At 54.6% G+C, this 230686-nt stretch carries 200 protein-coding genes, 3 tRNA genes, 2 pseudogenes, 1 riboswitch and 1 other annotated feature (2 of these 207 only partly in view); of the genes and pseudogenes, 95 read left to right on the forward strand and 110 right to left on the reverse strand.

The genetic code is table 11. From position 1 onward, the window contains the following. Positions 1 to 65, reverse strand: partial view of a phage holin gene (locus EM595_RS10970; RefSeq protein WP_067431676.1) — the beginning only. 178 nt of this gene lie to the left of the window's left edge; 65 of the gene's 243 nt are visible here — the first part of the coding sequence; it begins with the start codon at positions 63 to 65; the stop codon falls past the left edge of the window. Between the two features lie 1001 nt (positions 66 to 1066). On the opposite strand from EM595_RS10970, the gene EM595_RS10975 reads away from it, so the two are divergent. Both EM595_RS10975 and EM595_RS21110 read left to right on the forward strand, forming a co-directional pair. Then, positions 1067 to 1687: a helix-turn-helix domain-containing protein gene (locus tag EM595_RS10975; RefSeq protein ID WP_067431678.1), complete on the forward strand. Its 621-nt coding sequence runs from the start codon at positions 1067 to 1069 to the stop codon at positions 1685 to 1687. Positions 1688 to 2189: 502 nt separating this feature from the next. Further along, on the forward strand, positions 2190 to 2333 hold the full coding sequence (locus EM595_RS21110) for a hypothetical protein (RefSeq protein ID WP_157883876.1): 144 nt from the start codon (positions 2190 to 2192) through the stop codon (positions 2331 to 2333). A gap of 358 nt (positions 2334 to 2691) precedes the next feature. On the opposite strand, the gene EM595_RS10980 is transcribed toward EM595_RS21110, so the two are convergent. Both EM595_RS10980 and fliE read right to left on the reverse strand, forming a co-directional pair. Beyond that, positions 2692 to 3030, reverse strand: a complete 339-nt coding sequence (locus tag EM595_RS10980; protein ID WP_067431686.1) for a hypothetical protein — start codon at positions 3028 to 3030, stop codon at positions 2692 to 2694. A gap of 304 nt (positions 3031 to 3334) precedes the next feature. Then, positions 3335 to 3649 (reverse strand): flagellar hook-basal body complex protein FliE, encoded by a 315-nt coding sequence (gene fliE, locus EM595_RS10985; protein ID WP_067431689.1) that lies wholly within the window; start codon positions 3647 to 3649, stop codon positions 3335 to 3337. A 236-nt stretch (positions 3650 to 3885) separates the two neighbouring features. On the opposite strand from fliE, the gene fliF reads away from it, so the two are divergent. From fliF to EM595_RS11060, 15 genes are all read left to right on the forward strand, one after another. Next, positions 3886 to 5616: a flagellar basal-body MS-ring/collar protein FliF gene (fliF, locus tag EM595_RS10990; protein WP_067431692.1), complete on the forward strand. Its 1731-nt coding sequence runs from the start codon at positions 3886 to 3888 to the stop codon at positions 5614 to 5616. After that, positions 5613 to 6605, forward strand: a complete 993-nt coding sequence (gene fliG / locus EM595_RS10995; RefSeq protein ID WP_067431695.1) for a flagellar motor switch protein FliG — start codon at positions 5613 to 5615, stop codon at positions 6603 to 6605. Before fliF ends, fliG begins: the two co-directional genes overlap by 4 nt. After that, complete coding sequence (fliH, locus tag EM595_RS11000) at positions 6598 to 7293, forward strand: flagellar assembly protein FliH (RefSeq protein WP_067431697.1); 696 nt, start codon at positions 6598 to 6600, stop codon at positions 7291 to 7293. Before fliG ends, fliH begins: the two co-directional genes overlap by 8 nt. Next, complete coding sequence (fliI, locus tag EM595_RS11005; protein WP_067431700.1) at positions 7293 to 8657, forward strand: flagellar protein export ATPase FliI; 1365 nt, start codon at positions 7293 to 7295, stop codon at positions 8655 to 8657. The genes fliH and fliI overlap by 1 nt, the downstream gene beginning before the upstream one ends. A 19-nt stretch (positions 8658 to 8676) precedes the next feature. Continuing rightward, positions 8677 to 9120: a flagellar export protein FliJ gene (gene fliJ, locus EM595_RS11010; RefSeq protein ID WP_067431702.1), complete on the forward strand. Its 444-nt coding sequence runs from the start codon at positions 8677 to 8679 to the stop codon at positions 9118 to 9120. Then, complete coding sequence (locus EM595_RS11015) at positions 9117 to 10412, forward strand: flagellar hook-length control protein FliK (protein ID WP_067431704.1); 1296 nt, start codon at positions 9117 to 9119, stop codon at positions 10410 to 10412. The genes fliJ and EM595_RS11015 overlap by 4 nt, the downstream gene beginning before the upstream one ends. 130 nt (positions 10413 to 10542) lie before the next feature. After that, positions 10543 to 11031 (forward strand): flagellar basal body-associated protein FliL, encoded by a 489-nt coding sequence (gene fliL, locus EM595_RS11020; RefSeq protein WP_067431706.1) that lies wholly within the window; start codon positions 10543 to 10545, stop codon positions 11029 to 11031. Positions 11032 to 11035: 4 nt separating this feature from the next. After that, positions 11036 to 12043, forward strand: a complete 1008-nt coding sequence (gene fliM / locus EM595_RS11025) for a flagellar motor switch protein FliM (protein ID WP_067431708.1) — start codon at positions 11036 to 11038, stop codon at positions 12041 to 12043. Next, positions 12036 to 12440 (forward strand): flagellar motor switch protein FliN, encoded by a 405-nt coding sequence (fliN, locus tag EM595_RS11030; RefSeq protein ID WP_067431711.1) that lies wholly within the window; start codon positions 12036 to 12038, stop codon positions 12438 to 12440. Before fliM ends, fliN begins: the two co-directional genes overlap by 8 nt. Positions 12441 to 12442: 2 nt before the next feature. Further along, positions 12443 to 12835, forward strand: a complete 393-nt coding sequence (gene fliO / locus EM595_RS11035; protein WP_067431713.1) for a flagellar biosynthetic protein FliO — start codon at positions 12443 to 12445, stop codon at positions 12833 to 12835. Continuing rightward, positions 12835 to 13569 carry a flagellar type III secretion system pore protein FliP gene (fliP, locus tag EM595_RS11040; RefSeq protein WP_173645395.1) on the forward strand — a complete coding sequence of 245 codons (735 nt, stop codon included), beginning with the start codon at positions 12835 to 12837 and terminating at the stop codon, positions 13567 to 13569. The genes fliO and fliP overlap by 1 nt, the downstream gene beginning before the upstream one ends. Before the next feature lie 49 nt (positions 13570 to 13618). Continuing rightward, positions 13619 to 13888, forward strand: coding sequence for a flagellar biosynthesis protein FliQ (fliQ, locus tag EM595_RS11045; RefSeq protein ID WP_067431724.1), 270 nt, complete (start codon positions 13619 to 13621; stop codon positions 13886 to 13888). Then, on the forward strand, positions 13888 to 14679 hold the full coding sequence (gene fliR, locus EM595_RS11050; RefSeq protein ID WP_067431726.1) for a flagellar biosynthetic protein FliR: 792 nt from the start codon (positions 13888 to 13890) through the stop codon (positions 14677 to 14679). The genes fliQ and fliR overlap by 1 nt, the downstream gene beginning before the upstream one ends. Before the next feature lie 634 nt (positions 14680 to 15313). Next, positions 15314 to 15949 (forward strand): transcriptional regulator RcsA, encoded by a 636-nt coding sequence (gene rcsA / locus EM595_RS11055; protein ID WP_067431729.1) that lies wholly within the window; start codon positions 15314 to 15316, stop codon positions 15947 to 15949. Positions 15950 to 16108: 159 nt separating this feature from the next. Further along, positions 16109 to 17809, forward strand: a complete 1701-nt coding sequence (locus tag EM595_RS11060) for a methyl-accepting chemotaxis protein (RefSeq protein ID WP_067431731.1) — start codon at positions 16109 to 16111, stop codon at positions 17807 to 17809. 33 nt (positions 17810 to 17842) lie between these two features. On the opposite strand, the gene dsrB is transcribed toward EM595_RS11060, so the two are convergent. Further along, the gene (gene dsrB / locus EM595_RS11065; RefSeq protein WP_067431734.1) at positions 17843 to 18040 is read right to left on the reverse strand and encodes a protein DsrB; all 198 of its coding nucleotides are present in this window, start codon (positions 18038 to 18040) and stop codon (positions 17843 to 17845) included. Between the two features lie 47 nt (positions 18041 to 18087). Beyond that, complete coding sequence (locus tag EM595_RS20675; RefSeq protein ID WP_071852512.1) at positions 18088 to 18246, reverse strand: YqaE/Pmp3 family membrane protein; 159 nt, start codon at positions 18244 to 18246, stop codon at positions 18088 to 18090. A gap of 306 nt (positions 18247 to 18552) precedes the next feature. Here EM595_RS20675 and EM595_RS11070 point away from each other — a divergent pair, with 306 nt between their 5' ends. The 3 genes from EM595_RS11070 to EM595_RS11080 all read left to right on the forward strand — a co-directional run bounded on the left by EM595_RS11070 (position 18553) and on the right by EM595_RS11080 (position 21117). After that, positions 18553 to 18759 (forward strand): DUF2525 domain-containing protein, encoded by a 207-nt coding sequence (locus EM595_RS11070; RefSeq protein ID WP_067431739.1) that lies wholly within the window; start codon positions 18553 to 18555, stop codon positions 18757 to 18759. 318 nt (positions 18760 to 19077) lie between these two features. Next, positions 19078 to 19866, forward strand: a complete 789-nt coding sequence (locus EM595_RS11075; RefSeq protein WP_067431742.1) for a mannosyl-3-phosphoglycerate phosphatase-related protein — start codon at positions 19078 to 19080, stop codon at positions 19864 to 19866. A gap of 30 nt (positions 19867 to 19896) precedes the next feature. Further along, positions 19897 to 21117, forward strand: a complete 1221-nt coding sequence (locus EM595_RS11080; RefSeq protein WP_067431744.1) for a glycosyltransferase family protein — start codon at positions 19897 to 19899, stop codon at positions 21115 to 21117. A 45-nt stretch (positions 21118 to 21162) separates the two neighbouring features. On the opposite strand, the gene EM595_RS11085 is transcribed toward EM595_RS11080, so the two are convergent. The 7 genes from EM595_RS11085 to EM595_RS11110 all read right to left on the reverse strand — a co-directional run bounded on the left by EM595_RS11085 (position 21163) and on the right by EM595_RS11110 (position 24577). Then, positions 21163 to 21429 carry a hypothetical protein gene (locus EM595_RS11085; RefSeq protein WP_067431746.1) on the reverse strand — a complete coding sequence of 89 codons (267 nt, stop codon included), beginning with the start codon at positions 21427 to 21429 and terminating at the stop codon, positions 21163 to 21165. Positions 21430 to 21520: 91 nt separating this feature from the next. Continuing rightward, positions 21521 to 22198 carry a LexA family protein gene (locus EM595_RS11090; protein WP_067431749.1) on the reverse strand — a complete coding sequence of 226 codons (678 nt, stop codon included), beginning with the start codon at positions 22196 to 22198 and terminating at the stop codon, positions 21521 to 21523. Positions 22199 to 22300: 102 nt separating this feature from the next. Next, entirely contained in the window at positions 22301 to 22483 is a 183-nt protein-coding gene (locus EM595_RS11095) for a YodC family protein (RefSeq protein WP_067431752.1), read from the reverse strand. Positions 22484 to 22642: 159 nt separating this feature from the next. Continuing rightward, positions 22643 to 22774, reverse strand: a complete 132-nt coding sequence (locus EM595_RS21475; protein WP_262385609.1) for a hypothetical protein — start codon at positions 22772 to 22774, stop codon at positions 22643 to 22645. A gap of 35 nt (positions 22775 to 22809) precedes the next feature. Continuing rightward, complete coding sequence (locus EM595_RS11100) at positions 22810 to 23721, reverse strand: DUF808 domain-containing protein (protein ID WP_067431754.1); 912 nt, start codon at positions 23719 to 23721, stop codon at positions 22810 to 22812. A 15-nt stretch (positions 23722 to 23736) separates the two neighbouring features. After that, positions 23737 to 24012 carry a hypothetical protein gene (locus EM595_RS11105; RefSeq protein ID WP_067431757.1) on the reverse strand — a complete coding sequence of 92 codons (276 nt, stop codon included), beginning with the start codon at positions 24010 to 24012 and terminating at the stop codon, positions 23737 to 23739. Positions 24013 to 24091: 79 nt separating this feature from the next. Continuing rightward, on the reverse strand, positions 24092 to 24577 hold the full coding sequence (locus tag EM595_RS11110; RefSeq protein ID WP_067431760.1) for a very short patch repair endonuclease: 486 nt from the start codon (positions 24575 to 24577) through the stop codon (positions 24092 to 24094). A gap of 326 nt (positions 24578 to 24903) precedes the next feature. Here EM595_RS11110 and EM595_RS11115 point away from each other — a divergent pair, with 326 nt between their 5' ends. The 3 genes from EM595_RS11115 (at position 24904) to EM595_RS11125 (ending at position 28726) form a co-directional block, all read left to right on the forward strand. Then, positions 24904 to 26808, forward strand: coding sequence for a putative phage tail protein (locus EM595_RS11115; RefSeq protein ID WP_067431762.1), 1905 nt, complete (start codon positions 24904 to 24906; stop codon positions 26806 to 26808). Between the two features lie 68 nt (positions 26809 to 26876). Continuing rightward, complete coding sequence (gene dcm, locus EM595_RS11120; RefSeq protein ID WP_067431765.1) at positions 26877 to 28289, forward strand: DNA (cytosine-5-)-methyltransferase; 1413 nt, start codon at positions 26877 to 26879, stop codon at positions 28287 to 28289. A gap of 38 nt (positions 28290 to 28327) precedes the next feature. After that, complete coding sequence (locus EM595_RS11125; RefSeq protein WP_067431768.1) at positions 28328 to 28726, forward strand: ASCH domain-containing protein; 399 nt, start codon at positions 28328 to 28330, stop codon at positions 28724 to 28726. Between the two features lie 31 nt (positions 28727 to 28757). On the opposite strand, the gene EM595_RS11130 is transcribed toward EM595_RS11125, so the two are convergent. Together EM595_RS11130 and EM595_RS11135 are read right to left on the reverse strand one after the other, a co-directional pair. Then, positions 28758 to 29006: an Arc family DNA-binding protein gene (locus EM595_RS11130; protein ID WP_067431771.1), complete on the reverse strand. Its 249-nt coding sequence runs from the start codon at positions 29004 to 29006 to the stop codon at positions 28758 to 28760. A gap of 72 nt (positions 29007 to 29078) precedes the next feature. Further along, positions 29079 to 29783 (reverse strand): phosphohydrolase, encoded by a 705-nt coding sequence (locus tag EM595_RS11135; RefSeq protein WP_067431773.1) that lies wholly within the window; start codon positions 29781 to 29783, stop codon positions 29079 to 29081. 636 nt (positions 29784 to 30419) lie between these two features. On the opposite strand from EM595_RS11135, the gene EM595_RS11140 reads away from it, so the two are divergent. The 3 genes from EM595_RS11140 (at position 30420) to EM595_RS11150 (ending at position 32184) form a co-directional block, all read left to right on the forward strand. Next, on the forward strand, positions 30420 to 31091 hold the full coding sequence (locus EM595_RS11140; RefSeq protein WP_067431776.1) for an ASCH domain-containing protein: 672 nt from the start codon (positions 30420 to 30422) through the stop codon (positions 31089 to 31091). Between the two features lie 140 nt (positions 31092 to 31231). After that, on the forward strand, positions 31232 to 32008 hold the full coding sequence (mtfA, locus tag EM595_RS11145) for a DgsA anti-repressor MtfA (protein WP_067431778.1): 777 nt from the start codon (positions 31232 to 31234) through the stop codon (positions 32006 to 32008). A gap of 100 nt (positions 32009 to 32108) precedes the next feature. Continuing rightward, positions 32109 to 32184, forward strand: a tRNA-Asn gene (locus tag EM595_RS11150). 52 nt (positions 32185 to 32236) lie between these two features. Here the strand turns inward: EM595_RS11150 and EM595_RS11155 are convergent. After that, positions 32237 to 33259 (reverse strand): NADP-dependent oxidoreductase, encoded by a 1023-nt coding sequence (locus EM595_RS11155; RefSeq protein ID WP_067435409.1) that lies wholly within the window; start codon positions 33257 to 33259, stop codon positions 32237 to 32239. 128 nt (positions 33260 to 33387) lie between these two features. Between EM595_RS11155 and EM595_RS11160 the strand changes: the two genes are divergently transcribed. Continuing rightward, complete coding sequence (locus tag EM595_RS11160; protein ID WP_067431780.1) at positions 33388 to 33939, forward strand: TetR/AcrR family transcriptional regulator; 552 nt, start codon at positions 33388 to 33390, stop codon at positions 33937 to 33939. A gap of 40 nt (positions 33940 to 33979) precedes the next feature. Here the strand turns inward: EM595_RS11160 and EM595_RS11165 are convergent, their stop codons facing one another. From EM595_RS11165 to EM595_RS11195, 8 genes are all read right to left on the reverse strand, one after another. Further along, positions 33980 to 34237, reverse strand: a complete 258-nt coding sequence (locus tag EM595_RS11165) for a hypothetical protein (protein ID WP_067431788.1) — start codon at positions 34235 to 34237, stop codon at positions 33980 to 33982. 156 nt (positions 34238 to 34393) lie between these two features. After that, positions 34394 to 35416 carry an LLM class flavin-dependent oxidoreductase gene (locus EM595_RS11170; protein WP_067431790.1) on the reverse strand — a complete coding sequence of 341 codons (1023 nt, stop codon included), beginning with the start codon at positions 35414 to 35416 and terminating at the stop codon, positions 34394 to 34396. A gap of 139 nt (positions 35417 to 35555) precedes the next feature. Continuing rightward, entirely contained in the window at positions 35556 to 36233 is a 678-nt protein-coding gene (gene ybiX / locus EM595_RS11175) for a PKHD-type hydroxylase YbiX (RefSeq protein WP_067431792.1), read from the reverse strand. 44 nt (positions 36234 to 36277) lie between these two features. Next, positions 36278 to 38545 (reverse strand): catecholate siderophore receptor Fiu, encoded by a 2268-nt coding sequence (locus EM595_RS11180; RefSeq protein WP_067431793.1) that lies wholly within the window; start codon positions 38543 to 38545, stop codon positions 36278 to 36280. Positions 38546 to 38866: 321 nt separating this feature from the next. Further along, a complete protein-coding gene (locus tag EM595_RS21115) occupies positions 38867 to 39028 on the reverse strand; it encodes a hypothetical protein (RefSeq protein WP_157883877.1) in 162 nt (53 codons plus the stop codon). 110 nt (positions 39029 to 39138) lie between these two features. Beyond that, complete coding sequence (locus EM595_RS11185) at positions 39139 to 39531, reverse strand: cupin domain-containing protein (RefSeq protein ID WP_067435411.1); 393 nt, start codon at positions 39529 to 39531, stop codon at positions 39139 to 39141. 189 nt (positions 39532 to 39720) lie between these two features. Then, on the reverse strand, positions 39721 to 40827 hold the full coding sequence (locus EM595_RS11190; protein ID WP_067431794.1) for a lactonase family protein: 1107 nt from the start codon (positions 40825 to 40827) through the stop codon (positions 39721 to 39723). Between the two features lie 135 nt (positions 40828 to 40962). Further along, positions 40963 to 42411: an EmmdR/YeeO family multidrug/toxin efflux MATE transporter gene (locus EM595_RS11195; RefSeq protein ID WP_067435414.1), complete on the reverse strand. Its 1449-nt coding sequence runs from the start codon at positions 42409 to 42411 to the stop codon at positions 40963 to 40965. Between the two features lie 284 nt (positions 42412 to 42695). On the opposite strand from EM595_RS11195, the gene EM595_RS11200 reads away from it, so the two are divergent. Next, positions 42696 to 44153, forward strand: coding sequence for an AMP nucleosidase (locus EM595_RS11200; RefSeq protein WP_067431796.1), 1458 nt, complete (start codon positions 42696 to 42698; stop codon positions 44151 to 44153). A gap of 1365 nt (positions 44154 to 45518) precedes the next feature. Here EM595_RS11200 and EM595_RS11205 read toward each other — a convergent pair. After that, positions 45519 to 46814 (reverse strand): NCS2 family permease, encoded by a 1296-nt coding sequence (locus EM595_RS11205; protein WP_067431798.1) that lies wholly within the window; start codon positions 46812 to 46814, stop codon positions 45519 to 45521. 357 nt (positions 46815 to 47171) lie between these two features. Between EM595_RS11205 and EM595_RS11210 the strand changes: the two genes are divergently transcribed. Further along, on the forward strand, positions 47172 to 47924 hold the full coding sequence (locus EM595_RS11210) for a response regulator (RefSeq protein WP_067431801.1): 753 nt from the start codon (positions 47172 to 47174) through the stop codon (positions 47922 to 47924). A gap of 31 nt (positions 47925 to 47955) precedes the next feature. Here the strand turns inward: EM595_RS11210 and EM595_RS11215 are convergent, their stop codons facing one another. The 3 genes from EM595_RS11215 to EM595_RS11225 all read right to left on the reverse strand — a co-directional run bounded on the left by EM595_RS11215 (position 47956) and on the right by EM595_RS11225 (position 51925). After that, positions 47956 to 48894, reverse strand: a complete 939-nt coding sequence (locus EM595_RS11215) for an ABC transporter substrate-binding protein (RefSeq protein WP_067431804.1) — start codon at positions 48892 to 48894, stop codon at positions 47956 to 47958. Positions 48895 to 49417: 523 nt separating this feature from the next. Further along, complete coding sequence (locus tag EM595_RS11220; RefSeq protein ID WP_067431807.1) at positions 49418 to 50401, reverse strand: ABC transporter permease subunit; 984 nt, start codon at positions 50399 to 50401, stop codon at positions 49418 to 49420. Positions 50402 to 50413: 12 nt separating this feature from the next. Continuing rightward, on the reverse strand, positions 50414 to 51925 hold the full coding sequence (locus EM595_RS11225) for a sugar ABC transporter ATP-binding protein (RefSeq protein ID WP_067431811.1): 1512 nt from the start codon (positions 51923 to 51925) through the stop codon (positions 50414 to 50416). Positions 51926 to 52063: 138 nt separating this feature from the next. On the opposite strand from EM595_RS11225, the gene EM595_RS11230 reads away from it, so the two are divergent. Then, complete coding sequence (locus tag EM595_RS11230; RefSeq protein WP_067431813.1) at positions 52064 to 54622, forward strand: ATP-binding protein; 2559 nt, start codon at positions 52064 to 52066, stop codon at positions 54620 to 54622. Here the strand turns inward: EM595_RS11230 and phnE (EM595_RS11235) are convergent. The 14 genes from phnE (EM595_RS11235) to phnF form a co-directional block, all read right to left on the reverse strand. After that, complete coding sequence (phnE, locus tag EM595_RS11235) at positions 54543 to 55457, reverse strand: phosphonate ABC transporter, permease protein PhnE (RefSeq protein ID WP_067431816.1); 915 nt, start codon at positions 55455 to 55457, stop codon at positions 54543 to 54545. The two genes, EM595_RS11230 and phnE (EM595_RS11235), sit on opposite strands and share 80 nt — an antisense overlap. Next, complete coding sequence (gene phnE / locus EM595_RS11240; RefSeq protein ID WP_067431824.1) at positions 55454 to 56320, reverse strand: phosphonate ABC transporter, permease protein PhnE; 867 nt, start codon at positions 56318 to 56320, stop codon at positions 55454 to 55456. The genes phnE (EM595_RS11235) and phnE (EM595_RS11240) overlap by 4 nt, the downstream gene beginning before the upstream one ends. Positions 56321 to 57077: 757 nt before the next feature. Further along, positions 57078 to 58010: a phosphonate ABC transporter substrate-binding protein gene (gene phnD / locus EM595_RS11245; protein ID WP_067431827.1), complete on the reverse strand. Its 933-nt coding sequence runs from the start codon at positions 58008 to 58010 to the stop codon at positions 57078 to 57080. Positions 58011 to 58038: 28 nt separating this feature from the next. After that, on the reverse strand, positions 58039 to 58875 hold the full coding sequence (gene phnC, locus EM595_RS11250) for a phosphonate ABC transporter ATP-binding protein (RefSeq protein ID WP_067431830.1): 837 nt from the start codon (positions 58873 to 58875) through the stop codon (positions 58039 to 58041). 77 nt (positions 58876 to 58952) lie between these two features. After that, on the reverse strand, positions 58953 to 59702 hold the full coding sequence (gene phnP, locus EM595_RS11255) for a phosphonate metabolism protein PhnP (protein WP_067431833.1): 750 nt from the start codon (positions 59700 to 59702) through the stop codon (positions 58953 to 58955). Continuing rightward, on the reverse strand, positions 59699 to 60241 hold the full coding sequence (phnN, locus tag EM595_RS11260) for a ribose 1,5-bisphosphokinase (protein WP_067431836.1): 543 nt from the start codon (positions 60239 to 60241) through the stop codon (positions 59699 to 59701). The genes phnP and phnN overlap by 4 nt, the downstream gene beginning before the upstream one ends. Further along, the gene (phnM, locus tag EM595_RS11265) at positions 60241 to 61377 is read right to left on the reverse strand and encodes an alpha-D-ribose 1-methylphosphonate 5-triphosphate diphosphatase (protein WP_067431840.1); all 1137 of its coding nucleotides are present in this window, start codon (positions 61375 to 61377) and stop codon (positions 60241 to 60243) included. The genes phnN and phnM overlap by 1 nt, the downstream gene beginning before the upstream one ends. Continuing rightward, a complete protein-coding gene (phnL, locus tag EM595_RS11270) occupies positions 61374 to 62078 on the reverse strand; it encodes a phosphonate C-P lyase system protein PhnL (RefSeq protein ID WP_067431843.1) in 705 nt (234 codons plus the stop codon). Before phnL ends, phnM begins: the two co-directional genes overlap by 4 nt. Before the next feature lie 18 nt (positions 62079 to 62096). Next, the gene (gene phnK / locus EM595_RS11275; RefSeq protein ID WP_067431846.1) at positions 62097 to 62858 is read right to left on the reverse strand and encodes a phosphonate C-P lyase system protein PhnK; all 762 of its coding nucleotides are present in this window, start codon (positions 62856 to 62858) and stop codon (positions 62097 to 62099) included. Further along, the gene (locus EM595_RS11280; RefSeq protein ID WP_067431848.1) at positions 62848 to 63696 is read right to left on the reverse strand and encodes an alpha-D-ribose 1-methylphosphonate 5-phosphate C-P-lyase PhnJ; all 849 of its coding nucleotides are present in this window, start codon (positions 63694 to 63696) and stop codon (positions 62848 to 62850) included. Before EM595_RS11280 ends, phnK begins: the two co-directional genes overlap by 11 nt. Then, entirely contained in the window at positions 63689 to 64765 is a 1077-nt protein-coding gene (locus tag EM595_RS11285) for a carbon-phosphorus lyase complex subunit (RefSeq protein ID WP_067431851.1), read from the reverse strand. Before EM595_RS11285 ends, EM595_RS11280 begins: the two co-directional genes overlap by 8 nt. Further along, positions 64765 to 65340, reverse strand: coding sequence for a phosphonate C-P lyase system protein PhnH (phnH, locus tag EM595_RS11290; RefSeq protein WP_067431854.1), 576 nt, complete (start codon positions 65338 to 65340; stop codon positions 64765 to 64767). The genes EM595_RS11285 and phnH overlap by 1 nt, the downstream gene beginning before the upstream one ends. Continuing rightward, positions 65337 to 65786 (reverse strand): phosphonate C-P lyase system protein PhnG, encoded by a 450-nt coding sequence (phnG, locus tag EM595_RS11295; RefSeq protein WP_067431857.1) that lies wholly within the window; start codon positions 65784 to 65786, stop codon positions 65337 to 65339. Before phnG ends, phnH begins: the two co-directional genes overlap by 4 nt. Further along, complete coding sequence (gene phnF / locus EM595_RS11300; protein WP_225701550.1) at positions 65783 to 66502, reverse strand: phosphonate metabolism transcriptional regulator PhnF; 720 nt, start codon at positions 66500 to 66502, stop codon at positions 65783 to 65785. Before phnF ends, phnG begins: the two co-directional genes overlap by 4 nt. Positions 66503 to 66749: 247 nt before the next feature. Between phnF and EM595_RS11305 the strand changes: the two genes are divergently transcribed. The 3 genes from EM595_RS11305 to EM595_RS11315 all read left to right on the forward strand — a co-directional run bounded on the left by EM595_RS11305 (position 66750) and on the right by EM595_RS11315 (position 70872). Continuing rightward, on the forward strand, positions 66750 to 68081 hold the full coding sequence (locus EM595_RS11305; RefSeq protein ID WP_067431860.1) for an NAD(P)/FAD-dependent oxidoreductase: 1332 nt from the start codon (positions 66750 to 66752) through the stop codon (positions 68079 to 68081). Positions 68082 to 68090: 9 nt separating this feature from the next. Further along, a complete protein-coding gene (locus EM595_RS11310; RefSeq protein ID WP_067431863.1) occupies positions 68091 to 68930 on the forward strand; it encodes a GNAT family N-acetyltransferase in 840 nt (279 codons plus the stop codon). 148 nt (positions 68931 to 69078) lie between these two features. Next, on the forward strand, positions 69079 to 70872 hold the full coding sequence (locus tag EM595_RS11315; RefSeq protein WP_067431866.1) for a thiamine pyrophosphate-requiring protein: 1794 nt from the start codon (positions 69079 to 69081) through the stop codon (positions 70870 to 70872). 35 nt (positions 70873 to 70907) lie between these two features. On the opposite strand, the gene cbl is transcribed toward EM595_RS11315, so the two are convergent. From cbl to EM595_RS11340, 5 genes are all read right to left on the reverse strand, one after another. Further along, entirely contained in the window at positions 70908 to 71873 is a 966-nt protein-coding gene (cbl, locus tag EM595_RS11320; RefSeq protein WP_067431868.1) for an HTH-type transcriptional regulator Cbl, read from the reverse strand. Between the two features lie 150 nt (positions 71874 to 72023). Next, positions 72024 to 72941 carry a nitrogen assimilation transcriptional regulator NAC gene (gene nac / locus EM595_RS11325; RefSeq protein WP_067431870.1) on the reverse strand — a complete coding sequence of 306 codons (918 nt, stop codon included), beginning with the start codon at positions 72939 to 72941 and terminating at the stop codon, positions 72024 to 72026. Between the two features lie 263 nt (positions 72942 to 73204). Continuing rightward, positions 73205 to 74236, reverse strand: coding sequence for an ABC transporter permease (locus tag EM595_RS11330; RefSeq protein ID WP_067431873.1), 1032 nt, complete (start codon positions 74234 to 74236; stop codon positions 73205 to 73207). Between the two features lie 16 nt (positions 74237 to 74252). After that, entirely contained in the window at positions 74253 to 75737 is a 1485-nt protein-coding gene (locus EM595_RS11335) for a sugar ABC transporter ATP-binding protein (protein WP_067431876.1), read from the reverse strand. A gap of 31 nt (positions 75738 to 75768) precedes the next feature. Further along, positions 75769 to 76692 (reverse strand): sugar ABC transporter substrate-binding protein, encoded by a 924-nt coding sequence (locus tag EM595_RS11340; RefSeq protein WP_067431879.1) that lies wholly within the window; start codon positions 76690 to 76692, stop codon positions 75769 to 75771. A 504-nt stretch (positions 76693 to 77196) separates the two neighbouring features. Between EM595_RS11340 and EM595_RS11345 the strand changes: the two genes are divergently transcribed. Beyond that, positions 77197 to 77272 (forward strand) — tRNA-Asn (locus EM595_RS11345). Positions 77273 to 77612: 340 nt separating this feature from the next. Here the strand turns inward: EM595_RS11345 and maa are convergent. The 4 genes from maa to EM595_RS11365 form a co-directional block, all read right to left on the reverse strand. Continuing rightward, entirely contained in the window at positions 77613 to 78170 is a 558-nt protein-coding gene (gene maa / locus EM595_RS11350) for a maltose O-acetyltransferase (RefSeq protein ID WP_067431882.1), read from the reverse strand. A 66-nt stretch (positions 78171 to 78236) separates the two neighbouring features. Then, positions 78237 to 79604 carry a carbohydrate porin gene (locus EM595_RS11355; protein WP_067431884.1) on the reverse strand — a complete coding sequence of 456 codons (1368 nt, stop codon included), beginning with the start codon at positions 79602 to 79604 and terminating at the stop codon, positions 78237 to 78239. Between the two features lie 120 nt (positions 79605 to 79724). Next, positions 79725 to 81158: a glycoside hydrolase family 32 protein gene (locus EM595_RS11360; protein WP_067431887.1), complete on the reverse strand. Its 1434-nt coding sequence runs from the start codon at positions 81156 to 81158 to the stop codon at positions 79725 to 79727. An 18-nt stretch (positions 81159 to 81176) separates the two neighbouring features. Then, the gene (locus EM595_RS11365; protein ID WP_067435419.1) at positions 81177 to 82418 is read right to left on the reverse strand and encodes an MFS transporter; all 1242 of its coding nucleotides are present in this window, start codon (positions 82416 to 82418) and stop codon (positions 81177 to 81179) included. 243 nt (positions 82419 to 82661) lie between these two features. Between EM595_RS11365 and EM595_RS11370 the strand changes: the two genes are divergently transcribed. Next, positions 82662 to 83669 (forward strand): LacI family DNA-binding transcriptional regulator, encoded by a 1008-nt coding sequence (locus tag EM595_RS11370; protein WP_067431890.1) that lies wholly within the window; start codon positions 82662 to 82664, stop codon positions 83667 to 83669. A 223-nt stretch (positions 83670 to 83892) separates the two neighbouring features. On the opposite strand, the gene EM595_RS11375 is transcribed toward EM595_RS11370, so the two are convergent. The 3 genes from EM595_RS11375 to EM595_RS11385 all read right to left on the reverse strand — a co-directional run bounded on the left by EM595_RS11375 (position 83893) and on the right by EM595_RS11385 (position 88750). Further along, positions 83893 to 86970: an efflux RND transporter permease subunit gene (locus EM595_RS11375; protein ID WP_067431893.1), complete on the reverse strand. Its 3078-nt coding sequence runs from the start codon at positions 86968 to 86970 to the stop codon at positions 83893 to 83895. Further along, positions 86967 to 88073 (reverse strand): efflux RND transporter periplasmic adaptor subunit, encoded by a 1107-nt coding sequence (locus tag EM595_RS11380; protein WP_067431897.1) that lies wholly within the window; start codon positions 88071 to 88073, stop codon positions 86967 to 86969. The genes EM595_RS11375 and EM595_RS11380 overlap by 4 nt, the downstream gene beginning before the upstream one ends. A gap of 74 nt (positions 88074 to 88147) precedes the next feature. Next, a complete protein-coding gene (locus EM595_RS11385) occupies positions 88148 to 88750 on the reverse strand; it encodes a TetR/AcrR family transcriptional regulator (RefSeq protein WP_197608078.1) in 603 nt (200 codons plus the stop codon). Between the two features lie 99 nt (positions 88751 to 88849). On the opposite strand from EM595_RS11385, the gene EM595_RS11390 reads away from it, so the two are divergent. The 4 genes from EM595_RS11390 (at position 88850) to EM595_RS11405 (ending at position 93497) form a co-directional block, all read left to right on the forward strand. Next, on the forward strand, positions 88850 to 90331 hold the full coding sequence (locus EM595_RS11390) for an efflux transporter outer membrane subunit (RefSeq protein ID WP_067431904.1): 1482 nt from the start codon (positions 88850 to 88852) through the stop codon (positions 90329 to 90331). 200 nt (positions 90332 to 90531) lie between these two features. Beyond that, entirely contained in the window at positions 90532 to 91164 is a 633-nt protein-coding gene (locus EM595_RS11395) for a TetR/AcrR family transcriptional regulator (protein WP_067435422.1), read from the forward strand. A gap of 98 nt (positions 91165 to 91262) precedes the next feature. After that, positions 91263 to 92648, forward strand: a complete 1386-nt coding sequence (locus EM595_RS11400; protein WP_067431906.1) for a D-arabinono-1,4-lactone oxidase — start codon at positions 91263 to 91265, stop codon at positions 92646 to 92648. A 21-nt stretch (positions 92649 to 92669) separates the two neighbouring features. Continuing rightward, positions 92670 to 93497: a glycosyltransferase family 8 protein gene (locus tag EM595_RS11405; RefSeq protein WP_067431913.1), complete on the forward strand. Its 828-nt coding sequence runs from the start codon at positions 92670 to 92672 to the stop codon at positions 93495 to 93497. A gap of 16 nt (positions 93498 to 93513) precedes the next feature. On the opposite strand, the gene EM595_RS11410 is transcribed toward EM595_RS11405, so the two are convergent. Both EM595_RS11410 and EM595_RS11415 read right to left on the reverse strand, forming a co-directional pair. After that, on the reverse strand, positions 93514 to 94635 hold the full coding sequence (locus EM595_RS11410; RefSeq protein WP_067431915.1) for a Gfo/Idh/MocA family protein: 1122 nt from the start codon (positions 94633 to 94635) through the stop codon (positions 93514 to 93516). A gap of 113 nt (positions 94636 to 94748) precedes the next feature. Next, the gene (locus tag EM595_RS11415) at positions 94749 to 96452 is read right to left on the reverse strand and encodes a DNA/RNA non-specific endonuclease (RefSeq protein ID WP_071852515.1); all 1704 of its coding nucleotides are present in this window, start codon (positions 96450 to 96452) and stop codon (positions 94749 to 94751) included. Between the two features lie 176 nt (positions 96453 to 96628). On the opposite strand from EM595_RS11415, the gene EM595_RS11420 reads away from it, so the two are divergent. The 3 genes from EM595_RS11420 (at position 96629) to EM595_RS11430 (ending at position 98860) form a co-directional block, all read left to right on the forward strand. Then, a tRNA-Asn gene (locus EM595_RS11420) sits at positions 96629 to 96704 on the forward strand. A 123-nt stretch (positions 96705 to 96827) separates the two neighbouring features. Beyond that, the gene (panE, locus tag EM595_RS11425; protein WP_067431920.1) at positions 96828 to 97748 is read left to right on the forward strand and encodes a 2-dehydropantoate 2-reductase; all 921 of its coding nucleotides are present in this window, start codon (positions 96828 to 96830) and stop codon (positions 97746 to 97748) included. A 29-nt stretch (positions 97749 to 97777) separates the two neighbouring features. Then, positions 97778 to 98860: a LacI family DNA-binding transcriptional regulator gene (locus EM595_RS11430; RefSeq protein WP_067431923.1), complete on the forward strand. Its 1083-nt coding sequence runs from the start codon at positions 97778 to 97780 to the stop codon at positions 98858 to 98860. Between the two features lie 38 nt (positions 98861 to 98898). Here EM595_RS11430 and EM595_RS11435 read toward each other — a convergent pair whose 3' ends face one another. The 3 genes from EM595_RS11435 to dacD all read right to left on the reverse strand — a co-directional run bounded on the left by EM595_RS11435 (position 98899) and on the right by dacD (position 101747). After that, positions 98899 to 99219, reverse strand: coding sequence for a DUF496 family protein (locus EM595_RS11435; protein ID WP_067431926.1), 321 nt, complete (start codon positions 99217 to 99219; stop codon positions 98899 to 98901). Between the two features lie 148 nt (positions 99220 to 99367). Beyond that, on the reverse strand, positions 99368 to 100426 hold the full coding sequence (locus tag EM595_RS11440) for an FUSC family protein (RefSeq protein ID WP_067435425.1): 1059 nt from the start codon (positions 100424 to 100426) through the stop codon (positions 99368 to 99370). Positions 100427 to 100577: 151 nt separating this feature from the next. Continuing rightward, positions 100578 to 101747, reverse strand: a complete 1170-nt coding sequence (gene dacD, locus EM595_RS11445) for a serine-type D-Ala-D-Ala carboxypeptidase DacD (RefSeq protein WP_173645373.1) — start codon at positions 101745 to 101747, stop codon at positions 100578 to 100580. Positions 101748 to 101837: 90 nt separating this feature from the next. On the opposite strand from dacD, the gene EM595_RS21125 reads away from it, so the two are divergent. The 9 genes from EM595_RS21125 (at position 101838) to EM595_RS21525 (ending at position 110981) form a co-directional block, all read left to right on the forward strand. Continuing rightward, positions 101838 to 102011, forward strand: a complete 174-nt coding sequence (locus EM595_RS21125) for a hypothetical protein (protein WP_157883878.1) — start codon at positions 101838 to 101840, stop codon at positions 102009 to 102011. Between the two features lie 78 nt (positions 102012 to 102089). Continuing rightward, positions 102090 to 104225, forward strand: coding sequence for a TonB-dependent siderophore receptor (locus EM595_RS11450; RefSeq protein ID WP_419190153.1), 2136 nt, complete (start codon positions 102090 to 102092; stop codon positions 104223 to 104225). Between the two features lie 188 nt (positions 104226 to 104413). Next, positions 104414 to 105112 carry a DUF421 domain-containing protein gene (locus EM595_RS11455; RefSeq protein WP_067431934.1) on the forward strand — a complete coding sequence of 233 codons (699 nt, stop codon included), beginning with the start codon at positions 104414 to 104416 and terminating at the stop codon, positions 105110 to 105112. Positions 105113 to 105114: 2 nt separating this feature from the next. After that, positions 105115 to 105840, forward strand: coding sequence for a DUF421 domain-containing protein (locus EM595_RS11460; protein ID WP_067431938.1), 726 nt, complete (start codon positions 105115 to 105117; stop codon positions 105838 to 105840). Between the two features lie 640 nt (positions 105841 to 106480). Then, positions 106481 to 106840, forward strand: a complete 360-nt coding sequence (locus tag EM595_RS11465) for a GtrA family protein (protein WP_067431941.1) — start codon at positions 106481 to 106483, stop codon at positions 106838 to 106840. After that, the gene (locus tag EM595_RS11470; protein WP_067431943.1) at positions 106837 to 107763 is read left to right on the forward strand and encodes a glycosyltransferase family 2 protein; all 927 of its coding nucleotides are present in this window, start codon (positions 106837 to 106839) and stop codon (positions 107761 to 107763) included. The genes EM595_RS11465 and EM595_RS11470 overlap by 4 nt, the downstream gene beginning before the upstream one ends. Then, entirely contained in the window at positions 107750 to 109222 is a 1473-nt protein-coding gene (locus tag EM595_RS11475) for a hypothetical protein (protein ID WP_067431946.1), read from the forward strand. The genes EM595_RS11470 and EM595_RS11475 overlap by 14 nt, the downstream gene beginning before the upstream one ends. 840 nt (positions 109223 to 110062) lie before the next feature. Beyond that, complete coding sequence (locus EM595_RS11480; protein WP_067431949.1) at positions 110063 to 110443, forward strand: hypothetical protein; 381 nt, start codon at positions 110063 to 110065, stop codon at positions 110441 to 110443. Between the two features lie 94 nt (positions 110444 to 110537). After that, positions 110538 to 110981: a hypothetical protein gene (locus tag EM595_RS21525; RefSeq protein ID WP_336606614.1), complete on the forward strand. Its 444-nt coding sequence runs from the start codon at positions 110538 to 110540 to the stop codon at positions 110979 to 110981. On the opposite strand, the gene EM595_RS21530 is transcribed toward EM595_RS21525, so the two are convergent. Continuing rightward, positions 110978 to 111517: a hypothetical protein gene (locus tag EM595_RS21530; protein ID WP_419190138.1), complete on the reverse strand. Its 540-nt coding sequence runs from the start codon at positions 111515 to 111517 to the stop codon at positions 110978 to 110980. The genes EM595_RS21525 and EM595_RS21530 overlap by 4 nt on opposite strands. 532 nt (positions 111518 to 112049) lie before the next feature. Here EM595_RS21530 and EM595_RS11495 point away from each other — a divergent pair. Continuing rightward, positions 112050 to 112241 (forward strand): helix-turn-helix transcriptional regulator, encoded by a 192-nt coding sequence (locus EM595_RS11495; RefSeq protein WP_067431957.1) that lies wholly within the window; start codon positions 112050 to 112052, stop codon positions 112239 to 112241. Here EM595_RS11495 and EM595_RS11500 read toward each other — a convergent pair. Continuing rightward, positions 112222 to 113404: pseudogene (locus tag EM595_RS11500) on the reverse strand (tyrosine-type recombinase/integrase). The gene EM595_RS11495 and the pseudogene EM595_RS11500 sit on opposite strands and share 20 nt — an antisense overlap. Positions 113405 to 113573: 169 nt before the next feature. Between EM595_RS11500 and sbcB the strand changes: the two are divergent. Beyond that, positions 113574 to 115001, forward strand: coding sequence for an exodeoxyribonuclease I (sbcB, locus tag EM595_RS11505; RefSeq protein ID WP_067431959.1), 1428 nt, complete (start codon positions 113574 to 113576; stop codon positions 114999 to 115001). A 35-nt stretch (positions 115002 to 115036) separates the two neighbouring features. Here the strand turns inward: sbcB and EM595_RS11510 are convergent, their stop codons facing one another. The 5 genes from EM595_RS11510 to ltnD all read right to left on the reverse strand — a co-directional run bounded on the left by EM595_RS11510 (position 115037) and on the right by ltnD (position 120043). Further along, positions 115037 to 116392 carry a GntP family transporter gene (locus EM595_RS11510; protein ID WP_067431963.1) on the reverse strand — a complete coding sequence of 452 codons (1356 nt, stop codon included), beginning with the start codon at positions 116390 to 116392 and terminating at the stop codon, positions 115037 to 115039. 69 nt (positions 116393 to 116461) lie between these two features. Continuing rightward, positions 116462 to 117247: an HPr family phosphocarrier protein gene (locus EM595_RS11515; RefSeq protein WP_067431966.1), complete on the reverse strand. Its 786-nt coding sequence runs from the start codon at positions 117245 to 117247 to the stop codon at positions 116462 to 116464. A gap of 2 nt (positions 117248 to 117249) precedes the next feature. Beyond that, positions 117250 to 117873 carry a 3-oxo-tetronate 4-phosphate decarboxylase gene (gene otnC / locus EM595_RS11520; protein ID WP_067431969.1) on the reverse strand — a complete coding sequence of 208 codons (624 nt, stop codon included), beginning with the start codon at positions 117871 to 117873 and terminating at the stop codon, positions 117250 to 117252. Continuing rightward, positions 117870 to 119135: a 3-oxo-tetronate kinase gene (otnK, locus tag EM595_RS11525; protein WP_067431975.1), complete on the reverse strand. Its 1266-nt coding sequence runs from the start codon at positions 119133 to 119135 to the stop codon at positions 117870 to 117872. The genes otnC and otnK overlap by 4 nt, the downstream gene beginning before the upstream one ends. Next, positions 119132 to 120043: an L-threonate dehydrogenase gene (gene ltnD, locus EM595_RS11530; RefSeq protein ID WP_071852516.1), complete on the reverse strand. Its 912-nt coding sequence runs from the start codon at positions 120041 to 120043 to the stop codon at positions 119132 to 119134. The genes otnK and ltnD overlap by 4 nt, the downstream gene beginning before the upstream one ends. 243 nt (positions 120044 to 120286) lie before the next feature. On the opposite strand from ltnD, the gene ygbI reads away from it, so the two are divergent. Further along, positions 120287 to 121048, forward strand: coding sequence for a DNA-binding transcriptional repressor YgbI (gene ygbI, locus EM595_RS11535; protein ID WP_067431977.1), 762 nt, complete (start codon positions 120287 to 120289; stop codon positions 121046 to 121048). A gap of 46 nt (positions 121049 to 121094) precedes the next feature. On the opposite strand, the gene EM595_RS11540 is transcribed toward ygbI, so the two are convergent. The 3 genes from EM595_RS11540 to EM595_RS11550 form a co-directional block, all read right to left on the reverse strand. Continuing rightward, on the reverse strand, positions 121095 to 122453 hold the full coding sequence (locus tag EM595_RS11540; protein ID WP_067431979.1) for an APC family permease: 1359 nt from the start codon (positions 122451 to 122453) through the stop codon (positions 121095 to 121097). Positions 122454 to 122747: 294 nt separating this feature from the next. After that, positions 122748 to 124046, reverse strand: coding sequence for a 4-aminobutyrate--2-oxoglutarate transaminase (gene gabT / locus EM595_RS11545; RefSeq protein WP_067431982.1), 1299 nt, complete (start codon positions 124044 to 124046; stop codon positions 122748 to 122750). Positions 124047 to 124279: 233 nt separating this feature from the next. After that, positions 124280 to 125698 carry a glutamine synthetase family protein gene (locus EM595_RS11550; RefSeq protein WP_173645398.1) on the reverse strand — a complete coding sequence of 473 codons (1419 nt, stop codon included), beginning with the start codon at positions 125696 to 125698 and terminating at the stop codon, positions 124280 to 124282. Positions 125699 to 125905: 207 nt separating this feature from the next. Between EM595_RS11550 and puuD the strand changes: the two genes are divergently transcribed. Genes puuD through EM595_RS11565 form a run of 3 tightly spaced genes read left to right on the forward strand, consistent with a single transcriptional unit; the run spans position 125906 to position 128525 of the window. After that, on the forward strand, positions 125906 to 126670 hold the full coding sequence (puuD, locus tag EM595_RS11555) for a gamma-glutamyl-gamma-aminobutyrate hydrolase (protein WP_067431988.1): 765 nt from the start codon (positions 125906 to 125908) through the stop codon (positions 126668 to 126670). Next, on the forward strand, positions 126667 to 127224 hold the full coding sequence (puuR, locus tag EM595_RS11560; protein ID WP_067431991.1) for an HTH-type transcriptional regulator PuuR: 558 nt from the start codon (positions 126667 to 126669) through the stop codon (positions 127222 to 127224). The genes puuD and puuR overlap by 4 nt, the downstream gene beginning before the upstream one ends. A gap of 23 nt (positions 127225 to 127247) precedes the next feature. Continuing rightward, entirely contained in the window at positions 127248 to 128525 is a 1278-nt protein-coding gene (locus EM595_RS11565; protein ID WP_082691690.1) for an NAD(P)/FAD-dependent oxidoreductase, read from the forward strand. Position 128526: 1 nt separating this feature from the next. Here EM595_RS11565 and EM595_RS11570 read toward each other — a convergent pair whose 3' ends face one another. Continuing rightward, entirely contained in the window at positions 128527 to 129351 is an 825-nt protein-coding gene (locus EM595_RS11570; protein ID WP_067431996.1) for an SDR family oxidoreductase, read from the reverse strand. 170 nt (positions 129352 to 129521) lie between these two features. Here EM595_RS11570 and hisL point away from each other — a divergent pair, with 170 nt between their 5' ends. The 11 genes and pseudogenes from hisL to EM595_RS11620 all read left to right on the forward strand — a co-directional run. Further along, a complete protein-coding gene (hisL, locus tag EM595_RS21130; RefSeq protein ID WP_157883921.1) occupies positions 129522 to 129569 on the forward strand; it encodes a his operon leader peptide in 48 nt (15 codons plus the stop codon). Next, positions 129545 to 129669, forward strand: a sequence feature (His leader region). It overlaps the preceding gene by 25 nt. Before the next feature lie 55 nt (positions 129670 to 129724). Then, positions 129725 to 130624 carry an ATP phosphoribosyltransferase gene (hisG, locus tag EM595_RS11575; RefSeq protein WP_067431998.1) on the forward strand — a complete coding sequence of 300 codons (900 nt, stop codon included), beginning with the start codon at positions 129725 to 129727 and terminating at the stop codon, positions 130622 to 130624. Between the two features lie 4 nt (positions 130625 to 130628). Then, the gene (hisD, locus tag EM595_RS11580; RefSeq protein WP_067432000.1) at positions 130629 to 131936 is read left to right on the forward strand and encodes a histidinol dehydrogenase; all 1308 of its coding nucleotides are present in this window, start codon (positions 130629 to 130631) and stop codon (positions 131934 to 131936) included. Between the two features lie 3 nt (positions 131937 to 131939). Beyond that, positions 131940 to 133013 carry a histidinol-phosphate transaminase gene (gene hisC, locus EM595_RS11585; RefSeq protein WP_067432004.1) on the forward strand — a complete coding sequence of 358 codons (1074 nt, stop codon included), beginning with the start codon at positions 131940 to 131942 and terminating at the stop codon, positions 133011 to 133013. Beyond that, the gene (hisB, locus tag EM595_RS11590) at positions 133010 to 134077 is read left to right on the forward strand and encodes a bifunctional histidinol-phosphatase/imidazoleglycerol-phosphate dehydratase HisB (protein ID WP_067432007.1); all 1068 of its coding nucleotides are present in this window, start codon (positions 133010 to 133012) and stop codon (positions 134075 to 134077) included. The genes hisC and hisB overlap by 4 nt, the downstream gene beginning before the upstream one ends. After that, positions 134077 to 134667, forward strand: a complete 591-nt coding sequence (gene hisH, locus EM595_RS11595; RefSeq protein WP_067432009.1) for an imidazole glycerol phosphate synthase subunit HisH — start codon at positions 134077 to 134079, stop codon at positions 134665 to 134667. The genes hisB and hisH overlap by 1 nt, the downstream gene beginning before the upstream one ends. A 2-nt stretch (positions 134668 to 134669) precedes the next feature. Next, a complete protein-coding gene (gene hisA, locus EM595_RS11600) occupies positions 134670 to 135407 on the forward strand; it encodes a 1-(5-phosphoribosyl)-5-[(5-phosphoribosylamino)methylideneamino]imidazole-4-carboxamide isomerase (protein ID WP_067432012.1) in 738 nt (245 codons plus the stop codon). After that, positions 135389 to 136165, forward strand: a complete 777-nt coding sequence (gene hisF, locus EM595_RS11605) for an imidazole glycerol phosphate synthase subunit HisF (RefSeq protein ID WP_067432014.1) — start codon at positions 135389 to 135391, stop codon at positions 136163 to 136165. Before hisA ends, hisF begins: the two co-directional genes overlap by 19 nt. Continuing rightward, positions 136159 to 136770, forward strand: a complete 612-nt coding sequence (gene hisIE / locus EM595_RS11610) for a bifunctional phosphoribosyl-AMP cyclohydrolase/phosphoribosyl-ATP diphosphatase HisIE (RefSeq protein ID WP_067432016.1) — start codon at positions 136159 to 136161, stop codon at positions 136768 to 136770. Before hisF ends, hisIE begins: the two co-directional genes overlap by 7 nt. Positions 136771 to 136851: 81 nt before the next feature. Further along, a complete protein-coding gene (locus EM595_RS11615) occupies positions 136852 to 137331 on the forward strand; it encodes a YbaK/prolyl-tRNA synthetase associated domain-containing protein (protein WP_067432018.1) in 480 nt (159 codons plus the stop codon). A 129-nt stretch (positions 137332 to 137460) separates the two neighbouring features. After that, positions 137461 to 138312, forward strand: a pseudogene (locus tag EM595_RS11620) (succinylglutamate desuccinylase/aspartoacylase family protein); the annotation flags it as partial. A 44-nt stretch (positions 138313 to 138356) separates the two neighbouring features. Here the strand turns inward: EM595_RS11620 and EM595_RS11625 are convergent. From EM595_RS11625 to wbaP, 29 genes are all read right to left on the reverse strand, one after another. Further along, on the reverse strand, positions 138357 to 138731 hold the full coding sequence (locus EM595_RS11625) for a GtrA family protein (protein WP_157883879.1): 375 nt from the start codon (positions 138729 to 138731) through the stop codon (positions 138357 to 138359). 74 nt (positions 138732 to 138805) lie between these two features. Next, complete coding sequence (locus EM595_RS11630; protein WP_157883880.1) at positions 138806 to 140836, reverse strand: glycosyltransferase family protein; 2031 nt, start codon at positions 140834 to 140836, stop codon at positions 138806 to 138808. A 22-nt stretch (positions 140837 to 140858) separates the two neighbouring features. Then, on the reverse strand, positions 140859 to 141794 hold the full coding sequence (locus EM595_RS11635; protein WP_067432024.1) for a glycosyltransferase family 2 protein: 936 nt from the start codon (positions 141792 to 141794) through the stop codon (positions 140859 to 140861). Between the two features lie 37 nt (positions 141795 to 141831). After that, positions 141832 to 144342 carry an acyltransferase family protein gene (locus EM595_RS11640; RefSeq protein WP_067432030.1) on the reverse strand — a complete coding sequence of 837 codons (2511 nt, stop codon included), beginning with the start codon at positions 144340 to 144342 and terminating at the stop codon, positions 141832 to 141834. A 105-nt stretch (positions 144343 to 144447) separates the two neighbouring features. Continuing rightward, on the reverse strand, positions 144448 to 145857 hold the full coding sequence (gene gndA / locus EM595_RS11645) for an NADP-dependent phosphogluconate dehydrogenase (protein WP_067432038.1): 1410 nt from the start codon (positions 145855 to 145857) through the stop codon (positions 144448 to 144450). Positions 145858 to 145991: 134 nt separating this feature from the next. Continuing rightward, positions 145992 to 147107: a glycosyltransferase family 4 protein gene (locus EM595_RS11650; protein WP_067432042.1), complete on the reverse strand. Its 1116-nt coding sequence runs from the start codon at positions 147105 to 147107 to the stop codon at positions 145992 to 145994. Beyond that, on the reverse strand, positions 147104 to 148267 hold the full coding sequence (locus tag EM595_RS11655; protein WP_082691661.1) for a glycosyltransferase family 4 protein: 1164 nt from the start codon (positions 148265 to 148267) through the stop codon (positions 147104 to 147106). The genes EM595_RS11650 and EM595_RS11655 overlap by 4 nt, the downstream gene beginning before the upstream one ends. Beyond that, a complete protein-coding gene (locus EM595_RS11660) occupies positions 148243 to 149145 on the reverse strand; it encodes a GDP-mannose 4,6-dehydratase (protein WP_067432051.1) in 903 nt (300 codons plus the stop codon). Before EM595_RS11660 ends, EM595_RS11655 begins: the two co-directional genes overlap by 25 nt. Position 149146: 1 nt before the next feature. Beyond that, positions 149147 to 150181, reverse strand: coding sequence for a GDP-mannose 4,6-dehydratase (gmd, locus tag EM595_RS11665; RefSeq protein WP_067432054.1), 1035 nt, complete (start codon positions 150179 to 150181; stop codon positions 149147 to 149149). Between the two features lie 15 nt (positions 150182 to 150196). Further along, positions 150197 to 153925: a glycosyltransferase gene (locus EM595_RS11670; RefSeq protein ID WP_067432057.1), complete on the reverse strand. Its 3729-nt coding sequence runs from the start codon at positions 153923 to 153925 to the stop codon at positions 150197 to 150199. Then, entirely contained in the window at positions 153925 to 155679 is a 1755-nt protein-coding gene (locus EM595_RS11675) for a GT99 family glycosyltransferase N-terminal domain-containing protein (protein WP_157883881.1), read from the reverse strand. The genes EM595_RS11670 and EM595_RS11675 overlap by 1 nt, the downstream gene beginning before the upstream one ends. 55 nt (positions 155680 to 155734) lie before the next feature. After that, positions 155735 to 157021 carry an ABC transporter ATP-binding protein gene (locus EM595_RS11680; RefSeq protein WP_067432063.1) on the reverse strand — a complete coding sequence of 429 codons (1287 nt, stop codon included), beginning with the start codon at positions 157019 to 157021 and terminating at the stop codon, positions 155735 to 155737. After that, on the reverse strand, positions 157021 to 157815 hold the full coding sequence (locus EM595_RS11685) for an ABC transporter permease (protein ID WP_067432066.1): 795 nt from the start codon (positions 157813 to 157815) through the stop codon (positions 157021 to 157023). Before EM595_RS11685 ends, EM595_RS11680 begins: the two co-directional genes overlap by 1 nt. Further along, the gene (cpsG, locus tag EM595_RS11690; RefSeq protein WP_067432069.1) at positions 157812 to 159194 is read right to left on the reverse strand and encodes a phosphomannomutase CpsG; all 1383 of its coding nucleotides are present in this window, start codon (positions 159192 to 159194) and stop codon (positions 157812 to 157814) included. The genes EM595_RS11685 and cpsG overlap by 4 nt, the downstream gene beginning before the upstream one ends. Before the next feature lie 14 nt (positions 159195 to 159208). Beyond that, positions 159209 to 160624: a mannose-1-phosphate guanylyltransferase/mannose-6-phosphate isomerase gene (locus tag EM595_RS11695; RefSeq protein WP_067432072.1), complete on the reverse strand. Its 1416-nt coding sequence runs from the start codon at positions 160622 to 160624 to the stop codon at positions 159209 to 159211. Between the two features lie 517 nt (positions 160625 to 161141). Continuing rightward, a complete protein-coding gene (gene galE, locus EM595_RS11700; RefSeq protein WP_067432075.1) occupies positions 161142 to 162155 on the reverse strand; it encodes a UDP-glucose 4-epimerase GalE in 1014 nt (337 codons plus the stop codon). A gap of 47 nt (positions 162156 to 162202) precedes the next feature. After that, positions 162203 to 163096 (reverse strand): UTP--glucose-1-phosphate uridylyltransferase GalF, encoded by an 894-nt coding sequence (gene galF, locus EM595_RS11705; RefSeq protein WP_067432078.1) that lies wholly within the window; start codon positions 163094 to 163096, stop codon positions 162203 to 162205. Between the two features lie 285 nt (positions 163097 to 163381). Beyond that, on the reverse strand, positions 163382 to 164539 hold the full coding sequence (locus tag EM595_RS11710) for a glycosyltransferase family 4 protein (RefSeq protein ID WP_067432080.1): 1158 nt from the start codon (positions 164537 to 164539) through the stop codon (positions 163382 to 163384). A 705-nt stretch (positions 164540 to 165244) separates the two neighbouring features. Continuing rightward, a complete protein-coding gene (locus tag EM595_RS11715; protein WP_067432082.1) occupies positions 165245 to 166537 on the reverse strand; it encodes an oligosaccharide flippase family protein in 1293 nt (430 codons plus the stop codon). Between the two features lie 2 nt (positions 166538 to 166539). After that, on the reverse strand, positions 166540 to 167493 hold the full coding sequence (locus tag EM595_RS11720; RefSeq protein ID WP_067432084.1) for a glycosyltransferase family 2 protein: 954 nt from the start codon (positions 167491 to 167493) through the stop codon (positions 166540 to 166542). A 129-nt stretch (positions 167494 to 167622) separates the two neighbouring features. Then, positions 167623 to 169845 carry a phage tailspike protein gene (locus EM595_RS11725; RefSeq protein ID WP_067432085.1) on the reverse strand — a complete coding sequence of 741 codons (2223 nt, stop codon included), beginning with the start codon at positions 169843 to 169845 and terminating at the stop codon, positions 167623 to 167625. A 61-nt stretch (positions 169846 to 169906) separates the two neighbouring features. Then, positions 169907 to 170941 carry a glycosyltransferase gene (locus tag EM595_RS11730; protein ID WP_067432086.1) on the reverse strand — a complete coding sequence of 345 codons (1035 nt, stop codon included), beginning with the start codon at positions 170939 to 170941 and terminating at the stop codon, positions 169907 to 169909. A gap of 63 nt (positions 170942 to 171004) precedes the next feature. Continuing rightward, the gene (locus EM595_RS11735; RefSeq protein WP_067432087.1) at positions 171005 to 171757 is read right to left on the reverse strand and encodes a glycosyltransferase family 2 protein; all 753 of its coding nucleotides are present in this window, start codon (positions 171755 to 171757) and stop codon (positions 171005 to 171007) included. 59 nt (positions 171758 to 171816) lie between these two features. Further along, positions 171817 to 172944: an EpsG family protein gene (locus EM595_RS11740; protein WP_067432089.1), complete on the reverse strand. Its 1128-nt coding sequence runs from the start codon at positions 172942 to 172944 to the stop codon at positions 171817 to 171819. Between the two features lie 135 nt (positions 172945 to 173079). Beyond that, positions 173080 to 173985 (reverse strand): glycosyltransferase family 2 protein, encoded by a 906-nt coding sequence (locus EM595_RS11745; protein WP_067432092.1) that lies wholly within the window; start codon positions 173983 to 173985, stop codon positions 173080 to 173082. Positions 173986 to 174089: 104 nt separating this feature from the next. Beyond that, complete coding sequence (gene wzc / locus EM595_RS11750; protein WP_067432095.1) at positions 174090 to 176267, reverse strand: tyrosine-protein kinase Wzc; 2178 nt, start codon at positions 176265 to 176267, stop codon at positions 174090 to 174092. A gap of 12 nt (positions 176268 to 176279) precedes the next feature. After that, complete coding sequence (locus EM595_RS11755; RefSeq protein ID WP_067432096.1) at positions 176280 to 176714, reverse strand: arsenate reductase/protein-tyrosine-phosphatase family protein; 435 nt, start codon at positions 176712 to 176714, stop codon at positions 176280 to 176282. 16 nt (positions 176715 to 176730) lie between these two features. After that, entirely contained in the window at positions 176731 to 177864 is a 1134-nt protein-coding gene (locus EM595_RS11760; protein ID WP_067432097.1) for a polysaccharide export protein, read from the reverse strand. Between the two features lie 308 nt (positions 177865 to 178172). Continuing rightward, positions 178173 to 179606, reverse strand: coding sequence for an undecaprenyl-phosphate galactose phosphotransferase WbaP (gene wbaP / locus EM595_RS11765; protein WP_067432103.1), 1434 nt, complete (start codon positions 179604 to 179606; stop codon positions 178173 to 178175). Positions 179607 to 180383: 777 nt separating this feature from the next. On the opposite strand from wbaP, the gene EM595_RS11770 reads away from it, so the two are divergent. Then, positions 180384 to 181958: a TerC family protein gene (locus EM595_RS11770; protein WP_067432106.1), complete on the forward strand. Its 1575-nt coding sequence runs from the start codon at positions 180384 to 180386 to the stop codon at positions 181956 to 181958. Between the two features lie 43 nt (positions 181959 to 182001). Here EM595_RS11770 and asmA read toward each other — a convergent pair whose 3' ends face one another. The 3 genes from asmA to udk form a co-directional block, all read right to left on the reverse strand. Further along, positions 182002 to 183840 carry an outer membrane assembly protein AsmA gene (asmA, locus tag EM595_RS11775; protein WP_067432108.1) on the reverse strand — a complete coding sequence of 613 codons (1839 nt, stop codon included), beginning with the start codon at positions 183838 to 183840 and terminating at the stop codon, positions 182002 to 182004. A gap of 21 nt (positions 183841 to 183861) precedes the next feature. Continuing rightward, positions 183862 to 184443, reverse strand: coding sequence for a dCTP deaminase (gene dcd, locus EM595_RS11780; RefSeq protein ID WP_067432110.1), 582 nt, complete (start codon positions 184441 to 184443; stop codon positions 183862 to 183864). A gap of 74 nt (positions 184444 to 184517) precedes the next feature. Beyond that, positions 184518 to 185159, reverse strand: coding sequence for a uridine kinase (udk, locus tag EM595_RS11785; protein WP_067432111.1), 642 nt, complete (start codon positions 185157 to 185159; stop codon positions 184518 to 184520). 262 nt (positions 185160 to 185421) lie between these two features. On the opposite strand from udk, the gene EM595_RS11790 reads away from it, so the two are divergent. The 4 genes from EM595_RS11790 to yegD all read left to right on the forward strand — a co-directional run bounded on the left by EM595_RS11790 (position 185422) and on the right by yegD (position 191132). Then, positions 185422 to 186042 (forward strand): phosphatase PAP2 family protein, encoded by a 621-nt coding sequence (locus tag EM595_RS11790; protein ID WP_067432113.1) that lies wholly within the window; start codon positions 185422 to 185424, stop codon positions 186040 to 186042. A gap of 187 nt (positions 186043 to 186229) precedes the next feature. Next, positions 186230 to 189217: a PAS domain S-box protein gene (locus EM595_RS11795; protein WP_067432115.1), complete on the forward strand. Its 2988-nt coding sequence runs from the start codon at positions 186230 to 186232 to the stop codon at positions 189215 to 189217. A gap of 119 nt (positions 189218 to 189336) precedes the next feature. Next, positions 189337 to 189711: a hypothetical protein gene (locus EM595_RS11800; RefSeq protein WP_157883882.1), complete on the forward strand. Its 375-nt coding sequence runs from the start codon at positions 189337 to 189339 to the stop codon at positions 189709 to 189711. Between the two features lie 71 nt (positions 189712 to 189782). Next, positions 189783 to 191132 carry a molecular chaperone gene (gene yegD, locus EM595_RS11805; RefSeq protein ID WP_067432121.1) on the forward strand — a complete coding sequence of 450 codons (1350 nt, stop codon included), beginning with the start codon at positions 189783 to 189785 and terminating at the stop codon, positions 191130 to 191132. A gap of 40 nt (positions 191133 to 191172) precedes the next feature. Here yegD and EM595_RS11810 read toward each other — a convergent pair whose 3' ends face one another. Next, positions 191173 to 192135: an aldo/keto reductase gene (locus EM595_RS11810; RefSeq protein WP_067432124.1), complete on the reverse strand. Its 963-nt coding sequence runs from the start codon at positions 192133 to 192135 to the stop codon at positions 191173 to 191175. 235 nt (positions 192136 to 192370) lie between these two features. On the opposite strand from EM595_RS11810, the gene EM595_RS11815 reads away from it, so the two are divergent. From EM595_RS11815 to EM595_RS11890, 15 genes are all read left to right on the forward strand, one after another. Further along, positions 192371 to 193594 (forward strand): MdtA/MuxA family multidrug efflux RND transporter periplasmic adaptor subunit, encoded by a 1224-nt coding sequence (locus EM595_RS11815; protein WP_067432127.1) that lies wholly within the window; start codon positions 192371 to 192373, stop codon positions 193592 to 193594. Continuing rightward, entirely contained in the window at positions 193594 to 196716 is a 3123-nt protein-coding gene (locus EM595_RS11820) for an MdtB/MuxB family multidrug efflux RND transporter permease subunit (RefSeq protein WP_067432130.1), read from the forward strand. Before EM595_RS11815 ends, EM595_RS11820 begins: the two co-directional genes overlap by 1 nt. After that, positions 196713 to 199784 carry a multidrug efflux RND transporter permease subunit MdtC gene (gene mdtC / locus EM595_RS11825; RefSeq protein WP_067432133.1) on the forward strand — a complete coding sequence of 1024 codons (3072 nt, stop codon included), beginning with the start codon at positions 196713 to 196715 and terminating at the stop codon, positions 199782 to 199784. The genes EM595_RS11820 and mdtC overlap by 4 nt, the downstream gene beginning before the upstream one ends. A gap of 40 nt (positions 199785 to 199824) precedes the next feature. Further along, the gene (mdtD, locus tag EM595_RS11830; RefSeq protein ID WP_067435433.1) at positions 199825 to 201234 is read left to right on the forward strand and encodes an MFS transporter; all 1410 of its coding nucleotides are present in this window, start codon (positions 199825 to 199827) and stop codon (positions 201232 to 201234) included. Further along, a complete protein-coding gene (gene baeS, locus EM595_RS11835) occupies positions 201231 to 202610 on the forward strand; it encodes an envelope stress sensor histidine kinase BaeS (RefSeq protein WP_067432134.1) in 1380 nt (459 codons plus the stop codon). The genes mdtD and baeS overlap by 4 nt, the downstream gene beginning before the upstream one ends. Positions 202611 to 202622: 12 nt before the next feature. Beyond that, entirely contained in the window at positions 202623 to 203330 is a 708-nt protein-coding gene (gene baeR / locus EM595_RS11840) for an envelope stress response regulator BaeR (RefSeq protein ID WP_067432135.1), read from the forward strand. A 94-nt stretch (positions 203331 to 203424) separates the two neighbouring features. Next, positions 203425 to 204777, forward strand: coding sequence for a prephenate-dependent tRNA uridine(34) hydroxylase TrhP (gene trhP / locus EM595_RS11845; protein WP_067432136.1), 1353 nt, complete (start codon positions 203425 to 203427; stop codon positions 204775 to 204777). Between the two features lie 256 nt (positions 204778 to 205033). Then, positions 205034 to 205933 carry a lipid kinase YegS gene (yegS, locus tag EM595_RS11850; RefSeq protein WP_067432137.1) on the forward strand — a complete coding sequence of 300 codons (900 nt, stop codon included), beginning with the start codon at positions 205034 to 205036 and terminating at the stop codon, positions 205931 to 205933. Positions 205934 to 206362: 429 nt separating this feature from the next. After that, positions 206363 to 206692, forward strand: coding sequence for a hypothetical protein (locus EM595_RS21295; RefSeq protein WP_067432160.1), 330 nt, complete (start codon positions 206363 to 206365; stop codon positions 206690 to 206692). A gap of 86 nt (positions 206693 to 206778) precedes the next feature. Further along, positions 206779 to 207111: a hypothetical protein gene (locus tag EM595_RS20885; RefSeq protein WP_082691662.1), complete on the forward strand. Its 333-nt coding sequence runs from the start codon at positions 206779 to 206781 to the stop codon at positions 207109 to 207111. 301 nt (positions 207112 to 207412) lie between these two features. Further along, positions 207413 to 208627, forward strand: coding sequence for a D-mannonate dehydratase ManD (manD, locus tag EM595_RS11870; protein WP_067432165.1), 1215 nt, complete (start codon positions 207413 to 207415; stop codon positions 208625 to 208627). Between the two features lie 9 nt (positions 208628 to 208636). Beyond that, positions 208637 to 209647 carry a Zn-dependent oxidoreductase gene (locus EM595_RS11875; RefSeq protein ID WP_067432168.1) on the forward strand — a complete coding sequence of 337 codons (1011 nt, stop codon included), beginning with the start codon at positions 208637 to 208639 and terminating at the stop codon, positions 209645 to 209647. 159 nt (positions 209648 to 209806) lie between these two features. Then, the gene (locus tag EM595_RS11880) at positions 209807 to 211090 is read left to right on the forward strand and encodes an MFS transporter (RefSeq protein ID WP_067432171.1); all 1284 of its coding nucleotides are present in this window, start codon (positions 209807 to 209809) and stop codon (positions 211088 to 211090) included. A 48-nt stretch (positions 211091 to 211138) separates the two neighbouring features. Beyond that, on the forward strand, positions 211139 to 212602 hold the full coding sequence (locus tag EM595_RS11885; protein WP_067432173.1) for a mannitol dehydrogenase family protein: 1464 nt from the start codon (positions 211139 to 211141) through the stop codon (positions 212600 to 212602). Between the two features lie 116 nt (positions 212603 to 212718). Then, entirely contained in the window at positions 212719 to 213405 is a 687-nt protein-coding gene (locus EM595_RS11890; RefSeq protein ID WP_067432175.1) for a GntR family transcriptional regulator, read from the forward strand. 30 nt (positions 213406 to 213435) lie between these two features. On the opposite strand, the gene thiD is transcribed toward EM595_RS11890, so the two are convergent. From thiD to ahpC, 4 genes are all read right to left on the reverse strand, one after another. Continuing rightward, on the reverse strand, positions 213436 to 214236 hold the full coding sequence (thiD, locus tag EM595_RS11895) for a bifunctional hydroxymethylpyrimidine kinase/phosphomethylpyrimidine kinase (protein WP_067432178.1): 801 nt from the start codon (positions 214234 to 214236) through the stop codon (positions 213436 to 213438). Continuing rightward, on the reverse strand, positions 214233 to 215030 hold the full coding sequence (gene thiM, locus EM595_RS11900; RefSeq protein ID WP_067432186.1) for a hydroxyethylthiazole kinase: 798 nt from the start codon (positions 215028 to 215030) through the stop codon (positions 214233 to 214235). The genes thiD and thiM overlap by 4 nt, the downstream gene beginning before the upstream one ends. 33 nt (positions 215031 to 215063) lie before the next feature. After that, positions 215064 to 215160: riboswitch (TPP riboswitch) on the reverse strand. Between the two features lie 110 nt (positions 215161 to 215270). Continuing rightward, complete coding sequence (gene ahpF, locus EM595_RS11905) at positions 215271 to 216839, reverse strand: alkyl hydroperoxide reductase subunit F (protein ID WP_067432189.1); 1569 nt, start codon at positions 216837 to 216839, stop codon at positions 215271 to 215273. A gap of 125 nt (positions 216840 to 216964) precedes the next feature. Beyond that, positions 216965 to 217528 (reverse strand): alkyl hydroperoxide reductase subunit C, encoded by a 564-nt coding sequence (ahpC, locus tag EM595_RS11910; protein ID WP_067432192.1) that lies wholly within the window; start codon positions 217526 to 217528, stop codon positions 216965 to 216967. Between the two features lie 232 nt (positions 217529 to 217760). Between ahpC and EM595_RS11915 the strand changes: the two genes are divergently transcribed. After that, a complete protein-coding gene (locus EM595_RS11915) occupies positions 217761 to 218189 on the forward strand; it encodes a GNAT family N-acetyltransferase (protein WP_067435436.1) in 429 nt (142 codons plus the stop codon). Between the two features lie 14 nt (positions 218190 to 218203). Here the strand turns inward: EM595_RS11915 and apbC are convergent, their stop codons facing one another. Then, complete coding sequence (gene apbC, locus EM595_RS11920) at positions 218204 to 219313, reverse strand: iron-sulfur cluster carrier protein ApbC (protein WP_067432195.1); 1110 nt, start codon at positions 219311 to 219313, stop codon at positions 218204 to 218206. Between the two features lie 161 nt (positions 219314 to 219474). On the opposite strand from apbC, the gene metG reads away from it, so the two are divergent. After that, on the forward strand, positions 219475 to 221508 hold the full coding sequence (metG, locus tag EM595_RS11925) for a methionine--tRNA ligase (protein ID WP_067432198.1): 2034 nt from the start codon (positions 219475 to 219477) through the stop codon (positions 221506 to 221508). Positions 221509 to 221597: 89 nt separating this feature from the next. Here the strand turns inward: metG and EM595_RS21135 are convergent, their stop codons facing one another. Next, the gene (locus tag EM595_RS21135; protein WP_157883883.1) at positions 221598 to 221768 is read right to left on the reverse strand and encodes a hypothetical protein; all 171 of its coding nucleotides are present in this window, start codon (positions 221766 to 221768) and stop codon (positions 221598 to 221600) included. A 1464-nt stretch (positions 221769 to 223232) separates the two neighbouring features. Between EM595_RS21135 and EM595_RS11935 the strand changes: the two genes are divergently transcribed. The 5 genes from EM595_RS11935 (at position 223233) to sanA (ending at position 228090) form a co-directional block, all read left to right on the forward strand. Further along, positions 223233 to 223613, forward strand: coding sequence for a CidA/LrgA family protein (locus EM595_RS11935; protein WP_067432204.1), 381 nt, complete (start codon positions 223233 to 223235; stop codon positions 223611 to 223613). Beyond that, positions 223610 to 224302 carry a CidB/LrgB family autolysis modulator gene (locus EM595_RS11940; protein WP_067432207.1) on the forward strand — a complete coding sequence of 231 codons (693 nt, stop codon included), beginning with the start codon at positions 223610 to 223612 and terminating at the stop codon, positions 224300 to 224302. Before EM595_RS11935 ends, EM595_RS11940 begins: the two co-directional genes overlap by 4 nt. A 117-nt stretch (positions 224303 to 224419) precedes the next feature. Next, positions 224420 to 225307: a cytidine deaminase gene (gene cdd, locus EM595_RS11945; RefSeq protein ID WP_067432210.1), complete on the forward strand. Its 888-nt coding sequence runs from the start codon at positions 224420 to 224422 to the stop codon at positions 225305 to 225307. Positions 225308 to 225467: 160 nt separating this feature from the next. After that, positions 225468 to 227165, forward strand: a complete 1698-nt coding sequence (locus EM595_RS11950) for an NAD-dependent malic enzyme (RefSeq protein ID WP_067432213.1) — start codon at positions 225468 to 225470, stop codon at positions 227163 to 227165. 139 nt (positions 227166 to 227304) lie between these two features. Continuing rightward, a complete protein-coding gene (gene sanA / locus EM595_RS11955; protein ID WP_067432216.1) occupies positions 227305 to 228090 on the forward strand; it encodes an outer membrane permeability protein SanA in 786 nt (261 codons plus the stop codon). Between the two features lie 60 nt (positions 228091 to 228150). Here the strand turns inward: sanA and mglC are convergent, their stop codons facing one another. Together mglC and mglA are read right to left on the reverse strand one after the other, a co-directional pair. After that, positions 228151 to 229161 (reverse strand): galactose/methyl galactoside ABC transporter permease MglC, encoded by a 1011-nt coding sequence (gene mglC / locus EM595_RS11960; protein WP_067432219.1) that lies wholly within the window; start codon positions 229159 to 229161, stop codon positions 228151 to 228153. A 20-nt stretch (positions 229162 to 229181) separates the two neighbouring features. Then, a protein-coding gene (mglA, locus tag EM595_RS11965) for a galactose/methyl galactoside ABC transporter ATP-binding protein MglA (RefSeq protein WP_067432222.1) crosses the window boundary here: on the reverse strand, positions 229182 to 230686 show its 3' portion. The gene runs 16 nt beyond the window's last position; the window shows 1505 of its 1521 coding nt (coding positions 17-1521); its start codon lies beyond the right edge, outside the window — the gene reads right to left on this strand; its stop codon occupies positions 229182 to 229184.

Genomic DNA, 230686 nt, shown 5'->3' on the forward strand with positions numbered 1-230686 from the left:
GCGATCGTCCCGGCAGATGCGCCATAAGCAGCGCCTGATGCCAGTTTGCTCATATCAATACTCATATCACCTCCATGACGACGGTCGGTGCTGTTGATGGTTGGAAAGAAAGCACGTCACTTCGCTGGCAGGCGTATATTGAGAAATATCGAGTGGCGTGAAACGCAAAAAGGCCGCTCTGATGGCGGCCTTTAAAAAGTGATTAACGTGCAGGAGTCAAATAAACAGCGCACCGGGATGAGCGTTCAGCCGTGAGGTATGCTTCAACCTGGTGCCAGAGATACCCGTTCTCATTCCGGTATGACTTTCACAGCAAAATGATGCTGTGGCGACTAAATACCCCTGCTATTGCCTGCCCCTGCAGAGAAAATGTTGCCCCCTGAATTCTGTTAGAGAGCTTCGTCAGCAGAGACAGGTAATGCATACATCTCTTCACGACGTTATCGGCTGTGTATTTCGACAGCGAGTGATTCGCTCATACTGCTTTAAACGCCAGCAACATAGGGATGTTTATAGCAGTCGCGTTTTCAGCGAGAGATCTACGCATTGTGGACAGCAGCAGCGGCACTTTTGTCAGGGCCTGCTACAACGATTCGGTTAAACCCGCTGCTTTCGACCTCGTTGCTTTTTTTCGCGTCCTGTAGCCGACAACGCCTTAACCCGTATTTAACCGATGTGGCAGTGCGGTGAGCAGGTCACGTAATTTTTCACCAGACGCCTTCTCGGCATAGGGTGAGGGTTCAAATTGATAAAGAGCGGTCGTGCTTAACTTGCTACAGGCGGCCTGCCTAATCCGGAAGACACGCTTGTGCTTTAACGTTCACAAAAATGTTAAAAGCATCCATTCCACCACCGTGTAACTCGCACTACTTAGTGGGATGCATCACCCTGTGCAGGAACAGGCGCTTTACCGGCTCCCTGTAAGGATGGCGACTTTATAAATAGTCTGGCCGCCATCAATTATTCACATTCGTATTGCATGCCACAAACAATAGCAATAAGTATTATTTGATGCAATACCTTTTTGCAATTGACGTGCAATACGCACGGCTATAAATTGCCTCTCATGAAAACAACTCTTGCTGAACGGCTCACGCAGGCCATGACTGCGCGTAATTTCTCTCAGGGTGCTTTAGCTAAAGCGTCTGGCGTTGCTCAACCTACTATCTGGCGACTTGCGAACGGACAGGCGAAGGGCTCAACCAAGCTGGTAGATATCGCTAATGCTTTGTCAGTCAATATTGACTGGCTTGCAAATGGCGTTGGGGAAATGGACGCTGGCGGAAAGATGAGTTACCCACATCCTCCAGCAAACAGCATGCAGCCAGGCGGCGTATTTTCTGTCAGCATCTGGGATCAGGATGGCAGGACTGGACAAGAAGTGTATGTTCCTGACGTTGTTAAGAGCAACGACTGCAGGGCTTACGTCCTGCCAAGAAACAGCGGATGCGCAGAAGCACCAGCGGGAACCATCGTGGTTATCGATACCGGTGAAAAGCCCGGGAATGGCGATCTGGTCTATGCGAAAGTCAATTCATCATATTCAATTTATCGCTTTTTGGATGGCGGAGAATCTGGATTTCTTGCAGTAGATGATCCACGCGTTCCCTTGCTGGATATCTCATCCTCTGCCGAACTCATCGGCGTTGCTGTTTTTCTTCTTCGCGATTTAAAACGTAGAAAATAGCGCTCGTCCCGTGCCGGCGGGACGTATTCAACATATCCTCCTTTTCCTGTTCTCAGCAACGCTATAGCCACAACTCCTCCGTTTCGTGACGAGATTAATCAATGGGTTATCTCACGATAATCCAGTAAACTGTTTTTATATACAGTGTTTTAATACTGTGCCACAGAATGAAGAAATTACAAGGCAGTGACGTTAATTATTCGCATCAATCCATTTCAATCGATACTTTTCCGCGCAATCTCCTCCTCCTGTCGAAAATATTTTTCTTTTCATGGCAAGCATTTATGCGTTTAGCTATTGATTAGCAGCCAATACTCTTTGCCGAAATCAATAGCAAAAGGTATTATTTATCCCGCTAACAGGCATCATTAACCGTCACGAAGCCAATGCGCTTTAACACTCAACGTTATTGATACCTTATGCCGGGCGACCGCTGGATAAAAAATCCAGTTACCGCTTGTGGTTATAACGTTCTGTACCGGACAAAGAGAGGTCATGATGAATGCAAGACAACGTTGCCGGGCGCGTCGCCATGCACGTAGGGAAAATGAGCGCAGTATCCTTGCTGCAACAGGTGGCCTGTATGGCGGTGGAAGCATCACGACGCTTTATAACGTTGGGCACGCTAAGCCGACCAAAGCAGTAACCGCGAGATAGGCGATGAAAGGGACAGGCTACGCCATAGCGCTACCAGACATCTTAAAGATGAGCGTCGACGATAACGTTAAATGGTGATGAGGCGCAGATGCAGGCAGGCAGGAAAAATAACGATCTCTTTGTAAGGAGGTGAGCTGATGCTGATTACCCTGATAATGTCAGTATTATCAGTCGCAGTGGGATTGACTACATTGACAGCCCGCACCACCCTGACAATTCGTCGCCAATGGGTCGGGTGATGTTGCGTCACCGTGGTGGAACAAACACAGACAGGTCGCGCAAGCGGCCTTTTTTTATGCGCTTTTGTATGAGCAACGGTGGCCACGCGCAGGTGATTTCCGTGTCGATCAGCCCGCACCGGCAGGCGTAACCGCTCCGGCGCACTGTGCCGCTTTCAGTTGGCTAAGCTGATGTAATCGCGCCTGCGCTTTGCCGGTAGCGCGGCTTTTGGCGATGCCATTCCCCAGACCGAAATCACCAACAAAGCCCATCACCGTCAGCACATCGAAGCGGCCGGTTTCATCGATTTCATGTTGCACGCTACGCGCACTGGCAATTTCCTGATCCAGCACCCGGCAATCAAAGGCGGCAGCTTCTTCAGCAGTGACCGCGGGTGCCTGTGGATACTGTTTGGTGGCGCAGCCAGCCAACAGCATCAGGGCCACGGCAAGCAGTTTTTTTTTCATTATTTTATCCTGAGATCGCTGCGGTTGAACGCACGGCCCGGCCCTTTTCAGAGGCTGGAAGCCGCACGACACATCCGCTGCGTCAGACCGCAGCGTGCAACTCTGCCTAGGTCAGTTTGCAGACCGGCAAAGCAGCGCGAACGCGCCAGCTTATTGGGGAAATGACAACAACGGGTGCCGCGAAAACAAGGCGACGTGCATGATTATCGCGGCGGCTGTCCACCCGCGATCCTGTACGCCGTGCTCATTTAAGGGCGTGGCATGCAGGCTGGCCGCAACACGGCGCGCCTGCGGATGCGCGATGTTACAGCTGCATATTCATAATGTCGCTGTAGGCGCTGACCAGCTTGTTACGCACCTGAATGCCCATCTGCATAGAGATAGAAGACTTTTGCAGATCGACCATCACATCATTTAGCGCGATGCCCGGCTTACCTAATTCAAAATCCTGCGCCTGCTGACGTGCGCTGGTTTGTGTCTCGCTGATTTTATCCAGCGCTGAACGCATTTCTGCGGCGAAGTCGGCATGGCCTTCATTCGCTTTACTGCTCTGATTGCCCGCCTGCAGCGCGGTTTGCTGCAGCTGTTGAATCATACTTTCGATGCCCTGAATCGCCATTGTTGCCTCGGTTTGCTACGGGATATTTTTTCGATGGACGAGAAGTTAGCACATTGTCAATGAGACAAAGGCTGTAAATGACATCAAAAAGCATGGCTTATCCACCCATCGAAATTTCGGTTTAGGAAAATAATGGCACTCCATTGGGGTGGAACTTAATAAAGCCGTCGTATCAGGGAGTCAGTTTTGTCACCACTACACATTAAGTCGGGTCAACCGTCAGGCAGGAATGGGTCATGAATGCTACCGCAACACAGGATTCCGAACAAAAGAAGGGCTTAGGTGACCTGTTAGCACGTCTGCGCGCTAATCCCCGTATTCCATTGATCATCGCCGCCGCAGCTGCCATCGCAGTTGTGATCGCTATGGTGTTATGGGCTAAGTCACCTGCTTACAGCGTCCTTTATAACAACCTCTCCGATGAGGATGGCGGCGCCATTGTCACCCAGCTGACACAGATGAACATTCCTTACCGCTTTGCTGAGCAAGGCGCGCTAATGGTGCCAGAGGCAAATGTTCACGAGCTGCGTCTGCGCCTTGCGCAGCAGGGTCTGCCTAAAGGCGGATCGGTCGGCTTTGAGCTGCTGGATAAAGAGAAGTTTGGTATCAGCCAGTTCAGCGAGCAGATTAACTACCAGCGTGCGCTGGAAGGGGAACTCGCTCGTACCATCGAAACGCTGGGCCCGGTTAAGAACGTGCGCGTTCACCTGGCGATGCCAAAACCGACCCTGTTTGTGCGCGAACAGAAAGCGCCTTCAGCATCCGTGACGCTGAACCTACAGCCGGGTCGCGCCCTGGATGAAGGCCAGATCAGCGCCATCGTTCATATGGTTTCAAGCAGCGTTGCCGGCCTGCCGCCGGGTAACGTTACCGTGGTTGATCAGACCGGTCGTCTGTTAACCCGCTCCGATTCGGAAGGCCGCGATCTGAATGATGCGCAGCTGAAGTACGCCAGCGAAGTGGAAAGCCGCTATCAGCAGCGTATCGAAGCGATTCTGAATCCGATTGTTGGCATGGGCAACGTGCATGCGCAGGTCACCGCGCAGATTAACTTCGACGCCCGTGAGCAGACCGATGAGCAATATAAGCCGAACGGTTCGCCGGAAAACAGCGCCATCCGTTCACGTCAGAGCAGCAACAGCGAGCAGATTGGTAGCCCGTATCCAGGCGGCGTGCCGGGTGCACTCTCTAACCAGCCGGCGCCGGCAAACAGCGCCCCACTGACCACCCCAGCGGCGAACACCGCGCAAAATGGTCAGGCGGGTCAGAACGGTAATGCAGCGAATAACGCCAACGCGAACGCCGGTACCAGTGCCAGCACCACGGCACGTGCAGCGGGCCCGTCGAATACGCGTCAGGACAACACGACTAACTACGAGCTGGACCGGACGATTCGCCACACCAAAATGAACGTCGGTGATGTGCAGCGTCTGTCGGTGGCCGTGGTGGTGAACTACCGCGCCGATGAGAAAGGCAAGGCGATTGCGCTGACTGAAGCACAGCTGAAACAGATCGATGACCTGACCCGTGAAGCGATCGGTTTCTCTACCAACCGTGGCGACAGCGTGAATGTGGTGAACTCGCAGTTCAGCGCCGAAGACAACAGCATTGCTGAATTGCCGTTCTGGCAGCAGCAGGCCTTCTTCGACCAGATGATGAATGCCGGTCGCTGGCTGCTGGTGGCGCTGGTTGCCTTCATCCTCTACCGCAAGCTGGTGCGTCCGCAGCTGAAGAAGAAACAGCTGCAGGAACAGGCGGTCAGCGACGCCACTGCCGCACGCAGCGAGCAGAAACAAGATGGCGAGGCCTACTCGGTCACGCTGAGCAAAGATGAGCAGGATCAGGAACGTAAATCTCAGCAGCGCATGAGCGCCGAAGTGATGAGCCAGCGTATCCGCGATATGTCTGAGAACGATCCGCGCGTTGTAGCGCTGGTTATCCGCCAATGGATGAGTAACGAACTATGAGTCTGACCGGAACCGAAAAAAGCGCCATCCTGATGATGACCGTTGGTGAAGAGCGCGCGGCTGAGGTGTTCAAGCACCTCAGCGCCCGCGAAGTCCAGCACCTCAGTGCGGCGATGGCCAACATGCAGCAGATTTCACACAAGCAGCTGACCGAAGTGCTGCGCGAGTTTGAGATCGATGCCGAGCAGTTTGCGGCGCTGAGCCTCAACTCCAACGATTACCTGCGTTCAGTGCTGGTCAAGGCGCTGGGCGAAGAGCGCGCAGCGACGCTGCTGGAAGATATCCTCGAGACGCGCGAAACCACCACCGGTATGGAAACGCTGAACTTCATGGAGCCGCAGAGCGCGGCCGACCTGATCCGCGACGAGCATCCGCAGATCATCGCCACCATTCTGGTGCACCTGAAGCGTTCTCAGGCGGCCGACATTCTGGCGCAGTTCGACGATCGCCTGCGTCACGATGTGATGCTGCGTATCGCCACCTTTGGCGGCGTCCAGCCAGCCGCGCTGGCCGAGCTGACCGAAGTGCTCAACTCGCTGCTTGATGGTCAGAACCTCAAGCGGGCGAAGATGGGCGGCGTGAGAACCGCAGCGGAGATCATCAACCTGATGAAAACCAACCAGGAAGAAGCGGTTATGCAGGCAGTGCGCGAGTTCGACGGCGAACTGGCACAGAAAATCATCGACGAGATGTTCCTGTTCGAAAACCTGGTGGATGTCGACGACCGCAGTATCCAGCGCCTGTTGCAGGAAGTGGAATCGGAGCAGTTGCTGGTCGCCCTGAAAGGCGCCGAGCAGCCGCTGCGCGAGAAGTTCCTCAAGAACATGTCGAACCGTGCGGCCGATATTCTGCGCGACGACCTTGCCAACCGTGGTCCGGTACGTATGTCTGCGGTAGAAGGCGAACAGAAAGCGATCCTGCTGGTCGTGCGTCGCCTGGCAGAGAGTGGCGAAATGGTAATTGGTAGCAGTGAGGAAACCTATGTCTGATGCCTTTTCAGCCCGCCCATGGCAACCCTGGCTGCCGCAGGATTTAGGCCGCAGCGATGAGCCAACGTTTGAAGAGATTGTACTGCCGGAAGGCGTGCCGGAAGATCAGGTTGATGAACAGCAGCAGATGCTGGAGCGCCTGCAGATGCAGGTGCGCACCGAAGCGCAGGGCAAAGGTTACAGCGAAGGCCATCAACAGGGTCTGAGTGAAGGTCAGCGTGCAGGTTACGACGCCGGGTTTCAACAGGGTCTGCTGGAAGCCCAGCAGCAACAGGCGCCATTGCAGGCGCGCATGCAGCAGATGGTGACCGAATTCCAGCACACGCTGGAAGCGCTCGACAGCGTGATCGCCGCTCGCCTGATGCAGATGGCCTTAGCCGCCGCGCGTCAGGTGATTGGTCAGGCCACGCAGATTGATGGCTCCGCGCTGCTGAAGCAGATTCAGAACATGCTGCAGCAGGAGCCGATGTTCAGCGGTAAACCGCAGCTGCGGGTGCACCCGGACGATCTGCCGCGCATCGAGCAGACGCTGGGCGTGACGCTGGATATGCACGGCTGGCGCCTGCTGGCCGACAGCACGCTGCATCCGGGCGGATGCAAAGTCACCGCTGAAGATGGCGATCTTGACGCCAGCGTCGCCACACGCTGGCACGAACTCTGCCGCCTTGCCGCGCCAGGAGAACTGTAATGACTTCATCACGTCTTTCCCGCTGGTTGGGTGCGCTCGACGCGTTTGAAAAACGTATTCCCGAAGTGCCGAACGTGCGCCGTTATGGACGGCTGGTGCGCGCTACCGGCCTGGTGCTGGAGGCAACCGGTCTGCAGCTGCCGCTCGGCGCCACCTGCGTGATTGAACGTAATGATGGCCGCGGCGTGACCGAAGTAGAAAGCGAAGTGGTGGGTTTTAATGGCCAGCGGCTGTTTCTGATGCCGCTGGAAGAAGTGGAAGGTATTTTGCCCGGCGCGCGCGTGTTTGCTCGCGTCAGCGGTGATAACGCGCAAAGCGGCAAACAGCTGCCGCTGGGTCCGGAACTGCTGGGCCGCGTGCTTGATGGCCAGGCGCGTCCGCTGGATGGTTTGCCCGCGCCCGATACCGGCTACCGCGCTCCGCTGATCACGCCACCTTTTAACCCGTTGCAACGTACGCCAATCACCGATGTGCTCGACACCGGCGTACGGGCGATCAACGCCCTGCTCACCGTCGGTCGCGGTCAGCGTATGGGTTTATTTGCCGGTTCCGGCGTTGGCAAAAGCGTACTGCTCGGCATGATGGCGCGCTACACCAAAGCGGACGTCATTGTGGTCGGGCTGATTGGCGAACGTGGGCGCGAAGTAAAAGACTTTATTGAAAATATTCTCGGCACCGAAGGCCGCGCCCGCGCGGTGGTCATCGCCGCCCCGGCTGACGTCTCGCCGCTGCTGCGTATGCAGGGTGCCGCCTACGCCACGCGCATCGCCGAAGATTTTCGTGACCGTGGCCAGCACGTGCTGCTGATCATGGATTCCCTGACCCGTTATGCCATGGCACAGCGTGAAATCGCCCTCGCTATCGGCGAACCACCGGCCACCAAAGGCTATCCGCCTTCAGTATTTGCCAAGCTGCCAGCGCTGGTGGAACGCGCCGGTAACGGCATTGACGGCGGCGGTTCCATCACCGCGTTTTATACCGTATTAACCGAAGGCGATGACCAGCAGGATCCCATCGCCGACTCCGCGCGTGCCATCCTCGATGGTCACGTGGTGTTGTCGCGCCGCCTGGCGGAAGCGGGCCATTATCCGGCGATTGATATCGAAGCCTCGATTAGCCGTGCAATGACCTCGCTAATCGACGAAACACATTACGCCCGCGTGAGGCAATTTAAACAACTGCTTTCCAGCTTTCAGCGCAACCGCGATTTGGTCAGCGTCGGCGCCTATGCGCATGGCAGCGATCCGCAGCTGGATAAAGCGATAAAGCTCTACCCGGAACTTGAATCGTTCCTGCAGCAGGGCATTTTTGAACGCAGCAGCTATGACGATGCCTGCCTGCACTTGCAGGCGATCTTCGGCTGACGCCGGTTGGAGTTAAATCATGGCATCAGGTAGTGCAATTGACACCCTGCGCGATCTGGCACAGCAGGAGCTGGAAAAAGCGGCGATTCATCTCGGTGATATGCGCCGTGGCCAGAAGCAGGCGGATGAACAGCTCACCATGCTGATGGATTATCAGGATGAGTATCGCAACAAACTGAATACCGATATGTCCGGCGGCATCGCCAACAACCGCTGGAGCAACTACCACCAGTTTATTCAGACGCTGGAAAAAGCGATCGATCAGCATCGCAGCCAGCTCCTGCAGTGGAATCAGAAGCTGGAAAAAGCGCTGAGCCACTGGCGCGAAAAACAGCAGCGGCTGCATGCCTACGAAACGCTGATCTCGCGCGCAGAAGTACAACACCTACAACAAGAAAACCGTCTCGATCAGAAACGGATGGATGAATTTGCCCAACGGGCCGCACTGAGGAAAGGCGAATGATTACGTTGCCCCTGCTTGCCACCGGTGTCAAAGCTGGCGCTCATGCCGGCAAAGCCGATGCCAGCGGATTGACCGATGCCCTGACCGGCGACGGTACCGGCGCACTGCCGGAAGGATTTGTCACGCTGCTGGGCAATCGCCTGCTGGCGCTGGCGCAGAGCGGTGCCGAAAACGGCAAAGCGGCGATTAAAGCTGCGCCCGCCGATGAGAAAGCGACGCCGGTTGGCGAGCTGAGCGCCCTGCTCTCCTCGCTGGAGCAGCCGGGCAGCTTAAGCACATTGTTGCAGCCGGAAAATGCTAAAGGCGCGGTGAAATCCGCCGATGATAAAGAGAAGCAGCCGCTGGAAGCGCTGTCCGACAGCGACAAGCAGACCTTGCAGGCGCTGTTCGCCATGCTGCCGCAGGCGGCACCGATCGTGCCCGCTGCGCAGCAGGTCACGCAGGCCACCAGCAGCGATCTGTCTGTGCTTTCTGGCGGCGGTAAAAGCGGCGGCAATAATGCGCTGCTGAGCGCGCTGCTGGGCAAGGCTTCCGCTAGCGGTGAAACCGATGACGATGGCGTCACCACGCCAGGCAGCCTGCTGACCAGCGCGGGCGCCAGCACGTCCGGCACCACGACGGCGTCGAGCGCTGCCGCTGGCGCGATGGGTTTGCAGGCAGGTAGCAGTAACAGCAACGCGCAGCAGCTGGACGCCAGCTTCCAGCAGATGCTGGGCGGCGCGTTAAAAGAGAGCATCAAAGATCAGAATGACAACAGCGCTGCGGTGACGCTGACCAGCGCCAGCAGTGTGGCGATGGCACCCACCGCGTCGGCCACCACCAGCACACCGATGACGCCGCAGCTCAATTCACAGCTCGGCAGCCCGGAATGGCAGCAGGCGCTGAGCCAACAGGTGTTGATGTTCAGCCGCAACGGTCAGCAACACGCTGAGCTGCGTCTGCATCCGGAAGATCTGGGTTCAATTCAGATCAGCCTGAAAATCGACAACGATCAGGCGCAAATGAGCATGGTGTCGGGTCACAGCCAGGTGCGTGCCGCGCTGGAAGCGGCAATGCCGCAGCTGAGAACCGCCCTGGCGGACAGCGGAATCAACCTGGGCCAGAGCGACGTCAGCGGTGAAACACTGCCACAGAATCAAGGCTTTACTGGCCAGCAGGAGAACCGCCGTGATGCACAAAGCGGGATGTTCAGCCTCGGCCAGGATGATGAACACGAGATAACGCCTATTGCCGTCCCGGCAGCCCTCCAGGCGCGCGCGAACGGCAGCGGCTCTGTCGATATTTTTGCCTGACAGCGACAAACGCTGAAGGTAAGCGCAAAACCCGCGTCTTTTCTTGCCATTGGTTTGGCTTAAGACGCGGGATAATCTCTTCTACCGGGCCACTCCGCCCGTCGATAAATTCACAGGAAGTACAGCAAAAATGGCTGACAACGCAAAAGCTAAAAGTGGCAAACGTAAAATCTTAATCCCGGTGTTGCTGGTATTGACGCTGGCCGCTTGTAGTGTGGCAGGCTATGCAGTCTGGCGAATGATGAATAAAACCGACGGTCATGACAAAGCGGCAGCCGCGAAAGTGGAACCGCCAGCGGCACCGGTATTTTTTGCACTTGATACATTTACGGTTAACCTGGTCAATCCCGATAACGATCCCGATCGCGTGCTGTATGTGGGTTTCACCCTGCGTCTGCCCGATGAAGCGACCCGTGTTCGGATGAATGATTATTTGCCTGAGGTGCGTAGCCGTCTGCTGCTGCTGCTCTCTCGTCAGAACGCACAAGGTCTGGCGGTTGAGCAAGGTAAGCAAGAACTGGTCAAACAGATCGTTCAGGTGCTGGCGCCTCCGCTGGTGAAAGGTCAACCTCCGCAGGTAGTAAGCGATGTGCTGTTTACTGCCTTCATTTTGAGGTGAATCAATGGGCGATAGCATTCTTTCCCAGGCTGAAATCGATGCGCTGCTAAATGGCGACAGCGACAGCGCGGAAGATGAGAGTAAAAGTACGGTTGGTGAGAGCAACATTCGCCCTTACGACCCGAATACCCAGCGTCGCGTGGTGCGCGAGCGTTTACAGGCGCTGGAAATCATTAATGAACGTTTTGCCCGTCAGTTTCGTATGGGCCTGTTTAACCTGCTGCGCCGCAGTCCGGATATCAGCGTCGGGGCGATCAAGATTCAGCCGTACCATGAGTTTGCCCGCAACCTGCCGGTGCCGACCAACCTGAACCTGATCCACCTGAAACCGCTGCGCGGCACCGCTCTGTTTGTGTTTTCACCAAGCCTGGTGTTCATTGCGGTGGACAACCTGTTTGGCGGTGACGGTCGTTTCCCGACCAAAGTGGAAGGCCGTGAGTTTACTCATACTGAGCAGCGTGTGATCCGCCGCATGCTTAAGCTGGCGCTGGAAGGCTACAGTGATGCATGGAAAGCGATTTACCCGCTCGACGTAGAGTATGTGCGTTCCGAGATGCAGGTGAAGTTCACCAACATCACCACTTCACCGAACGACATCGTGGTCACCACGCCGTTCCAGGTGGAGATTGGTAACCTGGTCGGTGAGTTCAACATCTGTATTCCGTTTTCGATGATTGAACCGCTGCGTGAACTGCTGGTTAACCCGCCGCTGGAGAACTCGCGGCAGGAAGACCGTCACTGGCGTGACACGCTGGTGAAGCAGGTTCAGCATTCAGAGCTGGAGTTGATCGCTAACTTCGCCGATGTCTCGCTGCGCCTGTCACGGATTTTGCAGCTGAAGCCTGGTGATGTATTACCGATAGACAAACCAGACAGAATTATTGCGCACGTCGACGGTGTGCCGGTGCTGACCAGCCAGTATGGCACCATCAATGGCCAGTACGCCTTGCGTGTCGAGCATTTGATTAACCCAATTTTGAATTCGCTTAATGAGGAACAGCCCGATGAGTGACAGTAATAAGCCGTCCGATGATGTCTCTGCGGACGATCTGTGGGCTGAGGCAATGAACGAGCAGATCAGCACGCCAGCTGCGTCGACTGACAACGTATTTAAGTCGCTGGAAGCGGGTGAGCTTGGCGGCTCGCTGCAGGATATCGACCTGATCATGGACATTCCCGTTAAGCTCACCGTTGAGCTGGGTCGTACCAAGATGACCATCAAAGAGCTGCTGCGCCTGACACAGGGTTCGGTGGTGTCGCTGGATGGCCTGGCGGGTGAGCCGCTGGATATCCTGATCAATGGTTACCTTATCGCCCAGGGCGAAGTGGTGGTCGTGGCGGATAAATACGGTGTTCGTATCACCGATATCATTACGCCTTCTGAACGCATGCGTCGTCTGAGCCGCTAAGTATGAAAAGCCAAACCCAGCAGGTAGAGAGTATCGGCGCGCCGGCGATGTCGCCCGGCTCGGTACTGACCCAGGTCAGCGGCGTACTGGCGCTGATTGTGATGTTGATTCTCGTCTGCGCGTGGCTGGCTCGTCGTACCGGTTTTGCGCCGAAACGCGGCAACCTGCGCGGACTGAACGTCAGCGCCAGCGTGACCGTCGGCCAGCGCGAACGCGTGGTGATTGTTGATATAGAGGACGCGCGGCTGGTGCTGGGCGTCACTGCTCAGCAGATTACCCATCTGCATACCCTGCCACCGCGTGAACCCCAGGCCGATGCGCCTGATGCGCCCGCCCCGGCAGATTTCCGTCAGATTCTTCACACGTTAATTAAACGTCCCGGTAAACCGCAATGATTCGACGCCTGTTGATACTGCTGCCACTGCTGATGCTGGCGGCCCCGGTTGCTCACGCTCAGCTGCCGGGTTTGGTCAGTCAGCCACTGGCCAACGGTGGCCAGAGCTGGTCGCTGCCGGTGCAGACACTGGTATTTATTACCTCGTTAACGTTTCTGCCCGCTATTTTGCTGATGATGACCAGCTTTACGCGCATCATCATCGTGTTCGGCTTGCTGCGTAACGCACTGGGCACGCCATCCGCACCGCCAAACCAGGTGATGATGGGCCTCGCGCTGTTTTTAACCTTCTTTATTATGGCGCCGGTGTTCGACAAAATTTATCAGGATGCCTATCTGCCGTTTAGCCAGGATAAGATCAGCATGGAAGTGGCGATCGATAAAGGCATCCAGCCGCTGCGCGCCTTTATGCTGCGTCAGACCCGTGAAGCGGATCTCGCCCTGTTTGCACGCCTGGCCAACACCGCGCCGATTGCCGGACCGGAAGAGGTGCCAATGCGCATCCTGCTGCCCTCTTATGTCACCAGCGAACTGAAAACGGCGTTCCAGATTGGCTTTACCGTGTTTATTCCGTTTTTGATTATCGACCTGGTGGTCGCCAGCGTGCTGATGGCGCTGGGTATGATGATGGTGCCACCGGCGACCATTTCACTGCCGTTCAAACTGATGCTGTTTGTACTTGTTGATGGCTGGCAGCTGCTGATTGGCTCGCTGGCGCAAAGCTTCTACTCCTGATCACCCTCTGCAACGGCGGCGTAACGCGGCCATAACCGGGACTCTTACCATGTCACCAGAATCAATTATGGCTATGGGCCATGAGGCGATGAAAGTCGCGCTCATTATGGCTGCCCCGCTGCTGCTGGCGGCGCTGGTCAGCGGTTTGTTCATCAGTTTGCTGCAGGCAGCGACCCAGATTAACGAACAGACACTGTCATTCATTCCGAAAATTCTCGCCGTTGCGGCGACCGCAGTTATCGCTGGTCCGTGGATGTTGAACCTGATCCTCGATTATATGCGCACGTTATTTACTAATATCCCGAACATGATCGGCTGATGATTAATTTCGAGAGCGGCCAGCTAATGCTTTTGGTCAGTCAGTTCTTCTGGCCACTGGCCCGCGTGCTGGCATTAATTACTACCGCTCCCATCCTGAGTGAGCGCAGCATCAGTAAAAAGGTGAAAATCGGCCTCGCGGTGATGATTACCTGGCTGCTGGTGCCTTCGCTGCCGCCGGTCAACGTCACCATCTTCTCGGCCAACGGCTTTGGCCTGCTGCTGCAACAGATGCTGATCGGCGTGGCTATTGGCTTTACCATGCAGTTCGCCTTTGCCGCGGTGCGTCTGGCGGGAGAGATTATCGGCCTGCAAATGGGCATTTCCTTCGCAACTTTTTTCGATCCTGGGAGCCGGCTCAACATGCCGGTACTTGCTCGTTTCCTTGATATGCTCGCCATGCTACTGTTTCTGTCATTCAACGGGCATTTATGGTTAATCTCGCTGTTAGCCGACAGTTTTCACACCTTACCGATAGGCGGCAGCCTGGTAAACTCCAATGCTTTCATGGCACTGGCCAAAGCAGCAGGGCTAATTTTCCTTAATGGCATGATGTTAGCGTTACCCTTAATAGTTTTACTCCTCACCTTAAATATGGCCCTGGGTTTGTTAAACCGTGTTTCACCTCAGCTGTCGGTGTTCGCTATCGGTTTTCCCATTACCTTGTCCATCGGTATTCTGACCATGGGTCTGTTAATGCCCTTGGTTGCGCCGTTCTGCGAACATCTCTTTAGTGAAGTATTTGATCTACTTTCTGAGATCCTTTCTGAATTGCCCCGAACCAATAGTTAAGGTTTCATACCTTATTACTTATCGATAGTTAAGCGTTTAAAATCAATCAGCCTGTTTTTCGCACCATTTTTTTTAGAATTTCACTAAGGAAATTCTGATAAAGCGACTTTTTATCTGAAAATCATTCTTATTAGGTCCGGCTTCAAGTATTTTACCGCTGTGATTTTAGGATTACGTCCAGTACTGATTTTGCAGGTAAAAAAATCAACTGGCTGTTTTTAAAGGAAAAATACTCAAGTACAATTTTTCTTGTCTAAACTCATTTTTTACGGCATTGTCAACACGCTCAAAAACGTCACACATTCGGGATTTAAATGTTTTTAAGAATTGTCCTATCAGAAAGTTCCTGCTTCTGCGCGATAGTGACAACGCTCGCAAAACGTTTAACCAATATGTGCAGTGTCACACTTTTCCGGCAAGCTATTTGCTGGCGTGTGACCGGCGGCATACGAGCATTTTGACATCGCAATAACCCAACTATGCAGCAATATCATGGAAGAAGAGATGACTTCTGAAAGGGGCAACGCCAGGCCTTTCGAAGAGGCACGTTATTTGTGTCGATCGAAATCTCTCTCAAATACTACCTATTCATCGTTGATTTAAACGGATAACAAAATTGGTGAGGGTCGCTAACATGCCAACGATTATTATGGATTCATGCAACTACACACGACTGGGTTTAATGGACTACATGTCAGTGAAGGGAGTCAAAAAGAAAAATATTTATTCCGTTGCAGATATTGAACAACTACACACAAAATGCCAACAACTTCAGCCAGGCGTTGTATTTATCAACGAAGACTGCTTCATTCATGAAACAGACGCCAGCGAACGCATTAGAAATATAATTAATCAGCACCCTGAAACACTCTTTTTTATTTTTATGGCGATTTCAAACATCCATTTTGAGGAATATCTCTACGTTCGTAAGAACCTGATTATTACGTCAAAGTCGGTCAAGACGTCGACACTGGATTCGCTGCTGAGTACCTATTTGCAAAAGAAAATTAATGCATCGCCACGGATTTCTGCCGGGCTCGACATTCATCCACTGACCTTAAGTCAGACTGAATCAAATATGTTGAAGATGTGGATGTCCGGGCACGATACCATTCAGATTTCCGACAAGATGCAAATAAAGGCTAAGACGGTTTCCTCTCATAAAGGAAATATTAAGCGTAAAATTAAAACCCATAATAAGCAGGTTATTTATCATGTGGTGCGCTTAACTGACAACGTCACCTCCGGGATTTACGTCAACATCCGCTGATTACTGCCCGCAGCCTGAACAAAAAGCCGACGCTCGTCGGCTTTTTTTATGCCCAAAGTGCGATGCCGATCGCACTTTTTACGCTCATCCTTTCTCCGGCCTTGCCGATCTTATTAGCAGACAAACGGCAGCCCCTTCCCCTGAATGAGAGCAAAGGATATGAACAACACATCGTCTACTGCCGCGCCCGGCAGCGTGGGTTTCTGGCAAAATGTGCGGCTGATGCCGCTGTTCGCCACGATTTTCACCGGCATTTTATTATTGTTCGCGCTATCAATTGGCCTGGCGAGCTGGTTTCTGAATAAAAGTAACGATTATCTGGCGCAGTCTAACCAGGAAATTCAGATTCGCATGGGCATTTCCAACAGCTCAAACCACCTGCGTACCGCGCGTCTGAATATTATTCATGCCGGTGCCGCGGCGCGTATCGGGGAAATGGATGAGTTTCGCGCTAACGTGGCTAAGACGGAAAAACGCATTCAGCAGGCACAGGAAGGTTTTAATATCTATTACAACCGCCCGAATAAAAAACCGGAAGGCATTGCGCTGGATAAGCCGTTAAAAGAACATTTTGACGCCTACGTTAATCAGGGCTTATTGCCGATGGTGAAATCAGCCAAAGATGGCAGTTTTGAAGGGGTTATTGCTCAGGAAACTGACGTAACCCGCAAGCTGGATGACGCTTATAACGACGTGCTGTTACAGGCCATTAAGCTGCGTACTCAGCGTGCCGACGCGATTAAAACCAACGCCGCGCAGCAGAGCGCGCTGGGTTACAGCTTTATGGCCGGTGCCTTTATTCTGGCGCTGGTATTGGTGCTGATGACCTTTGTGGCCCTGCGCCGCATTGTTATTTCGCCGTTACGCCTGTCAGTGGATCGCATTGAACGTATTGCGCAGGGCGACTTAACCCAGCCGGAACAGCAGTGGGGACGCAACGAAATTGGTTCGCTGGGCCACAATCTGCAATTAATGCAGCAGTCGCTGGTGAAAACCGTGGGCACGGTGCGCGAAGGCGCAATGGCCATCTTCCAGGGTTCCGGTGAAATCTCAGCGGGCAACACCGATCTCTCTTCCCGTACCGAGCAGCAGGCCGCCGCGCTGGAGCAGACCGCTGCCAGCATGGAGCAGCTGACCGCCACGGTGAAACAGAATGCGGAAAACGCCCATCACGCCAGCCAGCTGGCCGCCGATGCTTCCGGCAAGGCGCGTAACGGTGGTGATATCGTCAGCGGCGTGGTTAACACCATGAACAATATCTCCAGCAGCTCGAAGAAAATTGCTGAAATTACTACTGTGATCAACAGCATCGCTTTCCAGACCAATATTCTGGCGCTGAACGCCGCCGTGGAAGCAGCGCGTGCCGGTGAGCAGGGGCGTGGATTTGCCGTGGTCGCCAGCGAAGTACGTAATCTGGCGCAGCGCAGCGCCCAGGCAGCGAAAGAGATTGAAGGACTGATTGCGGAATCGGTAGATTTGATCGGCAAAGGCTCTAACCAGGCGAGCCACGCCGGTAACACCATGACCGATATCGTTGATGCGGTGCGTCGCGTTACCGACATCATGGCCGAGATTGCCGCCGCCTCCGACGAACAGAGTCGCGGCATTCAGCAGGTCAGCCAGGCGGTGACCGAGATGGACAACGTCACGCAGCAAAACGCCGCGCTGGTGGAAGAAGCCTCAGCCGCCGCCTCTTCGCTGGAAGATCAGGCAGGCAAACTGACCCAAGCGGTTGCCACCTTCCGCGTCACCGCGCAGGAAGCGCCGCAGTCGCTCGCTGGCAGCGCCCCACTGAAGAAGCCGCAGCTGTCGCCGCGTCCGGCGCTGGCCGCTGATGGCGGCAACTGGGAAACCTTCTGATAAAAAAGGGGCCTGCAATGCAGGCCCCTGTTGTCAGGCGGGCTGATCGAGCGGCTCAACAAAGATGCCGTCAGCGTGCCCCACTTCGTTGAAGAACCAAATCCCCAACGGATAATCCTCAAGCGCCACCAGATACATGGTGCCTTCGTTAAAATCTTCTACCGCTAACACGGTGCCTTTGCGGCGCGGGCCGCCATCGGTTTTAACAGAAACGCGATCGTTTACCTTCATGAACAGTCTCTCTCTGTGGCATAAGGCTCATCCGGCGCGCCGTGCGGTTAGCGACGGGCAATAATCCAGATGGCATGAATAATGCCCGGAATATACCCTAACAGCGTCAGCAAAATATTGAGCCAGAACGCCCCGGCGAAACCCACCTGCATAAAAACACCCAGCGGCGGCAGAATAATCGCAATAATAATGCGTAACAGATCCATAAACAGGTCCTCATCATGGTTATTAGTCTTGACTACAGGCAATAAACATAGCATTTCCAGCAGGATATGCTGAGGTCTGAAGGTAAAACAAGGTAAGTATCAGCGGGATGCGGGCGGAAAATAAAAAAAGCCCGCGCTGCGCGGGCAAAATCCTTGTTACTTTTTAGCTTACTGCGCCTTTTGGGGGTGGCGTTGTGAAAAAATTCTACCCTGCCCGCCTGTCAGAAATCTTTCTGTGAAGCGTAAAGCAAACGAAAAGAAGATGAGCAACTATAGTGTGGGTGTTATCAGGTGGAGGAATCGATCATGACAACAGAGCAGGAACGGGATGAAACGGCGCAGCGTGAAGTCGATGTTGACGCGCTGCTGCAGGCTATTCAGCGGCATACATCGGGCGATATGCAGGAATTTATGCAGGCCACCAGCGCGCCGCGTGAGAGCAGCTGTCGCCAACTCGCCGATGCGTTTGAACTCGATATTCACGACTGCCGTTGCACCGAGAGCGATCGCTGAATAAAAAAAACCCGGCGCCAGGCCGGGTAAACTATTTTGCAAATTCGTTACGCAGGAGAAATTCTCTTACTGCGCTATTTTACGCCAGCCATTTCACTAACAAAAGCCGGATAATTCGCGTTTTATGCGGTTGACTCCGCTGACGACGTTTTGCCGCCCTGTTTCACCGCCTCCCACCTTTTTTTCAGAGATTTCCTGGTCGTTTACGGCACATAAATCGCCAACTATCTGCCCTGCCGCCTGTCAATTTAGCGTTAACCATTATACTTAACCGACCTGTCAGCCCTTATGCCAGCAGAGTGGTGAGGAGGATTTCATATGTTGTCATTACAGGATTCACTGTTGGTCATCACCGATCTCGACGGTTCGCTGCTCGATCATCACACCTACAGCTGGCAGGCGGCCGAAGCCTGGCTGGCACGGCTGGAGGAACATGAGGTGCCGCTGGTGATCTGCTCAAGCAAAACCGCAGCGGAGATTGTGCCCCTACAGAAACAGCTGGGCATTGAGGGCACGCCCTTTATTGCCGAAAACGGCGCGCGCATTCATTTGACTGACCAGGCGGGCGAACCGATGGTCAATGGCGATGCCCGTGACTACAGCGATATCGTTGAGTCGCTGCGCCGTCTGGAGCACCAGTTTCGCTTCACCGGCTTTGCCGATTTCAGCGACAAAGAGATCTCTGACATCACCGGCCTGACGCTGCGCGATGCCCAGCTGGCGCGTATCCGCGAAGCCTCTGAGGCGCTGGTGTGGCGCGACAACGAAGAGCAGTTTGATCGTTTCCGCGAGGCGCTGGCCGCCGATGGACTGTCGCTGACCCAGGGCGGCCGCTTCTGGCACGTGATGGCGACCGGTAGCGGCAAAGGCGCGGCGGTAAACTGGCTGCTCGATCAGCTGCCGCAACGGCCGGTCACGCTGGGCCTCGGCGATGGTCCCAACGACGCGCCGATGCTCGACGTGGTCGATTATGCCGTGGTGATCAAAGGCTACAGTAAAAACCCGGTTGTGCTACAGCGCACCGATGAACAACGCGTTTACCACACCGCTCATCATGGCCCACAGGGCTGGAGTGAAGGTCTGGACTACTTTATTACTCAGCCGTAAGGCTGCGTTATTCTCTGTCGGAGCGTAAGAATGAGTGATTTTTTCCAGAATGGCGTTATCACTAACTTCCATAATTTAACCGGTCGCCCCGTTGAGGATTTAGAAAAAGATCTGGTCAGTTTTTCCAGTAAACGCACCATGGGATTGATGTTGCCTTCGCTGTTCTCCGAGCTGGAAGGCCCGGCGCTAAATCATATCGTTGATGAACTGGCGAAAGTGCCCTACCTGGAAGAGATCGTGATCGGCCTCGATCGTGCCGATCGCGATCAGTTTCTGTTTGCCCGCGACTTTTTTTCCCGCCTGCCGCAGCGCCACCGTATTTTATGGAACGATGGTCCGCGCCTGAAGGCGATTGACGCTGAGCTGGATAAAGAAGGCCTGTCGCCCACCCAACCGGGCAAAGGCCGCAACGTCTGGTTCTGCACCGGCTATACGCTGGCGTCCGATCGTTCCGACTGCGTGGCGCTGCACGATTGCGACATCGTCACCTATGAACGCGGTATGCTGGCGCGCCTGCTCTATCCACTGGCCAATCCGTCCTTTCAGTATGAGTTCTGCAAAGGCTTTTACGCACGCGTGTCCGATAACAAGCTGAATGGCCGCGTTGGTCGTCTGCTGGTTGGTCCGCTGCTGCGCTCACTGCAACAGGTCTACGGTCATTCGGAATATCTCGATTACCTCACCAGCTTCCGTTATCCACTGTCAGGAGAATTTGCCATGCGCAGCCACGTGCTGAACGGCATTAAGATTCCGGGCGACTGGGGGCTGGAGATTGGCGTGCTGTCGGAGATTTACCGTAATTACACCACCCGCCAGAGCTGTCAGGTTGAGATCGCCCACAATTACGACCATAAGCATCAGCCGCTGTCGGAAGAGGATGGCACCGGCGGCCTGCGCCGTATGAGCGGCGATATCGTGCAGTCGCTGCTGCGCAAAATGGCGACCATGGGCGTGCATCTCTCCAGCGATTCTTTCCGCGTACTGAAAGCAACCTACTACCGTAACGCGCTGGATATGATGGAAATCTATAATCATGAAGCGACGATGAACGGACTGAAGTTCGATCAGCACAGCGAAGAAGCCGCGGTGGAGATGTTTACCCAGGCGATTCTGGAAGCGGGTCAGGCGTTTATGGAGCGGCCCAACGACAAGCCGTTTATTCCCAGCTGGAGTCGCGTGCAGTCGGCGTTCCCGGATATTTTGCAGCGGATTTATCAGGCGGTAGAAGAGGATAACGAAGGCAACGTGTAAACGGCGCCGCCGCGTAAGGCATGGCATTCCTTTGCCGATGCGGGCCTACTTGCCCGCATTATCCTTACGTCGCGGCAGCGTGCGTGCTTTTGGGTTGGGGTGAAAAAGCGTGGGTCGGACGGAACATGAATAGCGTTGCAATAGCGCTGTGCGTTTGCGCTGTTCGGCACGGTTGTCTCGCCAGATCATCACGGCGCGAAGCGCGGCGCAAAATGCACCAATCAGACAGCTCCACTCCTGCACGGTCAGATGAACCAGACAGCCTTTTGCCACGCCAAACAGCACCACCAGCGCATTTGTTATAAACTCCATTATTATCCTCCTGCTCAGTGACAACAGGTTAATAATGTACTTTTAGTTCACAAATAACAAGGACTATTAGTTCATTATGTGACGCGTGCGACTAACCTAAATTCTCCCATTTCGCTTCCACCACCACGCCGATAATGCGGCAATCGTCATGAATCTCCTGCATTTTATAGTCGGGATTTAACGGCTTGAGGTATTTGTGGCCGCCATCTTCAACATAGCGTTTGAAGGTCGCTTCGTTGGCATCGGTGAGTTTGGCGATCACCAGCTTGCCGGAGGTGGCTGCGACTTCAGGATCGACCAGAATCATCATGCCTTCAGGAATGCTCAGGCCCACCTGAGCGGTCATTGAATCCCCTTTGACCTCCAGCCAGAAGCTATTCTCGCTAACGTGACGCGTGGTGGAGGGCCAGCGATCAACTTCCGTGTGCGGCCAGGGCTCAAACGCTTCGCTCCATAAACCGGCACTAACCCAGCTAATGAGCGGATAGCTGTTATACCCCTGCGGCTGCGAAGTGGGCTGCACGTTGTTGTCCCAGACGTAGCCGAGCTGCAGCCATTCACGGGGCACGTCCAAAAACTGCGCCAGCTGTTCCATTTTAGCGCCACGCGGCACCGACTCGGCGTTCAGCCATTTTCCGACCGCGCGGGGCGTCACCGACAGCGCGCGCGCAATGGCGACGCCGCGGCCATGACTTTCCAGCCCTTTCTTATCGCAGGCTTGTTGTAAACGTTGGGCAAAAGCATCTGGTGAGGCGAGATCGTAAGTCATCAAAATTACCCGCTGGTTCAAAATGAACTAAAAGTCTATCTTATCGCGGATAAAATGAAAAGCCCGCTCAGAGGCGGGCGGATTGGTACGGTCAGGCAAGCCTTAACTGGCCAGCGATGTTGGCATGGCCGCAGCCAGAACCAGCTCATCCTTGCGAAACGCTTCGCGTTGCAGCGCATAGCCGTCATGCCAGCAGCACTCTACCATGCCGCTGGCGTAGCCGGTCACGATCATGAGCGGGCCATTTTCCTCTTTACGCACTTCATCGCCAATTGCCAGATACATGCTGTTGCCTCCAGAAAAAAACAGGTTTTTTTAGGTATAGCAGCTTATGGCGATTTGCCCAGCAACGGGCGAGGTGAAGAGCAAATGGCGGGAGATTTTGAGAATAAGCCGAAAAAAAAGCGGATAATGATTATCCGCTTTTCAGATCGCTGCGTGCCGTCAGATTTTGCAGCCTTCGCAATCCGCGTCGTCGCTGAGATCGGCAGGCACTTCGCTGGCTTTTTTCTCGGCGTTGGCTTGCGCCTCTTCCAGCTGTGCATCGATATCAAATTCAAAAATGTCGTCGTTCATGTTTGCTCCTTTGCTTCAGGTACCTGAACCTGCCTTTATACTGATTTACCCCGTAGCTTCGCAATCAGATTTACCACCAACAGCACGATGGAACCAATAATAAAGCCGATCACCAGGTTAGCGCCGTTGCTGATCAGCATGGCAACCAGCCCGCCGTAGCCGTGGCTCATCGCCTCAATCCAGTGGTGCAATTTTGCGATGCCGTGCACCACAATGCCGCCGCCGACCAAAAACATCGCCAGCGTACCGACCACGGTGAGAATTTTCATCAGCCAGGGCGCAGCAAACAGCAGTGCGCTACCGATGCCCTGTGCCACCGACGATGACTTCTTACGCAGCCACAGGCCGAGATCATCAAGCTTCACGATACCGGCTACGATGCCGTAGACGCCGATAGTGACCAGAATCGCGATGCCGGCCAGCACAATCACCTGATTCAGCAGCGGTGCTTCCGAGACGATGCCCAGTGTAATGGCGACGATCTCCGCCGAAAGAATAAAGTCGGTGCGAACCGCGCCTTTGATCTTTTTCTTTTCGTAGGCGGCAGGATCTTTTTCAATCTCCTTTTGCAGCCGCTGCTGGCGCGCATCGGCGCTCTCCTGCGACTTGTCCTTATGGAAGCTGTGCATCACCTTCTCAACCCCCTCATAACAGAGGTAGGCGCCGCCAATCATCAGCAAGGGCGTAATCGCCCAGGGCGCAAAGGCACTGATCACCAGCGCCAGCGGCACCAGAATCAGCTTGTTGAGAAAAGACCCTTTTGCGACGCCCCAGACCACGGGCAATTCACGGTTGGCTTTAAAGCCGGTGACCTGCTGCGCATTAAGCGATAAGTCGTCCCCCAATACTCCTGCGGTTTTCTTCGCCGCTATTTTTCCCATTACGGAAATATCATCCAGCAGGGTGGCAATATCATCTAATAACGTCAGTAAGCTGCTCGCGGCCAAAATCTGTTCCTTATTTTATTCGTGCCCGTCATGCTGGCAGCATGGACAGAGGGCAATATCGGTCACTGTCATATCGGCAATGCCATTACAATCCCACTCGACACGCACCGGCAGCGTCGCCGACAGTTGATGATGCAGATATTTACTGACCGGGCTTTCCGTCATGCCGCCAATCTCTTCGCTGGCGATCAGCGTGTCGCCAACGTAGATGCGCGCCGTTGCCTGCGCGTTGACCATGCGCTCATCCTGAAGCCGGTAAAGCCTGCGTACTGTCAATTTCACTGTGGCCATCACGCCCGCCTGTGTTTGCCGAGGGGAAACCATCGATCTAAGCAATTATGTATCAATATGGCAATCGTCGCCGTGGAAATTACGCCGGGTTAGCTGGCTTAAGCAGATGAATGCCCTGGTAATCTATCTCCGCAGCGCCGTCAATGGTAAACAGCCACTCTTCCAGCCGATCGCCGATCGCCTGATCGTCCAGCCTGAACTTGCCGCGTAGCGCGCACTCCCACACCACCAGCACCTTCCAGCCCTGCTCTCGTAACGCCTGGCGGTCACGCGCGTCACGGGTCACGTTGCCGTCGATCTTATCCAGCCAGAACTGCGTGCGCGTGGCTGGCGTCTTAAACAGGTAGCAGTGATGGTGATGCCAGAAACAGCCGTGCACCAACAGGATCGCCTGATGTTCCGGCACCACAAAGTCGGGCTTGCCGGGCAGAGTTTTATCCTGCGCGTGAAAGATAAAGCCGCGTTGTTCCAGTAGCGCCGCCACCCGCAGTTCAATGGCGGTATCCTGCGTACGAATTGCGCGCATGTTTTTGCTGCGTGTGGCAGCAGAATGTACGTCGGCCATACCTTCTCCTTGTTTTCCTGCCTTGATCTTAGCCTGGATGCAGTGGTGGATAAGCGCGGATAATCATTCTCCCCTTCCTCTGCGCCTGCTGCAGCTGGCTTATCAGGTCCACTTCCCGACAGAGCAAGCCTAAGGAAATTCTGTAAAGCATCGCCAAAATCTGTCGCCGCGCTCTGCGTGGCATTGATAAAAATAGCGTTATTTCAGCCAGTTAATATCACTGGCTTTCAAGACTGCTATCTCACTGGCCCTGTCTCCCGCTGCGTCTGTAAATCGATATACTCAATAAGCTGTCTCTTTTTTCATCAATCCTCAAGGAACCTTTAATGGCGAACGAAAATCCAAACACCTCTGCCGCTTCGGCCAACAGCCTGCGCGTGGTGGATAAGCAAGGCAACCCGCTCGACTTTGGTAAGGTATTGATTGAACTGGCCAGCCTGACTACTGGCGCCAACGTAAACGTTACGCAGGTTGCCGATATCGACACGCTGCGTAAAACCGAACCCAGCCATCCCGGCGATATGGCGGTGGTGCTGGAATATGCCAACAACACCCGCATGGGTGGCGGGCTGTTCATCTATCATCCCGATGACACCAGCAAAGATGATTCTGGCGTGGTGATCGTTAGCGCAGGCGGCAAGCGCTGGAAGCGTCACATCACCGATTATAACGCGCTAACCGTGCTTGACTTCGGTGCCATTGAGGGCGGTGAAATCGACTGTGCCGTGGCCGTGAAACGCATGCATGACTGGTCGCAAAGCACGGCACGTTTCAATGCCGTCGGCATCCGTTTTCCGGCCGGGAAGTTTATGCTCTCAACGCTTAACTTCGTTGATAAAGCGGCCTCCCGCTTCAAGGTTTCCGGTGCGCCGGTGGATTTTGGCTATTTTGCCGCCACCCATCTGATTTCCGATCGTAAAAACGGCGAGTATGTGTTTGATGTACAGGCCAAGCGGGTTGAGATTGTCGGCATCAACTTCAATGGCGAATACAACCTGCAGGCCAATACCAAAGGCTTCTATCGCAACCATATCACCGAAGGCCAGTATCTGCGGATCAGCTGTGTCAATTTTGACCAGGTCGGCGGCCGCTGCATCAGCGTAATCGATACCCTCGACTGTAAAATTGACCAGTGGTACGCCAGCGATTGTCAGGATACGGTGATCTACGGCTCCTGGTCCGACGGCGAACACGGCTGGAATCATCTTACCGCTATCGAGCTCTCTAACTTCAACGCGCAGAACTGCAAAAATAAGCCGGTCATTGATTTACAGCGTGCGACCCAATCACTGATACGCAACGGCTGGATCGAACATTGCGAATATCCAGGTGATATCTCTAACGGCCAGTGGATTATCGATGCACTGAGTATCGAAAGCACCAAAGAACCGATGAAATGCCACTACACCCGCGCCATTACTCTGCAACGCAATATGCAGTCAGGTGCCTCAATGGATTTCTCCCCGGTTGGCGACCGCTATTTATCGGAATATGAATTGGGTGACGTGGATATCGCCAGCCACGGCGTCAATATTAATGGCTCACTGAACTATCTCTATGAAACCGGTCAGGTTCACGTTTCGAATTTTGCTGAAAAGGAGAACTGGTTCAAACTGGGCATGATTGAACTGCCGGGCGTAGGTTGTCAGGCGCACCTTCGTATCATCGGTTCCGGTAGCTACAATGCCATCAAAGAGACGCCAACGGCATGGACAACCCGTACCGCCGAAGGCGTTGCCGATATCTGGTTTCAACGCATACAGGCCTACGGCGATATTCAGCTGGACCTTGGCGTTACCTGGTCCAGCAAGGGGTCCTCGCCCGTCACTAATGTCTGGCTTGACCGCTTAAACAACGGTAAGGCTGATGTTTACGTCAAGCTGTCCAGCTTCTCCTCGCATAATATTGTTCTTATTACCACTAACGTGGCCGACCAGTTTCAGAGTGGGGTGCATTTTCGTTTTATCCCGGCGCTGTCGCCTGATAGTAAAAACAGCTACCTGGCCTGTGACGAAGCGCAAAATGCCGTACTTAACGGGAAAACCGACTACGCCTTTCACCAGCACTGGGAAGGCAACAGCAAAGTCGGTTACGGCTATAACAACAACAACGAGCTGTTGATTCAGGGCACGCTGGCAAATGAGAGCAATTTTAACGTCTCCACTGCCTGCCTGAAGGTCATTATCAACGGCAAGCAATATGGGCTGCCCCTGCGCGAACTCAAAAGCTGATCGCGGGCCAATTCTCTCTGGGTCAAATGAGTGATAGCATGACACGCATTTAACCCTAAGGAATCACCATGCACGCTACGGACGCCCTTGCACAACGGTTGCAGCAGGAACATCTGCTGCAACAGCAAACCAAGCTCGCACAGGATCAACACCTGTTGCAGCACACCATCGATATCTATGGCCAGAAGGCGATCGCTGAAGCGCTGCGTAAAGTCGGTGCCAACGACTGGACGCGCGAAAGCCTCAACCGCTACATCAACGGCAAAGCGCGCGCCCGTGCGCTGCTGGATGTCGAAGTAAAAATGTTGCAGGCGCTGCTGCCTGAACGCCCCGCCCATTACGATCGTCCACTGTTTCGGTTTATCGATCTGTTCGCCGGCATCGGCGGCATTCGCACCGGCTTTGATGCTATTGGCGGCAAATGCGTATTCACCAGCGAGTGGAACAGCGCTTCGATCAAAACCTATCGCGCCAATCATTACAGCTGCCCCGACGAGCACCGCTTCAACAGCGATATTCGCGACGTTACGCTCTCCGCCACGCCAGCCAGCGATGAAGAAGCCGCGGCGCATATTGATGCGCAGATCCCCGATCATCAGGTGCTGCTGGCCGGCTTTCCCTGCCAGCCCTTCTCGCTCGCTGGCGTCAGCAAAAAGAATGCGCTGGGCCGCGCGCACGGTTTCGCCTGTGAAGCGCAGGGCACGCTGTTTTTCGACGTGGTGCGCATTATCACCGCCAAAAAACCGGCTATTTTTGTGCTGGAGAACGTGAAAAACCTCAAGAGCCACGATCAGGGACGCACGTTCCGCGTGATCATGGATACTCTCGATCAGCTTGGCTACGACGTCGCTAACGCCGCCGACAACACGCCGGATCGCAAGATTATCGACGCGCGCCACTTTCTGCCGCAGCATCGCGAGCGCATCGTGCTGGTGGGCATTCGTCGCGACTACCCGTTCAGCGCCGATTTCTCACTGAATGGCGTGCTGCAGGCGCTGCCGCAGCCCCGTCCCGCTTTCCGCGATCTGTTGGATGAAGAGCAGGAGAAATACATTCTGTCGCCCAAGCTGTGGGGCTATCTGTGGCATTACGCGAAAAAGCATAACGCCAAAGGCAACGGCTTTGGTTTTGGCCTGCTTGATACCCACAATCCGCTGGCCTGCGCGCGCACCCTCTCCGCGCGCTACTACAAAGATGGTTCGGAAATCCTCATCGATCGTGGCTGGGACAGCGCGCTGGCGGAGGAGGATTTTAGCCACGCGGAGAATATGCAGCGTCGCCCTCGCCGTTTGACGCCACGCGAGTGCGCACGGTTAATGGGCTTCGAGCAGCCCGGCGAAACCCGCTTTCGTATCCCGGTTTCCGATACGCAGGCGTACAAACAGTTTGGCAACTCGGTGGTGGTACCGGTGTTCGCCGCGGTGGCGCATCAGCTGTTGCCGTTTATCAAACAGGTCGTGGCGCAGCCTGAAGCCCGCTAACGTTATCTCCCCTGAAAATAAAAAAAGGACGTGCAGTGATGAATTTGATGGAAAAGTATCCCGATGCCCTGCAATGGGGCTTTGGCGATTTACCGGCGCTGACCGATGCGCTGGCAGCGCTGGTGGTTGCCGGTAAGAAGACCGCCTCCTGTGGCTCGCTGGCGGCGTATCAGCAGGAAGCGCACAAGATCACCCCCGGCAGCTTTCACATCATTCTCGACAGTCAGGCGCAGCCGGTGTGCGTGATTCAAATCGTGGGCATGCGGCTGGTGCGCTTCTGTGACGTCACGGCAGAAATGGCGCAAAAAGAGGGTGAAGGCGACTTGAGCCTGGCGTACTGGCGGCAGGCACATCAGGAATTTTTTAAGCGGGAAGGGTTGTTTGCGACCGATATGGAACTCATATATGAGGAGTTCCGGCTGGTTGAGGTGCTGTAACAACAGGGCCGCATCACGGCCCTGCGTCAGATTAGACCTTACGTTTTTTGCTTTTTTTCAGCAGGCTACGAATCTGTTTCAGTTCGCCGTCGGTGAGCTGCGGGGTTTCCTGCTCTTCGGTATGCGAACTGTCGATCTCAGGGCGTTGCTGACTGAGGCTTAACTGTAAACGCTGGCAAATCTCCTGGCTCATGGAAACCTGATTCTCAAGCGCGAGGTTCTTAATGGTCTCTTTGAGTTCAGGGTCAATTTTAATGGTCAGATTAACGGTGTCGTTCATGCAATCACTCCTGTTTATTGTTTGCGACACCCTGCCATGCGCAACGGCTAATTCATAGATTGTCACAAAAATTTAATATTTGGTTTTATCAGAAGTAAAATCGCGTAACACCGACGCATCCTTGCCGATCAGGTCGCCCTGCAGTTCTGAGCAGAGCTTTGCCATGAAATCTACAACAAAATCAGCGTTGTGTTGCGCCAGCTTTTTGCCGGTTTCTGTTTGCATGGTTTCTGGCAGACGCAGCATTTTTATCTGGAAATGGTCGAGCGTCCAGAGCTTGTCATCCAGCGGCCGCGCCTTGCCCAGCGGGTCGTTGCTGTCGAACAGCGAGCGACCGAGCGCGCCGGAGGTGTAGAAAACGCGAGCCAGGCCGATAGCACCTAATGATTCCAGACGATCGGCGTCCTGCACGATTTTGGCTTCCAGCGTGCGCGGCACGATTCCGGCGCTGAAGCTGTGCGCCTGCACGGCATGCGCAATGTCATCGTGCAGCTCATGGGGAAAGTCAGGGAAAGATTCCAGCAGGATGCGGCGCGTCGCGGCGGCGGCCTGGCTGGAGGCGAGATGACGCTCGGGATGATCTTTTGGCAGATTCACCACGTCGTGAAAATAGCAGGCCGCCAGCACCACCAGCGGCGTGGCATCGGTGCCCTGCATAATCTGCTGCGCGGTTTGCCAGACACGACGCAGGTGCGCGACGTCATGGGCCTGGTCACCGTGCTGCCAGTGTTGGTTCATCCAGTTTTCAAAGCGCGATTGCCAGTGATGTAGCGACATAAACTTCTCCCTTTGTGCGATGAAGTGGTGCAGGTGTTTAACGGGCGAAGCCAAACATGCATGAGAGTAGCGTGATGAGAATGACAGTTTGATGATTGCTATCGCAATCAGGATGTAAGTACTGCAACGGTTTGATTGAAGAAGTGATCTTCTTCAATTTATAGCAGATCCTGCGCATCACCTGGACCCTAAGCAGTAAATAAGGCAGGAACAGAGAGGCGAGCTGATGCTTTTTCAAACCAAAACCATTAGCCAAAGTAATATAATTTAGGGATTATTCCTGGCCGCAAAAATGCGTTTACGCCAGATAATCGCCAATTTTTATGTTAGCTTTACGGCTTACCTTTGACGCGCTAATCAGGTATTTCGGCGGCTTAGCGAAATTTTAGCGCTGAAATCGATGAAAAACGCGTTGATCGTAAACCCTGATACCATACAGCGCATGATTATAACCGGTCCACGATTAAACAGAAAAATTGGTTGTTGTGCTTGTTTTTCGCGCAGGCGAAAATTCGGAAAAATTGCACAACTCCGATAAGCAAACCAGGGTAAACGTGGTATCTTGAGCAAGGTTAAGATTAATCTGATTGTATTTTACACGATTGGATAGCGCATAAACACAATAAGAGGTATGCAATGAAAGAACGGCCGATTCTTTTTTCTGAGCAACGGGTACGCGCCCTGTTAATTGGCCAGCAAACGCAAACCCGGCGCATCATGAAATCCCAGGCTTTTGGCCCTGGTCAGGATAATCATGAAGGCTGTTACGCTTTTGACGTCAGCAGTAACCATCTCCAGGGTTATAAGATGGTGAACATGAACGACCTGAGCTACCGCTGTCCTTACGGTCAGCCCGGCGACCGGCTCTGGGTGCGTGAAACCTGGCGTGGTCCGGTGGTGCCCACCGACGCGCTACCTGATTATGAACGTTCGCCGGCCAAATTCCGCCGGCCGGAATATTGCCAGTACCGCGCGGCGAACAACGAGCTGGGCCATCCTTATGACAAGGATAAAAACAGCGAAGAGTTTGGCTGGCAGACGGCGATTCACATGCCGCGCTGGGCAAGCCGTATCGATCTGCTGATTACCGCAGTACGGGCGGAAAAGATCCAGGATATCAGCGATGAAGATGTGATGGCAGAAGGCGTGCAGACCGATTCGCACTTTCTCAACAACTTCTTCACCATGAACAACAACACCGTTTCGCCAAAAGAGGCCTATAAAAAGGCCTGGCAAAAACAGTATGGCGGCACCAGCTGGGAGGTAAATCCCTGGGTGTGGGTGATTGAGTTCGAAAAGATCGGATAACCTAAAAAGGCGGGCTCTCCCGCCTTTTTCATTTGTGCGTCAGCTCACAGACAACGCGCCCGCTTGCTGCATTTTTACCCGCCATTGATTAGCATCTGCCGGATCCTTCGCCTTTCATCTGCAGGAACAGCCCAACCATCATGATCAAGTGGCCATGGAAATCCCAGGCTGAAGAAGCCCTCGCTGCCCTGCCCTGGCAACAGGCGCTGTCGGCCCCGCTGTTTAGCGTGCTCTCCAGTCAGGAACAGCAGCAGCTTATCGCCCTTGCCAGCCAGTTTCTGCGGCAAAAGCGGCTGGTGGCGCTGCAGGATCTGCAACTGGATGCCGAGAGCCATGCACGTATCGCGCTGCTGTTCTGCCTGCCGGTGATGCAGCTGGGCCTCGCCTGGCTGGATGGCTTTCATGAAGTGCTGATCTATCCGGCGCCGTTTATCGTTAACGACAGCTGGCAGGATGAGGATGGTCTGGTGCACGCTGAGCGCACCACGCAGTCGGGACAGAGCTGGCTGCAAGGTCCGGTGGTGCTCAACTGGCAGGATATTCTCGATTCGTTTGATTTCTCCGGTTTTAACCTGGTGATCCATGAAGTGGCACACAAGCTGGAGGCGCGCGGCAGTGGCTATAACAACGGTGTACCGCCGGTGGCATTGCGTGACGTGGCGCGCTGGGAACGGGAAATCCAGTTAGCGATGGCCGATATTGAACAGGAAATTATGCTGGTGGGCGAATACGCTACCCGTATCGATGCCTATGCCGCCAGCGATGCCGCCGAGTGCTTCGCGGTGTTATCAGAATACTTCTTTACCGCGCCCGAACTCTTAATGGAGCGCTTCCCCACGCTTTATGGGCTTTACCGTGGATTTTATCAACAGGATCCGCTGCTGCGGCTGACAAATCAGGCCACAACTGGCGATTGAATCAGCCGATTGCTGCAAAGCTAGCCACTTGAAAGCAAAACGCTTTCTGGCTGTTGACAGCGTTCACCGACGCCGATAATATTCGCCTCGTTCACACGATTCCTCTGTAGTTCAGTCGGTAGAACGGCGGACTGTTAATCCGTATGTCACTGGTTCGAGTCCAGTCAGAGGAGCCAAATTTAGAGAAGCCCGCTCAGGGAAACCCGAGCGGGCTTTTTCTGTTCTGCGCTATGGTGTTTCCAGATCAATCACCACTTTGCCTTTGGCCCTTCCCTGCGCCAGCCAGGCGAGCCCCTGCGCACTTTGCGTAAACGGCAGCACCCGGTCGATCACCGGCCTGAGCTGGCCGACTTCAACTAATTGGGCAATGTGCTTCAGCTGCTCACCATCGGGCTGCACAAACAGAAAGCGATAATCGATGCCCTGTCTGCGTGCGAGGCGTTTAATTTTACGGCTCATCAGCCAGAACAGCGCCGTCAGCACGCGGTTCAGCCGCCGTTTGCGGGCGAACGCCACATCCAGCGGCCCGACCAGCGAAATGATCTTCCCGCCAGGCCTCAGAATAGCGAGCGATTTTTCAAGCGCGTCGCCGCGCAGGGTTCCCAGCACCAGGTCGTAATGACGCAGCACCTCGTCGAATGACTGCTTTTTATAATCGATAACCTGATCGGCGCCGAGCTGGCGCACCCAGTCAACATTCTCCGTGCTGGTGGTGGTCGCCACGGTTGCGCCGAGCGTTTTCGCCAGCTGAATCGCGATGCTGCCGATGCCGCCCGATCCGGCGGGAATAAACACCTTCTCACCCGCTTGCAGCCTGGCGTGCTCGTGCAGCGCTTGCCAGCTGGTCAGACTGACCATCGGTAGCGCTGCCGCCTCGACAAAACTCAGGTTTGTTGGCTTCAAGGCGGCCAGACGTTCAGGAACCACGGCGAAATCGGCCAGCGCACCCTGGCCAGTATCAAAGATGCTGGCAAATACCGCATCACCCGGCGTAAAGCGCGTCACGCCGCTGCCCACCGCGGTAACAATACCGGCCAGATCGCTGCCCAGCGTGGCCGGTAGTGTCATGTGTAACACTGGCTTAAAGGTGCCGCTAATGATCATGTTATCAATGGGGTTGAGGCTTGCCGCACAGACCTTCACCAGCAGCTCGTCCGGTTTCAGCGTCGGGATCGGCTTCGGCTCAATGCCCAGCGCCGGGTTCTTGCCGTAGCGTTTAAAGGTAACGGCCTGCATGGTGTCGGTTCTCATCGATTGCTCTGCGCAGTGAGGAATAGTCAGCTTAATGATGATAATCGTCATCTAAAAAGTCAATGATTTTGATTACGGTCATCATCATTGTATACTTAGACCATAAGTCGTACCGGAAGGAGCAACCAATGAAAGTGTCAAAAGAGCAAGTGCAGGAGAACCGCAGGCGTATTGTGCAAACCGCGTCGACGCTGTTTCGCGAACGGGGATTTGATGGCGTTGGTGTTGCCGATCTGATGTCAGCGGCTGGACTGACCCATGGCGGATTTTATAAGCATTTTGCCTCCAAGGCCGATCTGATGGCGGAGGCGATGCGCTGCGGCTTTATGCAGTCTGCCGAAGATGCACAGGGCGTCACGCGAGATCAATTTGTTGCGCACTATCTCTCGCGCCAGCATCGTGATGGGATGGGCCAGGGCTGCGTGATGGCGTCACTGGGCAGCGATGCCGCGCGACAATCCGACGCCATTAAAAGCGAGTTTGCCGCGGGCATCGAAAACCTGTTGGCCATCGCCAAGGCTGACGGCGGCGAGACGCGTGCCGATCTGATCGCCACGCTGTCGCAGATGGTGGGCGCGCTGGTGCTGTCACGCGGCTGCCCGGATGACTCCGCGCTGGCCGATGAAATTTTGCAGGTCTGTCGTGCTCGACTGCTGCCGGAAAACGGTGAAGCACGTTAACTAAGTGGTGCGCTGCATTAGCGGTTAGCCGCCTCTGCCATCAGGCTCGCTCAAGCGGCGTTTTTTTCACCGGCTGCTCGACGCGCGGCGGATTTTTACCGGCATGACAGGGCTGTTGCGTGCCGGGCAGATAAAACTTACCGTCCTGCGACGGAGCGGTGCCGCCAGGACAGCCAGGCAGTCCCGGGCGCCCCGCTTTGCCCGGCAAGCCATCGCCGCCGTTTGCTGTCACCGCGAATGCGGCACAGGGCAACAGCATGATAGCCAGCGCAACGCAGCCACTTTTCAGCATCATCATCTCTCTCCTCTCTGCACAATAGCCTGCTTACGTTACGCCGTGGCGCACACGGAATCCAGGTGAGGCTTCACACTATGCGGTGAAGATTTTATGACAGCGCTCGGCAGAGAACAGGCAAAAAAATCCCCGGCGTACCGGGGAGAATGGATGACTGAGTTAACGCCAGCCGAGTTCCGGCGCGACGTACTTGAGGATCGCCTCAATCACGTGGGCGTTGTAATCGACGCCGAGCTGATTCGGCACGGTCAGCAACAGGGTATCCGCTTCGGCAATCGCCTCATCGTCGGCCAGCAGCTTGATCAGCTTTTCCGGCTCAGCGGCGTAGCTACGGCCAAAAATGGCGCGGGTTTTCTCATCCAGATAGCCCACGCTGTCGCGCTCCTGACCGCTGCGGCCAAAGTAGGCGCGGTCGCGATCGTCCACCAGCGCAAAAATACTGCGACTGACCGACACCCGCGGCTGACGCGTATGACCGGCAGCCTGCCAGGCGGCGCGGTAAGCGCGAATCTGCTTCGCCTGCTGAATATGGAACGGCTCGCCGGTTTCATCATCTTTCAGCGTTGAGCTTTGCAGGTTCATGCCCAGCTTTGCCGCCCATTCGGCGGTGGCATTGGAGCCAGCGCCCCACCAGATGCGCTCGCGCAGCCCTTCAGAATACGGTTCCAGCCGTAGCAGTCCCGGCGGATTAGGAAACATCGGCTGCGGATTTGGTTTGGCAAAGCCTTCGCCGCGCAGCACGTCAAGCAGCACTTCGGTATGCTTACGCGCCATATCCGATTCGGTTTCGCCCGCTTCCGGCTGATAACCAAAGTAGTTCCAGCCGTCGATCACCTGCTCCGGCGAACCGCGGCTGATGCCGAGCTGCAACCGTCCACCAGCAATCAGATCGGCCACGCCCGCATCTTCCGCCATGTAGAGCGGATTTTCATAGCGCATGTCGATCACACCGGTGCCGATCTCAATACGGCTGGTTTTCGCGCCCACCGCCGCCAGCAGCGGAAACGGTGCGCTCAGCTGACGGGCAAAGTGATGCACACGGAAATAGGCGCCGTCTGCGCCTAACTCTTCAGCCGCCACGGCAAGATCGATCGACTGCAGCAGCGCATCGGCCGCCGAGCGTGTGCCGGACTGCGGCGACGGCGACCAGTGGCCAAATGACAAAAACCCAATCTTCTTCATGATAACTTTCCATCCTGAAACGGTGGCCTGAACGGTCAGGCGCCTTAACAACCATGATACGCTGCCGCCGGACAAAGGGTTATCGAAGGATATTGATGAAGAGATTCAACCTGGCTGAATATGCGGATGCCGCCGTCTGTCAGGTTTCGGTCCAGCCACGCAGCAGGTTGTGATAAAGATTCAGCAGCGACAGCTGCTCGTCGCTCTCACCATGGCGCGCTTTCAGCGTCTGAATCGTGCGATCCAGCTCGAACAACATGGCGCGCTGCTTATCATCCCGCACCATCGACTGAATCCACAAAAAAGAGGCGGTGCGCTCGCCCGCCGTCACCGGCGTGACGCAGTGCAGGCTGCTTGAGGGATAGAGCACCAGATCGCCCGCTGGCAGTTTGACCTTGTGCTGGCCGTAGGTGTCATTCACCACCAGTTCGCCGCCCTGATACTCATCCGGTTCGCTGAGAAACAGCGTGGCGGAGAGATCGGTGCGCATCCATCCCTGGCTGCCGTTGTGCCGCACCGCGCCATCAACGTGAAAGCCGTAGGTTTCATTCTGCTGATAGCGGTTGAACAGCGGCGTGGAGATGTGCAGCGGCAGCGCGGCGGCAAAAAACAGTGGGCTGTTATTCAGCGCCTGCAGCACCTGCGCCTGGAGCCGATCGTACAGCGGCGTATGGATATCGATCTGCTGATTATTTTTGACCTGTGCGCCCTGGCTGCCGGTGGTGGCGCGGCCGTCAATCCAGCTGGCCTGCTGCAACGCGTCGCGAAAGCTGCTCAGCGCATCAGGCGTCAGCACGGCGGGAATGTGATACATCATTCGCAGTTACTCATGAAGTAAAGGGGCGTGACGCCCCTTGCAGATTAGAAATGCACGTTTGCTGATAACAGGAAGGTGCGTGGCTCGACGGGATGGTAGCGATAGCCGCTCTTGTTGATCGAGGAAACAGCGTGCGTATCGAAAACGTTATAGACGTTGAGTTGCAGATCGAGGTTGGCGTTGACCTTGTAGCCCGCTTTCGCATCGGCCACCCAGTAGCCTTCCGTGGAAGAGGGTGTGCCGACCGCGCCGTCGGTGCCGCGGTGCATGCCGCCAACATAGCGCGCGCCGCCGCCCAGAGCGATGCTGTCGCTGGCCTGATACTGCGTCCAGAGCGTGAACGCATGCTCCGGGGTGTAAGGCACGGTCGATCCGCCATCCTGCGCGGTCTTCGCCCCTTCGCGTACGCTGGCGTGCTGCAAGGTATAACCTGCCAGCAGCTGCCACTCCGGCGTGATATTGCCGGCGGCGGTCAGCTCATAGCCCTCTACCCGCTTGCGGCCATACTGCGACGAAGTACCGTCATCATTCTGCTCAACTTCATTTTCGATGTCGGTGCGGAACAGCGCGGCGCTCAGCTGCAGGCGCTTATCCAGCACTTCCCACTTCGTGCCCAGCTCGCTGGTTTTGGCTTTTTGCGGCTTGAAATCGGTGCGGTTAGCGTTACTGCCGGTGCCGCTCTGCGCCAGGGTAAAGCTGCTGCCGCCCGGCGGCTGCTGGGAAATGGCGTAGTTAACGTACAGGTTGCCGTTGTCGGTCAGGTGATAGAGCGCGCCCGCCTTCCAGTTCACCAGGTTACCCGACTTTGCGGTATCGATGGTGGTGATCGGCGTGTTGCGCGGCGTGCCCGCCGGACAGGCCAGCGCGCCACGACCGGTGCCGCCGCAGGCGGTGGCGCTGTCATATTCGGTGCGGTAATTGTCGAGGCGCACGCCGCCGTTCAGCTCAATGTCGCGGGTAATTTGCAGCGTGTCAAAGGCGTAAACACCAAAAGTATCGGTTTGTCCGTTAGCGTTGGCGCCGTTGCGATCGAGTCCGCCCACGGAAATTGAACTGACCGGATGATAGATATTCACCGGCGGCGGCGTAATCGCCCGGACGCCGTAGTTGGTCTGCGTTTCGCGCGTAAACTCCACGCCCGCGCTGACATCGTGACCCACCGATCCGGTCTGGAAACGTGAGCTGATATTGGTCTGGTTAGTCAGAATTTTATTGCTGACATCTTTGGTATTCGCCAGCCGTGACCAGCTCCAGCTCTGCACATCGTTGCGGTTGGGCTGCACGATATTCGTGGCGCCGCCCATTACCGCGGTCAGCAGGTAATCCTGCTTCACCCGCGCCCAGCGCGTGGTGTTGCGCACGGTGGTGCTGTCGCTGAGATCGTGCTCAAGGCGCAGCGTCGCGCTGTCGGTGGTGGAGTCGTCGTAGTCAGAATCGGTGCCGTAAAAGTTCTCGCTGTTCACCCGGCCCGCACCGTTTAGCGCCGCGGTGCCGGCCGATGGCGCACGATAGCCACGCAGACCAATGGTCGGCACGCCGCCATCCGGCGTGTTGTTCTGCTCGACGTGCAGCACGTTGAGATAGAGACGCGTCGGCGTATCCAGGCCGAACGCCAGCGACGGCGCCACGCCCCAGCGACGGTTTTTCACATTGTCGCGACCGGCATCGTGCGTCTCCTCGCCCATCAGATTGAGGCGGAAAGCGCTGTTGTCGTTGATCGCCTGATCGAGATCGAGCGTGCCACGGCGGAACCAGGCGCTGCCGACGCTCACCGAGGCATCCAGGCCGGAGTCAAGACGCGGCTGTTTGCTGATGGTATTGATCGAACCGGTCGGCGCGCTGCGGCCATAATCACTGCCCGAAGGCCCTTTAATCACCTCAACCTGCTGGGTGTTAAAGGTGTCGCGCGAGACGCTGCCGATATCGCGAATGCCGTCCGAATAGATGCTGTTTGAGGTATCGGCACCGCGCATATAGATCGCATCGCCGGTGGTGGAGTTACCGTTTTCACCGGCAAAAAACGCGCCGACGCCGGGCACGTTTTTCAGCGCGTCGGATAAATTAGTGACGCCCTGATCCTGCATCACCTTTTCCGGGATCACCGTGATGGTGCGGGTGGTATCAACCAGCGGTCGGCTGAATTTCGGGTCTGCCGAGGCGTTTGGCGCATAGAGCGACGGCGCACTGGCCTCAACGAGCATCTCATCCTGGTCAACGGCAAGCGCAGCAGCAGGCGTGACGCCAATGCACAAACCGGTAAATAAGGTCAAAGAACTAAAATTACCAAAAGGCAGGTTGCGATTTTTATCCATTTTTAACTTGTTCAGCGGCTTTTTATTGTTATCTCTGTTCCGTCACCTGCAGCCAGTTACGACCTAATCAACCGATTCTCCGCTAACGGGTCGGCGCGGTGACACCTTAAATGATAAGTTGAAAGATAATGATTATCATTTATGTTCACATTATTATCACGCAGCTCAATTTAAATAAACACATTTGTTTACATAAACCCGACGCTATTCATACAGTTGGCGAAAGAAGCAGCATCACGCTGAAATAACAGGCACAAAAAAGCCCGCACGGTTGGCGGGCTGTCGCGTTTCACATCAGGCAGTACTCAGTGAAAAGCGGGATTATTTTCCATAATAGCGATGAAGCGAGGGGTGCGGTTCGATGCCATAAAGCTGGCTCATCGGGATCACCAGCTCAAAATAGTGTCGCGCATCGCTGTCGTCCTGTTCTGACTGTCGGGCATTCTGGCCGAGGTTCTTCCATAACTGCAGTAATCTGCGCATCGGTGACTCCTGACGGTAACAAGGTGAAGCCCTGAGTTAACGCCGATTGCGCACAAAACGGAAGCCACTAATTCTCACCTGCTTAGCAGGAAAAGTACTAAAGCCCGGCGTTAAAACTCAGCCGGTTCGCCCGGCAGCGGCTCCGACAGCGCCTGCCCTTCCACGCCTGCATAGGCGATCAGCAGCTCTGCCGCCACGCCGGTGGTATAACCCCGGTGCGCGCTGTTTACCGATTCGTTAATCGCCTGACCGGCGCGAAAAGTGTGGGTTTCACCGCTCTCTTTATCTTCCACCGTCAGCTCACCGGAGAGCAGATAGGCCACGTTGGGCATCGGGTGCGTGTGCCACGGCAGCGAGGTGTGTGGCGGAATAGAGAGCCGCATCAGCGACAGCTGCGGCGTGCCCTGCGGATAAGCGCCATAAAGCTGACCATTCCACGCGCAGTTGCACTCCAGCAGCAGTTCACTCGCAATTTTTGCCTCATCCTGCTTCTCTTTCGTCATCCCTTTACTCCCATTAATCACCCTGCTGACGCGCGCGCAGCGGATTGTCTGCGCAGGTCGCTCTTTCATCAGGGAACTATAAAGGTGTAGTTAATATCCTGAATAATTTCAATTATTCCTCCGGCCTTTGCCTGACTGCGGACATAAAAAAGCCTGCCACGGTGGGCAGGCTGAGAGACGACACCGCGCTTAGCGCGTGACGGTGACTACCCAGTTGGCACCGGTGCCGCAGGCCGCTTCGCCGACGCGCGCCAGCGTGCCGTCCTTGTCGTTGATCGCGTAGCTGCCGACCACCGCGCTCTTCTCGCCGCTGACCAGCAACCACTTGCCGCTACCGTCTATCGCCATGCCGCGCGGCTGCTTTTCTACCGGCCAGCTGCCGATCAGCGTTAAGGCCCCGCTTTGCGCATCGACGCGATAGCCGGAGACGGTGCTGGAGGTGCGTTCAGACATGTAAAGAAAACGGCCATCCGGGGTGATTTTGAGATCGGCCGCCCAGATGCGCGGCGTGGGATCGCTGTAATCGGCCGGTCGCTGACGACCGTGCGCCAGCTGATAACGTGCCGCCACCGCATTCGGCCAGCTCTGGAGTTTTTCCAGCGCGCCGTCGGGCTGACGGCGATATTGCGTAATGGTGCCGCCCATCTCGGTGAGGTTATAGAGAAAACGGTTATCCGGCGACATCACCGAATGACGCGGCCCGCTCTCTTTCTCGTCGCTGACGTAGCCTTTGCCAATCTCACTGATGGCGCCGTCTGCGCCCAGCGCCAGTTGCAGCACGCGGTCGTTGCCGAGGTTAGCGACATACAGCGAACGGTTGCTGTTATCCACCACCACCGAATGGGCGTGCGGCCCGGTTTTGTAACGTCCGCTTACCCGACCGGTTACCAGTCCGTGCTCAATGCGCTGGCTGGCCACCACGTCGCTGTCATAGGAGGCAGCGAGCAGATAGCGTCCGCTTTTATCGGTGGTGATCCACGGATAGCTCGCGTCCACCGCGGCGCTGGCGCGCTGGTGTAAATCGCCGTTTTTACCCTTTATTGACCAACTGATAATCGACCACGGCTTGCTGCGGACCGCACCGTAGAGAAAGTGCTTATCGGGACTGACCGCCAGCGGCATGATTTTGCCGCCGACCAACGTGGTGCCGGTTGGCGTCAGCGCGCCGCTGGCGCTATCGAGCTGATAGCGGGAAATTGAGCCGGACGTGGCGTTGGAGACATAGACAAAGGTGGTGGCCCACAACGACGGGCTGGCCAGCAGACACACCATTAACAGCGTTTTTTTCAAAGCCATAACGACCCCACAAAGCGAATAAAAGCGGCGGCAGGCGCCTCCAGGCTTTTAAACTAGCCGGACGGTGGGCGGCGCGCTTCAGGCGTCCGCCCTAATTTCTCCGGCAATATCGCGCTTTGTGCGCTGCGTCATGATTTATTGCGGCGGCGTCGGCACCGTTTGCGCGGCTTCGCTGGCGCTGAGCCTGGCCATCATTTTGCGGTAGTTATTCAGCCAGCTGCCGCTTTTCAGGCGCCACCAGAAGAAGGCACCGCGTACCGCCCAGTCCATGACCATGCCAAGCCAGACGCCGATGACGCCCATGCCAAGCACAATGCCGAGCAAATAACCAAACACGATGCGCGCGCCCCACATACCCGCCATGGAAACGTACATAGTAAAGCGGGCGTCGCGGGCGCCTTTCAGTCCGGCAGGCAGCACCCAGCTGGCGGCCCAAATCGGCATAAACAGCGCGTTGAGCCAGATCAGGTGTTTCACCACGGTGATCACCTCTTCATCACGGGTATAAAACCGCGCGATGGTGCCCGCCAGCGGCACCGAGAGCAGCGCCAGCGCGCACAGGCCGATGGTGGAGAGCCAGAACACATGCTTGATCTGCCGCTCCGCCTGCATCACCTGATTTTTCCCGAGGCGCGTGCCGACGATGATGGTGGAAGCGGAACCGAGCGCATTGCCCGGCAGGTTGATCAGCGATGCGATGGAAAAAGCGATGAAGTTACCGGCAATTTCGTTGGTACCCATACCCGCAACAAACACTTGCGTCAGTAGCTTACCGCCGTTGAACAGCACCGATTCGATGCTGGCGGGAATGCCGATACTCAGCACCTCACGCAAAATATCGCCGTTCCAGCGCCGAAAGTAGCTGGGAATGCTGATACGCAGCTTGGGGTTGAAGCCGATGACCAGCACATAAATCACCCCAATCGCGCCGATATAACGGGAAATAGTCAGCCCCAGCGCCGCGCCGTCGAAGCCCATTCCCTGCCACGAGAAACAGCCATAAATCAGCACGCTGCTGATAATGATATTGAGGATGTTCATGCCGCCGTTGATCAGCATCGGGATTTTGGTATTGCCCGCGCCACGCAGCGCGCCGCTGCCGATCAGGGTAATCGCCGCCGCCGGATAGCTCCAGGCTGACATCTGCAAATAGCTCAGCGCCAGCTGCTTCACCTGCGGCTCCGCCTGACCGGCGATCAGGTCAATGATCTGCGGACCGATAAACTCAATGCCTATCGCCAGCAGCAGCGCCAGCACGGTCATCGCCGCCAGCGACTGTCGCGTTGCCGCCCGTGCGCGCTTGCCGTTGCGTTTCGCCAGGCTAAAGGCCACCACCACGGTAGTGCCGAGATCGATGGCGGCGAAAAAGGAGATCACCACCATGTTAAAGCTATCCGCCAGACCGACGCCCGCCATCGCCTCTTTACCAATCCAGCTCACCAAAAAGGTGCTGAGCACGCCCATCAGCATGACGCAGAGGTTTTCGATAAAGATAGGAATGGCTAAAGGGGTAATTTCGCGCCAGAACAGCACATTATAAGAACGACGTTTGGGATACCACGCCGTGCGTTTAACTGCCTGCACCAGTAATACGCCAGGATTTTGCAATTTAATACCAGCTTGAAGAGTCGATCGCCAGAGGAGTAATAATCATGATCAATGGCCTGGGAAAACGCAAAGTCTTTCCGGCGTTTAGTTATTTTTTATTACAACTCTGCCCAGGGGAAACCGTCTCATTCTCACCGCTCATCAACCCCAAACCGCGAGTTCTGATGCATACTGTTGACAGTAGCGTAACCGGGGATGACCTGCGGTTTTTATGATGCGACGCGATCCCGATGTCAGTCGCGCGACAACAAGGAGATTTTATGCCTGAGAAGCACTTTTCCGGTCTCACCAGCGTGCAGGCGCTGGATAAGCTCGAAGAGCAGTATCAAAACGCCGTCGAGGCGCTGCGTGAGGCGATCAAAACCTACATTGCCGACGGCAGCCTGCCCGATGCCGCCGTCCGTGCTGCCGGGCTGTTTGTCTACCCGGAACTGCGTATCAGCTGGGATGGCGAGAATGCGCCGCTGAATCGCACCCGCGCCTGGGGACGCTTTACCCGTCCGGGCAGCTACAGCACCACCATCGCCCGTCCGGCGCTGCTGCGACACTATCTGCGCGAGCAGCTGGCGATGATTGAGAAAGATTACGATGTCACCATCGAAGTCCGGCCATCGCAGCAGGAGATTCCGTTTCCCTACGTTATCGACGGCTCCGATCTGGTGCTGGATCGCTCGATGAGTGCGGGTATCGCCAAACATTTCCCCACCACCGAGCTGGCGAATATCGGCGATGAAACCGCCGATGGCCTGTTCAACGCTGAAACCATTTTTCCGCTTTCGCATTTTGACGCCCTGCGCACCGATTTTTCGCTGGCCCGCCTGCGCCACTACACCGGCACCGCCGTGGAGCATTTCCAGCCGTTTGTGCTGTTTACCAACTACACGCGTTATGTCGATGAGTTTGTCCGCTGGTCGATAGAACAGATTCGCGATGAAAACTCACCTTATGACAGCCTCGCCTGTGCTGGTGGTGCGGTGATTACCGCCGAAAGCGAAAACGCTGATGCGCTGATCTCCAGCCTGGCGTGGAAGAATCATCAGATGCCCGCCTGGCATTTGACCTCGCCCAACGGCCGCGGCATTACCCTGGTGAACATCGGCGTCGGTCCATCCAATGCCAAGACCATCTGCGATCATCTGGCGGTGCTGCGTCCGCACGCCTGGCTGATGATTGGCCACTGCGGCGGCCTGCGCGAGAGCCAGAACATCGGCGATTACGTGCTGGCGCACGCCTATCTGCGTGACGATCACGTGCTGGACAGCGTGCTGCCGCCGGATATCCCGATTCCCAGCATTGCTGAAGTACAGCGCGCGCTGTATGACGCCACCAAAGCGGTCAGCGGCATGCCGGGCGAAGAGGTCAAACAGCGCCTGCGCACCGGCACGGTGGTCACCACCGACGATCGCAACTGGGAACTGCGTTACTCCGCCTCCGCGCTGCGCTTCAACCTCAGCCGCGCCGTGGCCGTAGACATGGAGAGCGCCACCATCGCCGCCCAGGGTTACCGCTTCCGCGTGCCTTACGGCACCCTGCTCTGCGTCTCTGACAAGCCACTGCACGGCGAGATCAAGCTGCCGGGTCAGGCCAACCGCTTTTACGAAGGCGCGATTTCCGAGCACCTGCAGATCGGTATTTACGCGGTGGAGCAGCTGCGCGCCGAGGGCGATAAGTTGCATTCCAGGAAGCTGAGGACGTTTAACGAGCCGCCATTCCGCTGAGGGGCCGGGGAACGCCGGGGGATCGTTTTCCTCTGGCCGGAAAGGCCATTTCGTTCTGCCTTGCAGGCGGGCTTTTAGGGTCAACGTCAACGGCCATTTCGTTCTGCCTGAAGGCAGCCCGAGCAGGGCGGCAGTCGCCCGCCCCTGCACCCCGGCTATCCGGCAAACACAACCGCCCGCCGCAGGCGGGTACCTTCGTCGGTTCACATTTCTTCACGGACCGCTCGCGATTCGCTCCCCGCTCAGCGCTCCCTTGTCCCGCCATCCATGGCGGGACATCCTAAAATGTTCACCTCCTCAGCGGTGGTGATGCCTCCTCAAGGTCAACACCCAAGTCAAAACCCACGTCAAAACCCACGTCAAAACCCACGTCAAAACCCACGTCAAAACCCACGTCAAAACCCACGTCAAAACCCAAACATCTAAGCCAAAACCAACAAAGGCAAAGGCAAAGGCAAAGGCAAAGGCAAAGGCAAAGGCAAAGGCAAAGGCAAAGGCAAAGGCAAAGGCAAAGGCAAAGGCAAAGGCACTTCAATTTTTAGTTTCAGATATCAGATTAAGGAGCATGGATTCTGGATTCTGGATTCTGAATTCTGGGTTCTGAATTTCGAGCTTTGAGCTTTGAGCTTTGAGCTTTGAGCTTTGAGCTTTGAGCTTTGAGCTTTGAGCTTTGAGCTTTGAATTGTAGGGTTGGAGTTTTAGGTTTTATTTAGAATTTCATCTTTTATCTTTTCGATTTTGACCTGGGTTTTGACCTTGAGGAGGCATCACAAACGCCGAGGGAAAAGTGTTTTCCAGGACGAGCCGCAGGGATGCGGCGAGAAGGTGCGTTGAGCTTGGAGCGAATCGCGCCTGGTCCGTCAGGAAAAGGCTTTTGCCGAGGGCACCCGCGCAGCGGGCGGTTGTGTTTGCCGGATAGCGCGGGTGCAGGGCCGGGGCGACTGCCGGCCCTGCTCGGGCTGCCTTCAGGCAGAACGAAATCGCCCCTGACCTTGACCTGGGTGTTGACCTTGAGGAGGCATCACAAACGCCGAGGGAAAAGCGTTTTCCAGGGCGAGCCGCAGGGATGCGGCGAGAAGGTGCGTTGAGCTGGGAGCGAATCGCGCCTGGTCCGTCAGGAAAAGGCTTTTGCTGAGGGTACCCACGAAGTGGGCGGTTGTGTTTGCCGGATAGCGCGGGTGCAGGGCCGGGGCGACTGCCGGCCCTGCTCGGGCAGGCTTTAGCCTGTACGAAATCGTTTTTGACCTGGCCCTGCTCGGGCTGCCTTCAGGCAGAACGAAATGGCATTTGACCTTGACCTTAAGAGCCGCCTGCAAGGCAAAGCTCCCCTGGCCTTTCCGGCCAGAGAAAAACGCCCACGCGCCGTTATGCGCTCAACCACCCAAGTTTAATCACGAACAGCAGCGACAACACGATCAGCGCCAGATTCACCTCTTTCAGTCGGCCGCTCAGCAGCTTGACCACTGTCCAGGTAATAAAACCAAAGGCGATGCCGTTGGCTATCGAATAGGTCAGCGGCATGGTCAGGGCGGTGACCGTAACCGGAGCGGCGGTGGTGATATCTTTCCAGTCAATTTCGGCGAGGCCAGAGGCCATCAACACGGCGATAAACAGCAGCGCGGGCGCGGTAGCGAAGGCAGGCACGCTGGCGGCCAGCGGCGAGAAAAACAGGCTCAGCACAAACAGCGCGGCCACGACCACAGCAGTCAGACCGGTACGGCCACCGGCGCTGACGCCCGCCGCCGATTCGATATAGCTGGTGGTGGTCGAGGTGCCAAGCAGCGAACCAAACAGCGCGGCGGCGCTGTCTGCCACCAGTGCACGGCCCATTTTGGGGATATTGCCCTGCGCGTCAGTTAATCCGGCGCGTTTGGTGACACCAATCAGCGTGCCCGAGTTATCAAACACATCGACAAACAGAAAGGCAAAAATCACGCTGATCAGGCCGACGTTCAGCGCGCCTTTGATATCAAGCTGTAAAAAGGTCGGTGCAATCGACGGTGGCGCAGAAAACACGCCGCCAAACGGCGTCAGGCCAATGCCCATCGCAATGAACGTCACCACCATAATGCCAATCAGCACCGCGCCGGTGACGCGTCGCGCTTCCAGCACCACGATAATGATAAAGCCGAGGATCGCCAGCAGCGGGCCGGGCTTAGTCAAATCGCCTAATCCCACCAGCGTCGCCGGATTGGCCACCACCACGCCCGCACCTTCCAGCGCGATAATGGCCAGAAACAGGCCGATACCGGCGGCAATGCCAGCGCGCAGCGGCAGCGGAATACTGGTAATGATCCATTCGCGAATTTTAAAAATCGACAGCGCGAAGAAAATCAGCGCCGAAATAAACACCGCGCCCAGCGCCACCTGCCAGGTGTAGCCCATGTGCAACACCACGGTGTAGGTGAAAAAGGCATTCAGCCCCATGCCAGGTGCCAGCGCAATCGGATAGTTGGCGATCAGTCCCATCAGCAGTGAGCCGATAGCCGCCGCCAGACAGGTGGCGACAAACACCGCACCTTTGTCCATGCCGGTGGCGCTGAGAATGCTGGGGTTCACAAACAGGATATAGGCCATCGCCAGGAAGGTGGTTACCCCCGCCAGCAGTTCGGTCCGCACGGTGGTGTTATGCGCTTTAAGCTGGAACAATTTTTCTAACATGCGTGTTCTCTCATGAATGGGGCGCTGTTGCTGGCCCGCTTGCCTGAAAAGTGGTGCGATTTCTTATCGTTGTGAGGCGCAAACGCGCGGATCAACACGGCGCTGGCCATGGGCTCTAGCAATTGCTATGCCATGCCTGATGGCACAGCGCACAGCCCTGCGGTTTAGCGGCTGCGGCACGCTGCTTCAGCAGAGGGCAAAACCGTGCTGTGCATGCCCTTTTTTGGCGCAATCCGCCCTAAAAAAGTGCAGTGCGATTCCTTAAGACGCGTCTCACAATTCTGTACACCGTCACTCTTCTGGCGCGCAGGCTCGGTTACACTCGCTTAACTCTTTTTTAACGGTGAGATTTGCGGCATGAAACCAGCCATTTTAGTGGTGGATGACGATCCTGAAATCTGTGCGCTGCTTCAGGACGTACTGAGTGAGCATGTTTTCACGGTCTTCTGCTGTCATCGCGGAAGCGATGCGCTGAGCCTGCTGGCGCAGCATCCGGAGATTTCACTGGTGATGCTCGATATGATCCTGCCCGACACCAACGGCCTGCTGGTGCTACAGCAGATGCAGCGTAGCCGGGCCGGATTGCTGGTGATCATGCTTACCGGCATGGGTTCAGAATCGGATGTTGTGGTGGGCCTGGAGATGGGCGCCGACGACTATATCGCCAAGCCGTTTAATCCACGCGTGGTGGTGGCGCGGGCGAAGGCGGTGTTGCGCCGCAGTGGGCTGTTGAGTATGGAAAGCCCCTTTCAACAGCGCACGCCGGGCTGGCAGTTCAACGGCTGGCTGCTCGACGAAAGCCGCTGCATGCTGCTCAATCCTCAGCGTCAGGAAGTAGTGCTGACCCAGGGCGAATTTTCCCTGCTGCTGGCGATGGTGCGCCATGCCCGCAAGGTGCTGACGCGCGATCAACTGCTGGAACTGACCCACAGCGAAACGCTGGAGGTGTTTGATCGAACCATTGACGTGCTGATCATGCGCCTGCGCCGTAAGATCGAAACCAACCCGCATCAGCCGATGTTGATCCGTACCATTCGCGGCCTCGGCTATGTGTTTGCCGCCGACGTACAGCGCCCGGAAGCTGAGCCACTGCAAACCCGCATCGCCTGAATCACGGGCGGCATCGCGCCGCCCGACGCGCTTACTTCACCGTCCAGCCTTTGTAACCGCTGACGCTGTTGCGATCGATCAACGTCACCGGAATCAGCACCGGTTTATCCGGCGCAGGCTTGCCCTGCAAAATGTCATAGCCAATCTCCACCGCCTTTGAGGCCATCACCTGCGGATCCTGCGCGGGCGTCGCCACAAACAGGGAGTTTTTACGCTTCAGCGCCTCTTCACCATCTGGCGATCCATCGACGCCAACGATAAAGAATTCGCTCCGCTGCGCCTGCTTCGCCGCCAGATCGGCACCGATCGCCGTCGGATCGTTGATCGCAAACACCGCATCAATTTTTGGATTGGCCGACAGCAGCGAGGTCATGATCTCCAGCCCGCCTTCACGGCTGCCTTTGGCGTTCTGATTATGCGACAGCAGCTTGATGTTCGGATGCAGTTTCAGTTCATTCATGCAGCCTTCCACGCGGTTCTGTACCGCAGAAACCGGCGGTCCGTTGATGATCACCACGTTGCCTTTGTCTTTCAGGCGGTCGGCAATGTATTTACACGCCATCTGCCCCGCTTCGGTGTTATCAGAGGTGATGGTCGCATTGGCGCCCTCTGCCGACACGTCCACCGCCACCACCACAATACCGGCATCGCGCGCACGTTTTACCGCCGGGCCAATGCCTTTGGAATCGGCGGCGTTAAGAATGATCATATCGACCTTCGCGGCGATAAAGTTATCGATCTGCCCCACCTGCTGACCCAAATCGTAGCCGCTCGACACCAGCGTCACGTTCACCTTGTCGCCCGCCAGCTGGCGCGCCTTCAGCTCCGCGCCCTTGGTAATCTGCACAAAGAACGGGTTAGCCAGATCGCCCACCGTCACCCCAATCGACTTCAGCTCTTTCGCCTGCAACAGCGGCGCAGTCAGCAGCGTGGCCGCCAGCAGCCCACTGACAATAGGATTAAAACGCATAGTCACTCTCCAGTCTGTTTAATGGTGCCAACCGCTAAATGGCGCTCTGTTACCGATACCGCTTGCCTGATCTCTTGCCCTTGCCTGTCTCTTGCCTTTACCTGTCTCTTGCCCTTGCCTGTCTTTTACCTTTAACTTGCTTTTGCTTTTATCTTTCCACACGGGTCGAGGGCGTTATTGTCGCCGCCAGTTTGTTCACGGCCAGCGCACAGCAACCGGAGCGTACTGAAGTACGTGAGGATTGCGCGCACTGCCCGGGGACAAAATGGCAAGTAAAATAGCCCGCTATACGCATACTTCCAGCGCACAGCAACCGGAGCGTACTGCAATACGTGAGGATTGCGCGCACTGCCCGGGGACAAAATGGCAAGTAAAATAGCCCGCTATACGCATACTTCCAGCGCACAGCAACCGGAGCGTACTGCAATACGTGAGGATTGCGCGCACTGCCCGGGGACAAAATGGCAAGTAAAATAGCCCGCTATACGCACGCTCCAGGTAAAATAGCCCGCTATACGCACACTTAATGCACATGCCCCCGCGTACGATACTTATCAATCAACACCGCAATAATGATCACCGCCCCTTTAATCACCAGCTGCCAGAAATAGGACACTCCCATCAGCGTCATGCCGTTATTCAGCGTGGCGATAATCAGCGCGCCCACCAGCGTGCCGGTAATCGTGCCGATGCCGCCGACAAAGCTGGTGCCACCGAGGATCACCGCCGCAATGGCATCCAGCTCATAGCCAACGCCGAGGTTGCCGTTGGCGCTGTAGAGCCGCGAGGCGCTCATCAGCCCGCCCAGCCCGGAGAGCAGGCCGCTGGTGGCGTAGGCGAAAATCAACACCGCGCCCACTTTGATGCCGGTCAGCCGCGCCGCCATCATGTTGCCGCCCACCGCGTAAATGTGGACCCCAAGCGTGGTGCGACGCAGGATAAACCAGCAGATGGCGATCACCGCGAAGGCGATAATGATCAGCCACGGCACCGGCCCGAGATAGCCGTTGCCGATCCACTCAAAGTTGATATCGGAGTTGATCACCGTGGTGCCATCGGCCAGCAGGTAGGCCGCGCCGCGCAGTGCGGTGTAGGTGCCGAGCGTGACGATAAACGGCGGCAGACCGGCCCAGGCGACCAGAATGCCGTTGAACAGGCCCATCAGCAGGCCCGCACCCAGCGCGGCGGGAATGGTCAGTGCCTGAAATGCCGGATCCAGCGAAGTCACCATCGCCACCACCGCGGTGGTACCGAGCATCGATCCCACCGAGAGATCGATACCGCCGGTGAGAATGATGAAGGTCATGCCCGCCGCCAGCACAATGTTAATCGACGCCTGGCGCGTGATGTTCAGCAGGTTGGCTTCGGTGAAGAAGTTAGGTGCGACAAAGCCAAATATCGCCACGATTAAGATCAGTATCGGCAGAATGCCGACCGTTTGCATCAGGTCGCCCAGCAGGGCACGTTTCATGCCGGGTGCGCTCACGCGGGCAGATTCGCTGCTCATAGTTATCTCCTGTTACTGCGCGGTGCGCGCCAGTTCAGCGCCGGTAGCCAGCGCCATAATGTGTTCCTGCGTAATGGTCGCATCGGCCAGTTCGCCCGCGATTTGCCCCTCCTGCATCACATAGACCCGATCACTCATGCCCACTACCTCCGGCAGTTCGCTGGAGATCATCAGAATTGCCACGCCCTGCTCAGCCATCTGATTCATCATGCGGTAGATTTCGCTTTTGGCACCGACATCCACGCCGCGCGTCGGCTCATCAAGAATCAGAATGCGCGGGCCGATCGAGACCCAGCGTGAAATCAGCAGCTTTTGCTGATTCCCGCCCGACAGGCCACCCGCACGCACCTGTGCATGCGGCACGCGGATATTCAGCAGCGCAATGGCATCGGTGGAGATTCGCTGTCCTTTACGTCGGTTAAGCAACCCGTATTGCGCGTCGCGTTCAAGGGTGGCCATCACGATGTTTTCATGCGCCGCCAGCTCAAGAAACAGCCCCTGCTCTTTGCGGTTTTCGGTCAGAAAACCGATGCCCGCGGCGATCGCCTCACGCGGCGACGCAATGGAAACCGTTTCACCATCGAGCTGCACCGTGCCGCCGCTGGCTTTGTGTACGCCAAAAATTAGCTGCGCCAGCTCGCTGCGACCGGCGCCGACCAGCCCGGCGAGGCCGACAATCTCCCCGGCGTGTACCACCAGTGAACAGGGCTTGATCTTGCCGCCGTCGGTCAACCCATCGATGCGCAACCGCGCTTTGCCTTTGGCGATGGTGCGGTCTTTGTTAAACAGATCGCTCAGCGGCCGTCCAACCATCATGCGTACCAGTTCGTGAGCGTTGAGTTCTTCTCGCGTCAGGCTGCCGACATACTGGCCGTCGCGCAGCACGCTGACCCGATCGGACAGCTCATAGACTTCCGCCATACGATGGCTGATGTAGATGATCGCCATGCCTTCGCTGCGCAGCCGTTTAATCAGCGCAAACAGCTGTTCCGTTTCCCGCGACGACAGCGCCGCCGTTGGCTCATCCATTACCAGAATGCGGCTGTTGCGATGCAGTGCGCGGGCGATCTCTACCTGCTGCTGTTCGGCAATGCTCAGGCGCATCACCAGATCGCTGGCGCGAAACTGCGCGCCGAGACGGTCGATCACCTGCTGGGCATCGGCAACCATCTGACGCCGGTTCACCAGCCCGCCGCGATGAATTTCGCTGCCGAGAAAGATGTTCTCCGCCACCGTCAGGTTGGGGGCCAGGTTGATCTCCTGATAGATCAGCGTAATGCCCGCCCCCAGCGCCTCTTTCGGCCCTTTGATCAGCACCGGTTTGCCATCTATAAAAATCTCGCCGCCGCTGGCGGTATAGGCACCGGCCAGAATTTTCATCAGCGTGCTTTTACCGGCGCCGTTTTCGCCCATCAGCGCATGCACCTCACCGGGAAAAACCGTCAGGTTCACCGACTTCAGCGCATAGAACTGACCAAAGCGGCGCGAGATATCTCTCATTTCAAGGATTGGGGTGGTTGCCATCGTCTCTCTCCATTACGGCTCTGCTTGCAGTAAAGCAGCGCCAGATAAATGGAAAATGTCAGCGGCCGTTCATCTTTGTCATAGTGTGAATGCGCGGCGCTTTTATACTCGCGCTATCGGGCGTAATTGGAACGGATGATGAACAGAAAGCTGCACTGGCTGGCGGGCGCACGCGGTCGCCTGCTGTTGTTTAACCTGCTGGTGGTGGTGGTCACGCTGATGGTCAGCACGGTGGCGATTGTCGGTTTCAACCATGCCGGGCGCATTCAGGAGCAGGCGCAGGCACAAACCCTGCGCGACATGACCAGCAGCCTGGCCCTGGCGCGTGATACCGCCAACGTGGCAACCGCGGCGGTGCGGCTGTCGCAGGTAGTGGGCGCGCTGGAGTATCAGAGCGAGTCGCAGCGCCTGCAGCAGACGCAGCGCGCGCTGCAACAGTCGCTGAACGATCTCGCCGCCGCACCGCTGGCCGCGCGCGAACCGCAGCTGGTGGCGCGCATTCGCCAGCGCAGCAACCGGCTGGAAGCGAGCATTTCGCGGCTGCTGGAAAGCGGTCATCGCCGCCATTTGCAGCGCAATCAGATGCTCAGCGGCCTGTGGCAGACGCAAATTCTGTTACAGCACATCGGCATTCTGCTGGCGAACGATGCCAGCACCGCCGCGCTGCGCGAGCAGATCGACGGCCTGCTCAACGTCGGTATTCGCAGCAGCGCCTCACGGGCGTTGATCAGCCGCATCGACACGCTACTAGCTCGCTGGCCCGCACAGCCGCTGGCGCCGCTGGTGGCGGAAAAAATGGCGCGCTTTCGCGATAACGAACGGCAGTTGCTGCCGCTGGCCGATCGGCTGGAGGAGAGCGATCTGGCGATCGCCTATGACACCTACCAGATCAAAGCGCTGGTGGCGATGCTTAATCAGGATATCAATCTCTACGTGCAGCAGGTGGCGTTGCAAACCGAACGGCGCACCGCCAGCACCCATCGCGAGCTGAGTTCAATCATTCTGTTTATCGTGCTGTTTGCCCTGCTGGCGCTGGTGATTACCGGCTACGCCGGTTTCTATATCTACCGCAACCTCGGCTCAAACCTCACCGCCATTGCCAGCGCCATGACCCGGCTGGCGCAAGGGCAAAAGGTAGTCAGCGTCCCGGCACTGGAGCGGCGCGATGAGCTGGGCGATCTGGCGCGCGCCTTTAACGTCTTTGCGCGCAATACCGCCTCGCTGGAGCACACCTCGCGTCTGTTGAAAGAGAAAAGCAGCCAGCTGGAGTCGACTTTTCTCGCCATGCGCGACGGCTTTGCGCTGTTTGACAGTGACGGCCAGCTGGTGGTGTGGAACGCGCAATATCCGCTGCTGCTCGGGCTCGCCGCCGACGATTTGCAGCGCGGTCAACATTATCAGCAGCTGATGGAACGGCTGGGCATTCGCGCCTCGCCGGAGGGCGAACCGCAGGAGATCCGGCTGGCCGATGGCCGTACGCTGGAACTGCGCTACAGCCCGGTGCCGCACCGCGGCATGGTCAACACCGTGCTCGATCGCACCACGCGCAAAGCGCTGGAAGAGGCGTTGCTGCACAGCCAGAAAATGAAGGCGGTGGGCCAGCTGGCGGGCGGTCTCGCCCACGATTTCAACAACCTGCTGGCGGTGATTATTGGCAGCCTCGAGCTGGCGCAGCCCAATTCACACGCCACGCGCATCAGTCGGGCGCTGAAGGCAGCAGAGCGTGCCGCTCAGCTCACGCAACGCCTGCTGGCCTTTTCCCGCAAGCAGGCGCTGCATCCGCGCTCGGTGCAGGTGGCCACGCTGGTGGAGAACCTGCAGGAACTGATGTCGCCTTCGCTACTGCCGGGGCAAACGCTGGTGGTCGAGGCGCAGCAATCGGGCTGGCCGGCATGGATCGACGCCAGCCAGCTGGAGAATGCGCTAATTAATTTAGTGGTCAATGCGCGTGACGCGATGGAACAGCAGCCGGGCGAAATCCGCATCCGCGTCACGAATCAGCGGCAGCAAAAAGCGGACGGCAGCGAACGCGACGTGGTGGCAGTAGAGGTGATCGACAGCGGCTGCGGCATGAGTGAGGCGGTACGGGCACAGGTGTTTGAACCCTTTTTTACCACTAAAGCGCCGGGCAGCGGCAGCGGCCTTGGCCTGTCGATGGTGTATGGCTTTGTGCGTCAATCCGGTGGTCGCGTGGAGCTGGAAACTGCGCCCGGCGTCGGCACCTGCGTGCGCCTGCAGCTGCCGCGCGCCAGTCATGCCGCCGTTGAGATGCCGCCTGCACCCGTGGCGTTAGCGCCGCCCGCCAGCGATCAACTGGTGCTGGTGCTGGACGATGATGAGGCGGTGCGGCAGACGCTGTGCGATCAGCTGCACCCGCTGGGCTATCTGACGCTGGAGTGCGCCGATGGCCACAGCGCCCTCACCCTGCTACAACAGACGCCGGAGATTGCGCTGCTGGTCAGCGACCTGATGCTGCAGGATGGGCTGAACGGCGCCGAGGTGATACGCCAGGCGCAGCGGCTGCGTCCCGGCCTGGCGACGCTGCTGATCAGCGGCCAGGATCTGCGCCAGCAGCAGGATGCCGATCTGCCACCGTGCGAGCAGCTGGCCAAACCCTTCAGTCAACAGCAGCTGGCGAGCGCGCTTCGCCGGAGTTGGCGGCGGGCGTCTGCCACAGCGGAATCGGCTTGCCGGTAATATAGCGCTGGCGCAGACGGGCGGAGAGCAGATCCATAATCATCACCACCGCCACCAGCAGCAGGGTGATAAACATCACCACGTCCCAGTTCCACAGGCGCATGTTTTCGGCATAGACCAGCCCGATGCCGCCGGCACCGACAAAGCCGAGCACCGCCGCCGAGCGAGTATTGGATTCAATCTGATAGAGGCTGAGCGCCAGAAAGGTGGGAAACGACTGGGTGAAAATGCCGAAGCGATGCTTCTGCAAGCTGGTAGCCCCCAGCGCACCCAGCCCGCGGCTGGGCGAGCGTTCAACCGCCTCGTGCCCTTCCGAGTAGAGTTTTCCCAGTAGCCCAACATCCTGCATGATAATCGCCAGCACCCCGGCCAGCGGTCCCATGCCCACGGCGCGCACAAAAATCAGCCCCCAGATCGCCATATCGATGCCGCGCAGCAGATCCAGCAGGCGGCGCACCAGCAGCGCAATGCCACGCAGCGGCTTGTCGTGCATCACGTTACGCGCGGCGAAAAACGACAGCGGCAGCGCGATCAACGACGCGGTCAGGGTGCCAGCGAACACAATGCCAAGGGTAATGCCAATCTGCGAAAAGTAATAACCAAACGGCCAGCTGGCGAACTCATGCCAGACAAACATGCGCAGAAAATAGCGGCTCAGCTGCTGACAGCCGCCGATCCACTGCTGCCAGCTGATGCCAAAAGCGTGAAAGAACCAGAGATAATAGAGCGTGACCGCCAGCGTTAGCAGCGCCAGACGGCGCAAGTAGCGGCGCTGAGCGCTGAACAGCGTGGCGTGCTGCCGCTTACACAGCGCCAGTGAATCCGTGGTACTCATTGTCCGGCTCCTTCCACAATGCGGCGACGCAGCTGGCCCGACAGCGTGTCGAGCAGCGAGACCACCAGAATAATCAGCAGCAGCGTAATGCTGACCTGATCGTAGCGATCGAGTTTGATATTGGTCATCAGCTCCTGGCCGATGCCACCGGCACCCACCAGCCCGAGAATGGTGGAGGAGCGAAAGTTGACCTCAAAGCGCATAAAGCTGTAGGAGAGAAAGATCGGTTTCACCTGCGGCCAGAAGGCGAAGCGCATGCGCTGCAGCTGGCTGCCACCGCAGGCGGCAAGCCCGCGTACCGGCTTATCGGAGGCGGACTCCAGCGCCTCGTAAAACAGCTTGGTCAGGCTGCCGATGGTGTGCAGCGTCAGCGCCAGAAAGCCGGGGATCATGCCGATACCAAAGGCCATCACAAACATCACCGCCCAGGCGAGCTCCGGCATGGTGCGCAAAAATGCCACCAGCGCGCGAATGGCAAAACGCAGCGTGGCGGGCATGCCGGTGTTGGCGGCGGCCAGAAAGGCCAGCACGCTGGCGATGCCGACCGCACAGAGCGTTGCGGCCAACGCCAGTTGCAGCGTTTCCCAGATCAGCGGCAGCTGAATTGGCAGGCGATAGCCCCAGTACGCCAGCGATCCCTGGGTGCGCACATCGGCAAACAGCTGCTGCCAGTGCAGCACCGGCAGAGTTTCCGCCAGATAGTCGAAGAAGTGCGGCAGCGACTGCCAGACGGTAAACAGGTTGAACTCCGCGACGTAGCCTGCGCTCAGATAGAGCGAGATCAGCAGCAGCGACCAGAGCACGGTGTCGCGTTTCTGGCGGGATCGGATCTGCTGGTAGTAGCGTTCGAAGTTGTCGGACATAGCTAGCGGTTCCTGTGGGTGGATCAGGCGGAGCCTGTGTTCAGGCGAGGCCTGATTAAAGGGCCAGGTCAACGGCCGGGCCAGGTCAACGGCCGGGCCAGGTCAACGGCCGGGCCAGGTCAACGGCCGGGCCAGGTCAACGGCCGGGCCAGGTCAACGGCCGGGCCAGGTCAACGGCCGGGCCAGGTCAACGGCGGTTTCGTTCTGCCCTTCGGGCCGACCGAGCAGGGGCGGCATACGCCCCGCCCCTGCACCCCGGCTATCCGGCAAACACAACCGCCCGCTGCGCGGGTGCACTCAGCGAAACCCTTTTCCTGACGGACCCGGCGCGATTCGGAGTATTCGCCTCATCCTGAGGCTCACCCCTTCGGGGCAGCGCAAGCGCTGTTCAAAAACGCTCCCGGCGTTTTTGTCTGGCTCAACACGCCCTCTCGCCGCTTCCCTGCGGCTCGTCCTGGAAAACGCTTTTGCCTCGGCGGTAGTGATGCCTCCTCAAGGTCAAGATCAAGGTCAAGGTCAAGGTCAAGATCAAGGTCAAGGTCAAGGTCAAGGTCAAGGTCAAGGTCAAGGTCAAGGTCAAGGTCAACGGCTAAAACAGAACCTGGTCAACGGCTAATACAGCACCAGGTCAAAAGCCAAAACAAAACTGGGGCAGTGGCCAATATGTAAACAGGTTTTGCGGTTACAACCCGGTCGGTGTGTGGACCGGGAGTAAACCAGGGTGGCGATGCCGCGTGGCCAGCGCTGCTTTTCGGGGTTAGCCGCGTTCGCCTTTCATCAGGTCGCGCTTCATGTCGATGACGTTTTGGTAATCGGCGACGGTGGCGGGCGCGATGTGCTGGGCGCCGCCCATGGCTTTGATGAAGCAGCTGTGGTTGTCGGTGTCGAGTTTCTTGATGGCGGCGACCACCTGCTGTTTGAAATCCGCAGGCAGCTTGTTGCTGACCAGCAGCGGGCCGTTGGGGATCAGCGGCGATTGCCAGATGATGCGGATATCTTTCATCAGGTTAGGATGATCCATGCGAATCAGGCGGTTGAAGGCACCGACGCTGTAGCCCTGATTGTAATCGCCCACCATTGAGGTCCAGGTCACGGCACCGGCAAACTGGTTATTCAGCACACCGAGAATGTCCTGTTCATGGCCGCCGGAGAAGGTGACGCTGGAGAACGTATTGTTGTACTTGTTATCGATATTGCCGCCAAACTGCTTGATAAACGCCTGGTTGGGCATCAGGTAGCCAGAGGTGGAGTCGGGATCGGCCATGCCAAATGACTGGCCTTTGAGATCTTCCAGCTTCTTATACGGGCTGTCCGCTTTAACGATCACCACTGAGTGATAGCCCTTTGACTGATCCTTGTCATCAACCGGAATGCCAACGATATCCACCGCCTGCGGATCCTTCAGATAAACCGAGGCGTAGGAGGCGGGCGACATGCTCAGCACCACATCCACCTTGCCACCCAGCAGGCCCTGAATCACGCCGGAATAGTCTGACGAGTTGCGCAGTTTGGTGTCCACGCCCAGCTCTTTATCGAGAAACGTCTTTACGCACTGGTTATCGCCGATCTGCTGCGTGGCGTTCTGTCCACCCAAAATGCCGAGGTTCAGCGTCTTTGGTGCGTCGGCCGCCGTGGCGCCGAATGCCATCATAATTCCGCCCATCAGTGTCGCAAGGTTACGCTTTTTCATGTTTTCGCCTGTGTGAAAATATCAACGGTTAATGGTCGATCTGATTGATTTCATCGCCGTACAAACGCTGTAACAGCGCCTCGGTCAGCCCGGAAGGCGCACCGTCATAAATAATTCGTCCCTGCTGAATGCCAATGACCCGCGTACACCAGTTGTGCACCAGCTCAATCGAGTGCAGGTTGACCATCACGCTGATGCCCTGCTCACTGACCTGTTGTAGCGCCGCCATAATGCGGCGGGTATTTTTGGGATCGAGCGAGGCCACCGGCTCATCGGCCAGCAGGATGTTGGGCTGCTGCATCAGCGCACGGCAGATCGCCACGCGCTGCATCTGGCCGCCTGAGAGGTTCTCCGCCCGTTGCAGCGCCTGCGGCAGAATGTTCATCCACTGCAACAGCTCAATGGCGCGGGCACGATCGCTGTCGGCAAAGATTTTGAAAAACGATTTCAGCGTGCTGGTCTGGCTCAGTCGCCCCAGCAGCACGTTGGTCAATACGTCGAGCCGCGGCACCAGACAGAAATCCTGGAAAATCATCCCGCACTCGCTGCGCCACTGGCGCATCTCACCGCGGCTGAGTCGGGTGACATCCTGATGTTCGCTGCCGTCCCGGTAGTTAACGATCGCGCCTTCGCTGGCGGCAATGGTGCCGTTGAGCATGTGCAGCAGCGTCGATTTACCGGCGCCGGAGCGCCCGATAACCGCCACCAGTTCGCCCGCGTGCAGATCGAAATTGATCTCATCCAGCACCCGCTGCTGTGGCGTCCAGGCTTTGCCTAATCCGCGCACGGAGAGCACCTTGTGTTTAGCCGCCGGACGTAGCGGGTAGACGGGTTCAGTAACGGTCTTGAGCAGGGCCTGTGCCATAGTTGGCTCCGTTGCAGAGAGGTTTTCGCACGCCTATTTAGGCCGCTGCGGATGAAAGCTTCATGACAGTTCGGTGATTAAGCCGTGACAACCAGGCCATCCCACGCCGCCGCCACGCCATCCGGCAGCGCGTGCTGCTGTAGCCAGCAGTCCACCTCATGGCTGAGATGACAGAGCCAGCCCTGACGCGGCTGCAGATCCTGCAGAATAGCCAGCGCCAGCGTGATGTCATTGTGATTGCGCGGCGGCGCAGGCTGCGGCGCATGGCTACAGTCGAGCACCAAGTGATCCAGCGGCTGATGACGCAGGAAATCGCGCGTGGCATCGGGCAAGCCGACGGTGTCGCATAGCCAGGCGATGCGCTGTTGCTGCCAGGCAAGAAGATAACCGAAGGTAGGTTTGGAGTGATTCAGCGGCAGCGGCGTCACGCTCAGCGGCCCCAGCTGCACCGGCTGAAACGCCTGCAGCGGCGGCTGAAACGCCAGCAGACCGGGATGCTTCAGCAGATCGTCGCAGCCTGCGGCATCGGGCGGTCCCCACACCGGGATCGGCGTGCCGATGCCCCAGCGCAGCGGAAACAGCCCCTGCACATGGTCCATATGGTAATGGGTCAGCAGAATGTGGTTCAGCTCGCCGGGGCGAAAGCGCTGCTCAAGATGCAGCTGGCCAGCATCCAACAGCAGCGTTTCGCCGTCGCAGTGGATTAGCGCGCTACAGGGCGTGCGCCGCCGCGCAGGTTGCTGATGAGCCAGCAGGCAGGCGGCGCAGTCGCAGCCGAACACCGGCACCTGCTGCGCGCCGCCGGTGCCGAGAAAGGTGAGCTTCATGCGCTCATCTCAGGGTGTAACAGCTGCTGTAGCTGTGCCAGCGTTGTCGCCAGCGCACCGTCGTTGTTCAGTACCGTACAGCCCGTGGGCAGCGGCTGTGCCGCCCGCACCAGCCGACGATCGATCTCGCTGCTGCTCTCGCGCCCACGCTGCGTCAGCCGCTGGCGTAAAATCGCCGGTGAGACCTGCAAACAGAGCGGCAGCAGGCGCGGTCCGTAGCGTTCGCGCGCCGCCTGCAGATGCAGTCTCGAACCGTTGACCAGCACATCCAGCCCGGCCTCCAGCCAGAGATCGATCTCGCTGCCCAGCGCATAGTGATAACCGTGCGCCTGCCACTGCATAGCGAACAGGCCAAGGTCAGCACGCCGTTGAAACTCGGACAGGCTGAGCGCGATGTGATTTTCGCCGCCGGCGTCGGCATCGCGGGTAATGTAACGGTGGGCGATCAGCAGCCGCGGCGGTGGCTGTTCGGCCAGCAGGCGCAGCAGGCTGTCTTTGCCGGAGCCGGAGGCGCCCATCAGCCAGATGAGGCGCGCCATCACCACACCATCCTGCCCTGCGTCCAGACGTGGCGCACGTGCGCATGGCCGTGATCGGTATGCGCCAGCACCAGATCGGCGCGCAGGCCGGGCGCAAGCAAGCCGCGATCGTTTAGCCCCAACGCCCGCGCCGGATTGCGGCTCACCATCGCCGCCGCCTGCGGCAGCGTACAGGCGTTGCGCGTATCGTTCGCCAGCCGGAATACCGCATCAAGCAGGCTGGCGGGATAGTAATCCGAGCTGAGAATATCGAGCAGTCCCTGCTCCGCCAGCGCAGCCGCCGCCATGTTGCCGGAGTGCGAGCCGCCACGCACGATGTTCGGTGCACCCATCAGCACCTGCATGCCGGTGGCACGCGAGCGCGTCGCTGCCGCCAGCGTGGTGGGAAACTCCGCAATAGTGACGCCAATCTCCCGCGACTCATCCACGTGCGCCGCGGTGGCATCATCGTGGCTGGCCAGCGGAATCGTGCGCGCCCGGCAGTGGGCAGCGATCGCCTGACGATTGGGCTGCGACCAGCGCGCCGCCAGCGCAATCTGTTCGGTTTCCCACTCATCCATCTGCCGATCGTTCATCTGATATTTGCCCTGGAAATATTCGCGGTATTTCTCCAGCGAGACATACTGACGCTGCCCCGGCGAGTGATCCATCAACGATACCAGTGCCAGTTCCGGCGTGGTCATCAGCGCCTCAAACAGCGCCAGCGTGCGCTCATTGGGCAGCTCGCAGCGCAGGTGCAACCGGTGTTCGGCGCGGTTAACGCCCTGCCGGTTGCTCTGCTGAATCGCGCCGATCATTTTATTGAGGTTATCCAGCCGGTGGCCGCCGTCGCGCACATCGCCTACCGCCACCGCGTCGAGCACCGTGGTGATGCCGTTGGCGATCATCAGCGCATCGTGGCTGCTCATCGCCGAGTGCGAAGGCCAGTCGACGCCGGGCCGCGGGGTGAAAAATTTATCCAGGTTATCGGTGTGCAGCTCAATCAGGCCCGGCAGCAGAAATGCCCCTTCGCCATCCAGCGCGCCGGGCAGCTGGCTACGACCCTGATCGATAGCCGCAATCTCGCCATCGCGCATCAGCAGCGAGCCGCTGACCACCTCGTTTTCCAGTACCAGCTGCACGTTATTGACGATCATGATTCCGCTCCCGCCGTCACCGGCTGCAACGTATAAAGTCGATCGGCCACGCGCTCGCGCACTGCCTTATCGTGAAAAATGCCGACGATGGCCGCGCCGCGCTCCCGCGCTTCTTCTATTAGCGTGACCACCGCCGCGCTGTTGCGGCTGTCGAGCGACGCGGTGGGTTCATCCAGCAGCAGCAGCGGCGAGTCGGCAATAAAACCACGGGCGATGTTGACGCGCTGCTGTTCACCGCCGGAAAAGGTGGAGGGCGCCAGCGACCAGAGCCGCTGCGGCACGTTCAGGCGGCTGAGCAGCTGGCTGGCACGCGCTTCGCACGCCTGACGCTCAACGCCGCGGGCCAGCAGCGGCTGCATGACGATCTCCAGCGTCGGTACCCGCGGGATCACGCGCAGAAACTGACTGACCCAGCCGATGGTGTCGCGGCGCATAGCGATGATAGTGCGCGCCGGGGCGCTGGCGAGATCGATCCACTGCTGCTGATGCTGGATCCAGATATGGCCACCGTTGGGCTGATAGTTGCCGTAGAGCGAGCGCAGCAGCGTCGATTTGCCGCTGCCCGACTGCCCGTCCAGCACCACGCACTCGCCGCCATCGACGTGAAAAGTGGCGTTGCGCAGCACCGGTAATTCAGCGCCCTGTTGATTGTGCAGCACAAAAGTTTTGTGCAGCTGTTCGACGCGAAGTCGTCTGTTCATGATTTTTCCTGTCGCAAATTAGCCCAGCACCGAAGAGACCAGCAGCTGCGTATAGGCGTGATGCGGATCGTCGAGCACGCGATCGGTCAGCCCGCTCTCCACCACTCTGCCCTCTTTCATCACCAGCAGCCGGTGCGCCAGCAGACGCGCCACGCCGAGATCGTGGGTGACAATGATTACCGCCAGATTCATCTCCTGCACCAGCGTGCGCAGCAGATCGAGCAGCCGCGCCTGCACCGACACGTCCAGCCCGCCGGTGGGTTCATCCATAAACACCAGCTTCGGCTGCGTCACCAGATTGCGGGCAATTTGCAGTCGCTGCTGCATGCCGCCGGAAAAGGTCACCGGCAGATCGTCGAGGCGGGAAACCGGGATCTCCACCTCTTCCAGCCAGCGGCTCGCCTGCTGCCGAATCTCTCCGTAATGCCGCTGGCCCACCGCCATGAGCCGTTCGCCAATGTTGCCGCCAGCGGAGACCTGTGGGCGCAGGCCGTCCAGCGGATGCTGATGCACCACGCCCCATTCGGTACGCAGCAGCCGCCGACGATCGCTTTCGCTCATGGCGTAGAGATCGCGGCCCTGATAGTGGATCTGGCCCTGCTGCGGCGTCAGTCGCGCGGACAGCGCGCGCAGCAGCGTGCTTTTGCCGGAGCCTGATTCGCCGACGATGCCGAGCACTTCGCCAGGAAAGAGATCGAAACTGACCTGTTCAAAGCCTTTGCCGGGCGCATAGAGGTGGCTGAGGTCGCTGACCGCCAGCAAGGGTTGTTCACTGTTCATGCTGATTTTCCTGCTGCTGACGGCAATAGTCGGTATCGGAACAGACGAACAGGCGCGTGCCGCGGTCGTCCATTACCACCTCATCGAGATAGCTGCTGCGCGAGCCACAGAGCGCACAGGGTTCATCCCACTGCTGCACGCTGAACGGATGATCCTCAAAGTCGAGGCTTTCCACTTTGGTAAACGGCGGCAGCGCATAAATGCGCTTTTCCCGTCCGGCGCCAAACAGCTGTAGCGCGGGCATCATGTGCATTTTGGGGTTGTCGAATTTAGGTATCGGCGACGGATCCATGACGTAGCGATCGTTGACCCGCACCGGATAAGCGTAGGTGGTGGCGATATGGCCGTAGCGGGCGATATCTTCATAGAGTTTTACCTGCATCACGCCGTACTCCTCCAGCGCATGCATGGTGCGCGTTTCGGTTTCGCGCGGTTCGATAAAACGCAGCGGCTCGGGGATCGGCACCTGATAAATCAGCACCTGATCGCTGCCCAGCGGCGTTTCGGGAATGCGGTGCCGCGTCTGGATCAGCGTCGCTTCCCGGGTGCGCTCGGTGGTGGCCGCGCCGCTGACCCGCTGGAAAAACTGCCGAATCGACACGGCGTTGGTGGTGTCGTCGGCGCCCTGATCGATCACCTTCAGCACATCCTCTTCGCCAATCAGGCTGGCGGTGAGCTGAATGCCGCCGGTGCCCCAGCCATAAGGCATCGGCATTTCGCGTCCGGCGAACGGCACCTGATAGCCAGGAATCGCCACCGCTTTCAGGATGGCGCGACGCAGCGTGCGCTTGCTCTGCTCGTCGAGATAACCGCTGTTGTAACCCTGTAAGTCAGCCATGTTGCTGCTCCTGCCAGGCCTGTTGCAGCTGCTTCAGCAGCGCCAGCTCCGCCTGAAAATCGACGTAGTGCGGCAGCTTCAGGTGCGAGACAAAGCCCGCCGCCTCAACGTTGTCCGCATGGGCCAGCACAAACTCTTCATCCTGCGCCGGACTGCTGATGCGTTCGTGATGCTCGCGACTTTGCAGGGCGCGATCCACCAGCGCCATCGCCATAGTTTTACGCTCGGCGCGGCCAAAAGCGAGACCGTAGCCGCGGGTAAAATGCGGCGCGGCGGTATCCGGCACGGTAAAACCGTTGACCATTTCGCACTCGGTCAGCAGGATTTCGCCAATGTCGATGTTAAAGCCGAGCTCTTCCGGGCAGATCGCCAGCGTCAGCATGCCGGTGCGGATCTCACCGGCAAACGGATGGGTACGGCCATAGCCGCGCTGGGTGGAGTAGCCCAGCGCCAGCAGCCAGCCCTCATCGGCGCGCATGAGTTGTTGCAGCCGGGCGCTGCGCGCGGTGGGAAACGACGGCGGTTCGCGGGTGATGTCCACCGGCTCGCTGCCATCGTCCTGCTCTTGCGCCGCCAGCCCTTCGCTAACCAGCAGGTCAAACATCGGCGGGCAGTGTGCCTCCAGCGGCGCCTCGGCCTGCTGCGCTGCGGGCACCTCGCCGTTGGCCAGCAGGGTAAAATCGAGCAGTCGGTGGCTGTAATCACTGGTCGGCCCCAGCACCTGGCCGCCCGGCAAATCCTTCCATACCGCGGAAATACGCCGTTCCGGGCGCATGTTTTGCGTCGCCAGCGGCAGGCTGTCCGCCAGCCGTGGCAGCGTGGTGCGATAGGCGCGCAGCAGGAAAATCGCCTCCACCAAATCGCCGCTGGCCTGTTTTATCGCCAGTGCCGCCAGTTCCGCATCGCAGATACCGCCTTCGGTCATTACCCGATCCACCGCCAGGCCGAGCTGATCGGCAATCTGATCGCAGCCCACCGCCGGTCTCAGCCGATCGCCGCGGCGCAGATCGGCCTGCAGCCGGTGCGCCTGGGCAATCGCTTTTTCACCGCCCTTCACCGCAACATACATCAGCAGACCTCCACTTGTGTGGTGCGCGGCACCGCCATCATGCTTTCGCCGCAGGTGAAAATCAGATCGATGCCCTGCGGAAAATGGTGCGGGCGTTCGCGCAGATAGTGCAGCACACGCGGCGGTAGCTGCGGCGCAATGGCGCGGGTCTCGCGAATGCCGGGGCCGTTGAGCCGCAGCGTCAGGCCGCCGCTCAGCGCGGGCAGATCGATAATCAGCGTGGTGGCGGTTTCCGGTGCCAGATTGTCTCCGGCGGCGAACGCCAGCGGATCGGGATCGGCGGCGGCGTGGGTCAGGGCAAAAGGCGCACAGCGCGCTTCACACGACGGCACGCCAATATGAAAACGCAGATTGCTGCGCAGCGTGTCGCCATCCAGCGCCGGATCGATCCACAGCGCGGTTTCATTATCGACCAGCGTCAGCAGCGTGGCGGTTGCCGCCGGTGAGAGATCGCCCCAGCCCTGCTGCAACGGCAGCATCACCATGACGCCAGGCTCGCTCATTGCTTTGAGAATGCGGCGAAAGGCGCGCTGGGAATCGGCCACCGGATGATTAAAACTTGCCAGTAAGGTCATGCATTGTCTCCGCGAACCAGGGTAAAGAAGTCGACTTTGCTGCTGGCGATTTCACGCGCACGCTTATCACGTCGCGCCTGTTGTGCCGCCAGCAAGGGTTGAATCAGATTTTCCTGCAACAGCGGCGCGTGCTCTGGCTGTTGCAGCAGCGCATCGATCAGCGCACAGCGTTCGGCATGCGCCTTGTCGCGGCCAATCACGTAGCTGTAGCCGCAGGTGCCGTTGCTCAGCTGCACCACCGCGCGGGTGACGGTGACATCCCCGGCGATAAAGCGATTGCCGCTGCCGCCCATGCGCGCCTGCAGCCGGGTCAGGCCAATTTCCGCCGGGCGAATCAGCTGATAATCGGGTTGCAGTTGCAGCTGCTGCCAACGGGCCGCCAGCTCGGCGGGCTGGCTGTGGGCCAGCGTGGAGATCCAGTGCTGGCGCGGAGTTGAGTGATTCATGGGTGCTCCAGCGTCAGCTCAATCATGTCGCCGCGGGTCAGGCTAACGGAGTATTCCGCCATCTCGCCGCTGGCGGTGCGGTTCAGGGTACGCACGCAGAGCAGCGGCGCATGCAGGCTGATCTCCAGCCGCTGGCACTCTTTGGCCTGCGCGCGACGGGTGCTGATGCGCGTCTGCTGACGGGTGAGATCGTGATTCAGCTCGCGGCTGATAAAGCTGTGCAGCGATCCGTTCTGAAACTGTTGCAGCGTTGGCCACCAGGCGAGCTGGGGCAGATAGTGATTAATGATGCAGACCGGCACGCCGTTAACCCGACGCAGGGTGCGCAGATGAATGACGCTGGCGCCCTCTTCGATCGCCAGTGCCAGCGCCACTTCCTGACTCGCCGGTCGCAGCACCGCCAGCAGCCGTTCGCTGGTGGGATGACTGCCCTGCTCCATCAGGTTTTGACTGAAGCGCGCCTGCGCATGCAGCGGGTAATCCCAGGGCCGGGTCAGCACTAAAATGCCAACGCCGTGGCGACGCTGCACCAGCCCTTTGATCACCAGTTCATCCACCGCACGGCGCAGCGTGTGGCGGTTCACCGCATAGTGGCTGGCCAGCTGCTGCTCGGAAGGCAGCCAGTCGCCGCAGCGATAATCTTGTTGCAGCGACGCTTCCAGCTGGGCGGCAATCGCCTGGTAGACTCTGGTCGGATGTCTGGATAACTCACTCACCGTAAAATCCTCCATTAACATGAGGGGAACCCGCAGCGCACGTCGCTGCGTTGTTGACGACGACTTTGCGCCCGCACTGTGACAGCGGGGTGAAAGGCAGATGGCGAAAACATGAAGATGCCCACTTTGGGCCAGACCGCAGGGAGCGGATGGCGAAAGGATCTTTAACCGCAGCGGCGTTGACCGTAAACTGGCCGCCTGCCCGGCAACAGAGCTGGCCCCGCTTTACAACCCTTAAGGAATCGTTATGCCGGCGTTGATGCGCTACGTACAGGACAACGCCCATCTGCCCGACAGCGCGGATGTGGTGATCATCGGCGCGGGCATTGCCGGTGCCGCCGCTGCTTATGAACTGGCGAGGCGCGGCGTTCGGGTGGTGCTGCTGGAAAAAGGGCTGGTCAGCGGCGAACAGTCGAGTCGTAACTGGGGCTGGTGTCGCCAGCAGAACCGCGACGAGCGCGAGTTGCCGCTAAGCATGTATGCCCTGCGACGCTGGGGCGAGCTGGAAGCGGAGACCGGCGAAACGCTGGGTTTCCGTCGCTCGGGCCTGGTGTACGCCACCTGCAACCCACAGGAGATCGCTACCTGGGAACGCTGGAATCAGATGGCGAAAGGCTACGGCATGCACAGCGAGATCCTCAATGCGCAGCAGGCGAAGGCGATGACGCCCGGCAGCCGTACCGCATGGCGCGGCGGCCTGTCGTCGCCGACCGATGGTCATGCGGAACCGGCACTGGCCGCCGCCGGTCTGGTTATCGCCGCCCAGCGCCTCGGCGCGCAGCTCTTTCAACAGTGCGCGGTGCGCGGGCTGGATATTACAGCCGGACGGGTCAGCGGCGTCTGGACGGAGCGCGGACGGATCAAAACCAGCAGCGTGCTGCTGGCCGCGGGTGCCTGGAGTTCGCTGTTCTGTCGCCGTCACGGCATCGACCTGCCGCTGGGCAACGTTATCGGCACCGCCTTTCGTACCGCACCCATTGCCCAGGCGATCGCCGCACCGCTCTACACGCCAGATTTTGCCTGTCGACCTCAGCGCGACGGCAGCTATACCGTATCGGTCTCGGGCAAAGGGCGGCTTGAGCCAGGCATTCAGAGCCTGCGCTATGCGCGCCAGTTCTATCCCACCTTTAAAAAGCGCCGTAACAACCTGCATATTTCGCTGGGGCTGCGGCCTTTTCTGCACGGCCCGGAAGCCTGGGTTAACTGGCAGTTTGATCGCCCGTCGCCGTTTGAAAAGTGCAGAATCCTCGATCCCGCCGCCGATCGGCAGATCGTTGAGCAGGGACTGGCGGCGATGCGTAACGAATATCCGGCGCTGGCGGGCCTACAGCTGGCGCAGGCGTGGGGCGGCATGATCGACAGCACGCCCGATGCCATTCCGGTGATTTCTGCCGTGCCTGCCCTGCCCGGCCTGCTGATCTCAGCGGGTTTCAGCGGCCACGGTTTTGGCATCGGTCCCGGCGCCGGACGGCTGGCCGCCGATCTGATCATGAACGCCGATCCGATCGTCGATCCGGCACCCTATCGTTATTCCCGGCTGGTGGATGGCACCGGCCTTGACCAACCCGGCATGATGTAAGGAGTTGAGATGACCATTATCCTCAGGAACATGACCGAGGCCGATCTGCCTCAGGTGAAGGCGCTTACGCAGCAGCTGCAGTGGCCGCATCGGCTCAGCGATTTGCAGCAGATGCTGCAGCTGGGTGAAGGCACGGTCATCGTCGATGGCACGCGCGTGCTCGGTTCGGCGATGGGCTGGCGCTGGGGCGATCGCATCGCGTCGCTGGGCGTGGTGATTGTTGCCGAGGCGCTGCGCGGTCAGGGCTATGGCCGCCAGCTGATGCGTAACATGCTGGCGCGGTTTAGCGATTGTCAGGTGCGCCTGCATGCCACCGAAATGGGCCACGGCCTGTATGAAAAACTCGGTTTTGTCGTCACCGGTCAGGTGATGCAGCACCAAACCCGTCAGCTGGGTGATGTCGCCGCGCCGCTGCTGCCCGCTGGCTGGCAGCTCCGCGCCGGAGAGAACGGCGATCTTGCGGCGTTAACGGCGCTGGATTATCAGGCCAGCGGCATGGTGCGCACCCGCCTGCTGACGCGCTTGCTGACGGACGCGTCGCTGCGCGTTCTGCTGGATGAACAGCAGCAAATGCGCGGCTTCGCCGTGACGCGGCGTTTTGGCCACGGCCACACCGTCGGGCCACTGCTGGCAACGAATGAGGCGTCGGCGAAACGGCTGGTCAGCGACGCGCTGTGCCGTCTGGCAGGCGAATTTGTGCGGCTCGATACGCCGGTAAGCCGCTTCAGCCCGTGGCTGACTGAGTGCGGACTAACGAAGGTCGACAGCCCGGTCGCGATGATTCACGGCACGCCGTGGCAGCCGCAGGGCGCGCAGACCTTTGGCCTGATGTCGCAGGCGATGGCCTGATCGGCGCGATAGCAGGCGCAGCGGCAGATCGCCGATTTTCCATGCGATTTGCCCGCTAATCCCGCTTTTTCAGCCGCTTCTGCCCAGGGTGCCGTTAACCTCAACTATGCTTATTCCTCTCGACCGCATTCATCAAAAGGAATAAGCAATGAGCACGATGACCAGTGATTTTTTCGTTGAACGCCTGCAGGCCTGGGGCGTTACGCGTATTTATGGCTATCCCGGCGACGGTATCAACGGCGTGCTCGGCGCCATTCAGCGCGCCAACAAGAAAGGCGCGGGCATCGAATTTATTCAGGTGCGACACGAAGAGATGGCGGCGTTTATGGCCGCCGGGCATGCCAAATTCACCGGCGAGCTGGGCGTTTGCCTCTCCACCGGTGGGCCAGGCGCCACCCATCTGCTGACCGGCCTCTATGATGCCAAAGTCGACCATGTGCCGGTGCTGGCAATTTCTGGCCAGGCGGAAGCAACCTCACGCGGTGCCACCTATCAGCAGGAATTAAACCTCGATCGCGTATTTGCTGATGTAGCTAACTTCGTACAGGAAGCGGCAGCACCGGCACAGATCCGCCATCTGGTGGATCGCGGCGTGCGCATCGCTATCGCGCAGAACGGCGTGTCGGTGCTGATCCTGCCGAAAGATATTCAGGATGAGCCGTGGCAGCCGCCGCAGCACGCACACGGTTTTACCCACTCTGGCACCGGCTATCAGCGGCCAAAAGTGGTGCCCTACGAGGCAGACCTGCAAAAAGCGGCGGCGATCCTTAACGCCGGTAAAAAGGTCGCCATTCTGATCGGTGCGGGCGCACGCGGCGCGGCGGTGGAAGTGGTACAGGTCGCGAACCTGCTCGGTGCGGGCGTTGCCAAAGCGCTGCTCGGCAAGGATGTGCTGCCGGACGACGCGCCGTTTGTCACCGGATCCATTGGTCTGCTCGGCACCAGGCCCTCTTCTGACATGATGGCCGAATGCGACACGCTATTGATGATTGGCAGCGGCTTCCCGTGGACCGAGTTCCTGCCGAAAGAGGGTCAGGCGCGGGCGGTGCAGATCGATATCGACCCGTCGATGCTTGGCCTGCGTTATCCCAACGAGATTAACCTGCACGGCGATGCAGCAGAAACGCTGCGTGCGCTGCTACCCTTGCTGGAACACAAAGACGATCGCCAGTGGCAGGAGCAGATTGCCCTCAACGTCAAAGCGTGGTGGCAGGTGATGGAAGAGCGCGCCATGGCGCCGGCCAATCCGGTTAACCCGCAGCGCGTGGTGTGGGAGATGTCGCCGCTGCTGGCGGATAACGCCATTGTCACCTCCGATTCCGGCTCCTGCGCTAACTGGTTCGCCCGTGATTTCCGTGTCAAACAGGGGCAGCGCGCCACGCTCTCCGGCGGCCTCGCCTGCATGGGCGCCGCGGTGCCTTTTGCCATCGCCGCCAAGTTTGCTTATCCCGATCGCCCGGTGGTGGCGCTGGTCGGCGACGGCGCGATGCAGATGAACAACATGGCCGAACTGATCACCATTCAGAAATACTGGCAGGGCTGGGCCACGCCGCAGCTGGTGGTGTGCGTGTTCAATAATCAGGATCTCAATCAGGTCACCTGGGAGCAGCGCGTCATGGAAGGCAACCCGCGTTTCGAGGCGAGCCAGCAGGTGCCTGACGTACGCTATTCGCAGTTTGCTGAGATGCTTGGCCTGAAAGGCATTTACGTTGATGACCCTGAGCAGCTGAGTGCCGCCTGGCAGGAAGCGCTGAGCGCCGATCGCCCGGTGGTGCTGGAAGTGAAAACCGATCCGGAAGTAGCACCGCTGCCGCCGCACATTACGCTGAAACAGGCGAAAGCGTTTATGGCGTCGATGATCAAAGGCGACCGCGGAGCAGCTCAGGTGATTGGCGATACCGCCAGCCAGCTGTTTAACGAGATTTTACCGGGTAAGAAGTAAGCGCGACGGCGGCCCTGCAATGGGGCCGCCCTGAATCAGATTTGAAAATCGAGCACCGGTTCCGTGGTGCTCTCATCATGCAGCGACAGCGCCTGCCGTTTGATCTCTTCAATCGACAGGTTAGCGTTGCACAACTCCAGAAACTGCCAGACGTAGTTGCGCTGCAGCTGGCCGCGTTTCAGACCCAACCAGACGGTATTGGACTCAAACAGATGACCCACATCCAGCCGCACCAGTGACGAATGCTCATCAAGCTGGCACGCCTGATCGGCAAGAATCCCCACGCCCAATCCCAGTTCAACATAGGTTTTTACCACGTCGGAATCCTGCGCGCTCAGCACGATATCGGGCTTCAGCCCTGCGGCATGAAACGCCCGATCCACCTTTGAACGACCGGTAATGCCCTGACGGTAAGTGATCAGCGGATAACGGCTGAGCGCCGCCAGCGACACCGGATCCTGACGGGTCAGCTCATGCGCTTTAGGCACCAGCAGCGCGTGGTGCCAGCCAAACCACGGAAAAGCTGCCAGCGCGCTGTGATTCACCAGCTGTTCACTGGCGATGCCAACGTCCGCCTCCCCGGCCACCAGCATCGATACAATCTCCTGCGGCGATCCCTGATTCAGCTCCAGCCGTACGTTGGGATAGAGTGCGCGAAAGGCTTTGATCACCCGCGGCAGGCTGTAACGCGCCTGGGTATGAGTGGTGGCGATAGTCAGCACGCCGCTGCTTTCGCTGGTAAAGACATCCGCCAGCCGCCGCACTTTGCCCGCCTCATCAAGGATACGTTCGGCGATGGTGAGCAGCGCTTTGCCCGGCTCGGTCATGCCCAGCAGCCGCTTGCCGCGACGGATAAAAATCTCCACGCCCAGCTCATCTTCCAGATCGCGGATGTGACGACTGACGCCCGATTGCGAAGTGAACAGCGCATTGGCCACTTCGGTCAGATTGAATTCGCAACGGGCGGCTTCCCGAATAATTTTAAGCTGCTGGAAATTCACGCGCGTACCCCTGTAATTATTTGTCAGATAAGGTCATCTTAAGAATGCTTATCCATAGCAACAAATAATAAAAACGGTTTTTATATGCGATTTAGTGATAACGCTAAGGGGGGATAAAGCAGGCGCGCGACTGCGCGCCGTGGGGAAAGGTTAACTCACCAGCATCAGTTCACGGTCTTCAACCGCTGGCTTGCTGACCAGCGACAGCAGAATATCTTTCACCGCCTGTGCAGAAGGTGAAAGCGGCAGGCGTGAAGAGACGTTCAGCGACAGCGGCAGGTTAAGCGACGGGCTGTTGATGCGCGCCATCCATGCCGGAGTGGAACTGACCAGCGCCCGTGCCGCAGATTCCGGTAACACGGTGACGCCCATCTGGCTGGAGATCGCCGCCGTCAGCGTGGCAATCGATTCAATTTCGCCGATAATGCGCGCGCTCAGACGACGCAGTGAAAACGCCTCGTCAACACGCTTGCGCACCGCGCTGTAGTCGCGCGGCAGGAACAGGTTCATCTGCGCCACGTCAGCCAGGTCCACCGTCAGGCCCGGCGAATCGGTCGCGCCCACCAGATAAAGCTCTTCTTTCATCAGCGGTGTGCTGGTGATACCGGCGGTAGGCGCCCGATCGTAGAGAACCGCCATATCGAGCTGGCCGTTAATCACCTTCTCATTCAGCGAGGCGCCGCTGTTTTCATGCAGATAGACCAGCACATCGGGCAGGCGATCGCGCACCGTTTGCAGCAGCGGCATGGTCAGCGAAGAGGCCGCGGTGCCTGGCGCCAGGCCAATCGACACCTGGCCGCTCAGCGTTTGTCCGGCATTGATCACCGCTTTTTGCGCCTGCTCGCACTGACGTAAAATGGTGCGGGCATGCGCATAGAGAATTTTTCCGGCGTCGGTAGGCGTGACGCCGCGTTTGGTGCGAATCAGCAGCTGTTGATCCAGCTCGTTTTCCAGCGTGGCCACCTGCTGACTTAGTGCAGGCTGTGCAATATGCAACACTTCCGCTGCCTGCGTCAGGCTGCCGATATCGACGATTTTCACAAAGTACTTCAGTCGTCTTAAGTTCATTTTGCCTCCGTTATGGATCCCCGGGAACCCACTGGGTCATCAGATCAAAAGCCTTACGGCCAATATAATCAGTGACGTTGCAATTAGCAGGCCAGGTTTTTTTATCAGGCAAGGAGCAGATCGCTAACAGGCGGTAAAATAAGAGAATCTGATTACCCCGGGCGGAGTAATCAGTTGTGGTTATCCACTGGCTGGCGCGTTGCGCACCCTTTCAGTGCAAATAAGCGCAGCCAGCGTGCAAATGGCTGCGCTTACCCTGGGGTTTAGCGCTTCTGGCGGTTGCGGTACATATCGATCGACACCGCCGCGACGATAATCATTCCTTTGATAATGTCCTGCACGTAGGCATCGACGCCCACAAAGGTGAAGCCGCTTTTGATCAGGCCCAAAATCACGGCGCCAATCAGCGTGCCGGTAATACGCCCCACGCCGCCCATCAGGCTGCTGCCGCCGATGACCGCCGCAGCAATGGCATCCAGCTCATAGCCAACGCCCATGCTCGACTGCCCGCTGCTGACGCGCGCCGCCAGCACCACGCCCGCCAGCCCGGATAAGCCGCCCGCAATGGTATAGACGATCACCAGATATTTATTCACGTTGATGCCGGAGACCTTCGCCGAGGTCATGTTGCCGCCGATGGCGTAAACATATTTGCCGTAGCGGGTATGCTTCAGGGCGATATGGAACACCAGCGCCACCGCCAGGAAGATGATCACTGGCATGGCACCCTCGCCGATGGAGGTGAAGCCATCGGAGAGGAAGCTGATCGGATTACCCTGAGTGTAATATTGTGCCAGGCCGCGCGCCGACACCATCATCCCTAGCGTGGCGATAAACGGCGGAATGCCGGTTTTGGTGGTCAATACGCCGTTGAGCAGCCCACAAATCAGGCCAACCGCAATCCCGGCGCCAATCGGCACCGCCGCAGGCAGATCCACCAGCGAAGGAAACATCGGCGTCAGGCTGTCAGAGGTTTGCGCCAGGCTGGCCGCCACCACCGCGGTTAACGCTATCACCGAGCCCGACGACAGGTCGATGCCGGTGGTAATGATCACCTGTGTCACGCCCACCGCAATAATGCCGATAATCGCCACCTGCAGCAGAATCAGCACCAGACGGTTGGTGTTCATCAGGAAAGATTGATCGCGCACATACCAGCCGGCAATTTCAAAAATCAGCGCAATGCCGATCATGACGATAAAAATGCCGGTGTCTTTTGGCACCCGATGCTTCAGTCGGTCAGAGAGCGAACGCTGCTCCGCCGGCTGTTGAACGTTAACTTTCGTGTTGCTCATAATGGTTCCTCGCGCCCTATTCCGATGCCAGCGACAAGATGTTCTCTTGCGTAGCCTGCTCTTTATCCAGAATCCCGGTGATCCGACCGCCGTGCATGACCATGACCCGATCGCTCATGCCGATAATTTCCGGCAGCTCTGAGGAGACCATGATGATGGCAACGCCGCGGTTGGCCAGTTCGCTGATCAGCCGATAGATCTCCGCCTTTGCACCGACATCAATGCCGCGCGTCGGCTCGTCAAGAATGAGGATTTTCGGCTGCGCCAGCAGCCAGCGGGCGATGAGCACCTTTTGCTGGTTGCCGCCGCTCAGGTTATTGATGATCTGATCCATGGTTGGCGTTTTGATATTGAGCTTGCGGATCTGCTCCATGCAATCCTGCGCCATCTGCACATGGCTGACGAAGCCCGCCTTGCTGCTGTATTCCGGCATGTTGACGATGCTCATGTTTTCCATCACCGACAGCACCAGAAACAGACCGGACTTTTTGCGGTCTTCGGTCAGAAACGCCATGCCCTTTTCAATCGCGGTGGACGGCGAATCGATGTTCACCGGCACGCCGTCAATCAGCACTTCGCCGCCGTCGGTGCTGGTCATGCCGAACAGGCTTTCCATCACCTCGCTGCGGCCCGCGCCGACTAATCCGGCAACGCCAAGGATTTCACCGCGCCGTACGCTGAAGCTGATATCGTGAAAGGTGCCTTTACGCTGCAGGTTGCGCACCGTCAGCACCTCTTCACCGATAGCGTTATTGAACTTAGGAAACAGCTGCGTCAGTTCGCGGCCCACCATCTGCGTGATCAGCGACTGGCGGGTAAAATTGGCGGTGTGATCGCTGCTGACCCATTTGCCATCGCGAAAGATGCTGATCTCATCGGTAATGTTGAAGATCTCATCCATTTTGTGGCTGATGTAGACGATAGCTTTACCCTGGGATCGCAAGTCGCGAATAATGGTAAACAGGTGCGCCACTTCACTCTCGGTCAGCGCCGAGGTGGGCTCATCCATAATAACGATGTCGGCATTCCATGAGACCGCCTTGGCGATCTCCACCATCTGCTGCGCGGCGATGCTCAGTTCGCCGACCATGCTGTCCGCCTGCAGGCGGATATTAAGCTTGCTCAGCAGCGCCTGCGTTTGCGTACGTAAGGCGTGGTGATCGACGAAGCCATATTTCATCGGCTCGCGACCCAGCCAGATATTTTCCGCCACCGTCATGTGCGGCACCAGGTTAAGTTCCTGATGAATCATTGAGATACCGGAACGCAGCGCGTCCAGCGTGTCGACAAACTGCACCGGCTCACCCTTGACGCGAATGATGCCCTCATCGGGACGGTAAATCCCGATGAGGCACTTCATTAACGTCGATTTGCCCGCGCCATTTTCACCCATCAAGGCATGTACCGTTCCGGGACGCACGCGTAGTGAGACATTGCTCAGTGCTTTAACGCCAGGAAAGAACTTGCTGATGCCTTCGGCTTCCAGCGCATAAGCAACCATAAATCACCTCCATCCTGCTGATTAGACAGAATTATTTCTGGTTAAGGTTGAGGTATTTTTCGTAGTTGTCTTTAGTCACTAACTGGAAAGGAATGTCGACGATGCTCTGGACTTTCTCGCCTTTCGCCAGCTTAACGGCGGTTTTAATCGCGCCTTCACCCTGACCTTTCGCATCCTGGAACACGGTGGCTACCATTTTGCCGTTTTTGATCATCTGCAGCGCATCCGGCGTGCCATCGACGCCAGCAATCAGCACGTTGTCTTTGTTTTTGCCCAGTGCCTGCAGGGCACCAATCGCCATTTCATCGTTGTTGGAAGCGATGGCATTGATATCATCACCGGCGGTCATCCAGTTACTGACCACGTCCACGGCATCGTTACGCATAAACTTCGCCGTCTGTTTTTGCACAATTTTGATGCCTGGGTATTTTTTGGCCACCGCTTCCACACCTTTGGTGCGTTCACGGGTGGATTCGTTGGCCAGATCGCCCATCAGAATCGCCACGTTACCTTTGCCGTTCATCGCTTTTGCCAGCGCTTCCATCTGCAGACGGCCCGCCAGTTCAGAGTCGGAGCCGACATAGGCCATTTTATCGCCCAGCTCAATCTGCGGCTTACGGTTCACAAACAGCAGCGGCACGCCTGCTTTCTTCGCCTGATCGACAATCGGCTTCACCGCGTTGGTGTCTACCGGGTTGACGATGATCACGTCAACGCCCTGACCAATGAAGTTCTGCACCTGTTGCAGCTGCTGCGCGACGTCGTTTTTGGCATCTTCAACCTGACCGCTGACCTGCTCATTTTTCATTTCACGCTGCATGGAGTTGCGCAAAATGGTGAGAAAGTTGTCATCAAACAACGCCATTGAGACGCCTACGGTAATATCTTTCGCCATGACGGCGGCAGGCAACATACACACCAGCAAAGAGGCAATAACGGTTTTTCTAATGTTCATGGGTGACCCTTTTTTCATCATTAATATGCGCAGGTTGGCTGGAACGACGAATGAAAAAATTCTTTTACATTCATCCAACGGCACTGACGAATCCGTAGAGCATGAGTGAGATAACACGATGCAGTCTTCAGGCGTTTGAGCGTTCTCCTGTGTATCAATCAACTGATAACGTAGTGGATTATTGCTTAATACTCCTTTCGTAACGGGCGGAACGCGCCGCCGGTCAGAAAGATTTATTTATTTCATTAAATTATTATTTGAAACTTTAATTATAAAACCACTGAAACGTATGTTTTAAAAATGCCCAATTACAAAACTTTGACACGCCTCTAACATCTCCAGCGAAATTGCCTCAAAGTGAGATCCGCCCAGCAGTTTAGTTTTGCAGCAGGACGCGGCTTAAGCGGGCAATCTGCTGCTTTTGCCAGCAAACGATCGAAAAAGCGGGATTCGGGCTTTGACATTTACCAGGGCCATCGCTACTATTCGCCCCGTTCACACGATTCCTCTGTAGTTCAGTCGGTAGAACGGCGGACTGTTAATCCGTATGTCACTGGTTCGAGTCCAGTCAGAGGAGCCAAATTCGAGAAGCCCGCTCAGGGAAACCTGAGCGGGCTTTTTCATGGCCGTCATTTATTGCTGCAGGGTGATTATCGAACGCCCGAGCCCGCAGCTTGATGACCGCAACCGATGCCAGATCACGCTTCGGCACAATAATGCGCGGCCCAGTGCGCGAAGTGTGGGCCAGCGCATAAAAAAAGGGCGTCCAGTTGCCTGAACGCCCTACTCTCTTCACGATTAGTTGGCGGCTTTATGCGAAACCCGAAGGCATACATCGCTGGCAGAAACACCCGCATGAGGGTATCTGCGCCAAAACGGCTACATCATTCCCTCTTTTCCAGCGACTGCGCCACCGGTCTCTAAAGCTGCTTAATGATACGGGCTGGATTTCCCCCTACGACGCAGTTAGACGGCACCTCTTTTGTCACCACCGCGCCGGAAGCCACCACCACATTATCGCCCAGGGTTACACCGGGGTTGATCACCGCACGTCCACCGATCCACACATTATTGCCAATCGTTACCGGCTTGCCGAATTCTTTCCCGCTGATACGCAGTTGAGCATCAAGCGGATGAGTGGCGGTATAGATGTGCACTCCCGGTGCCAGCATGCAGTTATCGCCAATATGCACCTCACATACGTCAAGGATCACACAGTCAAAATTGGCGTAGAAATTTTTGCCCAGATGAATGTTGTAACCATAATCACAGCGGAAAGTCGGCTCGATATACGCTCCCTGATGAGTGCCTAACAGTTCGTTAAGCCACTGCTTCCGCCGTTCTTCATCATCTGGCGATGAGTGATTGTAATCATGTAAAAGCTGGCGTGCGCGTCTGCGCTCGCTAATAAGTAATGCATCACCGCTCTTATAGAGTTCACCGGCGATCATTTTTTGTTTTTCGCTATTCAACGTCATAGTGCGATATCCTTTAGTGATGCGCTCATGCCAATTCCCCGTATCAGATTTTTACGGCAACCGGTGTCAGAAAAGATATTTAAAGCGTACGCGCGCACCATAGCGGTCATCGGTATTACCCGTTTTAACGGTCGGCGATTCAAGCCAGGAGGCATAAGCGCCCAGGTAAATATTGAAGTTAGGCATATCCATGATATCGGGCAGATGCCATGAAGCATGGAGAGTATGAATGTCATACTTACCCGGTGCCAGAATCGCGCAGTCGCTATCGCAGTCACTGGCCATTCCGGCCATATTGAATTTGTCGATATTGTTGTGCGCATAGATGTAGCCCAACTCCACGCGGTGCCATAAGGCATTGATGCCTGCGCTGAAATCTTTTTCAGCAGCAGCGTCGAGATAAGCCGTACTCAGGTTCACGACCGCACCGTTTTCTGCATCCGTTTTAAGCGTGTTCCAGCTCGTCGTTATGCCGTAACCGGTCCGGCTCGACTGGTCCACCCAGGTCCCCTGCGTATTCTGATACCCATAGGCATTATTCACCAGATTGCTTTCGACAGCGGCGGCCACCGACCACTCGCCAGATTGCCAGGCCACAACCGGGCGGGCATACACCACATTTTTACGGTTGTCTAACGCATTGCCGTGATAGTTATTGTCGACAAATAGCGAGCTGCCATCTTCTATCAGCGTGTTGAGTTCGAAATACCAGTTATCAAGGGTCTTACTGAGCAGGAAATTGCCACCGCTGCTGCTGCGTCCGCGGCCCTCTTTCATCATATAGATATAACCGTAACCGTCACTGTAGAGATCGTTGGCGGTATTACCGGAATATTCAATGAAGGTATCCTGATTGAGCGGGAACATATCCCACGCCTCGAAACGACCGATTTTAATTTTCCAGTCATCCTGCTGACCAAAGAAAAATGCCGCATCGTCGAGGTTCATTTTTCCGTTAATATCAGCCAGTGGCTGAACGCTGAACCCGGCATATTTTCCATTAATACCCTTTCGCATACCATCAAAGCCGAGCAAAATACGACCATTGATATCCCAGCGCTCTTTATCTTCCGGAGCCCAGTTTTTATTTGTGCTGGTTTTTATCGAGGTCAGACTGCCGGTACGGCTGGCGCCATCCATATTAAATTCAACGTCGCCATAAAATTTAATATCACCATAGCCCGTAAGCTGCAGAGCCGGAGCCGGAGCGGCGGGCACTGCGGGCACTGCGGGAGTATTGTTTACCACGGGGGACGATTGTTTCTCCTGCTTGAGGGCGCGAATTTCTGCCTCCGCACCCGCCGCGCGCTGCTCAGTGGCCTTCAGCCGCTGCTCCATTTGTTCCAGCCGCTGTTCGAGGGAAAGCATATCCTGTGCATGGGCTACCGAGGTACATACAGACGTCAAAATAGCTCCGACCCAGATTTTATTCATCGGAAAACCCTTCTTATTATTTATATTAATTTGTCATTTTTGTATAAACACAGCCCGAAGATAAACGCGATAACAACCCGCCCATCATTAAAGACGGGTTATTATCGTTACTGAAATAGTTTATTCCAACTGCCAGGCTCCAGCCTCTGATAATATCGCCGTGCCATGCCAGGCGAATAAACTTAATTGGCGGCGATCGGCATCAGGATATATTCGGCTACTGAGGCATGCCTCGCCGTCATTAACGAATACTTCGATCGACGAGCTGTCAATAAACAGACGTAAAGCCAGAGGCGCGCCGGGAACCAAGGGTACGCTGCGTGTGCCGCATAATCCGTACTGCGGATAACGGCGCTCAAGCACCAGACGCTGCATCTGTGTATCAACATAAACACGCAGACCCTCTCCCAGGCTAAGTCCATACTGTTCCGCGTCACTGCTTGTGCAGTCCCAGTGAAGCACGACTTCCATGGCCTCCGCTTTGTTCGCCATGAGAGTCTGCTGATTTTTCAAGCTACTGGCCGGCCACGGCAGCCAGGCCTGGCGCAGAGCTTCCACCTCTTTCGCGGGGCGCATTTGCAGATGATTGTTCTCATTAAGCGTCAGCTCACGCGGCAAAGACAACATTCCGCACCAGCCGTCCTGTTGCTCCGGCATCGGCGACTCCCACATATTCAGCCAGCCAATCACGATGCGGCGGCCATCCGGCGTCAGGAAACTCTGCGGGGCATAGAAATCATGTCCGTGATCCATTTCGACGAACTCCCCTGCGCGGACAAACGGCTCTCCGGGCTGCCAGTCACCCACCAGATAACCGCTCTGAAACAGATTACGGTTCTCAAAACCCTGTGCGGCTATCCCCTGCGGAGAAAACATCAAAACACGTTTGCCATTCAGGCTAAACAAATCAGGGCACTCCCACATAAAGCCCATACCGGCTTCCGCCTCATCGAGGATCCCCTCATCCTGCCACTGACGCAGATCGGCTGAACGATACAAGCGTATTTGCCCGGTATCACCAACCCGTGCACCAACGACCATGTACCAGTTATCCCCTTCGCGCCAGACCTTAGGATCGCGGAAATGATGCAAATCCGCCGGGGTATCGATAACCATCCCCTGACGCGTAAAGTGAACGCCATCGCGACTGGTTGCCAGGCACTGAACCTGATAAAGGTTCTCGTCGTCGCTGACATCACCACGAAATTTATGTCCGGTGTAAATCAGCGCCAGGGTATCGCCGTCAATAACCGCTGAACCAGAAAAACAGCCGTCTTTGTCTTCCGGCCCTTCCGGGGCCAGAGCAACCGGTAAATGCTCCCAGTGAAGCAAATCTTTACTCCGCGCGTGTCCCCAATGCATCGGCCCCCACTGAGTGGAATAAGGATGATGCTGATAAAAGGCGTGATACCAGCCATCAAACCAGATCAGGCCATTAGGATCGTTAATCCAGCCAGCCCTGGCGGCAAGGTGATAGCGCGGATACCAGCGCAGGTTTAGCTTCTCGCATTTAGCCTGCAGTTCCTGTTCAGCCTGAGCAATTGTGTAGGTCATAATTTTCACCCTTTTCAATCAGATAGTGGAAAGTTGGCTTACCTGCGGATCCAGTGAAGCTTTACCGGAGCGCAACAAGAAAATAGAAATAAAGGTGATACAGAACACCATCGCTCCCATAAACAGGTAGGACTGAGCAAAACCGTATTTTTCGTAGCTGTAGCCAGCGAGGGGTGACAACACGGTGGCAATCACTGAGCTGGTACAGGCAAAGCCCACCAGATAGAGCGTGGAAGAGAGGCGTTTATCGAAGTTAAGACTGTTGTATTTGAAGATAGCGATTAACAGTATCGGGAGTTCAACGGCATGCAGCAGCTTAGTAATAGAGATAAGCAGCGGGCCTTCCACTAACCCGGAAGCGACCATGCGCATCGCCATCACCATTCCAGCGAAAATCAGCCCGTTTTTAGCACCGACACGATTGACCAGCCATGGCGCACAAAACATGCCAGCGGCCTCAAGGAATACCTGAAACGAATTAAGATAACCGTACATGGCATTCCCTTCATGTTGTGTCGGGAACTGTGATGAAAAATAGACCGGGAACTGTTGATCGTAGACACCGTAAATACAGGTACCGACCACAAAGAAGACTAACGCCCAGAAACGCGGCAGGGTCAGCAGGCGTAATGCATCTTCAAGCGTGACTTTTCCCCCTGCCACCGCCTCCTCCATTGCATGGGGTGCAGAAGAGACGCGTAAGCGCATCAAAAGCATGAAGAAGATCAGACCAGAACAGCTGGCAACGGCGAAATTCAATGCCGGATTAATATTAAACAAGAGTCCGGCAAAAAAGGTTGCCACGGCCCAACCCAGCGACCCCCACATCCTTGCTTTTCCGAATTCAAACTGGCTCTGACGGGCGACACGCTCGGTGTAAGACTCCAGCACACCAATACCGCCATTGAATGTCAGACCGATATAGATGCCGCCAAAAAAACTGCCCAGAAAGACGTTAATTTTTAGCAGATGGCCAAACAGCAGATAGGCCGGGCCGGAAAAAATCAATAATGCGGTGATAAACCAGAGCAGATGCTTACGCAGCCCCAGCTTATCCTGAATAAAGCCATAACAAATTTGCACAAACAGCGTGGAAAAAGAGACGACTGAAAAAATAATTCCGGTATCTCCTGCTTTCAGACCGACTTCCTGATGTAGCCAGATTGAGAGCAATGAGCCGGTAGAAGACCAGGTGACAAAGAAAAAGAACAATAAAAAACTGAGTATCAGATAACTGTGAGAATGACGGGTTTTCATTATGACAATCTCATACTGAAGTGGGGCACAAATGATAACGTTAACATTAAAAAAGGCGCATGGCGTTTTGCTGCAATTCTGGATGTTAATCACAAAAGTTAACGTTAACATACGCAGTATGAGATCATGATCAATATTTCTTATTTACTGCAACCCACTTCCGTCGTCCAAAATCACGGATGATCCTTTTACATCAGCAAGTTAGTTTTATAACCTGTGGCATAGACCAGAGCTGGAGCAAAACGCATGGCGTCCCTGAAAGATGTGGCAAAACTGGCGAATGTCTCGCTGATGACGGTTTCCAGGGCATTAAACTCCCCGGAACGCCTAAAGCCGGAGACCTTGTCCCGCGTACAGTCTGCTATCGATGCGACCAATTACGTGCCCGATTTATCGGCAAAAAAAATACGCGGCGCTCATGCAATTGCAAAAACGATCGGTGTGCTGGCGCTGGATACCGTCACTACCCCGTTTTCGGTGGAAATCACCCTCTCCATTGAAGAAACGGCACGGGCGCATGGCTGGAATAGCTTTGTGGTAAACATGTTTTCAGATGACAGCCCGGAAAATATGGTTGATCTGCTTCTCTCACACCGGCCGGATGGCATTATCTATACCACCATGGGATTGCGGCAGGTGCCGCTACCCGAGAAGTTGTTAAACCTGCCCTGTGTACTCGCCAACTGCGAAAGCCTGCATCAGCAGGTAGCGAGTTATATTCCGGATGACGAACAGGGACAATATGCTGCGGTACGTGCGCTTTTGTCTGCAGGCTATCGGCGCCCGCTCTGCTTACATTTGCCTGCGGCCCATCTGGCCACGGTCAGACGCCGCAAAGGTCTCGAACAGGCATGCCGAGAGGCTGGAGTGGCCCCTGAGACACTGGGCCACTATTACATGGCATTTGGCGATGAGCATTATCGGGATATTCCGGCGGTTGTGCAGGCACATATTCATCAGCAAAAACCCTTATTCGATTCGGTGATCTGCGGTAACGATCGCATTGCGTTTATGGTGTACCAGACGCTCATGGCACAAGGCCTGAGGATCCCCGAAGATGTGGCAGTGATTGGCTACGATAATATGGTGGGGATCGGTGATTTGTTCCTGCCGCCGTTGTCCACGGTGCAATTACCCCATTATGAAATTGGCAGGCTGAGTGCGCTTCACATTATCGAAGGTAAAGCCCATCGCGATGTCATAAAAGTCGACAGCCCATTACTGCTCCGTCAGTCAATGAATGCAGTAAAGTGAATCGCCACGGGTTTCCGACGCCGAAGCGTTAAAAAGCGAAGCGGTTAAACAGGTTGTTGATTGCGGCCATTGCACCGTATGCGTTGCCTGCTTTTTGATATCACCGCGCACCGCCACGGATACGCCGCTCGATACCCGATCACGCTACGGCCCAATAGTGCGTGGCCCAGCGCATAAAAAAAAGGCGTCCAGTTGCCTGAACGCCCCTCTCTCTCTTCAGCGATTAGCTGGCGGCGTTATCGCGGCCATCCGGCTTAATGCGAAACCAGAGGGCGTACATCGCTGGCAAGAACACCAGCGTGACGAGGGTGCCACCAAAGGTGCCGCCGATCAGCGTGTAGGCCAGCGTGCCCCAGAACACCGAATGGGTCAGCGGGATAAAGGCCAAAATGGCGGCGATTGCCGTCAGTAATACTGGCCGCGCCCGCTGCACCGTCGCTTCCACCACGGCATGAAACGGATCCAGCCCTTCGCGCTCATTGTGGTGAATCTGCCCAATCAGAATCAGCGTGTTGCGCATCAGTATCCCTGACAGCGCAATCAGCCCCACCAGCGCATTGATACCAAACGGCTGATTAAACAGCAGCAGCGTCGGCACCACGCCAATCAGCCCCAGCGGCGCGGTAAGAAACACCATGATCATCGCTGACATCGATCGCACCTGCAGAATGATAATCAGCAGCGTCATGGCGATCATGATCGGAAACAGCGGCGCCATCGCTTTGGTGGCCTTAGCGGACTCTTCAATCGATCCCGCCTGCTCAATGCGGTAGCCCGCAGGCAGCGCATCGATCACCGGCTGCAGTAAAGGCGCAAGCCGCGCAGAGACGTCCGGGGGCTGCAACGCCTCATCAATATCACCGCGCACGGTAATGGTGGGCGTGCGATCGCGGCGGCGCAGCAGCGGATCTTCCATGCGCACCGCGACTTCGCCCACCTGCGACAGCGGAATGCGTTGTCCGGCGCTGCCCACCAGCGTAAAGCCCGCGATTTTGGCGGGATCGAGACGAATATCCCCTGCTGCCCGGCCCATTACCTGCACCGAACGAATGTCTTCGCGCACGGCGGTAATCGGCACGCCGGAGAGCAGGAATTGCAGCTGCTGCGCTACCGCGCTGGAAGTCAGCCCTACCGCCTGCAAACGATCCTGATCGAGGCTGAAGTGCAGCGTCGGCACGCGTGCGCCCCAGTCAGTGTTCACGGTGCGCATCATCGGGCTGGCCTGCATGATCGCCTCTACCTTCGCCGCAATATCGCGCAGCGTATCCGGATTCGGTCCCATCACCCGCCACGCCACTGGATAAGGTGAGTAAGGACCGAACACCAGCTGCGTAACGCGAACGCGCGCTTCTGACGCCAGCCCGCCGGCAATCGCCTGGCGCAGACGCTGTTTCAGCGCCTCACGCGCCTGTTGATCGGCGGTCAGCACCACAATTTTCGCAAACGAGGGATCGGGCAACTCTGGCGCCATCGCCAGATAGAAACGCGGCGATCCCTGACCGATATAGCTGGTCACGATGTGCGCTTCCGGCTGCTGTTGCAGCCACTGCTCAACCTTTACGGCGGCAGCGTTGGTCTGGGCAATGGCGCTGCCATAAGGCATCTGGATTTCCACCAGCACTTCCGGGCGATCTGACGTTGGGAAAAACTGCTTCTTCACCAGTCCCATGCCCAGCACCGCCAGCACAAATACCACGACCACCGCCGCCGCGACCCAGCCTTTGCGGGCAATCACCGCGCCGAGCAGCCGACGAAAGCGCTGATAGTGCCGCGTGTTGTAGATCGCCGCATGGCCGCCCGCCACGGTTTTGATCTCCGGCAGCATTTTTACGCCGAGATAAGGCGTAAACACCACTGCCACCACCCATGAAGCGATCAGCGCGATGCCGACAATCCAGAACATGTTGCTGGTGTATTCCCCGGCGGTGGAGTGCGCAAAGCCATTCGGCATAAACCCCACCGCGGTAACCAGCGTGCCCGCCAGCATCGGCGCGGCGGTGTGGCTCCAGGCGTAGGCCGAAGCTTTGATGCGATCGTAGCCCTCCTCCATTTTCACCACCATCATCTCAATGGCGATAATCGCGTCATCCACCAGCAGGCCAAGCGCCAGAATCAGCGAGCCCAACGTAATGCGGTCGAAGTTTTTACCCGACGCCGCCATAATCACAAAAACGATCGCCAGCGTGAGCGGCACCGCTGCGGCCACCACCACGCCCACGCGCCAGCCCATGCTGATAAAGCAGACCACCATCACCACCAGCAGGGCGACGAAAAACTTCACCATGAACTCATCCACCGAGGCGCTGATGTTCACCGCCTGATCGGTGACCTTGACCAGCGACATGCCCAGCGGCATCGATGCATTGATCTGCGTGGTTTCCGCCGCCAGCGCCTTACCGAGTTCCAGCCCGTTCCAGCCTTCGCGCATGATGATGCCGAGCAGCAGCGCCGGTTCCCCCTGATTGCGAATCATAAAGGTGGCGGGATCTTCATAGCCGCGCGCCACGGTGGCGACATCGGCCAGCTTCAGCGTTTTGCCCTGCACCACAATCGGCGTGTTGCGAATTTTTTCCAGCGAATCCAGCGCGCCGTCCAGCCGCAGAAAAATCTCCGGGCCTTTAGTGGCAATTGAACCGGCGGGCGTCAGTACGTTTTGTTCGTTGAGCGCGGCAAAAATATCCTGCGGCGCGATGCCCAGCGTCGCCAGCCGATCGTGTGAGAACGAGACAAAAATGCGTTCAGCCTGTTCGCCGATAATATTGACCTTTTTTACCCCCGGCACGTGCAGCAACTGCTGGCGCAGCTGTTCGGCATCGCGCGCCAGCAGGCGCTGCGGCTCACCTTTGGCCTTCAGCGCATAGAGCGCAAAGGTCACGTCGGAAAACTCATCGTTGACCATCGGGCCGATGACGCCCGCGGGCAGCGTTTTGGCTGCGTCGCTGATTTTCTTGCGCGCCTGATAAAACTCTTCCTGCACCTCGGCAGGCGGCGCGCTGTCCTGCAACGACAGCATGGTGAATGCCAGCCCTGGCCGCGTGTAGGTTTCGCTGCGGTCATACCATTTCAGCTCCTGCAGGCGCTTTTCCAGCGGTTCCGCCACCTGATCCTGCATCTCCTGAGCGGTGGCGCCCGGCCATGCGGTAATCACCGTCATCTGCTTCACGGTAAACGGCGGATCTTCGGCGCGTCCCAGCTCGAAAAACGACAGGATGCCCGCCACCACGATCAGGATAATCAGGAACAAGGTTATGGCGCGCTCACGGACGGCAAGCGCGGAGAGGTTAAAGCGGCCGCTGCTCATGGCTGACTCCCAGCGGGAGCAGCGTGATGCGTGTCCGGCAGACGCACCGCTTCCCCTTCATGCAGCAGATGTGCGCCGAGCGCGACCACCTGCTCATTGGGCCGCAGGTTGCCGGTGACGCTGGCCGCCTCATCGCTGATGCCGATCACCTGCACCGGCTGCCAGGAGACGCTGGCGGGCTGACCGCTAATCCGCCAGACGCCGCTGCCTTTGCCCGCATCGTACAGTGCGGCGACCGGCACCTGCATCAGCGTCGACGCGGCTGCATCACCGATCGCCAGCGTCACGGTAGCGCCCAGCGGCGCGTTGGCCAGCGCGCCGGTCAGCACATAACGAGCTTCATAGGTGCGGGTCAGCGGATCGGCCGCATCGGAAAGTAGCCGCAGCGTAGCCGGTTCGGCATCCTGACTGGCGCCGTATAAGGTTGCCCGCGCGGTGCTGCCTACGGTGGGACGCAACGTTTCCGGCAGCTGCACCCGCGCTTCGCGTTGCCCGGCGTGCGCCAGTCGCACCACCGGCTGTCCGGCGCTGACCACCTGCCCCGGCTCCGCCAGCGTTTCAACCACCACGCCATCGGCATCGGCCAGTAACACGGCGTAGCCGGTGGCATTCCGCGCCACATCGGCCTGCGCCTGTGCGGCGCTGAGCTCCGCTTTAGCGGTATCAGCCGCAACCTTAATGCGATCGTAATCGGAGGCAGAGACCGCACCGGCGCTAACCAGCCCGCGATAGCGCGCGGCATCGTCGGCGGTTTGTCGTGCACGCGCGCCGGCGGCGGCGACCGCCTGCTGCTGAGACTGCGCCTGCAGGCGCAGGTCAATCGGATCCAGACGCAGCAGCGGCTGACCGCGCCGCACGCGCTGGCCGGTTTCCACCAGCCGTGCAAGGATTTTGCCGGAGACGCGAAAGCCGAGGTCGCTTTGCGTACGGGCCACCACCACGCCGCTAAATGCCCGTGCGTTGTGCTGCGCAGGCGTCACGGCGGCGACCCGCACCAGCGGAGGCTGGGTACGCGGATCGGTGGCGTCGGGATTGTCGCCGCAGGCCGTCAGGGCAAGCGGTAACAGTAAAACGGCGATGGAGGCAGCATTAAGCCGGAGCATGGGTTTCCTTACTGAAGTATCAGGACAGAAACCGCATTCTCCGACTAGTGACCAAAAATGTCAATCGTCACAAATTAAGGGGCCAGACTGCGCAGGATCAGCGAAGAGAGGTGCTGAGCCGCCTCAGCGGCGGTATCCAGATTGTACTGCAGCTGAACGGGGCTGATATAAGGGCGCAGCACCAGAAAAATGGCATGTGACGCCTCATCCAGCGGCGTTTTGCGCTCAAACTCCCCTGACTGACGACCCGCCAGCAAAATCTCCTGCACCAGCTGCAGTAGCTGCGCCTCATGCGCCACGGCAGAAGGCCACTTATCGCGGGACGAGACGGTCGCAATGTCATACAGCTTACGATCGTGGAAAAAGAGATCGCTGCCCGCCTCCACCAACGCCTTGAAAAATCGGCGTAATTTTTCCGATGCCGTGGGCGCGTCGGCAATCGCCGACAGCACGATATCCCGCAGCATCGCCAGGCGATTACTGCAAATCACCTCGCCAATCGCCTGTTTGGAATCAAAAAATTTATAGATATAGGCTTTGGAAAAGCCGATGGCTTTGGCCAAATCAGATACGGTGGTTTTTTCATAACCAAAGTGGCTGAAATACTCGGTGGCCGCGGCCACTACCTGTTCGCGAACGCTGTGATCCAGAGGGCCACGCGTGTGGGAGTTCTTCATAAGTGTCGTCATTTCTCCAGCTTAGCCCGCACCGGCCTGATTGACAATGAGTGACCAAAGTATAATATGGTCACAAATTCAGTTGTTCAAGGAATGCTCATGTTTGTTCTGCGTGCTCTTTCTCTGCTGGTCAGCGGCAGCCTGTTGGCAGGCTGCGCGGTGGGACCCGATTATCATCGTCCCGATCTCGCGCTGTCCGATCGCTATCAGACCTCATCCGCTGTTTCGCAGAGTGGCACCGGTCAGCCCGCCAGTTTTAGCCTCTGGTGGCAAGCGTTCCATGATCCCCTGTTAAGCCACCTGGTTTCAAGCGCACTGGCGCAGAATCTTGATATCGCCCAGGCGGCAGCCCGTCTCAGCCAGGCGCGTGCGGGCGTTGGCGCGGCCACGGCGGCGCTGCTGCCCTCTGCCACGGTCAGCGCGGAGGGCGCGCGCGCCAGACAGTCGCTGGAAACCCCGATCGGTCAGCTGCTTAACGCCACCCCGGACGACTCGCGTTATGGCAGCGCCTGGCAAACCGATCTCAACGCCAGCTGGGAGCTGGATCTGTTTGGCGGCCTGCGCCGGGGCAGAGAAGCGGCGCTGGCAGAGTATCAGGCCGCACAGGCGGCGGTGGTGGCGACCCGGTTGGCAGTTGCCGCGCAAACGGCAGACAGCTATATCACGCTGCGCGGTTTACAGGCACGGCTGGAGATCGCCAGACAACAGGTGGCGGCACAGCGTGAGCTGACCGAAAAAGTCAGGCTGCTTACCGCGCAGGGGCTGATGGAAACTCGTCAGCTGCAACAGAGCGAAGGCGCGCTGGCACAGGTTGAAGCCCGTATTCCTGCCCTGCAACAGGCCATTGATGCCGCGATGAATGCGCTGGACGTGATGCTGGCCACGCCGCCGGGCACCCATCGCACGCTGCTGGCCAAACCTGCTGCCATACCATCGGTGCCGCAAATGACCGCCACCGGCACGCCTGCCGACCTGCTGAGACGCCGACCCGATCTGATCGTGGCCGAGCGCCGTCTCGCGGCGACTAACGCGCGCATCGGCCAGGCGATTGGCGAATACTACCCCACCTTTTCGCTGAGTGCGTTGCTCGGCAGCGCCACGGCAATCTCCGAGGGCCATCTCTTTTCCGGTGCTGCCAGCCAGGCGTCCGGCGTCATCGGCTTACGCTGGCGGCTGTTTGATTTCGGCCGCATCAACGCGCAGATCGCGCAGGCAAAAGGCGAGCAGGCTGAAGCGCTGGCGGCGTATCGACAGGCCGCATTACGGGCCACGGCGGACGTGGAAAATGCGCTCTCCGCGTTGACCAATAATGAAAAACAAACCGCCACGTTGATCGCCGGGGAAACTGCGCTGAGCAGCGCACGCAATGCAACCTTTAGCGCCTGGCAACAGGGTGCTGCCAGCCTGATTGACGTGCTGTATGACGACCAAAATCTGCTGCAGGCGGCCGATGCCCGAGCCCAGGCACAAACGGCCACGGCGCGTGCGGCGGTGGCGACCTTCAACGCGCTGGGTGGTGGCTGGCAGCCCGAAAAGCGGGATGTCGCACCGGCTGGCATCGATACGCGGGCAGCGCCGTAACCGGCCAACGCGCCTGACAGTTTCGGTTTAAATCAGCCCTGCGGCAGAGAAAGGCCAGAGAGCCGTGGCCGCCATGCGTGGCGTTAAATCCTGCTGCTGTTCCCTGCCGCGCCGGCGTTTTTATTCCGGCGTCCCGCTTTACTGACGCGTAAAGCCCTGTGCTACCATGCCGCTTTGCTTCTTATTTTGCTGAGCATGATGTGGACAGTTCAAAACGTAAAAATGACCCGGAAGGGCTAAAAAAGCGCATTATCGCCGCCGCGCTGGCTAATTTTGCCGAATTTGGCATGCAGGGCGCACGCATGGAAGAGATCGCTGAAAAAGCGCAGACCACTAAGCGCATGGTGGTGTATCACTTCGCCAGTAAAGAGCAGCTCTATGTTGTGGTGCTCGAGCAGGTTTATCAGGCGATGCGCGAGCATGAAAGCGGACTGGATCTCGCCAGCCTGCCGCCGCGCGAGGCGATGATTCGGCTGGTGGAAGCGAGCTTTGATTATCACACTCAGCATCCCGATTTTATGCGGCTGGTCTGCACCGAAAACCTTCTGCGTGGCCGCTATATCTCCCGTTCCGCGCGCATCAAGGCGCTGAACAAAAGCGCGCTGGATGTGCTGGAGGCGGTATTGCAGCGTGGCCAGCGCGACGCGGTTTTCCTCCCGTCCATCGATACGGTGGATGTACACCGGCTGATCAGCAGCATTTGCGTGCATCATGTTGCAAATCGTTACACCTTCAACACTCTCTTCACCCCCAACGACAGCGAGGCGGAAAGCATTCGCCGCAACCGTCAGTTAGCCGTTGATGCCACACTGGGCTACATCTGCCCGCGTTAGTCGGGTAGCATTAACGTAGCGGCGGGTTCCTGGTCTACGCTTACTTCACCATTGCGTAAAGAGACGCAATTCACCGAGCTGACAAAAGGAACGCCGTCTTGAACGAAGAGACACTCTATCCGCTGCGTAATACGCATGCCACCGAACAGGATCCGCAATTGTGGAACTGGGCGCATAACGCCACCCTCGGCAATCGCCAGCAGCTGCGTCGTCCGCAAAACGAAGCGGAATTGCAGCAGCTGGTCGCGTCTCATCACGGCAAAATCCGCGTTATTGGCAGCCGCATGGCACCAGGCCGCATGCTGGATATCGCCGCCAGTGGCGATCTGCTGCTCGACCTCAGCGCGTTGAGTGGGCTGATTGCCAGCACCGATGACACCGTGACTTTTGCCGGTGCCACGTTGCTGAGCGACGTCTATGACTGCCTGACGCAGATGGACCGCATGCTTGCCTCGTCGCCGGGCGTAATTTCCGTGCAAACGCTGGCGGGTGCCATGGCCACCGGTACCCACGGTCAGGGATTACAACAAAGCTCGCTGGCCGACGAGGCGATCATGATTCGCCTGCTGATGGCCGACGGCACGCTGCGTGAGTTTACGCCGCAGGACAGTGAATTTGGCGCGGTGCAGGTGTCGATGGGCGCGCTCGGCATCGTTACCGCCGTGACGCTGCGCACCCGGCCAGCGCACATCTATACCTGCTTCAAAACCGCCCTTAGCGCCGATACGCTGGAGCAGGATCTGCCGCAGTGGAACCGCGATTTTGCCCTCAGCAAAGCCTGGTGGTTTGTTGATGACAACCAGATGCACGTCTGGAATGCGCGCGAGGCGACGGCGGAAGAGACCCAGGCGTATCAGCAGAACAACCGTGAAGTCGTTAAGCAGAATGAAGGCGAAGGCAACAGCCAGCTGAATCAGACCATCGATCAGACGCTGGAACATATGCACCGTGATACGCAGATTCGCGGCGAAGGCGGCAAACAGTTCCGTACCGTGACCCGCTTCCGCGATTTCTCCGACGTTACCGGCGACATCTATCAGCTGTTCTGCCGTGGGATTGCCGTACCGCAGATCAACGTCGAGATTGGCGTGCCGCTGGCGAAAACGCCGCAGATCATCAGCAAGATCAAACGCTGGTACGCGGAAAACCAGCCGCACATGCACTACCCCATTATCATTCGCTGCACCGGTGCCTCTTCCGGCTGGCTTAACCCGTCGGCGCAGCAGGAGACCTGCTACTTCGGCTTTGTCGTCTATTACGCCGATGACGGTACGCTGTCTGAAGCGGGGCTGCATTTTCTGACCGAAGTCGAGAAGCTGCTGGCGGCGGAAGGCGGCCGTCCGCACTGGGGCAAATATTACAATCAGTCGCTCTATAACTGGGGTGCAATCTATCCGCAGTGGGACGCCTTCCGCGCCCTGCGCAGCCAGTTCGATCCGCAACAGAAATTCAGCAACGACTATCTTGCTAAGCTGTTCGATTAATTATTTGAGTAAAGGGATGACATGAAAGCCTGGATTACGCTGCTTACCCAGCCGGAATACCTGATTGGGGTGCAGGCACTGCACAAATCACTCCAGCAGAGCCAGAGCGCCTGGCCGCTGGTGGTGATGGTGACCGACAACATTGGTGAAGATGACCGTGCGCGCCTGCAACAGGCGGGCTGCCTGCTGCGTGCCGTGGAACCGCTGGCCCCAAAAACCGAACTGGAACAGCATTACGCCTCGGCACAATTCAGCGAAGTCTGGACCAAGCTGCGCGCCTGGCAGCTTACCGAGTTTAGTCGGCTGGTGTTTCTCGATGCCGATATGCTGGTGCTGAAAAACATGGATGAGCTGTTTGATCAGCCGCTGGCGCCCGGCGAGATTGCCGCCTGCCACGCCTGCCGCTGTAACCCAAATAAGGTGGCGAGTTATCCCGCCAGCTGGCAGCCGGAAAACTGCTTTTACACCTGGCAGGATCGCGCCCTGCCCGCTCCGGCGTCGCTGGATAACTACCTTAACGGCGGCTTCCTGGTGCTGACGCCAGACGACGCGCAATTTGCTGCGCTGGCCAACAGCATTGCGGCCATTGACGATCTTTCCGCTTATGCCTTCTCTGAACAGGATTTGCTGAATGAGGTGTTCGCCGGGCGTTGGCAGCCGCTTTCGTGGGTTTATAACGCATTAAAAACCTTGCCTTATCAGCATGCCGCCAGCTGTAAAGTTGAAGAGATTAAAAACCTGCACTATATCCAGGCGAAGCCCTGGCACCGCGATCTGAACCAGCCAGAAAGCGAGCGCGATAAATATTACGCGCTCGATAAACTCTGGTGGCAGACGATGGCCGACTAACGCTTACGGCGCAGGATCAGACGTTGATCCAGCGCCGTTCTTTCGCTGATACCGCAATCGCTTCCAGCACTTTTGAAACCTGCAACCCTTCGGCAAAATCGGGCCACATCGGATCGTCCGCGGCCACGCCGTTGATCAAATCACGGATCTCCACGGTTTTCTGATCGTTAAAGCCGATGCCGTGACCCGCTGAAACGCAGAAATTGGCATAATCCGGGTGCGCCGGGCCGGTAAGAATAGTTTTAAAACCCTGCCGCCCCGCCTCGTCGTCATGCAGATAAAGCGCCAGCTCCGCCATTCTTTCCTGGGTGTAACGCAGCGTGCCTTTGGTGCCGGTCACCACATAGGTTAAGCCCATTTTGCTGCCGCAGGCGATACGCGACGTTTCGATGACGCCATGCGCACCGTTGCTGAAACGCAGCAGCGCGCTGGCTTGATCTTCATTTTCCACCGGCAACAGGCGATCCAGCGCCTGCGGATCGGGCCGCTCGGTGATCACCGTCTGCATGTCGCCGCTGACCTCAGTAATGCCGCCCACCAGATAGTGCGCCATATTGACGATATGGGCAGCCAGATCGCCCAGCGCGCCCAACCCGGCCAGCGCCTGCTGGCAATGCCAGTCGCGTGGCGTGGCTGGATTAGCCAGATAATCCTCGTTGTGCGTGCCGTAAAAATGCACCACCTTGCCAATCTCACCGCGGGCGATAATCTCTTTCGCCAGCTGGCTGGTGGGGTTTTTCATGTAGTTAAAGCCCACCAGCGTTTTCACGCCTGCCTGCTGCGCGGCACGGGTCATCGCTTCGGCATCGGCGACGCTCAGGGCTAACGGCTTCTCTGAGTAGACGTGCTTGCCGTGACGAATCGCCTCCAGCGCCATCTCTTTATGCAAAAAGTTAGGCGCGCAGATATCGACCACATCGATCTGCGGATCGCTGACTAGCTCGCGCCAGTCGCCGGTGGCTCGGGTAAAACCAAACGCCTGGGCTTTCTCCTGCGCCAGCTGCGGATTCACCTCCGCCAGCATTTCACGCACGATTTCGCCCTTTAGCGCAAAGACCGTTGCCGCCTGTGCGTAGGCGATCGCGTGACAGCGACCGATGTAGCCACTGCCAATCATGCCGATGCGGACCTTTTTCATGCTGCGCTCCTGATAAATGAGTAATCAGATGAAATCTATATTTCATTTATCGCAGCGACAATGATAAAATGAAATAATTGTGATCACCGTGCGGTCACGCATCACGCCTGCCGCTACAGCAGATCTTCCCATGCCAGGATCAGCGCGGCGGGCAGCGGATCGGCACGCAGCGCCGGAGCGGGTTGCCAGCTATCCCAGTGGCGAAAGGCGGAGAAATCGAGTCCGGTCAGGCTCTCCAGACCGGCAACGGTAATACGGAACTCATCGACATCCGGCGCGCTCTCTGCCGGCGTGCGCGCCAGCAAGCGCCGCGGCTCATCCATTAATGCCGCCTGCGAGGCGATCAGCGCGGTCGCCTGCGGTTCTCCGTCCGGGCCAATGCGTAGCACAACTTTCCAGAACAGCAGCGGCACGCTCACCTCGCCGTAGGGTCGCGCGTCGCCGTTAAGCACCGGGCCGGTCAGCACGGTAATGCGGTTTTTAGATTTCAATACGCCGAATTCCAGAATATAACGTTCAATCCCCTGCCAGTATTTCAGGCTCTGATTGAAGCGGAAATGCTGCGGCGAACAGTTGGTAAAGTGAAAGGTGTCACGGTTAGCGCGCATCGCCTCTTCTGCCGTGCCCCAGGTCGGATCGCTACGGCGCGTCAGATGGCCGCGGTCGAACCAGCGGCTGAATTCACGGTAAAACGCCTGGCCTGTCTGATAGCGGCTGTCGAGGCGGCTCTCCTCCACCCAGCTGTCCGCCTCGGCAAGCAGCGACGGCTGACCGCTGGCGCGATCGATTGCCACATAACGCGCGCCGTCGATGTTGGTGGCGGTGAAGAACGCCAGTCGACGGCTGGCATGCATTACCAGCGAAAAGTGTTCATAGTTAAGAATGGCATCGCTGCCGCTGCGGCCATCCAGCAAGGGCGCCACCTCTGCCGCCCGCGGTGCCACAATATCCTTCAATGTCACCGTCTGCTCGCCAAGAAAAGCGGGCTGATAGCCGTCGCGGTTGGCGTAATAGCTGTCCGGCGCGCCGACCAGCGGCTGCGCATGCAGATCGCCACGCAGGGCGTTTTGTAACTGCGGCTGCATCGGTGACGGCAACTGCGGCAGCATTTCGCTGAGCCAGGCGATCAGCGCGCTGGCGGCGAGGCCTTCATTAATGCGCTGGCCCTCTGCATCGGGTACGCTGCCGTGATGCACGCCGACCAGCTGCCAGCGATCGTTAAATACCGGCGCACCGGACGAACCGGCTTCGGTGTCAGAGGCGTAATGCAGCCAGGGTTTCGGATTAGCAAGCAGCACATTATTGCGCAGCACCACCTGCTGCGCCCGGCCACCGGGATGCTGAATGATATTGAGGTAGCCGCCCGGCTCCGCCATGCCCGCCACCAGCGGAATTGCCAGCGGCAGATCGCCGCGACCGCCGTCACGAAAAGCACCCAGCGCCACCACCGTACAATCCAGCGCAGCAAGCGGGCTGGTCAGCCAGAAGCGTTCGGCGTCAATCTCGCACAGCGTTCCCGGCTGCACCACGCCCTGCTCATCCAGCCAGAAGCCAAAGGTCAGCGTAATCTTACCCGGCGCCGGGCGCTCCGGCAGCACATGATGATTAGTGACAAACAGCCCGCCGGGAATGAGAAATCCAGTGCCCTTCGGCACGCCATCTTCGCGGATCATCGCCACCGCCCGGGCGCGGGCCACGCCCTGAGTCATAAAGGCGGTGGGCAACAGGTCGTTTTGCCCGCCGGTAATCACCGTTTGCGGTTGCGGCATGGCCTGCGCCACGCGGTGTTGAATCATAGCCTGCAGTTGCTGGTTCATGGTTTCTCTCCGGCGCGGTCAAAGGGCGCTTTCTAACCATAGTCGCTAAAGATGACGCTGGCATGGCAAGGGTAAAACGCGCAGATTGCCGTTTTATTCAGCAATCAGTAAAATTTATGAAATCAGCCTTTGACAAGGCGTAACCTGCCCGATAATATGCGCCCCGTTCACACGATTCCTCTGTAGTTCAGTCGGTAGAACGGCGGACTGTTAATCCGTATGTCACTGGTTCGAGTCCAGTCAGAGGAGCCAAATTTAGAGAAGCCCGCTCAGGGAAACCCGAGCGGGCTTTTTGTATTGGTCGATCGCGGCTGGCATCGGGCCGGGTAATCTGCCAGGTTATGCCTTTCTGCTGACAATAACGGAGGGAGAAGGATGCGTATTCTGGTGGTCGGTGCTGGCGCAACCGGCGGATATTTTGGTGCCCGACTGGCGCAGGCCGGGCTGGATGTGGCTTTTCTGGTACGGGCGCAGCGCGCGCAACAGCTGAAGCGCGATGGCCTGCAGATCATCAGCCCGCACGGCGATCTGACTCTCAAACCGCAGCTGCTGCAGGCACATGAACTCAGCCAGCCGTTCGATCTGATAATTCTCTCGGTGAAAAGCTTCGCGCTGAACCAGGCAATGGACGATATTGCCCCGGCGGTCGGCGAGCAGACGATGATTATGCCGATTCTCAACGGCATGCAGCATATTGCCACCCTGCGCCAGCGCTTTGGTGAGGCGCGCATTGTGGGCGGCCTGTGCAAAATCATCGCCACGCTGAATGACCAGCAGCAGATTGTGCAGATGACGCCGCTGCATCAGCTGATCTACGGTGAATTCTCCGGCGAGATGACGCCCCGCATTGAGCAGCTTGATCGGCTGCTGCGTCAGGCGAATATCGAGGCACAGCTCAGCGATAACGTGCAGCGCGAACTGTGGGAGAAATGGCTGTTTCTGGCCAGCCTGGGCGCGGTATGTTGCCTGATGCGCGGCGATACCGCGCAGGTCATGGCCGCGCCGCAGGGCGAGCAGCTGATCGGCGCGCTGTTTGCCGAGGTGCTGGCGACGCTGGTCGCCTCCGGCTATGAGGATCGCCCCGCCGTCACCGCGCGCCTGCTGGAAAGCCTGTGTCAGGCTGATAAACCGATGACCTCATCGATGTATCGCGATCTGATGCAGGGCAACGCCATCGAGGCGCAGCAAATTATTGGCGATCTGGTCGAGCGCGCGCAGCGACACAGCGTGCCAACGCCGCTGCTCAGCGCGACATGGACGCAGCTTAACGTCTGGCAACAGCAACGACAGGCATAACGCCACCGCAGATTATTCAGGAGAAGGTCATGGCATCCCGCTCGGTGACGCTCGACGACGTGGCCCGTGCGGCTGGCGTTTCATATCAGACCGTGTCGCGCGTCCTAAACCGCTCGCAGCAGGTGGCACCCGACACCCGGCAGCGGGTGGAAGCGGCAATGCGCCAGCTCAACTACGTGCCCAACCGCGTTGCTCAACAGCTGGCGGGCAAAACCCGGCGCACCATCGGTCTGGCGACCAGCGATCTGGTGCTGCAGGCACCGGCGCAGATCGCTTCGGCCATTCAACATGAAGCCTCGGCGCAGGGTTATCAGCTGGTGATTGCCATGGCCGATGCGCCCGGTGTTGACGCGGCGCGCGCAGCGGTCAACGAACTGCTGGCTCAGCGGGTAGATGGCCTGCTGCTCAACCTGTCGCTGCACACCGCCGACGCCTGTGAGCTGAGCGAACTGCTGGCGACGCTGCCTGCATTGTTTATGGACGTGGCAGCGGATGCGCCGGTGGCCCAGTGCGTCTGTTCGGCAGAATGGGGCGCGCGTCTGGGTGCTGAACATCTGCTGGCGCTCGGTCATCGGCGCATCGCCCTGCTCAACGGCCCCGCTTCTTCTGTTGCGGCAAAACAGCGCTTTGACGTCTGGCAACAGGTGCTGGCGGAACATCAGCTGCAACCGCACAGCGTGCTAGAAGGCGACTGGAGCGCGCGCGCCGGTTATCAGGCGATGCTAACGCTGCTGCCGGATAACCTGCCCGATGCGCTGCTGACCGCTAACGACCAGATGGCGCTCGGTGCTCTGCGCGCATTGCATCAACACGGCGTGCGGGTCCCGGCGGATGTGTCGGTGGTGGGCTACGACGATACGGCGGAAAGCGCCTGGTATCAGCCGCCGTTGACCACCGTACGTCAGGATTTACGGCAGCTTGGTCAACAGAGTGTGTTGCAACTGGTCGCGAATATCGAACAACGCAGCTGGCAGGCGCCGCCGCTGACCACGGAACTGGTGATTCGCGAGACCACCGCCAGAGCGGGTATCGCTGATGAAGAGAAGGAGATTGCCGATGAGCTGGCGAGGCTGGCGCAGAGGCTGCGGGCGCGGAAGCCGCGCCACGAATAGCATTCCCTCATCCTGCAATGAGGATGAGGGACGGTCGATTACTGCGGTTTCGGCTCGCCCATCGCCTTCAGGCGCTTGGAGAGATCACGACGCTCTTTCGACAAATCGGCGTTTCTGATGATGTAATCGTCAACGCGATCTTCGTAATCCACACGCATGCTGGCGATGATTTCCTGAATCGCCTCAACGCTCATGCCAGGTTTGATATATTCGCTCAGGTTATCCAGCAGCAGCACGCGTTTCTGGTTGTCACGAATCTTCTTCTCGTTATCGTGAATTTCGCGCTGCAGCTTGTTCTTGCGGCGGAACATACGTACAAACTCCAGCACGTCCTGAAATGATTGCTTAGCATTTTCCATGATGACACCTTTGATTGGGCCTGCATGAGCAGGCGTAACAAGTTCAGCCTTCAGCTTAGCGGCTCGCCGACACCGATGGCAATTTTCACATTTAAATTCGGACTGGTGCTTATATTAGCGCGAAAATACCTTTCCACACAGTATGTTGTTATTTGCGCAGCGCCAGCCGAATCAGATCGCTTAACCTTTCCAGCTGCTTAGCCAGTTCCAGACTCAGCCAGGCGTAGCCGTGAATCGGCGTTTCCACACCCTCACCAATTTTAGCGGCGTTAATCAGCGTACGCAGTTCGCTGGCGATTTCAGCCAGCTCGTGGCTGTTGCTCGCCACCTTCTCCGGATCGCCGCTGATCAGTACCTCAGCCAGATTGCGCAGCGTTGCCTCGCTCATCTGCTGGGCGCGTCGCAGCGCCGGGGCGTTTAGCAGGATCAGATGGCTTTCGCGTGATGCCCACCAGGCGTTGATTTGCAGCTCAAGCGTACAAACGATGTTGCGGTTCACCGTCTGAATCGCATCCATTACCGAGCGCGGAATACGCGTCTCTTTGCTGGCTGGCTCCAGCAGCGCGCGCAGCTTCACCACGTCGGCTAGCACCCGCTGTAGCGGTTTATTGAGACGCGGCTGCTGTACCACATTGGGGGAAAAACCGGCGTGATAGATTTTTGCCGTTGAGGTGAGCGTTTCTGCCAGGCGGATGCGCCACTGAATGTAGGCTTTCTGCGGCCAGATGCTGGTAAAAAACAGCGCCAGCAGCGAGCCGAGGATCACATCGCCGCCGCGCCACAGTGCGGTAACCATATCGCCTGCCGGTGAACCCACCACTACACCAAGCGTAATGCCGATCAGCAGCGCCATATAAGGCTGCTTACCCAGCGCCAGATAGCCGCTGACAAACATCACTACCGCGCACCAGGCGAGCATCCACGGCAGCGAAATCAGCTCCAGTTTCAACGCCACCAGCCCGGAGAGTGAACCGGCGATGGTACCGCCAATGCGCTGAATCGCGCGCGGGAACACATTTCCCCACGAGGAAACCGGCCCCATCACCACCACCAGCGTGATCAGCGGCCAGGTGCCCTCCGGAATATCGGTCAGGCGCACCAGCAGAAAAGAGAGAATGAAGGCGATGGCGATGCGCACCCCGTGAACGATGCGGTAATGTCGGTAAAGGCGGAATTCAAAGGCCGATATCGGCTTATCGGGACGCAAGGCAGGCTCCATAATAGCGAACAATTTACGCGCTATCTTACGCCTGAGCGCCGGGATTAGCGCGGCTTTATGGTGATATTTCTCTATATTTTACAACGCGGTAACGCGCGGCAACATCAACGTTACAACCTTGTGCTGCCGCGCGCCAGCGTTACAGCTTGAGCTTCAGATAATCTTCGATACGCGTCACAATACCGCCCTGGTTAACCGCGTTCAGCGTGACCAGCGGATAGGTGGCCAGCGTTTTGCCTTTATCCAGCACTTTGATGGTGCCGATCGGCTCATTCGCCTTCAGCGGCGCTTCCAGCAGCGGGCGATCGATCACGTAGGTGGCCTTGACGTCTTTGACTTCGCTGCGCGGCACCGACAGATAATAGTCCTGCTGCGTGCCCACCGCGACCTGATGCGGATTGCCGTACCAGACCTGCTCATCGCCGATCTTTTTCCCGGCATGGAACAGCTGCACGGTATCAAAGGTGTTCTGTCCCCAGGTCAGCAGTTTGCGCGCCTGCTCTTCGCGGCCTTTGCTGCTTTTACCGCCCATGATCACCGCGATCAGGCGATGCTGGCCTTCGACGCTGGAGGCGATGATATTAAAGCCCGCCGAGGCAGTATGACCGGTTTTCAGGCCGTCAACGTGCAGGGTTTTATCCCACAGCAGGCCGTTGCGGTTCTGCTGGGTGATGCCGTTCCAGGTCAGCGATTTCTCACTGTACATCTGATAAAAATCGGGCTCACCAGCGATAATAGCGCGCGACAGTTTTGCCAAATCGCGGGCGGTGGAGAACTGGCCAGGCGCATCCAGCCCGTGCACGGTTTCAAAATGGGTGTTTGCCAGGCCCAGTTTGCTGACGTACTGGTTCATCAGCGTAACGAAATTGGCCTGGCTGCCCGCCACGTAGTCGGCCAGCGCCACACAGGCATCGTTGCCGGAATCGATAATGACGCCGCGGCTCAGATCGCGCACGCTGACCTTCTCGTTGGGCTTGAGAAACATCAGTGACGAGCCTTTGAACTCCGGATTACCGGCAGCCCACGCGTCTTTGCCAACGGTCACCACGTCATCACGCGTGATACGTTTCTGATCGATTGCCCGATCCACCACATAGCCGGTCATCAGTTTGGTCAGGCTGGCCGGATTGCGCCGCTCATCAGGATTGCCCGCAGTGAGGATCTGCCCGGTGGTGGCATCCATCAATACCCAGGAAGCGGCATCGATCGCCGGTGGCGTCAGGGGGAAAGGCATCGTATCGTCATCGGCATATGCCGAAGAAATCAGAGCCACAACAACGGATAACGAAACACTTAGACGCCTTTTCAACACAACTTCCTCATCTAAAAAATAAATCTCCGGCGCACTTTGTACGGCAAAGCGCGGCGTTTTGTCGCGGGCAATTGCAAGAAAATATGAATGATGACGCTGGCGCTAAATTTTGCGCCGCTGCGCCCGCCGCGAGGCGGTTTTTCAGGCCGGGCGATGAACTTAATCGCTGGTTTTATCAGCAATCGTGAGGAAATAAAGGAGATTCATTTCCGGGTGTACACAATGATAATTATTATCATTATCATGCGCATTCGCTTCTAATTGTTTCCAGGTACAGGAAAACCCCCGGTGAATGTAACTAAACATGACAAAAAACGCCCTGCCGCCCTGCTGTTAACCGTGCTGGTCAGCACCAGCACGCTGGCCGCTGACGACACAGAACGCCTTGCCGCCGACGAGGCGATGATCGTGACCGCCGAGCAGGAATTGAAGCAGCAGCCTGGCGCCTCGGTGATCACCGCGGAAGATATCAAAAAGAGCCCGCCGGTAAACGATCTCTCCGATATCATTCGCAAAATGCCCGGCGTCAACCTCACCGGTAACAGCGCCAGCGGCAGCCGCGGCAACAATCGCCAGATCGATATTCGCGGCATGGGACCGGAAAATACCCTGATTCTGATCGATGGCGTGCCGGTCACCTCGCGCAACGCCGTTCGCTACAGCTGGCGCGGCGAGCGTGATACGCGCGGCGACAGCAACTGGGTGCCTGCGGAAATGGTGGAGCGCATCGACGTGCTGCGCGGCCCCGCTGCGGCGCGCTATGGCTCCGGTGCCGCGGGCGGCGTGGTCAATATCATTACCAAACGCCCTACCCGTGACTGGCACGGCTCGCTGTCGCTGTTTACCAACCAGCCGGAAGATGATGCCGAAGGCGACACCCGCCGCGCCAACTTCAATCTCAGCGGCCCGCTGGCCGGCGACGCGCTGACCATGCGCCTTTACGGCAACATCAACAGAACCGATGCCGACGCCTGGGATATCAACAATCAGCAAAACGGCTCTTACGCCGCCGGTCGCGAAGGTGTGCGCAATAAAGATATCAATGCGCTGCTATCGTGGAAAATCACGCCGCTGCAGGTGGTGGATTTTAGCTATGGCTACAGCCGCCAGGGCAATATTTACGCCGGTGATACGCAGTACAGCAACGCTAACGCCAGCCCGAATGGCCTGGTAGAATCACTGTATGGCCATGAGACCAATCGTCTTTATCGTCAGAGCTACGGAGTTGCGCATAACGGCATCTGGGATTGGGGACAGTCAACGCTCAGTTTCAACTATGAAAAAACCAATAATACCCGCCTGACCGAAGGCTCGACCGGCCGCGTTGAGGGCATCATCAACGACAACAGCTTCAACACCAGCCGTCTGGAGAGCTATCGCGTCAATGGCGAAGTTAACGTGCCGTTTGAGCTGTGGGTCGACCATACGCTGACGCTGGGCGCAGAATGGAACCGCGATCGGCTGAACGATCCCGCTTCAATGTCAGCTACTGATGCGGCGGGCGTAACCATCGGCGGGACGTCCGGCGATCCTGCCGGACGCAGCAGCGAAAACAGCGCCGACCTCAGCGGCATCTATCTGGAAGATAATATTGCCGCCACCTCCTCTACCGAACTGATTCCCGGTCTGCGTTTCGACTATCACGATAGCTTTGGCGGTAACTGGAGTCCGAGCCTGAACCTCTCCCAGAGCCTCGGCGATAACTTCACCCTGAAAGCGGGCATTGCGCGCGCCTTCAAGGCACCGAACCTTTATCAGTCCACCGAAGGCTATCTGCTGGCCACGCGCGGCAACGGCTGTCCGTTAACCCTGACCAGCGGCAGCTGTTATCTGCTGGGCAATGACGATCTGGATCCGGAGATCAGCATCAACAAAGAAGTTGGCCTTGAGTTTGCGCATGACGGCTGGATCGCGGGCGTCACCTGGTTCCGCAACGATTATAAAAACAAAATCGTCTCCGGCACCGATCGGGTGGGCAGAGCCTCCAACGGCTACAACATTCTGCGCTGGGAGAATGGCGGCAAGGCGGTAGTGGAAGGTCTGGAAGGCAATCTGAGCGTGCCGGTGATTCGCGATACGCTGGAATGGCGCACTAATGCCACCTGGATGATCACCTCCGAGAGCAAGCAAACCGGCAATCCGCTGTCGATCATCCCGGAATACACCATCAATACGCAGCTCGACTGGCAGGTAACCGACAAGTTCTCCACCAATGTGAACTGGACGATGTATGGCCGCCAGAAGCCGCGCGAGTATGCCGAGATTCGTACCGAAGCGGGCACGCTCTCCAACCGCGAAGTGGCTGCCTATTCGGTGGTTGGTCTGAACCTTAATTACGATCTCACCAAAAATCTGCGTGCCACCACGGGTATCAATAACCTGCTGGATAAGCGCGTCTATCGCGAGAACGAAGGTGCCTCGACCTACAACGAACCGGGACGTGCCTGGTACGCAGGCGTCACCCTGTCGTTTTGATACGCTAACCCTTAACAGCCCGGCACCCGCCGGGTTTTTTTATGATTTTTTACATAATCGGCCAGTGGCGATGCCACAAGGCGCGGCGGCCAGCAAGCAAAACGGCAGCGAGGGTGGCTGGCGGGCAAGCTCTTGCCGGGCGGATATAATCACTGTTCCCATGATTACCGTCTGGAGTTGCAGTCGTCATGAAACAGGTTGATATTTCACTTTCGGATGTCACCCGTTTGGTTTTGGGCAGCCATCCTCCGCTATTTTTACTTGAAGTGGTGATCCGCGCGTTGATCTGTTTTGTCATTATCATCGTCGCACTGCGCCTGCTGGGTCGCCGCGTCGCCTCGCAATATACGCTGATTGAACTCTCTGCGGTGATTACCCTCGCGGGCACCATGGGCGTGCCACTGCTGGACGATAAGCGCGGCCTGTTGCCACCGCTGCTGATCGTAATCGGCCTGCTGGCGATGCAGCATCTGATGGGCCATATCAGCCTGCACTATCGTTCTGTGGATCGGCTGCTGGTCGGGCCGGAACGCATCGCGCTGGAGGATGGCCGCCTACAGCTTGATACGCTGCGCGGCACCGTGCTCTCTCGCGAAAAAATGTTCTCTTTGCTGCGTTGTCGTGGCGTGCAGCAGCTTGGTCAGCTCAGCCGCGTCTATCTTGAGCCTTCTGGCGCGCTGACGTTGATCTGGAGCGACACACCGCAGCCGGGCCTGCCGATTGTGCCGCACGATGATAAAGCCTTGCTGGCCGCCATGCAGGATGACGGGCATCTGGCCTGTGCATCCTGTGGTCATGTCATTGAACAGCAACCGGCTCCAAACTGCGCCTGCACCCGCTGCCATGCGCAACACTGGCTGCCAGCCTGCGTCTCGGTGGAGGATTAATCATGGAGAGGCTGAACAGATGGCTGATGGGCGAAGCGCCGTGGAGCTTTGCCGCTGAAGTCATGCTGCGCTTTGTGGTCATCTATCTGGTGCTGCTGCTGGTTTTGCGTCTGATGGGCCGCCGCTTTGCCGGACAGCTGAGCATCATCGATTTGGCGATCATGGTGATGCTCGGCGCGGCAATTGGTGCGCCGCTGCAGACGCCTGATAAAGGCATTCTGACCACCCTGCTGTTGCTGATCACGCTGCTGGGCTGTTTTCGCCTGCTGTCGCTGTGCTCATTTTATTATCGCCGGGTAGAGACCCTGACCCAGGGCGATGCCACGCCGCTGGTTATGGACGGACGGCTGGCGCTGGAGCACTTGCAGCACGCCGAGCTATCACGCCATCGGGCGTTTTCCGAACTGCGCGCAATGGGGGTTCAGCACCTCGGCGAAGTGCGCCGTGCCTGGCTGGAACCCTCTGGCCAGGTTAGCCTGTTGCTGTATCGGCAACCCCGCGCGGGATTATGGCTACTGCCGGAACAGAGCAAAACGTTTACCCAACGTATCGCGGTGGACTACTGCTTTGCCTGCGGACACTGCGGCTATGTGGTCAATGCGCAATGCCCGCCGGAAGATCATTGCGAACATTGCGGCAGGCAACAATGGCAGCCTGCGGTAAAACGGCTCGGCATCGACAAGATTTATGGTGCGCATGAAGAAGATCAGCGCAGGGAAGCGGGTTGAAGGGTGTGGTTTGATTATTAGGGTGCTGGCGGAAGGCTGCAGGCAAGGAATAATGGTTCGCCCCGGCTGGATAAGGCCTCAGGTAAGGTGTCGAAAAAAAACGCGGCCAGAATGCGCGGCGGGTTCCGCCAATGTTCCGTTTGATAACAAGGATGCCAATTCCTGGGTATAATAAGCGCTTATTACCTCAATCCAGCCCTCTGAACCGGATACCATTTTGTCAAAAACAGCCCAACAGCCTACCTTCCTTTTCCACGATTATGCGCATATCAACATAAATGTATGATTTAAATAGCTATTAAAACCCATGCTTTTCTTTTGGTACGCATTACTGTACGCAAAGGATTTTTCTTACCTCTGCTTTGAACGCACTCATCTTTCAAAACGGCAGGCCAAACTGGTCATCATCGAATACTTCCAGTTGCGGCTCAATGCTCTCCAGCACCAGCAGATAGTCGATCCCCTGCGCCAGTGATGTCGGCTGCCCGAACTCAAGCCAGAAGTAAAAGGCATACGTCCGGCCAAACCAGTAGCGCGTCGGCGGTGTGGTCTCGCAAGATTATTTACGAAAGGCTGGCACATCTTTGCCATCCCATTAACAGGTGGTAAGATTTATCCGTAAATAACTCAAGAAGATAATATGTATAAACTATTCGTAAGATATGCATCCGTAGGGGTGATGAACACCGCTGTGCATTGGGCCGTTTTCTTTGCCGTGCATGCTGCCGGAGTTAACCAGGCATTCTCAAATATGTCTGCATTTTTCATTGCGGTAACGTTCTCCTTTTTCGCCAACGCAAAATTCACTTTCAAAGGCACGGCCACGACAGGTCGCTATCTTATATATCTGGGTTTCATGGGGGCTATGGCTGCTTCGGTAGGACAGATGAGTGACAGCCTTCACATGCCTTCTATCGTCACGCTTATCACTTTCTCAGTAGTAAGCCTTGTCATGGGCTTCTTCTATTCAAAATATATTGTTTTCAGGGAGGAAAAATGAAGATATCTCTCGTCGTTCCGGTCTTCAATGAAGAGGAAACGATACCCATTTTCTACCAGGCAGTGCGCAGGGAATTAACCAGGCATGAGGTTGAAATCGTTTTTATCAATGATGGAAGCAAGGACGGAACCGAGGGGATAATTAATGCCCTGTCCGTTTCCGATGCGCTTGTTAAGGCAATCTCATTCACTCGTAACTTTGGCAAAGAGCCGGCTCTTTTCGCTGGCCTAGAACATGCCACTGGCGATGCAGTTATTCCGATTGATGTCGACCTGCAGGACCCTATATCTGTTATTCCGCAACTCATTGAGAGGTGGCAAGCGGGCGCTGATGTAGTACTGGCAAAGCGTACCGACCGCAGCACAGATGGCCATATGAAACGTAAAACAGCTGAGTGGTTCTACCGCCTGCATAATAAAATAAGCAGCCCTACCATTGAAGAGAATGTCGGCGACTTCCGGTTAATGTCACGCAATACAGCGGACCACATTAAAGCGATGTCAGAGCGTAACCTTTTCATGAAAGGCATACTGAGCTGGGTGGGAGGAAATGTTGAGGTTGTGGAATACAGCCGCGCTGAGCGCGTTGCAGGCGAAAGTAAATTCAATGGCTGGAAGCTGTGGAATCTTGCGTTGGAGGGAATCACATCTTTCTCTACTTTCCCCCTCCGTATGTGGACTTACATTGGGCTGTTCGTTGCTGGCTTGTCTTTTCTGTACGGGGCCTTCATGGTGATAGATACTCTGATATTCGGTAATCCTGTAAATGGTTATCCTTCAATAATAGTTTCTATCTTGTTTCTCGGTGGTGTTCAGCTTATCGGGATAGGGGTGCTGGGCGAATACATTGGCAGAATTTACATCGAAACAAAAGAACGCCCTAGATATATCGTTAAGGAAGGTATAAATCATGAAAATAAGTAGGCACTCAGCCATATTTTACCTGGTGGCTTTAGCTATATTTTCGTTAATGATATCTTTCTATTTCAGGATTGCGCAACGGATCGAAATCAACTCAGATATGGCTTCAGGCATGGTCGAGGCTCTGGATATGTCGAAAGGAAACATCCTTCTTTCAGGCTGGAGTCTTTCAACAGTATCATTCTATTTTACAGAAATAGTATGGTATGTAACTGCAATTTTAGTTAGTGGTTATTCATATAATATTACTTATTTCATGCCCGCTGTTATTCTGGCGATTTTGTGCGCATTGATGATACTTTCATCTGAGAATAAAAAAGTTGCGGCTGTATTTACCCTTTTCATGCTGGGTGCGCCAACATTCTTTATGGCCAGGAACGTATTAACACCATTTATTCATGTGGGGACATATGTCTTCTGCCTGGCTGCGTACTGCTTAGCCAGTCGGTATGTGAGCAACGGGAGCAAAGCCGTCCTGGCCGGGATGTTTTGCATACTGGCACTGGCCTACTTTAGTGACACTATTGCTCTGTACATCTCTCTCGTTCCGACGCTGGCAGTAGTTGTGGTATCAATCCTTCGCTCACAACACGATAAGCGCTGGTCTGTTGTCCTCGCCGTAAGCGTTCTCTCGGTTGCTACTGCGATGCTGATCAATGCACTTTTCCTGCGTTACGGCTTTGTAGTGCCGGGAGTACAACCAACCAAATTTGCAACGCTTGAAGGCATTGGAAAGAATATCAGTGATTTATTCCTCGGCGTAATGACTTTATTTGATGCAGATTTTTATGGTCGCGACCCACGAGAAAAAGATACAGTAATTAGATGCTTGTCTTTTTTTATTATTGCTGCATTCATTTTCATAGTAGCTTTGCGCGCGTTTAAAATTAAAGACAATAAAGACGTATTCCTTCTGGTCGCAACGCTTATTATGCCAGTGGCTTATATATTAAGTGACGTTTCTGTTGGTGTTTCATCAATTCGTTACATTCTCCCATTCTTTATTTACGGCACTATATTAATCAGCCGCATTAACACACCGCTGTTGAATAACGCTCGTGTTTTCCTCCTACTTGCTATTCTTGCGCTTATCCCTTCTGTTCATCATATAAAAGAAACCATTCACCGCCCGAAGGCATCGAATGGACTGAAGGAACTTTCTCAGGTTCTTTATGATAAAGGGCTTAAGCACGGCTATGCTGAGTTCTGGTTTGCATCGGCTACATCCGTTTATGGGCAGGTACAGGTTGCTCCGATCAATTATGATGCCGAACATGTCATCAGAAGAGATTGGCTAAGTAAGGAATCCTGGTACGGTGATAATAACCGGTTCATCATCATTCACGATGACATGCTGAAGCATGCGGCTATAAAAGCATATGGCCAGCCTGACGATGTTATAAAGCACAACAGTTTAACTGTATTTGTCTGGAATAAAAAGCTAACCACCTCAAATCCTTAGATAATAAACAGGGGCGGGCAAACCGCTCCTGCTTTCACCAACTTCCCAGCCTGAATCCTCTGCCTCATTAAAGAGTGCAGTGATCCGCACCTTTCCTGATGCTGGTCCGCCTACCAGAAAAATAGAACCGCCATCCATTTTCAGTGTTGCTGTTGATGCGCCTACAGCCTCACCGCTACTGCCTTTTGTAACCACTGTTAGCAGCGCTACACGCTTCTGTGCGTTAAAAACGTTATGCGGAAACGAGGCACTGCAAGATGGATCGGTTGACACTTACGCCCGAAAGATTAATCGCGCCTTCACGAAGCTTTCTAAGGGTTGCAGCTTAACACCTAGCCAGAGTAACCAGCGTTCCCTCTCTTCGGGCCAAGCATGAGAGTGGCGCTCTGTGTTTACCAGATGTCGCCCTGTATCAGGCCGGACACCGCAACATTCGCAAAGATGCAACTCATATTAAAAATAACCCACGATTTTGGCCTTTAAGTAGCCTTTGAATAAGACGTATACTCAGCATGATTACACCGTTAGATAATCAGCTTTATTGCAAGAGAAAGCACTAATAAAGACGATTTATGAAGCCTATTCGATGATTTAAAGCTGTTAATTCTTAGTAGAATTTAACGTTCTAATATCACAATAGGGCATGGAATCATGAAAAACAGAAGCATAGGGATTTCAGTAGTATCGGGTTCAATCATCTTAGGAATAGCCGTGTTTTTTTCAGCAATGGTGAATAGTGGTCTTATTTTACAAAAAGAAAAGATACAGGCTAAATAAAGCATTTTGACCACTACCGTGGGTCATGTGAACTTAGGAAAAGTCTATAGTGAAAGTAGAGGTATGAACATCACTCTACGGAATGCAGAAGAAAAAACACCGGCAGCAATAAACTTGATAGACGTTGACCCTAACAACTTTTCAAAAGAACTTCATGCAGCTCTGGGGAAAATTGCTAAGGATGTCAATGACAGCCGGGGGCTCACTGGTGACGAAGCAATAACACCCGAACATTTATCAAGTAAAGTTTCTTTTAAGTTAAATATAAAAACTTACTTGAATTACAGATCTGAATATATACCAATGTATACACTCATGATCAAGGATGAAGATATAATCATTGACAAGAATCAAAACTTTGAGAGCAAAATAATAGCTGAAGCACAAAGAATTGCAAAAGATAGTTCAATCCAGTTCTTAGTAAGCAGTTTTATTAAAACTTAAAAGTAAACACTTATAATTTAATAGATAGTTTATTAATTTAAATCAAGGCCGGATTAACATCCGGATTTTTTATTGTTTAAAAAAGGAGAATCAGATGGGGGAAATCATAGATTTAGCATTGCTTGACGTGCAGCCTGAACAGGTGCCAACTTTGTATGTAGAGAACGGCCTAGAAAAATTTCTCGACCAGATTCGCCTGCAGGTAAACGAAGTGCCGGATTTGAGCACTGCTAAAGGTCGTGCTCGAGTTGCTTCTCTGGCAGCGCAGGTTTCCCGCAGCAAGACGGCTGTTGAAAAACCGGGCCGCGAGTTCCTGAAACGTCTGAAGGAACAGCCAAAGATTTTCGAGACCGAGTTGCGCCGGTTCATTATTAAGTGCGATTCGCTGCGTGATGAAGTCCGCCGCCCTCTTACGGAATGGGAACAGGAACGGATTGCCGCCGAGCAAGCTGCTGAAGCAGAGCGCCAGCGCATCGAAGCCGACAGGCCGCCGCAGCGGAAGCGCTCAAAAAACAGGTTGAAACTGACCATGAATTAGCTCTGTTGCTCAACGATAAGTTTGACCGTGAGGCAGCAGAGGTCAAAGCAGAAGCAGAGCGCCAGCACATTGCGCGTGAAGAAGAGCTGAAGCGTCAGGCGGCAGAGCAAGCCCGTCGTGAAGTGGAAGAAACCGCACAGCGTGAGCGCGAGGCCGCGGCTCAACGTGAAGCCGCTCTCAAGGCTCAGGCAGAACAGGCAGAGCGCGATCGCATTGCAGCGCTGGAGCGTGCAGAACGCGAAGCAAAGGAAGCAGCCGAGAAGGCGGAGCGCCAGCTTATCGAAGCGAAGCAACGCGCCGAGCTTGAGAAGCAGGAAGCTATCGAAGCTGAGCGCCGGCAGGCAGCCGAAGCAGAAGCGGCACGCCTGGCTGAAAAAAAGCGCATCGCCGATGAAGCGGCTGCGCGCGCAGCCAACGAGGCGCATCGTAAAAAAATTGGGACAGCAGTCGTTAGTGCTCTTATGGAATGCGCAGGGCTTAATCGCGTTCAGGCTATCGACGTCCTTATGCAGATTAAAGACGGAAATATCCCTCACACCTCAATCACCTACTGATTTAACCAGTTATCAACACCAAGGAATCACCCATGCAGACTTACGCCGTCGCTGGGGCTACCCACATGGATGGATTCAGCTTTAACATGTCACAACTCGACCGAATCATCCGCCGCCTCTGCACTGGCTTGCGCGCCCTTCTCAACTTACTGGAGAGCCAGCCATGAAGATTAGCTATCTCAAACGAGCGTAACCGCGACCGAATCTGGCTTGTTGCCTACGCCTCGGGCAAGCATGGCATAGCCTGGTGCAGAGCGAGAAAGGGAGAGCATCGGCACAATCTGGAGGACTAGCCGGGCTGGCAACATTTGCAGAATGGCGGAGAGGAAGTCCTTAGCCTGAATGCCGACCCAGATTACGTCGAGTGGCTGCAACTGCATTCAGCATCCTGACTAAATCATTATGAACACCATTTCCTTTCCTGCCTCCCCCCGGCTGAGTTCTGGTTATGGCTTGGACTCGACCTTTTAATTATCACTGTATTCAGCGGCGGCAGACCGCCAGAGGAGTAACTATGTCTTCAGTAAAACTTATTCAGGAAGAGGAAGTGATGAAAAAGTTGCACGTCACTTCACGCACAACTATGTGGAAATATTGCCAGATGCATAATTTCCCGAAGCCTGTCAGAACGCGCCCCAAGCCGTATCTTGAAAGCGCGGTTGATGACTGGATAATTAATGGCGGAACTAATCAGAAAGCTTCCTGATATGCCAGAACAGCTTATCTGCATGAAGCTCATACGCCGTGCGCTGATCTTCAATCCAATCATGTTTTTTGTAGACGGCCATCACCCCGCCCAACTCATGTCCAAGCATTTTCTCCGTAACATGCGGCTGGACGCCATCCTCGGAAAGGCGCGTTACCAATGTTCTTCTGAAATCATGTGCGCGCCAGTAGCCGATATCCATTCCCTCCCGAATCCGAAGCATGTAGCGATTCGCCGCGGATATGGTTATCGGCTGTTTTATGTCTGCCCCTGGAAACAAAATCTGATCGTAAGTTTCCATCGCGCGCTCAAGTAGCGGTTTGATCTGCTCAAAGATGGGCCGACGAATCACAGTATTCATCTTGCTGTGCTCTTTGGGCACGGTCCAGACTCCCTCCTCAAGATCAAACTCCTTCCTTTCCGCCAGGCGCAATTCAGATACCCTCGATCCCCACAAAATCAGCATTTGATGCAGAAGTTTATTAGAGGTGGCAGCCGTGCTTCTTTCTATTCCAACCCAAATTCTGGCGAGCTCGCTGTACGTTAAAACCCTGCTTCCCGTCTCTGACCTGACACCAACATCACGCGGACTTATACGCATAATTGCGCAGCTATCGATAACTTGACGCCTGATGCACCAGTTTAAGGCTGTCCTCGCTTGAGATAGCAGCTGGCGCGCCCGGCGTGGGTTCTCCTTTTCCTGCCGGGAGAAGAAATCAACCCACTGCTTGACGGATATTTCGCTGATTGGCCTGCCGGGGAAGGCATCTGAAAGATGCTTGATCACGGTGGATGTGTACAGAGCCTGCGTCTTGGGTCTCAGTGGAACATCAACATACTGCTCTTTCCAGTATTTGAGACAATCGCCGACGGTCATCGTGTCATCACCCGTCATCTTCTCAAGGTGTGTCCTCGGATCTTTACCGGCGCTATAAAGCTGGCCGTAGCTCCTCAGCGAGGTTCCTTGCATCTTTCAGGCTGAGCGATGGGTATCGGCCCAACCCAAGCCTGTGAGGTTTTCCGCCCCACCGGTAACGATACTGAAACGTGATAACGCCTTTGGGAGAGTTACGCGCGCTCAGGCCATCCGCATCCGAAACTTCTGGAGAGCCTGAATATGGTTTACCATGTAGAGAAGGAAGTTTAGTGTCGCTTAAAAGCATAATTATTTTTTGTACGCAGTAAAAATCGGCTTTTTTCCAACTGCTTACATAATGTTGTATGGACTATAGCGAACATCAAAGAACACATGAGAGCGCAGGCGGGCATTCAAATCGAAATTGTCACTGCGCTTTCAATACGTTAGCAAACAGATGTGAACGGATAAAAAATTTGGCAAACCAAAACGTACAACCTACCTTCCTTTTCCACGATTATGAGACCTTCGGCAAGAGCCCGTCGCTGGATCGGCCGGCGCAGTTTGCCGGTATCCGTACCGATATGGATTTCAATATCATCGGTGAGCCGGAGGTGTTTTATTGCCAGCCCGCGGATGATTATCTGCCGCAGCCGGAGGCGGTGATGATCACCGGCATTACGCCACAGCTGGCGAAGGCGCGCGGCATCAGTGAAGTGGAGTTTGCGGCGCGGATTCATGCGCTGTTTACGGTGCCGGGCACCTGCGTGGTGGGCTACAACAACGTGCGTTTTGATGATGAAGTGACGCGCAATATCTTTTATCGCAACTTCTACGATCCTTACGCCTGGAGCTGGCAAAACGGTAATTCGCGCTGGGATCTGCTCGACGTGATGCGCGCCTGCTATGCGCTGCGCCCCGATGGCATTAACTGGCCGGAAAATGAAGAAGGCTTTCCCAGCTTCCGCCTTGAGCTGCTGACCAAAGCCAACGGCGTGGCGCATGAAAATGCGCACGATGCGATGTCAGATGTGTACGCCACTATCGCCATGGCCAGGCTGGTAAAAGAGAAGCAGCCCAAACTATTCGACTTCCTGTTTAGCCATCGCAACAAGCAGAAACTCAATACGCTGATTGATATCCCGCAGATGAAACCGCTGCTGCATATTTCCGGCATGTTTGGCGCCTGGCGCGGCAATACCAGTTGGATCGCGCCGCTGGCCTGGCATCCGGAAAATCGTAACGCGCTGATTGTTTGCGATCTGGCTGGCGATATTACGCCCTTGCTGACGCTGGATGCCGACGCCCTGCGCGAGCGGCTTTATACTCGCGCCGATGCGCTGAACGGTGAAGCGGCGGTGCCGATCAAGCTGGTGCACATCAATAAATGCCCGGTGCTGGCGCCCGCCAATACGCTGCGGCCGGAAGATGCGCAACGGTTGGACATCGATCGCCAGCACTGCCTGAATAATCTGGCAACGCTGCGCCAGCAAAGCGACATCCGTGAAAAAGTGGTGGCGCTGTTTGCTGAAGCTGAACCGTTTACCCCGTCCGAGGATGTTGACGCGCAGATCTATAACGGCTTTTTCAGTGATGCCGATAAAGCCGCCATGACCATTTTGCAGCAGACTGAGGCGAAGAATCTGCCAGCGCTGGATCTGACGTTCAACGATGCGCGCATTGAGAAATTGCTGTTTCGCTACCGGGCGCGCAACTTTCCCGGCACGCTGGATGATGCTGAACAGCAGCGCTGGTTGCAGCATCGTCGGGAAGTGTTGAATCCGGAGCGGGTGCAGAGTTTCCTGCTGGAGCTTGAGTCGCTGGCCAGCCTGCATGAGGCGGACAGCGATAAGATAGCGCAGCTGAAAGCGCTGTATGAGTACGCGCGCGAACTGGTTTCGTAACGAATAATCCCCTCGGCTGAGGGGATTATTTTGCCTTATACCATCGCCCAGACCAACCAGGTCAGGGCAAAACCGCAGACGCCCATCATCGTGGTGAGCACCGTCCAGGTGCGCAGGCCATCGGCGACCGACAGGCCAAGATAGCGCGTGACCACCCAAAATCCGGCGTCATTAACGTGCGATAATCCGAGGCCGCCGAAGCAGGCCGCCAGCGTAATCAACACCCGTTGCATCTCACTGACGCCGGTTAGCGCCTGTGCCAGCAGGCCGCTGGTGGTGAGAATGGCGACCGTGGCCGACCCCTGGGAGGCGCGCAGCGCCAGCGACAGGATAAACGCCGCGGGCATCAGGGGCAGATGCAGCGCCTCCAGCGTCAGGGCCAGCGCGTTACCGACGCCCGACTCCACCAGCACTTTGCCGAAAGCGCCGCCCGCGCCCGCCACCAGAATCACACTGGCAGAACCAGGAATAGCGTGGGCAGTAAGCTGCTCCAGCTTGTCTTTGCTCCAGCCGCGGCGCAGCCCCAACAGCCAGGCGGCCAGCGCCAGCGCAATCAGCAGCGCAATCGGCGGTGTGCCGATCACCGTCATCACTTTGCGCAGCATGCTGGCTTCATCCAGCAGCGTGTGCGACAGCGTGCCCAGCACGATCAATACAATCGGCACCACGATCAGTCCGCTAATGGTCAGCGCACCCGGCGGTGCAGGCTCATGTTTTTTCGGTGCGCCTTCTGGCTTCGCCATCTGCAATTGCTCAAGGACCTCAACGCTAAGCTGAAAATGGCGGCGGTTCATCAGCTTCGCCACGTAATAACCGACAATGCCCACCGGAATCGAAATCACGATGCCAAGCATCATCAGCCAGCCCATATCGGTATGCAGAATACCCGCCGCCGCTGCTGCGCCCGGATGGGTTGGCAAGGCGACATGCACCGTTAACATTACGCCCGCCATCGGCAAACCAAACTTCAGCGGCGAGACGCGCGCCACCTTGGTAAAGCCATAAATCAGCGGAATCACGATGATAAAGCCGACCTCGAAAAACACCGGAATCCCAAGGATAAACGCCGCCATGGTCAGCGCGGCCACCGTGCGCTTGATACCCAGCGATTTGCTGAAGCGCTGCGCCAGCGACTCAGCGCCGCCGGAGGCTTCGATCACCGCGCCGAGCATGGCGCCCAGCACGATGATAATGGTGATATGCCCGAGCAATCCGCCCATGCCGCTGGTGATCGTTTCCATGATTTTTTCAGCGGGAATGCCGGTGGCGATCGCCACAAACAGGCTCACTATCAGCAAGGCAACAAAAGGATGAACTTTGGCTTTAATAACCAGCAGCAGCAAAATGACAATGCTGGCGGTCGCAATGGCTAACAGCAACGCGGTCGACATGGTAAACCTCAGGAAAAGTTTTGTTATCAGCAGACAGGAACGGGGCAGCAGTTGCCTGCCGCCCTGGCGTTAACGGCGCGTTGCCCACGGCTGAAACCAGCCCAGGCCGTCCAGCGTGTTGCCGCGGGGAAAGTATTCACAGCCGATCCAGCCGCGGTATCCCACCTCATCAAGCAACGCAAACAGCCACGGATAGTTAATCTCGCCGCTGTCCGGTTCATGCCGATCGGGCGCAGAAGCGATCTGCACGTGGCGATAGCAGCCAGCAAAGTGGCGAATCAGGTGACTGAGGTTGCCGTCAACCAACTGCGCATGGAACAGATCCAGCTGGGTATAGACGCCAGGCCGATCGATGCGCTTTACCATCTCCAGCGTCTGATACTGGCTGGCATAGAGATAGTTGGGTTTGGTCAGCGGGTTCAGCGCCTCAATCAGCAGATCGATGTTGTACGGTGCAAAGCGCTCGGCGGCGTAGCGCATATTGCTGATGAACGTCTGGCAAAAGGCTTCACGATCGGCACCCTCTGGCAGCGTGGCCGCCATGATGTGTACCTGCGGACAATGGAGTGCACGCGCATATTCCAGCGCGCGATCGATATCCGCTCGCGCCTCCGCTTCGCGTCCCGGAATGGCAGATACGCCCCACTCGCCCGCCGCGACGTTGCCTGGTGCGGTATTAAACAGCACCAGCTGCAGCTGATTCTCGTTCAGCAACTGCTTCAGCTGCGCCGCCGGATATTCATAGGGGAACAGAAATTCCACCGCCTCGAAGCCCGCAGCGGCAGCCGCAGCAAAGCGTTCGATAAAAGGCAGTTCGGTGAACTGTGTCGACAGGTTAGCCGCAAACTTTGGCATGATTAGCTCCTTAATTCCGCGACTTCGCCGTCGGTGAGATAACGCACAGGCCGATCGCCAAGGGTGAAGATCAGGCGCGCCGTCTCCTCCAGCTCCTCGGTATTATCTGCCGCCTCACGTAACGAACCGCCGACCACCACCGAGCCGTGATTCGCCAGCAGGAAACCCCGATAGCGCGGCGCCAGCACGGCGAGATCTTCCGCCAGCCGCACGTCACCTGGCCGATAATAGGGCACCACCGGCACATCGCCGACGCGCATCACCACATAGGGCGTGAAAGGTTTAATGCAGTTGTTGGTATCAAGATCCTGCAGGCAAGAGAGCGCGGTAAGGTAATGGCTGTGCAGATGCACCACCGCTTTGCAGGTAGGATTATTCAGATAGAGCGCGCGATGAAAGGCGATCTCTTTGGATGGCTTATCGCCCGCCAGCCACTCGCCCTGCAGCGTCACGGTAGACAGGTTTTCTGCCTGCAGCTCGCCGAGGCAGGAGCCGGTTGGCGTGGCCAGCAAACGGCCATCCTCCAGTAATACCGAGAGGTTGCCCGCCGAGCCGGTGGCGTAGCCACGCTGGAACAGCGACGCGCCAAGCTGCACCATCTCCTGTCGTGCCTGTTGTTCAGTCATAGTGGAAACTCCGTTTGTGCCCGCGCAAAGAATTGCTCATCGCCAAAATTGCCCGATTTCAGTGCCAGCGACAGCGGCTGATCGATATCGCGTACCCAGGGCACGCCCGGCGAAATGGTGGGGCCGATATGAAAGCCGGTCACGCCCAGACTTTGCGCCACCACACCGGAGGTTTCGCCACCGGCGACAATGAAGCGCTGCCAGCCACGGCTTTTGAGTTCGCGCGCCACGGCGGCAAACAGCTGCTCCACCGCTTCGCTGCTGCGTGCGGCGCCGTAGCGCTGCTGAATGGTTTGTAGCTGCTGCGCGTCGGCGGTGGCGTAGAGCAGCGGCGCCAGCGGCTGATGCGTGTTGGCCTCAACCCAGTCACAAAGCAGTTGAGCATAGCTTTCGACCTGTTGCAGGCACGCTTCCACGTCCACTTCCCGCGCCGGTGCCTGTTGGCGATAGGCACTGACCTGGCGATTGGTCATCTGCGAACAGGAACCGGAGATCACCACCGCCCGATCGCCACGCGGTCTGCCCGCCTGCTCTGCCTGAAGATTCACCGTGCTGTTATTGGCCCACTGCCGCGCCAGGCCAATCGCCAGGCCAGAACCGCCGGTCACCAGCCGCATCTCGCGCAACGCTTCGCCCTGCACCAGCAGATGCTGTTCGTGTAACGCATCCAGCACCACGTAACGAACCTGCTGCTGCGCCAGCGCCGTGAGCTGCTCACGCACCGCCCCGGCGCCGCGATCCAGCGTGGTGGCGCCGATCACCGCCGCCTTGCCGTGCGCCTGCTGTTCCATCAGTCGCGGCAGATAGCTGTCAGTCATCGGCGTGACCGGATGATGGCGCATGCCGGAGTCAGAGAGCAGCTGGTCATTCACAAACAGGTAGCCCTGATAGACCGTGCGGCCGTTAACCGGCAACGCCGGAGAGATCACCGTTAAAGTTTCATCCAGCGCCGCCAGCAGCGCATCGGTCACCGGGCCGATGTTGCCCGTGGCGGTGCTGTCAAAGGTGGAGCAATACTTAAAGTAAAAGCGATCGCAGCCCTGCTGTTGCAGCCAGCTCAGCGCCGCCAGCGACTGGCTAATCGCCTGCGCCGGCGAGCAGGAACGTGATTTCAGGCTGACAACAATCGCCTGTGCATTCACCTTTTCATCGCCCTGCGGCACGCCGTTAAACTGAATGGTGGCGAGGCCGTTCTGCACCAGAAAGCTGGCGATGTCGGTGGCGCCGGTAAAATCATCGGCGATAACGCCTAAACGGCTCATGCCTCCCCCTTTGCCTGCGGCAGCGTGATGCCACTAAAAATCTTGATCACCGCGCTGTCATCTTCCCGACCATATCCGGCGTTGCTCGCTTCGGTAAACATATTGAGCGCGGTCGAGGCCAGCGGCAGAGGGAAATGCAGCGACTTGGCGGTTTCTGCTACCAGGTTAAGATCTTTCACAAAGATATCGACCGCGGATTTCGGACTGTAGTCGCCGTCCACCACGTGCTGCATGCGGTTTTCAAACATCCACGAATTACCGGCGGCATTGGTCACCACGTCATACATGGTTGCCAGCGGAATGCCCGCCCGGGCCGCCAGCGCCATCGCCTCGGCGCCTACCGCGATATGCACACCCGCCAACAGCTGATGAATAATTTTGACCGTTGAACCGAGACCGATCTCAGTGCCGACGCGATAGACTTTGGCGGCGATGGCATCCAGCACCGGCTGCAGGCGGGCAAAGGCGTCGTCGCTGCCGGAAGCCATTACCGTCATGTCGCCGGTAGCCGCTTTAGCCGCACCGCCGGATACCGGCGCATCCAGCATCACCAGCTGATGTTCCGCCAGCTGCTGGGCAAACGCCTGCGCATCGGCAGCTGAAATGGTGGAGGAGATCATCACTACGGTGCCCGGCTTCAGGCTGGCGGCCAGTCCGTTGTCACCAAACAGGATGGCGCGCACCTGTTGCGCATTAACCACCAGCAGCAGGACCGCGTCGAGCTCGGCGGCAAAGTCATGAGCGGCAGGCTGCGCATCGCGCCCGCCCGCCTGACGTAGCGTCTCCAGCGCCGTGGGATTGAGATCGGCGCCCCAGGTGTTGAGACCTGCGCGAATACAGGATTGCGCTGCGCCCATGCCCATGGAGCCCAGACCGATTACACAGATGTTGCGAACTGTTGAAAGCACATGCGCCTCCGCTGTTAAATTAAGTGATTATTTGTTTGTTACTGTTAATCCTGGCAGAGAAGCGGCGCAATAAACGTGCTCAACCTCACAATAATTAACACATATGGCCGCTAATTTTCACAGGAGTTAACAGAAAAGCGCAGGAATACCGACTAAAACTGCCGCTGGCAGCGGTGATTTTCGCTGGCGTCGGTGCGCTGTTACATTACAATGTGAAAAAATGATAACGCAGGGGGGTAAGCAGTGATTCCCGTAGAACGACATCAACAAATTCTGGCGCTGGTGGCTGAACGCGGCGTGGTAAGCATCAGCGAGCTGACCGAACGGCTTGGCGTGTCGCATATGACCATTCGGCGTGATGTGCAAAAGCTGGAGGAACAAGGTGCGGTGCTGTCGGTATCGGGTGGCGTGCGAACGGCGGAGCGGCTGGCGGCAGAGCCATCACATCTGGCAAAAAGTGCCATGTACAACGATGAAAAGCGGGCGATTGGCCTGCTGGCGGCACAGCACATTCCGCGTCACAGCTGCATTTATCTTGATGCTGGCACCACCACGCTGGCGCTGGCGCGTCAGTTAACCGAACGTGATGATCTGCTGGTGGTGACCAACGACTTTGAGATTGCCAATCTGCTGATTGACAGCAGCGGTTGCCGGGTGATTCACACCGGCGGCATCGTCTGCCGGGAGAATCGCTCCTGCGTCGGCCATGCGGCGGCGGCGGCCTTGCGCCATCTGGCGATCGATATCGCCTTTATTTCCGCCTCCTGCTGGGGCCCGCGCGGCATTTTCACGCCGGATGAAGACAAGGTCACGGTGAAACAAACGGTAAGCGAGGTTAGCAGCAAACGCGTGCTGCTGAGCGACAGCTCCAAATACAACAAGATTGCCACCTGGCTGGCGCTGCCGCTGGCGACGTTTGATGTGATTATTACCGATTCGCAGCTGAGCGCCACGGCAAAGGAGAATGTAGGTAAGGGGAACGGGGAACTGCTACTGGCGGGATGAATGATTTCGCCCCGCAGCATGGCGGGGCGAAAGATCGGACTATCGCTTACAGCTCTTCGCTGTATTGCGGCACCGGATTGCGGAAGCTACGGGTAACGAATGCCAGGTAAATAATACCCAACGTCGCCCACACCAGGCCGAGAACCATTGAGCTCTCTTCCAGGTTAACCCACAGCGCGCCCACGGTCAGCGCGCCCATCAACGGCAGCACCAGATACTGGAAGTGCTCTTTCAGCGTTTTGTTACGCTTCTCACGGATCCAGAACTGTGAAATAACCGACAGGTTCACAAAGGTGAACGCCACCAGCGCACCAAAGTTAATCAGCGCCGTCGCGGTAACCAGGTCAAACCAGATAGCGCTTAATGCCACCAGGCCTACCAGAATCACGTTGAAGGTCGGCGTGTGCCATTTCGGGCTGATATAACCGAAGAAACGCTCCGGGAAGACGCCGTCACGGCCCATCACGTACATCAGGCGCGAAACGCCCGCGTGCGCGGCCATACCGGATGCCAGCACGGTTACGCAGGAGAAGATCAGGATGCCAAACTGGAAGGTGCGACCCGCCACGTAAAGCATGATTTCTGGCTGCGATGCGTCCGGATCTTTAAAGCGCGTGATATCCGGGAAGTAGAGCTGCAGGAAGTAAGAGACCACGATAAAGATCACGCCACCGAACAGCGCGGTGAGGAAAATCGCCCGTGGAATGGTGCGCTCTGCGTCTTTGGTCTCTTCCGACAGCGAACTGATGCCATCAAAACCAAGGAACGAGAAGCAGAGAATGGTCGCGCCGGTGATCATCGGCACGACATGCGCGTCCTCAGACCAGAATGGACGGCTGCTGACCAGCGTACCGGCACCTTCGCCGTGCGCTACGCCGTACACGACCATCACCATCAGCGCGATCATGACTGCAACCTGCAGCACAACAATGACGCTGTTGAAGTTAGCCACGGTCTTGATGCCCTTGAGGTTGGACAGGGTCATAAAGCCGACTAACGCCACCACGAATATCCACGAAGGCACCGCGGGAACCAGCGCTTCGAAATAGATTTTCGCCAGCAGGATGTTGATCATTGGCATGATCAAATAATCGAGCAGCGATGACCAACCCACCATAAAGCCTACGTGCGGGCTGATCGATTTTTGTGCATAGGTATAGGCTGAACCGGCGGACGGGAAACGGCGCACCAGCTTGCCATAGCTCACCGCGGTGAACAGGATGGCAATTAACGCAAAGGCGTAAGCGGTCGCGACGTGGCCGTCGGTGAGGCCCGATACAATGCCGAAGGTATCAAACAGGGTCATTGGCTGCATGTATGCAAGGCCAATCATTACCACCGGCAGTAAAGTCAGAGTTTTTTTCAGATGGGCACCTTGAGGTGCGGCAGACTGTTTATGCGTCATGATTCAGACTCCCCATAGCAGCAACCTTGCTGGATTGCCCCACAGGGAAATTTCGCGCGAGGCGAAAGAAAGGATATGAGTTAGCGGCCAGCGTGGCGCCATAATCATCACGGAGTCGACCAGCCATAGCTGGTGCAAGGTTAACAAAGTGACCCATTGTACTTTTCCTTAACATGACACGTTTTGCGTGCTTTTTTAGTGAGTATCTATCCGGAACGTTGTCCGGCCTCAGCGATGGTAAATTCACAGAAACATGCAAAAAAATAACCGGCGCGGGTAGCGTCGGTTATTTTTTCATTTTGCAGGGCGCGTATTTTGCACCATTCGCAGTGATGAATACAAGACGTTCAGGCCTTCCTCGATAATTTCTTTACTGGCGGTCAGCGGAATCAGAAAACGGATCACGTTACCGCGTACGCCGCAGGAGAGTAGCACCAGCCCCTGACGGCCCGCTTCCTGCACCAGCGCCTGCGTCAGCAGCTTGTCCGGACGCTGCCGATCGCCCGCTTCCACCAGCTCCATCGCCACCATTGCGCCGCAGCCACGCACGTCGCCGATGCAGTCAAATTCGCTGGCCATTGCGTGCAGCGCCGCCTGTAACAGCTCGCCCTGCTGCTCCGCGCGCTGGTTCAACTGTTCCTCTTCAATGATCTCCAGCACCGCCAGCGCGGCGGCAATGCCGATCGGTGAGCCAGCGTAGGTGCCGCCAAGCCCGCCAGGCAGCGCTTTTTGCATCAGCTCACGACGGCCAACAATCGCCGAAAGCGGAAAACCACCGGCAAGACTTTTCGCCATAGTCATGATATCCGGCTCCACGCCGCTGTGCTCAATGGCAAAGGTTTTACCGGTGCGGCAGAAGCCGCTCTGAATCTCATCGGCAATCAGTACGATGCCGTGCTCGTCACACAGCTTTCGCAGCTGGCGCAGAAAATCGGATGAGGCAGCATAAAAACCGCCCTCGCCCTGAACCGGCTCAATAATGATCGCGGCGACATCGTCGGGCGCCACGTCAGCGGCAAAAATGCCCTGCAGCGCGCCCAGCGCCTGATTGTCTGAAATACCCAGATAGCTGGCGGGGTACGGCGCATGAAAAATGCCGCCTGGAAACGGGCCGTAACCTTTTTTATAGGGCTGCACCTTGCCGGTCAGCGCCATGCCCAACAGCGTGCGGCCATGAAAACCGCCGCGAAAGGCGATGATCGCGCTGCGTCCGGTAGCAATGCGCGCCACCTTGATAGCATTTTCCACCGCTTCGGCACCGGTCGACATTAGCAGTGTTTGCGTGGGCGCCTGAATCGGCACCAGCGCATTAAGCTTTTCCGCCAGCTCAACGTAGCTGCCGTACGGCGTAACCTGAAAACAGGGATGCGTGAACTGCTCCAGCTGCGCCTGCACCGCGGCAATGACCTTTGGATGGTTATGGCCGGTGTTCAACACCGCAATGCCGGACGCAAAATCGATGTGACGCCGCCCTTCCACGTCCCACAGCTCGGCGTTGCGTGCTTTGGCGAGATAACAGTTCAGCGCGCTGGCTACGCCGGGTGTGACTGCCGCCTCGCGACGGGACTGCCACTGATGATTAGAGTGCGACATGCTGAACTCCTTGCGCCGGGAGGCCTGAAATTGGGGATCAACAGCGGGTTGCCTGTAACGGCGGCTTATATAAAGCACCTCATCCGCCAGCCTGATTTGCTGCCTCCCTGCGGCCTGGGTCAGAAAAAACGCGCGGCGATGCTGCCTGCCCCGCAGGATGCCGGACGGTGCAACATACCGCCATGGCTTTACGGGTCAGGCGCAGGTTTTAACCGCCGACCATGCGCACTGGCTCAGGCATTTTTCAGCATCCAGTCGATTTCGGTGGCGGTGATTAACCGCTCAAAATGCATCATTTCGTGATGTTTGCAGCGATACCAGACGAAACCGAACCGATCGCCCAGCAGCTTGCGCAGCGCGTGACTCTCTTCAAAGGCGAGCAGCGCATCGCTCTGACGAATCGGTAGCGGATTGCCATCGGCTTCATGGCCATTGCCGGTAACCGGGTGCGGCAGCGGCAACTGGTTATCAAGCCCGTGCAGAATACCGGCAAGTATTGCCGCCATGACCAGATAGGGGTTGGCATCGGCGCCCGCAACACGGTATTCCACGCGATGATTTTCCACGTCGCCACAGGGAATGCGTAGCGCCACGGTTCGGTTGTTATGCCCCCAGGAGGCCTGCAAAGGCACAAAAGATTCCGGTAAAAAGCGGCGGTAGGCGTTGACGTTCGGTGCCAGCAGCGCCATAGAGGCGGGCATCAAATCGATCATCCCGGCCAGCGCGCGTTTCAACAGCGGCGAATCGCTGCCGTCGTCGCTGGCCAGCGCATTATGATCGGCGGCATCCAGCATGCTGATATGCACATGCATTCCGCTGCCTGCGTACTCTTCATAGGGCTTGGCCATGAAAGTGGCGGTCATGCCGTGTTTTTCAGCCACCTGCCGCACCAGTCGCTTGAGCTGAATGGCATGATCGCAGGCGCTTAACACGTTGCGCGTGTGATGCAGGTTGATTTCGAACTGCCCTGGCGACGCCTCTGCCAGCGCGCCATCGGCAGGAATGCCCTGCAAACGTGCCAGCTCATCAATCTCGCTGAGCACTGCGGAAAAGTGATCGAGATTATCCACCGAATAGACCTGCGACTGCATGTTGCGATCGTCGCTGCCCGGCGTACAGGGCGGCTGGATAAAGCCTTCGGCATCGCGGATTTTATCCACCAGATAGAACTCCAGCTCTACCGCTACCACCGGAAACAATCCCCGGTTGCGCAAGCGCTGCCAGAGGTGATTGAGTACGTTTCGGGGTTCAACGTCAAAGGGAGTGCCATCTTGATTGCGCATGGTGAGTAGAATTTGCGCCAGATGGTGAGGATCGGTAGCGGAGGGAACCAGCGTATCGGCAACCGGCAAACAGATGTTGTCCGGTTCGCCCATCGACTGGCCAAGACCGGCGGCTTCCACCGTGTTGCCCAGAATGTCCATGGCGAACACCGAGGCGGGAAAATAGCAGCCCTTTTCCAGCTTTGCCAGGCTGGCAACCGGAATGCGCTTGCCGCGAAAAACACCGTTTAAATCATTGAGAAGAATATCGACGTGCTGCGTTTCAGGATAGCGTTCCAGGTAAGTTTGCACTTCGCGCTGGAACGCGCTGGTTCGTTTCTCTTCACTGTGCCGCGTGAAGTCTTCTACTTCGACAAGATTGGTCATGATCCCACCCGCCCTTTACCGTTTTTGAAGGTTGCGCGATGCTCAAAAAAACAGCCACTTCTCTAACATAGCGCCTCCCTAAAAAGTGTGCAAATGTAACATTATTGTTTGAATATCCACCGGTGCGTTGCTAGATTGACAATATATTGCACAGATTTACAGCAAAAGGGCTTTTTCGGAAGAAATTTTGAACAGTGCGCAGGAGAGGCGATGGGCATTATTTTTAACAAGCCGTTGATTGGCGTAATAATGTGCCAAATCGACATGCAAGGTCATCCCAGCCAGATGGTGCATAACAAATACCTTGATGCCATCCTGCTGGCGGGCGGTATTCCGCTGGCGCTGCCGCACGGCTTGCTGGCAGCACCCGATTTGCTTGAGCAGGCGCTGGCTCCGCTTAGCGGCATTCTGTTAACCGGCAGCCCCAGTAATATCGAACCCTGGCACTATGGTGAATCTGGCGATGAGCCGTACGCCGATCCCGGCCGCGATAAGCTCGCCTTCGCGCTGATTAATGCGCTGATTGCACATCGCACGCCGCTGCTGGCCATCTGCCGTGGCTTGCAGGAGCTGGTGGTGGCCACTGGCGGCACACTGCATCGTCAGCTTCATGTGCAGCCGGGTTTACGCGATCATCGCGAAGACGGCACCTTATCGCTGGATGAACAATATGCCCCTGCGCACGATATTGTTATCGAGCCGGATGGTCTGCTGCAGGAACTGGTGGCTGGCGAAACCGCTTTTTGGGTTAATTCGCTGCACCAGCAAGGCATTAAAACGCTGGGACCCTCGTTGCGCAGTGAAGCGCGTAGCGCCGATGGCCTGATTGAAGCGGTGAGCCTGCGCGATCATCCGTTTGCGCTGGGGGTGCAGTGGCATCCGGAATGGCACGCCGCTGAATCACTGCTGTCACAACAGCTGTTCGGCGGCTTTATCCGCGCCAGCCAGCGTTATCAGCAGGACGCACGACCATGAGCGAAGTCACCCTGGCGCCCGGACGGCGCCTGTCGCAGATTCGTCAGGAAAAAGGTTTATCGCAGCGGCGCGTGGCCGAGCTTTCCGGGCTGACGCACAGCGCCATCAGCACCATTGAGCAGGACAAGGTTAGCCCGGCGGTAAGCACGCTGCAAAAGCTGCTCAAGGTCTATAACCTGTCGTTGTCGGAATTTTTCTCTGAACCGGTGATCGCCACAGCGCCAAAAGTGGTGATTCGGCCCGAGGATCTGATCGATATTGGCGGTCAGGGCGTCTCACTGAAGCTGATCCACAATGGTAATGCTCTGCGCACGCTGGCGATGCTGTTGGAAACCTATGAGCCCGGTGCCACCACCGGCGAGAAGATTCGGCATCAGGGAGAAGAGACCGGCACCCTGCTGGAGGGCGAAATTATCCTGACGGTTGGCGGCCAGCGTTATCACCTCTGTGCTGGCGAAAGTTATGTCATTGATACCGGGCAGCCGCACAGTTTCAGTAATCTGTCCGCAACGCCGTGCCGCATCGTTAGCGCCCACACGCCCGCCACGTTTTAGGCGGTTTTCCAGCCGAGGTCATGATGAAACATATCGAGAGTTTTTACGCGGCGACCGCCAATGACCACGACGACTGGCCGCGGCTGGAAGAGTCGATTCAGACCGATGTCTGCATCATTGGCGGCGGCTTTACCGGCCTCTCTTCTGCGCTGTTTCTCACCGAAGCGGGTTATGACGTGGTGGTGCTGGAAGCGGCGCGCGTTGGCTATGGTGCCAGCGGCCGTAACGGCGGTCAGGTAGTTAATTCTTACAGCCGCGATATCGACGTTATTGAACAGCGCTATGGCGCAGAAAGCGCGCGCATGCTGGGCAGCATGATGTTCGAAGGCGCAGCGATCATCCGCGATCGCATCGATCGTTACGCGATCGCCTGTGATTATCGTCCCGGCGGCATTTTCGCCGCGCTGAATAACCGGCAGCTGAATCACCTGCGGGCGCAGAAAGCCCGCTGGGAACATTACGGCAATCATCAACTGGAACTGCTGGACGAAACCGGCATTCGACGCGAAGTTGCCTCAGAGCGCTACGTTGGCGGGCTGCTCGATCTGCAGGGCGGCCATCTGCATCCGTTAAACCTCGCGCTTGGCGAAGCCGAAGCGATTCGCCGTCACGGCGGCCGCATCTATGAGTTTTCCGCCGCCACGGCCATTGATTACGGCAACCCGAACCGTGTTAAAACCGCCAGCGGTGAAGTCACCGCGAAATTTGTGATTTTTGCTGGCAATGCCTACATTTCGCCGCAGGTCGAGCCGCGTCTGAGTGGCAAAAGCATGCCCTGCGGTTCGCAGATTATCACCACCGAACCGTTGAGCCGCGATCAGGCGCTGAGCCTGCTGCCGAACAATTACTGCGTGGAAGATTGTAACTATCTGCTCGATTATTTCCGTCTTACTGCCGATAATCGCCTGCTCTACGGCGGCGGTGTGATCTACGGCGCCCGCGAGCCGCAGGATATCGACAACCTGATTTTGCCCAAACTGCTGCGCACTTTCCCGCAGTTGCAGGGGGTGAAAATCAGCCATCGCTGGAGTGGAAACTTCCTGCTGACGCTGTCGCGCATGCCGCATTTTGGTCGGCTGGAGCACAACACCTATTTTATGCAGGGCGACAGCGGCCACGGCGTGACCTTTACTCATCTGGCAGGAAAGCTGATTGCTGAAACGCTGCGCGGCGACGCCGAACGCTTCGACGCCTTCGCTAACATCCCGCACCTGCCCTTCCCCGGCGGCCGACGCTTCAAGGTGCCGCTGACCGCCATGGGCGCGGTGTGGTACGCGCTGAGGGACAGATTGGGGGTGTGAATTAACCCAGTGGCATCACCGTTGGATCGCTGTAACTGTACTCAAACCCCAGCTCGTGACAAATTTTTCCGCCGTCGATCACTTTGCCTGGCTCACCCGGATCGGCGACAAAGGTGGGCGCGGTCAACCCCAGCTGTTTTGCCACTGTCGGATAAAACTGGTTGCGTGCCGGATGCTGAGGCGCGCAGAGGTTATAAACGTGCCCGCCTTTTGGGGTTTGCAGCAGCAGGATGATGGCATTGATCACATCATCAAGGTGCACCAGATTGACCCCCTGCCCGCCATCCTGCAGATCGGTTTTGCCTGCAAGAAAGCGGCCCGGATGACGATTGGGCCCCACCAGCCCCGCCAGACGTAGAATATCCACTGAGGTATTTGGCAAACCGTGCAGCCAGTTTTCCAGCTCCACCAACGTTTTGCCCGCTACGGTTTCCGGCACCAGCTCGCTGCTTTCTTTCATCACGCCCGCACCTTTGCCATAAACCGAGGTTGAGCTGGTGAACAGGATACGCGGCACGTTGTAAGCCAGCGCGCTATCGACGATGTTCTGCACCGCCTGCATATATTTCTCCCCGCCTTCCACCGTGCGGCTGGCGGGCAGCGTCACAATCAGAACATCCACTTTAAGCAGTGATTCGAGCTCATCGGCATCGCACACAATTTCAGGTGTCAGTTCCAACTGGCAGGCATCAATGCCACAGCGGCGCGCGGCATCCACACCGTCGGGCGTGGTTTTGGTGCCGCTAACCTGCCAGCCACGCGCGGCCAGCGCTATGGCTAACGGCATGCCCAGCCAACCCAGGCCAACAATCGCTACCTTTTTCATCCTTTATTCCTCTTTAAGACGGTTCTTGGCTTAAGCTACGTCAGCCCGCCGTGGCTGACAATGGCTGATTGTTTCCATCCGGTAACATGCTGAAAAAAAGGGTTGCCTTCGTTGGCTAATCTGGTTAGGTTAATTGGCAGACTAATGAATAGACATTCACACGGATTTATATGACCAGCGTACAGTTCACCCACCATCATCACCATCACCCTGACTAGTCTTTCAGGCGATGAGTGCTGGAAGACGTTTAGGATCTTCCAGTGGCGCGAACAACGCAAAGAGAGCCCCCGGAAGATTATCTTCCGGGGGTTTTTTTATGGGCTGACGTAAAACATCCGCCAGCCATCAACAGGATTTTATGAGGACAGGACCGATGTTAGATAACACCCGTTTACGCATAGCTATGCAGAAATCTGGCCGTTTAAGCGATGAATCACGCGAATTGCTGACGCGCTGCGGCATCAAAATCAATCTGCAGGAGCAGCGTTTGATCGCCTTCGCTGAGAACATGCCTATCGATATCCTGCGCGTGCGCGATGACGATATTCCAGGTCTGGTGATGGACGGTGTGGTTGACCTCGGCATTATTGGCGAAAACGTACTCGAAGAAGAGTTGCTGGACCGTCGTGCTCAGGGCGATGATCCGCGTTACTTTACCCTGCGCCGCCTTGATTTCGGCGGCTGCCGTCTGTCGCTGGCGATGCCGGTTGATGAAGAGTACACCGGCCCGCAGTGTCTGGAAAACGCCCGCATCGCGACCTCCTATCCCCACATCCTGAAGCAATATCTGGACAAGAAAGGCATTCCTTTTAAATCCTGCCTGCTGAACGGTTCGGTTGAGGTGGCACCGCGTGCCGGTCTGGCCGATGCCATTTGCGATCTGGTCTCTACCGGCGCCACGCTGGAAGCCAATGGCCTGCGCGAAGTCGATGTTATTTATCGTTCCAAAGCGGTGCTGATTCAGCGTGACGGCGAAATGTCCGCCGCCAAGCAGGAGCTGATCGACAAGCTGATGACGCGCATTCAGGGCGTCATCAAAGCGCGCGAATCAAAATACATCATGCTGCACGCGCCAAGCGATCGTCTGGAAGAGGTGATTGGTCTGCTGCCGGGCGCTGAACGTCCAACCGTGCTGCCGCTGGCGGGCGACAAGAGCCGCGTGGCGATGCACATGGTCAGCAGCGAAACGCTGTTCTGGGAAACCATGGAAAAACTGAAGGCGCTGGGTGCCAGCTCCATTCTGGTATTGCCAATTGAGAAGATGATGGAGTAAGACGATGAGCGCATTCAATACCCTTATTGACTGGAATCAGTGCAGTGACGAGCAACAGCAACGTCTGCTGATGCGCCCGGCGATTTCTGCGTCTGATGCCATTACGCAGACGGTGCGCACCATCCTTGACAAGGTGAAAGCGGAAGGCGACGACGCCCTGCGTTATTACAGCGCCACCTTCGATAAAACTCAGGTCGATGCGTTGCGCGTGTCGCAGGCGGAGATCGACGCGGCGTCCGCGCGCCTTGATGACAAGGTCAAACAGGCGATGGCGATCGCCGTACGCAATATCGAGACCTTTCACGTCGCCCAGCAGCTGCCGGCTGTGGATATCGAAACGCAGCCTGGCGTGCGCTGCCAGCAGGTAACGCGCCCGGTGCGCTCGGTTGGCCTTTATATTCCTGGCGGCTCTGCGCCGCTATTTTCTACCGTATTAATGTTGGCGACGCCTGCCCGCATCGCCGGTTGTGGTCGCGTGGTGCTCTGTTCCCCGCCGCCAGTGGCTGATGAAATTCTGTATGCGGCACAGCTGTGTGGCGTCCAGGAAGTGTTTCAGGTTGGCGGCGCGCAGGCGATTGCTGCGCTGGCACTGGGTACCGAATCGGTGCCTAAAGTGGATAAGATCTTTGGCCCGGGTAACGCCTGGGTAACCGAAGCCAAGCGCCAGGTGAGCCAGCGTCTGGATGGCGCGGCGATCGATATGCCTGCGGGTCCATCTGAAGTGCTGGTGATTGCCGATGCTGAAGCCACACCCGATTTTGTCGCCTCCGATCTGCTTTCACAGGCGGAACACGGTCCCGATTCACAGGTGATTCTTCTCACGCCATCTGCCGAGCTGGCGACGGCGGTAGCTGAAGCAGTAGAGCGCCAGCTGGCGCAACTGCCGCGTGCGGAAACCGCCCGTAAGGCGCTGGAGAGCAGCCGCCTGATTGTGGCCCGCGATCTGGCGCAGTGCATAGAGATATCCAATCGCTACGGCCCTGAGCACCTGATCATCCAGACGCGCCAGGCGCGTGACTGGGTGGAGAGCATCACCAGCGCTGGTTCAGTGTTTCTCGGCGACTGGTCGCCCGAATCGGCAGGCGACTACGCCTCCGGCACCAACCACGTGCTGCCAACTTACGGTTATACCGCCACCTGCTCGAGCCTTGGCCTGGCCGATTTCCAGAAGCGTATGACGGTGCAGGAGCTGACGCCGCAGGGCTTTTTGCAGCTGGCGCCGACGATTGAAACCCTGGCTGCTGCCGAGCAGCTGATTGCCCACAAAAATGCCGTTACGCTGCGCGTTGCCGCCCTTAAGGAGAAAGCATGACCGATATCACTGCGCTGGCCGGCCAACGTGCGCGACTTAACGCCTTACCAGTCGGCGCGCCGCCTGGGTGGTAACGGCGACGTCTGGCTGAATGCCAACGAGTTTCCACTGCCGGTGCCGTTTGAGCTGTCGCAAAATACGCTGAATCGCTATCCGGAATGTCAGCCGAAGTTGGTGATCGAGCGCTACGCCCGTTATGCCGGTTTGCAACCCGATCAGGTGCTGGTGAGCCGCGGTGCCGATGAAGGCATTGAGCTGCTGATGCGCGCCTTCTGTGAACCAGGCAAAGATGCGATTCTGTTCTGCCCGCCGACCTACGGCATGTACAGCGTCAGCGCGGAGACCATCGGGATTGAATACCGTACCGTGGCGGCCACCGATAACTGGCAGCTGAACCTGCCTGCTATCGCTGAACAACTGGATGGCGTCAAGCTGGTCTATATGTGCAGCCCGAACAATCCTACCGGCAATCTGATCAGCGCTGACGATATTCGCCAGCTGCTGGAGATGACGCGCGGCAAGGCGCTGCTGATTGCCGATGAAGCTTATATTGAGTTCTGTCCACAGGCGACGCTGGCGAGCTGGCTGGCGGAGTATCCGCATCTGGTGATTCTGCGCACGCTGTCCAAAGCCTTTGCGCTGGCCGGTCTGCGCTGCGGTTTTACTCTGGCGAATCCGCCGGTGATCGATCTGCTGATGAAGGTGATTGCACCCTATCCGCTTTCCACGCCGGTGGCAGACATTGCCGGCCAGGCATTAAGCGATGACGGCATTACGCTGATGCGCCAGCATGTCGCGCAGCTGAACGATAATCGCCAGTGGCTGATCGATGCGCTGCGTCAGTGCGCCTGCGTGGAGCAGGTTTTCGCCAGCGAAACCAACTATGTTCTGGCGCGCTTTAGCGATTCTCCCACTATCTTTAAAACCTTGTGGGATCAGGGCATTATTTTGCGCGATCAAAACAAACAGCCGGGGCTGGCGGGATGCTTACGCATTTCTATCGGTACCCGCGACGAGTGCGAACGCGTTATCGCTGCACTGCAACTTTTATCCGGCGCTTCCAGGGAGCACGCATGAGCCAGAAAACGCTTTTTATTGACCGCGACGGCACCATTATTTCTGAGCCGCCCGAAGATTTTCAGGTCGACCGTATGGACAAGCTCGCCTTTGAGCCGGATGCCATTCCAGCGCTGTTGAAGCTGCAGAAAGCGGGCTATCAGCTGGTGATGATCACCAATCAGGATGGTTTAGGTACCAGCAGCTTTCCGCAGGCGGATTTTGATGGCCCACACAACCTGATGATGCAGATCCTCACTTCGCAGGGCATCACCTTCAGCGATGTGCTGATCTGCCCGCATAAGCCGGAAGATCACTGCGACTGCCGCAAGCCTAAGGTCAAAATGGTGGAAGCCTGGCTCACTGACGGTGCGCTGGATAAGGCCAATAGCTATGTGATCGGCGACCGGGCTACTGATATCGAGCTGGCCGAAAACATGGGCATTCAGGGTCTGCGTTACGGTAACGAGAACCTCGACTGGAACACGATTGCCGCGCAGCTGACCAAACGCGATCGTCATGCGCTGGTGGAACGCAACACCAAAGAGACGCAAATCAAAGTAGAAGTCTGGCTGGATCGCGAAGGCGGTAGCCGCTTTAACACCGGCGTTGGCTTCTTTGACCATATGCTGGATCAGATCGCCACCCATGGCGGCTTTCGCATGAACATTGAGGTGAAAGGCGATCTCTATATTGACGATCACCACACCGTGGAAGATACCGGCCTTGCGCTGGGTGAAGCGCTGCTGAAAGCGCTGGGCGATAAGCGTGGCATCGGCCGCTTCGGTTTTGTATTGCCGATGGACGAATGCCTGGCGCGCTGCGCGCTGGATATCTCCGGCCGGCCGCATCTCGAATACAAGGCGGAGTTTACCTATCAGCGCGTCGGCGATCTGAGTACCGAAATGGTTGAGCACTTCTTCCGCTCGCTCTCTTACACCATGGCGAGCACGCTGCACCTGAAAACCAAAGGCAAGAACGATCATCACCGCGTGGAGAGCCTGTTTAAGGCCTTTGGCCGCACGCTGCGCCAGGCGATTCGCGTTGAAGGCAACACGCTGCCAAGCTCGAAGGGAGTGCTGTAATGGATATTGTGATTCTCGATACCGGCTGCGCCAATCTCTCTTCGGTGAAATGGGCGGTGCAGCGTCTGGGTTATGAGCCGCAGGTCAGCCGCGAGGCGGATATCGTGCTTAATGCCGATAAGCTGTTTTTGCCGGGCGTTGGCACGGCCCAGGCGGCAATGGATCAGCTGCGTGAACGTGAGCTGATCGACCTGATTAAAGCCTGTACTCAGCCGGTGCTGGGCATCTGCCTTGGCATGCAGCTGCTGGGCGCTGCCAGCGATGAGAATGGCGGCGTACCGACGCTGGGCATTATCGAACAGCCGGTGGCGCTGATGAACACCCACGACCTGCCGCTGCCGCACATGGGCTGGAACCAGATTTCTTCACAGGCGGGGCATCATCTGTTTCGCGGTATCGATGAAGAAGCCTATTTTTACTTCGTCCACAGCTACGCCATGCCGGTTAACGCCAGCACCATCGCCCAGTGCCATTACGGCGAAGCCTTTACCGCCGCGGTGCAGAAAGATAATTTTTACGGCGTGCAGTTCCACCCTGAGCGCTCCGGCAAAGCGGGCGCGCAGTTGCTGAAGAACTTCCTGGAGATGTAAGGATGATTATCCCCGCTTTAGATTTAATTGAAGGCAAGGTGGTTCGACTGCATCAGGGCGATTATGGCCAGCAGCGCGATTATGGCAGCGATCCTCTGCCGCGCCTGCAGGACTATGAGCGTCAGGGCGCGCAGCTGCTGCATCTGGTTGACCTGACCGGCGCTAAAGATCCCGCCGCGCGGCAGATCGCCCTGCTGAAAACCCTGATTGCGGGCGTCAGCGTGCCGGTGCAGGTGGGTGGCGGCATTCGTAGCCGTGACGACGTGGCGGCGCTGCTGGCTGCGGGCGCGGCGCGCGTGGTGGTTGGCTCCACGGCGGTAAAAGATCCTGAAGAAGTTCAGCAGTGGTTCCGTGAGTTTGGTGCCGAGGCGATTGTGCTGGCGCTGGACGTGCGCATTGACGCCAACAACCGTAAGGAAGTGGCGATCAGCGGCTGGCAGGAAGCAGCAGGCGTAACGCTGGAGGAAGTGATTGAACAGTATCAGCCGTTTGGCCTGAAGCACGTGCTGTGCACCGATATTTCACGCGATGGTACGCTGAGCGGCTCTAACGTCGCGCTCTATCAGGATGTGGCGGCGCGCTATCCTGAGGTCAGCTTTCAGTCGTCCGGCGGCATTGGTTCACTGGACGATATCGCCGCCCTGCGCGGCAGCGGTGCGCGCGGCGTGATTGTCGGCCGGGCACTTTTAGAAAACAAATTTACGGTAGCGGAGGCGATTTCATGCTGGCAAAACGGATAATTCCTTGTCTTGATGTACGTGATGGCCAGGTGGTGAAAGGCGTGCAGTTCCGCAATCATGAAATCATCGGCGACATCGTTCCACTGGCGCAGCGCTACGCGGAAGAAGGCGCAGATGAACTGGTGTTTTACGATATTACCGCCTCTTCTGATGGCCGGGTGGTCGATAAAAGCTGGGTGTCGCGCGTGGCAGAAGTCATTGATATCCCCTTCTGCGTGGCTGGCGGCATTAAAACTCCCGAAGACGCCGCACAGATTCTCTCGTTTGGCGCCGATAAGATTTCCATCAATTCACCGGCGCTGGCCGATCCGTCGCTGATTACCCGCCTTGCCGATCGTTTTGGCGTACAGTGCATCGTGGTCGGTATCGATACCTGGTTTGATGAAGCCAACGGCATTTACCAGGTCAATCAATACACCGGCGACGAAGCGCGCACGCGCGTCACCGAATGGCAAACGCTCGACTGGGTGCAGGAAGTGCAGAAACGTGGCGCCGGTGAAATAGTGCTGAACATGATGAACCAGGACGGCGTGCGTAACGGCTACGATCTGGTGCAGCTGAAGAAAGTGCGCGAGGTGTGTAAAGTGCCGCTGATTGCCTCTGGCGGTGCCGGCACCATGGAACATTTTTTTGAGGCCTTTGATGTGGCTAACGTTGATGGCGCGCTGGCGGCATCGGTGTTCCATAAGCAGATTATTAATATCGGTGAGCTGAAGCAGTTCCTGATTGCTAAAGAAGTGGAGATTCGCGCGTGTTAACAGCAGAACAACTGGCCCAACTGGATTGGGTGAAAACCGACGGCATGATGCCGGTCATTGTGCAGCACAGCGTCTCTGGCGAAGTGTTGATGCATGGCTACATGAATCAGCAGGCGTTAACGCACACGCTGAACGAAGGCAAAGTGACCTTCTGGTCACGCACCAAACAGCGACTGTGGACCAAAGGCGAAACCTCTGGCCATTTCCTCAACGTGGTAAGCATTACGCCCGATTGCGATAACGACACGCTGCTGGTGCTGGCTAATCCGCTTGGCCCAACCTGTCATAAAGGTACGTCCAGTTGCTTCGCACCGGCAGCGGCCGACTGGACTTTCCTCTATCAACTGGAAGAGCTGCTGGCATCGCGTAAAAGCGCCGATCCTGAAAGCTCTTATACCGCCAAACTCTATGCCAGCGGCACCAAGCGCATCGCGCAGAAAGTGGGTGAGGAAGGCGTCGAGACCGCACTGGCGGCCACGGTTAACGATCGCCATGAGCTGACCAATGAGGCGTCCGATCTGATCTATCATCTGCTGGTGCTGCTGCAGGACCAGGATTTAAATCTCAGCACTATTATTGAGAACCTGCGCCAGCGTCATAAATAATTACCTTTGATTGCCACCCGCGCAGGTTCTCTCCTGAGCGGGTTATTCCCCTTCCCCGCCCTATCTTTGCCGGAGCCCACAATGACGACCACCCATGAAAAACTGCTTGCCCTGCTCGACCAGCATCAGGCGCGTTACACACTAATGGAGCATGCGCCAACCGGTAAATGTGAAGAGGTCGCCGCCATTCGCGGCACCGCCATCGGCCAGGGCGCTAAAGCGCTGGTTTGCCACGTCAAAGGCAACGGTATTCGTCAGCATGTGCTGGCGGTATTACCCGCCGACCAGCAGGCCGATTTAACACGCGTCGCTTCAGCGGCGGGTGGTACGCGCGCCTCGCTCGCCAGCCCGGCAGAAGTCGACAAGCTAACCGGCTGCGTATTTGGTGCCATTCCGCCGTTTAGCTTTCATCCTTATTTACGCCTGTTGGTTGACCCGCTGCTGTTTGAGCGATTTGACGAGATAGCTTTTAATGCGGGTTTGTTGGAGAAATCGGTAATCCTTAACACCGATGATTACCGCGCACTGTGCAAGGCTAAAATCCTGAATATCATCCAGTAACTTCCATCACTATCGGTCAACATTACTCTGCGTGCCCCCCCTCATCACGATATAAGAAGACCTTTACTATGCAAATGAACCGCTTTACTGCCCGTCAGGATCAGACGCTGGTGATGGCTGTAATGGCTGGCTGCGCCTTATGCCCTGATGCATATGGCCAGTCAGGTGGACCTGATGATTAACCAGCCCTGTTTGGAAAGCGGTGCGGCATCTCAACACCATGCCGCACGTCTGGCCTGATATCGAGCCACTCGCGCAATGGCTGGGCAGTGAGGTGCAGCTGCTGGCACAGACTTCTGGTGGTGAGCCGTTCAATGAAGCCTGCTATGAACCCTGGCTGACACTGGCCGAACGCTATGGCAAAGATTTTCCGATGCCGCGCGGCTTACTACCTGTTACCCTCGAACTGCGTGGCGTGAGTGATATGTCGCCTGAACAGGCTGAGAAGGATGCGGACGCAATTATTACAGCGTTGCAGGAAGGCGCTTACATCGTTAAAGCTAACCAGCGGTATCGATAGAGGCGGCTGCGCCAGTAATTAGGGGCGATGAACTGGTGTCGTTGACTACCGGTGGCGAAGATGTGGTGGCAATTGGCAAAAGCGGTACCGGCCTGAGCGCACCTAATGTGGTCGAAGCAGCCGATGAGCAGAGCATGATTAAAGAGCGTTATAGCGAAGGAACGGCCTCGTGCTCGCCTACCCTGGGAAATCCACCGACACCATTGGCTGACTGCGAATATATTCACTTTCATGTTACTGGTTTGAATCTGCATCGTAAACCGCTGGACGCCCGGATTTGTGCTGGCAAAGTGGCGGCGGAGATTGTCGATCCGGTGACCGATAAAATCACGCCGTTAGTGGCCGAGCACGGCGGCATTCTGTATGCAAGATACTGGGTACGGTTTGAAACAATGGGCATGCTGGTGTTGAGGCTGGCGGGTGAAAGAGCGATCCGGAGCGGGAATTTATTGGTGATGTAATTATTAACACCACCAACTGGCGTATCAATTCACAGTTATCGCTGCTAGCGCTTATTTTTAAAAACAAAAAGCGTCGATGTAGTGAAATTGACCGCCAGCCCGCATAGACTACCTATGGCGACAGCAACAACTGGGTAATTCGCAATCCATGAAGAGTTATAAACGGAAATACTGTAGGCGATATAGTTTATAGCACCACCAAAGAGCATAAAAAAAAGGTAATGGGCGAACTCTTTTTTCTTAGTTAATGACGACGACATCTGACGGAAAGTAAGTTGCCGATTTAAAACCCATGTAGCAACCACAGCCGCAAGAAATGAAATCAATCTGGAAATATATAACCCAAGAAAATCTTTAAAAAGATAGAGAACCAGCGCATCGACTATGAAACCGGCAATACCGACAAGTGCAAAAATCATAAGTCTCTTCATACGAGCATTAATACCAATTATAATATTTCAACCAGCTATAAAATAATAGCTGGCCATCTTAGTTAAAAGGAGATACTCAAAGGTTTTACACCCTGCTGATCTAGCCAGATTATACCTTCCTCAACCGGAACAATTTGTATACTGCTACCCCTACTCATCTTATCTGGTAATGTAATGGTGACATCAGTCTGACCACCATTAGCAGCAACATAAGGCAGGGTAATGCGTAAAAAGTCCTGATTAACCATTACTCCTTCAGGGTTATATAACCTTACGCCAACATTTAATGGATAAAAAGTATTTTCCCCAAGGGCCCAATCACTCATATTAACAACCGTTACCAACAGAGTATGACCTGCGTCAGCGTTAACAGGGTTTAATAATGATTTAAGGCTTAATGATAAATTTCCTTTAATTTTTGCTGCTAAGCCTGGCTGGTGAGACCCAGAAAAATGGGACCATTCAAGCCTGTTTAAATCAAATTCGCATAGGCCTTGGCGAATTTCATGTGCATTAACATATTTCAGGACTCTGGGTATATAAGTGTTTAATGGATTTTTTGCAAAATCCCAATCCTTCGGATTAAAAGTTGAAAAGCCGTTAATAGTTCTCAGATGAAAAATCTCAGAAATTAACATCGCATCAACATTATGAGGATAAAGATCTAAATCAATACTTTTACTATTTATATCAAATTCACCTTTACGCTGCCCTAAGACATAGAATGCTTTACATTGCTCAGGGGGCGCTGGCAAATTATTTAAAAATGCCAGGTTGGCTTTGCGATCGAAAGTGGCACTATGAGAGACATTTATTTGTTCAGCAATAAGCATCATCCCAATAAATAATGCTAGGGGTTTAGCAATACGGATTATTTTTCCTGAGATAAATAATGTTGCTACCAGCGCTAATGGAAAAATCAGAAAAAGTGCATAACGAGAAGTTACTCTCATTCCTTTAGCACCCGGCACATATCGCCAAATGTACTCCCACAGGAAAAAATCGCCCTGCTTAATCATTACTATCAATGATAAAAGTATAGCGAGAACTAAACCAGAAATTAATTTCGGAGCAATATCTTTCTTTTTTATATAAAAGAGAGAAAATAAAGACGCAATAAAAATAAGTAGAATCAAAGGAGGAAAGCCTACTTTTAGCTCACCTACACGTTGTACGGAAATAAAATGATTTGAAAAAATAGCATCTGCAATTTTTCCAAATATCAGATTAGTTGAACCAGGATCTAAGAGGTTACCTATTTTTGGAGCATAATAGGTAACAGAATAAAGATTTTGTCCACCCGTTTCTTTTGCTTTAGGTAAATAAACGATAAGGAAAGGGATGATGGAGCTGATAAAGAAAAAAACAGGCACAAAAACCGAATAATAATCAAATTTTGAGAAAACTAAATGCCGCAGGGATTTATTAAAAATAACTGAGGGCAAAAAGAACATTGCAAAAATTAACGAAAAAAGAAGATAGAACCAGGCCATATAAAAAGTAGTTATCAGCCAAGCCGATAGAAAAACGGCTGAGCAACTACCGAAAAGAATTGCTTTTTTTCTTTCGCCTTTAGTAATTGCAGAAAAATATTTAAGAAGTAAAGCCGTCAGTAACGGGGCAAATGCAAGACTGAGCAATTGGGCATGGTGCATTTGCACAGTCAGGGAGTTGCTCAAGGTGAAAATCATGGATCCAGCCAAAGCTGGGTAAAATCCCACTTTTAAAACAGTTCTTGCAAGATAGAAAAAAGATGAAAACCCAATGAATTTTATAGTTATGTTTACAAACTCAGACGCCAAAAATATATCTAGACCTAAAAGCTTATAAATCGCAAATATTAAACCAAAAATGAAATATCCATCATTATAGCCAAGTGTATCTATGTAGGGATAAAAATAAGCCACCTGATTCCATTTGGCATGACCTGCAAAAACATTGTACCAATGATGTAGAATACTAGTTTCAATTATTCCATCGAACCGACTCCCAATAACAAAGTCAAATCCTGTTGAGATTTGCGTATAAAAAATGACACCGAAAGTTAAGATAAATGCCAGAATGAACATCACTATTTTGACATTTTTATTCAAAGTTAATTTCATCATGTTAAAATTAAATACGTTTTACTGGAACGGAAAGATAAGAAAGACGTTTAAGTTCACGCCGACCTACAGTCACGCTTTCTAAAATTAGCCCCGTAACAAATGAAATTGATGCTAAAATTATCAGCCCTGTTGAAAGCACTGCTGTAGGTAAGCGAGGAACAAGACCGGTTTCGAAATAGTAGGAGGCAAGCGGAAAAGCTAAAATAATTCCTGTAATGCTGAACAACAGCGCCAAGATTCCATAAAACATCAGCGGGCGCTCAGTTGCGTACAACCTAAGGATCATTTTTGCAATACGGATACCATCCCTGTAAGTATTCAGTTTACTCGCCGACCCTTCCATCCTGGCACTGTAAGGCGTATCAACTTCAGCATAAGGCATTCTGAGTTCCAGAGCATGCACGGTTAGCTCAGTTTCTGTTTCAAAACCTTTTGCCATTGCCGGGAATGACTTAACATATCGACGTGAAAAAATACGGTATCCGGATAACATATCGGAAAACTTACCCCCAAATATACTTTTTACGCAACCAGTTAACATCTTATTGCCAAATGTATGCCCCATTCGATACGCTTCTTTTTCTTCATGTTTTCTAACACCAACAACCATATCGAGTCGTTCTGAGATTAATCTTTCAATCATTTTAGGAGCACTTGCTGCATCGTAGGTTGCATCGCCATCTACCATGATATAGATGTCAGCAATGATATCTGCGAACATGCGCCTGACAACGTTTCCTTTACCTTGTTCTTTTACGGTGAAGACTTTTGCGCCTGCAGCAGTAGCTCGTTCAGCAGTATCGTCACTGGAATTATTATCAAAAACATAAATTGATGCTGAAGGCAGATGTACCCTAAAATCATGTATTACCTGTGAAATGGAAATACCTTCGTTATAACAAGGTACAACAACTGCAATATCATACTCTTTCTGATCAATCATATTTAGCAATCCATATCTATTTGGGATTTAACTTTTACTATTTAACTTCATTTATGTCCAGGCTAACAAATCCTATACCTAACATTCGCATATCCTCCCCAAGTTTCAGAGAATGTGGTGTTGTAGGCACAGGTGCAATAATAATAATTTCATTTGACCTTTCATCTGAGTTGAACTCTATGGATTGAATAGTATCATCCTGGTTCAACTTCATACTACGTTTGAGACCTGCATAACTAATCTCAATATTATTGTTTATATTAGGCCCAAAAGCATGACCTTTGATAGTAATAATAAAATGTTTAGGTAAGTTAATTTTAAATCTGATCAGCACTGCTTCAGCCTCTGCTTGATCAGACCAGCGTCCCCATGCTTCATGTTGTGAAAGTCCTTCAACATTCTCTACGTAAGCGGGATAATTTAATTGAGTAAAATCAATATGTAATTTCTTTTCTGATAAAACAATGTCCTGACGTCTCTCGCCTTCAAGTGAGCTAATGAATCTAGAAAAAGACGGTAACAAGGTTTTATTTCCATAGCCGCTTAAATGATCTCCATCAAAGAAAAGTGGCCTGCCATTTTTATAAACGCTGCATGAATTTTTACCACATAACGCCGAAAGAGGATCCCAAACATCTAATGGAATCGTTTTTCTCAGCTCAGAATAACTGGCCAATATGGGTGCCCTATATGTTTCAATTACTTCTCGTGAAATTGAATCTCCTCCCTGACAAATAGGATTACTTTTATTAAACCAGTCAGCACAGCGATATGTGGGAATTTTAAAAAGGGGCTTAGGTGCTTCAAAAACTATGTGTACGCCCTTATCAGCAAAAGGTTTTAAGGTTAATTTCGCATAATTTATTGTGCGCTCTCGCCCTTTCTCAGCCTTTTCACTAAATAATACATCCGCATGTTGTTTATCACCAAAATATGCCCACTGGTCAACAAACCTAGGCAATCTTAATGAAGCAAGGAACAGAACATCATCTGGTTTTATTCTTTTAGCAATGTCCTGAAGCGATGAGTCTGAATATTGCTGACACCTAGCCACATCCATGTCTCTTTCTGGCGTAAAACTCAGGAAAGGACATCCACCATTGTTATAAGCATAAATTGTTGTCTGTGTTTTTATAGCAAAGCTTTTGAATAACCCTGAGTAAGCCAAGGCATGCGAATCCCCAATGACAAAAACTTGATGTGGGTTTGGGGATACGGGGGTATTACAATCTTTCGGTTTATAAATCAGTAATAGACCACCGTGGACATCTACATGCTCTGGTTCGGCCTGACAACCTGGGTAGCCATCAACAACACCACTACCTTCTGGATACCAATCTTGTGGAGATTTGGTCAGTACACTTTGAGAAATACTTCCTACATGTGAATCAATCTTTAAAGCAATAAAATATGATGCACTTATAAAAAAAACTCCAGTCAATAAAACCACCCAACTATTTTTTTGTGCAATAAATCGGGAATTACGAACGGGTTTTTCAACGAAAAAGTAAGAAAATAGCGAGAATATAAAAGTTATCAGTAACGCTAATATCTGTTGTGAGGCGGTATCGAGCCCATATGTCCAGCGAAAGAGCACAAATATCGGCCAGTGCCATAAATAAAGAGAAAAAGATAACTTACCAAAAAAATTAAGAAACTGGTTACTTAGTAGTTTGTTTATACTTGATAGCACAGTTCCATGGTAGAGACTGAAAAAAAGCCCAAGTGTACTCACTATTGCGAGTAATGCTCCTGGCATGGGGAAATTCTTAGTATCAGTGACAATAAAAGAAACCAGTAAACCGGCTAGTGATAAAACACCAATGATTCTTTTAAACCAGCTTATCCATTGAGTGGAAATCAGATACTGTTTAAATGTTGTCATAAACTGATACAACAACACGCCCGAAGCTAATTCCCAAAACCTACCTGGAGTTGAGTAATAGGCTTGTGTGGGCTGTGTAGCTGATAGTTTAAAGGAAAGAAATAAAGACGCTATGCCTAATATTAAGTAAATAGCTGAGGTTATATACTTCTTGTTTGACGATAACCAGAAAATATAAAGGAATGGGAATATTAGATAGAATTGTTCTTCAACACCTAAAGACCAGGTATGAGTAAAAGGATTGAAGTCTGTGGTCGGAGCAAAGTAATCTCTTCCAGTTGAAGCAAGAATAAAGTTACTGAATCCGAAAAATGCATAAAAACCCGTAGACTGATTCACCCAACTAAGCCAAGAACCGGGAATAAAGGCCGTTGATAAAGCAAAAACCACTAAGAGCATAAATATTAGCGCAGGGAATATACGCTTTATTCTTCGGCTGTAGAATATCGCAAAAAACTGTAAGATTGTTGCCCCTTGAAAGGCTGCAACCGAAGCACTGACTATAAATCCGGAAATAACAAAAAAAACATCTACACCGACAAAGCCGCCAGGGAGTATGTTTGAATTCAGATGAAAAAGTACTACTGATAAAACTGCCAGAGCACGTAGTCCATCGATGAAAGGATGATAGGGTATATGCTTGTCTGTTATTCTATTATTCATTCGCCAACACCATTTGAAGAGTATTTTTTGTATTTTTATATAATCAGAATGCTTCAACCAAAAGAAAACCCGGCAAAGCCGGGTTTTCTTTTTGCCTGAGGTTGGTTAGCCTAACCACTCAGTGTGGAAAACACCGTCTTTATCAATACGCTTATAAGTATGCGCACCGAAATAGTCACGCTGAGCCTGAATCAGGTTGGCTGGCAGGACTTCTGAGCGATAGCTGTCGTAGTAAGCAATGGCCGCAGAGAAGGTTGGCGTCGGGATACCGTTCTGAATCGCGTAAGAAACCACATCACGCAGCGCCTGCTGATACTGATCTGCGATATCTTTGAAGTACGGTGCTAACAACAGGTTAGCGATGCCCGCATCTGCTTCATAAGCATCAGTGATTTTCTGCAAGAACTGGGCACGAATGATGCAGCCAGCACGGAAGATCTTCGCGATTTCACCGTAGTGCAGATCCCAGTTGTTCTCTTCTGACGCGGCACGCAGCTGTGAGAAGCCCTGAGCATAAGAGACGATTTTGCCCAGATAGAGCGCACGACGCACTTTCTCAACAAACTCAGTTTTATCACCGGTGAAGGCCTTCGCCTGTGGACCGCTCAGTACTTTAGAGGCTGCCACACGCTGGGTTTTCAGCGAGGAGAGGTAACGCGCAAACACAGATTCAGTGATCAATGACAGAGGTTCGCCGAGATCCAGTGAGCTCTGGCTGGTCCATTTCCCGGTGCCTTTGTTCGCTGCTTCATCCAGAATCACATCAACCAGGTATTTACCGTCTTCATCTTTCTTGGTGAAGATATCTTTGGTGATGTCGATCAGGTAGCTGCTCAGCTCGCCGTTGTTCCACTCCGTGAAGGTCTCAGCCAGCTCTTCGTTGTTCAGGCCTAACGCGCCTTTCAGCAGAGCATAGGCTTCAGCGATAAGCTGCATGTCGCCATATTCGATGCCGTTGTGTACCATTTTCACATAGTGGCCCGCGCCGTCCGCACCCATATAGGCCACGCAAGCTTCGCCATCTTCTGCACGCGCAGCAATTTTATCCAGAATCGGTGCAACCAGTTCGTAAGCTTCTTTCTGACCGCCAGGCATGATAGATGGGCCTTTCAGTGCGCCCTCTTCACCACCAGAAACGCCGGTGCCAATGAAGTTAAAGCCCTGCTCAGACAATTCTTTATTGCGGCGGATGGTATCTTTATAGAAGGTGTTGCCACCATCAATCAGGATGTCGCCCTTATCAAGGTGCGGAGTCAATGAAGCGATAGTCTTATCTGTTGCTTCACCAGCCTGAACCATCAGCAAAATGCGGCGTGGTTTTTCCAGAGAGGCTACAAACTCTTCAACTGTATAAAAAGGCGCAAGCTGCTTGCCCTGATTTTCAGCGATGACTTCGTCAGTCTTCTCACGAGAGCGGTTGAAGATAGAAACAGTGTAGCCGCGGCTCTCAATGTTAAGTGCCAGGTTACGGCCCATTACCGCCATACCTACAACGCCGATCTGTTGCTTGGACATTACATACTCCTGTCTGTGGTCTCGCATGGTGTTACCCGTAACACCACTTTGTAAGTGATTAATATGTTAACTCAGGATAGCGGATAAAAGGTAATGAATGGTGCGATAGGCAGATGAAATAATCTGAAAAAAAATCACACATTTAACAAGGATTTATAGAGTCGGGTATAGCTTTGTATCATCTTTTGGGCCGTGAATAGCGACTCAAAGCGCGCAAGCGCTGCTGCACCAAAGCTGCTGGACAGTTCCGGGCTGTTCCATATTTCATCCATCGCCCTGCGTAACGCGACGGGATTAGACGGGGGAACCACCAGGCCGGTGACTCGATCGATGTTGATAAATGTCGTGCCCGTACCGATCTCGCTGGAAATCAAGGGTTTTGAGTAGAGCGCCCCTTCCAGCAATGAGATTCCAAAAGCTTCTGAACGCAGGTGAGATGGAAATACCAGACAGGTACATAGTTGCAATAATGCAGACTTTTCGCTGTCTTCTAATGCTCCCAGAAAATGGATGTTATCTACACCTAACTGCTGTGCCTGAGATTTTAGCTCTGCTTCAATCGGACCGGCGCCCACTACCACGATCGGATAACGACTGTTTTTTGCCGCTTCAATCAGGATATGCAGGCCTTTGTAATAACGGAATGTACCAATGAATAGAAAGAAGCCATCAGGAAATCTTGCCTGCCATTTTTGCAGCACAGCAGGATCGTTATTTTGATAAAACTGTTTATCAAGACCATACGGAATAACTTCAACTTTATCTTTGAACTGCTGCAATACCGGGCTACTTTCAACGTAGTTAGGCGAGGCGGCAACAATTCTGTCTACACTGGAAAGAAAGCGATTCATTAACGGGGTATAGAGTTTCAGCAGTAACTTCTGCTTAACAATATCAGAATGGTAACTCACTACCGATGGCTTTTTAATGCCCGCAGCAAAATGCATAAAGTCCATAAATGGATAAGGAAAATGGTAATGGATGATATCTGCATCCTTGGCCAGTTCCCTGAACTCTTTTATGGCTGAATAAGAGAATGGTGTTGAGGCAAACTCACACTGAGTTTTGACCCGATGAATCTGATGGTTATCCAGTGAGTTTTTTTGGTTTTTGAATTGGGGACTATGAGTAAACACAACAGACTCAATACCTGATTTAAAACCACCTTCTGCGAGCTGATAAATAACCTGTTCTATGCCACCGAAAGTATCAGGGTAATAAGTTTTATAACAATGTAAAACTTTAATCATATATATTTTGCGACCTGCTCATAAGCTTCAATGGTTTTATCGGCACACAGTGACCATGAAAATTCGCGAGCACGCGCTAATCCAGCATCTATCATACGGTACTTTTCATCAGCGTTTTCAATCATCATCTGAATGTAAGTCGTTAAAGCATGGACATCTTCTGGCTCATGCATGAGTGCTGCATCTCCAGCGACTTCGGGCAGTGAAGTTGCATTTGAGCAAATCACAGGCGTTCCTGATGCCATTGCTTCAAGTACCGGTAAGCCGAAACCTTCATAAATTGAAGGGAATACAAAACTCGTCGCAGCACTGAATAAAAGCGGCAGGTCCTTACCAGGGACAAAACCCAAATATTTTAACCACCCTTCTCTCTCTCCCTTATCAAAAAGCTTAAAGAGTTGCTCATTTTCCCATCCCTTGTAACCACTGATAACCAGCGGGAAGGCAGATTTCTCATGAGCGGGCAAACGGTCATAGGCCTGTAACAGCGTCAGTATATTCTTTCTTGGCTCAATCGTACCAGTATACAAAAAATAACGTTGCCACTTGAGATTATACTTTTCAAGCACGTGCTGAGTTTCTTTTTCATCGCGGGGATGAAACTGTTCATTACAGGCGAGAGGCGCCACTGCAATTTTATTATCTTCAATACCAAAAAAATTGACTAACTCCTTTTTTGTGTAATGAGAATCAGTTATTAACATCGAGGCACGCGAAACAGTATTTCTTAACTCTTTCTGCATCAAGTGAACACGACCAGCCGGGTGAAACTGCGGCCAGTGGAATACCGACAAATCATGAAAGGTGGCAACACAATGGTTCACGCGAGGAGGTAAGTAATAGTTTGGACTATGAAATATATGGCTCTTAAATTCCCTCAACGCCATCATTTTCATTACTGGAAAAGTCAGACGATATATTTCACTTACGGTTTTGCTTTTTTGTAATTTTCGTTTAAAAGATTGAACAGATTGAGCAGACTCACTCGCGACTACTAGTGAGTCACGAGTCTTCGTGCCATGAAGAAACGTCAGCGCGACGTTTTCTCTTTCCTGAAGCTGTTTAGCAAGCTCAAACGCATAACGGCCAATACCGGTTAAAGGATATTTAATACAGTCCGTAGAGTAAACGACGTTTATTGCTTTGCTTCCAGCATCCATTTCAGGGTATCTCTAAGAGGAATTTTAGACGAAGTCTCACCGACTAAGCGACTGAGCAAAGTGATATCGCCACAAAGTTCTTTAATTTCATTAGGTCGGACAAAATCGGGATTAACTTCAATCCTGATATCATGGCCTGTCAGGGATTTGCAGAGATCAACGACTTCCCTTAATGAGTGCATTTTGCCTGAAGCTACATTGACAGTCTGACCAAAAGAGCGTGAATGTAGTAATGCTGAATAACTTTTGACGACGTCGCGTACATCCGAAAAATCACGCCATACATCTATGTTGCCCAGCTCAATGACTTCTTTCCTCTCGCGAAAATGTTTGACGATTTTCGGGATCAGGAAATTTTCTGCCTGACCGGTGCCTGTGTAATTAAATGGCCGGGTAATAATAATCGGCAATTTTTCATAAAACAGACTGGTCATATACTCCATGGCCAGCTTGCTGACCGCATAGTCATTTGAGGGTCTGGCAGGAACCGACTCTGCTAATTTCCCCGGCGTGTTATTACCGTAAACATTAGCGCTGCTGGCGATCAAAACTGCATCCGGCATTTTTGCTGATTCGCTAAGAGCCTGTAACAGGTTACGCGTACCGCAAAGGTTAACATTATAGAATGCGTTCGGGTCAGCATGCCCAACAAATGCTATTGCTGCAAGATGAACAATAACGTCTGGCCGAATACTGTCTACAGCATTCTTTACATCTGCTGCATTAGTAAGATCAACCTGAAAATAGCGTGAGGAATTCTGGGCGGGAGTTGAACCGAAACCATAAACTTCATATCCGGCAGCGGATAAATCCGCTGCCATATATTGGCCGGTAAAGCCCTTGATCCCAGTGATCAATGCTTTTTTGCCATTAGTCATATCAGAAGGAAAACCCTTGTTTATTGCGGCGCAGATCTTCTTCTACCATCATCGCACACAACTCTTCGAGTGTGGTTTTAGGTTCCCAACCCAGAATGTCTTTCGCACGCTGTGGGTTGCCAATCAACAATTCTACTTCAGCAGGACGATAGAACTTAGGATTGACCTTGACCACTACTTTGTTAGTGGCTACATCGATTGCAACTTCCTGAGCATCTTTGCCTTCGAAGCGCAATTCAATGCCAGCCGCTTTGAACGCCATTGAAACGAAGTCGCGGACTGTTTCTGTGCGGTTAGTTGCCAGGACAAAAGTATCTGGCTCATCAGCCTGCAGCATGCGCCACATGCCTTCAACATATTCCTTAGCAAAGCCCCAGTCACGCTTGGCGTCCATGTTACCTAACTCAAGCACATCCAACTTGCCGAGCTTAATTTTCGCTACTGAATCGGTGATCTTACGGGTTACAAACTCCTGTCCACGTAGCGGTGATTCGTGGTTAAACAGAATGCCGCTTGATGCGAAGATGTTGTAGCTCTCACGGTAGTTAATGGTCATCCAGTGGGCATACAACTTGGCGACGCCATACGGGCTACGTGGATAGAAAGGCGTATCCTCTTTCTGCGGGATAGCCTGCACTTTACCAAACATTTCTGAAGTAGATGCCTGATAGAAGCGAATTTTAGGGTTAACAATGCGAATAGCTTCTAACAGGTTTACCGGACCAATACCGGTAATTTCAGCGGTAGTCAGTGGCTGGTCAAAAGAAACACCTACAAAGCTCTGAGCCGCAAGATTGTAAACTTCGGTCGCTTTGCTTTCCTGAAGTAGACGTATGCTCGACGATAAATCTGTCAGATCATATTCAACCAAGTGAAGATTAGAATTGTTTTTAATTCCTAACTCTTCAATACGCCAGAAATTCACTGAGCTGGTACGACGATACGTACCATAAACTTTATATCCTTTATTCAATAATAGCTCTGCCAGATAAGCACCATCCTGACCTGTAATGCCCGTAATAACCGCACTTTTCATTTTATAAATAACCTTTTAATCAAAGAGTTTTTTAACAAGATTTTCAGCACTTTGCCCCCAACTTAACCAACGAATCTTAGCTGAATCAGGATGTGCATTTTTTTTGAAGAGTTCGATCCACTCTTCAATGGCGCGAGCTAATGCTTCAGGCCGATTGGATTTGAAATAAAACGCGCCTTCACCCGCGACTTCACGAAGCACCGGTATATCACGTGAGATTAGCGGCTTATTATGCTGAGAAGCTTCAATTAACGGAAGACCAAATCCTTCATCTTCAGAAGGATATAGTAAGCAATCAGCATTCTGATAGAGCTCGCTTAGTAATTCATCACTGGCATTGTCAAACCAAAAAAGTTTTTCATTCAAAAGTGGATGGTTATTGATCGTATATACAATCTCAGGAATAGTACGCCTTGCTTCATCTGGTAACCCCTTCCATCCCTCTTTACCAACAATAACCAAGTGGGATTTATTGCCCGCCGCCCAAAGCTTGTCGAAAGCAGCAATAGCCTGTAAATGTCCTTTTCGTGGTTCAAGTGTACCGACCATCAGAAAGGATTGATTTTGTTTAATCAGATTAACCCTGTCAAGATCATGCGCACTAATTCCTCCTGAAGGTATAGTTGAAGAAATATCTGCGCCATGATGAGAATATTCCATCACTAATCGAGGATTGTTCAGATTGTTAGCTGCAATATATTTTTTGAGTTCATTAACTACAGCCTCTGTAACACAGACGATTTTATCGGAGTACTCAGTAAGAATGTTAAGCCAAGCTGAAAAGTTTTCATTACTTCCAGGAGGAAAAAAATGATTTTTTGTGACTGGCAAAATATCATGAATCATAAACGTGATATTAACATTGTTTTTTAAAAGATAATCGTAAAATCCTGATTTTTGAGCATCTATAACCAGATCACAAGCTAGCTCAGAAGAAAAATAAACATCATCCGGATGAAAATCGATACACCGGTCAAAATCAATGTATGGTGCAATCCCCGGATAAAGTTTTTTCATAAAGCCATTAGCTTCTCGCAAAGTGTAACCGCTTTGTTCTTTACTGAGATAAACAGGCACTACACTAAAACGATTATCTGAAAGTTTAATCAATTCTATTAAAAGCGCTCGGGTGACACGTTCAATACCAGTCCATAAATCTGAATCTTTTATAAGGGAAACATCAAAGAATATCTTTCTTGTTGATTTTAGGCGAGGGAAATTATTAGCCAGTAGGCTGGCATAGCGCTCAAACTCACTTCCCTGAATGTCAAGTTTATTGATTATGTAATTAACGTTAACATTAATCTCACTATACGCTGCTTCAATGTGATTAAAACAGGCTTCTGCACAATTTTCAGGACTGTGTTCTGAAGAAATATAATTATGCGCATTCTTACCCAGCACTTCTCTAAATTGTTTATTCTTGCACAATTTATCGATGGCACTGATCAGGTCGCTTATTACGAAGTCATCAGCAAGTTTAATAACCCGATCATTTGGTAGTTCAGCCATTGAACCATTAGCATTAACAATAGTAGCTAAACCATAGTTCATGCAATCTAAAACAGCTGCAGAGGTTTCACCTCGTGATAAAGCACGAAGCTGAACACCTATGTCCGCAGCAATTAAATACTGTCGATAAAGAGTATCAGATGCCCACCCTGTAATCTCAATAACAGACTCAAGATGGTGCTCTCTAATCAGTGCATCAACAGTCTTTTTATAGTTCCCGCCAAGCTCACCGACGAAAACCATTTTAATTTTTTCTTTTGGCTCTTTCGGTAAAGCGCCTAATGCCTCAATGAGCATATGGTTGAGTTTAGAGCTATCAAGAATACCAAAAGAGCAAATTAGTATAGTTTCATCTGAAATATTAAGATCATTTCTGACTTCCTTTTTATCCAGAGAAATGGGCGCAGCACGTAACAAGGGGATATGTTCCCAGTCAAGTTCTCGACTATTAGAATACCATTTTTTTGCTAATTTCCTCGAGTGATCTGAATGCACAATGATTGCTGTAGCATTGCTCAACACATTGAAATTAGATGGGTATTGATACATTATCTTTTCATCGTCACCGATTTCTGCTCTTTGAATGAGAGCACTGTAACCATGAGAAGAAAGTAACTGTTCGCTCCATAGGCGCTCATGACCTGCAAGAGTTTCTTTATAACGAAAATAATTACTAAGGTAAAAATCATGCATGCAAACGATGCCAGGGTAGATCTCCAATATTTCATGCATATAATCATGAAATATAGAATTACCCATTTGATAAATTATACGTTCATAAGTATCTGCCGTATTTAGAAAATCCTTTGTATTAATGACACGATAGTTTTCTTGATCTGTAATATCGGATTGCCTCTCATCAACTACTACATCAATATCATAATATTTTGATAAGGCTGGAAGCAACTCTTCACTATAAAGAGAAATCCCTGAGCGCGCTGGACTAAGAGGAGTAAAAAATGCCAACTTTTTATTGAGAGAACGAATACGATCTGGTCGGCCGATTTTTCTTCTTTCAACGATTTCTTCAAGGGCACTGAGTGCGACTGCAGCAGAATTTTCCCAAGAAAAGGCCTGAGCTCGTAGCAGACCTTTTTCTTTTAAGGAAGCATACAGAGATTCATTTGTAAGTACATGGGTAATTTTATCTTTGATATCTGTCACACTATGAGGGTCAAACAACGCCTCTTCAATTCCAATTACTTCTGGTAAACTTGTATTACCTGCACCAATAACAACTGCACCACAGGCCAAAGCTTCAAGAGCTGGAAGCCCAAATCCTTCATGCCAGCTAGGAAATACAAAGAGCTTACACATGTTATAAAGGTGTACCAACTCTTCATCAGAGACATAGCCGGTCAGGATCATCGACATTTGCTCTAATCTGCATTTACGCGCATGATTATTGAGATTATCAATGTCGAACTGTGATAGCTTTCCAGCTAAAACAAAATCATAAGTATTACGTATTTCAATAGGAAGCTCGCTCAAAGCTTTAATAAGGGTAGGCAGATTTTTACGTTCATCCGCTCCTCCTGAATACATAATAAAAGGTTTATTTAATTTAAACTTAACCTTCAAACTTCTAACTTGATCCGAGTTCAGTGCTGTAACCTTGAATATATCATCACATGCCGTGGAAACATTTATAATATCATTGGCCTTCTCTTTGAAATATTCCTGCCCCTCAGCTTTAGAAAATTCAGAGATGGCCAGTAACTTTTCACATGCCTGCAAATAAGAAATTTTATCAAGATAAAATTTCTTATAGTTGGGGTTAGGATCCAGATACTGAGTAGGATTATGTAAAGGGATCAAGTCATAAAGTGTTGTGACAACCGGTGTAACATTATCAAATTCATTTACACTTAATACACTGTCATCTTGATAACCTTCGAACATGGTTGGCACATAGATAACATCAGGCTTATGGCTTTTAAAAAAAGCCTCACGGATAATTTTTGCATTAGTATTATTATTATGATTGCCAGGTTGTTCAAATGCACAAGGACCAACTGGATACCAGAATTTGATAGCACGTCTTCCTACCAGTGGAGTAAACTCATTTACAATATCTTTGACTGGAAAAGCGCCATTCCCTATCAAAATGACTTCATATTTTTTACTAAATGCCAGTTTAACCAAAGATTTAATTATAGCTCGGGTATATCTACCAATACCTCTAAAGCGGCTTTCAGACTGCAACCCTTGCATATCAATTGCTATGCGCATCAATCGCTCCCTTTCTGATTTTTAAGCATCTTAATTTTTTTGATATTGGTAACTGTATCCCTGGACATATGATTTTCATCTGAAACGTTAATAATTAACGATGAAGCTACGACATTTGAATTATTTAAATAAATTGCTTTTAACTTACCGTAAAGGCCTGTCTTTTTAGCCACAACGATTAAAATTCGCCTGAATTGATAATTTGCAAGCAACTTTCTGGCAGAGGGCATCGCTAAAGAAATAATTCTGCGCTTGAAAGGGATTAGTATTTTTTCACTAGCGTTCAGGCTATTAATAAACCTTAATGGCTTCGTCAATCGCCATGACTTACTTGAATATATATTTTCAAGTACGTGCTGATGTCTCGATAATTCGTCCGCAAAGTTCTTGTTATTTTTTATTACCTTATTTAAATCGTTTTGCAATTTTATTAAATTATCTTTAAGTAAATTAATCTCTTGTGACTTTCTGGTATTAACCTGAAGTAAATTATTCTTCAGTTCTTTTATTTCAGTGCAAAGCAAATTTTCGCTTTCAACAAACTGTAAATTCAAGTTTCTGAAAAATATATTTTCAAGCTCAACCGGGATCTTAGCGGCAAGAATGTTTGTCTTATTCCAACCATGCTTTAAATTAAGGTAATAGTACAGGTGTTTTTCTGCAATACTATCTTCATCAGGTTGCGTGATGCGCCAATCATAATAATCAATTTTAAAAAGAAAATCAAAAGGGACCAGATAATGAAGCAATGCAAACCTAAGGGCATAAACAAAGCCCTCACTTTGGTAATTAATAAATGAGAATGGTGAATCACCTAATATTTCTCCAGGCTTACCCCATAACAGTGCCTCGAAACCCACACTCGAATTAATAGTGATTATTTTTTTACATGATGCTATGAATTCTTGGGGTGTGAGATCTTCACTTCCACTATCTATATCTTTATAGTCAATACGTCCGTAAGGATGTTTACGAACCGAAACTTTTTCTGCTTGACTTTTTGCGTAGTTTATAACCTCTAGATTATTAAATCCATTACTATAAGCAATTATATTAGAGTCATCCTCTACTTGAAGAGGAACACCAATTTCGTACTCATCAAAATTACGCACGGGTTTTTGGTCTTTAATAAAAAGACTTAATAACGCTACACGCCCGAAATCAGTATATTTATCATTTTTTGCTTCATAATTTTCAAACCGTCGTGCGGCCTCAGTGTTACCGTTGACACCGCTAAAATCAAAATAACATGTTGGTAAATAAACAGGTTCTCTTAAAGGGCCAAGCTCATTATGAATGACAGGGATTTGATATCTATTAGCAATTTCCTTAACAGATGGGCAATTAGCCCATAATACTACTGCTTTTATATTAAATTCTTTTTTTATTCTAATTAGCTCAGCTTCAAATAAATTCATCAATGGTTCATACTCTTGCGTGAGAATATGCTCCCACACCAGATTCTTTGACTTTAACTTATGTTGCAGATTTGAAAAAACATCACTAGTCCAGATAATTTTATGTAACTTCCTCAACTCCTCATTTTCCGGTAATGAAGTGTTAAAGCCAGCCAGCCAATTATCTGGTAAATGCGAAGGCACATCCTGAAATATCTGCTCATGTCCAATATGAATAGCGTCATCACATGGGAAACGCTTAACACTTAGGTAAAAAGCGGTCAGAAATGTCTCATAGGAATATTTGACATCATAAGGTAGCCAAAAAAATAGATATCGTGATTTCTTACTTGCCATTACTAACATTCACCTCGTGGGATTAACGCGCATTTCATGAAAATTTCCAACTATTTTACTTTTTCACAACTTTCATTTCTGCAGGAATATATAGCATGCCACCAAAGTTCTCTTTAAGAAGTTCAACAGGTGTATTAACTGTGAAAACTTTAACGCAGAAAATACGATCATAAAAGTCCGATGAATAGGGTTCAGGTTTGATTCCAATGTCGATTCGATATTCTCCCATATAAAAAGGAATAACAAATTCCCAGCTCATTATAACGTGATCACCTGCCTTAAGACTTTCAAGGCGAGTACCGTAATAGTTTGAATTCATGCTTAATACAGGAAATCCATTTTTATCACCTATAAGCATGCCAACACAGGCTTCAGCAGGGACATCTCTATTGCATCGAATTACGGCCTGAACGGTAACTTTATCTTTGGCGTAAAGGGTAGCAATCTCTTTTCCCTCTGCGTTTAACATTTTGAAATCGAGAAATTCTAAATCCAGGCTTCCAGCATTTTCCTGCAGCGAATTTTGGCGAAGATTATGATTGACCGTAATATCAGGATCCAATTTATGATTAACAATTAATCCAGTATCTTCTTGCTCTTTAATTGAAATTTTGTTTTCAACGAGGGAATTCTGGTAGAGATCACAAACTTTTGCAGCTGAACCAAAAGCTTTTACTTCTCCCTCAGCAATATAAACAGCACGAGAGCAAAACTGCCTGACTTGGAAAAGTGCATGGCTGACAAAAAGAATAGTTACGTTATCTTCAAGCATCTTATTCATGCGCTGCATGCATTTGGCTTGAAAAGCTAAATCGCCCACGCTCAATGCTTCATCGACAATTAATATATCAGCTTGAACGGCTGTTGCTACGGAAAATGCCACACGGGCTTGCATACCACTTGAATATGTCCGCACAGGAGAATCGAAGTACTCTCCTATGCCTGCAAAATTTTCAACATCACGTATGACTTCATCCATGTCATCTTCTGTTATACCCAAAAGTTGACCTGCGATAATCGCGTTTTGACGCCCAGTAAAATCTGGGTGGAATCCCATTCCTAACTCAAGTAGTGCGGCAATACGCCCTTGTGATTTTACTTGGCCTGATGTTGCAGCAGTCGTACCTGTAATAATTTTTAGTAACGTACTTTTCCCTGCGCCATTTACACCGATAATACCTACAGCTTCACCTTTTTCAATTTCGAAAGAGATATCCTTTAAAACACACTTTTCGTGAAAACGATTTTTTTTACTAGGTAATATCCACTCCAGCAAGCGATCTATTTTTCGCGGGTACTGTTTATAACTCTTACTGACGTTTTCAACTTTTATGCTGTACATTATAATTCATCCACCATATCTGCCGCATGTTTCCGGAAGAGATAAAGCCCCAACCCACAAAAAATTATTGCTAGAGCAATAACCCATTTCATGGCAAAAAAGTCTGGCATTGTGTTATGCACGAAAACCTCATGATAACCATTAATGATAGACGTCATTGGGTTATAACTTAGCCATCCCTGAGCCCAGACAGGTAGAGTAGTATAGACGTAGACTACAGGCGTAAACCAAAACCAGAACTGGAGCAGAACCGTGACAAATTGCCCTACGTCGCGGAAGAAAACATTTAGTACACCTAGTGTAATTCCAAGGCCACTGGCGAACAACACCTGAACTATCAACACAGGAATAATAAACAGGATGTTAAATCCAGGAAAATTGCCCGTCACCGCCAGGAAAAAGATAAACAGTGAAAATATTATCAAAAAGTTCATTATGCATGACAATATTATTATTACAGGCAAACAAATCCTTGGGAAAGTAACCTTTTTTAACAGATTTGCATTTTCAATAAATACAACCTGCATTCTGGATAAGATTTCAGCAAATAAACCCCAGGTAAGAATGCCTGAGCACAAATATATACTATAAGCAAATGGGCCTGTTGACTGAGGCAATCTAGCTTGCATGAGTTGTGAAAAGATTACAGTGTAAACAGTTATCATGGCGAGGGGCTGTAAAACTAACCATGCAGCCCCTAGTATGCTCATCTGGTAGCGAGACTGAAAATCTCTTTTTACGCTACTCCATATAAAACCACGATATTTTAATATCGCTAAGAGTATATCTTTCACTTATGGACTCCGTTAAGCAAAGCAAGAATATCTGAAGTTTTCTCATTCATTAGCGCGGAGTTATTTTTAGATTCAACGTTTAATCTTATCAATGGCTCTGTATTTGAAGTTCTTAAATTGAAACGCCAGTCTGAAAAATCCATACTAATCCCATCTGTCAAATCTAATACACACTCTTCGCTTAAGTAACATTCTTTAATAATCTCTATTTTTTCTTCCGCATTTAAAACTTTAGAATTAATCTCCCCACTACAAGGGAACGCCTTCATCCTTTGCGAAACCAGCCCGGATAACGTTTCACCTTTCACCGCCAGCAGTTCCGCCACCAGCAGCCATGGAATCATACCGCTGTCGCAGTAAGCGAAGTCACGGAAATAGTGGTGTGCACTCATCTCACCGCCATAAACCGCGTCTTCTTCACGCATGCGTTCTTTGATAAATGCGTGGCCGGTCTTAGACATTACTGGAACACCACCCGCTTTGGTGACCACATCAATGGTGTTCCAGGTCAGACGCGGGTCATGAATGATTTTCGCGCCTGGCTCTTTCTTCAGAAACGCCTCAGCCAGCAGGCCAACGATGTAATAACCCTCAATGAATTCGGCATTCTCATCAAACAGGAAGCAACGGTCGAAGTCTCCGTCGAACGCAATACCCATATTGGCCTGATGCTCACGTACTGCATCAGAGGTATCTTTACGGCACTCTGGCAGCAGTGGATTAGGGATGCCGTTCGGGAAAGTTGCGTCAGCCTGGTGGTGTACCTTAATGAAGCTCACCGGCGCATTAGCCTGCTGGAAACGCTTTTCAATCTCATCAATGACGTGACCGGCAGCACCATTACCTGAGTTGATCACCAGCTTCATGGGTTTGGTGAAGTTGTTCAGGTCAATATAGCCCATCAAATGATTGATATAGGCATCCAGGACTGAGATCTGCTTATAGCTACCACGTTTGCTCTCTTCAACCTGTGCGAAATCGTTAGCTTCAGCCAGTCGCTGAACATCGCGTAGTCCGGTATCTCCGCTGATGGGACGCGCACCTTCCCGCACTAACTTCATGCCATTATAGTTCATCGGGTTATGGCTGGCGGTCACTTCAATACCGCCATCAATCCCTAAATGAAAAGTCGCGAAGTAGATCTCTTCTGTTCCGCTCATACCGATATCCAGCACATCGGTACCTGCATCCCTGAGTCCGTTTGCCAGCGCCAGCTTAAGTGATTCACTGGTCTGGCGAACATCGCCACCCACTACAATGGTCTTAGGCCGGATAAATTCGCCATAAGCGCGACCAATGCGGTAAGCAATATCGTCATTGAGTTCAGTACCCAGCTCACCACGGATGTCATAAGCTTTAAAACAGGTCAGTGCTGCCATGATCTTGTCTGTCCTTACTTACTTGCAAACTGTTGTTTAATCAAAATGAGGTCATCATCGCCAAGATAGGAACCTGACTGGATTTCCAACAGCTCTAATGGAATTTTGCCTGGGTTTTTTAGCGTGTGAGGATGGCCGATTGGAATAAAGGTGGACTGATTTTCGGTCAGCAAAACCGTTTTATCCTGAATATTAACTTCTGCTGTTCCGGAAAGAATCACCCAATGCTCGGTTCGGTGGTAATGCATTTGTAACTGAAATGCTTCGCCCGGCTTAACCGTGATCCGGTTAACGTTGAAACGTTCTGTCTGTACAACAAGGTCACAACGACCCCATGGCCAGTAGGTTTCACGGTGGCGGCGATATTCACTACGACATTCATTTTTGAGAAACTCAACAACCCGCTTTACATCCTGTACCTGATCGCGACGCGCAACCAGTACGGCATCTTTGGTATTAACAATGACCAGATCCTCTACACCAATGGCCGCAACAAGCTGATCGTCAGTATTGATGTAGCAGTTTTTGGTGTTGTGCAGGAAGGTATCGCCCTTTAGCGAATTTCCCTGGCTATCTTTGTCATTCACTTCCCACAATGCTGACCATGAACCAACGTCGCTCCAGCCTGCATCAAGTGGAACCACAACCGCGGCATCAGTCTGCTCCATTACCGCGTAATCTATGGACTCATCAGGACAGGCAATAAAGTCATCCTTATCGATATTAATAAAATCATTGCCTTCCTGAACATTAGCCATAGCACGTCGGCACGCTTCAAGAATATCTGGACGGAATTTCTCCAGTTCCTGCAAATAGCGTTTCGCGCGGAACATAAACATGCCGCTGTTCCAGTAGTATTCGCCTGACTGAATATATTGCTGAGCAGTAGCGAGATTCGGCTTTTCAACGAAACGTTGAACCTTATGCGGCGCTTCGTTTTGTTCATTCACTTTGTCGCCACGATGAATGTAGCCATAACCGGTTTCAGGCCCCGTTGGCACAATACCAAACGTAACCAGGCTCCCCTGATCAGCATAAGCGGTGGCAGTGGCAATTGCGCGATGGAAGGCAGCTTTATCATCAATAATATGATCGGCGGCTAATACCAGTAAGATGGGATCATCACCCTGCTCTACAGCGTTCAGGGCTGCCAGAGCGATAGCGGGAGCAGTATTGCGACCAACAGGCTCAAGAATGATGTTGTGTGAGAGCTTATTAATTTGACGAAGTTGTTCCGCTACGAGGAAACGATGCTCTTCATTACAAATAACCATTGGCGCACGCACTTCAATCCCTGCCAGGCGGTTCACCGTCTCCTGTAACATTGAGTTTTGACCATGCAAACAGATGAACTGCTTAGGGTAAAGCTCTCGTGAAAGTGGCCACAAGCGACTACCGGTTCCACCGGCCATAATAACAGGAAGTAACATTCAACAACCCCTAACGATTTTTTACACGCCATACCATTTGATGTGTGATTAGTTTTTGCGCGTAATACAAAAATTATCCACGCTACCGCCCCTGGCTTTCAGCTGCCAAAACGCTGTTTTTAACTCTTACTCGTTCCCAAAAGCGCTCTGCTGTTTGGTTTTTAAGCGAAATTTAATGTGTAAACCAGAGCAAATACTACAGACAGAAAGCGAGAATTTACATCGCTTTCTGGCATTTATCTTACAAAGCTTATTCTCTAATGCTTAACAGAACTGTAGGGTTCCTGACGGTAATAAACCTGGTGAATAATCAATCATTCCATAAGCTTAGTAAGATGTAAGCTACATAATTTATCAGAACTAAGTGGTGTTTCGACGCAGGCAAAAGGAAATTTATGATTATGCGCATAGTTTTGCGCAAAATTTTGAAGAGGGATGTTAAGACGCAGGGGTAAAACGAAAAAGCAGATATGTCTGACTATAAAAAACCCGGCGATTAGGCCGGGTCAGTTTCACATCATCTAAACCCGTTCGGGTTCTTCGACTGCCAGTTCCAGGTGTCGCGCATCATCTCATCAATGCCACGCGAAACACGCCAGTTCAGCTCTTTGTCGGCCAGAGAAGCATCGGCCCAGAACGCAGGCAGATCGCCATCGCGGCGCGGTTTGATTTCGAAAGGAATTGCTTTACCTGCAGCTTTCTCAAATGCCTTGATCATCTCCAGCACCGAGTAACCTTTACCGGCACCCAGATTGTAAGCCTTGTAGCCTTCAACCTTGCTCAGATGATCCAGCGCTTTCAAATGCCCTTGCGCCAGGTCGACAACGTGGATGTAGTCGCGCTGCGCGGTGCCATCTGGCGTCTCGTAGTCGCCACCAAACACGCCGAGTTTATCGAGGCGGCCGATAGCGACCTGAGCAATGTAAGGCAGCAGGTTGTTAGGAATACCGCTTGGATCTTCGCCAATCTCACCTGATTCGTGTGCGCCGACCGGGTTGAAATAGCGCAGCGCAATCGCTTTAAATTGCGGTTCAGCTTTCGCGAAGTCCTGCATCACCAGCTCAACCATCAGCTTGGAGGTGCCGTAAGGGCTGGTTGTGCCGCCAATCGGCGTCGTCTCAACGTAAGGCACCGGCGCATTAGCACCATAAACCGTGGCCGACGAACTGAAAATGAACTGATAAATGCCAGCGTTGCGCATCTCTTCCAACAGAACAACGGTACCCGCGACGTTATTTTCATAATATTCGAGCGGCATACGCGTTGATTCACCGACTGCTTTAAGCGCAGCGAAATGAATAACCGCAGAGATATCGTGAGCGGCAAACAGGTCACGCAGGCAGGCGCGATCCAACACATCGCCTTCGCAGAACACGGCTTGCTTGCCGGCCAGCTTCTCAACGCGATTGATCGACTCACGGGAAGCATTGCTTAAGTTATCCAGCACCACAACATCATCACCGCGCTGCAGCAGCGCCAGTACCGTGTGCGAACCGATATAACCCGCTCCGCCGGTTACTAAAATAGCCATGTGAACTCCTTTCTGCCGCACATTCGCGCGGCAATGATTGGTCAGCGTTACTTAGCCAGCAGCTTCTGAATGCCTGCGCGGAATTCGCGACCCTGCGCATTGTTGCGTAAGCCGTAAGTCACAAACGCCTGCATGTAGCCCAGTTTACGGCCACAGTCATAGCTTTTGCCGGTCATCAGGCATGCGTCTACTGGCTTACTTTTGCTCAGGCTGGCGATCGCATCCGTTAACTGAATACGGCCCCATACGCCCGGCTCGGTTTTTTCCAGCTCGGCCCAGATGTCGGCAGACAGCACGTAACGGCCTACCGCGCCAACGTCTGAATCCAGCTCAGAGGCGTTCTCTGGTTTTTCAATGTAATCAGCGATTGTACCGACATCACCATCATTCTGCAGCGGCTCAGTGGTTTTAATCACTGAATACTCATGCAGATCTTCTTTTGACATCTTGCGAGCAAGAACCTGGCTGTGACCGGTTTCTTCAAAGCGCGCCACCATGGCAGCCAGGTTGTAACGCAGCGGATCGGTAGCGTTGTCCAGCAGGATATCCGGCAGCACCACCACAAAAGGGTTATCGCCAATCATCGGACGCGCGCACAGAATAGAGTGGCCCAGGCCCAGTGGCTGCGCCTGACGCACATTCATGATGGTTACGCCCGGCGGACAGATAGACTGCACTTCGCTCAGCAGCTGACGCTTAACGCGGGATTCCAGCAGCGCTTCCAGCTCATAGGTGGTGTCGAAATGGTTTTCCACTGCATTCTTGGAAGCATGAGTGACCAGAACGATTTCCTTGATGCCTGCTGCAACGCACTCGTCAATGATGTACTGAATCATTGGCTTATCAACGATTGGCAGCATCTCTTTAGGAATGGCTTTTGTCGCAGGGAGCATATGCATACCGAGACCCGCAACCGGGATAACTGCTTTAAGCTTGGTCATATTTTTTCCATATAAATGAAGTAGGAATGTTCATCGATTATGCATTAAAGAGATGATTCGCAAGTATAATCATAATCTGAAAAGTAGAGGAAGATTGTCGGAAACCGCGCCACGCTAAGCCGTTATTTCTGCTTTAAATTAACGTGTTGGCGATCACCGCAACACTCTTGCAGTGGAAATAAGAATAGTTCGATATTGGCAAGGTGACGATCGGCTGGATCAAAAGAAGGTGTTAATAACTGCGTCTGGCAGGCAGTAATATCCGCCCTGCCAGACTAAGGCCAATTATTGGTTATAAATTGCGCGCAGTTTTTCGCGGTAGGACGTTAAGTCATGTTCCGTTTTAATGCGCTGAATGGCCGCATTGGCTTTTTCCAGAATTTGATCCGGATTAGCGACAACGTCCATAATGATCGTTTTCAGCTGCTCAATATTACGCTGGCGCAGGCTCAGTTTTTCTTCTTCAGAGCGGATTTCATAATCACGTTCATCGTTCAGGGTATTAACGACCTGCCAGCCCACGCTATCCGGGTTGATTTCAGGCAATGCCCTGACGTTGGTGGTGATGACCGGACATCCACAGGACTGCATCTCCAGCACCGAGAAACCATAGGTTTCGGCCCAGGTTGGCAGCAGGCCAATATCAGCTTCCTGAAACAGTGCCAGCACGCTTTCGTTCGGCATAAAGCTGTGGTGAGTGAAGATGTCATGTTTAGCAATGGCGGCCAGCGTGCTTTCAGAGAAAGCTTCATCGTCCTGAAACTCGTTCAGCGCATAGTTGTAGGTTTTTTTCAGATCGCCAATCAGCGTCACTTTCACCTGATCGGAACGCAGACGGGACTCTTCAATCAACTCACAAAACGCCTGCACCACTTCCCCGCCACCCTTGCGAAAAAATTCATTGCCGATAAAGACAAAGTGTACAGGGCTTTGTGCATCACGCGGCAGGCGATGCGTGGTATGCAGCTTTTGCGGTGGGTGCATTACCACGGTTTTTTTCAGGATTGCCTGAGAGAGATCGCCATTGTCGAGCAGTAGCTTTTGCTGCATGTGCAGCGCGGCTTTTGACAACGCAATCAGCGCCAGACAGTTATCGGCGGCCAGGTAAGGAACCAATTTTTTCAGATGGTTAATATAATCAGGGCCGTATTTACGTCCCTTTTTCTCAAACAAAATACGTGGCGTATCGGTTTCAAAAGTGGCTAACCATTTTTTATCGGTGATAGCGACATCATTAAAAAGATGAAAAATGTCGACATCCTGATGCCCAGGCGAACAGAGTGGTTTAAAAACGAACACCTTCTTTTTTTTGAGAATTCTCATCGTTAAGAAGTTTATATAAGAATAAATATTTCTATATTTAAAATTTACATATTCGTTATTGGGATCCACTTTTATTGTTCTTTTTTCTGGATAATTATCGTTAGAAATACCCACTCTCATAAAACCACCTCATCAAAAAACATAAGCTCTGAATGATATATAGCTATTTATGTCACATGCCATGCTGTGTACCACAAATATACAAGAGTGCTTTTCAGGGCCATTTTATGCATGACAGGTCTTAGGTCTGTCGCAAGCGCTGGGCGTAACAGAGTGAAACGCCAAATTTTTATCGCTTACAGCATCATCGACTTCAGAATCCCGTCTGCCGTTGCCTGGCTCAAACACGTCCTGCGCCTGTATATCCGGCTTTTCATCCACTGTCCTGGATACGGTCAAAGTTGGTGACAGTGTAGATTAAATAGCATGAAACACTAACAACTCAATCATAAGAATTTTCTCAAATTCATCCCTACCTAAATAGGAGAACACTAAGTAATCAAAGCTATTTTTTGATATTTGCGTCTCACTTAAAATGAACTCTATTTTTCACTGGCCGCTTTTATTTCAACAAAAACGGCAGCCGTGTATTTTTAATCATTGGAAATAAAAACCACACTTATCAGATGCCAGAAGATTTGATTAAAAATAGTAAGCGTTCATCGTGCCGGTAGGGATAGCAATCATAATAGCTATTACCGGCAGAAAGAATCGGAAAGCGTTGAAAGTCTCGAATGCCAATAAGATTCAGATTATTGCCACACCTGAAAGCAGCAAGCCAGCGCATCTCCGTATGCAACTGGCTTGCTAAAGCGCATTATTAGATTAAATATTTTTCAGGTTTTTAATCTGCGCAGGTGACAGGCTGTTAAGTAAAATGCGCGCTACCTTGGTTTTCTTATACATGAAGTTGAAAACCGTCAGGTTCAGTATTTCAATCAGCAGCAGACTCATTACCGCCCCTTCAATACCATAATGAATGGTCATGAACCAGGTCAAAGGCACACTCAGAATCGCCGAGGCGACCATTTTTTTCATGATGAAAGAGTAGCCTTTGGTTTTGATAAGAATGTGATAAACCGCGGAGCCGCACATTCCTAAGGTGGTTGATGCCAGGATAATTGGCACAATGCTTACTGCATCACGGTATTTCGCACCATACAAAATATCAATCAGGTAAGGCGAAATCAGCCAGATAGCGACCGAAATAGTGGTACATACCAGTAAAATCATGGTCACCAACAGAGAGATGTAATCTTCATTCTTCTTCAGATTGTTGATCTGATAGAAACGCGGAATGAAAGATGAAATCAGTGCGGTTGGCATGAATGACCAGGTACTGGCGATAATCAGGGCGCAGGCGTAGATCCCTGACCAGGCATAGCCCATCACGCTGGCAATGATCATCATGGGGATTTTATTGTAGATGTTGGCAGCCACGCTGGAGACGGCAAATGGGACAGCAGTGCCAACCAGCGCTTTAATTTTCTTCGCCCGCATGGAAGCAAAGACACTGGACATTTTGTTAATGCGGCTGAACGTCAGGTATTTTATGGTTACGGCAATCAATGGGCTAATGATTAGCGGAATAGCGAACCAAAGCACATGCAGCTTGAGTTCAACAAACACCAGACGCAGCACCAGCGCGGTGACCAGGCCAGCAATATTACTGATGGTATTAAGCTTGGAGCGCAGCATATAGTTGTTGATAATTGCAATAAAATCAACAGACAATAGTAGCTGGGAAATCATTACCGCCAGAAAAAGGCCCATTTCCACGCGATCGTGGATTTTTCCGTCAAGCCAGCACCAAATAATGAACAGCAGGGAAAGTACCGTAAAGACCGTGGTACGGATGATGCACATTAATATAGAGCGCATTTCTCCCTGACGGGCATTGTAACTGCCCTTCTTCAAAACTAACGGATCCACGCCCATTGATGAAATGATGTAGATCATCGAAAAAGAGGTGGTTGCCAGCGAAAGCACGCCGTAGTAATAGGGCCCAATGTATTTCGCCATGGCGGCGGTAACGATAAAAACGCCCGCTATCGAGATGATTTTTTCAAGCGCCATCCAGATAGCATTGCGGTAGCGCATATCAATTTTTTTGTACATTTTTACTTCCTGGTAATCTGGTTAAATAAACCGTAGGTATGAGTAACGAGTAAAATGTACAGGAGTGATTCTTTTACAGACGTTAACGGAAAAACAGGAATATTGAGTTTTTTATGCTCATTAACATAATATTTATAAACGTTTTTTTCTTTCAGCTTTATTCTTTTTACGGTCATCGCGTTAATATGATGTTTCTTTTCTGGCCGCGTATTTTTAACTTTATCGAGGCTGGCAATGTTTTTTAAATTAGCCTTGGTCATATCGGCGATTTTGCCCGGTGATTCTACCGTACTCAGCGTATCGGATAGATAGCGATTATGCTGATAAATAGACCAGGTGCCCATATGCACTTTTGGATCGCGACTCAGCACATCAAGTACAAAACAGCGATCTTCTGAATGATGCATGGTTTCATCAAAGCGAAATTCGCCAATGGCACTGCGTTTGAAAAAGCGGTTCCATACGGTATTCAGACAGTTATTATTGCCAAAATAGTTAAAATCCTGCAAAAACTGTGCGCTGCTCATCTGGCCAGTCGGCGAGAATTTTTTCTCTTCGGCACGATTTTCCCAGGTAAAAAACAGTCGATAAGGAAACACTAACATTTCAGCATCCAGCGTTCCCAGCTCATTGACTGCCTTAGCAGCGTCGGGCAGGATCAAGTCATCCGGATCGCAGAACCAGACGTAATCGGACGAAGCATGCTTCAGCCCTTCATTACGAGCGGAAGAGACACCGCCATTTATCTTATTAATCAGATAAAAATTATCGACGGCCAGTTCGGTAATTTTGGTCTGAATGCTATTTGCACTGTCATCAGTGGAACCATCATTGACCAAAATGATATTCACTTTATCAGCAGGTAGCACCATTGCCGATCGTATAAAGTCTTTCACCAAATCCTGTTTGTTATAAACAGGACAAATAATATCAAGTTTCTTTTGTGGAATATTCATGCGTTTTACTCGGTTAAAATTTAAGTCAGCCGATCCCTGCTTTACACACGATCAAGATAATGCTGTGAGAGGAGGTTTTTGAGCCACAGCCCGGCAGCTTAAGGGCTACCGGGCCATAAAGCCGAGTGGTTATTTAATCGCGTAATAAGGCATCGCAACCTGCTTACCATTAATGACAACGGAGATGTAGCCTTCGACTTTATCGGTATTAACCTGTTCAGGACGAAGGGCACGCGACTCCATCAGCACATCGCCTTGCTCATTCGCGCCAAAACCTGCTTTACCGTTGTGGACGGAAAAGCGCTGCAGGGCTTTGTGGGTGCTGGCACCGGCAGGCTGACTGACAAACTTCATCGTGCTGTCAAAACGGGCACAGCGGCCAACCATAAAGCGATCTTTCGCCGTGGTTTTCATTAGCACACCGGCGGAAGCGAGCCAGCCAGCGAGTTTGATGAAGACACGCGCATCGGTGTCATAAGGTGCATCGACCATCACATCGACAATCGGGCTGACGCCTTCAGCATGCCAACTCGCTTCTGCCTTCTGCGTTTTGCGCTGCAGGCTGATGATCGCTTTGCCACCGGTGGTTTTACCGCCGGTAATATCGCTCAACACCTGTTGGTCAGTGCCTTTGTTGTAAGAGGATTGACCGAAAATCTCAATCTCCCAACAGTCGCCGACATCCGGGCTATACAGATTACCCAGCTCAAACCATTTTTCCTGATTTGAGTTGTTTTCGATGCGAAAACGCGAGGTCAGATAGTTATATTTCATGCTGCCATCAACGGCAACACCGTAGGATTCAACGCGTGTGGACCCTCGTTCCCATGCGCTCAGCCACTCTTCGCCGGTGTGTGAGTTATCAATTTTGCTGCCAACCTGCAGGTTGGTCTGGCGCGTATTCAGGCGTGAATGATGCGCCAGCAGAGGGTTTTTACAACCTTCCATACTCAGCGCATCAATGATCCACTGGCCATTAGAAATATCGCCCGGATTTTCAGTATGCTCAATCCAGCCATTATGGATAATTGACTGGGTTGCACGCGGCAGGTTTAGCACCATACCGCCGCTGCAGTTTTGGGCATTGAAGTTAGAGAGTTCAATGGCGGTACTGTGGTCCCAACTGCCCTGCTTTCTGCCAGACCAGGCAGATTTGATCACGTCGCCGGTACAGCGCGAGGCGTACCACTGGTCAATTTTGCAGTCGAGCGTATCCAGCATGCTTAGCGCGGTGCCGCCAACAAAATTGAAACGCAGGCAGGCTCCACGGAAGAACTGACCGCCGGCACAGGTATTTTCGAAAAAGCCCTGTTTGTTAGGGTTTTTGTTCACCTGACCATCAAACACCAGGCTACTCAACTCGACGCGGCGTGCGTTCACCTTAAAGATAAACGCCGATTTGCCATCCGACACAATGGTCGTTGCCGGGAAGTAACCAAAGTTGACCATGGCGCCAGACACCCGGAAAAAGCCGGTCTCTTTCTCACCGAAATCACAGCCGGACACAAAGAACTTACCTGCGGGAAACTGCACGCAGATCTGCTGGTTAGCGTCCTGTGACCACTGATACATCGCCATGATGATCGGCGCCGTATCGGTTTCACCGTCAGCAATCGCACCGAAATCAAACAACGTCAGGCGGTTATAATCTTCCACCACACGACGCCAGTGGAAATCGCTGCCGCTGCTGAAGATTACGCCGCCGTTGTCTTTAGCCGCGGTAAAGCTGCCAACAAACTCGCCGCCGCCGACTTCCAGGCCTTCATGCCAGCTTTTCAGCTTGATTTTGGCGCCTTCAAACAGTGGGCGTGTTTTACGCAGCTGATCAACCGAGGGAATCTCCCCGATCAGCTGATAGCCCGTTGGCTGCGCCAGACGCTGGCTAAAGTCAGCACTGTTCGGACGAGAGACATCAGGCATAAAGAACAGCTGCTCGCCGTTGTCATCATAGACCGCCATCGAATGGGACGGGTTGGCGATCAACGCCGCGTTATCCGCAATGAACTGATCGAAATTGCCGCGATTCAGCGTAATGGGCTGCTGAATTTCAGAGACTTTGCCGTCGGCATTACGCAGGAAAACCGGAATGGTATTGCCACTTTTGGTCGGATCCACGCCCGCTTTGCCAATCCACAGTTTGCCCTGGAAGTTGTGCCAGAACTGCGGTGGCATGGTATAGACGTTTTCCGGCGTCAAAATGGGTACATCCGCTGGCGGAATATCTTTTGGATTCACGTCTTTCAGGTTTAACGTGCCGGAGCCACTCTTCGCGGCATAGCTGGAGAACGTGCTGACGGAAACGGCGGCTACAATTGATGACACCGCTGTTTGCAATACTTCTCTTCTTTTCATTCGTTCAATCCCGTGGTCAATTTTACCCATTAGCAGGCGAGAAACAGTTTCCCAGAGGGGTTTACACCAATGACAGCCAACGCTGCTTAATGGTTGCGCCGTCGAACTTCAGCGCGGTGGCCTGAGTATTGGCGCTCATGGCATAGAAGAGCGCGTCATCGTGGGCCAGTTGATTCATTTTTTCGATAAAAGTCTGCTTGTCGTTCATCGCCACCAGGAAACCATCCTGCTGGTCGTTGATGATTTCCTGCGGGCCAGTCGGACAGTCGTAGGCAACCACCGGCAGTGACCAGGATTTTGCTTCCAGCAGCACCAGCGGCAAGCCTTCGTAGCGCGAGGTCATCAGCGCCATGTCGCTGTCGCGATAGTAATCATTGATATTGGACACCTTGCCGACAAAGTTCACGCTGTTGCTGATGCCCAGCATTTTCGCCTGCTGTTCCAGCGTCTGACGTAGCTCGCCATCACCGGCAATCACCAGTTTCCATTCCGGATTGGTGCTGACAAAGCCCTGCCAGACGTCGAGCAGCAGATCGAAGCCTTTCTGGTGATCCAGTCGGCCTACCGCCAGCGCCTGGCGATGACGCTGGGTGCGCTGATAGTTTTTATATACCACCGGATTAGGGATAGCGGTACTGCTGATATGCCAGTTGGAGAACACCTGATGATCTTTATCGGTCAGTACGATGACTTGATCGTAGTAGCGCAACATCAGGTATTTCAGGCACTGAATCGGCTTGCTGAATGATTTGATGGCGATATGTTCGCAGGCGTAGGTTTTAGCGCGTTTTTTCTTCAGTGACAGCATGCTCCACAGCGCAAACATCACGCTAAGGCGTCCCATGCTGATCAGGAAAATGGCATCAAAATCCTGCTGCTGAATACGCTGAACCGCCGCTTTGATCGGATTAGATTGTCCCTCAAAGCTCACGATCTCTTTAACCTGACTAAACGGATAAAAGGTCTTTCCGCTGCCTTCCAGAGAATAGATGGAAACCTGATGCGCTTCGCCAAGGCACTCTGACATGAAGTTACAGATATTTTCTGTGCCTGCGTAGGAATAAGCGTCTTTAATGACCAGCACGACTCTTTTCATCGTTACTCTGTCCACCTCAATTGCGTTCAAAAACAAAGAAGGCCGTTACCGGCCCACAAAAATTTACCGATGCTTCAACGTGAACAGTACGCCGTTAACCATATACCAGACGTAATAGTAATATACTTTTAACGGGTTGTTTTTATAGATAATTCTTAATAGTTCCAGATGCCATTTCGCGGCTTTATTTTTATTACGCGACAGGGAATCGCCCAGTTCGTAATAGTTCACGAGGATCTTTTCAATCACGCGTACCTGTTTGTAGCGGGTAAACAGCTCATACAAAAACAGGAAGTCTTCGTGACCTTTGCGCTGGAAGAAAATGCCCTGTGGCGGCCGGCGAAAGCAGACCGAAGAGAAACAGACGCGATACTGCTTCTTCACAAAGCTGTCCTGCTGCAGGTAAGGCTTTGACCAGGTAATATCGTGATCGGCGCTTTTGGTTTTGTAGTGATAATGCGAAATCACAAAGTCGTCACCGGCAGCGATGGCCGCCGTCTGCAGCGCCAGCTTATCTTTGTGCCACTCATCGTCGCTGTCGAGAAAGGCGATGATCTCTTCTGTCGCCGCACGCAGGCCAACGTTGCGGGTTTCTGCCGCGCCCATATTGACGTCGTTATCGAGAATGGTGATGCGCGCGTCCTGACAGTGTTCGCGCACGAAGGCCAGCGAATCATCGGTCGATTTATCATTCACCAGATAGATGTGCCAGTCCGGATAAGTTTGATCAATGACGGATTGTACCGCGCGCAGGATGGTCTGCCGCGCATTGTACATTGGGATGATAATGCCAACTGTACCAACGTGATTGTTCATCTGAGTACCTGAATTAAAAGAGTGCCAAAAAAATTGCTCCGTAAACGGAGCAATTGAAATCAGAAGAGGCGATACACCGCGGCTAAACTCCAGCCGGTGACCGACTGCGGCGAGAGAATGGTGTTGTATGCTAAGTAGTAGGTTGCCATGCCGCTGAGTAGCGCTACGTTGAGCGCAAGATTGCGTATTCGCATCATCAACAGGGCGAGCAGCAACGGTTCCGCATGCAGAAACAGGTTACCTACCCTGCCGCCCAGAATGGCGAAGTCGGAGAACACCATACGCACCGCCGCACCAATGGCGTAGGCGATCAACAGCAGATACGGCAGCCGATCTTCTTTCTGTATCGCGTTTTTACCCCAGTACACCACCATAAAAAACACAATGAAGGCGATGTTTTTCAGGTTAGCGAGGCTGATAACCGGTGAATTGTTATCAAAGGTCGTACCGACGTAACTGGTGGCACGGTCGCCCACCACCGGCACAATCCCCAGCGAATCAAGAAAGAGCTTTTTACCACCAATAAAGCCAAGTGGAATTGCCAGGAACACCATCAGCAACGGCCAATATTTACGCTGCGGCAGAAACAGAAACGGAATCACCATCACCAGCGCATAACCGGTGGAGTGAGACTGGGTGCTCAGCACCAGCATCACCGCTGACCAGATAAATTTGCGATTCACTGCCAGCAGAATGCTGGCGATAGCAAACGCGCTACAGAGTCCGAATCGAATCTGGTTCATGTCTTTGTTGATGAACAGGTGCGTTGAATAGAGGCACAATGAACAGAGAATCAACGGCGAATATTTTTTATAACACCAGGCATTCGTGCTGACGGCAACGATCGCCACGAACAGCAGAAAATAGTAACTCTCTTTAGTAAAGAGCGATAACAGGCCTGCTAATAAGGTAAAGAAATTCTCATAACGATAAATCTGGGCGACGGTTGAGAAATCACTGATATGCACCTGATTAGCAAGATCGTGAAAGAAGCCCAGATATTGCCAGTCATCGATACCGCTGCCAGGTCCGCGCATACCGGCAAAACAGATCAGCAACACGGTGAAAATAAAAAACAGGTAGTTCACCATGGAGCGCGTTTTTACTTCCCGAAGCTGGTTTATTGCTGCCAGTTCAAACACACAAAAAACTAAAATCGTGTAGCTAATAATCCAATAAATCGCCATTCACTTTCCCACCGGATGGTTACCCGTTATAACTGATGCTGCCACAACGATACGGTCGCCCGTTAGCCGGGTTCGCTTCCCGTCTCGTCGAACGGCAACACCAACTATGTTGGCTATATATTTTTAGCGATAACCTTATTTCCCGGCAAAACGCCCTTTAACCTTATCTTTCAGGCGATTGATAAAATAGGTACGGTTATCTTTATTCGTTAAGAAGAAATAGCGAGCAAAACTGACGCTGGCGAGCAGCGACTTGCCATCCATTTTGTATCTCAACGGTAATTTATAGGCTTTATACGTATGAATATCGCGCTGTGTCAGGTGTGGCTTCATGCTGTCCAGCCAGAAATGAGAATACTTAACGGATTCTCCTTTGTGTTTGGAGCCAAAGGTGGTGATGAGATGATAGTTAGTCAGCGGCTGGTCAATCATGAAAAATTCAAAGCCAAGGCGATCGGCACGAATGCAGAAATCATAATCCTGATGGCGCACATAGCGCGTATCAAACTTAATCTCAGCGGCGTATTCGCGTTTCAGCACGATGGTGCTGGTCTGGATAAAGCCGTAACAGCCAAACAGATACTCTGCCACGGTTTCGCCTTTGGCCACCGGCTGCATCGGCATCACCTTAAGAAAGCTGCCGTCCTGGATAATGTTCACCTGGCTAAAAATCACGTAGCGACTTTTGCCCTGCGCTTCCAGTTCTTCGATTTTCTTTGCCGCAATCATCAGTTTGTCAGCGCGCCACTCGTCGTCTGCGTCGAGAAAGCTAATGAAATCACCGGTGGCTAAATCGATGCCTTTGTTACGCGCACCTGCACCGTTGAGTTTCTCCTGGGATAACACCAGGTTGATGTTCAGGTCACGATAACGTTCGCCCTGCACCACTGCCGCCAGCGCTTCAGCATCATTCGATTTGTCATCAATGATGATGACTTCAAAGTTGCGGTAGGTTTGCGCCGCCACGCAGTCAAGCGTGGTAATAATCGATTCAGAGGCGTTGTACGCCGGGATTACGATTGAAAAGCGGATATCCTTCATTGCCTGGCACCTTTTTAACGTCAAAATAAAAGGGTTACATAACGCACGTGCAAAAACAGAGGGAACCTGCCCGCCAGCGGCAGAAAAGGTTCCCTGTGCAGTTTTTAGCTTTTAGCGTTTTTGTAGCTGTAATCGTAATAGTCGTAACCATGGCCGTAAGCGTTAGACGCTTTACGCACCACTGCGTTAAGAATCACACCTTTAATTTCAATGCCATTCTGTGCAAAGCGCTTGTAGCTGACATCCAGCTCTTTAGTGGTGTTGCCTTCAAAACGCGCCACCATCAGCGAGGTACCGGCCAGCTTACCGATAATTGACGCATCGGTTACCGCGAGGATTGGTGGCGTATCGATCAGCACCAGATCGTAGTTCTCGCTCGCCCATTCCAGCAGTTCCTGCATACGACGATGCATTAACAGCTCTGATGGGTTTGGTGGAACCTGACCGCGTGGCAGGAAGTCAAAACCGTATTCGCCGCGCTGAATCAACGCAGGGGTAAACGGTGTCTGGCCAGAAAGCACGCTGGACAGGCCCTGCTTGTTCTCTGCGCCCAACAGTTCGTGGGTATAACCACGACGCATATCGCCATCGATAAACAACACTTTCTGTCCCGCTTTAGCAATCAGCGCCGCCAGGTTAGAACAGATAAAGGTTTTACCGATGCCCGGGCTAGCGCCGGTGATCATCAGGATGTTGTTCTTCGCTTCCATCATCGCAAAGTGCAGGCTGGTACGCAGGCTACGAATTGATTCGATGGTCAGGTCAGTCGGGTTACCCAGCGCCAACAGCGTGTTGTGCGGATCGGCTTTAACTTTGCTGCCACCGCGCGCCAGCGCTTCAGTATCTTTCTTACGCTGCCATTCGGAGAGCGGTACGCTGGCATAGACGTTCATGCCCAGCTCTTCCAGCTGCTCAGGGTTTTCAATGCCGTGATGGAACATCGCTTTCAACAGCACCAGGCCAACGGAAAGCACCAGACCGGCCAGCAGGCTGGCAAGAATGATCAGCGATTTCTTCGGCGCAATAGGCATTCCCGCCGTTTCTGCGCTGTCGATGATACGCACATCACCCACGGTTGAGGCTTTGCTGATGTTCAGCTCTTGCTGACGATTCAGTAACTGAACGTAGATTTCCTGTTCAGACTGCGCGTCACGCGTCAGGCGTAAAATTTCCTGCTGCGTTTTTGGCATCTGCGAAATACGTGTATTCAGCTTCTTCTGCTCATCAACCAGCGTCTGACGTTTTTCCAGCAGCGCACGGTAGGTTGGGTGATCTTTGGTATAGAGCTGTGAAACTTCAGCTTCACGGAAGGTCAGTTCATTCAGCTGCGTCTGCACGCTCACGGAAGAGTCCAGCGCCGCTTTCGCTTCCAGTGACATATCAACCGAGTCATTCTGACGGCGATACTGATTCAGCTTGTCTTCTGCTGCGTCCAGTTTGGCACGAACGGCCGGCACCTGAACCTGCAGGAACTCAAGGCTCTTCTGCGCTTCTTCTGATTTACGCTGTACGTTCTGCAGCAGATAGTTTTCAACGATACTCTGCAGTACGTTACTGATTAATACCGGGTCTTCACCGGTGTAGCTCAGTCCCAGCACGCCAGTGTCTTTACCTTTATCGGCTACAGACAGGTTGCTGGTGATCATTTTAATCGCCTGCAGGTTAGTCAGCTTGGTCACCTTGAAGCTGGTGCCCTCTTCCGCTTTGATATCGCTGACCAGCATGGTGACATCACCGTGCTGCTCCAGCTGGCCAACTTTACCTTTGAACAGTTCATCACCGTTGAAAGAGACGCTGTAGCTGTCCGGGCCTTCTACTTCTACTTTCACTGCACGCGGTTCAAAGCTGCGTGGCAGATCGAAACGAGAAATCGCGATCTGTGCAGGTTTGTTACCCATCAGTCGTGCCAGGCCTTTGCCAATCACCGGCAGATATTCCTGCTCGATCATGGTATCCAGACCTAAATCTTTGACCGTTTTACCAATCACCATACGTGAGTTGATAATTTCCACTTCGGTTGCGGAGAGCGGCTGTGAATCAGGCAGCATTGACTGCAGGTCGTTCAGTACGGTATTGGCGTTTTTGCTTTCTACCTGTACCAGCGCATCGGCATTATAGATTGGCGTTGCGAACAGGCTGTAAAGGGTACCCATCAGCATAAAGAAAGCCGTAACGGCCACTATTACCCAGCGATGGTCAATCAGTTGTCCCACAAGGTGCGCCAGATCTAATCCACCCGATTCCTCTTTCGGCGCACTCAAAACCTTATTTTTTGTTTTCATGGATAATCTCAGCTATCGGCTTAATACGTTCACCCATTTCTGGGTAGCGTTGTCCAGTAATTCATAGACCGCAACAAAAGCCTCCCGGCTTTTGCGAAAGGGATCGGCGATTTCTCGCTGGTTGAGCCAGTGCCCCATCAGCATCGTCTTGCCACGTGCGGCCGGATCGATCCGATTCACCTGTTCAATCTGATCTTTTTCCATTACCAGGATGAGATCGAACTGGCGGCACAGACTCGAGGTCAGCTGCTGCGCTTCATGGCCTGCCAGCGACAGGCCATTTTCTTCAGCAACATCGGAGGCGGTGGCGTCAGCGGCATGACCTTTCAGCGCGCTGAGGCCCGCTGAAACGATCTTTTTATCCGGTAACGCCCGCTTTAACAGCCGTTCAGCAGTCGGTGAACGGCAGATGTTGCCAACGCAAACTACGAGGACAGAGTTAATCATCGTTACAACCCGCTTATCAGTAGGTGCGGATACGACTGATGCTCGACGTAATGTCATCAACGCCAGAGATGGTCGGCAGAAGCTGCGAAATCACGCGGTTCCAACGAGTCAGAGGTGTTGAGGTAACATAAACGATGTCATACGGCTCCAGCTGGAACTCGGTGCCCATGACCATCGCGGCGGCATCTTTGGTATTCAACTGATAGATGTTGGCGATTTTGGTGCGGTTGCTGCCTTTAATCGGACGGATAACAAATACGCCGGTGGCGTCAGCTAAGGTCTGATCGATGCCCTGCGCGCTACCAAGTGCTTCTGCCAGCGTCATGCCGCTGCGATCCATCTTCAGGGTGGTCTGCTGCTTCACTTCACCCATGACGAAGATTTTCAGGTCATCGTTACGTGGAACAAACAGAATGTCGCCGTTATAGAGCAGGTGGTTCTGGCTCAGATCACCATTTTGCATCAGCGCCTGCAGCGAAATACGCTGCTCCTGACCGTTATGGGTCAGAATCACGTTACGCCAGTCAGCATCAGCGGCCAGGCCGCCAGCGGCGTTAACGGCGTCCAGAACGGTCAACGGCACGTTAGTGATCGGTTGCTGACCAGAGGTGGTCACGGAACCGGTCACGTAGGCTTTCTGCGAACGGAACGACGCCAGGCTGACATCAACCTGTGGGCTTTCGATGAACTGGGCCAGGCGACGGGCGATTTCTGTACGCACGTCGGTCACGGTACGACCCATCACGCGAACTTTGCCGATGTAAGGATAGAAAATAGTGCCGTCAGCGTGTACCCAGTTGCCGGTGTCGCTGGCGCTACGATACTGACCTGCTGGCGTGGTTAACTCTGGGTGATCCCAGACGGTAACGTTGATCACGTCGCCCACACCAATGCGATATTCGTAGTTCTGAAGTTCCAGCTGCAGGCCGGGATTGTTTTGCGCAACCACTGGACGTGGACGCATAGATTCCACCAGACGCGGTGTCATCGGAAAGACGTTAACGTATTTATCAATATCGAAGTTGCTGTCTTGCTGCTGTATGACATCTTTACCACTGGTTGAAAGGTGCTGACCTGGTTCGATTGTGCACCCTGACAAAAAAGTGGCGGATACCAAAAGAGGTATCAATTTAGTTTTGATTGTAATCATCTAGAATCATCGCTATCAGTAATTTGATTGATAGTGGCGAGAACGCCGCTGTGTTAGCGTCAAATGAGTATGCTTATCCACTCATACCCTGAAAAAGTGGGTCATTATCATTCGCTCCCTGGCTTTTTTACATTGTCGTCACGGAAAATGCCGACACTATAAGAGCACATTATTTTTAGTTTGTGAGAAAATAATGTCTTTTCGGTATTCCGAGAACTCCAGCTCCTGCCAAAGACATTCCCAACACGGCTTACGTCTGCCACCTTCGCGTGCATTAAGGCGTTGTAAACAACGCCTTTCCGTTGCGTTTAATACGCGCCGTCTCGCTTAAGAACCACACCGACCGTTTTGAACAGGATGGCGATGTCATTCCATAAGGACCAGTTCTTCACATACCATGAATCGAAGTAGACGCGGGTTTCGTAATCAACATCATTACGGCCGCTTACCTGCCACAGGCCGGTCATACCCGGTTTGGCCATGTAGTAGTAATCGACATCACCCGCATAACGACTCAGCTCATCTTCAATCACCGGACGCGGACCCACCAGGCTCATTTCGCCACGCACCACGTTCCACAGTTGCGGCAATTCATCGAGGCTGGTTTTGCGAATAAAGTGACCGACTTTAGTGATACGCGGATCGTTTTTCAGTTTGAAGTCTTTATCCCATTCGGCGCGGGCGACCGGATCGGTGCGCAGCACCTCTTCCAGCACCTCTTTCGAGTTCACCACCATCGAGCGGAACTTAAGACACTTAAACTTACGACCATTGAGACCAACGCGTTCGTGACCGTAGATTGGTGCGCCGCCATCGCGAGAAACCAGGAAAATCAGTACGGCGAGCGCAGGCATCAGCATGGTCATGATCGCCAGCGCACCAACGATATCGAAAACGCGCTTAACGAAACGCGAGGTGCGTTTTGCCAGGTTGTTGTTCACACGCAGAATCATCACTTCATGGCTAAAGATATAAGCCATGTCTGTGCCGTAAAGCGGTACGCCGCGCAGCGAAGGAATCACCGATACTGAACGACAGTTATGTTTGGCCAGCGTCTTCAGCCAGATATCACTGTACTGACTCTGCTCATATTCAACCGCAACGATAAACTGCGTTTCGCCATTAACACGCTGCCACAATGCATCTTCATTCTTCAGAATTGGCGCGCCGCACAGCATGGTCTCTTCAGACGATTCGTCAACATCGTAGAAAGCGATAACGTTGAAGCCCATCACCTCTTCGCTTTGCAGCGCGAGGAAAGCTTCGCGGGCGTTTTTGCCGCTGCCAATAATGATGGTGTCTTTCTTCCACAGCTTGTAATGGTTAAGCACGCGTTTGGTAATGGCGCGGCCCAGTGGCAGCATAATCAGCACCAGCAGCCAGGTGACTAACCAGACGTAGCGAGACATTTCCCATTTTGACAGAGCGGAAATCGACAGGTCGATGATGGCAAAAATAAAGACCGTACGTAATATTTCCTTGAGCTCGAACCAGAACGGCTTGCGGTAGGTGAAATGACGCAGGCGGACCCAGAACCAACCAATACAAATCACTGACAGACAGATGTGAGTCAGAATTTTCAGATTCAAATCTTTTTCGCTAATATTTGCCAGAGGATCGACCGGCAGCATATTTATTAACGACAACGCGATGAATAACGCTGCGTTAAAACAAATTAAATCTGAAAACGCCAACAACAATTTAGTAAATAAGCTTTTAAAAGTAATTTCATTATCGCGCATGTTTGACTCTTTTATTTTATTATCCCTGAAGCCCAGGACGTTTCTTAACATGATTATTCGCTTGACTGTTGACTCACGAATAAGCAATCAATCGATTCCGGGTTCACAGCAACGTTCATCAATGTCCGGCAAGATAGTGGTTGGTGACGCTTTATTAAGGCTAAACGGTGATTAATTCCTGCTAAATCAACAACAAACGATTTAAGGAACGCTACCGCCCCTGGCTTGTTGCTGCCACACTGCATGGTAAATCCCGTTTTCATCTTGTCGCTGCTGGTGCTGCTCTGCCTGATGTGTAGTGGTTCAAACGTGGCTAACGTCACAATTCGTGAGATTAAGTGTGGTTTGAACACGGTTATGGCAACACAGGCACAGACATTTCCTTACTGGTTGCTATACTAGTTATTACTGGCCTGTTTACAAGTAGGGCCCGTACTCCCTGCACTATTTTAGGAAAAAGACTACCACCCATTAGTACGGTCACCTTGCCAGCCCCCCAGAAATTTCTCTTAAGTTTCGGACTATTCGCCTTTGCATTTAACGCAAATTCTGGCGCCTCATTAAATCCTGTCAAAACTGCTGACATCTTAAATGCGCGCGGTAGAATGCTAAAGAATGATCGTTAAATTCAAAAGCAGTTAATTCTGAATAGTGATAATTGTTTTATCAGAATAGTCTCTCTCCATAATCTCTCCTTAGTTGAGGGAGGTTTGTTTACGGGCTAATAATTCACTATCATCGGATAAAGCAGAATTCTATTATTAAGGTGTTATGAACATGATTGAGTGGATCGCCGATCCTGGCATCTGGGCCGGTTTAGTCACGCTAATCGTTCTGGAACTGGTGTTAGGGATTGATAACCTCATTTTTATTGCGATCCTCGCAGAGAAGCTGCCTCCCGCACAACGAGACAAGGCTCGAATAATCGGCCTTTTACTCGCGCTGGTGACCCGGTTGGGCCTGCTGGCATCGCTCTCCTGGCTGGTTACACTAACAGAGCCGTTTTTCAGCCTGTTCCATCACGATTTTAGCGCCCGCGATCTCATTATGCTGTGCGGCGGTATCTTCCTGTTATTTAAGGCAACCATGGAGCTCAACGAGCGCCTTGAGGGCAAAGATGAGCAGGAGAACGGCCAAAAGCGCGTCGCTAAATTCTGGCCGGTAGTGGCGCAAATTGTGGTGCTGGATGCCATTTTCTCACTCGATTCCGTGATCACCGCCGTGGGCATGGTGGAAGAACTTTCAGTGATGATGGCGGCCGTCACCGTGGCCATTTTGCTGATGTTACTCGCCAGCAAACCATTAACGCGTTTTGTTAATGGACACCCCACTATTGTCATACTGTGCCTGAGCTTTTTATTAATGATTGGATTTAGCCTGGTGGCAGAAGGCTTCGGCTTTCACATTCCCAAGGGCTACCTCTATGCGGCGATCGGCTTCTCGATTGTCATTGAAGGTCTCAACCAGCTGGCACAGTTTAATCGCCGACGCTTTCTCACCGCCGGTCAGCCGCTGCGAAAACGTACCACCGATGCCGTAATGCGGCTGCTGCGTGGTTATCACGAGCAGGCCGAGCTAAATGCTGAGAATTCGCCGCTAGGTGGCAATGAGGCGCAGGCGATTTTTAATCAGCAGGAACGTGAGATGATCGCGCGCATGTTGGGCATGGGTCAGCGCACCATCAGCAGTATCATGACGTCGCGGCACGATGTAGAAAGTATCGATTTGCAGGCGGATCCGGCACATATCATGGCACAGCTGGATCGTAATCAGCACACGCGTCTGCTCATCACCGATGGCGAGCCGGAGCCGCTGGGCGTAGTGCACGTCATCGACCTGCTGCACCAGGCGCTGCATGAAAGTTCACTGGATTTGCGTGCGCTGATTCGCCAGCCGTTGGTCTTCCCGGAGCGTCTGCCGCTGCTACAGGCGCTGGAACAGTTCCGCAATGCGCGCACCCATTTTGCATTTGTTGTTGATGAGTTTGGCTCGGTTGAAGGCGTGGTTACGCTCAGCGACGTGATGGAAACCATCGCTGGCAGCCTGCCCAATGAGAGCGATGAACCTGACAGCGTCGATGCGCGTCACGATATTATTAAAAGCGACGACGGCGGCTGGATTGCCAATGGCCATATGCCGCTCGATGATTTGGTGATGTTTGTGCCGCTGGATCTGGATGAAAAGCGCGAGTATCACACTATTGCCGGCTTGCTCATGGAGAATTTGCAGCGGATACCGCAGGAAGGCGAGGAAGTTAAGGTGGGCGACTATCTATTCCGCACCTTACAGGTCGAGAATCATCGGGTACAAAAAGTGGCCATTCAACCACATCTTCTTACTGAATCAGACTAGCCGGTATGATAATAAACGGGCCGGAAATTTCCGGCCCGCAAAATTATCGCTGGAGCTGTTTCTTTAGCTGCTGCGCTTTTTCATTACTCTGATTGCGATCTATCCACTGATTCAGGCGGCTTTTCGCTGCGTCCTCAACCTGTCTGCGCAACAGCTGATCCACCGGCAGGGAATATTGCAGACTCTGCCAGTTGCCGTAAATACGCAGCGGGATCGCCGATTCGGCCAGCGCAGCAATCAGGCGATCGTCGCCTTTCCAGCCACCGTTAATCTTCACCGCCAGCTGCATATCCAGCGCTTCGGTTGGCATCGTCACGGTGCCTGCACCGGTGAGCGACAGCTTTTGCGCCTCGCCATTGAGCTGGCTTAGCGTAATCACGCCTTTATTCAACATCATCTTGCCGGAAAGCTGCTGGATGGTGCCGTCGGGCGACGCCTCATCGGCACTCAGACGATCGCTGCTGCGCGATATCGCACGTTGCACCATCTGAGGAATATTGAGCGTTGCGACCTGCAGATTTTGCACATTTGCCTGCGCACTGCCCTGCCAGCTATTTTTCGCCGCCATCATATCCAGATCGGTGCCAGCCAGCTCACCGTTCAGCGTCAGCGTGCCATCCAGCGCCTGCGGCAACCGGAAGGCACGCAGCAGCGGCTTGATCGCCACCGTTTGCAGCTGCGGCTGCAGCGCAATTTTCGCCACCGGCTGGCGCACATCTACCGCACCCGGCAGAGAGAAGCGCCCTGCCCCCACCTGGCCACTAAAGGTATTCAGGCTAATCTCGCCCGCCCGATTTTCTGCATCCAGCAGCACCGAATGCAGGTCGAGACCGCGCCAGCGCACCGCATCCAGCTTGAGATTAAGCAGCATGTGCATGCCTGTCAGCGGTGAACTGGCCCCGCTCCAGGATTTCTCTACCGCAATCACCGGCGGCCGGTTAGCTGCCGCGAGCTGCGCCGCCTGCGCCTGCTGTGACACACCGTCAATGTTGATGCCAAACAGCTTGTCCAGATCGAGCGTCGTCGCGTGTAACGCCACTTTCAGATCGGGCTGTATACCCCATTTCCCGCTGATTTCGCCGTTGAGCTGGCTGTCGTTCAGTGAGGCGACGATCTGCTGCAGTGAGAATTGCTGATTTTCTGCCTGCCAGCTGGCCATCATGCTCGCATCGCCTTTGATGCCATCAGCCGGAATGCCCGCGCCGCTTAACTGCCATTGCAACGTATCAACGTTGCCGGACAGGCGGTGCGGATAGTCGGCGATTTTCATGTGGCCTTTTAGCGCCAGTTGCAGAGTGCGCTGATCGCGGCTCACCGAGGTGGCAACATCCAGCGCCGCCGACTGGCGACGATCCTGAGTCATATCGAGGTTAAGATTACGAAAATTGATCTCTTCGCCGCCCGGCTGCTGCCAAATCAGCAGGCTGTCCACAATGCGCAAATGGCCAATATCATATTGCCAGCCGCTGGCGGGCTCGGCGGGCGTTGAGTCAGCCGGACCAATCGGGGCGTTTTGCGGACGCTGCCTTTCGCTGTCCGGCGTGGCACGGATCACGGCGTTTTTCAGCATCACCTGTTTCACGCTGAGCTGATGAGAGAACAGAGGTATCAGGCTGACGTCGAGACGCATATTTTCCGCGCTGACCATTGGCTGCGCAGCGCCCGGCGCGGTCAGCGACATGCGACCCGCCAGAATGCTGAGCTGCGGCCAGACGTGCCAGCGCAGATCGCCATCCAGCTTCAGCTGATAGCCACTGCGTTGTTGCACCTGTTTAACCATGTAACCGCGGAAGTCATTGGGATTGACCAGCAGTACCAGCGCGGTCATGCCCGCCACTATCACCACTAGCAAAATGGCCAGCGTGGTTATCAATCTTCTCATCAAAACCGTCTTTACCTCTGCTTAATCTTTGTCGATACGACTGGCATCCGCGCCCTGCTGGCCTTTGTATTTGGCATCTTCACGGCGGTTGTACGGACGCGCTGCCGGGCCGGAGAGCGGTTCAAAACTCAGTGCGCCAATCAGCATGCCCGGACGCAGCGCTAACGGCAGTTTACCGGAGTTAAAAAATTCCAGCACGATGCGTCCCTGCCAGCCAGGATCGATACGATGCGCCGTCACGTGCACCATTAATCCCAGTCGCGCCAGTGAGGAGCGGCCATCGAGCCAGCCAACCAGATCGTCCGGAATGGTCACGGACTCAAAGGTCACCGCCAGCGCCAGTTCGCCCGGATGCAGATAGAACGCTTCGCCTTCCGGCAGCACGATCTCATCGCTCATTACCCGATCGAGTGCGGCGCTGACTTCCTGTTTAGGACCACTTAGATCGATGAACGCAGCGGTGTGGCCACGAAAGGTGCGAAACTGATTGCCAAGGCGCACATCCACCGTCGCGCCGTTAATGCGCTCAACCGGCGGCCGTGGCGTAATCTCCAGCTTACCGCTGTCCAGCCAGGCTTCAATGTCGCGGTCGCATAATCTCATCGCCTTACTCCAGGAATCTAATAGTGTAGTTAATGCTGGCACGATGCTGGCGTTGTTTGCCAGCACCTCGCCGTTTACTCAAAGAATTGATGGATCTTTGCTTTCAGAATATCGATAGCGATGCGATTTTTCCCGCCGCGCGGCACGATAATGTCGGCATATTGCTTTGACGGATCGATAAACTGCAAAAACATCGGCCGAACCGTTTTCTGATACTGCGCCATTACCGAATCCATTGAGCGACCGCGTTCGTTAACGTCACGCTTCATACGACGCATCAGGCAGATATCCAGCGGCGTATCGACAAAAATCGAGAAATTCATCTCGTTGCGCAGGCGGGCATCGGTGAGCAACAGAATGCCTTCCAGAATGATCACTTTTTTCGGCTTCAGCTGGATAGTTTCCGCGGTGCGCGTATGTTCAACGTAGCTGTAAACTGGCAGATCGATGGTCTCGCCTGATTTCAGCATTTGCAGATGTTGCAGCAGCAGATCGTGATCCATCGCGCTGGGATGGTCGTAGTTGGTTTTAACCCTTTCTTCCATGGTGAGATGGCTTTGGTCTTTGTAGTAGCAATCTTCGGGGATCACACCGATATGCTCATCGCCAACCTGATCGCGAATTTCACGATAAAGCGTACTGGCGATTAAACTTTTACCTGATGCGGAGGCGCCTGCGATACCCACAATGACGCACTGGTGAGACTTGTCAGTCATAAATTAAAGACCTGATTACAGTATGACAAACCGGTAAGCGACGCAGAATTATACAGCGCTCACGATAGGTCAGGAGATGAGAGGGTTATTTCGCGGCAATTATAGGGATTTCACCCTGTTGATGCCAGAAAAAGCGGCATCAGGTTTTTCAGAATATATCCTTTGGCGGGCTCGCTGTTTCACCGATAAACTGCATGCGACAAGATTCAGCGCCAGCCAATGCGGGTGCGGCAATCTATCATAACAACAATAAAGGTAAGATATGTCCTGGAAAACCCTCACTTATTTTGGTGACAGCATGTTGCTGATCCCCACAGCAATCATTATCGCCCTGGTCTTACCGTGGAAAAGCAGCAATCGGCACACGGTCTGGTACTGGATTTTCGCCTTCTGCCTCGCCGGATTTGTGGTCTCGGTGTCGAAAGTGCTGTTCCTTGGCTTTGGTATCGGCAGCGCCCGTTTCAATTTTACCGGCTTCAGCGGCCATAGCGCCATGTCCGCCACCCTGTGGCCGGTGATGCTGTGGCTGGTTTCCGGGCGCGCGACGCAACCCTGGCGCCGGTGCGCTATTGCCATTGGCTACCTGATTCCGCTAATGGTCGGCCTTTCACGCCTGGTGATTCATGCCCATTCCAAAAGCGAAGTGGTACTGGGCCTGCTGCTGGGCTTCTCCATCAGCACGACGTTTTTGCTCAGCCAGCGCCATACGCAGCTCAAAGGCTTTAGCCTCGGACAGATGTCAGCGGCATTGCTGCTGCCGTTGCTGCTGTTAGGGCACGGCCGCATTGCGACCACGCAGCAGTTTCTGGCGCATTTGTCCGCCGATCTGGCCGGTATCGACAGGCCATGGACGCGTGCTGATCTGCTGAAACTGCGCCAGTAATTGTCTGGCTGAAGGGTTCAATTGACCGAATAGAGGGCATTTGTGAATTCGGCCACGACAACGATTTTCAATATGCTAGCATGATCTGATAATCATCAAACAGGGCGCATCTCGTCCGGCTGCCGGGCGCCTTTCCCCTGCCCTGGCGAGCGATCCCTCGCCTTAATGTCAGGTGCGTGCACATCTCATGATCACAGATCGGTTTGGCTTCGGACACACCGCCACCCAGCGTTTCAGCACGGCTGCCGCACTCGGCGGCATCTGCTTTTTGCTGGCGCTTTTTTGTCTGCAGCTGATCGCAGTTAGCGGGGCGATCCCCCCACTGTGGTTACCCACTGCGCTGATGACCGTCATCGCTTTCCGTCTTAATTGGGCGGATGCGGCGTTAACGCTGCTGTTTTGCTTTATCTCGGTGATGCTCGCCAATACGCTGATGACCGGCCTCGCGTGGATTAATGTGGCTTATGCGCTGGTCAATCTTCTGCAGGCAGCGCTGGGCGGCATGCTGCTGCGTCTGTTGCTAAACCGCCGGGCCCCGCTGGAAACGCTGTATGACTGGTGCAAGCTGCTGCTGGCAGCGGGCATTATCACGCCGTTCCTTGGCGGCTTTCTGGCGCTGTGGTTACTGGGCGGCAACGGCTCCTTTTTTGCCACCTGGGTTATCGCTGAAATCATCGGCATGCTGGCGATAGCACCGGTGTGTCTGCTGTGGCAGCCGCGCATGCTGCGACAACAAGTCAGCAGGCGCCAGCTGTTTGAAACGCTGCTGTGCATTGTGGTGTCACTCAGCGCCTGCTACGTGGCGCTGCGTTTTCTTCCCTGGCCGTTCACCTTCATTATCGTGATCCTCTTTACCTGCGCCGTGCGCTTGCCACGCTTTGCTGCTTTTGTGGTCTTTCTGGTCAACGCCGCGATGATTTCGGTGCTGTTGAGCCTGCAACTGGTGGTGCTGCATATCGATGCCGTCTGGCTAAGCCATACCGCGCTCTGGCTGCCATTTCTGCTAATCCTGTTGCCAAGCCATATGATGTCGCTGGTGATGCACTCCTTCCGCGCGGAAAAAGCACATATCAGCGAAAGCGAACTGCGATTCCGTCACGCCATGGAATATTCCACGATTGGCATGGCGATGGTCTCACCTGAAGGGCGCTGGCTGAGCGTCAACGACGCGCTCTGCCAGCTTCTTGGTTACCCACAGGCCGAACTGATGCAGATGACCTTTCAGCAGCTAACCCACCCGGACGACATCAGCAGCAATGTTGCTGCCATGCAGAGGATCCTCGCGGGTGAAGGCGACAGTTATCTGATGGAAAAACGCTATATTCGGCGGGATGGCGAAACGGTCTGGGCCAACCTCTCCTCGTCGCTGGTGAGGAATAACAAAGGCGAACCGCTCTATTTTATCTCTCAGCTGCAGGATATTACCGAGCTAAAGCGCACTGAAGAGACCAATCGCTGCCTGATGGAGCGCGTGACCCAGGCGAACGCCGCGCTGTTTGCAGAGAAAGAGCGCATGCACATTACGCTCGATTCCATCGGTGAAGCGGTGATCAGCACCAATGAGGAGATGCTGGTCACCTTTATGAATCCGGTGGCGGAACGCATGAGCGGCTGGTCGCAAGAGGAGGCGGCGGGCAAGGCGCTGAGCGATATTCTGCACATTACCCGCGGCGTCAACGGCGCACGGATAGAAAACCTGCTGCTGTGCGCGCTGCCCGCCGACAAAACTGCGACTGAGGTGGATGAAGAGCTGGTGCTACATAGCGCGCATCATGAACAGTTTGATATTCAGTACAGCCTTACCCCGCTGAAAACCGAAGAGGGCCGCCATATCGGCACGGTGATGGTGATTCGCGACGTCAGCGAGTCACGCGAAACGCTGCGTCAGTTAACCTACAGCGCCTCTCACGATATTTTGACCCGCCTGCCCAATCGCGCCAGCTTTGAACAGCAGCTGCGACAGCTGTTGCAAAATATCAGCGGCAGTCAGCAGCACGTGCTGGTATTTATCGATCTTGACCGCTTCAAAGCGGTAAACGATACCGCCGGACACGCCGCAGGCGATGCGCTGCTGTGTGAGCTATCAACGCTGATGCTGCATCATCTGCACGGCAATGACGTGATTGCCCGACTCGGCGGTGATGAGTTTGGCGTGCTGCTGCCGGACTGTACGCTGCGCAGCGCCAGCGATTTGATTCAGCGGCTGATTAACGCGGTCAATCATTACGCCTTTCAGTGGCAAGGTAACATTTATCAGGTGGGTGCCAGCGCGGGCATGACGCAAATCGACGCCACAAACTGCCAGAGCAGTGACGTGATGTCACAGGCGGATGCCGCCTGTTATCACGCCAAGCACAATGGTCGCGGCCAGCTGCAGGTTTATCAGCATCATCACGCCAGCATTGTCGCCCGACCGGCGTCAGCGCTGACCGCCGCCGAGGTAGAAAAAATGCCGATACGGCTGCTGAGCTGGGCGGTGACGCCACCGGGCAAAACGCAATCGGTGAGTTTTTATCTGCTGGAGGTAGAACGGCTGGCCGATGCCAGCTGGCCGCTGGATGAAAACAGCTGGCAGAACGCCCTGCAGGAAACCGCCCTGCAGCTCGCCTTCGATCGCAACCTGATGCGCCACTTTTTTGCTCACTATGCGCAGCCGCTGGCCAGCAAAGCCATCACGCTGGCGCTGCCCTTTACAGCGGCTGCGCTGCGTGACGAGGCGTTCGTTACCGAGTTACTTGCGCTGCTGCACGCCAGCCCGTTACCGCCCGCACAACTGATCGTGGTGATTGAAACAGCGGCACTGCTTGCCGACAGCAGCCGCCTGCCGCAGACGATAGCCCAGTTAAAACACAGCGGGTGTCGCATCATGCTGCAAAATTTTGGCCGCCACCTCGACGCCTTTAATCAATTTCACGGCGCAGCCATCGACTACATCATGATGTCACCCGATCTGGTGGCCACGGTTCACGCCAGCTTAATGGATGAAATGTTAGTCTCTATTATTCACGGCCAGGCAGAAAAGCGACAAATCATCACGCTGGCTGGCCCGGTAGAATTACCCGCTGCGCTGACCACGCTGAACACTATTGGCATTAATGGCGTATGGGGAAATGCGATTGGCGAGCGGCAACCGGTGCATCATTTAGTGCAAAATAGCTATTTCGCGATTAAGTAAAATATCGCGAAAATAACCGCTTACCGGCTATTTAATTGTGCGATAAGCGGAATATTCCTGGGAGCAGCAAATGAATAGTTAAGCCGGGCTTATCGGGTGACGGCATACGGCGGCAACCGGTGAAGAAAGCATCAAAACAATTAAGCAGTTATTTATTTTCATACTGCTATGATGCCTTTCCGCATATGCCAAAGGATATAGCAAACATGCACCTGATCGACCTCGGCCTGCGTGAGGTTTTGCTCTATGCATTTGCCTTTACGTTATTTATTCGCTTTACGCTTATCACTATCGGATGTTGTGGTATCTGGTCCGGCACCTCTATTATTGCCGCGGCACAGGGCGAACTTTATTATTATATTTTCGGCCTGGTCATCATTGGGTTAAGTATTGGTTTGCTGCTATTTAAACTGGATAGCTGGCGTGAAAAAGATCGGCGCAAACGGGTACCAGCCCGTGCTTATTCTGACCAGCACGACAAATCGCTTTTATAATTATCCGCGACATTGCCAACGCCGCCAGGCTGGGGTAAAGTCGCCCCCTTTTTTTCTGGAAGGGGAATGGGATGGCAATCGGCTTCGATTATGGAACAGCGAACTGTTCTGTCGCGGTAATGGAACAGGATCAGGCGCGTCTGTTGACGCTGGAAAACAACTCCCCTTACCTGCCTTCTATGCTCTGCGCGCCCACGCGCGAAGCGATCAGTGAATGGCTCTATCGCCACCATCAGGTCCCCACACCCGATACGGAAACCACTGCGTTGCTGCGTCGCGCGGTGCGTTTTAATCAGGAAGAAGACATTGAGGTCAATGCTGACAGCGTGCAGTTTGGCCTCGCTTCGCTGGCGCATTATATGGCGGACCCGGAAGATGTCTGGTTTGTGAAATCGCCCAAATCCTTCCTGGGTGCCAGCGGCCTCAAGCCGCAGCAGATTGCGCTGTTTGAAGATCTGGTCTGCGCCACCATGCTGCATATCCGCCAGCTGGCTGAAAACGAATTGCAGCAGGAAGTGCGCCAGGCGGTGATTGGCCGACCGGTTAACTTTCAGGGATTAGGCGGCGACGACGCAAACCAACAGGCAGAGGGGATTCTGCAACGCGCGGCAACCCGTGCCGGCTTCAGCGACGTTCTGTTCCAGTTTGAGCCGGTTGCCGCCGGTCTTGATTTTGAAGCGACGCTGCAACGTGAAACGCGGGTGCTGGTGGTGGATATCGGCGGGGGTACCACCGACTGTAGCCTGCTGTTGATGGGCCCGCAGTGGCGCAACAAACAGCAGCGTGAAGAGAGCCTGCTCGGGCACAGCGGCTGCCGCGTCGGCGGCAACGATCTCGACATCATGCTGGCCTTTAAGGAGCTGATGCCGCATCTCGGCCTTGGCGGGCAGACCACCAAAGGCATCGCCCTGCCCGCGCTGCCGTGGTGGAACGCGGTGGCGATCAACGATGTACCGGCACAAAGCGACTTCTATTCCAGCGCCAGCGGCAAACAGCTGCGCGACCTGATTCATGATGCCGAACAGCCGGAGCAGGTAAAGCACCTGTTGAAAGTCTGGCAGCAGCGCCTGAGCTATCGGCTGGTGCGCGCCGCTGAAGAGAGCAAAATTGCGCTGTCCGATCGTTCATTGACCGCCAGCGAACTGGCGTTTATCACCCCAGATCTGCAGGCGGAGATCAGCGCGGCGAGCCTGGCGAATGCGATCCAGCAGCCGCTGCAGCGCATTCTGGAGCAGGTATCGCTGGCGCTGGCCACCAGCAGCGTGCGTCCGGATGTAATCTACCTGACCGGCGGCAGCGCGCGTTCGCCGCTGTTACGCCAGGCGCTTCAGGCGCAACTGCCCGATATTCCACTGGCAACGGGTGATGATTTTGGTTCGGTGACGGCGGGCCTGGCCCGCTGGGCTGACGTGATGTTCTGAGGGTAGAGGCTGGCCCAGATAACCTGGGCCAGCAAATTAGCTAGTATGCGCTGGCGTCGGTCAGCGCGGCAATCTCTTCAGCAGAAAGCTGTAGCTTGATCGCCTTATGCAGCTCATCCAACTGCTGCAACGACGTGGCGCTGACGATCGGCGCGGTAATGCCCGGACGCGCAATCTGCCACGCCAGTGCAACCTGTGTTGGCGTCACGCTGTGCGCTTCAGCAACCCGATCCAGCGCCGCCAGAATCTTCAGTCCACGCGCGTTAAGATATTTTTCCACTACGCCTTCGCCACGCTTGCTCTTGCTGGCATCTTCCGGCTGACGATATTTGCCGCTGAGGAAACCGCTGGCCAGCGAATAGTAGTTGATTACGCCAAGGCCATGCTCGCGCGCCACCTGCTCAAGACCACTTTCGTAGCCCTCGCGATCGTAGAGGTTATATTCCGGCTGCAGCGTCTCGTAGCGCGCCAGATTTTCACGCTCGCTGATGTTTAACGCTTCGCTCAGCCGTTCTGCACTGTAGTTCGATGCGCCAATGGCGCGCACTTTGCCCTCTTTGATCAACGCGTCAAATACCGCCAGCGTTTCCGCCAGCGGCGTATCCTGATCGTCACGGTGCGCCTGATAAAGGTCAATGTAGTCGGTTTGCAAACGGCGCAGCGAATCTTCCACTGCCTGACGAATATAGGCCGGTTTCAGTCCAGTTTTGCCCGGTGCCATTTCGATGCCGACCTTGGTCGCCAGCACGATATCCTGACGACGACCGCTTTTTTTCAGCCACTCGCCGATAATGGTTTCTGATTCACCGCCCTGATTGCCGGGCGCCCAGCGCGAGTAAACATCTGCGGTGTCGATGAACCAGAGCCCGCGCTCCAGCAGAGCATCAAGCAGGGTAAACGAGGTGTCACGATCGATGGTCCAGCCAAACACATTGCCACCAAACGTCAGGGCAGGAACCTGAATACCGCTACGGCCAAGGGTTCGGGTTGAGGATGTTGTCATGGTGCTTCTCCTTGCAGATAAATGATAAGCGCGTCTATCAGCGTAGCAAAGAAAGCCGCTTTCCTTGCACGGGCGGATTGATAATACGTGCCAGATTATGAATACTTCCCGCGCCGCAGCCGTTATCCTTAATTCCTTCATCTTCTGGCCGCTATCGCTGGCTACACTACGTATTTCGGTCGGCAGCGGCGTCGCCTGGATTGCCTGAATTCTTTGCTGGAGAGCAACAGATACAATGAATGCCCAACCCCGTTTTCCCAAAAAAATCTTGCTGCTGGTGCTGCTGATCATCGTTGGTTTTGGCCTCTATTTTTACTGGCACAACAGCAGCGGCACGGCGGCAAAACCCGCGGCTGAATCACGAGCCGGGAAAGGCGGCGGCCGGGCGAATCGTCCGCTGGCGCCGGTGCAGGCCGCCACGGCGCAAACGCAGAGCGTGCCGCAGTATCTTACCGGCCTGGGCACGGTCACTGCCGCCAATACCGTAACCGTGCGCAGTCGGGTCGACGGGCAGTTGATGGCGCTGCACTTTACCGAAGGCCAACAGGTGCAGGCCGGGCAGCTGCTGGCGGAGATCGATCCGCGCGCCTGGCAGGTTGCGCTCACTCAGGCGCAGGGACAGCTGGCGAAAGATCAGGCGACGTTAGCCAACGCCCGTCGCGATCTGGCGCGCTTTGAAAAGCTGATCAAAAACAATATGGTCTCGCAGCAGGAGCTGGATACGCAGCGCTCGCTGATTGCCGAAACGCTGGGCACGCTGAAGGCCGATCAGGGCAATGTCGCCAGCGCGGAACTTAACCTGAGCTACAGCCGTATCACCGCGCCGGTCGCCGGCCGGGTTGGTCTGAAGCAGGTCGACGTCGGTAATTACATTACCAGCGGCGACACCACCGGCCTCGTGGTGATCACCCAAACGCATCCTATCGATGTGCTGTTCAGTCTGCCGGAAGAGAACATCAGCGCCATTTTGCAGGCGCAGAAAAGCGGCACAACGCTGCTGGTTGAAGCCTGGGATCGCAACAATAAAAATCTGCTCGCCAGCGGCACGCTGTTGAGCCTCGATAACCAGATCGATGTCACCACCGGCACCATCAAAATCAAAGCACGCTTTGAGAACCAGCAGGACACGCTATTTCCCAACCAGTTTGTCAATGCGCGCCTCAAGGTCAACACATTACAGGATGCGGTCGTGATCCCGGTCGCGGCATTGCAGATGGGCAACGAAGGCAACTTTGTGTGGGTGGTAAACAGCGACAATCAGGTCAGTAAAAAAAGCGTGAAGGCGGGACCGCAGGATAATCGCCAGGTGGTGATAGATGCCGGCCTGCAGGCGGGCGACCGCGTGGTCACTGACGGCCTCGATCGTCTGACCGAAGGTGCTAAGGTGGAGATCATCGCCGCGCAAAGCACGCCGATCGCCTCCAGCCGTGCCACGCAGCCCGCGAAAGGAGCCCATTGATGGAGGTCATGCCTCAGGACAACAGCGGCGGGCCTTCACGTCAGTTTATTCTGCGGCCGGTTGCTACCACGCTGTTAATGGTGGCGATTTTACTGGCTGGTGTCCTTGGCTACCGCTTTTTACCGGTCTCCGCCCTGCCGGAGGTCGACTATCCCACGATTCAGGTGGTCACGCTTTATCCCGGCGCCAGCCCCGATGTGGTGACCTCGGCGATCACCGCGCCGCTTGAGCGCCAGTTCGGCCAGATGTCCGGCCTGAAGCAGATGGCGTCGCAAAGCGCCGGTGGCGCATCGGTGGTCACGCTCCAGTTTCAGCTGACGCTGCCGCTGGACGTGGCGGAGCAGGAAGTGCAGGCGGCGATCAACTCCGCCACCAACCTGCTGCCCAACGATCTGCCTAATCCGCCGGTGTACAGCAAGGTGAACCCCGCCGATCCGCCGATCATGACCCTGGCCGTCACCAGCACCAGCATGGCGATGACTCAGGTGCAGGATATGGTGGAAACCCGCGTGGCGCAGAAAATTTCCCAGGTCAGCGGCGTTGGCCTGGTCACGCTTTCCGGCGGCCAGCGCCCGGCGGTACGGGTAAAAATGAATACCTCCGCGCTGGCAGCGCTGGGCCTGAGCAGCGAGCAGGTGCGCACGGCGATTGCCAATGCCAACGTCAATTCAGCAAAAGGCAGCCTTGACGGCCCGGAGCGCTCGATCACCCTCTCCGCCAACGATCAGATGAAATCGGCGGAAGATTATCGACAGCTGATCGTCAGCTACAGCAACGGCGCGCCGGTGCGCCTTGGCGATGTCGCCAGCGTGGAACAGGGTGCAGAAAACCGCTGGCTCGGCGCGTGGGCCAACCGCCAGCAGGCGATTGTGCTTAACGTCCTTCGCCAGCCCGGCGCCAACATTATCGATACCGCGGACAACATCCGCGCCATGCTGCCCGCACTGACCGCGTCGCTGCCCAAATCGGTAGAGGTCAAGCTGCTGGCCGACCGCACCACCAACATTCGCGCCTCGGTAAACGATACGCAGCACGAGTTGCTGCTGGCGATGGCGCTGGTGGTGATGATTATCTACCTGTTTCTGCGTAACGTTCCGGCCACCATTATTCCGGCGGTGGCGGTGCCACTGTCGCTGGTGGGCACCTTTGCCGTGATGTATCTGCTCGATTTCTCGGTGAATAACCTGACGCTGATGGCGCTGACCATCGCCACCGGTTTTGTGGTCGATGATGCCATCGTGGTCATCGAAAACATTTCGCGCTACATCGAGAAAGGCGAAACGCCGATGACGGCGGCGCTGAAAGGCGCGGGTGAGATCGGTTTTACTATTATCTCGCTGACCTTCTCGCTGATTGCGGTACTGATTCCGCTGCTGTTCATGGGCGATGTGATTGGCCGCCTGTTCCGCGAATTTGCCGTGACGCTGGCGGTGGCCATTCTGATCTCCGCTATCGTTTCGCTGACCCTGACGCCGATGATGTGCGCGCGCATGCTCAGCGCCGAATCGCTGCGCAAGCAGAACCGCTTCTCCCGCGCCACCGAAGCGCTGTTTGAACGGGTGATTGCCGCCTATGGCCGCCTGCTCAGCCGCGTGCTGAACCATCCGTGGCTGACGCTCGGCGTGGCGTTCGGCACCATGGTGCTTACCGTGCTGCTGTGGATCCTGATTCCGAAAGGCTTTTTCCCGCAGCAGGATAACGGCATTATTCAGGGCACCCTGCAGGCGCCGCAGTCGGTCTCTTACAGCAACATGGCGCAGCGCACCCAGCAGGTCGCCTCGATCATCATGAAAGATCCCGCGGTAGAGAGTCTGACCTCTTTCGTCGGCGTGGACGGCACCAATCCGGCACTGAACAGTGGCCGTTTGCAGATCAACCTCAAGCCGCTGGATCAGCGCGATGAGCGCATTCCCGAGGTCTCAGCGCGCCTGCAGCAGGCGGTGGCCGCCGTGCCGGGTGTGCAGCTCTGGCTGCAGCCGGTGCAGGATCTGACCATCGATACGCAGGCCAGCCGGACACCTTATCAGTTCACATTGCAGACCGGTTCGCTGGAATCACTGAGTAAATGGGTACCGGCGCTGCTGGAGAAGCTGGCCGCGGCACCGCAACTGCAGGAAGTGAGCAGCGACTGGCAGGATCGCGGGCTGGAAGCCTATGTGCGCGTCGATCGCGACAGTGCCAGCCGTCTCGGTATCAGCATGTCCGACGTCGATAACGCGCTTTATAACGCTTTTGGCCAGCGCCTGATCTCCACCATTTACACGCAGGCCAGTCAGTACCGCGTGGTGCTGGAGCAAAATAATGAACAGACCCCGGGTTTGGCCGCTCTGCAAACCATTCGTTTAACCAGCAGCGAAGGCGGCAGCGTGCCGCTCAGCGCCATTGCCCAGGTCGAGCAGCGGCATACCGCGCTGACCATCAATCATCTCGATCAGTTTCCATCGACCACCTTCTCTTTCAACGTGGCGCCCGGTTATTCGCTGGGTGAAGCGGTGGCAGCGGTCACGCAGGCAGAGCAGGATCTGGCGATGCCAGCGGATATCATGACCGAGTTTCAGGGCAGCACGCTGGCGTTTCAGGCGGCACTGGGCAGCACGCTGTGGCTGATTGTGGCGGCGATCTTTGCCATGTATATCGTGCTCGGCGTGCTGTACGAGAGCTTTATCCATCCGATTACCATTCTTTCCACGCTGCCCACAGCGGGCGTCGGCGCGCTGCTGGCGCTGATGCTGAGCGGCCATGAGCTCGATATCATCGCCATCATCGGTATTATCCTGCTGATCGGGATCGTGAAGAAGAACGCCATCATGATGATCGACTTTGCGCTGGCCGCTGAACGCGAACAGGGCATGCCGCCGCGCGAGGCGATTTTCCAGGCCTGCCTGCTGCGTTTTCGCCCGATTCTGATGACCACGCTGGCGGCACTGCTCGGCGCGTTGCCGCTGATGCTGAGCACCGGCATCGGCGCTGAGCTGCGCCGCCCGCTGGGTATTGCCATGGTGGGCGGGCTGATCCTCAGCCAGGTGCTGACGCTGTTTACCACGCCGGTGATTTACCTGCTGTTCGATCGCCTGGCACGCGCCACGCGCCGCCGCTTCCGCAGCGTGGAGGCGAAGTCGTGAAGTTTTTTGCGCTGTTTATCCACCGTCCGGTCGCGACGCTGCTGTTAACGCTGGCGATTGCGCTGGTTGGCCTGCTCGGCTTCCGCATGCTGCCAGTGGCACCGCTGCCGCAGGTGGATTTCCCTGTGATTCTGGTATCCGCTTCGCTGCCGGGAGCCTCGCCGGAAACCATGGCGTCGTCGGTGGCAACGCCGCTGGAGCGCGCGCTGGGTCGCATCGCCGGGGTCAGCGAAATGACCTCCACCAGCTCGCTGGGCAGCACGCGCGTGATCATGGTGTTTGATTTTGAGCGCGACATCAACGGCGCCGCGCGCGACGTACAGGCGGCAATCAACGCCGCGCAGAGCCTGCTGCCCACCGGCATGCCGAGCCGCCCCACCTACCGCAAAATCAACCCGTCCGATGCGCCGATCATGATCATGACGCTGACCTCGGATGTGTACAATCCCGGCCAGCTGTACGATTACGCCTCAACGCAGCTGGCGCAAAAGCTGTCGCAAATCAACGGCGTTGGCGATGTCACCGTCGGCGGCAGTTCGCTGCCTGCGGTACGCGTCGCGCTTAACCCACAAGCGCTGTTTAATCAGGGTGTGTCGCTGGATGCGGTGCGCCAGTCGATTACCGATGCTAACGTGCGGCGTCCGCAGGGCGCAGTGGAAGACAACCAGCAACGCTGGCAGTTGCGTACTAACGACGAGCTAAAAACCGCCGCCGATTACATGCCACTGATCGTCCACTACAACAACGGCGCGGCGGTAAAGCTGCAGGATGTCGCCACCGTGGAAGATTCGGTGCAGGATCTGCGTAACGCCGGTATGTCCAGCGGCGAACCGGCAATCCTGCTGATCATCCGCAAATCGCCGGATGCCAACATTATCGATACCGTGGATCGCATTCGCCAGCAAATGCCGGAACTGCACGACATTATTCCGGCGGCAATCTCGCTGGATATCGCACAGGATCGCTCCCCCACCATCCGCGCCTCGCTGCACGAAGTGGAACAGTCGCTGGTGATTGCGGTGATTCTGGTGATCGCGGTGGTGTTTGTGTTCCTGCGTTCCGGCCGCGCCACGCTGATTCCTGCCGTTGCGGTGCCGGTATCGCTGATCGGTACCTTTGCTGCCATGTACCTGTGCGGTTTCAGCCTGAATAATCTGTCACTGATGGCGCTGACCATCGCCACCGGCTTTGTGGTCGATGATGCCATTGTGGTGCTGGAGAATATTGCCCGCCATGTTGAAGCGGGCATGAAACCCCTACCTGCGGCGCTACAGGGGGTCCGTGAAGTCGGTTTTACCGTGCTCTCGATGAGCCTGTCGCTGATTGCGGTATTTTTCCCGCTGTTAATGATCGGCGGGCTGATTGGCCGCTTTTTCCAGGAGTTTGCCATTACGCTGTCGGTGGCGATCGTCATCTCCCTGTTTATCTCGATTACGCTGACGCCGATGATGTGTGCCCGCCTGCTGAAACCACAGACGGAAAAACAGGCGCCACGCGGCTTTACCCGGCTGTTGGCTCAGCTGCAACAGGGCTATGGCCGGTCATTGCAGTGGGTGCTGAATCACAGCCGCTGGACCCTGCTGGTGTTACTCGCCACCGTGGCGCTCACCGGCTGGCTGTTTGTTTCCATTCCCAAAACCTTTCTGCCTGAGCAGGATACTGGCCGCCTCAACGGCTTTATCTCTGCCGATCAGAGCATCTCGTTTCAGGCAATGCGCGGCAAGCTGCAGGACTTCATGCGCATTGTGCATGCCGATCCGGCGGTGGAGAGCGTGGTGGGCTTTACCGGCGGATCGCGCACCAACAGCGGATCGATGTTTATCTCACTGAAGCCACTGAGTGAACGCAAAGAAAGCGCCCAGCAGGTGATCGCGCGGCTGCGTGAGGCGCTGGCAAAAGAGCCGGGCGCCAGCCTTTACCTCTCGGCGGTGCAGGATATTCGCGCCGGGGGCCGTGAAGCTAACGCCAGCTATCAGTACACGCTGTTGTCGGACGATCTCGATGACTTACGCACCTGGGAGCCGAAGATTCGCCAGGCATTTTCCGCCCTGCCCGAGCTGGCCGACGTTAACTCCGATCAGCAGGACAAAGGCAGCGAAATGGCGTTGATCTACGATCGTGCCAGCATGGCGCGCCTCGGCATTGACGTTGCCGACGTCAACGGTTTGCTGAATAACGCCTTTGGTCAGCGGCAAATCTCCACCATTTACCAGCCGCTGAACCAGTACAAAGTGGTGATGGAGGTGGATAACCGTTACACCCAGGATATCAGCGCGTTGCAGCAGATGTTTGTAATCAACAAAGAGGGCAAGGCGATTCCGCTGTCGTGGTTTGCCAGCTGGCAGCCCGCCAACGCGCCGCTGTCGGTGAACCATCAGGGCCTGTCAGCGGCTTCGACCATCTCGTTTAACCTGCCCGATGGCGTGGCGCTCTCCGCGGCCTCAGACGCTATCGACCGCAGCATGACCGCGCTAGGCGTGCCTTCCAGCGTGCGCGGCAGTTTTGCCGGTACTGCTCAGTTATTTGAGCAGTCGCAAAGCAGTCAGATCTGGCTGATTCTCGCCGCCATTGCCACGGTTTATATTGTGCTGGGCATTCTCTACGAGAGCTATGTTCATCCGCTGACCATTCTGTCGACGCTGCCGTCAGCGGGTGTAGGCGCGTTGCTGGCGCTGGAGCTGTTTGACGCGCCGTTCAGCCTGATCGCCCTGATTGGCATTCTGCTGCTGATCGGCATCGTCAAGAAAAACGCCATCATGATGGTCGATTTTGCGCTTGAGGCGCAGCGCCGCGACAATCTCAGCTCGCGCGAGGCGATTTTTCAGGCCTGTCTGCTGCGCTTCCGTCCGATTCTGATGACCACGCTGGCGGCGCTGTTGGGCGCGCTGCCGCTGGTGCTCTCCTCCGGTGACGGCGCTGAACTGCGCCAGCCGCTGGGCATCACCATTGCGGGCGGGCTGATCATGAGCCAGCTGTTGACGCTGTACACCACGCCGGTGGTCTATATCTATATGGATAAACTTCGTCGGCGGCGGCCTGCGCTTTCCCCTCATCAGGCCAACCCATGAGCAACGGGCCACGGCCCCTGAATCAACGGAGGACTTCATGATGAATACTCAGCCGGCGACGGTGCGCTGGCAGCTGTGGATTGTCGCGTTTGGCTTTTTTATGCAGACGCTGGATACCACCATTGTTAATACCGCCCTGCCCGCCATGGCGCGCGATCTCAATGTTGATCCGCTGAATATGCACTCGGTGATCGTCTCTTATGTGCTGACCGTGGCGATCATGCTGCCGGTCAGCGGCTGGCTGGCGGACCGCGTCGGCGTTCGTAACGTGTTCTTCAGCGCCATTGTGCTGTTCAGCCTCGGTTCGCTGCTCTGCGCGCTGGCCGGCACGCTGGATCAACTGGTGATGGCGCGCGTGGTTCAGGGTATTGGCGGCGCCATGATGGTGCCGGTTGGCCGCCTGACGGTAATGAAGATTGTGCCGCGCGATCAATACATGGCTGCGATGACCTTTGTCACGCTGCCGGGACAGATTGGCCCGCTGGTTGGCCCGGCGCTGGGCGGCGTGCTGGTTGAGTATGCCAGTTGGCACTGGATCTTCCTGATTAACCTGCCGGTCGGCATTGTGGGCGCCATCGCCACGCTAAAGCTGATGCCCAACTACCGCATGAAAACCCGGCGCTTTGACTTTCTCGGCTACCTGATGATCGCCGCCGGGATGGCCACGTTGACCCTGGCACTGGATGGCCAACACGGCAGTTCAGGCCCGGCGCTGCTGCCTGGCGTGCTGATTCTGGTGGGCATCTTTTCGCTGCTGTTCTATCTGATGCATGCCCGCAACAACAACAATGCGCTGTTCAGTCTGCGACTGTTTGAAAATCGCATCTATTCTATTGGCCTGCTGGGCAGCCTGACCGGCCGCATCGGCAGTGGCATGCTGCCCTTTATGACGCCGCTGTTTTTGCAGCTTGGTATGGGTTATACGCCGTTTCACGCCGGGCTGATGATGATTCCGATGGTGCTCGGCAACATGGGCATGAAGCGCGTGGTGGTGCAGATCGTCAACCGCTTCGGCTACCGTCACGTGCTGGTCGGCTCCACCATTGCGCTCGCCGCCGTGGTGGCGCTGTTTCCGCTGGTAGCGCTGTTGGGCTGGACCTGGGCGCTGCCGGTGGTGCTGTTTCTGCAGGGCATGGTTAACGCCATTCGTTTCTCCTCGATGAATACCCTGACGCTGAAAACGCTGCCGGATGAACTCGCCTCGAGCGGCAACAGCCTGCTGTCGATGATCATGCAGCTGTCGATGAGCATCGGTGTGACCGTGGCGGGTCTGTTGCTGGGCGCCTTCGGCCATCCGGCCGTTGCCGACAGCGGCGCCGTGCATCACACCTTTGTTTATACCTATCTCTGCATGGCGGTGGTGATCGTGCTGCCCGCGCTGGTGTTCTGGCGCGTGCCTTCCGATATCGGCGCGAACGACGTGCTGCCGCGCCGGGGTAAATCCGTATGAATGCGCTGCGTTTAGGCATCAGCGGCAAGCTGTTTCTGGCCATTTTCTCCACCTGCATGCTGGTGCTGATCACTATGCACTGGGGCGTGCGCCTGAGCTTTGAGCACGGCTTTGTCGATTACATCAAGCGCGGCAACGAACAGCGCCTGCAAATGCTCAGCAGCGCGCTGGCCGAACAGTATGAGCAGCATGGCAACTGGGATTTTCTGCGCAACAACGATCGGCTGGCCTTTGGCATCCTGCGCTCACTGGAGCAGAACCCTGACAGCAGCAGCCAGTTACCGCCGCACGGCTGGCGCACGCAGTTCTGGATTATCGATCAGCAGTACCGCGTGCTGGTTGGCCCGCGCTCGCCGGTGCCGCCGGAAGGTTCACGGCAAAAAATCACCACCAGCAATAAAAAGGTGGTGGGCTGGGTGATCGGCTCGCCGCCGGAGCGACTGACGCGCAGCACTGATATCAACTTCGATCAGCAGCAGCGACGTACCAGCTGGCTGATCGTTGGGCTCTCGACGCTGGTGGCGGCGCTGGTCACCTGGCTCATGGCGCGCGGTCTGCTGGCGCCGGTCAGACGGCTGGTTGAAGGCACGCACCGGCTGGCGGCGGGCAATTTCTCCAGTCGGGTGGAAGTGGGCAGCCGCGATGAACTTGGTCAGCTGGCGCAGGATTTTAACCTGCTGGCCGGTTCGCTGGAAAAAAATGAGCAGATGCGTCGCGCCTTTATGGCTGACATTTCTCATGAGCTGCGCACGCCGCTGGCGATCCTGCGTGGCGAGCTGGAAGCGATGCAGGATGGTGTGCGTAAACTGACGCCGGAGGCACTCGCCTCGCTGCAAATGGAAGTGACCACGCTGACCAAACTGGTGGACGACCTGCACCAGCTGTCGCTCTCCGATGCAGGCGCGCTGGCCTACCGTAAACAGCAAACCGATTTGGTGGCGCTGGTTGAACTGGTGGCGGGCAGCTTTCAGTCGCGTTTTGCGGCACATTCGCTGCGGCTGACGCTGGATCTACCCGACGAAGCGCCGTTTTTTGGCGATGCCGATCGCCTGATGCAGCTGTTCACCAATCTGATGGAGAACAGCCTGCGCTACACCAACAGCGGCGGTGAGCTGCGCGTCAGTCTGCACCAGACAGGTTCACGCTGGCAGCTGCGCTTTGCTGACAGCGCGCCGGGCGTGGAAGAGCATCAGCTGCACCACTTGTTTGAACGTTTTTATCGTACCGAAAGCTCACGCAATCGGGCCAGCGGCGGGTCAGGTCTGGGCCTGGCGATCTGCAAAAATATCGCCGAAGCGCACGATGGCACGCTCTCTGCGACGCACTCTGATTCAGGTGGACTGGAAATCACGCTAGACTTGCCCTATCTCCCCTGACGAAGTGACAATATGAGCCAGCAATATTATGAACCGCTGATCCTGGTGGTGGAAGATGAACCCAAGCTTGCCCAGCTGATGATCGATTATCTTCAGGCGGCGAATTTCCGTACCCACCACATCGCCCGCGGCGATGAGGTGATTGACTCTGTGCAACAGACGCCGCCCGATCTGCTGCTGCTTGATTTGATGCTGCCGGGCAAAGATGGCCTGTCGATTTGTCGCGATATCCGCCGTTTTTCCGAGCTGCCGATTATTATGGTGACGGCAAAAATTGAGGAGATCGACCGGCTGCTGGGGCTGGAAATCGGTGCCGATGATTACATCTGTAAGCCGTTCAGCCCACGAGAAGTGGTGGCGCGGGTCAAAACCATTCTGCGCCGCTGCAAGCCAAAACCGGAAGAAGTGGCCCAGGCTTCGCTGCTAAAAATTGATGAAAGCCGCTTTCAGGCGAGCTGGCGCGAACAGCCGATCGATCTCACGCCCGCTGAGTTTCGGCTGCTGAAAACGCTGTCGCTGGAACCGGGCAAGGTCTTCTCCCGCGAGCAGCTGCTGAACCACCTTTATGATGATTATCGCGTGGTCACCGATCGTACCATCGACAGCCACATCAAAAACCTGCGGCGCAAGCTGGAGCTGCTGGATGCCGACCAGCCGTTTATCCGCGCGGTATATGGCATGGGCTATCGCTGGGAAGCGGATCTCTGTCATTTGATCTGACGCATTGCTTTTTCACCCTGCCCCTATTTAAAATCCCTGCCTTTTGTGGGGCGACTCGATCGCCCCTGCTGACCTGACATCAGACTGAGACATTATGTTTAAACCGGAACTGCTCTCTCCGGCCGGGACGCTGAAAAACATGCGTTATGCGTTTGCCTATGGCGCAGACGCGGTATATGCCGGCCAGCCACGTTACAGCCTGCGCGTGCGAAACAATGAATTTACCCATGAGAATCTGGCTATCGGTATCGCCGAGGCGCATCAGCTAGGCAAAAAATTCTACGTGGTGGTCAACATCGCGCCCCATAACGCCAAGCTGAAGACTTTTATCCGCGATCTGGCGCCAGTGATCGCCATGCAGCCAGACGCCCTGATCATGTCCGATCCCGGCTTGATCATGCTGGTGCGTGAGGCCTTCCCCCAGATGGCGATTCATCTGTCGGTGCAGGCCAACGCGGTAAACTGGGCGACGGTGAAATTTTGGCAACAGATGGGGCTGACGCGGGTGATTTTGTCGCGCGAACTGTCGCTGGAGGAGATTGCGGAGATTCGTCAGCAGGTGCCGGAGATGGAGCTGGAAATCTTTGTCCACGGCGCCCTCTGCATGGCCTATTCCGGCCGCTGCCTGCTGTCCGGCTACATCAATAAACGCGATCCCAATCAGGGTACCTGCACCAACGCCTGCCGTTGGGAATACAAGGTGCAGGAAGGCAAACAGGATGATGCGGGCAATATCGTTCATCAATATCAACCCATTCCGGTCACCACCGTTGCACCGACGCTGGGCGAAGGCGCGCCGACCGATCGGGTATTTATGCTGGAAGAGGCGATGCGTCCCGGCGAATACATGCCTGCCTTTGAGGACGAGCACGGCACTTACATCATGAACTCCAAAGATCTGCGTGCCGTGGCCCACGTAGAGCGGCTGAGCCAGATGGGCGTGCATTCGTTAAAAATCGAGGGTCGCACCAAATCTTATTACTACTGCGCACGCACGGCGCAGGTCTATCGACGAGCCATTGATGACGCGGCGGCCGGCAAGCCCTTTGACAGCAGCCTGCTGGATACGCTGGAAGGCCTGGCGCATCGCGGTTATACCGAAGGATTTTTACGTCGTCATACCCATGACAGCTACCAGAATTACGAGCGTGGTCATTCGGTTTCCGAGCGTCAGCAGTTTGTCGGTGAGTTCAGCGGCCAGCGCCGTGGCCCGCTGGCCGAAGTGGCGGTGAAAAATAAGTTCAGTCTGCATGACAGCCTTGAGCTGATGACGCCACAGGGCAACGTGAACTTTGTGCTGTCACAGATGGAAAACGCCAAAGGGGAAAGCGTTGAGGTGGCACCGGGTGACGGTCATCGCGTGTGGATTCCTCTGCCGGAAGATGTGCCGCTGGATTACGCGTTATTGATGCGCAACCTGCAAAATGGTAACAATCGCAGCGTGTGACGGTCGTTTCATTAAGGATTTAGAATGCGGTCACAAACTTCAACAGCACAATTCGTTATTATTGCGTCTGCTTCCAACGAGCAATAACGAAGGCAAGCTTTAAGCTCCACCTCATTCGCCCGCCCGGCTCCCCCGTGCGGGTTTTCTTTTTTGTCGCCTCGCCATCCGCATTCTATAAATAGATTATCCCCATGTGTCTCTTTCCTGGCCTGTGCTATAACCTCATCATGATTCATGCGTGAACAAGGAAATAAGAATGGAAAATGGCTCACTGACGCTCATTATTCTCAATGGAAAAGGCGCGGGCAATGACGAACTGCGCGAGGCGATTAGCACGCTGCGGGAAGAAGGTTTTGATATCGCCGTGCGCGTGACCTTTGAGTCGGGTGATGCGCTGCGTTACGTCGAAGAGGCGATCGCGCTAGGCGCTGCCACCGTGGTGGCAGGCGGCGGCGATGGCACCATTAATGAGGTCGCTACCGCGCTGGCACAGCGTGAACCACGCGATTATCCGGTGCTTGGTATTTTACCGCTGGGCACCGCTAACGATTTCGCGACCAGCGCCGGCATTCCTGAAGAGATGGAAGCGGCGCTGCGTCTGGCGCTACGCGGCAAGGCGACCAAAATCGATCTCGCTCGGGTCAACCAGGATCGCTATTTTATCAATATGGCGACCGGTGGTTTTGGTACGCGCATCACTACCGAAACGCCGGAGAAGTTAAAGTCGGCGCTGGGCGGCGTGTCTTACTTTATTCACGGCCTGATGCGCATGGATCAGCTGAAAGCCGACAGCTGCAAAATTGAAGGTCCGGATTTTAGCTGGCAGGGTGACGCGCTGGTGATCGGTATCGGCAATGGCCGTCAGGCTGGCGGTGGTCAGCGGCTCTGCCCGCAGGCGTTGATCAACGACGGGCTGCTTACCCTGAGCGTGGTGACTTCGCAAGAGTTGCTGACGACGCTGCTGCACTCACTGACCAGCGATGATGAAAACCCCAACGTGGTCACGACCTCACTGCCGTGGCTGACCATCCGTTCGCCCAACGAGATGACCTTTAACCTCGACGGCGAGCCGCTTTCCGGCACCGAGTTTCGCATTGAGGTGATGCCAAAAGCGCTGGCATGCCGTTTGCCACCGCAATGTGAGTTATTGGCATAGTTGTTCTGCCTGGCAGGCAGCCTGGGTTAAGGTCAACGGCTATTTCTTCCGCCTGTAAGGCGGCTTTTTAAGGTCAATGTCTTAAGGTCAAAGGCCATTTCGTTCTGCCTGAAGGCAGCCCGTTAAGTGCCAGGTCAATGGCTATTTCGTTCTGCCCTTCGGGCCGCCCGTTAAGTGCCAGGTCAACGGCTATTTCGTTCTGCCCTTCGGGCCGCCCGTTAAGTGCCAGGTCAACGGCTATTTCGTTCTGCCCTTCGGGCCGCCCGAGCAGGGGCGGCAGTCGCCCCGCCCCTGCACCCCGGCTATCCGGCAAACACAACCGCCCGCTCCGCGGGTTCCTTCGTCAATTCACATTTCTTCACGGACCAGTCGCGATTCGCTCCTGCTCAACGCTCCCTTGTCCCGCCATCCATGGCGGAACATCCTAAAATGTTCATCTCCTCAGCGGTGGTGATGCCTCCTCAAAGTCAAAACCCAGGTCAAAACCTAAAAAACCTAAATAAAGAACAAAGGACAAAGGACAAAGGACAAAGGACAAAGGACAAAGGACAAAGGACAAAGGACAAAGGACAAAGGACAAAGGACAAAGGACAAAGGACAAAGGACAAAGGACAAAGGACAAAGGACAAAGAATTTAACTTTAATAAAGCGCTTCAAATTTTAATTGAAAGCTACAACCTCCTGAACTTCTATACAAATATGGCGTTATTCAATTCTCATTTTTTTATCTTTAGATACAAAAGATTGTGGACAAACTAGCTGATTGGATAGGTAATTTTTAATTAGCTTTTAGCTTTTAGCTTTTAGCTTTTAGCTTTTAGCTTTTAGCTTTTGGCTTTTGGCTTTTGGCTTTTGGCTTTTTGGCTTTTTGGCTTTTTGGCTTTTTGGCTTTTTGGCTTTTTGGCTTTTTGGCTTTTTGGCTTTTTGGCTTTTTGGCTTTTGGCTTTTGGCTTTTAGCTTTTGGCTTTTGGCTTTTGGCTTTTGGCTTTTGGCTTTTAGCTTTTAGCTTTTTAAGAGTCTTTCATCTTTTCGATTTTGACCTGGGTTTTGACCTTGAGGAGGCATCACTACCGCCGAGGCAAAAGCGTTTTCCAGGGCGAGCCGCAGGGAAGCGGCGAGAAGGCGCGCTGAGCTGGGAGCGAATCGCGCCTGGTCCGTCAGGAAAAGGGTTTTGCTGAGGGAACCCGCGCAGCGGGCGGTTGTGTTTGCCGGATAGCGCGGGTGCAGGGCCGGTGCGACTGCCGGCCCTGCTCGGGCTGCCTTCAGGCAGAACAAAATAGCCTTTGACCTGGCTTTTGACCTGGCCCTTAAAAAGGCCGCCTGCAAGGCAAAACGCCCTGCAGCCGTCTGCGCAACACTCCCCGCCTGACTGGCGCCCCCCATTTTGTGAATCTCTTCACATCTCTGCAACACCAACTTGTATGGTAGTATTTATGCGCGTATTTTTTCATCATTGATCGCAGCGATAAGGCGCTAAAGATGAAAATTGTTAAAGCGGAAGTGTTTGTCACCTGTGCGGGCAGAAATTTTGTCACCCTGAAAATCACCACCGATGAGGGTTTAACTGGCGTCGGTGATGCCACGCTCAACGGGCGTGAACTGCCGGTGGCTTCTTACCTGAAAGATCACGTTTGTCCGCAGCTGATCGGCCGCGATGCCCATCAGATCGAAGATATCTGGCAGTTCTTTTATAAAGGCGCCTACTGGCGTCGCGGTCCGGTCACCATGTCGGCTATTTCGGCGGTGGATATGGCACTGTGGGATATCAAAGGCAAAGCCGCCAATATGCCGCTGTACCAGTTGCTGGGTGGCGCTTCGCGCACCGGCGTGATGGTCTATTGCCACACCACCGGCCACAGCATCGACGAAGTGATGGACGATTACGCGAAGCATAAAGAGCTGGGTTTCAAAGCAATTCGCGCCCAGTGCGGCGTGCCAGGGATGAAAACCACCTACGGCATGGCCAAAGGCAAAGGGCTGGCCTATGAGCCCGCCACCAAAGGCAACTGGCCGGAAGAGCAGCTCTGGTCCACGGAAAAATACCTCGATTTTACGCCGAAGCTGTTTGCCGCTATTCGCGATCGTTTCGGCTTTGACGAGCATCTGCTGCATGACATGCACCATCGCCTGACGCCGATCGAAGCAGCGCGTTTTGGCAAGAGCGTCGAAGATTATCGCCTGTTCTGGATGGAAGATCCGACCCCTGCCGAGAATCAGGAGTGCTTCCGCCTGATCCGCCAGCATACGGTGACGCCCATTGCCGTCGGCGAAGTGTTCAACAGCATCTGGGATTGTAAACAGCTGATCGAAGAGCAGCTGATTGACTATATCCGTACCACCATCACCCATGCTGGTGGCATTACCGGCATGCGCCGTATTGCCGATTTTGCCGCGCTTTATCAGGTGCGCACCGGTTCGCACGGGCCGTCCGATCTGTCACCTGCCTGCATGGCCGCCGCGCTGCATTTCGACCTGTGGGTACCTAACTTCGGCGTGCAGGAGTACATGGGCTATTCCGAGCAGATGATGGAACTGTTTGATGCCAGCTGGAGCTTTGATAATGGCTATATGCATCCTGGCAACAAGCCTGGTCTTGGCATCGAGTTCAATGAAAAGCTGGCCGCTAAATATCCCTATGAACCCGCTTATTTGCCGGTCGCTCGCCTGGAAGATGGCACCCTGTGGAACTGGTAAGGAGGCAAAATGAAAAGTGTGGTGATTGAACGTCCCGGCGAACTGCAACTGGCGCAACGCGCCGATCTCCAGCCCGCGCACGGCGAGGTGCGCGTTAAGGTGAAGTTTGCCAGCATCTGTGGATCCGATGTGCATATCTGGCACGGCCACAATCCGTTTGCCAAATATCCACGCGTGATTGGCCATGAGTTTTTTGGCGTGATCGATGCGGTGGGCGACGCGGTTGACAGCCACCGTATCGGCGAGCGCGTGGCGGTGGATCCGGTGGTGAGCTGCGGCCATTGCTATCCCTGCTCGGTGGGCAAGCCCAACGTCTGCAGCACGCTGCAGGTGATCGGCGTGCATCGTGATGGCGGCTTCAGCGACTACGCGGTGGTGCCCGCCGCTAACGCCTATCTGCTGCCGGACAACATTCCTGACCGACTTGCCAGCCTGGTGGAACCTTTCACTATTGCCGCCAACATCACCGCTTATCTGCAACCCCAGCCGCAGGACACCGCGCTGATTTACGGCGCAGGTCCCATGGGACTGACCGCGATTCAGGTGCTGAAAGGCGTTTACGGTGTAAAACGCGTGCTGGTTGTCGATCGCCTGCCGGAACGCCTGCAGCTGGCGATGGAAAACGGCGCCGATCGAACCTTTAATAACGCGGACATCCCACTGGCGGCGCAGCTGGAAGGCGTGCAGCCCACGCTGATTATCGATGCCGCCTGCCATCCTTCAATTATGGCGGAAGCAGCGGCGCTGGCCTCGCCGGCTGCGCGTATCGGCCTGCTCGGCTTTTCCGGCGAGCCATCAACCATTACGCAGCAGAGCCTGACCAGTAAAGAGCTGTCGCTGTTTACCTCGCGGCTCAACAGCAAGCGGTTCCCGCAGGTAATCGGCTGGATGGAGCAGGGGCTGATTCAGCCTGAAAAGCTGGTAACGCACTATTTTCCGCTGCACGACATCGAACAGGCGATGACGCTGTTTGAAAAAGATCCGCGCACCTGCTGCAAGGTGATTTTGCAGATGTCGTAATACTCGCTCAACCCTGGGCAAACAGGCCGAATCGCTTCGGCTCAACACAACAACAAACGCCTCATATTCTTCAGGTTGCGGACCACGCTGGCATCCACGCGCCGGGCGCGTCCGCACGCTGAATAATGAAGGGGTTGAACAGTCGATGACGGAGTTTCTATGTTTAAGAATCTACGCTGGACCCTCGTACTGCTGCTTTTCCTGGTGTACATGATCAACTATCTCGATCGCGTGGCGCTGTCACTGACGGTGCCGATGATCGAGAAAGATCTGCTGCTCAACGCTGAGCAGTTCGGCCTGATCTTTGGCAGCTTCTTCTTCGGCTACGCCATCTTTAACTTTGTTGGCGGCCTGGCGACCGATAAGTTCGGCCCAACGCTGGTGCTCGGCCTGGCGGTGGGGCTGTGGTCGCTGTTCTGCGGCCTGACTGCGGTAGCCACCGGCTTCTGGTCGATGCTGATCCTGCGCGTGCTGTTCGGGATGGCCGAAGGGCCGATCTGCGCCTCGGCGAATAAAGCGATCAACGGCTGGTTTCCGAAGAAACAGGCGGCCACCGCCATGGGGCTGCTCAGTGCCGGTTCGCCTTTGGGTGGCGCTATTGCTGGCCCGATTATCGGCTATCTGGCGCTGGGCTTTGGCTGGCGTCCGGCGTTTGTCATCATCTGCCTGATTGGCGTGGTGTGGATGGCGGCGTGGTTCTTTATTGCCGCCGACAACCCGGCGAAAAGCAAGCGTGTCTCGGCGGAAGAGCGTTCGTTGATTGAACGCCTGAAGGCGGAGCAGCAAACTGCGGCGGAAGAAGCCAGCGAAGCGTCGCACGGTCTCGCGCACTATCTGCGTCAGCCGATCATCCTCGTTACCGCCTTTGCTTTCTTCTGCTACAACTACATTTTGTTCTTCTTCCTGAGCTGGTTCCCGGCCTATCTGGTGCAGGCGCACGGCCTGGATATCAAGGCGATGAGCATCACCACCATGATCCCGTGGATCGTCGGTTTTGTTGGCCTGGCGCTGGGCGGCTGGATTTCCGATAAAATCTTTAACATTACCGGCAAGTTACTGCTTTCCAGAAAAATTGTGCTGGTGTTCTCATTAATGGCGGCGGCGATTTGTGTCGCGCTGGCGGGAACGGTAAAAGAGGTCAACTCTGCGGTTATCATGATGTCGGTGTCGATCTTCTTCCTCTACATCACCGGTGCCATTTACTGGGCGATTATTCAGGACGTGGTGCATAAAAGCCGGGTCGGCAGCATCAGCGGCTTTATTCATCTGGTCGGCAGCCTGTCCGGCATCATCGGCCCGGTAGTCACCGGCTTTATCGTGCATCATACCGGCAAATTCGACAGCGCCTTCGTGCTGGCGGGCGTGGTCGCCGCGGTCGGTGCGCTGCTGGTGCTGTTTGTGATTAAAGAGCCAAAAGCCACGACCAAACCCGTTTCGATTTAACCTGACCCGGGCGCGCCCGTCGCGCCCCTGTTGTAAAAAGGATGAACTATGTTGGCCGTCGATAAGCTCCCCTCTTCCACGCTGTTGCCAGGTTACGATCGTTCCCGCCTGAAAACCCGCATGCTGCACATCGGCTTTGGTGCCTTTCACCGCGCGCATCAGGCGGTCTGCAGCGATAAGCTGGCCAGTGAGCATCACAGCGACTGGGGATACTGCGAAGTAAACCTTAACAGCGGTGAGTTGATCGCCGCACTACGTGAGCAATCCCTGCTGTACAGCGTGACCGAACTGGCCGATGACTCACGCCATACGCGGGTGGTTGGCGTCATTACCGCCGCGCTGCACGGCAAAGGCGACGGCATTGAGACGGTGATTGAGGCGATGTGCCAGCCCGATATCGCTATCGTCTCAATGACGGTAACGGAAAAAGGCTACTGCTATCAGCCAGCAACCGGTCAGCTGAACCTGCAGCATCCCGATATTCAGCATGACCTGGCGCACCCACAGCAGCCGGTTTCCCTGCCCGGCGTGATTCTGGCGGCGATTGCCCGACGCCATGAGCGCGGCCTGCCGCCGTTTAGCGTGATGTCCTGCGACAATATGCCGGAGAATGGCCACGTCACGCGCAACGTAATTCTGCAGCTGGCACAGGCGCAGGATGCGCAGCTGGCGACCTATATCGCCGACGCGCTGACCTTTCCTTCCACTATGGTGGATCGCATCGTGCCTGCCATGACCGATGAGGCGCTGACCTCGCTGAGCGAGACGCTGGGTAGCTACGATCCGGTGGCGGTCTCCTGTGAGCCTTTTTTCCAGTGGGTGATCGAAGACAATTTTGTCAACGGTCGTCCGGCCTGGGAGAAAGCGGGTGCCGAGCTGGTCAGTGACGTGCTGCCGTTTGAAGAGATGAAGCTGCGCATGCTCAACGGCAGCCACTCATTTCTCGCCTACCTCGGCTACCTTGCCGGTTATGAACACATCAGCGACTGCATGGCGGACGGCGATTTCCGCCTGGCGGCGCGTAAGCTGATGCTGGATGAACAGGCACCGACGCTGCGCACGCCGAATGTCGATCTGGTGGCCTACGCGGATTCGCTGCTGGCGCGTTATGAAAATCGCGCCATTAAACACCGCACCGGACAGATTGCCACCGACGGCACGCAGAAGCTGCCGCAGCGCTGGCTGGACAGCATTCGCTGGCACATCACGCAAGGCAGCGCGTATCCGCTGCTGGCGCTCGGCGTGGCAGCGTGGATTCGCTATGTCGGTGCCGTTGACGAACAGGGCAACGCCATTGAGGTGCGTGATGCCATGAAGAGTGAACTGGCAGAGCGCGTGGCGGCCAGTGCAGAAGGCGAAGCGCGGGTCGCAGCGCTGCTGGGCATCGAATCAGTATTTGGTGAGGATTTGCCGCACAACGCCGATTTTGTCGCGCAGGTAAATGATTGTTATCAGCAGCTACTGCGTCAGGGCGCGCGGGCCACGGTGGCGCAGGCGGTGGCAAACGGCTGAAACGGAAAGCGCTGGCGCTGGCGATAAGGGCTGTTTAGACTAGCGGTGCCCGTTTGGGCACCCTTTTTTTATCAAAGCAGGCTCTGTTGCCGCCAGCCACTATAGGGATGTTGCGCATGTCGATTGCCTATACCATTACGGCTTCTGAGCCGGTCAATCAGCAGATCTATCGCTATCTGCGTCAGGAGATTGTCACCTGCATTATTCCTCCCGGTTCGCTACTGTCGGAAAAAGAGGTCTCCGCGCGGTTTGATGTCTCACGTCAGCCGGTGCGGGAAGCCTTTATCAAGCTGGCGGAAGCGGGCCTGGTGCAGGTCCTGCCACAGCGTGGCACCTTTGTGCGTAAAATCTCTGCCCGTCGGGTGGCCGATGGCCGTTTCATTCGCGAAGCGGTGGAAATAGCCGTGGTGCGCCGCGCCGCGCTGGAAGCCACGCCGGTGGCGCTGCTGGCGCTGCAGCAAAATCTTGACCTGCAGGCGCTGGCCGCCCAGCGCAACGACATTCAGGGATTTTTAGCACTGGATGACGCCTTTCACCGTCTGATTGCCGAAAGCATCGATTGCGCGCTCGCCTGGGAAACGGTGGAAAACATCAAAGCCACCATGGATCGCGTGCGTTTCCTGACGCTGAGCAAGGTGTCGCCGCCGGAAAGCCTGATTGAACAGCATCGGGAAATCTACGCGGCAGTTGCGGCGCAGGACGCCGATGCCGCCGAGCTGGCGATGCGTCGCCATTTGCAGGAAATGATCTTTTCCATCACGCCTATCTCCGAACAAAACAGCGAGTGGTTTGAGCAACACTAATCAACGGGAGCCAGTCTGCTCCCGTTTTTTTTACCACCAGCGATGAAAATGGTGCACCGGACCCATACCTTTCCCCACCTCCAGCGTATCCGCCTGCTCCAGTGCGCCTTGTAACCAGGTTTTTGCCGCCTCAACCGTTTCGGCCCAGGTGGCATAGCGCGGGCGCAACGCGGCCAGCGCCGCTGACAGCGAACAGCCGGTGCCGTGCGTATGCCGCGTATTCACCCGCGGCGTGCTGAAGCGCTGTTCGCCATCAGAAGTAAACAGCCAGTCCGGGCTTTCCGCTTCGTGCAGATGGCCGCCCTTCATCAGCACCGCCTGACAGCCCAGCGCCAGCAGCGCGCGCCCCTGCTCACGCATCTCTGCCTCATTGAGTGCCGGATCACAATCAAGCAGCACCGCCGCTTCCGGCAGATTCGGCGTGATCAACGATACCTGAGGCAGCAGGCGCTCACGCAGGCTGGCCACCGCCTGCGGCGCCAGCAGCGCATCGCCGCTTTTCGCCACCATTACGGTATCAAGCACCACCCACGGCAGCGCGGCCTGCGCCAGTTTATCTGCCACCACCTCAATCACCGCCTGCTCGCCCAGCATGCCGATTTTGGCGCTGTCGATGCGCACGTCGCTGAGCACCGAGTCGAGCTGGGCGCCGACAAAAGCGGGATCGATACGATAAAGCGCCTGCACGCCCTGCGTATTCTGCGCCACCAGCGCGGTGATCACGCTGGTGCCGTAAGCACCAAGGGCAGAGAACGCTTTCAAATCGGCCTGAATGCCCGCGCCGCCGCTGGGATCGGTTCCGGCGATGGTCAACGCATTAATCCGCTTCATGGCTGCACCTCCGCGCCCTGCTGCCACAGCGCATCCAGTAACGCCTGCTGAAAGCTGCCCGGCCCGCCAGCGCCTGAAGCAGCAGCCTGCTCGCCCGCGCGTGCCATTAGCTGACAGGCGGTAGCCACCAGCATCAGCCGATCGCCAGACAGCGCGCAAAATGCGGCAACCATCGCCGACAGCGCACAGCCGGTGCCCACCACGCGCGTCAGCAGCAAATCGCCACCCGACACGGCGATCAGGCGCTCGCCATCGGTGACATAATCCGTTTCGCCGGTGACGGCGACAATGGCGCCACTGCGGCTGGCCAGCTGTTTTGCCGCCGTTATCGCCAGATGCGAGTGGTGCAGGCTGTCGACGCCACGCCCTTGCGCATCAATGCCCGCCAGTACGAGGATTTCAGAGGCGTTGCCCCGAATAGCCGCTGGCTGCTGATCCAGCAGTTCACGGCAAAATCCGGTGCGTAAAGGCAGTGTACCGACGGCCACCGGATCCAGCGTCCAGGGCACATTCGCCGCGCGCGCCGCCGCAATGGCTGCACGCATGGCAGGGATACGATCGCGCGTTAAGGTGCCCACGTTGATCAGCAGCGCATCGGCCAGCGGGCTAAAAATAGCGGCCTCTTCGGTATCAATCACCATGGCGGGCGAAGCATTTAAGGCCAGCAGCACATTGGCGGTAAACGCCTGTACGACATCGTTGGTCATGCAGTGCACCAGCGGTGCGCGCTGTTGAAAGTGGGTAAGCGTGGTGGCGACAAACGCGCCGGAGAGGTGTTGCGGTTGATTGGTCATAAAGCTCCCAACCGGCGTCTAAGAAGGCGAATGCGGTCAGGCATTTGACTTCCCTACGCTGGCATTATCCAGGTCAGGTAATACGGGTATTTCTCAGCCTTTATAAAAAAGGGCACCCCGAGTCAGTGTTACGCCATGAGCATAAGGAAGTGGCAGCGCTTAAGCAAGCGGGAGTATTCGGCCATGTGCAAACGCAAAAAACCCGGGACAGGCCCGGGTTTTAGTGATGATGCGTAACGGTTACTGCGCGGGTTTGGTACGGATCAGATGATCAAAGGCACTGAGCGAGGCTTTAGCCCCTTCGCCGCTGGCAATAATGATCTGCTTGTACGGTACCGTGGTGCAGTCACCGGCAGCAAACACGCCTTTTACGCTGGTTTCGCAACGGGCATCAATGATGATTTCGCCCATTTTGGTGCGCTCAACCGTGCCTTCCAGCCAGTTGGTGTTGGGCAGCAGGCCAATCTGCACGAAGATACCTGCCAGTGGCAGCTGATGGCTCTGCTGCGTCACACGATCGACATACTGCAGGCCGGTGACTTTGCTGCCGTCGCCTTTCACTTCAGTGGTCTGCGCGTTGAGGATCACGTCGACGTTATGCAGGCTGCGCAGTTTGTTCTGCAGCACCTGATCGGCGCGCATTTCACCGGCAAACTCCAGCAGCGTCACATGTTCAACGATACCGGCCAGATCGATAGCCGCTTCCACGCCGGAGTTACCGCCGCCAATTACCGCCACGCGCTTACCTTTGAACAGCGGGCCATCGCAGTGTGGGCAATAAGTTACGCCTTTGGTGCGATACTCGTTCTCGCCAGGCACGTTCATGTTACGCCAGCGGGCGCCGGTGGCGATAATCAGGCTGCGCGTTTTCAACACCGCGCCGGTCGCCGTTTCAACCGCATGCAGTCCGCCTTCGGCCGCTGCAGGAATCAGCTTGATGGCGCTTTGTGCATCAATAACGTCGACTTCATAATCATCAACGTGCGCACGCAGTGCACCGGCCAGTTTCGCGCCTTCGGTTTTCTGTACCGAGATGTAGTTTTCGATATCCACGGTGTCCAGCACCTGGCCACCAAAACGCTCGCCCATCAGGCCGGTACGAATACCTTTACGCGCCGAGTAAATCGCCGCCGCTGCACCCGCCGGGCCACTGCCGACAATCAGCACTTCATAGGCTTCACGCTGGTTCAGCGCTTCCGCCGCACGCTTGTCGGCGTTGGTGTCGACCTTGCTGACGATTTCAGCCAGGCTCAGGCGGCCCTGACCAAACTCTTTGCCGTTCAGGAACACGGCTGGCACGCCCATGATATTGCGTTCCTGAATCTCATTCTGGAACACGCCGCCATCGATCGCCGTGTGCGAGATACGCGGGTTGATCACCGCCATCAGGTTCAGCGCCTGCACCACGTCCGGGCAGTTATGGCAGGAGAGCGAATAATAGGTTTCGAAGTGGAAATCGCCTTCCAGCGCGGCAACCTGATCCAACAGCTCCTGCGCTTCTTTCGAAGGATGCCCACCGGTTTGCAGCAGCGCCAAAACCAGTGAGGTAAATTCATGACCCATTGGCGAACCGGCGAAACGCGGCCCGGTCTCTTTGCCTGGGTTGGTAATTAAAAATGAAGGCTTACGTACTGGCTTATCGTTCTCTTCGCGGAAAGAGACTTTGTCTGACAGTCCGGCGATATCTACCAGCAGATCCCTGATTTCAGCCGATTTTGCACCGTCATCCAGCGTAGCGATCAACTCAACAGGTTTCGATAATTTCTCAAGATAGGCTTTGAGTTGGGTTTTCAGATTATTGTCGAGCATAGTGAGTTCCTGGTCTGGTAAATACATCGGGTGCTAAAAAGCACCCGATGAGAGAGATACGGTTCACCTGTCAGGCAGCCAGTGACTGCCTGAGTGACGTATAACGTTTAAAGCCGTGAGGCGAGTTAGATTTTGCCAACCAGATCCAACGATGGAGACAGAGTGGCTTCGCCCTCTTTCCATTTGGCCGGGCAAACTTCGCCTGGGTGTGAAGCAACGTACTGTGCCGCTTTCACTTTACGCAGCAGGTCAGAGGCGTCACGGCCAATGCCTTCAGCGGTGATTTCGATCGCCTGGATGATGCCTTCCGGGTCAACGATGAAGGTACCACGGTCAGCAAGGCCTTCCGCTTCACGCAGGATTTCAAAGTTACGAGACAGCTGCGCGGTTGGATCGCCGATCATTGCGTATTCGATTTTGCCGATGGTGTCTGAGCTACCGTGCCATGCTTTATGGGTAAAGTGGGTGTCGGTAGAAACAGAGTAGATATCCACGCCCAGTTTCTGGAACTCAGCGTAATGGTCGGCAACGTCGCCCAGTTCGGTTGGGCAAACAAAGGTAAAGTCAGCCGGGTAGAAGAAGAACACGCTCCATTTACCCTCGACATTTTTTTCGGTGACTTCGATGAACTCGCCATTTTTAAACGCGGTGTTTTTGAATGGCTTAATTTTGGTATTGATAATAGACATCTGACGTCCTCCGTTAAAAGATGTGATGCACGTTACAGAAAAACCCTGTTCGATGCTAATAAGCAGCCCATATCAATTCGATAAACAAAAGCTAACAAGCTATGTGGACGGCGCATGGCGCTGGCTCAGAGCGAGTCGAAAATGGCCCGGGCAGGTTGCCGCTTTCCATTCGATTTTATCACAGGCCTTTTAACTGCCAGGCTTGTGGCCTGTCAATGTTTTGGAGCATAACGTGCAAATTAGACCTTTTTGTGAAGCTGACCGCCCTTTTTTACGCACGCTGTTTCTGGCATCGCGCAAGGCGAACTGGCACTGGCTGGATAGCAGCCGCTGGCAACTGGAGGATTTTGACAGCACCGTACTGGGTGAAACGGTGTTGGTCGTAGAACAGGAGGGACATCGCGTTGGCTTTGCCGCGCTGCTGGAAAATGACAACTTTCTGCACAGCCTGTTTGTCGATCCACAACATCAGGGCAGCGGCGTCGGCAGCGCGTTGTTAAAGGCGGTGCAGGCACGATTCACCTCAACCGGTGCGCTAAAATGCCTGTTAGCCAACAAACCGGCACAGGCATTTTATCAGCGGCACGGCTGGCAGGTGATTGCGCAGGGCGAGAGCGAACAAGGCGAGTACGTTCTGATGCACTATAAACTGCGCCCGTAAGCCGGGCGCAAATCTTATAGGGCGCGGAAGGCGATATCGCCCGGAATCACCTCACCCTGCCAGTAAAGCTGCGCGGCCACCGCACCGGCCAGCTGACGATAGCGGGCGGTAAATTCCCCGTGCGGATCGCGGATCACTGTGGGTTCACCGGCATCCAGATCTTCGCGCAGCTGGATGTGCAGCGGCAGCTGGCTGAGCAGGCGCGTATGGTACTGTTCGGCCAGCTTCTCTGCGCCGCCGCTGCCAAATATCGCCTCATGATGGCCGCAGTTGCTGCAAATATGCATGCTCATGTTTTCCACCACGCCCAGCACCGGCACATTGACCTTCTCAAACATCACAATGCCCTTGCGCGCGTCGAGCAGCGCAATATCCTGCGGCGTAGTGATGATCACCGCGCCGGTGACCGGCACGTTCTGCGCCAGCGTCAGCTGGATATCGCCGGTGCCTGGCGGCATATCCAGCACCAGATAATCGAGTTCCGGCCACAGCGTTTCGTTCAGCAGCTGCATCAGCGCCTTGCTGGCCATGGGCCCGCGCCACACCATGGCGTTATCGTCGGTGACCAGATAACCGATGGAGTTAGTGGCCAGGCCGTGCGCCATGATCGGCGCCATGTGTTTCCCGTCGGGCGAAGAAGGACGCTGATCGTCGGTGCCCAACATGCTCGGCACCGATGGGCCGTAGATATCAGCATCCAGCAGGCCCACGCGCGCGCCTTCGGCGGCCAGCGCCAGCGCCATGTTCACCGCCGTCGTGGATTTGCCCACGCCGCCTTTGCCGGAGCTGACGGCGATAATGTTTTTTACACCGTTAGCGCCAGGCTGATCTTTGACCCGCTTCAGCGTGGCGATATCGTGACGCAGACGCCAGTCGATCGCTCCCGCGCCGGTGATGCGCAGCAAATCGGCGCTGACCTGCTCTTTCAGCTGGTCAAACGCGCCGTTCCAGACAAACGGCATCAGCAATTCGACATGCAGCCGGTTATCCAGCAACGCTACGTGGTGCAGCGCTTTCAGCACGATCAAATTGCGCTGCAGCGTAGGGTGTTCAAAACGGGCGAGAACGCCGGCAACCATGGCGCGCAGCGTTTCCGGTGAATGATGGGGGGATTCAGTGTTCATCCCTGCTCCTCTGTTTTCTTGTTAGCCTGATGACGCCATTCAGCTAATCATATCAGAAGCCTGGCCGAATGAAGCGCTGGCAAACCCTCTGTTTACGCCGGGACGGCCTTTCAGGTAACATCTAAGACCGTTTTTTTAACCACAAGAAAGCAACGTAAACTATGACTCAAGTCGCGAAAAAAATAATGGTAACGTGCGCCCTGCCGTACGCTAATGGCTCAATCCATCTCGGCCACATGCTCGAGCATATCCAGGCAGATATTTGGGTTCGTTACCAGCGAATGCGCGGCAATCAGGTTTACTTCATCTGTGCTGACGACGCCCACGGCACGCCGATCATGCTGAAATCACAGCAGCTCGGCATCACGCCAGAGCAGATGATTGCGGAGATGAGCCAGGAGCATCAGGCTGACTTCGCCGGTTTTAACATCAGCTATGACAATTATCATTCGACCCATGGCGAAGAGAACCGCGTGCTTTCTGAGCAGATTTACACGCGCCTGAAGGCCAACGGCCACATTAAGAATCGCACCATTTCGCAGCTTTACGATCCGGAAAAAGGCATGTTCCTGCCGGATCGCTTCGTTAAAGGCAGCTGCCCGAAATGTAAATCGCCGGATCAGTATGGCGATAACTGTGAAGTGTGCGGCGCGACCTACAGCCCAACCGAGCTGATCAATCCGCAGTCCGCCGTGTCTGGCGCGACGCCGGTGATGCGTGATTCCGAACACTTCTTCTTCGATTTGCCAGCGTTTAGCGACATGCTGCAGGCGTGGACGCGCTCCGGCGCCCTGCAGGATCAGGTGGCTAACAAGATGCAGGAGTGGTTTGAGTCGGGCCTGCATCAGTGGGACATTTCCCGCGATGCGCCTTACTTCGGCTTTGAGATCCCGGATGCGCCAGGCAAATATTTCTATGTCTGGCTCGACGCGCCAATCGGCTACATGGGCTCGTTCAAAAACCTGTGTGACAAGCGCGGCGACCTCGATTTCGACGAGTTCTGGAATAAAGATTCCACCACCGAGCTGTATCACTTTATCGGCAAAGATATCGTCTATTTCCACAGCCTGTTCTGGCCAGCGATGCTGGAAGGCAGCAACTACCGCAAGCCTAATAACCTGTTTGTGCATGGCTACGTGACGGTAAATGGCGCGAAGATGTCAAAATCACGCGGCACCTTTATCAAAGCCAGCACCTGGTTGCAGCATCTGGATGCCGACAGCCTGCGCTATTACTATGCGGCCAAGCTCTCATCACGCATTGATGACATCGACCTTAATCTGGAAGATTTCGTCCAGCGTGTGAACGCCGACGTGGTCAACAAAGTGGTCAACCTCGCCTCGCGCAATGCCGGTTTTATCACTAAACGCTTTGACGGCAAGCTGGCAGCTGAGCTGGCCGATCCTGCGCTCTTTAAAACCTTCACCGATGCGTCAGAAAAAATTGGCGAAGCCTGGGCGGCGCGTGAATATGGCCGGGCCATTCGCGATATCATGGCGCTGGCTGACGTTGCTAACCGCTATGTTGACGAACAGGCGCCGTGGGTAGTGGCGAAACAGGAAGGCCGCGATGCCGACCTGCAGGCGATCTGCTCTATGGGCATCAATATGTTCCGCGTGCTGATGACCTGGCTGAAGCCGGTGCTGCCTTCGCTGGCCGAGCGCACCGAAGCCTTCCTCAACTGCGAACTGAGCTGGGATGCCGTGCAGCAGCCGCTGCTCGATCACAGCATCGCCAGCTTTAAAGCGCTCTACAGCCGCATTGAGATGAACAAAGTTGAGGCGCTGATTGACGCTTCAAAAGAAGATGCGGCGGTGGCTAATCAGCCCGCTGTCAGCGGGCCGCTGGCGGATGTACCGATTGGCGAGACCATCACCATTGATGATTTTGCCAAAATCGATATGCGCGTGGCGCTGATCGAGAAAGCCGAACTGGTGGAAGGTTCAGACAAGCTGCTGCGTTTACAGCTCGATCTGGGCGGTGAGAAGCGGCAGATTTTCTCCGGCATTCGCGCGGCTTACCCCGATCCCGCGGTGCTGGAAGGCAAGCTGACCATTATTGTCGCTAACCTGGCACCACGTAAAATGCGCTTCGGCGTGTCAGAAGGCATGGTGCTTTCAGCCGGTTCCGGCGGCGCCGATCTGTATGTGCTGTCGGCGGACAGCGGTGCCACACCGGGCATGCAGGTGAAGTAAACGCCGCAAGGCGTTGTTGTTGTTCCTCAGGCCGGAAAGGCCTGGGTTTGCCGTGAAGCGGGCGGCTTTTAAGGGCAAGGGCTTTAAGGTCAGCGGCCATTTCGTTCTGCCTGGCTGGCGGCTTTAAGGTCAAGGGCTTTAAGGTCAAGGGCTTTAAGGTCAAGGGCTTTAAGGTCAAGGGCTTTAAGGTCAAGGGCTTTAAGGTCAAGGGCTTTAAGGTCAAGGACTTTAAGGTCAAGGACTTTAAGGTCAACGGCCATTTCGTTCTGCCTGAAGGCAGCCCGAGCAGGGCCGGCAGTCGCCCCGGCCCTGCACCCGCGCTTTCGGCCAGCTTCATCGCCGCGTTGCGGTGCCCTCGCTACTTCAGCCTTCCTGACGGACCACTCGCGACGCGCCCTCCATGGCGCGGCGCTTCCCTCTCGCCGACGTCCTGTCGGCTCGTCCTGGAACGCTTCATCCACTCGGCGCTGAAATGGCCGCCAACACCACTCGCTGCCAGAATTGTACTCAATGTGACTAATAACTGGCTGAAGAAGCCTTAATTGGATGAAACGTTATGACTGGTTAGAAAGATCATCATAATGCGTTGAACATATCGGCTGGTGGCGCAAGGCACTTATCCATTGGTCGCTGAAATGGCCACCAACATCACTCGCTGCCAGAATTGTACTCAATGTGACTAATAACTGGCTGAAGAAGCCTTAATTGGATGAAACGTTATGACTGGTTAGAAAGATCATCATAATGCATTGAACATATCGGCTGGTGGCGCAAGGCACTTATCCATTGATCGCTGAAATGGCCGCCAGCATCACTCGCTGCCAGAACTGTACTCAATGTGACTAATAACTGGCTGAAGAAGCCTTGGTTGTATAAATCAGGTTGATTAGCTGAAAGTTGGCAATCCTCTCAAATATCATCATGTGCTGAACATTCCCGAAAGGGCTTATCCATTTGTGGTTGAAATGGCCGCCAGCATCACTCGTTGCCAGAACCGTCTTCGATGCGGCGATTAAATGGCTGTGATGCTGCTGTGTTCACGCTGTCTGTCAGAAACGCACTAATCTGTAAAATGAAAATCCTTTTCATATCAAACTACAATACATTCAGGCTTTGTTAATCTCGCGCAAAACAAACCAGCTGTGCTCAGCTCATAATCCATCTCCACACAGATATGCAGATGAGATTTTAAGGTTTGGTTTTAGTCATTTCGATTTTGATTTGGGTTTTGACCTTTTAGAGGCATCACAAACGCCGAGGCAAAAGCGTTTTCCAGGATGAGCCGCAGGGAGGCGGCGAGAATAAGCGCCGCGCCGGACAAAAACGCCGGGAGCGTTTTTGAACAGCGCTTGCGCTGCCCCGAAGGGGTGAGCCTCAGGATGAGGCGAATACTCCGCGTCGCGCATGGTCCGTCAGGAAAACGCTTTTGCTGAGGGTACCCACGAAGTGGGCAGTTGTGTTTGCCGGATAGCGCGGGTGCAGGGCCGGGGCGACTGCCGGCCCTGCTCGTGCTGCCTTCAGGCAGAACGAAATGGCCGTTGACCTTGATTTTAAAGACCTTGACCCTAAAGACGTTGGCCTGAAAGCGCCCGCGCCAGGGCAAAACAAGGCCTTTCTGGCCTGAGGAACGAGCGCCCCCGGCGACCGCCTCCCCAAAAATGTGATCTGTAGCACGCTAAGAATTTTCGTCGTAAGATAAGCACATACCACATCAGGAGCCAGTCATGCGCCCGGCACTTACGATCTGTTGGCATTACCTTCGCGCCTTTATCATCATCTATCTCTGCCTGTTTGCAGGCAACGGTCTCGCCGCGCTGCTGCCAATCACCATACCGGGCAGTATCCTTGGCATGCTGGTGCTGTTTACCCTGCTGACCGTGCAGATCATCCCGGTAAAATGGGTGAAGCCCGGTTGCCACATCATCATTCGCAATATGGCGCTGCTGTTCGTGCCGATCAGCGTTGGCGTGATGAGCTACACCGATATCCTTACCGCCCAGTTTGGGCCGATTGTGGTGTCATGCATTGTCAGCACGATTCTGGTGATCGTCATTGTTGGCGTGGGTTCGCAACGCCTGCACGCCGAGCCGGGAGAAAAACCATGATCGATATCTGGTGGTCTCTCCCGCTGACGCTTGGCGCCTTCTGGCTGGCACGCAAGCTGGCAACCACGCTGAAAATTTCGCTGCTCAACCCGCTGCTGGTTTCTATGGCGATCATTATTCCCATTCTGCTGCTCACGCATATACCCTATTCCCGCTATTTTGCCGGCAGCGCTATTCTCAACCAGCTGTTACAGCCTGCGGTAGTGGCACTCGCCTTGCCGCTTTATGAGCAGCTGCAACAGATCAGGGCACGCTGGAAATCGATTGTAGGGCTCTGCTTTATTGGAAGTATTACCGCGATGACCTCGGGCACGGCTATCGCGTTATGGATGGGGGCAACGCCGGAAATCGCCGCCACCATTATTCCCAAATCAGTGACCACCCCGATTGCGATGGCGATTTCGGCCTCGTTGCACGGCATTCCGGCCATCAGCGCTATCTGCGTGTTAATCGCCGGAGTGTTTGGCGCAGTGTTTGGCCACATGCTGCTTAACCTGTTTAAGGTGCGTACAAAAGCGTCGCGCGGTCTGGCTATTGGCAACGCCTCGCATGCCCTTGGCACCGCTCGCTGTGCTGAACTCGACTATCAGGAAGGCGCATTCAGCTCACTGGCGCTGGTGATTTGCGGCATTCTCACTTCGTTGCTCGCGCCCTTTCTTTTTCCGGTTTTGTTAAGGCTGTTGGGCTGAAAGTTTGCGAGAGATCTCGCAAACTTTGCTCAAGTTTCAAATCTTGCATTGATAGCGCGATTTAGATCACATATAACCGCCTGATTGCTCTTCCCTCTTTGCTGATGAGACTCACTCATGCACCCACGATTTCAACAGGCGTTTACCACTCTGCCATCCGACTTACAGCAGGCCATTGCGCCTGTGCTTGCCGCTGACGATTTTGCTGCCCGCTTAACACCGCAGCAGGTTGCCGATCTGCAACAACAAACCGGCCTTGATGCTGATGCGCTGGCATTAGCGCTGCTGCCGCTGGCGGCGGCCTGTGCGCTGGCCACGCTCTCGCATTTTAACGTGGGTGCCATCGCCCGCGGTGCCAGCGGCAGCTGGTATTTTGGCGCTAACATGGAATTTGCAGGCACCACCATGCAGCAGACCATTCATGCCGAGCAGAGCGCCATTACCCACGCCTGGCTGCACGATGAAGCGAAGCTGGAAACCGTCACCGTTAACTACACGCCTTGCGGGCACTGCCGTCAGTTTATGAATGAACTGAACAGCGGCACCGCGCTGCGCATTAGCCTGCCCAATCGTCCGGCTACCACGCTGGCGAACTATCTGCCTGACTCATTTGGCCCCGGCGATCTCGATATTCATGAGCGCCTGCTGACCCCGGTCGATCACGGTTATCAACCTGCTGGCGATGCGCTTGCTCAGGCCGCTATCGCAGCTGCCAGCCGCAGCCATGCGCCTTACAGCAAAGCGCACAGCGGCGTGGCGCTGGAAAGCGTCAGCGGCAAGATTTATGCCGGCCGTTACGCTGAAAATGCCGCCTTTAACCCCAGCCTGCCTCCATTGCAGGCGGCGCTGATTCTGATGAACATGGCTGGCGAAGGCCAGGCGATTAAGCGCGCCGTTCTGGCTGAGCATCCTCAGGCACTGCTGGTTCAGCATGATGCCACCCGCGCTACGCTGGCCATGCTCGGCTGTAGCGATCTGCACCTGGCGGCGCTGACAAAAGCGTGATGCCGCTTTTTAGTAAAAAAAGTATCGCTTTTGTTATCCGTTGCTAACAAAAGCTGTACTTCTGCGCGAATTTTCTTAGGATCGGGCACACAACTTATCCCTGACAATATCCAGGCTAACGGTTGCGGCGCAGCCCGGTCTGAGATGGAGCAAACACTGCATGGAACTCGACTACGAAAGTAAACGTTCGCTGTATATCCCTTATGCTGGCCCTATTCTGTTGGAATTCCCGTTGTTGAATAAAGGCAGTGCCTTCTCCGTAGAGGAGCGCAACGACTTCAATCTCAATGGCCTGCTGCCGGAAACCGTAGAAACCATCGAAGAGCAGGCTGAACGCGCCTGGCGCCAGTTCCAGGATTTCAAAAACAACAACGATAAACACGTTTACCTGCGTAATATTCAGGATACCAACGAAACCCTGTTCTACCGTCTGCTCGATAACCATCTGGAAGAGATGATGCCAATCATCTACACGCCAACGGTCGGCGCAGCGTGTGAACACTTCTCTGAAATTTACCGTCGTGCCCGTGGTCTGTTTATCTCCTACCCTAACCGCGCCAGCATTGAAGATATGCTGCAAAATGCCACCAAGCAGAATGTTAAAGTGATTGTTGTCACCGACGGCGAGCGCATTCTTGGTCTGGGCGATCAGGGCATCGGCGGCATGGGCATTCCTATTGGTAAGCTTTCTCTTTATACCGCGTGCGGCGGCATCAGCCCGGCGTACACCCTGCCTGTGGTTTTGGATGTTGGCACTAACAACCAGCAGCTGCTGAATGACCCGCTCTATATGGGCTGGCGTCATCCGCGCATCACCGGTGAAGAGTACGATAATTTCGTTAACGAATTTATTCAGGCAGTAAAAAGCCGCTGGCCAAACGTTCTGCTGCAGTTTGAAGATTTTGCGCAGAAAAATGCCATGCCGCTGCTGGAGCGCTATCGCGACGAAGTGTGCTGCTTCAACGATGACATTCAGGGCACCGCGGCGGTGACGCTGGGTACGCTGATTGCCGCCAGCCGTGCGGCAGGCAGCAAGTTAAGCGATCAGAAAGTGGTGTTTCTCGGTGCTGGCTCAGCCGGCTGCGGTATCGCCGAACAGATCGTCGCGCAGATGAAATCAGAAGGCTTAAGCGACGATGAAGCGCGCGCACGCGTGATGATGGTCGACCGTTTTGGCCTGCTGACCGACAAACTGCCTAACCTGCTGAGCTTCCAGAGCAAGCTGGTGCAGAAAAGCGAAAATCTCAGCGGCTGGGATACCAGCAACGACACCATCTCCCTGCTGGATGTGGTGCGCAACGCGCATCCAGATATTCTGATTGGCGTCTCCGGCCAGCCAGGCCTTTTCAGCGAAGAGATTATCCGTGAAATGCACAAGCATTGCGCACGCCCGATCGTCATGCCGCTCTCCAACCCCACTTCGCGCGTTGAGGCGACGCCAGCCGACATTCTGGCGTGGACCGACGGTGCCGCGCTGGTCGCCACCGGCAGCCCATTCTCTCCGGTAAGCTGGAAGGATAAAACCTATCCGATCGCCCAGTGCAACAACTCCTATATCTTCCCTGGCATTGGCCTTGGCGTGATCGCCTCAGGCGCAACCCGCGTGACCGACAGCATGCTGATGGCTGCCAGCCGTACGCTGGCTGACTGTTCACCGCTGGCCAACGAAGGCCAGGGTCCGGTGCTGCCGGAGATCAAAGATATTCAGGGCGTTTCCAAGCTGATTGCGATGGCAGTGGGCAAAGCGGCTCAGCTGGCGGGCGTGGCGGTGGTCACCTCAGAAGATGTGCTGTCACGTTCGATCGCCAGCAACTTCTGGCTGCCACAATACCGTAACTATCGCCGCACCTCGATTTAACCGTGGTGCGTGTTGCCGGGTGCGCTGCGCCCGGCATCGCCTAAAATAACAACGGCCAGCGGCGCTGCACTTGCTTCAGCCAGGCCGCTCAAGTAGCCTTGCAGGCACTGAATTTTTCTTCCCCTCAATGCGGTAAAGCATGATTAAACGCGCGCTCCTCGGTCTGTTGATCGTCATCACCCTGATGATTATCACCGCGCTTGCTCTCGATCGCTGGATCAGCTGGAAAACCGCGCCTTTTATCTTCGAAAACGTCGCGTCGCTGCCGCATCGTCAGGTCGGCGTGGTGCTCGGCACGGCGAAATATTATCGTACCGGCGTGCTTAATCAGTACTATCTCTATCGCATGCAGGGCGCGCTCAATGCCTATAACAGCGGCAAGGTTAACTATCTGCTGCTCAGCGGCGATAACGCCCAGCAAAGCTACAATGAGCCCAGAACCATGCGTCGCGATTTAATTAAAGGCGGCGTCGATCCGGCGGATATCGTGCTGGATTATGCGGGCTTCCGCACGCTGGATTCCATTGTGCGCACACGCAAAGTGTTCGATACCAACGACTTCATTATTATCACCCAGCGCTTTCATTGCGAACGTGCGCTGTTCATCGCCCTGCATTTGGGTATCCAGGCGCAATGTTATGCGGTGCCCTCGCCGAAAAATATGCTGAACGTGCGCGTGCGTGAAGTCGGTGCGCGACTCGGCGCATTGGCCGATCTGTTTATCATGAAGCGCGAGCCGCGGTTTCTTGGCCCGCTGGTGCCGATACCGGCCCAGCATCAGGTGCCGGAAGATGCGCAAAGCTACCCGGCGGTGACGCCAGAACAGCTGCTGGAAATACAGCAACAGCAACAGCAACAGCAACAGCAACAGCAACAGCAACAGCAACAGCAACAGCAACAGCAACAGCAACAGCAACAGCAATAGCAATAAAAATTATGCATAAAAAAACGGGCCATCAGGCCCGTTTTTTGTGGTGCGATGAGATTACTTTTTACGTGAATATTTCAGTGAATCCAGCGCGACGGCGAAAATGATGATGCCGCCTTTAATGATGTACTGCCAGTAAGGGTTAACGCCGATGTAGGTCAAACCGTAGTTGATAACGGTGAAGATCAGCACACCGGTAACCACGCCTGCAACCGTACCCACGCCACCGGCGAAGGAAACACCGCCCACGACGCAAGCCGCGATAGCATCCAACTCATACATAAAGCCGAGGTTGTTGGTGGCGCTGCCAATACGGCCCGCTTCCAGCATGCCGCCGAACGCATAGAACACGCCAGACAGGGCATACACCAGGATCAGGTTGAAGTTAACATTAACGCCGGAGACCTTAGCCGCTTCCGGGTTGCCACCGATGGCAAAAATGTTTTTACCAAAGCGGGTTTTGTTCCACAGGATCCAGACAAACAGAATGGCAAAAATCGCATAGAAGGTGATGTACGACAGCTTGAAGTCACCAAAACGCAGGAAGCCCTGAGTAAAGGTGGAGAAGCCGCTGTCAAAACCCGCGATAGGCGATGCACCGACGAAGTCGTAATAGAGTGAGTTGATGCCGTAAACGATGATCATCGTGCCCAGCGTGGTGATAAACGGTGTCACCTTCAGGTAAGCGATGATGACGCCGTTTACCAGACCGATCAACGCGCCAATCACACAAACGATCAGCAGCACTACCGGAATTGGCAGGGTATCCATGCCAGGAAAGACTTTGTTGGCATTTTCCATCGACTGCAGCAGCGTTGCCGCTACCACCGCCGCTAAACCTACCTGACGTCCGGCAGAGAGGTCAGTACCCTGCGTCACGATCAGACCGGCCACGCCGAGAGCAATAATAATACGCACTGAAGATTGGGTAAGAATATTACTCAGGTTCATCAGGCTCAGGAAAGTCGGATCCTGGAAAATAATAATCGCCAGCAGTACCAGCAGGACGACATAAATACCGCCCTCTTTTAACCAGGTCAGCGCATTCTTTTTAGTAGTCGCTTTCATGTAATTTCAGCCCTTGCTGCTTAAAGGTGTAGTGAGGCTAAACGCAATATTTCATTCTGCGTTGCTGTTTTGGTGTCAACAATTCCGGCGACCATACCATTACTCATAACCAGAATACGGTCGGTGATACCGATTAATTCCGGCATTTCGGATGAGATAATGATGATGCCCTTCTCTTTTTTCGCCAGTTCAGAAATCAGCTGATAAATTTCAAACTTGGCGCCGACGTCGATTCCGCGCGTAGGTTCATCCAGCATCAATATTTCTGGCTGCGTCAGTAACCAACGGCCAATAATAACTTTCTGCTGGTTACCGCCCGACAGCGAACCAATTGACGTATGGTGTCCCGGTGTTTTTACGCGCATGGCATCGATAACCCATTGGGTATCGCTTTTCATACGGCTGTTATCCAGCAGGCCAATACTGTTTTTGTATTTCTTGATGTTGGAGATAAGCGAGTTAAATCCAATATCGAGATAGGCGTAAATACCGGTAGAGCGGCGTTCTTCGGTGACCAGCGCAAAACCGTGGTTGATCGCTTCGTTGGCGCTGTGGTTATTGATCTGCTTGCCGTGCAGACGGATGGTACCGCCCGCCTTCTCACGGATACCAAACAGCGTTTCCACGATGTCGGTACGCTTCGCACCCACCAGCCCGGCAATCCCGAGGATCTCACCTTTGCGCAGGTCAAAGGAGACATCACGAATCGACGGCTGACGCAGTGAGGTAAGATTACGCACTTCCAGAATGGTTTCGCCCGGCACGTTGCTTTTGTCCGGAAAGCGCTGGTTCAGTGAACGGCCGACCATCATGGAGATGATCTTATCCATGTCCAGCCCTTCCAGCGGCTGGGTGGCAATCCACTGACCGTCGCGCAGGATCGTAATTTCGTCACACAGCTGGAAGATCTCTTCCATTTTGTGCGAGATATAGACGATGCCACAGCCACGCTCTTTTAATTTCCGGATGATGGTAAAGAGATGATTGACCTCTTTTTCCGTCAGCGATGAGGTTGGCTCATCCATGATCACGATTTTGGCGTTATAAGAAAACGCCTTAGCGATTTCAATCATCTGCATTTGCGAGACCGACAGCACGCCCACTTTATCGCGTGGATCGATATCAATATCGAGCTCGTCAAATATCGCCTTGGTATCGCGATACATTTTATCCTGGTCGACGAATAATCCTTTTTGCGGATAGCGTCCCAGCCACATGTTATCCATCACCGTGCGCTGTAAGACCAGGTTTAATTCCTGATGCACCATCGACACGCCGTTTTCCAGCGCCTCTTTGGAACTGGTAAAATCGATTTCCTCACCCTGAAACAGGATGCTCCCCGAATCTTTCTTATAAATGCCAAACAGGCATTTCAAAAGCGTTGATTTGCCAGCACCGTTTTCACCCATTAAGGCGTGAATAGAGTGTGGCCTGACTTTTAAATTGACGTTGTCTAACGCCTTTACGCCGGGGAATGACTTATTAACATCGGTCATCTCCAGCAAAAATTCACGCTGCGCGGTCT

The organism is Duffyella gerundensis (assembly GCF_001517405.1).
GTDB classification, from domain to species: domain Bacteria; phylum Pseudomonadota; class Gammaproteobacteria; order Enterobacterales; family Enterobacteriaceae; genus Duffyella; species Duffyella gerundensis.

Bases quoted from the DNA above. Each gene is read 5' to 3' on its own strand.
- EM595_RS21135 (WP_157883883.1), bottom strand. From the start codon at position 221,768: ATGGCCGTTGACCTTAAAGTCCTTGACCTTAAAGTCCTTGACCTTAAA.
- EM595_RS11370 (WP_067431890.1), top strand. From the start codon at position 82,662: ATGGCGTCCCTGAAAGATGTGGCAAAACTGGCGAATGTCTCGCTGATG.
- EM595_RS11885 (WP_067432173.1), top strand. From the start codon at position 211,139: ATGTTGGCCGTCGATAAGCTCCCCTCTTCCACGCTGTTGCCAGGTTAC.
- EM595_RS11085 (WP_067431746.1), bottom strand. From the start codon at position 21,429: ATGGAGTTTATAACAAATGCGCTGGTGGTGCTGTTTGGCGTGGCAAAA.
- EM595_RS10975 (WP_067431678.1), top strand. From the start codon at position 1,067: ATGAAAACAACTCTTGCTGAACGGCTCACGCAGGCCATGACTGCGCGT.
- EM595_RS11070 (WP_067431739.1), top strand. From the start codon at position 18,553: ATGACAACAGAGCAGGAACGGGATGAAACGGCGCAGCGTGAAGTCGAT.
- EM595_RS11710 (WP_067432080.1), bottom strand. From the start codon at position 164,539: ATGAGAGTGGGTATTTCTAACGATAATTATCCAGAAAAAAGAACAATA.
- ybiX (WP_067431792.1), bottom strand. From the start codon at position 36,233: ATGATGTATCACATTCCCGCCGTGCTGACGCCTGATGCGCTGAGCAGC.
- manD (WP_067432165.1), top strand. From the start codon at position 207,413: ATGAAAATTGTTAAAGCGGAAGTGTTTGTCACCTGTGCGGGCAGAAAT.
- EM595_RS11105 (WP_067431757.1), bottom strand. From the start codon at position 24,012: ATGGCCACAGTGAAATTGACAGTACGCAGGCTTTACCGGCTTCAGGAT.
- EM595_RS11190 (WP_067431794.1), bottom strand. From the start codon at position 40,827: ATGGCTTTGAAAAAAACGCTGTTAATGGTGTGTCTGCTGGCCAGCCCG.
- EM595_RS11810 (WP_067432124.1), bottom strand. From the start codon at position 192,135: ATGACAACATCCTCAACCCGAACCCTTGGCCGTAGCGGTATTCAGGTT.
- cpsG (WP_067432069.1), bottom strand. From the start codon at position 159,194: ATGGCAGCACTGACCTGTTTTAAAGCTTATGACATCCGTGGTGAGCTG.
- EM595_RS11720 (WP_067432084.1), bottom strand. From the start codon at position 167,493: ATGAATATTCCACAAAAGAAACTTGATATTATTTGTCCTGTTTATAAC.
- EM595_RS11790 (WP_067432113.1), top strand. From the start codon at position 185,422: ATGTCCTGGAAAACCCTCACTTATTTTGGTGACAGCATGTTGCTGATC.
- rcsA (WP_067431729.1), top strand. From the start codon at position 15,314: ATGCCAACGATTATTATGGATTCATGCAACTACACACGACTGGGTTTA.
- EM595_RS11390 (WP_067431904.1), top strand. From the start codon at position 88,850: ATGTTTGTTCTGCGTGCTCTTTCTCTGCTGGTCAGCGGCAGCCTGTTG.
- EM595_RS11770 (WP_067432106.1), top strand. From the start codon at position 180,384: ATGATTGAGTGGATCGCCGATCCTGGCATCTGGGCCGGTTTAGTCACG.
- EM595_RS11310 (WP_067431863.1), top strand. From the start codon at position 68,091: ATGACCATTATCCTCAGGAACATGACCGAGGCCGATCTGCCTCAGGTG.
- EM595_RS11180 (WP_067431793.1), bottom strand. From the start codon at position 38,545: ATGGATAAAAATCGCAACCTGCCTTTTGGTAATTTTAGTTCTTTGACC.
- EM595_RS11515 (WP_067431966.1), bottom strand. From the start codon at position 117,247: ATGCCAAAGTTTGCGGCTAACCTGTCGACACAGTTCACCGAACTGCCT.
- EM595_RS11335 (WP_067431876.1), bottom strand. From the start codon at position 75,737: ATGGTTGCTTATGCGCTGGAAGCCGAAGGCATCAGCAAGTTCTTTCCT.
- EM595_RS11470 (WP_067431943.1), top strand. From the start codon at position 106,837: ATGAAGATATCTCTCGTCGTTCCGGTCTTCAATGAAGAGGAAACGATA.
- galF (WP_067432078.1), bottom strand. From the start codon at position 163,096: ATGACCAAGCTTAAAGCAGTTATCCCGGTTGCGGGTCTCGGTATGCAT.
- EM595_RS11890 (WP_067432175.1), top strand. From the start codon at position 212,719: ATGTCGATTGCCTATACCATTACGGCTTCTGAGCCGGTCAATCAGCAG.
- EM595_RS11730 (WP_067432086.1), bottom strand. From the start codon at position 170,941: ATGAAAAGAGTCGTGCTGGTCATTAAAGACGCTTATTCCTACGCAGGC.
- EM595_RS11205 (WP_067431798.1), bottom strand. From the start codon at position 46,814: ATGTTAGAAAAATTGTTCCAGCTTAAAGCGCATAACACCACCGTGCGG.
- EM595_RS11110 (WP_067431760.1), bottom strand. From the start codon at position 24,577: ATGGCCGACGTACATTCTGCTGCCACACGCAGCAAAAACATGCGCGCA.
- baeS (WP_067432134.1), top strand. From the start codon at position 201,231: ATGAATGCGCTGCGTTTAGGCATCAGCGGCAAGCTGTTTCTGGCCATT.
- EM595_RS11415 (WP_071852515.1), bottom strand. From the start codon at position 96,452: ATGAACCAGCAACTGCAGGCTATGATTCAACACCGCGTGGCGCAGGCC.
- fliJ (WP_067431702.1), top strand. From the start codon at position 8,677: ATGGCATCAGGTAGTGCAATTGACACCCTGCGCGATCTGGCACAGCAG.
- EM595_RS11385 (WP_197608078.1), bottom strand. From the start codon at position 88,750: ATGAAGAACTCCCACACGCGTGGCCCTCTGGATCACAGCGTTCGCGAA.
- EM595_RS21295 (WP_067432160.1), top strand. From the start codon at position 206,363: ATGTTCATCTCCTCAGCGGTGGTGATGCCTCCTCAAAGTCAAAACCCA.
- EM595_RS11430 (WP_067431923.1), top strand. From the start codon at position 97,778: ATGGCATCCCGCTCGGTGACGCTCGACGACGTGGCCCGTGCGGCTGGC.
- EM595_RS11635 (WP_067432024.1), bottom strand. From the start codon at position 141,794: ATGATTGATCAGAAAGAGTATGATATTGCAGTTGTTGTACCTTGTTAT.
- EM595_RS21115 (WP_157883877.1), bottom strand. From the start codon at position 39,028: ATGCGCAGATTACTGCAGTTATGGAAGAACCTCGGCCAGAATGCCCGA.
- hisA (WP_067432012.1), top strand. From the start codon at position 134,670: ATGATTATCCCCGCTTTAGATTTAATTGAAGGCAAGGTGGTTCGACTG.
- phnM (WP_067431840.1), bottom strand. From the start codon at position 61,377: ATGATCGTCAATAACGTGCAGCTGGTACTGGAAAACGAGGTGGTCAGC.
- trhP (WP_067432136.1), top strand. From the start codon at position 203,425: ATGTTTAAACCGGAACTGCTCTCTCCGGCCGGGACGCTGAAAAACATG.
- otnK (WP_067431975.1), bottom strand. From the start codon at position 119,135: ATGAGCCGTTTAGGCGTTATCGCCGATGATTTTACCGGCGCCACCGAC.
- EM595_RS11125 (WP_067431768.1), top strand. From the start codon at position 28,328: ATGAATTTGATGGAAAAGTATCCCGATGCCCTGCAATGGGGCTTTGGC.
- EM595_RS11280 (WP_067431848.1), bottom strand. From the start codon at position 63,696: ATGGCTGACTTACAGGGTTACAACAGCGGTTATCTCGACGAGCAGAGC.
- EM595_RS11220 (WP_067431807.1), bottom strand. From the start codon at position 50,401: ATGAGCAGCGAATCTGCCCGCGTGAGCGCACCCGGCATGAAACGTGCC.
- EM595_RS11435 (WP_067431926.1), bottom strand. From the start codon at position 99,219: ATGGAAAATGCTAAGCAATCATTTCAGGACGTGCTGGAGTTTGTACGT.
- EM595_RS11315 (WP_067431866.1), top strand. From the start codon at position 69,079: ATGAGCACGATGACCAGTGATTTTTTCGTTGAACGCCTGCAGGCCTGG.
- fliQ (WP_067431724.1), top strand. From the start codon at position 13,619: ATGTCACCAGAATCAATTATGGCTATGGGCCATGAGGCGATGAAAGTC.
- fliN (WP_067431711.1), top strand. From the start codon at position 12,036: ATGAGTGACAGTAATAAGCCGTCCGATGATGTCTCTGCGGACGATCTG.
- mglC (WP_067432219.1), bottom strand. From the start codon at position 229,161: ATGAAAGCGACTACTAAAAAGAATGCGCTGACCTGGTTAAAAGAGGGC.
- maa (WP_067431882.1), bottom strand. From the start codon at position 78,170: ATGACGTTGAATAGCGAAAAACAAAAAATGATCGCCGGTGAACTCTAT.
- EM595_RS11565 (WP_082691690.1), top strand. From the start codon at position 127,248: ATGAAACATATCGAGAGTTTTTACGCGGCGACCGCCAATGACCACGAC.
- fliF (WP_067431692.1), top strand. From the start codon at position 3,886: ATGAATGCTACCGCAACACAGGATTCCGAACAAAAGAAGGGCTTAGGT.
- EM595_RS11130 (WP_067431771.1), bottom strand. From the start codon at position 29,006: ATGAACGACACCGTTAATCTGACCATTAAAATTGACCCTGAACTCAAA.
- EM595_RS11725 (WP_067432085.1), bottom strand. From the start codon at position 169,845: ATGAAAAGAAGAGAAGTATTGCAAACAGCGGTGTCATCAATTGTAGCC.
- EM595_RS11165 (WP_067431788.1), bottom strand. From the start codon at position 34,237: ATGATGATGCTGAAAAGTGGCTGCGTTGCGCTGGCTATCATGCTGTTG.
- gndA (WP_067432038.1), bottom strand. From the start codon at position 145,857: ATGTCCAAGCAACAGATCGGCGTTGTAGGTATGGCGGTAATGGGCCGT.
- EM595_RS11935 (WP_067432204.1), top strand. From the start codon at position 223,233: ATGCGCCCGGCACTTACGATCTGTTGGCATTACCTTCGCGCCTTTATC.
- EM595_RS11380 (WP_067431897.1), bottom strand. From the start codon at position 88,073: ATGCTCCGGCTTAATGCTGCCTCCATCGCCGTTTTACTGTTACCGCTT.
- nac (WP_067431870.1), bottom strand. From the start codon at position 72,941: ATGAACTTAAGACGACTGAAGTACTTTGTGAAAATCGTCGATATCGGC.
- EM595_RS11660 (WP_067432051.1), bottom strand. From the start codon at position 149,145: ATGACTAATGGCAAAAAAGCATTGATCACTGGGATCAAGGGCTTTACC.
- EM595_RS21110 (WP_157883876.1), top strand. From the start codon at position 2,190: ATGCAAGACAACGTTGCCGGGCGCGTCGCCATGCACGTAGGGAAAATG.
- EM595_RS21525 (WP_336606614.1), top strand. From the start codon at position 110,538: ATGGGGGAAATCATAGATTTAGCATTGCTTGACGTGCAGCCTGAACAG.
- phnP (WP_067431833.1), bottom strand. From the start codon at position 59,702: ATGAAGCTCACCTTTCTCGGCACCGGCGGCGCGCAGCAGGTGCCGGTG.
- thiD (WP_067432178.1), bottom strand. From the start codon at position 214,236: ATGAAGCGGATTAATGCGTTGACCATCGCCGGAACCGATCCCAGCGGC.
- fliG (WP_067431695.1), top strand. From the start codon at position 5,613: ATGAGTCTGACCGGAACCGAAAAAAGCGCCATCCTGATGATGACCGTT.
- udk (WP_067432111.1), bottom strand. From the start codon at position 185,159: ATGACTGACAAGTCTCACCAGTGCGTCATTGTGGGTATCGCAGGCGCC.
- galE (WP_067432075.1), bottom strand. From the start codon at position 162,155: ATGGCTATTTTAGTAACCGGCGGAGCGGGTTATATCGGTTCGCACACG.
- EM595_RS11060 (WP_067431731.1), top strand. From the start codon at position 16,109: ATGAACAACACATCGTCTACTGCCGCGCCCGGCAGCGTGGGTTTCTGG.
- EM595_RS11715 (WP_067432082.1), bottom strand. From the start codon at position 166,537: ATGTACAAAAAAATTGATATGCGCTACCGCAATGCTATCTGGATGGCG.
- dsrB (WP_067431734.1), bottom strand. From the start codon at position 18,040: ATGAAGGTAAACGATCGCGTTTCTGTTAAAACCGATGGCGGCCCGCGC.
- EM595_RS11095 (WP_067431752.1), bottom strand. From the start codon at position 22,483: ATGTATCTGGCAATTGGCGATGAAGTGCGTAAAGAGGAAAATGGCCCG.
- EM595_RS11875 (WP_067432168.1), top strand. From the start codon at position 208,637: ATGAAAAGTGTGGTGATTGAACGTCCCGGCGAACTGCAACTGGCGCAA.
- EM595_RS11210 (WP_067431801.1), top strand. From the start codon at position 47,172: ATGAAACCAGCCATTTTAGTGGTGGATGACGATCCTGAAATCTGTGCG.
- EM595_RS11015 (WP_067431704.1), top strand. From the start codon at position 9,117: ATGATTACGTTGCCCCTGCTTGCCACCGGTGTCAAAGCTGGCGCTCAT.
- EM595_RS11375 (WP_067431893.1), bottom strand. From the start codon at position 86,970: ATGAGCAGCGGCCGCTTTAACCTCTCCGCGCTTGCCGTCCGTGAGCGC.
- EM595_RS21475 (WP_262385609.1), bottom strand. From the start codon at position 22,774: ATGAACGACGACATTTTTGAATTTGATATCGATGCACAGCTGGAAGAG.
- fliE (WP_067431689.1), bottom strand. From the start codon at position 3,649: ATGGCGATTCAGGGCATCGAAAGTATGATTCAACAGCTGCAGCAAACC.
- EM595_RS10980 (WP_067431686.1), bottom strand. From the start codon at position 3,030: ATGAAAAAAAAACTGCTTGCCGTGGCCCTGATGCTGTTGGCTGGCTGC.
- phnL (WP_067431843.1), bottom strand. From the start codon at position 62,078: ATGAACAGACGACTTCGCGTCGAACAGCTGCACAAAACTTTTGTGCTG.
- sanA (WP_067432216.1), top strand. From the start codon at position 227,305: ATGATTAAACGCGCGCTCCTCGGTCTGTTGATCGTCATCACCCTGATG.
- EM595_RS11640 (WP_067432030.1), bottom strand. From the start codon at position 144,342: ATGAATAATAGAATAACAGACAAGCATATACCCTATCATCCTTTCATC.
- EM595_RS11340 (WP_067431879.1), bottom strand. From the start codon at position 76,692: ATGAACATTAGAAAAACCGTTATTGCCTCTTTGCTGGTGTGTATGTTG.
- EM595_RS11230 (WP_067431813.1), top strand. From the start codon at position 52,064: ATGAACAGAAAGCTGCACTGGCTGGCGGGCGCACGCGGTCGCCTGCTG.
- EM595_RS11305 (WP_067431860.1), top strand. From the start codon at position 66,750: ATGCCGGCGTTGATGCGCTACGTACAGGACAACGCCCATCTGCCCGAC.
- yegS (WP_067432137.1), top strand. From the start codon at position 205,034: ATGGAAAATGGCTCACTGACGCTCATTATTCTCAATGGAAAAGGCGCG.
- EM595_RS11225 (WP_067431811.1), bottom strand. From the start codon at position 51,925: ATGGCAACCACCCCAATCCTTGAAATGAGAGATATCTCGCGCCGCTTT.
- EM595_RS11460 (WP_067431938.1), top strand. From the start codon at position 105,115: ATGGAGAGGCTGAACAGATGGCTGATGGGCGAAGCGCCGTGGAGCTTT.
- EM595_RS11510 (WP_067431963.1), bottom strand. From the start codon at position 116,392: ATGTCGACCGCGTTGCTGTTAGCCATTGCGACCGCCAGCATTGTCATT.
- otnC (WP_067431969.1), bottom strand. From the start codon at position 117,873: ATGACTGAACAACAGGCACGACAGGAGATGGTGCAGCTTGGCGCGTCG.
- phnN (WP_067431836.1), bottom strand. From the start codon at position 60,241: ATGGCGCGCCTCATCTGGCTGATGGGCGCCTCCGGCTCCGGCAAAGAC.
- asmA (WP_067432108.1), bottom strand. From the start codon at position 183,840: ATGAGAAGATTGATAACCACGCTGGCCATTTTGCTAGTGGTGATAGTG.
- hisH (WP_067432009.1), top strand. From the start codon at position 134,077: ATGGATATTGTGATTCTCGATACCGGCTGCGCCAATCTCTCTTCGGTG.
- metG (WP_067432198.1), top strand. From the start codon at position 219,475: ATGACTCAAGTCGCGAAAAAAATAATGGTAACGTGCGCCCTGCCGTAC.
- mdtD (WP_067435433.1), top strand. From the start codon at position 199,825: ATGAATACTCAGCCGGCGACGGTGCGCTGGCAGCTGTGGATTGTCGCG.
- hisB (WP_067432007.1), top strand. From the start codon at position 133,010: ATGAGCCAGAAAACGCTTTTTATTGACCGCGACGGCACCATTATTTCT.
- hisF (WP_067432014.1), top strand. From the start codon at position 135,389: ATGCTGGCAAAACGGATAATTCCTTGTCTTGATGTACGTGATGGCCAG.
- EM595_RS11540 (WP_067431979.1), bottom strand. From the start codon at position 122,453: ATGACGCATAAACAGTCTGCCGCACCTCAAGGTGCCCATCTGAAAAAA.
- EM595_RS11740 (WP_067432089.1), bottom strand. From the start codon at position 172,944: ATGGCGATTTATTGGATTATTAGCTACACGATTTTAGTTTTTTGTGTG.
- hisD (WP_067432000.1), top strand. From the start codon at position 130,629: ATGAGCGCATTCAATACCCTTATTGACTGGAATCAGTGCAGTGACGAG.
- EM595_RS11670 (WP_067432057.1), bottom strand. From the start codon at position 153,925: ATGCGCATAGCAATTGATATGCAAGGGTTGCAGTCTGAAAGCCGCTTT.
- phnG (WP_067431857.1), bottom strand. From the start codon at position 65,786: ATGAATCACTCAACTCCGCGCCAGCACTGGATCTCCACGCTGGCCCAC.
- puuD (WP_067431988.1), top strand. From the start codon at position 125,906: ATGGGCATTATTTTTAACAAGCCGTTGATTGGCGTAATAATGTGCCAA.
- baeR (WP_067432135.1), top strand. From the start codon at position 202,623: ATGAGCCAGCAATATTATGAACCGCTGATCCTGGTGGTGGAAGATGAA.
- EM595_RS11735 (WP_067432087.1), bottom strand. From the start codon at position 171,757: ATGAACAATCACGTTGGTACAGTTGGCATTATCATCCCAATGTACAAT.
- EM595_RS11675 (WP_157883881.1), bottom strand. From the start codon at position 155,679: ATGGCAAGTAAGAAATCACGATATCTATTTTTTTGGCTACCTTATGAT.
- EM595_RS11820 (WP_067432130.1), top strand. From the start codon at position 193,594: ATGGAGGTCATGCCTCAGGACAACAGCGGCGGGCCTTCACGTCAGTTT.
- EM595_RS11745 (WP_067432092.1), bottom strand. From the start codon at position 173,985: ATGAAGGATATCCGCTTTTCAATCGTAATCCCGGCGTACAACGCCTCT.
- gabT (WP_067431982.1), bottom strand. From the start codon at position 124,046: ATGTCGCACTCTAATCATCAGTGGCAGTCCCGTCGCGAGGCGGCAGTC.
- yegD (WP_067432121.1), top strand. From the start codon at position 189,783: ATGGCAATCGGCTTCGATTATGGAACAGCGAACTGTTCTGTCGCGGTA.
- EM595_RS11080 (WP_067431744.1), top strand. From the start codon at position 19,897: ATGAGTGATTTTTTCCAGAATGGCGTTATCACTAACTTCCATAATTTA.
- EM595_RS11360 (WP_067431887.1), bottom strand. From the start codon at position 81,158: ATGACCTACACAATTGCTCAGGCTGAACAGGAACTGCAGGCTAAATGC.
- EM595_RS11405 (WP_067431913.1), top strand. From the start codon at position 92,670: ATGAAAGCCTGGATTACGCTGCTTACCCAGCCGGAATACCTGATTGGG.
- EM595_RS11410 (WP_067431915.1), bottom strand. From the start codon at position 94,635: ATGAAAAAGGTCCGCATCGGCATGATTGGCAGTGGCTACATCGGTCGC.
- fliL (WP_067431706.1), top strand. From the start codon at position 10,543: ATGGCTGACAACGCAAAAGCTAAAAGTGGCAAACGTAAAATCTTAATC.
- fliR (WP_067431726.1), top strand. From the start codon at position 13,888: ATGATTAATTTCGAGAGCGGCCAGCTAATGCTTTTGGTCAGTCAGTTC.
- apbC (WP_067432195.1), bottom strand. From the start codon at position 219,313: ATGAACACTGAATCCCCCCATCATTCACCGGAAACGCTGCGCGCCATG.
- EM595_RS11475 (WP_067431946.1), top strand. From the start codon at position 107,750: ATGAAAATAAGTAGGCACTCAGCCATATTTTACCTGGTGGCTTTAGCT.
- EM595_RS11480 (WP_067431949.1), top strand. From the start codon at position 110,063: ATGAACATCACTCTACGGAATGCAGAAGAAAAAACACCGGCAGCAATA.
- fliM (WP_067431708.1), top strand. From the start codon at position 11,036: ATGGGCGATAGCATTCTTTCCCAGGCTGAAATCGATGCGCTGCTAAAT.
- EM595_RS11695 (WP_067432072.1), bottom strand. From the start codon at position 160,624: ATGTTACTTCCTGTTATTATGGCCGGTGGAACCGGTAGTCGCTTGTGG.
- EM595_RS11355 (WP_067431884.1), bottom strand. From the start codon at position 79,604: ATGAATAAAATCTGGGTCGGAGCTATTTTGACGTCTGTATGTACCTCG.
- dcm (WP_067431765.1), top strand. From the start codon at position 26,877: ATGCACGCTACGGACGCCCTTGCACAACGGTTGCAGCAGGAACATCTG.
- EM595_RS11680 (WP_067432063.1), bottom strand. From the start codon at position 157,021: ATGTACAGCATAAAAGTTGAAAACGTCAGTAAGAGTTATAAACAGTAC.
- EM595_RS11755 (WP_067432096.1), bottom strand. From the start codon at position 176,714: ATGATTAACTCTGTCCTCGTAGTTTGCGTTGGCAACATCTGCCGTTCA.
- EM595_RS11075 (WP_067431742.1), top strand. From the start codon at position 19,078: ATGTTGTCATTACAGGATTCACTGTTGGTCATCACCGATCTCGACGGT.
- EM595_RS11455 (WP_067431934.1), top strand. From the start codon at position 104,414: ATGAAACAGGTTGATATTTCACTTTCGGATGTCACCCGTTTGGTTTTG.
- ahpF (WP_067432189.1), bottom strand. From the start codon at position 216,839: ATGCTCGACAATAATCTGAAAACCCAACTCAAAGCCTATCTTGAGAAA.
- hisG (WP_067431998.1), top strand. From the start codon at position 129,725: ATGTTAGATAACACCCGTTTACGCATAGCTATGCAGAAATCTGGCCGT.
- cdd (WP_067432210.1), top strand. From the start codon at position 224,420: ATGCACCCACGATTTCAACAGGCGTTTACCACTCTGCCATCCGACTTA.
- EM595_RS11160 (WP_067431780.1), top strand. From the start codon at position 33,388: ATGAAAGTGTCAAAAGAGCAAGTGCAGGAGAACCGCAGGCGTATTGTG.
- phnE (WP_067431816.1), bottom strand. From the start codon at position 55,457: ATGAGTACCACGGATTCACTGGCGCTGTGTAAGCGGCAGCACGCCACG.
- puuR (WP_067431991.1), top strand. From the start codon at position 126,667: ATGAGCGAAGTCACCCTGGCGCCCGGACGGCGCCTGTCGCAGATTCGT.
- fliO (WP_067431713.1), top strand. From the start codon at position 12,443: ATGAAAAGCCAAACCCAGCAGGTAGAGAGTATCGGCGCGCCGGCGATG.
- fliH (WP_067431697.1), top strand. From the start codon at position 6,598: ATGTCTGATGCCTTTTCAGCCCGCCCATGGCAACCCTGGCTGCCGCAG.
- gmd (WP_067432054.1), bottom strand. From the start codon at position 150,181: ATGAAAAGTGCGGTTATTACGGGCATTACAGGTCAGGATGGTGCTTAT.
- wbaP (WP_067432103.1), bottom strand. From the start codon at position 179,606: ATGCGCGATAATGAAATTACTTTTAAAAGCTTATTTACTAAATTGTTG.
- ahpC (WP_067432192.1), bottom strand. From the start codon at position 217,528: ATGTCTATTATCAATACCAAAATTAAGCCATTCAAAAACACCGCGTTT.
- EM595_RS11090 (WP_067431749.1), bottom strand. From the start codon at position 22,198: ATGACTTACGATCTCGCCTCACCAGATGCTTTTGCCCAACGTTTACAA.
- EM595_RS11140 (WP_067431776.1), top strand. From the start codon at position 30,420: ATGAAAGAACGGCCGATTCTTTTTTCTGAGCAACGGGTACGCGCCCTG.
- EM595_RS11170 (WP_067431790.1), bottom strand. From the start codon at position 35,416: ATGAAGAAGATTGGGTTTTTGTCATTTGGCCACTGGTCGCCGTCGCCG.
- wzc (WP_067432095.1), bottom strand. From the start codon at position 176,267: ATGAAAACAAAAAATAAGGTTTTGAGTGCGCCGAAAGAGGAATCGGGT.
- EM595_RS11185 (WP_067435411.1), bottom strand. From the start codon at position 39,531: ATGACGAAAGAGAAGCAGGATGAGGCAAAAATTGCGAGTGAACTGCTG.
- EM595_RS11285 (WP_067431851.1), bottom strand. From the start codon at position 64,765: ATGTATGTTGCGGTGAAGGGCGGTGAAAAAGCGATTGCCCAGGCGCAC.
- EM595_RS20675 (WP_071852512.1), bottom strand. From the start codon at position 18,246: ATGGATCTGTTACGCATTATTATTGCGATTATTCTGCCGCCGCTGGGT.
- EM595_RS11880 (WP_067432171.1), top strand. From the start codon at position 209,807: ATGTTTAAGAATCTACGCTGGACCCTCGTACTGCTGCTTTTCCTGGTG.
- phnD (WP_067431827.1), bottom strand. From the start codon at position 58,010: ATGAAAAAGCGTAACCTTGCGACACTGATGGGCGGAATTATGATGGCA.
- dcd (WP_067432110.1), bottom strand. From the start codon at position 184,443: ATGAGATTATGCGACCGCGACATTGAAGCCTGGCTGGACAGCGGTAAG.
- EM595_RS11495 (WP_067431957.1), top strand. From the start codon at position 112,050: ATGTCTTCAGTAAAACTTATTCAGGAAGAGGAAGTGATGAAAAAGTTG.
- EM595_RS11950 (WP_067432213.1), top strand. From the start codon at position 225,468: ATGGAACTCGACTACGAAAGTAAACGTTCGCTGTATATCCCTTATGCT.
- fliI (WP_067431700.1), top strand. From the start codon at position 7,293: ATGACTTCATCACGTCTTTCCCGCTGGTTGGGTGCGCTCGACGCGTTT.
- EM595_RS11795 (WP_067432115.1), top strand. From the start codon at position 186,230: ATGATCACAGATCGGTTTGGCTTCGGACACACCGCCACCCAGCGTTTC.
- EM595_RS11135 (WP_067431773.1), bottom strand. From the start codon at position 29,783: ATGTCGCTACATCACTGGCAATCGCGCTTTGAAAACTGGATGAACCAA.
- panE (WP_067431920.1), top strand. From the start codon at position 96,828: ATGCGTATTCTGGTGGTCGGTGCTGGCGCAACCGGCGGATATTTTGGT.
- EM595_RS11625 (WP_157883879.1), bottom strand. From the start codon at position 138,731: ATGATTTTTGCACTTGTCGGTATTGCCGGTTTCATAGTCGATGCGCTG.
- phnE (WP_067431824.1), bottom strand. From the start codon at position 56,320: ATGTCCGACAACTTCGAACGCTACTACCAGCAGATCCGATCCCGCCAG.
- EM595_RS11155 (WP_067435409.1), bottom strand. From the start codon at position 33,259: ATGAGAACCGACACCATGCAGGCCGTTACCTTTAAACGCTACGGCAAG.
- phnC (WP_067431830.1), bottom strand. From the start codon at position 58,875: ATGGCACAGGCCCTGCTCAAGACCGTTACTGAACCCGTCTACCCGCTA.
- EM595_RS11215 (WP_067431804.1), bottom strand. From the start codon at position 48,894: ATGCGTTTTAATCCTATTGTCAGTGGGCTGCTGGCGGCCACGCTGCTG.
- EM595_RS21125 (WP_157883878.1), top strand. From the start codon at position 101,838: ATGATGACGCTGGCGCTAAATTTTGCGCCGCTGCGCCCGCCGCGAGGC.
- EM595_RS11200 (WP_067431796.1), top strand. From the start codon at position 42,696: ATGCCTGAGAAGCACTTTTCCGGTCTCACCAGCGTGCAGGCGCTGGAT.
- EM595_RS11615 (WP_067432018.1), top strand. From the start codon at position 136,852: ATGACGACCACCCATGAAAAACTGCTTGCCCTGCTCGACCAGCATCAG.
- EM595_RS11115 (WP_067431762.1), top strand. From the start codon at position 24,904: ATGGCGAACGAAAATCCAAACACCTCTGCCGCTTCGGCCAACAGCCTG.
- EM595_RS11655 (WP_082691661.1), bottom strand. From the start codon at position 148,267: ATGGATGCTGGAAGCAAAGCAATAAACGTCGTTTACTCTACGGACTGT.
- phnK (WP_067431846.1), bottom strand. From the start codon at position 62,858: ATGAACAGTGAACAACCCTTGCTGGCGGTCAGCGACCTCAGCCACCTC.
- EM595_RS11650 (WP_067432042.1), bottom strand. From the start codon at position 147,107: ATGATTAAAGTTTTACATTGTTATAAAACTTATTACCCTGATACTTTC.
- thiM (WP_067432186.1), bottom strand. From the start codon at position 215,030: ATGACCAATCAACCGCAACACCTCTCCGGCGCGTTTGTCGCCACCACG.
- EM595_RS11330 (WP_067431873.1), bottom strand. From the start codon at position 74,236: ATGAGCAACACGAAAGTTAACGTTCAACAGCCGGCGGAGCAGCGTTCG.
- mtfA (WP_067431778.1), top strand. From the start codon at position 31,232: ATGATCAAGTGGCCATGGAAATCCCAGGCTGAAGAAGCCCTCGCTGCC.
- EM595_RS11940 (WP_067432207.1), top strand. From the start codon at position 223,610: ATGATCGATATCTGGTGGTCTCTCCCGCTGACGCTTGGCGCCTTCTGG.
- phnH (WP_067431854.1), bottom strand. From the start codon at position 65,340: ATGACCTTACTGGCAAGTTTTAATCATCCGGTGGCCGATTCCCAGCGC.
- EM595_RS11570 (WP_067431996.1), bottom strand. From the start codon at position 129,351: ATGAAAAAGGTAGCGATTGTTGGCCTGGGTTGGCTGGGCATGCCGTTA.
- EM595_RS11815 (WP_067432127.1), top strand. From the start codon at position 192,371: ATGAATGCCCAACCCCGTTTTCCCAAAAAAATCTTGCTGCTGGTGCTG.
- EM595_RS11760 (WP_067432097.1), bottom strand. From the start codon at position 177,864: ATGATTACAATCAAAACTAAATTGATACCTCTTTTGGTATCCGCCACT.
- EM595_RS11465 (WP_067431941.1), top strand. From the start codon at position 106,481: ATGTATAAACTATTCGTAAGATATGCATCCGTAGGGGTGATGAACACC.